The 222,122-nt window shown below is 72.6% G+C and carries 204 protein-coding genes, 1 tRNA gene, 11 pseudogenes and 1 riboswitch (2 of these 217 cut by a window edge); of the genes and pseudogenes, 109 read left to right on the top strand and 107 right to left on the bottom strand.

From position 1 onward, the window contains the following. From LRS07_RS01285 to LRS07_RS01270, 4 genes are all read right to left on the bottom strand, one after another. Positions 1 to 261, bottom strand: partial view of a response regulator gene (locus LRS07_RS01285; RefSeq protein WP_260500237.1) — the 5' portion only. Its footprint begins 402 nt before the window's first position; the window shows 261 of its 663 coding nt (coding positions 1–261); its start codon is at positions 259 to 261; its stop codon lies beyond the left edge, outside the window. Between the two features lie 16 nt (positions 262 to 277). Further along, positions 278 to 1,465: a sensor histidine kinase gene (locus tag LRS07_RS01280; protein WP_260502001.1), complete on the bottom strand. Its 1,188-nt coding sequence runs from the start codon at positions 1,463 to 1,465 to the stop codon at positions 278 to 280. Between the two features lie 199 nt (positions 1,466 to 1,664). Next, positions 1,665 to 2,792, bottom strand: coding sequence for a transglutaminase-like domain-containing protein (locus tag LRS07_RS01275; protein WP_260500236.1), 1,128 nt, complete (start codon positions 2,790 to 2,792; stop codon positions 1,665 to 1,667). Positions 2,793 to 3,058: 266 nt separating this feature from the next. Continuing rightward, positions 3,059 to 6,214 (bottom strand): redoxin domain-containing protein, encoded by a 3,156-nt coding sequence (locus LRS07_RS01270; RefSeq protein WP_260500235.1) that lies wholly within the window; start codon positions 6,212 to 6,214, stop codon positions 3,059 to 3,061. A gap of 257 nt (positions 6,215 to 6,471) precedes the next feature. Here LRS07_RS01270 and purB point away from each other — a divergent pair, with 257 nt between their 5' ends. The 3 genes from purB to LRS07_RS01255 are packed head-to-tail and all read left to right on the top strand — an operon-like array spanning position 6,472 to position 12,016. Beyond that, on the top strand, positions 6,472 to 7,815 hold the full coding sequence (gene purB, locus LRS07_RS01265; protein ID WP_260502000.1) for an adenylosuccinate lyase: 1,344 nt from the start codon (positions 6,472 to 6,474) through the stop codon (positions 7,813 to 7,815). Positions 7,816 to 7,826: 11 nt separating this feature from the next. After that, positions 7,827 to 8,657, top strand: a complete 831-nt coding sequence (pyrF, locus tag LRS07_RS01260; protein ID WP_260501999.1) for an orotidine-5'-phosphate decarboxylase — start codon at positions 7,827 to 7,829, stop codon at positions 8,655 to 8,657. Further along, positions 8,654 to 12,016, top strand: a complete 3,363-nt coding sequence (locus LRS07_RS01255) for a PAS domain-containing hybrid sensor histidine kinase/response regulator (protein WP_260500234.1) — start codon at positions 8,654 to 8,656, stop codon at positions 12,014 to 12,016. Before pyrF ends, LRS07_RS01255 begins: the two co-directional genes overlap by 4 nt. A gap of 1 nt (position 12,017) precedes the next feature. On the opposite strand, the gene LRS07_RS01250 is transcribed toward LRS07_RS01255, so the two are convergent. The 7 genes from LRS07_RS01250 to LRS07_RS01220 form a co-directional block, all read right to left on the bottom strand. Then, positions 12,018 to 12,293 carry a DUF493 family protein gene (locus tag LRS07_RS01250; protein ID WP_260501998.1) on the bottom strand — a complete coding sequence of 92 codons (276 nt, stop codon included), beginning with the start codon at positions 12,291 to 12,293 and terminating at the stop codon, positions 12,018 to 12,020. Between the two features lie 5 nt (positions 12,294 to 12,298). After that, positions 12,299 to 13,213, bottom strand: coding sequence for a D-amino acid aminotransferase (locus tag LRS07_RS01245; protein WP_260500233.1), 915 nt, complete (start codon positions 13,211 to 13,213; stop codon positions 12,299 to 12,301). A gap of 121 nt (positions 13,214 to 13,334) precedes the next feature. Beyond that, entirely contained in the window at positions 13,335 to 14,483 is a 1,149-nt protein-coding gene (locus tag LRS07_RS01240; RefSeq protein ID WP_260500232.1) for a D-alanyl-D-alanine carboxypeptidase family protein, read from the bottom strand. A gap of 71 nt (positions 14,484 to 14,554) precedes the next feature. After that, the gene (locus tag LRS07_RS01235; protein ID WP_260500231.1) at positions 14,555 to 15,166 is read right to left on the bottom strand and encodes an alpha/beta hydrolase; all 612 of its coding nucleotides are present in this window, start codon (positions 15,164 to 15,166) and stop codon (positions 14,555 to 14,557) included. 20 nt (positions 15,167 to 15,186) lie between these two features. Continuing rightward, entirely contained in the window at positions 15,187 to 15,513 is a 327-nt protein-coding gene (locus LRS07_RS01230; RefSeq protein ID WP_260500230.1) for a (2Fe-2S) ferredoxin domain-containing protein, read from the bottom strand. Positions 15,514 to 15,541: 28 nt separating this feature from the next. Further along, positions 15,542 to 16,705 carry a VanZ family protein gene (locus LRS07_RS01225; RefSeq protein ID WP_260500229.1) on the bottom strand — a complete coding sequence of 388 codons (1,164 nt, stop codon included), beginning with the start codon at positions 16,703 to 16,705 and terminating at the stop codon, positions 15,542 to 15,544. Positions 16,706 to 16,769: 64 nt separating this feature from the next. Beyond that, a complete protein-coding gene (locus LRS07_RS01220) occupies positions 16,770 to 17,207 on the bottom strand; it encodes a CopD family protein (protein WP_260500228.1) in 438 nt (145 codons plus the stop codon). 243 nt (positions 17,208 to 17,450) lie between these two features. On the opposite strand from LRS07_RS01220, the gene hemB reads away from it, so the two are divergent. Continuing rightward, positions 17,451 to 18,458: a porphobilinogen synthase gene (gene hemB / locus LRS07_RS01215; protein ID WP_260500227.1), complete on the top strand. Its 1,008-nt coding sequence runs from the start codon at positions 17,451 to 17,453 to the stop codon at positions 18,456 to 18,458. A gap of 12 nt (positions 18,459 to 18,470) precedes the next feature. Further along, positions 18,471 to 19,532, top strand: coding sequence for a magnesium transporter CorA family protein (locus LRS07_RS01210; protein ID WP_260500226.1), 1,062 nt, complete (start codon positions 18,471 to 18,473; stop codon positions 19,530 to 19,532). Here the strand turns inward: LRS07_RS01210 and ybeY are convergent. Together ybeY and LRS07_RS01200 are read right to left on the bottom strand one after the other, a co-directional pair. Then, on the bottom strand, positions 19,505 to 19,999 hold the full coding sequence (ybeY, locus tag LRS07_RS01205; protein ID WP_260500225.1) for an rRNA maturation RNase YbeY: 495 nt from the start codon (positions 19,997 to 19,999) through the stop codon (positions 19,505 to 19,507). The two genes, LRS07_RS01210 and ybeY, sit on opposite strands and share 28 nt — an antisense overlap. Next, a complete protein-coding gene (locus LRS07_RS01200; RefSeq protein ID WP_260500224.1) occupies positions 19,996 to 20,985 on the bottom strand; it encodes a PhoH family protein in 990 nt (329 codons plus the stop codon). The genes ybeY and LRS07_RS01200 overlap by 4 nt, the downstream gene beginning before the upstream one ends. A gap of 125 nt (positions 20,986 to 21,110) precedes the next feature. On the opposite strand from LRS07_RS01200, the gene LRS07_RS01195 reads away from it, so the two are divergent. The 3 genes and pseudogenes from LRS07_RS01195 to ruvA all read left to right on the top strand — a co-directional run bounded on the left by LRS07_RS01195 (position 21,111) and on the right by ruvA (position 24,413). Next, entirely contained in the window at positions 21,111 to 23,087 is a 1,977-nt protein-coding gene (locus LRS07_RS01195) for a sensor histidine kinase (RefSeq protein ID WP_260500223.1), read from the top strand. 63 nt (positions 23,088 to 23,150) lie between these two features. Continuing rightward, positions 23,151 to 23,798 carry a response regulator gene (locus tag LRS07_RS01190; RefSeq protein ID WP_260500222.1) on the top strand — a complete coding sequence of 216 codons (648 nt, stop codon included), beginning with the start codon at positions 23,151 to 23,153 and terminating at the stop codon, positions 23,796 to 23,798. 43 nt (positions 23,799 to 23,841) lie between these two features. After that, positions 23,842 to 24,413: pseudogene (ruvA, locus tag LRS07_RS01185) on the top strand (Holliday junction branch migration protein RuvA). A 12-nt stretch (positions 24,414 to 24,425) separates the two neighbouring features. Here ruvA and LRS07_RS01180 read toward each other — a convergent pair. From LRS07_RS01180 to LRS07_RS01165, 4 genes are all read right to left on the bottom strand, one after another. Then, complete coding sequence (locus LRS07_RS01180; RefSeq protein WP_260500221.1) at positions 24,426 to 24,935, bottom strand: copper chaperone PCu(A)C; 510 nt, start codon at positions 24,933 to 24,935, stop codon at positions 24,426 to 24,428. 14 nt (positions 24,936 to 24,949) lie between these two features. Then, positions 24,950 to 25,465: a YcnI family protein gene (locus LRS07_RS01175; protein ID WP_260500220.1), complete on the bottom strand. Its 516-nt coding sequence runs from the start codon at positions 25,463 to 25,465 to the stop codon at positions 24,950 to 24,952. An 11-nt stretch (positions 25,466 to 25,476) separates the two neighbouring features. Continuing rightward, positions 25,477 to 27,813 (bottom strand): TonB-dependent receptor, encoded by a 2,337-nt coding sequence (locus LRS07_RS01170; protein WP_260500219.1) that lies wholly within the window; start codon positions 27,811 to 27,813, stop codon positions 25,477 to 25,479. Between the two features lie 107 nt (positions 27,814 to 27,920). Beyond that, positions 27,921 to 28,337 (bottom strand): hypothetical protein, encoded by a 417-nt coding sequence (locus LRS07_RS01165; protein ID WP_260500218.1) that lies wholly within the window; start codon positions 28,335 to 28,337, stop codon positions 27,921 to 27,923. Between the two features lie 54 nt (positions 28,338 to 28,391). Between LRS07_RS01165 and ruvB the strand changes: the two are divergent. Both ruvB and LRS07_RS01155 read left to right on the top strand, forming a co-directional pair. Next, positions 28,392 to 29,464: pseudogene (ruvB, locus tag LRS07_RS01160) on the top strand (Holliday junction branch migration DNA helicase RuvB). 7 nt (positions 29,465 to 29,471) lie between these two features. Continuing rightward, positions 29,472 to 30,416 (top strand): LysR family transcriptional regulator, encoded by a 945-nt coding sequence (locus LRS07_RS01155; protein WP_260500217.1) that lies wholly within the window; start codon positions 29,472 to 29,474, stop codon positions 30,414 to 30,416. Positions 30,417 to 30,423: 7 nt separating this feature from the next. Here LRS07_RS01155 and LRS07_RS01150 read toward each other — a convergent pair whose 3' ends face one another. The 6 genes from LRS07_RS01150 to LRS07_RS01125 form a co-directional block, all read right to left on the bottom strand. Then, the gene (locus tag LRS07_RS01150) at positions 30,424 to 31,083 is read right to left on the bottom strand and encodes a histidine phosphatase family protein (protein WP_260500216.1); all 660 of its coding nucleotides are present in this window, start codon (positions 31,081 to 31,083) and stop codon (positions 30,424 to 30,426) included. Positions 31,084 to 31,087: 4 nt separating this feature from the next. Then, positions 31,088 to 31,720 (bottom strand): YbhB/YbcL family Raf kinase inhibitor-like protein, encoded by a 633-nt coding sequence (locus tag LRS07_RS01145; RefSeq protein WP_260500215.1) that lies wholly within the window; start codon positions 31,718 to 31,720, stop codon positions 31,088 to 31,090. A 154-nt stretch (positions 31,721 to 31,874) separates the two neighbouring features. Further along, the gene (locus tag LRS07_RS01140; protein ID WP_260500214.1) at positions 31,875 to 32,198 is read right to left on the bottom strand and encodes a DUF1840 domain-containing protein; all 324 of its coding nucleotides are present in this window, start codon (positions 32,196 to 32,198) and stop codon (positions 31,875 to 31,877) included. A 15-nt stretch (positions 32,199 to 32,213) separates the two neighbouring features. Further along, a complete protein-coding gene (locus LRS07_RS01135; protein ID WP_260500213.1) occupies positions 32,214 to 33,467 on the bottom strand; it encodes a class I SAM-dependent methyltransferase in 1,254 nt (417 codons plus the stop codon). A gap of 124 nt (positions 33,468 to 33,591) precedes the next feature. Continuing rightward, positions 33,592 to 35,685, bottom strand: coding sequence for a putative bifunctional diguanylate cyclase/phosphodiesterase (locus tag LRS07_RS01130; protein WP_260500212.1), 2,094 nt, complete (start codon positions 35,683 to 35,685; stop codon positions 33,592 to 33,594). Further along, positions 35,682 to 36,965: a cyclic di-GMP phosphodiesterase gene (locus LRS07_RS01125; protein WP_260500211.1), complete on the bottom strand. Its 1,284-nt coding sequence runs from the start codon at positions 36,963 to 36,965 to the stop codon at positions 35,682 to 35,684. The genes LRS07_RS01130 and LRS07_RS01125 overlap by 4 nt, the downstream gene beginning before the upstream one ends. A gap of 302 nt (positions 36,966 to 37,267) precedes the next feature. Between LRS07_RS01125 and LRS07_RS01120 the strand changes: the two genes are divergently transcribed. The 4 genes from LRS07_RS01120 (at position 37,268) to LRS07_RS01105 (ending at position 40,774) form a co-directional block, all read left to right on the top strand. Beyond that, positions 37,268 to 38,080: an IclR family transcriptional regulator domain-containing protein gene (locus LRS07_RS01120; protein ID WP_260500210.1), complete on the top strand. Its 813-nt coding sequence runs from the start codon at positions 37,268 to 37,270 to the stop codon at positions 38,078 to 38,080. 32 nt (positions 38,081 to 38,112) lie between these two features. Then, positions 38,113 to 39,291, top strand: a complete 1,179-nt coding sequence (gene pobA, locus LRS07_RS01115; RefSeq protein ID WP_260500209.1) for a 4-hydroxybenzoate 3-monooxygenase — start codon at positions 38,113 to 38,115, stop codon at positions 39,289 to 39,291. Between the two features lie 93 nt (positions 39,292 to 39,384). Continuing rightward, complete coding sequence (locus LRS07_RS01110) at positions 39,385 to 39,846, top strand: SixA phosphatase family protein (RefSeq protein WP_260500208.1); 462 nt, start codon at positions 39,385 to 39,387, stop codon at positions 39,844 to 39,846. Continuing rightward, positions 39,836 to 40,774 (top strand): ion transporter, encoded by a 939-nt coding sequence (locus LRS07_RS01105; protein WP_260500207.1) that lies wholly within the window; start codon positions 39,836 to 39,838, stop codon positions 40,772 to 40,774. Before LRS07_RS01110 ends, LRS07_RS01105 begins: the two co-directional genes overlap by 11 nt. 30 nt (positions 40,775 to 40,804) lie before the next feature. Here LRS07_RS01105 and LRS07_RS01100 read toward each other — a convergent pair whose 3' ends face one another. Next, positions 40,805 to 41,614 (bottom strand): GntR family transcriptional regulator, encoded by an 810-nt coding sequence (locus LRS07_RS01100; protein WP_260500205.1) that lies wholly within the window; start codon positions 41,612 to 41,614, stop codon positions 40,805 to 40,807. Positions 41,615 to 41,717: 103 nt separating this feature from the next. Here LRS07_RS01100 and LRS07_RS01095 point away from each other — a divergent pair. Next, a pseudogene (locus LRS07_RS01095) lies at positions 41,718 to 42,792 on the top strand (Rieske 2Fe-2S domain-containing protein). 70 nt (positions 42,793 to 42,862) lie between these two features. On the opposite strand, the gene LRS07_RS01090 reads toward LRS07_RS01095, so the two are convergent. Both LRS07_RS01090 and LRS07_RS01085 read right to left on the bottom strand, forming a co-directional pair. After that, positions 42,863 to 44,575, bottom strand: coding sequence for a cation:proton antiporter (locus LRS07_RS01090; RefSeq protein WP_260500204.1), 1,713 nt, complete (start codon positions 44,573 to 44,575; stop codon positions 42,863 to 42,865). 17 nt (positions 44,576 to 44,592) lie between these two features. After that, a complete protein-coding gene (locus LRS07_RS01085) occupies positions 44,593 to 45,300 on the bottom strand; it encodes a glutathione S-transferase N-terminal domain-containing protein (RefSeq protein ID WP_260500203.1) in 708 nt (235 codons plus the stop codon). 88 nt (positions 45,301 to 45,388) lie between these two features. Between LRS07_RS01085 and LRS07_RS01080 the strand changes: the two genes are divergently transcribed. Genes LRS07_RS01080 through LRS07_RS01060 form a run of 5 tightly spaced genes read left to right on the top strand, consistent with a single transcriptional unit; the run spans position 45,389 to position 49,616 of the window. Next, positions 45,389 to 45,784, top strand: coding sequence for a ChaB family protein (locus LRS07_RS01080; protein WP_260500202.1), 396 nt, complete (start codon positions 45,389 to 45,391; stop codon positions 45,782 to 45,784). Between the two features lie 19 nt (positions 45,785 to 45,803). Then, a complete protein-coding gene (locus tag LRS07_RS01075) occupies positions 45,804 to 47,267 on the top strand; it encodes a sensor histidine kinase (protein ID WP_260500201.1) in 1,464 nt (487 codons plus the stop codon). Continuing rightward, positions 47,264 to 47,719 carry a response regulator gene (locus LRS07_RS01070; RefSeq protein WP_260500200.1) on the top strand — a complete coding sequence of 152 codons (456 nt, stop codon included), beginning with the start codon at positions 47,264 to 47,266 and terminating at the stop codon, positions 47,717 to 47,719. Before LRS07_RS01075 ends, LRS07_RS01070 begins: the two co-directional genes overlap by 4 nt. A gap of 5 nt (positions 47,720 to 47,724) precedes the next feature. Then, positions 47,725 to 49,266, top strand: coding sequence for a sensor histidine kinase (locus LRS07_RS01065; protein ID WP_260500199.1), 1,542 nt, complete (start codon positions 47,725 to 47,727; stop codon positions 49,264 to 49,266). After that, on the top strand, positions 49,239 to 49,616 hold the full coding sequence (locus tag LRS07_RS01060; protein WP_260500198.1) for a response regulator: 378 nt from the start codon (positions 49,239 to 49,241) through the stop codon (positions 49,614 to 49,616). Before LRS07_RS01065 ends, LRS07_RS01060 begins: the two co-directional genes overlap by 28 nt. A 26-nt stretch (positions 49,617 to 49,642) precedes the next feature. Here LRS07_RS01060 and LRS07_RS01055 read toward each other — a convergent pair whose 3' ends face one another. The 4 genes from LRS07_RS01055 to LRS07_RS01040 form a co-directional block, all read right to left on the bottom strand. Next, positions 49,643 to 49,996 carry a hypothetical protein gene (locus LRS07_RS01055; protein ID WP_260500197.1) on the bottom strand — a complete coding sequence of 118 codons (354 nt, stop codon included), beginning with the start codon at positions 49,994 to 49,996 and terminating at the stop codon, positions 49,643 to 49,645. 182 nt (positions 49,997 to 50,178) lie between these two features. Then, positions 50,179 to 51,102 (bottom strand): alpha/beta hydrolase, encoded by a 924-nt coding sequence (locus tag LRS07_RS01050; RefSeq protein WP_260500196.1) that lies wholly within the window; start codon positions 51,100 to 51,102, stop codon positions 50,179 to 50,181. Between the two features lie 7 nt (positions 51,103 to 51,109). Beyond that, entirely contained in the window at positions 51,110 to 52,312 is a 1,203-nt protein-coding gene (locus LRS07_RS01045; protein ID WP_260500195.1) for an FAD-dependent oxidoreductase, read from the bottom strand. Between the two features lie 22 nt (positions 52,313 to 52,334). Then, positions 52,335 to 53,318, bottom strand: coding sequence for a Bug family tripartite tricarboxylate transporter substrate binding protein (locus LRS07_RS01040; protein ID WP_260500194.1), 984 nt, complete (start codon positions 53,316 to 53,318; stop codon positions 52,335 to 52,337). Between the two features lie 135 nt (positions 53,319 to 53,453). Here LRS07_RS01040 and LRS07_RS01035 point away from each other — a divergent pair, with 135 nt between their 5' ends. The 10 genes from LRS07_RS01035 (at position 53,454) to LRS07_RS00990 (ending at position 64,250) form a co-directional block, all read left to right on the top strand. Continuing rightward, positions 53,454 to 54,134 carry a TetR/AcrR family transcriptional regulator gene (locus tag LRS07_RS01035; protein ID WP_260500193.1) on the top strand — a complete coding sequence of 227 codons (681 nt, stop codon included), beginning with the start codon at positions 53,454 to 53,456 and terminating at the stop codon, positions 54,132 to 54,134. 72 nt (positions 54,135 to 54,206) lie between these two features. Continuing rightward, positions 54,207 to 55,202 (top strand): LysR family transcriptional regulator, encoded by a 996-nt coding sequence (locus tag LRS07_RS01030; RefSeq protein WP_260500192.1) that lies wholly within the window; start codon positions 54,207 to 54,209, stop codon positions 55,200 to 55,202. A 72-nt stretch (positions 55,203 to 55,274) separates the two neighbouring features. Further along, positions 55,275 to 56,390 carry a cyanuric acid amidohydrolase gene (atzD, locus tag LRS07_RS01025; RefSeq protein WP_260500191.1) on the top strand — a complete coding sequence of 372 codons (1,116 nt, stop codon included), beginning with the start codon at positions 55,275 to 55,277 and terminating at the stop codon, positions 56,388 to 56,390. Then, positions 56,387 to 57,610 (top strand): FAD-dependent oxidoreductase, encoded by a 1,224-nt coding sequence (locus LRS07_RS01020; RefSeq protein WP_260500190.1) that lies wholly within the window; start codon positions 56,387 to 56,389, stop codon positions 57,608 to 57,610. Before atzD ends, LRS07_RS01020 begins: the two co-directional genes overlap by 4 nt. 28 nt (positions 57,611 to 57,638) lie before the next feature. After that, on the top strand, positions 57,639 to 58,145 hold the full coding sequence (locus LRS07_RS01015) for a VOC family protein (RefSeq protein WP_260500189.1): 507 nt from the start codon (positions 57,639 to 57,641) through the stop codon (positions 58,143 to 58,145). Continuing rightward, complete coding sequence (locus LRS07_RS01010; protein ID WP_260500188.1) at positions 58,142 to 59,131, top strand: ABC transporter substrate-binding protein; 990 nt, start codon at positions 58,142 to 58,144, stop codon at positions 59,129 to 59,131. Before LRS07_RS01015 ends, LRS07_RS01010 begins: the two co-directional genes overlap by 4 nt. Before the next feature lie 15 nt (positions 59,132 to 59,146). Next, the gene (locus LRS07_RS01005; protein WP_260500187.1) at positions 59,147 to 59,998 is read left to right on the top strand and encodes an ABC transporter ATP-binding protein; all 852 of its coding nucleotides are present in this window, start codon (positions 59,147 to 59,149) and stop codon (positions 59,996 to 59,998) included. After that, a complete protein-coding gene (locus LRS07_RS01000) occupies positions 59,995 to 60,792 on the top strand; it encodes an ABC transporter permease (protein ID WP_260500186.1) in 798 nt (265 codons plus the stop codon). Before LRS07_RS01005 ends, LRS07_RS01000 begins: the two co-directional genes overlap by 4 nt. 258 nt (positions 60,793 to 61,050) lie before the next feature. Beyond that, positions 61,051 to 62,733: a methyl-accepting chemotaxis protein gene (locus tag LRS07_RS00995; protein WP_260500185.1), complete on the top strand. Its 1,683-nt coding sequence runs from the start codon at positions 61,051 to 61,053 to the stop codon at positions 62,731 to 62,733. Continuing rightward, complete coding sequence (locus tag LRS07_RS00990; RefSeq protein ID WP_260500184.1) at positions 62,730 to 64,250, top strand: chemotaxis protein CheW; 1,521 nt, start codon at positions 62,730 to 62,732, stop codon at positions 64,248 to 64,250. The genes LRS07_RS00995 and LRS07_RS00990 overlap by 4 nt, the downstream gene beginning before the upstream one ends. Here LRS07_RS00990 and LRS07_RS00985 read toward each other — a convergent pair. Beyond that, positions 64,163 to 64,678 carry a LysR substrate-binding domain-containing protein gene (locus LRS07_RS00985; RefSeq protein WP_260500183.1) on the bottom strand — a complete coding sequence of 172 codons (516 nt, stop codon included), beginning with the start codon at positions 64,676 to 64,678 and terminating at the stop codon, positions 64,163 to 64,165. The two genes, LRS07_RS00990 and LRS07_RS00985, sit on opposite strands and share 88 nt — an antisense overlap. A 79-nt stretch (positions 64,679 to 64,757) precedes the next feature. Beyond that, positions 64,758 to 65,135: pseudogene (locus LRS07_RS22140) on the bottom strand (LysR family transcriptional regulator); the annotation flags it as partial. 77 nt (positions 65,136 to 65,212) lie between these two features. Here LRS07_RS22140 and LRS07_RS00975 point away from each other — a divergent pair. Genes LRS07_RS00975 through LRS07_RS00960 form a run of 4 tightly spaced genes read left to right on the top strand, consistent with a single transcriptional unit; the run spans position 65,213 to position 68,284 of the window. Beyond that, the gene (locus LRS07_RS00975) at positions 65,213 to 66,541 is read left to right on the top strand and encodes a sulfatase family protein (RefSeq protein ID WP_260500181.1); all 1,329 of its coding nucleotides are present in this window, start codon (positions 65,213 to 65,215) and stop codon (positions 66,539 to 66,541) included. A 24-nt stretch (positions 66,542 to 66,565) separates the two neighbouring features. Beyond that, a complete protein-coding gene (locus LRS07_RS00970) occupies positions 66,566 to 67,567 on the top strand; it encodes a Bug family tripartite tricarboxylate transporter substrate binding protein (RefSeq protein ID WP_260500180.1) in 1,002 nt (333 codons plus the stop codon). A gap of 43 nt (positions 67,568 to 67,610) precedes the next feature. After that, positions 67,611 to 67,970 (top strand): YidH family protein, encoded by a 360-nt coding sequence (locus LRS07_RS00965; RefSeq protein WP_260500179.1) that lies wholly within the window; start codon positions 67,611 to 67,613, stop codon positions 67,968 to 67,970. Beyond that, on the top strand, positions 67,967 to 68,284 hold the full coding sequence (locus LRS07_RS00960) for a DUF202 domain-containing protein (protein ID WP_260500178.1): 318 nt from the start codon (positions 67,967 to 67,969) through the stop codon (positions 68,282 to 68,284). Before LRS07_RS00965 ends, LRS07_RS00960 begins: the two co-directional genes overlap by 4 nt. A 49-nt stretch (positions 68,285 to 68,333) precedes the next feature. Here the strand turns inward: LRS07_RS00960 and LRS07_RS00955 are convergent, their stop codons facing one another. Next, positions 68,334 to 69,620 carry a PEP-CTERM sorting domain-containing protein gene (locus LRS07_RS00955; protein ID WP_260500177.1) on the bottom strand — a complete coding sequence of 429 codons (1,287 nt, stop codon included), beginning with the start codon at positions 69,618 to 69,620 and terminating at the stop codon, positions 68,334 to 68,336. A 354-nt stretch (positions 69,621 to 69,974) separates the two neighbouring features. On the opposite strand from LRS07_RS00955, the pseudogene LRS07_RS00950 reads away from it, so the two are divergent. Continuing rightward, positions 69,975 to 70,212 (top strand): annotated as a pseudogene (locus tag LRS07_RS00950) (3-keto-5-aminohexanoate cleavage protein); the annotation flags it as partial. Positions 70,213 to 70,332: 120 nt separating this feature from the next. Here LRS07_RS00950 and LRS07_RS00945 read toward each other — a convergent pair. From LRS07_RS00945 to LRS07_RS00935, 3 genes are read right to left on the bottom strand one after another with little or no spacing between them, the layout of a single operon-like run. Beyond that, the gene (locus LRS07_RS00945) at positions 70,333 to 70,773 is read right to left on the bottom strand and encodes a TIR domain-containing protein (protein WP_260500176.1); all 441 of its coding nucleotides are present in this window, start codon (positions 70,771 to 70,773) and stop codon (positions 70,333 to 70,335) included. A gap of 27 nt (positions 70,774 to 70,800) precedes the next feature. After that, complete coding sequence (locus LRS07_RS00940) at positions 70,801 to 72,222, bottom strand: SIR2 family protein (RefSeq protein WP_260500175.1); 1,422 nt, start codon at positions 72,220 to 72,222, stop codon at positions 70,801 to 70,803. A gap of 4 nt (positions 72,223 to 72,226) precedes the next feature. Then, positions 72,227 to 72,730, bottom strand: coding sequence for a toll/interleukin-1 receptor domain-containing protein (locus tag LRS07_RS00935; protein ID WP_260500174.1), 504 nt, complete (start codon positions 72,728 to 72,730; stop codon positions 72,227 to 72,229). Between the two features lie 448 nt (positions 72,731 to 73,178). Further along, positions 73,179 to 73,286: riboswitch (TPP riboswitch) on the top strand. Between the two features lie 187 nt (positions 73,287 to 73,473). On the opposite strand from LRS07_RS00935, the gene LRS07_RS00930 reads away from it, so the two are divergent. Further along, a complete protein-coding gene (locus LRS07_RS00930) occupies positions 73,474 to 73,767 on the top strand; it encodes a thiamine-binding protein (protein ID WP_260500173.1) in 294 nt (97 codons plus the stop codon). Positions 73,768 to 73,804: 37 nt separating this feature from the next. On the opposite strand, the gene LRS07_RS00925 is transcribed toward LRS07_RS00930, so the two are convergent. The 7 genes and pseudogenes from LRS07_RS00925 to LRS07_RS00895 form a co-directional block, all read right to left on the bottom strand. Continuing rightward, positions 73,805 to 74,359, bottom strand: coding sequence for a sensor histidine kinase (locus LRS07_RS00925; RefSeq protein WP_260500172.1), 555 nt, complete (start codon positions 74,357 to 74,359; stop codon positions 73,805 to 73,807). A 67-nt stretch (positions 74,360 to 74,426) separates the two neighbouring features. Further along, a pseudogene (locus LRS07_RS22135) lies at positions 74,427 to 74,906 on the bottom strand (GAF domain-containing protein); the annotation flags it as partial. Positions 74,907 to 75,150: 244 nt separating this feature from the next. Then, positions 75,151 to 75,582 carry a YciI family protein gene (locus LRS07_RS00915; protein WP_260500171.1) on the bottom strand — a complete coding sequence of 144 codons (432 nt, stop codon included), beginning with the start codon at positions 75,580 to 75,582 and terminating at the stop codon, positions 75,151 to 75,153. Between the two features lie 97 nt (positions 75,583 to 75,679). Next, positions 75,680 to 76,972 carry an Hsp70 family protein gene (locus LRS07_RS00910; RefSeq protein ID WP_260500170.1) on the bottom strand — a complete coding sequence of 431 codons (1,293 nt, stop codon included), beginning with the start codon at positions 76,970 to 76,972 and terminating at the stop codon, positions 75,680 to 75,682. Further along, the gene (locus tag LRS07_RS00905; RefSeq protein ID WP_260501997.1) at positions 76,969 to 77,562 is read right to left on the bottom strand and encodes an amidase family protein; all 594 of its coding nucleotides are present in this window, start codon (positions 77,560 to 77,562) and stop codon (positions 76,969 to 76,971) included. The genes LRS07_RS00910 and LRS07_RS00905 overlap by 4 nt, the downstream gene beginning before the upstream one ends. Continuing rightward, on the bottom strand, positions 77,444 to 78,418 hold the full coding sequence (locus LRS07_RS00900; protein WP_260500169.1) for an amidase: 975 nt from the start codon (positions 78,416 to 78,418) through the stop codon (positions 77,444 to 77,446). Before LRS07_RS00900 ends, LRS07_RS00905 begins: the two co-directional genes overlap by 119 nt. 6 nt (positions 78,419 to 78,424) lie before the next feature. Further along, positions 78,425 to 79,348 carry a polysaccharide deacetylase family protein gene (locus LRS07_RS00895; protein ID WP_260500168.1) on the bottom strand — a complete coding sequence of 308 codons (924 nt, stop codon included), beginning with the start codon at positions 79,346 to 79,348 and terminating at the stop codon, positions 78,425 to 78,427. Positions 79,349 to 79,437: 89 nt separating this feature from the next. Between LRS07_RS00895 and LRS07_RS00890 the strand changes: the two genes are divergently transcribed. Both LRS07_RS00890 and LRS07_RS00885 read left to right on the top strand, forming a co-directional pair. Beyond that, the gene (locus LRS07_RS00890) at positions 79,438 to 80,616 is read left to right on the top strand and encodes an amidase (protein ID WP_260500167.1); all 1,179 of its coding nucleotides are present in this window, start codon (positions 79,438 to 79,440) and stop codon (positions 80,614 to 80,616) included. Positions 80,617 to 80,651: 35 nt separating this feature from the next. Then, positions 80,652 to 81,647, top strand: a complete 996-nt coding sequence (locus LRS07_RS00885; RefSeq protein WP_260500166.1) for a bile acid:sodium symporter family protein — start codon at positions 80,652 to 80,654, stop codon at positions 81,645 to 81,647. Positions 81,648 to 81,654: 7 nt separating this feature from the next. Here the strand turns inward: LRS07_RS00885 and LRS07_RS00880 are convergent, their stop codons facing one another. After that, on the bottom strand, positions 81,655 to 82,698 hold the full coding sequence (locus LRS07_RS00880) for an extracellular catalytic domain type 1 short-chain-length polyhydroxyalkanoate depolymerase (RefSeq protein WP_260500165.1): 1,044 nt from the start codon (positions 82,696 to 82,698) through the stop codon (positions 81,655 to 81,657). Between the two features lie 127 nt (positions 82,699 to 82,825). On the opposite strand from LRS07_RS00880, the gene LRS07_RS00875 reads away from it, so the two are divergent. Further along, positions 82,826 to 84,046 (top strand): helix-turn-helix domain-containing protein, encoded by a 1,221-nt coding sequence (locus LRS07_RS00875; protein ID WP_260500164.1) that lies wholly within the window; start codon positions 82,826 to 82,828, stop codon positions 84,044 to 84,046. A gap of 42 nt (positions 84,047 to 84,088) precedes the next feature. Next, entirely contained in the window at positions 84,089 to 84,772 is a 684-nt protein-coding gene (locus LRS07_RS00870) for an NHL repeat-containing protein (protein ID WP_260500163.1), read from the top strand. Between the two features lie 385 nt (positions 84,773 to 85,157). Here LRS07_RS00870 and LRS07_RS00865 read toward each other — a convergent pair whose 3' ends face one another. Then, complete coding sequence (locus LRS07_RS00865; protein ID WP_260500162.1) at positions 85,158 to 86,048, bottom strand: AraC family transcriptional regulator; 891 nt, start codon at positions 86,046 to 86,048, stop codon at positions 85,158 to 85,160. Between the two features lie 132 nt (positions 86,049 to 86,180). Here LRS07_RS00865 and LRS07_RS00860 point away from each other — a divergent pair, with 132 nt between their 5' ends. From LRS07_RS00860 to LRS07_RS00850, 3 genes are all read left to right on the top strand, one after another. Further along, a complete protein-coding gene (locus LRS07_RS00860) occupies positions 86,181 to 86,591 on the top strand; it encodes a putative quinol monooxygenase (protein WP_260500161.1) in 411 nt (136 codons plus the stop codon). A 73-nt stretch (positions 86,592 to 86,664) separates the two neighbouring features. After that, the gene (locus tag LRS07_RS00855) at positions 86,665 to 86,805 is read left to right on the top strand and encodes a thioredoxin domain-containing protein (RefSeq protein WP_260500160.1); all 141 of its coding nucleotides are present in this window, start codon (positions 86,665 to 86,667) and stop codon (positions 86,803 to 86,805) included. A 182-nt stretch (positions 86,806 to 86,987) separates the two neighbouring features. Continuing rightward, a complete protein-coding gene (locus tag LRS07_RS00850) occupies positions 86,988 to 87,287 on the top strand; it encodes a polyhydroxyalkanoic acid system family protein (protein WP_260500159.1) in 300 nt (99 codons plus the stop codon). Positions 87,288 to 87,682: 395 nt separating this feature from the next. Here LRS07_RS00850 and LRS07_RS00845 read toward each other — a convergent pair. The 5 genes and pseudogenes from LRS07_RS00845 to rsmB form a co-directional block, all read right to left on the bottom strand. Next, positions 87,683 to 87,758: transfer RNA gene (locus tag LRS07_RS00845), tRNA-Phe, on the bottom strand. Between the two features lie 56 nt (positions 87,759 to 87,814). Then, positions 87,815 to 88,528 carry a response regulator gene (locus LRS07_RS00840; protein ID WP_260500158.1) on the bottom strand — a complete coding sequence of 238 codons (714 nt, stop codon included), beginning with the start codon at positions 88,526 to 88,528 and terminating at the stop codon, positions 87,815 to 87,817. 50 nt (positions 88,529 to 88,578) lie between these two features. Then, positions 88,579 to 90,860 (bottom strand): annotated as a pseudogene (locus tag LRS07_RS22130) (ATP-binding protein). Between the two features lie 70 nt (positions 90,861 to 90,930). After that, the gene (locus LRS07_RS00830) at positions 90,931 to 91,617 is read right to left on the bottom strand and encodes a DUF4390 domain-containing protein (RefSeq protein ID WP_260500157.1); all 687 of its coding nucleotides are present in this window, start codon (positions 91,615 to 91,617) and stop codon (positions 90,931 to 90,933) included. Further along, complete coding sequence (rsmB, locus tag LRS07_RS00825) at positions 91,614 to 92,960, bottom strand: 16S rRNA (cytosine(967)-C(5))-methyltransferase RsmB (RefSeq protein WP_260500156.1); 1,347 nt, start codon at positions 92,958 to 92,960, stop codon at positions 91,614 to 91,616. Before rsmB ends, LRS07_RS00830 begins: the two co-directional genes overlap by 4 nt. Before the next feature lie 148 nt (positions 92,961 to 93,108). On the opposite strand from rsmB, the gene folE reads away from it, so the two are divergent. Together folE and LRS07_RS00815 are read left to right on the top strand one after the other, a co-directional pair. Then, positions 93,109 to 93,837 carry a GTP cyclohydrolase I gene (gene folE, locus LRS07_RS00820; protein ID WP_260500155.1) on the top strand — a complete coding sequence of 243 codons (729 nt, stop codon included), beginning with the start codon at positions 93,109 to 93,111 and terminating at the stop codon, positions 93,835 to 93,837. An 11-nt stretch (positions 93,838 to 93,848) separates the two neighbouring features. Next, the gene (locus tag LRS07_RS00815) at positions 93,849 to 94,274 is read left to right on the top strand and encodes a BLUF domain-containing protein (RefSeq protein ID WP_260500154.1); all 426 of its coding nucleotides are present in this window, start codon (positions 93,849 to 93,851) and stop codon (positions 94,272 to 94,274) included. Positions 94,275 to 94,277: 3 nt separating this feature from the next. Here the strand turns inward: LRS07_RS00815 and LRS07_RS00810 are convergent, their stop codons facing one another. The 9 genes and pseudogenes from LRS07_RS00810 to LRS07_RS00770 form a co-directional block, all read right to left on the bottom strand. Continuing rightward, on the bottom strand, positions 94,278 to 95,201 hold the full coding sequence (locus LRS07_RS00810; protein WP_260500153.1) for a DUF2145 domain-containing protein: 924 nt from the start codon (positions 95,199 to 95,201) through the stop codon (positions 94,278 to 94,280). 6 nt (positions 95,202 to 95,207) lie between these two features. Then, entirely contained in the window at positions 95,208 to 95,663 is a 456-nt protein-coding gene (locus LRS07_RS00805) for a hypothetical protein (protein ID WP_260500152.1), read from the bottom strand. A gap of 141 nt (positions 95,664 to 95,804) precedes the next feature. Then, positions 95,805 to 97,121 carry an NAD(P)/FAD-dependent oxidoreductase gene (locus LRS07_RS00800; protein WP_260500151.1) on the bottom strand — a complete coding sequence of 439 codons (1,317 nt, stop codon included), beginning with the start codon at positions 97,119 to 97,121 and terminating at the stop codon, positions 95,805 to 95,807. An 11-nt stretch (positions 97,122 to 97,132) separates the two neighbouring features. Then, positions 97,133 to 97,477, bottom strand: coding sequence for a c-type cytochrome (locus LRS07_RS00795; protein ID WP_260500150.1), 345 nt, complete (start codon positions 97,475 to 97,477; stop codon positions 97,133 to 97,135). A 134-nt stretch (positions 97,478 to 97,611) separates the two neighbouring features. Continuing rightward, positions 97,612 to 98,193: a LemA family protein gene (locus LRS07_RS00790; RefSeq protein WP_260500149.1), complete on the bottom strand. Its 582-nt coding sequence runs from the start codon at positions 98,191 to 98,193 to the stop codon at positions 97,612 to 97,614. A gap of 115 nt (positions 98,194 to 98,308) precedes the next feature. After that, positions 98,309 to 99,007 (bottom strand): annotated as a pseudogene (queC, locus tag LRS07_RS00785) (7-cyano-7-deazaguanine synthase QueC); the annotation flags it as partial. A 23-nt stretch (positions 99,008 to 99,030) separates the two neighbouring features. Next, positions 99,031 to 99,717, bottom strand: a complete 687-nt coding sequence (locus LRS07_RS00780) for a restriction endonuclease (RefSeq protein ID WP_260500148.1) — start codon at positions 99,715 to 99,717, stop codon at positions 99,031 to 99,033. Then, the gene (locus tag LRS07_RS00775; protein ID WP_260500147.1) at positions 99,714 to 100,994 is read right to left on the bottom strand and encodes a glutamate-5-semialdehyde dehydrogenase; all 1,281 of its coding nucleotides are present in this window, start codon (positions 100,992 to 100,994) and stop codon (positions 99,714 to 99,716) included. Before LRS07_RS00775 ends, LRS07_RS00780 begins: the two co-directional genes overlap by 4 nt. 66 nt (positions 100,995 to 101,060) lie before the next feature. Continuing rightward, the gene (locus LRS07_RS00770; protein ID WP_260500146.1) at positions 101,061 to 102,050 is read right to left on the bottom strand and encodes an AEC family transporter; all 990 of its coding nucleotides are present in this window, start codon (positions 102,048 to 102,050) and stop codon (positions 101,061 to 101,063) included. Positions 102,051 to 102,068: 18 nt separating this feature from the next. Between LRS07_RS00770 and LRS07_RS00765 the strand changes: the two genes are divergently transcribed. Then, positions 102,069 to 102,803: a type IV pili methyl-accepting chemotaxis transducer N-terminal domain-containing protein gene (locus LRS07_RS00765; RefSeq protein WP_260500145.1), complete on the top strand. Its 735-nt coding sequence runs from the start codon at positions 102,069 to 102,071 to the stop codon at positions 102,801 to 102,803. Positions 102,804 to 102,815: 12 nt separating this feature from the next. On the opposite strand, the gene LRS07_RS00760 is transcribed toward LRS07_RS00765, so the two are convergent. Then, entirely contained in the window at positions 102,816 to 105,491 is a 2,676-nt protein-coding gene (locus tag LRS07_RS00760) for a DNA topoisomerase III (protein ID WP_260500144.1), read from the bottom strand. 126 nt (positions 105,492 to 105,617) lie between these two features. On the opposite strand from LRS07_RS00760, the gene LRS07_RS00755 reads away from it, so the two are divergent. From LRS07_RS00755 to LRS07_RS00745, 3 genes are all read left to right on the top strand, one after another. Further along, positions 105,618 to 106,163, top strand: a complete 546-nt coding sequence (locus tag LRS07_RS00755; RefSeq protein WP_260500143.1) for an SET domain-containing protein — start codon at positions 105,618 to 105,620, stop codon at positions 106,161 to 106,163. 140 nt (positions 106,164 to 106,303) lie between these two features. Next, positions 106,304 to 107,167 (top strand): biotin--[acetyl-CoA-carboxylase] ligase, encoded by an 864-nt coding sequence (locus LRS07_RS00750; RefSeq protein ID WP_260500142.1) that lies wholly within the window; start codon positions 106,304 to 106,306, stop codon positions 107,165 to 107,167. Beyond that, positions 107,161 to 107,898: a hypothetical protein gene (locus tag LRS07_RS00745; protein WP_260500141.1), complete on the top strand. Its 738-nt coding sequence runs from the start codon at positions 107,161 to 107,163 to the stop codon at positions 107,896 to 107,898. Before LRS07_RS00750 ends, LRS07_RS00745 begins: the two co-directional genes overlap by 7 nt. Before the next feature lie 27 nt (positions 107,899 to 107,925). Here the strand turns inward: LRS07_RS00745 and LRS07_RS00735 are convergent, their stop codons facing one another. From LRS07_RS00735 to tkt, 4 genes are all read right to left on the bottom strand, one after another. Next, positions 107,926 to 109,881 (bottom strand): S8 family serine peptidase, encoded by a 1,956-nt coding sequence (locus LRS07_RS00735; protein ID WP_312028337.1) that lies wholly within the window; start codon positions 109,879 to 109,881, stop codon positions 107,926 to 107,928. 31 nt (positions 109,882 to 109,912) lie between these two features. Beyond that, entirely contained in the window at positions 109,913 to 110,269 is a 357-nt protein-coding gene (locus tag LRS07_RS00730) for a hypothetical protein (RefSeq protein ID WP_260500140.1), read from the bottom strand. Positions 110,270 to 110,436: 167 nt separating this feature from the next. After that, the gene (gene gap / locus LRS07_RS00725) at positions 110,437 to 111,435 is read right to left on the bottom strand and encodes a type I glyceraldehyde-3-phosphate dehydrogenase (protein WP_260500139.1); all 999 of its coding nucleotides are present in this window, start codon (positions 111,433 to 111,435) and stop codon (positions 110,437 to 110,439) included. A gap of 40 nt (positions 111,436 to 111,475) precedes the next feature. Then, positions 111,476 to 113,533: a transketolase gene (gene tkt / locus LRS07_RS00720; protein ID WP_260500138.1), complete on the bottom strand. Its 2,058-nt coding sequence runs from the start codon at positions 113,531 to 113,533 to the stop codon at positions 111,476 to 111,478. 89 nt (positions 113,534 to 113,622) lie between these two features. Between tkt and LRS07_RS00715 the strand changes: the two genes are divergently transcribed. Next, entirely contained in the window at positions 113,623 to 114,339 is a 717-nt protein-coding gene (locus LRS07_RS00715) for a nucleotidyltransferase family protein (protein WP_260500137.1), read from the top strand. Between the two features lie 7 nt (positions 114,340 to 114,346). On the opposite strand, the gene LRS07_RS00710 is transcribed toward LRS07_RS00715, so the two are convergent. After that, on the bottom strand, positions 114,347 to 115,531 hold the full coding sequence (locus LRS07_RS00710; RefSeq protein ID WP_260500136.1) for a CynX/NimT family MFS transporter: 1,185 nt from the start codon (positions 115,529 to 115,531) through the stop codon (positions 114,347 to 114,349). 168 nt (positions 115,532 to 115,699) lie between these two features. Between LRS07_RS00710 and LRS07_RS00705 the strand changes: the two genes are divergently transcribed. The 3 genes from LRS07_RS00705 to LRS07_RS00695 all read left to right on the top strand — a co-directional run bounded on the left by LRS07_RS00705 (position 115,700) and on the right by LRS07_RS00695 (position 118,795). Then, a complete protein-coding gene (locus LRS07_RS00705) occupies positions 115,700 to 116,866 on the top strand; it encodes an FAD-dependent monooxygenase (protein ID WP_260501996.1) in 1,167 nt (388 codons plus the stop codon). A gap of 77 nt (positions 116,867 to 116,943) precedes the next feature. Next, the gene (locus LRS07_RS00700) at positions 116,944 to 117,747 is read left to right on the top strand and encodes a DUF72 domain-containing protein (protein WP_260500135.1); all 804 of its coding nucleotides are present in this window, start codon (positions 116,944 to 116,946) and stop codon (positions 117,745 to 117,747) included. Positions 117,748 to 117,850: 103 nt separating this feature from the next. Next, complete coding sequence (locus LRS07_RS00695; protein ID WP_260500134.1) at positions 117,851 to 118,795, top strand: CysB family HTH-type transcriptional regulator; 945 nt, start codon at positions 117,851 to 117,853, stop codon at positions 118,793 to 118,795. 39 nt (positions 118,796 to 118,834) lie between these two features. Here the strand turns inward: LRS07_RS00695 and LRS07_RS00690 are convergent, their stop codons facing one another. The 3 genes and pseudogenes from LRS07_RS00690 to LRS07_RS22405 form a co-directional block, all read right to left on the bottom strand. Beyond that, complete coding sequence (locus tag LRS07_RS00690) at positions 118,835 to 119,632, bottom strand: carbon-nitrogen hydrolase family protein (protein ID WP_260500133.1); 798 nt, start codon at positions 119,630 to 119,632, stop codon at positions 118,835 to 118,837. Beyond that, positions 119,629 to 121,725, bottom strand: coding sequence for a YhdP family phospholipid transporter (locus LRS07_RS00685; protein WP_509909125.1), 2,097 nt, complete (start codon positions 121,723 to 121,725; stop codon positions 119,629 to 119,631). Before LRS07_RS00685 ends, LRS07_RS00690 begins: the two co-directional genes overlap by 4 nt. 79 nt (positions 121,726 to 121,804) lie before the next feature. Further along, positions 121,805 to 123,718: pseudogene (locus LRS07_RS22405) on the bottom strand (YhdP family phospholipid transporter); the annotation flags it as partial. A gap of 127 nt (positions 123,719 to 123,845) precedes the next feature. On the opposite strand from LRS07_RS22405, the gene glnE reads away from it, so the two are divergent. From glnE to LRS07_RS00665, 3 genes are all read left to right on the top strand, one after another. Then, on the top strand, positions 123,846 to 126,575 hold the full coding sequence (gene glnE / locus LRS07_RS00675; protein WP_260500131.1) for a bifunctional [glutamate--ammonia ligase]-adenylyl-L-tyrosine phosphorylase/[glutamate--ammonia-ligase] adenylyltransferase: 2,730 nt from the start codon (positions 123,846 to 123,848) through the stop codon (positions 126,573 to 126,575). Beyond that, positions 126,548 to 127,189: a rhombosortase gene (rrtA, locus tag LRS07_RS00670; protein ID WP_260500130.1), complete on the top strand. Its 642-nt coding sequence runs from the start codon at positions 126,548 to 126,550 to the stop codon at positions 127,187 to 127,189. The genes glnE and rrtA overlap by 28 nt, the downstream gene beginning before the upstream one ends. Positions 127,190 to 127,537: 348 nt before the next feature. Further along, complete coding sequence (locus LRS07_RS00665; protein ID WP_260500129.1) at positions 127,538 to 128,143, top strand: DMT family transporter; 606 nt, start codon at positions 127,538 to 127,540, stop codon at positions 128,141 to 128,143. Between the two features lie 6 nt (positions 128,144 to 128,149). On the opposite strand, the gene LRS07_RS00660 is transcribed toward LRS07_RS00665, so the two are convergent. From LRS07_RS00660 to corA, 3 genes are all read right to left on the bottom strand, one after another. Continuing rightward, positions 128,150 to 129,010, bottom strand: coding sequence for a ferritin family protein (locus LRS07_RS00660; RefSeq protein WP_260500128.1), 861 nt, complete (start codon positions 129,008 to 129,010; stop codon positions 128,150 to 128,152). 403 nt (positions 129,011 to 129,413) lie between these two features. Continuing rightward, a complete protein-coding gene (locus LRS07_RS00655) occupies positions 129,414 to 130,100 on the bottom strand; it encodes an HAD family hydrolase (RefSeq protein ID WP_260500127.1) in 687 nt (228 codons plus the stop codon). Beyond that, positions 130,097 to 131,068 carry a magnesium/cobalt transporter CorA gene (gene corA / locus LRS07_RS00650; RefSeq protein WP_260500126.1) on the bottom strand — a complete coding sequence of 324 codons (972 nt, stop codon included), beginning with the start codon at positions 131,066 to 131,068 and terminating at the stop codon, positions 130,097 to 130,099. Before corA ends, LRS07_RS00655 begins: the two co-directional genes overlap by 4 nt. A 481-nt stretch (positions 131,069 to 131,549) precedes the next feature. Here corA and hpf point away from each other — a divergent pair, with 481 nt between their 5' ends. From hpf to hprK, 3 genes are all read left to right on the top strand, one after another. After that, on the top strand, positions 131,550 to 131,888 hold the full coding sequence (hpf, locus tag LRS07_RS00645; protein ID WP_260500125.1) for a ribosome hibernation-promoting factor, HPF/YfiA family: 339 nt from the start codon (positions 131,550 to 131,552) through the stop codon (positions 131,886 to 131,888). Between the two features lie 266 nt (positions 131,889 to 132,154). Further along, entirely contained in the window at positions 132,155 to 132,625 is a 471-nt protein-coding gene (locus tag LRS07_RS00640; protein ID WP_260500124.1) for a PTS sugar transporter subunit IIA, read from the top strand. A 139-nt stretch (positions 132,626 to 132,764) separates the two neighbouring features. Continuing rightward, entirely contained in the window at positions 132,765 to 133,718 is a 954-nt protein-coding gene (hprK, locus tag LRS07_RS00635; RefSeq protein ID WP_260500123.1) for an HPr(Ser) kinase/phosphatase, read from the top strand. Between the two features lie 21 nt (positions 133,719 to 133,739). Here the strand turns inward: hprK and fur are convergent, their stop codons facing one another. Then, positions 133,740 to 134,168 (bottom strand): ferric iron uptake transcriptional regulator, encoded by a 429-nt coding sequence (fur, locus tag LRS07_RS00630; RefSeq protein WP_260500122.1) that lies wholly within the window; start codon positions 134,166 to 134,168, stop codon positions 133,740 to 133,742. Positions 134,169 to 134,263: 95 nt separating this feature from the next. Between fur and LRS07_RS00625 the strand changes: the two genes are divergently transcribed. From LRS07_RS00625 to holA, 7 genes and pseudogenes are all read left to right on the top strand, one after another. Beyond that, on the top strand, positions 134,264 to 134,848 hold the full coding sequence (locus LRS07_RS00625) for an outer membrane protein assembly factor BamE (RefSeq protein WP_260500120.1): 585 nt from the start codon (positions 134,264 to 134,266) through the stop codon (positions 134,846 to 134,848). Between the two features lie 44 nt (positions 134,849 to 134,892). Further along, positions 134,893 to 135,655: pseudogene (gene dapB, locus LRS07_RS00620) on the top strand (4-hydroxy-tetrahydrodipicolinate reductase). 88 nt (positions 135,656 to 135,743) lie between these two features. Further along, positions 135,744 to 136,409, top strand: a complete 666-nt coding sequence (locus LRS07_RS00615) for a MotA/TolQ/ExbB proton channel family protein (RefSeq protein WP_260500119.1) — start codon at positions 135,744 to 135,746, stop codon at positions 136,407 to 136,409. A 6-nt stretch (positions 136,410 to 136,415) separates the two neighbouring features. After that, positions 136,416 to 136,835, top strand: coding sequence for an ExbD/TolR family protein (locus tag LRS07_RS00610; RefSeq protein WP_260500118.1), 420 nt, complete (start codon positions 136,416 to 136,418; stop codon positions 136,833 to 136,835). Between the two features lie 38 nt (positions 136,836 to 136,873). Beyond that, the gene (gene leuS / locus LRS07_RS00605) at positions 136,874 to 139,504 is read left to right on the top strand and encodes a leucine--tRNA ligase (RefSeq protein WP_260500117.1); all 2,631 of its coding nucleotides are present in this window, start codon (positions 136,874 to 136,876) and stop codon (positions 139,502 to 139,504) included. Further along, entirely contained in the window at positions 139,504 to 140,001 is a 498-nt protein-coding gene (locus LRS07_RS00600) for an LPS-assembly lipoprotein LptE (protein WP_260500116.1), read from the top strand. Before leuS ends, LRS07_RS00600 begins: the two co-directional genes overlap by 1 nt. Positions 140,002 to 140,013: 12 nt before the next feature. Then, positions 140,014 to 141,105, top strand: a complete 1,092-nt coding sequence (gene holA, locus LRS07_RS00595) for a DNA polymerase III subunit delta (protein WP_260500115.1) — start codon at positions 140,014 to 140,016, stop codon at positions 141,103 to 141,105. 99 nt (positions 141,106 to 141,204) lie between these two features. Here holA and LRS07_RS00590 read toward each other — a convergent pair whose 3' ends face one another. Further along, positions 141,205 to 143,496: a sugar nucleotide-binding protein gene (locus tag LRS07_RS00590; RefSeq protein ID WP_260500114.1), complete on the bottom strand. Its 2,292-nt coding sequence runs from the start codon at positions 143,494 to 143,496 to the stop codon at positions 141,205 to 141,207. A gap of 69 nt (positions 143,497 to 143,565) precedes the next feature. After that, positions 143,566 to 144,051, bottom strand: a complete 486-nt coding sequence (locus LRS07_RS00585) for an outer membrane lipoprotein (RefSeq protein WP_260500113.1) — start codon at positions 144,049 to 144,051, stop codon at positions 143,566 to 143,568. 136 nt (positions 144,052 to 144,187) lie between these two features. On the opposite strand from LRS07_RS00585, the gene LRS07_RS00580 reads away from it, so the two are divergent. The 6 genes from LRS07_RS00580 (at position 144,188) to LRS07_RS00555 (ending at position 150,553) form a co-directional block, all read left to right on the top strand. After that, the gene (locus LRS07_RS00580; protein WP_260500112.1) at positions 144,188 to 145,732 is read left to right on the top strand and encodes an AMP nucleosidase; all 1,545 of its coding nucleotides are present in this window, start codon (positions 144,188 to 144,190) and stop codon (positions 145,730 to 145,732) included. Between the two features lie 235 nt (positions 145,733 to 145,967). Beyond that, positions 145,968 to 146,831: a branched-chain amino acid ABC transporter permease gene (locus LRS07_RS00575; RefSeq protein WP_260500111.1), complete on the top strand. Its 864-nt coding sequence runs from the start codon at positions 145,968 to 145,970 to the stop codon at positions 146,829 to 146,831. Continuing rightward, positions 146,831 to 147,868, top strand: a complete 1,038-nt coding sequence (locus LRS07_RS00570) for a branched-chain amino acid ABC transporter permease (protein ID WP_260500110.1) — start codon at positions 146,831 to 146,833, stop codon at positions 147,866 to 147,868. Before LRS07_RS00575 ends, LRS07_RS00570 begins: the two co-directional genes overlap by 1 nt. Then, positions 147,861 to 148,649: an ABC transporter ATP-binding protein gene (locus LRS07_RS00565; RefSeq protein WP_260500109.1), complete on the top strand. Its 789-nt coding sequence runs from the start codon at positions 147,861 to 147,863 to the stop codon at positions 148,647 to 148,649. Before LRS07_RS00570 ends, LRS07_RS00565 begins: the two co-directional genes overlap by 8 nt. Then, entirely contained in the window at positions 148,636 to 149,343 is a 708-nt protein-coding gene (locus LRS07_RS00560; RefSeq protein WP_260500108.1) for an ABC transporter ATP-binding protein, read from the top strand. The genes LRS07_RS00565 and LRS07_RS00560 overlap by 14 nt, the downstream gene beginning before the upstream one ends. Positions 149,344 to 149,374: 31 nt before the next feature. Next, on the top strand, positions 149,375 to 150,553 hold the full coding sequence (locus LRS07_RS00555; RefSeq protein ID WP_260500107.1) for an ABC transporter substrate-binding protein: 1,179 nt from the start codon (positions 149,375 to 149,377) through the stop codon (positions 150,551 to 150,553). 63 nt (positions 150,554 to 150,616) lie between these two features. On the opposite strand, the gene LRS07_RS00550 is transcribed toward LRS07_RS00555, so the two are convergent. Genes LRS07_RS00550 through LRS07_RS00535 form a run of 4 tightly spaced genes read right to left on the bottom strand, consistent with a single transcriptional unit; the run spans position 150,617 to position 155,258 of the window. After that, complete coding sequence (locus LRS07_RS00550; protein ID WP_260500106.1) at positions 150,617 to 151,618, bottom strand: tripartite tricarboxylate transporter substrate binding protein; 1,002 nt, start codon at positions 151,616 to 151,618, stop codon at positions 150,617 to 150,619. 28 nt (positions 151,619 to 151,646) lie between these two features. After that, positions 151,647 to 153,323, bottom strand: a complete 1,677-nt coding sequence (locus LRS07_RS00545) for a long-chain fatty acid--CoA ligase (protein WP_260500105.1) — start codon at positions 153,321 to 153,323, stop codon at positions 151,647 to 151,649. Continuing rightward, positions 153,323 to 154,405 (bottom strand): phosphotransferase, encoded by a 1,083-nt coding sequence (locus tag LRS07_RS00540; protein WP_260500104.1) that lies wholly within the window; start codon positions 154,403 to 154,405, stop codon positions 153,323 to 153,325. The genes LRS07_RS00545 and LRS07_RS00540 overlap by 1 nt, the downstream gene beginning before the upstream one ends. Positions 154,406 to 154,427: 22 nt before the next feature. Next, the gene (locus LRS07_RS00535) at positions 154,428 to 155,258 is read right to left on the bottom strand and encodes an IclR family transcriptional regulator (RefSeq protein WP_260500103.1); all 831 of its coding nucleotides are present in this window, start codon (positions 155,256 to 155,258) and stop codon (positions 154,428 to 154,430) included. 307 nt (positions 155,259 to 155,565) lie between these two features. On the opposite strand from LRS07_RS00535, the gene LRS07_RS00530 reads away from it, so the two are divergent. Continuing rightward, entirely contained in the window at positions 155,566 to 158,004 is a 2,439-nt protein-coding gene (locus LRS07_RS00530) for a DUF6351 family protein (RefSeq protein WP_260500102.1), read from the top strand. A gap of 91 nt (positions 158,005 to 158,095) precedes the next feature. Here LRS07_RS00530 and lipA read toward each other — a convergent pair whose 3' ends face one another. Genes lipA through LRS07_RS00515 form a run of 3 tightly spaced genes read right to left on the bottom strand, consistent with a single transcriptional unit; the run spans position 158,096 to position 160,589 of the window. Next, a complete protein-coding gene (lipA, locus tag LRS07_RS00525; RefSeq protein ID WP_260500101.1) occupies positions 158,096 to 159,082 on the bottom strand; it encodes a lipoyl synthase in 987 nt (328 codons plus the stop codon). A 26-nt stretch (positions 159,083 to 159,108) separates the two neighbouring features. Continuing rightward, positions 159,109 to 159,804: a lipoyl(octanoyl) transferase LipB gene (lipB, locus tag LRS07_RS00520; protein WP_260500100.1), complete on the bottom strand. Its 696-nt coding sequence runs from the start codon at positions 159,802 to 159,804 to the stop codon at positions 159,109 to 159,111. Positions 159,805 to 159,836: 32 nt separating this feature from the next. Beyond that, positions 159,837 to 160,589: a class II glutamine amidotransferase gene (locus LRS07_RS00515; RefSeq protein WP_260500099.1), complete on the bottom strand. Its 753-nt coding sequence runs from the start codon at positions 160,587 to 160,589 to the stop codon at positions 159,837 to 159,839. A gap of 166 nt (positions 160,590 to 160,755) precedes the next feature. Here LRS07_RS00515 and LRS07_RS00510 point away from each other — a divergent pair, with 166 nt between their 5' ends. Then, positions 160,756 to 161,967: a zinc-binding metallopeptidase family protein gene (locus LRS07_RS00510; RefSeq protein ID WP_260500098.1), complete on the top strand. Its 1,212-nt coding sequence runs from the start codon at positions 160,756 to 160,758 to the stop codon at positions 161,965 to 161,967. Here the strand turns inward: LRS07_RS00510 and LRS07_RS00505 are convergent. Together LRS07_RS00505 and LRS07_RS00500 are read right to left on the bottom strand one after the other, a co-directional pair. Further along, entirely contained in the window at positions 161,957 to 163,189 is a 1,233-nt protein-coding gene (locus LRS07_RS00505; RefSeq protein WP_260500097.1) for an NAD(P)/FAD-dependent oxidoreductase, read from the bottom strand. The genes LRS07_RS00510 and LRS07_RS00505 overlap by 11 nt on opposite strands. An 80-nt stretch (positions 163,190 to 163,269) precedes the next feature. Next, entirely contained in the window at positions 163,270 to 165,465 is a 2,196-nt protein-coding gene (locus LRS07_RS00500; RefSeq protein WP_260500096.1) for a malate synthase G, read from the bottom strand. A gap of 153 nt (positions 165,466 to 165,618) precedes the next feature. Between LRS07_RS00500 and LRS07_RS00495 the strand changes: the two genes are divergently transcribed. Then, the gene (locus tag LRS07_RS00495; RefSeq protein ID WP_260500095.1) at positions 165,619 to 166,581 is read left to right on the top strand and encodes a LysR family transcriptional regulator; all 963 of its coding nucleotides are present in this window, start codon (positions 165,619 to 165,621) and stop codon (positions 166,579 to 166,581) included. A gap of 5 nt (positions 166,582 to 166,586) precedes the next feature. Here LRS07_RS00495 and LRS07_RS00490 read toward each other — a convergent pair whose 3' ends face one another. The 3 genes from LRS07_RS00490 to LRS07_RS00480 all read right to left on the bottom strand — a co-directional run bounded on the left by LRS07_RS00490 (position 166,587) and on the right by LRS07_RS00480 (position 168,814). After that, a complete protein-coding gene (locus LRS07_RS00490; RefSeq protein WP_260500094.1) occupies positions 166,587 to 167,012 on the bottom strand; it encodes a VOC family protein in 426 nt (141 codons plus the stop codon). Between the two features lie 68 nt (positions 167,013 to 167,080). Beyond that, a complete protein-coding gene (locus tag LRS07_RS00485) occupies positions 167,081 to 167,296 on the bottom strand; it encodes a PsiF family protein (RefSeq protein WP_312028336.1) in 216 nt (71 codons plus the stop codon). 162 nt (positions 167,297 to 167,458) lie between these two features. Continuing rightward, entirely contained in the window at positions 167,459 to 168,814 is a 1,356-nt protein-coding gene (locus LRS07_RS00480) for a serine/threonine-protein kinase (RefSeq protein ID WP_260500093.1), read from the bottom strand. A 107-nt stretch (positions 168,815 to 168,921) separates the two neighbouring features. On the opposite strand from LRS07_RS00480, the gene argS reads away from it, so the two are divergent. The 7 genes from argS to LRS07_RS00445 all read left to right on the top strand — a co-directional run bounded on the left by argS (position 168,922) and on the right by LRS07_RS00445 (position 176,493). Beyond that, complete coding sequence (argS, locus tag LRS07_RS00475; RefSeq protein WP_260500092.1) at positions 168,922 to 170,649, top strand: arginine--tRNA ligase; 1,728 nt, start codon at positions 168,922 to 168,924, stop codon at positions 170,647 to 170,649. After that, positions 170,646 to 171,281 carry an SPOR domain-containing protein gene (locus LRS07_RS00470; protein WP_260500091.1) on the top strand — a complete coding sequence of 212 codons (636 nt, stop codon included), beginning with the start codon at positions 170,646 to 170,648 and terminating at the stop codon, positions 171,279 to 171,281. Before argS ends, LRS07_RS00470 begins: the two co-directional genes overlap by 4 nt. 98 nt (positions 171,282 to 171,379) lie before the next feature. Further along, positions 171,380 to 172,036: a thiol:disulfide interchange protein DsbA/DsbL gene (locus LRS07_RS00465; protein ID WP_260500090.1), complete on the top strand. Its 657-nt coding sequence runs from the start codon at positions 171,380 to 171,382 to the stop codon at positions 172,034 to 172,036. Positions 172,037 to 172,103: 67 nt separating this feature from the next. Further along, a complete protein-coding gene (gene lptA, locus LRS07_RS00460; protein ID WP_260500089.1) occupies positions 172,104 to 172,757 on the top strand; it encodes a lipopolysaccharide transport periplasmic protein LptA in 654 nt (217 codons plus the stop codon). Beyond that, complete coding sequence (lptB, locus tag LRS07_RS00455; RefSeq protein ID WP_260500088.1) at positions 172,754 to 173,521, top strand: LPS export ABC transporter ATP-binding protein; 768 nt, start codon at positions 172,754 to 172,756, stop codon at positions 173,519 to 173,521. The genes lptA and lptB overlap by 4 nt, the downstream gene beginning before the upstream one ends. An 85-nt stretch (positions 173,522 to 173,606) precedes the next feature. Further along, a complete protein-coding gene (locus LRS07_RS00450) occupies positions 173,607 to 175,151 on the top strand; it encodes an RNA polymerase factor sigma-54 (RefSeq protein ID WP_260500087.1) in 1,545 nt (514 codons plus the stop codon). A gap of 4 nt (positions 175,152 to 175,155) precedes the next feature. After that, on the top strand, positions 175,156 to 176,493 hold the full coding sequence (locus LRS07_RS00445; protein ID WP_260500086.1) for a THUMP domain-containing class I SAM-dependent RNA methyltransferase: 1,338 nt from the start codon (positions 175,156 to 175,158) through the stop codon (positions 176,491 to 176,493). A gap of 7 nt (positions 176,494 to 176,500) precedes the next feature. Here LRS07_RS00445 and LRS07_RS00440 read toward each other — a convergent pair whose 3' ends face one another. The 7 genes from LRS07_RS00440 to LRS07_RS00410 form a co-directional block, all read right to left on the bottom strand. Beyond that, the gene (locus LRS07_RS00440) at positions 176,501 to 177,229 is read right to left on the bottom strand and encodes a 16S rRNA (uracil(1498)-N(3))-methyltransferase (protein ID WP_260500085.1); all 729 of its coding nucleotides are present in this window, start codon (positions 177,227 to 177,229) and stop codon (positions 176,501 to 176,503) included. Between the two features lie 60 nt (positions 177,230 to 177,289). Next, positions 177,290 to 177,982, bottom strand: coding sequence for a 5'-methylthioadenosine/adenosylhomocysteine nucleosidase (locus tag LRS07_RS00435; RefSeq protein ID WP_260500084.1), 693 nt, complete (start codon positions 177,980 to 177,982; stop codon positions 177,290 to 177,292). Further along, positions 177,982 to 179,655 (bottom strand): long-chain-fatty-acid--CoA ligase, encoded by a 1,674-nt coding sequence (locus tag LRS07_RS00430; RefSeq protein WP_260500083.1) that lies wholly within the window; start codon positions 179,653 to 179,655, stop codon positions 177,982 to 177,984. Before LRS07_RS00430 ends, LRS07_RS00435 begins: the two co-directional genes overlap by 1 nt. A 188-nt stretch (positions 179,656 to 179,843) precedes the next feature. Continuing rightward, positions 179,844 to 181,277 carry an NAD(P)(+) transhydrogenase (Re/Si-specific) subunit beta gene (locus tag LRS07_RS00425; RefSeq protein ID WP_260500082.1) on the bottom strand — a complete coding sequence of 478 codons (1,434 nt, stop codon included), beginning with the start codon at positions 181,275 to 181,277 and terminating at the stop codon, positions 179,844 to 179,846. Beyond that, complete coding sequence (locus tag LRS07_RS00420; protein ID WP_260500081.1) at positions 181,274 to 181,597, bottom strand: NAD(P) transhydrogenase subunit alpha part 2; 324 nt, start codon at positions 181,595 to 181,597, stop codon at positions 181,274 to 181,276. Before LRS07_RS00420 ends, LRS07_RS00425 begins: the two co-directional genes overlap by 4 nt. Before the next feature lie 39 nt (positions 181,598 to 181,636). Next, entirely contained in the window at positions 181,637 to 181,999 is a 363-nt protein-coding gene (gene panD, locus LRS07_RS00415; protein WP_260500080.1) for an aspartate 1-decarboxylase, read from the bottom strand. Positions 182,000 to 182,030: 31 nt separating this feature from the next. After that, positions 182,031 to 183,146, bottom strand: coding sequence for a Re/Si-specific NAD(P)(+) transhydrogenase subunit alpha (locus tag LRS07_RS00410; protein ID WP_260500079.1), 1,116 nt, complete (start codon positions 183,144 to 183,146; stop codon positions 182,031 to 182,033). 133 nt (positions 183,147 to 183,279) lie between these two features. Here LRS07_RS00410 and LRS07_RS00405 point away from each other — a divergent pair, with 133 nt between their 5' ends. Continuing rightward, a complete protein-coding gene (locus LRS07_RS00405) occupies positions 183,280 to 183,786 on the top strand; it encodes an NUDIX hydrolase (protein ID WP_260500078.1) in 507 nt (168 codons plus the stop codon). 64 nt (positions 183,787 to 183,850) lie between these two features. Continuing rightward, positions 183,851 to 184,963, top strand: coding sequence for a tRNA 2-thiouridine(34) synthase MnmA (mnmA, locus tag LRS07_RS00400; RefSeq protein WP_260500077.1), 1,113 nt, complete (start codon positions 183,851 to 183,853; stop codon positions 184,961 to 184,963). Positions 184,964 to 184,983: 20 nt separating this feature from the next. Here mnmA and LRS07_RS00395 read toward each other — a convergent pair whose 3' ends face one another. Continuing rightward, entirely contained in the window at positions 184,984 to 185,334 is a 351-nt protein-coding gene (locus tag LRS07_RS00395; protein ID WP_260500076.1) for a hypothetical protein, read from the bottom strand. 105 nt (positions 185,335 to 185,439) lie between these two features. On the opposite strand from LRS07_RS00395, the gene LRS07_RS00390 reads away from it, so the two are divergent. The 3 genes from LRS07_RS00390 to LRS07_RS00380 are packed head-to-tail and all read left to right on the top strand — an operon-like array spanning position 185,440 to position 187,621. Further along, complete coding sequence (locus LRS07_RS00390; protein WP_260500075.1) at positions 185,440 to 186,303, top strand: type III pantothenate kinase; 864 nt, start codon at positions 185,440 to 185,442, stop codon at positions 186,301 to 186,303. 5 nt (positions 186,304 to 186,308) lie between these two features. Continuing rightward, a complete protein-coding gene (locus LRS07_RS00385) occupies positions 186,309 to 187,268 on the top strand; it encodes a sodium-dependent bicarbonate transport family permease (RefSeq protein ID WP_260500074.1) in 960 nt (319 codons plus the stop codon). A 32-nt stretch (positions 187,269 to 187,300) separates the two neighbouring features. Further along, complete coding sequence (locus tag LRS07_RS00380) at positions 187,301 to 187,621, top strand: P-II family nitrogen regulator (RefSeq protein ID WP_260500073.1); 321 nt, start codon at positions 187,301 to 187,303, stop codon at positions 187,619 to 187,621. A gap of 73 nt (positions 187,622 to 187,694) precedes the next feature. Here LRS07_RS00380 and hslU read toward each other — a convergent pair whose 3' ends face one another. From hslU to LRS07_RS00355, 5 genes are all read right to left on the bottom strand, one after another. Beyond that, entirely contained in the window at positions 187,695 to 189,035 is a 1,341-nt protein-coding gene (hslU, locus tag LRS07_RS00375; RefSeq protein ID WP_260500072.1) for an ATP-dependent protease ATPase subunit HslU, read from the bottom strand. Positions 189,036 to 189,037: 2 nt separating this feature from the next. Next, positions 189,038 to 189,574, bottom strand: coding sequence for an ATP-dependent protease subunit HslV (hslV, locus tag LRS07_RS00370; protein WP_260501994.1), 537 nt, complete (start codon positions 189,572 to 189,574; stop codon positions 189,038 to 189,040). 95 nt (positions 189,575 to 189,669) lie between these two features. Next, positions 189,670 to 191,427 (bottom strand): STAS domain-containing protein, encoded by a 1,758-nt coding sequence (locus tag LRS07_RS00365; RefSeq protein ID WP_260500071.1) that lies wholly within the window; start codon positions 191,425 to 191,427, stop codon positions 189,670 to 189,672. 43 nt (positions 191,428 to 191,470) lie between these two features. After that, complete coding sequence (gene dksA, locus LRS07_RS00360; protein WP_260500070.1) at positions 191,471 to 192,214, bottom strand: RNA polymerase-binding protein DksA; 744 nt, start codon at positions 192,212 to 192,214, stop codon at positions 191,471 to 191,473. 130 nt (positions 192,215 to 192,344) lie between these two features. Then, positions 192,345 to 193,400: a CobW family GTP-binding protein gene (locus LRS07_RS00355; RefSeq protein WP_260500069.1), complete on the bottom strand. Its 1,056-nt coding sequence runs from the start codon at positions 193,398 to 193,400 to the stop codon at positions 192,345 to 192,347. Between the two features lie 146 nt (positions 193,401 to 193,546). Between LRS07_RS00355 and LRS07_RS00350 the strand changes: the two genes are divergently transcribed. From LRS07_RS00350 to LRS07_RS00320, 7 genes and pseudogenes are all read left to right on the top strand, one after another. Next, positions 193,547 to 194,434 carry a CorC family transporter gene (locus LRS07_RS00350; RefSeq protein WP_260500068.1) on the top strand — a complete coding sequence of 296 codons (888 nt, stop codon included), beginning with the start codon at positions 193,547 to 193,549 and terminating at the stop codon, positions 194,432 to 194,434. 58 nt (positions 194,435 to 194,492) lie between these two features. Next, entirely contained in the window at positions 194,493 to 196,040 is a 1,548-nt protein-coding gene (lnt, locus tag LRS07_RS00345) for an apolipoprotein N-acyltransferase (RefSeq protein ID WP_260500067.1), read from the top strand. 64 nt (positions 196,041 to 196,104) lie between these two features. After that, a pseudogene (gene glyQ, locus LRS07_RS00340) lies at positions 196,105 to 197,027 on the top strand (glycine--tRNA ligase subunit alpha). Between the two features lie 5 nt (positions 197,028 to 197,032). Next, positions 197,033 to 199,186, top strand: coding sequence for a glycine--tRNA ligase subunit beta (gene glyS, locus LRS07_RS00335; RefSeq protein ID WP_260501993.1), 2,154 nt, complete (start codon positions 197,033 to 197,035; stop codon positions 199,184 to 199,186). Positions 199,187 to 199,199: 13 nt separating this feature from the next. After that, positions 199,200 to 199,811: a D-glycero-beta-D-manno-heptose 1,7-bisphosphate 7-phosphatase gene (gene gmhB / locus LRS07_RS00330; RefSeq protein ID WP_260500066.1), complete on the top strand. Its 612-nt coding sequence runs from the start codon at positions 199,200 to 199,202 to the stop codon at positions 199,809 to 199,811. Beyond that, positions 199,808 to 200,590, top strand: a complete 783-nt coding sequence (locus LRS07_RS00325) for a lysophospholipid acyltransferase family protein (RefSeq protein ID WP_409450583.1) — start codon at positions 199,808 to 199,810, stop codon at positions 200,588 to 200,590. The genes gmhB and LRS07_RS00325 overlap by 4 nt, the downstream gene beginning before the upstream one ends. 38 nt (positions 200,591 to 200,628) lie before the next feature. Next, on the top strand, positions 200,629 to 201,522 hold the full coding sequence (locus LRS07_RS00320; RefSeq protein ID WP_260500065.1) for a M48 family metallopeptidase: 894 nt from the start codon (positions 200,629 to 200,631) through the stop codon (positions 201,520 to 201,522). Positions 201,523 to 201,541: 19 nt separating this feature from the next. Here the strand turns inward: LRS07_RS00320 and LRS07_RS00315 are convergent, their stop codons facing one another. Further along, the gene (locus LRS07_RS00315; RefSeq protein ID WP_260500064.1) at positions 201,542 to 202,642 is read right to left on the bottom strand and encodes an MBL fold metallo-hydrolase; all 1,101 of its coding nucleotides are present in this window, start codon (positions 202,640 to 202,642) and stop codon (positions 201,542 to 201,544) included. 104 nt (positions 202,643 to 202,746) lie between these two features. Between LRS07_RS00315 and can the strand changes: the two genes are divergently transcribed. From can to LRS07_RS00290, 5 genes are all read left to right on the top strand, one after another. Continuing rightward, positions 202,747 to 203,406: a carbonate dehydratase gene (can, locus tag LRS07_RS00310; protein WP_260500063.1), complete on the top strand. Its 660-nt coding sequence runs from the start codon at positions 202,747 to 202,749 to the stop codon at positions 203,404 to 203,406. Positions 203,407 to 203,414: 8 nt separating this feature from the next. Next, positions 203,415 to 205,232: a bifunctional isocitrate dehydrogenase kinase/phosphatase gene (aceK, locus tag LRS07_RS00305; protein WP_260500062.1), complete on the top strand. Its 1,818-nt coding sequence runs from the start codon at positions 203,415 to 203,417 to the stop codon at positions 205,230 to 205,232. Between the two features lie 10 nt (positions 205,233 to 205,242). After that, positions 205,243 to 205,716 carry a hypothetical protein gene (locus LRS07_RS00300; protein ID WP_260500061.1) on the top strand — a complete coding sequence of 158 codons (474 nt, stop codon included), beginning with the start codon at positions 205,243 to 205,245 and terminating at the stop codon, positions 205,714 to 205,716. 260 nt (positions 205,717 to 205,976) lie between these two features. Beyond that, positions 205,977 to 206,432: a MaoC family dehydratase gene (locus tag LRS07_RS00295; RefSeq protein WP_260500060.1), complete on the top strand. Its 456-nt coding sequence runs from the start codon at positions 205,977 to 205,979 to the stop codon at positions 206,430 to 206,432. A 22-nt stretch (positions 206,433 to 206,454) separates the two neighbouring features. Continuing rightward, complete coding sequence (locus tag LRS07_RS00290; RefSeq protein WP_260500059.1) at positions 206,455 to 207,120, top strand: SDR family oxidoreductase; 666 nt, start codon at positions 206,455 to 206,457, stop codon at positions 207,118 to 207,120. 30 nt (positions 207,121 to 207,150) lie between these two features. On the opposite strand, the gene LRS07_RS00285 is transcribed toward LRS07_RS00290, so the two are convergent. Beyond that, positions 207,151 to 208,161, bottom strand: coding sequence for a Bug family tripartite tricarboxylate transporter substrate binding protein (locus LRS07_RS00285; RefSeq protein WP_260500058.1), 1,011 nt, complete (start codon positions 208,159 to 208,161; stop codon positions 207,151 to 207,153). Positions 208,162 to 208,380: 219 nt separating this feature from the next. Here LRS07_RS00285 and LRS07_RS00280 point away from each other — a divergent pair, with 219 nt between their 5' ends. The 4 genes from LRS07_RS00280 to bioB all read left to right on the top strand — a co-directional run bounded on the left by LRS07_RS00280 (position 208,381) and on the right by bioB (position 213,703). Next, entirely contained in the window at positions 208,381 to 209,508 is a 1,128-nt protein-coding gene (locus LRS07_RS00280) for a TRAP transporter substrate-binding protein (RefSeq protein WP_260500057.1), read from the top strand. 105 nt (positions 209,509 to 209,613) lie between these two features. Continuing rightward, positions 209,614 to 210,234 carry a TRAP transporter small permease subunit gene (locus tag LRS07_RS00275; RefSeq protein ID WP_260500056.1) on the top strand — a complete coding sequence of 207 codons (621 nt, stop codon included), beginning with the start codon at positions 209,614 to 209,616 and terminating at the stop codon, positions 210,232 to 210,234. 2 nt (positions 210,235 to 210,236) lie between these two features. After that, positions 210,237 to 212,210 (top strand): TRAP transporter large permease, encoded by a 1,974-nt coding sequence (locus tag LRS07_RS00270; RefSeq protein WP_260500055.1) that lies wholly within the window; start codon positions 210,237 to 210,239, stop codon positions 212,208 to 212,210. A gap of 467 nt (positions 212,211 to 212,677) precedes the next feature. Then, entirely contained in the window at positions 212,678 to 213,703 is a 1,026-nt protein-coding gene (bioB, locus tag LRS07_RS00265) for a biotin synthase BioB (protein WP_260500054.1), read from the top strand. A 65-nt stretch (positions 213,704 to 213,768) separates the two neighbouring features. Here bioB and LRS07_RS00260 read toward each other — a convergent pair whose 3' ends face one another. Together LRS07_RS00260 and LRS07_RS21910 are read right to left on the bottom strand one after the other, a co-directional pair. Next, positions 213,769 to 214,170 carry a hypothetical protein gene (locus LRS07_RS00260; RefSeq protein WP_260500053.1) on the bottom strand — a complete coding sequence of 134 codons (402 nt, stop codon included), beginning with the start codon at positions 214,168 to 214,170 and terminating at the stop codon, positions 213,769 to 213,771. Between the two features lie 227 nt (positions 214,171 to 214,397). Beyond that, the gene (locus LRS07_RS21910) at positions 214,398 to 214,826 is read right to left on the bottom strand and encodes a hypothetical protein (RefSeq protein ID WP_312028335.1); all 429 of its coding nucleotides are present in this window, start codon (positions 214,824 to 214,826) and stop codon (positions 214,398 to 214,400) included. Between the two features lie 90 nt (positions 214,827 to 214,916). Here LRS07_RS21910 and LRS07_RS00250 point away from each other — a divergent pair, with 90 nt between their 5' ends. The 6 genes from LRS07_RS00250 to LRS07_RS00225 all read left to right on the top strand — a co-directional run bounded on the left by LRS07_RS00250 (position 214,917) and on the right by LRS07_RS00225 (position 220,337). Further along, positions 214,917 to 215,564, top strand: a complete 648-nt coding sequence (locus LRS07_RS00250) for a DUF4126 domain-containing protein (RefSeq protein ID WP_260500052.1) — start codon at positions 214,917 to 214,919, stop codon at positions 215,562 to 215,564. A 25-nt stretch (positions 215,565 to 215,589) separates the two neighbouring features. Further along, positions 215,590 to 216,120, top strand: coding sequence for a YbaK/EbsC family protein (locus LRS07_RS00245; RefSeq protein ID WP_260500051.1), 531 nt, complete (start codon positions 215,590 to 215,592; stop codon positions 216,118 to 216,120). A 7-nt stretch (positions 216,121 to 216,127) separates the two neighbouring features. Continuing rightward, positions 216,128 to 216,571 carry a hypothetical protein gene (locus LRS07_RS00240; protein WP_260500050.1) on the top strand — a complete coding sequence of 148 codons (444 nt, stop codon included), beginning with the start codon at positions 216,128 to 216,130 and terminating at the stop codon, positions 216,569 to 216,571. A 222-nt stretch (positions 216,572 to 216,793) separates the two neighbouring features. Continuing rightward, on the top strand, positions 216,794 to 218,437 hold the full coding sequence (locus LRS07_RS00235; RefSeq protein WP_260500049.1) for an MFS transporter: 1,644 nt from the start codon (positions 216,794 to 216,796) through the stop codon (positions 218,435 to 218,437). A 24-nt stretch (positions 218,438 to 218,461) separates the two neighbouring features. Beyond that, entirely contained in the window at positions 218,462 to 218,611 is a 150-nt protein-coding gene (locus tag LRS07_RS00230) for a hypothetical protein (RefSeq protein ID WP_260500048.1), read from the top strand. A gap of 235 nt (positions 218,612 to 218,846) precedes the next feature. After that, on the top strand, positions 218,847 to 220,337 hold the full coding sequence (locus LRS07_RS00225; protein WP_260500047.1) for a methyl-accepting chemotaxis protein: 1,491 nt from the start codon (positions 218,847 to 218,849) through the stop codon (positions 220,335 to 220,337). A 36-nt stretch (positions 220,338 to 220,373) separates the two neighbouring features. Here the strand turns inward: LRS07_RS00225 and LRS07_RS00220 are convergent, their stop codons facing one another. From LRS07_RS00220 to LRS07_RS00205, 4 genes are all read right to left on the bottom strand, one after another. Continuing rightward, positions 220,374 to 220,631: a hypothetical protein gene (locus tag LRS07_RS00220; protein WP_260500046.1), complete on the bottom strand. Its 258-nt coding sequence runs from the start codon at positions 220,629 to 220,631 to the stop codon at positions 220,374 to 220,376. 68 nt (positions 220,632 to 220,699) lie between these two features. Continuing rightward, a complete protein-coding gene (gene cobO, locus LRS07_RS00215) occupies positions 220,700 to 221,206 on the bottom strand; it encodes a cob(I)yrinic acid a,c-diamide adenosyltransferase (protein ID WP_260501991.1) in 507 nt (168 codons plus the stop codon). A gap of 91 nt (positions 221,207 to 221,297) precedes the next feature. Further along, on the bottom strand, positions 221,298 to 222,065 hold the full coding sequence (locus tag LRS07_RS00210; protein ID WP_260500045.1) for an ABC transporter ATP-binding protein: 768 nt from the start codon (positions 222,063 to 222,065) through the stop codon (positions 221,298 to 221,300). Then, on the bottom strand, positions 222,062 to 222,122 hold the 3' portion of the coding sequence (locus LRS07_RS00205; RefSeq protein WP_260500044.1) for a FecCD family ABC transporter permease. It continues 911 nt past the right edge of the window; 61 of the gene's 972 nt are visible here — the last part of the coding sequence; the start codon falls outside the window, past its right edge — the gene reads right to left on this strand; the stop codon is at positions 222,062 to 222,064. Before LRS07_RS00205 ends, LRS07_RS00210 begins: the two co-directional genes overlap by 4 nt.

Genomic DNA, 222,122 nt, shown 5'->3' with positions numbered 1-222,122 from the left:
GCTGAGCACCAGCACCGGCAGGCGCGGGAACTCGGCCTTGAGCTGCTTCAACACCTCGAGCCCGTCGCGCTGCGGCATGGCGATGTCCATCAGCACCACGTCGGGCAACCGGCCGCGGGCCTCGGCCGCGCGCACCAGCGCCATCGCCTGAGGACCGCTGGCGGCCTCGCCGACCAGCTCGACGTCGCCGGCGTCGGCCAGCACCTGCTTGATGCCCTGGCGGACGATCTGGTGGTCGTCGCAGATGAGCACCTGGATCATGCGGCCCCTCGTCCGGTCACGACGCCTCGTCCTCCAGCGGCATGGTCAGCCGCAGGTGGGTGCCCTGGCCGGGCACGCTGTCCAGCGTGACCCTGCCGCCGAAGCGGGCCGCGCGCTCGCGCATGCCGATCACGCCCCAGGCGTCGGCGGCGGCCAGCGCCTGCGGCTCGCAGCCCACGCCGTTGTCGCGCACGTCGATGTAGAGCACCGGCTCGGGCGGCGCGTCGACCTCGACGCGGATGCGCACCTGCGTGGCCCGCGCATGGCGGGCGATGTTGGACAGCGCCTCCTGGAAGATGCGGAACACGGCGATCGCCCGCTCGCCTTCGGGCGGCCGCACGCCGTGGGTGACGTGCAGCTGCACGTCGCCCTTCAGCTCGGCGGTCTCGATGAACTCCTGCGCCTGCCACTCCAGCGCCGCCCACAGGCCCTGGTGGTCGAGGATGCTGGGCCGCAGGTCGGTGATGATGCGGCCGACGTTGTCCACCGCGGTGTCGATCAGGCTGCCCATGCCGTGGCACTTGGCCACCAGCAGCGGCCGGTCCTCCAGCCGCTTGGCCAGCCAGTCGGTGTCCATCTTCAGCGCCACCAGCAGGCTGCCCAGCTCGTCGTGGATCTCGCGGGCGATGCGGGTGCGCTCCTCCTCGCGCACCGTCTCCAGGTGGCCGGACAGCTCGCGCAGCTGGTCCAGCGCGCGGCTCAGCTCGGCGGTGCGCTCGGCCACCCGGCGTTCCAGCCCGTCGCGGGCCTCGCGCAGCGCGGCGTCGGCGCGCTTGCGCGCGGTGATGTCGAGGAAGGTGACCACCGCGCCCAGCACCTCGCCGCCGTCGCCCAGGATGGGGTGGCTGGCGTACTCGGCGCAGAACGACGAGCCGTCGGCGCGCCACAGCACCTCGTCGTCGATGCGGCAGGGCCGGCCCTGGCGGAAGGCCTGGAAGATCGGGCAGTCGCATTCCGGGTAGTGCCGGCCGTCCGCCCGGGTGTGGTGGATCAGCTCGTGCATGTTGCGGCCGAGCATGGCCTCCGCCGGCCAGCCGAGCAGCGCCGACGCCGCCCGGTTGGCGAACATGCAGCGGCCGTCGAGGTCGATGCCGAAGATGCCCTCCGCGGTGGACTCGAGCAGCAGGCTCAGCCGGTCGCGCCAGGGCTCGGCGATGCCGGCGGCCGCCGACGGCGACGCGGCAGCGGCAGAGGGGCCGGGCAGGCGGTTCACCCGGTGCCTCAACGCAAGGCCTGTACCGCGGCGCCCGACCCGGCCATGCACCGAAGAGGGGAGCGACGCCCCGGCGCTGGGCGCCAGGCCCTGCCCTGTGGCGACAGGACGCCGCAGGCGACGAGCGCAGTGGCCGCGTTGGCCCGTCCCGTCCGGAACCGGTTCCCCCGGTCCGGACGGGTGCAGGCCGTTAAGCCCGAGGGTCGAGCGCCCTGGACTGGATCAGGTACGCCACGCCGTCCGGGTCCAGCGGGTCGTAGCGACCGTGGTCGTTCTCCACCTGGGGGTACATGAGGAAGCCCAGCGCCGGGCCGCTGGAGCCGGGCAGCTTCACGTCATGGGCGGTGTTGTAGGCCACCCAGTTGCCCTCCCAGCCGCCGAAGAGGCCGCGGCGCACCGGCTGCACGAAGGGATGCGCCGGGTCGCGGATCCATTCCGGCGTCTCCTGCCGCATCACCTTGCCGACGTCGGCCGGGTCCATCGGCACCCAGCCATGCGCCTGCAGGTGGACTTCGGCGCGGCAATGCTGCGCGGCCTGCAGCCGCGCCGGGTTGGCGCCCAGCTCGCGCCAGCCGAAGGCCGAGGGCGCGGTGCGGATGCCGTAGACGTCGCGCGCCGGGATGCCGGCCGCCCGGCACAGGGCGACGAACAGGCCGTTGATGTCGCCGCACTTGCCGCCGAAGTTCTCGGTCTCCAGCATGGTCTTCACGTCGCCGGTGCCGCAGCCGCGCACCTTGGGCTCCCGGTAGGTGCGGCTGACCACCCAGTCGTAGAGGGCCTGCACCTTGTCGCGGTCGTTCGTCGCCGACCCCACCGCCTGCAGCGCGGTGCGGCGCACGATGCCGTCGGTGGGCATCAGTTCGGTGGGCTGCAGCCAGGTGCGCAGGTCCTGCGCCGCCTCGGGCGCCGGGCGCGCGGCGTCCCAGTCGGTGCGGCGGTCACGGGTCCAGACCTGGCTGGTCACGCGCAGCGTGGGCTCCGGGGTGCCCGGCTCGAACTCGGCGCGCAGCAGGCGCGCGCCGTAGCGGCCGTCGCTCAGCAGCTGCACCCGGCGGGCGTTGCCGCTCCACTGGTGGCCGTCGACGCGCTGCCAGTCGTCGGCCTGCACCGACGGCAGCGGCACCCAGGCCACGGTTCGGCCGCGCGGGTCGCGCACCTGCAGCTGCGTGATGAGCTCGGTGCCGCGCCAGGCGCCGGGGCGCGGGTCGAAGCCGCGGGACTGCGCCGGCGGCGGGGTCTGGGCGAGGGCGGAGGTCGCCAGGGGCGAGAGGGACAGGCTGGCGCAGGCGGCCAGCCATTGGCGTCGTGGCAGGGTCATGGGTGGACAAAGGCTTGGGCGATGGAACCCGGCGGCCTTGCGCGACCACGCGGCGCCGGCCCTGCGGTGAGGCAGGGCCGACCGCCAAGGGCGGTCATTCGAGGCGGTCTGGCGACCGGGGGACTGGGGCACACGGCCCACGCACGGCGCACGCTGCAGGACCGTCGGCCGTTCCCGCGGCCTTCACACGGGAGCGGCGGCCGCAGGGCACGCCGGGGGCGATTGTGCCCAGCCGCGACCGGCCGCGCCGACCGGCGTGCGGTCGCTCAGCCCAGCAGTGCCTGCAGCAGCGAGCGCGCGGTGCCGCCCGTCCAGTCCAGCGCGCCGCGCACCACCTGGCGCGGCCGGCCGTCGCGGCCGACCAGCACGGTGGTCGGGAAGATCGACGCCTGCCAGGCCTTGGCAACCGCGCCGTCGCGGTCGAGCAGGATCGGAAAGCTGACCAGCGCCTGCTCGAGGAAGCGGCGCACCGTGCGCTCGCCTTCCTGGAAGTTGACGCCCAGCAGCTGCAGCCCCTGCGCCTCGTGGCGGGCGGCCATCAGCTCCAGCGAGGGCATTTCCTCCCGGCACGGCGCACACCAGGTGGCCCAGAAATTGAGCACCACGGGTCGGCCGCGCAGCGCCTTCAGCGTCCAGGCGCGGCCGTCGAGGTCGCGCAGGTCCAGCGACGGCACCGGCCGCTGCGCGGTCCAGCGGTCGATCTGCACGGCGCCATCGCCCTGGGCCTGGGCCCGGGCGGCGAGCGGCGCCGCCGCCAGCAGTGCGCAGGCGTGCCGGCGGTCGAGTCGTGTGACGGGGCGGTGTGTCGGCATGCGGCGATTGTGGGTCGCCGCACCGCCGCCGGCGGTCAGGCGGCGAGCGCGGGCTGGCCGAGGCGCTGCAGCTCCGGCGGCAGCCCGCCGAGCAGGTGCGCCAGCAGCGGCGGCAGGGCCAGCACCATCAGCAGCGGCGCCTGCGGGTCGGCGCTGCGCAGCATCGACGCCAGCACGCCGTGGCGGTCGGCCACCGCCTGGGGCAGCGGCTGCAGCCGGTCGGCGTCGACCTCGAAGACACCCCCCCAGCGCGTCGGCGCGCAGGCCCAGCCGCCGGCCGTCGGCGCCCTGGCAGACCAGCACCAGCCCCGCGCCGGCGTCGGCCGGCCGGCCCTGCTGCCAGCAGCCCAGGTCGACCACCGGCAGCACCCGGCCCTCGTGCAGCAGCCAGCCGGCATGACCGGCCGGCCGGTTCGGCACCGCGTTGAGCCGGTCCACCCGCAGCGCGCAGGCCAGCCCGGCGGCGTCCAGGGCATACCACTGCCCGTCGAGCGTGAAGCTGGCCAGCGCCTGGCGCCTGGCGCTGCTGGGGGTGGGCGGCGTCGGAGTGGACCGTGCGCGCGCCGCCGGGTCGATGTCCGCCGCGGCGGTGCCGGCCGGCCCCAGCGGCATCAGCACCAGGCAGGCGATGTCCTCCGACGCCTCGGCGAGGGGTGGGGCGTCCTCGCGACCGTACTCGCGGTAGCCGCCGGCCATGTGCAGGGCCACCGCCACCGCCTGCCCGTCCAGCGACAGCCGGGCCTGGGCGGCACGGCCGCGCGGCAGCGAGGCCAGCACGGGCGGCAGCGCCGTCCACGGCAGGGCTGCGCCGGGGGCCAGCCGGTCGTCGCTCGCCGCCAGCACGCGGCCGCGCCGGTCGACGAACAGCGCCGCGGCGCCCGGGACGGGGCGGCCGTCGCTGCCGCACGGCAGGGCGTCGAGCAGCATGGCCTGCAGCTGCGGCTGGGTGTCGAACACGATGGCCACCGTGCCGCCGGCACCCGCGGCCGACGGCAGCACCGGCGCGGCGAAGGTGAAGGTGTGCCGCCCGCCGTAGAACGGCGAGGCGTCGAACCCGGAACGGGCGTACCCCTGGTCGTCGCGCAGCGCCAGCGCGCGGGCCAACCACGGCGTGGCGGCCGGCAGGTCCTCGGCGGGCACGTCGGCCGGGCGCGAGGCGGCCAGCCGGCGGCCCTGCCCGTCGAGCAGCAGCAGCTGGGCGTAGACGGTGTAGAGCGCGTGGATGCCGGCCAGCACCGGCTCGGCGCCTTCGCCGCCGCGTTGCAGGGCCGACGCCAGCCGAGGGTCCAGCGCCCACCAGCGGCAGTCGTTGGCGCGTTCGTAGAGGTTGCGGTCGAGGATGTCCACCGCCAGCGCCGCGGCGCCCGCCGCGCGTCGCCACAGGTCGCTGGCCGCCGAGCGGTGCAGGTCGGCGATGGCTTCGTCGAACACCCGGCGGATGCGCTCGCCGGCGTCGGCCACCTGGTGCAGCAGGGCGCCGGCGAAGCGGCCGCTGCCCTCCTGCGCGTGGCGGCGGGCCTCCAGCTGGCCGTTCCACACCGACAGCTCCAGCCCCTGCTGGATGCGCCGCGCCTGCCTCGGGATGTGCTGCAGCGCCTCGCCGAGCAGCGCGTCGCCGCCGGCGTCGGCGTCGGTCGCCTGGTCGGGCGCGCGGAAGGCCAGCTCCAGCGGGATCAGCGCGGCCAGCCGCCAGCCCGGCGGGCCGCCGTAGCCCTGGTAGCCGGTGGCGCGGGCGCTGACGTGCAGCACCTCGCGACCGCCAACGATGCGCGGCCGGGCCTCGTCGGCGGGGTCGTCCGCCCCGCCCGGCAGCACGCAGCCCGGCGGACACAGCGCCGCATGGCTGCTGGCGATGACCCGTCCCCCGGCGTCCAGCAGGGCGAGCTGCGCGGCGGCGTCGGCGCCCAGCAGCTGGCCGAAGATGCCGGCCATCTCGTCCTGCAGGCGGAAGGACAGGCAGAGCACGCCACAGGGCCGTCCCTCGGCGTCGCGCAGGGCGGCGGCGTAGACCAGCCCTTCGCGGCCGCCGAGCAGCGGCCGCGGGCCGTGCGCCTCCAGGTAGGGCTGGTCGCCCCGCAGTGCCGCGGCCACCAGCGGGTCGGCGGGCACCTGGCCCACCGGCGCTTGCGGGTCCAGACGGGCCAGCAGCCGCCCCTGCGCGTCGAGCAGCAGCACGTCGTCGTAGACGCTGTACTTGCGCACGTAGGCGGCCAGCCGCGCGGCCACGGCGGCGCGGCCGTCGTCGTCGCGGGCCGCGGGCGCCTGCACGAAACGGCAGAGCACCGGGTCGGTGGCAAGGAAGCCGACGTCCGCGGTGCGCTCGAAGAGGTTGCGCACCAGCACGTCCAGCGCCACCTGGGCGCGGCCGCGCAGGTCGGCCAGCGCGTTGTCGAGCAGCCGCTGCGACAGCGCGTCCAGCAGGTGGTCGGACAGCTGCCGGAACTCGGTCGCGGTGGCCCCGATGTCGGTGGCGATGCCGCTCATCTGGCCGAGCAGCGCGAGCTGGTCCCAGCGGTCCTGCAGACGGTCCAGCGATTGGCGGTGCGCCTCCACCAGGTCCATGCGCCGCCGCAGCGACCGCGGCGTGCCGAGCACTGCGTGTTCGTTCATGTGTGCACACTCCCTTGCGCCGGTGCAGGGCGCTCATGCCCCTATCGGTTGGCCTGGGGCATGCTGAATCATTGGCGGTCCCTCGCGATGCAGAAGCGCGGGTTTTGCGTGCATTCCGTCGCCATCGGGCGGTGGGGGGGCCGCTCCTACAATCGCGCACCCGCGCCGCCGGTCCCGCCGGGCGCCCCGCTGGCCCACGGCGCGGCTCGTCATCCTCCCCCGCCGCCCCGTCATGAGCCTGTCCCCCCCTCACCGCCCTGTCGCCGCTGGACGGCCGCTATGCCGCCAAGGTGGCGCCGCTGCGGCCGCTGCTGTCTGAGTACGGGCTGATGCACCGCCGGGTGCAGGTGGAGGTGGAGTGGTTCATCGCCCTGTCGGACGCCGGTTTCCCCGAGTTCCCGCCCCTGACCGAGGCCGCCCGCGGGCTGCTGCGATCGCTGGTGGTGCGGTTTTCGGAGGCCGACGCCCAGGCCATCAAGGACATCGAGCGCACCACCAACCACGACGTCAAGGCCGTGGAGTACTGGCTGAAGCAGCGTTTCGACGGTCAGGCCGAGCTGAAGGCGGCGGGCGAGTTCGTCCACTTCGCCTGCACCAGCGAGGACATCAACAACACCAGCCACGCGCTGATGCTGAAGGCCGCGCGCGAGCAGGTGCTGCTGCCGGCGCTGGACGGGCTGCTCGGCCAGCTGCGCGCGCTGGCGCATGCCCATGCCGACGAGCCGATGTTGAGCCGCACCCACGGCCAGACCGCCAGCCCGACGACGGTGGGCAAGGAGGTGGCCAACGTGGTGGCGCGGCTGGCGGCGGCGCGCCAGCGCATCGCCGACGTGGCGCTGCTGGCCAAGATGAACGGCGCGGTGGGCAACTACAACGCACACCTGGCCGCCTACCCCGACACCGACTGGGAGGCCTTCAGCCGCCAGGTGGTCGAGCAGCAGCTGGGCCTCGCCTTCAACCGCCACACCATCCAGATCGAGCCGCACGACTACATGGCCGAGCTGTTCGACGCGGTGGCCCGCGCCAACACCATCCTCGTCGACTGGTCGCGCGACGTCTGGGGCTACATCTCGCTGGGTTACTTCAAGCAGAAGACCAAGGAAGGCGAGATCGGCTCCTCGACCATGCCGCACAAGGTCAACCCGATCGACTTCGAGAACGCCGAAGGCAACCTCGGCCTGGCCAACGCGCTGCTGCACCACCTCAGCCAGAAGCTGCCGGTCAGCCGCTGGCAGCGCGACCTGACCGACAGCACCGTGCTGCGCAACATGGGCGTGGCGCTGGGCTACGCCGTGCTGGCCTGGGACGCGCTGGCGCGCGGGCTGGACAAGCTGGAGCTGAACCGCCCGGCGCTGCAGGCCGACCTGGACGCCGCCTGGGAGGTGCTGGCCGAGCCGATCCAGACCGTCATGCGCCGCCACGGCCTGCCCAACCCCTACGAGCAGCTGAAGGCGCTGACCCGCGGCAAGGCGATCGGCCGCGAGGCGGTGGTGGCGTTCGTCGAATCGCTCGACCTGCCGGCCGAGGACAAGGCCCGGCTGGCCGCGCTGTCGCCCGCCGCCTACACCGGGCTGGCCGCGGTGCTGGCCCGCTCGGTCTGACCGTGGCCTCGGTGCCCGGCTTCGTCGAGCGGCTGCGCGCGGCCGAGGCCGCCAGCGGCTCCCGGCTGTGCGTCGGCCTCGACCCCGAGGCGGCGAAGCTGCCGCTGCGCTGGCGAGGCGATGTGTCGAAGCTCTTCGACTTCTGCGCCGCCATCGTCGACGCCACGCACGACCTGGTGCTGGCCTACAAGCCGCAGATCGCCTACTTCGCCGCCGAGCGCGCGGAGGACCAGCTGGAGCGGCTGATCGCCCACATCCACCGCGTGGCGCCCGGCGTGCCGGTGATCCTGGACGCCAAGCGCGGCGACATCGGCAGCACCGCCACCCAGTACGCCCGCGAGGCCTTCGAGCGTTACCGCGCCGACGCGCTGACGCTGTCGCCCTTCATGGGGCTGGACTCGGTGGAGCCCTACTTCGCCTGGCCTGACAAGGGACTGTTCCTGCTCTGCCGCACCTCGAACCCGGGCGGCGACGACCTGCAGGCGCGCACCGTCGGCGCCGAGGGCGACCTGCCGGCGGAGCCGCTGTTCGAGCGCGTCGCCCGGCTGGCCGCCGGGCCGTGGAACCGCACCGGGCAGCTCGGCCTGGTGGTGGGCGCCACCTACCCGGCGGAGATCGAGCGCGTGCGCACGCTGGCGCCGACGCTGCCGCTGCTCATCCCCGGCGTCGGCGCGCAGGGCGGCGATGCGGCGGCCACGGTGCGCGCCGGCTGGCGGCCGGGCGGGGCGATCGCCGTCAACTCGTCGCGGGCGGTGCTGTACGCCAGCGCCGGCGACGATTTCGCCGGCGCCGCGCGGCGCGTGGCGGATGCCACACGACGGGCGCTGTCGCCGCTCTCATGAGCGCCGCCCGCAAGGCCGATATCGAAGAGACGGCGTCGCCGTTCGACGACGACGATCCGCCGCCGGTGCCCTGGCCGCCGGACGTGAACCCCAACCCGAGTGCGCCCGTGGCCGCCTTGCCGTCCGACTCGCTCTTCATGCGCCGCGAGCCTGTGGTGCGCGACCCCCGGTTGCGCATCACGCGGTACTTCTTCGCCACCGCCGCCGGCATCGCCGCCGCGGTGGCGGTGCTGTTCGCGCTGGTGCCGCAGCCGATGGCGCTGGGCCTGCGCGCCGGCCTGGTCGGGGGCTCGCTGCTGCTGCTGCTGACCTGCCTGGCCGCCATGCGGGTGAGCGAGGCCCGGCTGCCGCAGGCCATCGCCGCGGTGGTGGCGGTGGTCATCGCACTGATCACGCTGCCGGCGCTCGGCCTGCACTGGGGCCTGCACACCGCGGCGCTGGGCTTCCTCGCGCTCACCACCTGCATGGTGCTGGCGGTCGGCTACCACCGGCTGGGGCTGGCGGTGGCCGTGCTGTCGCTGGCCGTCATGCTGCTGCTCGCGGGTTCCGAGCAGGTGACGCCCGCGGTGCCGCAGGGGCTGACCGTGCGCTTCGTCCTGCAGGCGCTGACGCTGGGCTGCGGAGTGTTCGCCGGCCTGTACCTGTCGTCGGTGACGCGGCACCACATGGACGACAGCCACCGCCGCGAGCAACGCTTCCAGAGCCTGCTGTGGATCGCCTCCGACGCCTACTGGGAGCTGGACGCGCAGTACCGGGTGGTGTCGGTCTGGCGCAGCGGCAACGCCGAGGGCGAGGACGGCCGCTTCGAGCCGGTGCCCGGCGTGCCGCGGGTGGCGCCCTGGGACCTGACGCCGCTGCACGGCGACGAGGAACGGCTGGACGAACTGCGCGCCGAGCTGGAGGGCCGTCGCCCCTTCCGCGACCTGCGCCTGCGCTGGCAGGACCCGCGCGGCGAGCGCCACCTGCTGGTCAGCGGCGAGCCCCGCTTCGACGCCCGGGGCGTGTTCTGCGGCTTCTGGGGCGTGGTGCGCGACAACACCCCGCATGTGCACGCCCAGCAGGCGTTGGCCGCCACCGAGACGCGCTACCAGGAGCTGTTCAACCGCATCCCCACCGCGCTGGTGCTGCAGCGCGGTGGCCGCGTCATCACCGGCAACGCCGCCGCCGCGGTGCTGTTCGGCCACGCCGGCCTCAGCGTGATGGGCGGGCAGGAGCTGCTGCAGGCCTGCGACAACCCGCAGGAACGCGAGCGTGCACGTCGCCGCTTCGAGGAGCTGGAGGCGCTGCCGGTGGGCGCGGCGCTGGCCATCGGCGAGTTGCGGCTGGTGTCGCCGCGCGGCCGCCGGCTCGTGGTGCGCGCCTCCGGCGTCCGGGTGCAGGCCGATGGCGGCCCGGCGACGCTGACCATCTACCTGGACGACACCGACCGCAAGACCGCCGAGGACGCGGTGCGTCGCTCGGAGGCGCTGCTGTCGCACGTCGTGGCCACGAGCCCCGACGCCATCTCGCTGGCCGAGCTGGACAGCGGCCGCTACGCGATGGTCAACGACCGCTTCCTGCAGCTCTACGGCCTGCGGCTGGAGGAGGTGCTCGGCCGCACCGCCGCCGAGCTGGGCCTGCAGTCCGCCGGCCAGGAGCCGCAGGCGATGCTGCAGCGGCTGCGCGACGAGGGCCGGGTGCAGAACCAGCCGCTGGAGTTCGTCGACCGCGAGGGGCGACGGGTGTCGCTGCTGCTGTCGGCCGCGCTGTTCGTGATGGACGGCCGCAGCTACGTGGTGCAGATCTCGCGCGACATCAGCGAGCTGGAGCGCACGCGGCAGGAGTACGCGGCCATCCTGCAGAACGCCTCGGTGGGCATCGCCTTCGTGCGCGAGCGCCGCTTCGTGCAGGCCAACCCGCAGTGCGAGCGCATGCTGGGCTGGGCGCCGGGCACGCTGGTGGGCCAGTCGTCGCGGGTGGTGTGGCCCAGCGACGAGGCCTTCGAGCAGATCGGCCGCGACATCGGCCCGGTGCTGGCCGAGGGCCGCGGCGTGGACATCGAGCGGCCGCTGATGCGACGCGACGGCCGCACCTTCCTGTGCCGCATCCAGGCCAGTGCGGTGGACCCCACGCGGCCGGGCAAGAACGGCACGATCTGGATCCTCGACGACGTCACCGAACGGCGGCAGATGGACGCGGCGCTGGCCAAGGCCCGCGACGACGCCGAGGCCGCCAGCCGCGCCAAGAGCGCCTTCCTGGCCAACACCAGCCACGAGTTGCGCACGCCGCTCAACGCGCTGGTCGGGCTGACGCGGCTGGTGCGGCAGCCCGACCTGGAGGAGCCGCTGCGGCGCCAGTACATCGACCAGATTGCCGACAGCGCGGAATCGCTGTCGGCCATCATCTCGGACATCCTCGACCTGGCGAAGATCGAGGCCGGCAAGCTGCAGGTCGACACGATGGCGTTCGACCTGCACGCCATGCTGGCGACGCTGCAGCGCGGCTACACCACGCTGGCCGATGCGCGTGGCCTGAACTTCCAGCTCGAGCTGGGGCCGGAGGTGCCGCGGGTGGTCATGGGCGACCGCAACCGGGTGCGGCAGATCCTCAACAACTACCTGTCCAACGCGCTGAAGTTCACCACCCGCGGCGCGATCTCGCTGCGGGTGCACGGGCCGACGCAGGGCCTGGTGCGCTTCGAGGTGCGCGACACCGGGCCCGGCATGGACGCGGCCACGCAGTCGCGCCTGTTCCGGCCCTTCACCCAGGCCGACCAGTCCACCACGCGGCGCTACGGCGGCACGGGGCTGGGCCTGTCGATCTGCCATGAGCTGGCGGCGCTGATGGGCGGCAGCGTGGGCGTGCACAGCCAGCCGGGCACCGGCAGCAGCTTCTGGGCCGAACTGCCGCTGGACGAGGCCACGGACGAGGCGGTCGCCAGCTCCGGCTTCGGCACGCTCGACGGCGACGACGACGCGCTGGCCGGTGCGCGGGTGCTGATGGTGGAGGACAACCCGGTCAACATGATGATCGCGGTGGCGCTGCTGCAGCAGTGGGGCGCCCGCGTGGTCGAGGCGCACGACGGCCGGGAGGCGGTGGCGGCGGTCGAGCGCGCGGAGGCGGCGGGTGATCCCTTCGACGCGGTGCTGATGGACGTGCAGATGCCCGAAATGGGCGGGCACGAGGCCACTTCCCTGCTGCGCCGGCGCTACGACGCGCAGCGGCTGCCCATCGTCGCCCTCACCGCCGCGGCACTGGTCTCCGAACGCGAGCAGGCGCTGGCGGTGGGCATGAACGCCTTCCTCACCAAGCCGATCGACGCGCAGCGGCTGCGCGAGGTGCTGGGCGACGTGCTCACCCGCCGTCGCAAGAGCACCTGAACTACAGGACCACCTTCACCATCGGATGGGATGAAAGGGTGCGGTACAGCTCGTCGAGCTGCTCCCGGCTGGTGGCCGTGACCGTGACCGTCAGCCCGAGGTAGTTGCCGCCGGTGCTCGGCCGCTGCTCCAGCGACAGCACGTCGAAGCCGGCGTCGAACTGGCGCACCACCGCCACGATGGCGTCGACGAAACCGTCGACGTTGGCGCCCATCACCTTGATCGGAAAGGCGCTCGGGTACTCGATCAGCGACGGTTCTGCAGGAAGGTCGGGCATGGACATCAGATGGATTGTTCAAGCTTGGCCCGCTGGTAGGCCTCGTACAGCCGGGCGTAGACCGGGCCCGGCTTGCCGCGCAGTGCGCCATGACCGACGGCCTCGCCGTCGAGCAGGGTCACGGGCAGCACCTCCTTGGTCGACGAGCTGAGGATGACCTCGTCGGCGGCGAACAGCTCGGCCTCCGAGATCGGCTTGCGGTTGAAGGCGATGCCGCAGTCCTCGCACAGCTCGCGCAGCAGTTCGGCGCGCACGCCTTCCAGCAGCCAGTCGCTGGGCGGCGGGCCGAGCAGGGCGCCGTCCTGCACGATCCAGACGTTGCTGGCCGACGCCTCGGTGAGGTAGAGCGTGCCGTTGTGGCCTTCGCGCAGCAGCACCGTCTCCGCCGCCCCCTGGTCGGCCGAGACCTGGCGCGCCAGCACGTTGCCGAGCAGCGAGATGGACTTGATGTCGCCGCGCTCCCAGCGGAAGTCGCGGGCGGTGACGCAGGCCGCGCCCTGGTGCCGCTGCTCGGCGCTGGCGCCCCGCAGCGGGCTGACGGTCATGAACACCGTGGGCGCCAGCCCGGCCGGCATGACGTGGTCGCGCAGCGCCACGCCGCGGGTGACCTGCAGGTAGAGCAGCTGGTCGGGGCTGTCGCGCAGGGCGGCGATGAGCCGCCGCGCCAGCGCCAGCCAGCCGTCCCGGCTGTGCGGCGCCGGGATGCGCAGCTTGCCCAGGTTGCGCTGCAGGCGCGCCATGTGGTCGTCGAAGCGGAACAGGCGCCGGCCGTAGACCGGGATGACCTCGTAGACGCCGTCGCCGAAGACGAAGCCGCGGTCCATCACCGACACCCTGGCCTCGCGCAGCGGCAGCAGCTCGCCGTTGAGCAGGCAGGGCAGGTCGGGCAGGTCCGGCTGGGTGGGCGCGGTGGACGGCATGGCTTTCCCTCGACAACGGCGGATGGGCGCGGGGGCCGGGCGGGGGCAGCTTACGCCCTCGTCACGGCCGGCGGGCACAAGTCCCGCGCGACGGGTCAGCCGCCGGCAAGCGCCGCGCCGGTCACTTGATCCACAGCCGCAGCGCGTCCCAGGCACGGCCGAAGATCCCGGCCTGCGGCACCGCCTGCAGCACCACCAGCGGCGCCTCGGCCACCGGGGTGCCGCTGGCGGTGGTCACCTTCACCGTGCCCACGCGCTGGCCCTGGGCCAGCGGCGCGACCAGCGGGTCGGTGCGCTCGATCACCGTCTTCAGGCCGGCGCCCTCGCCGCGCGGCACGGTCGCGACCACCGGCGCCTGCGTGCCCAGGCCGACGTCCTTGGCCGCGCCCTTCCACACCGGCACGGTGGCCACCGGCTTGCCGGCCTCGACCACGCGCAGCGCGTCGAAGGCGGTGAAGCCCCAGTTCAGCAGCTTCTGGCTCTCGCTGGCGCGTGCCTCGCGCGAGGCGGTGCCCAGCACCACGCTGAGCAGGCGGCGCTTGCCGTTGGGGAAGTCGCGCTGGGCGCTGGCCACCAGGCAGTAACCGGCGGCGTCGGTGTAGCCGGTCTTCATGCCGTCCACCGTGGGGTCGCGGCGCAGCAGCAGGTTGCGGTTGTCCTGTCGGATGTTGTTGAACTTGTAGTCGCGCACCGAGTAGTAGCGGTAGTACTCGGGGAAGTCGGCGACGATGCGGGTGGCGATGGTGGCGATGTCGCGCGCGCTGCTGCGGTGGCCCGGCTCGCTCATGCCGGTGACGTTCTTGAAGCTGGTGTTCTTCAGGCCCCAGGCCTGCGCCTGCCGGTTCATCATGCCGACGAAGGCGTCCAGCGAGCCGGCGACGCCCTCGGCCAGCGCCACCGAGGCGTCGTTGCCCGACTGCACGATCATGCCGTGCAGCAACTCGTCGACCTTGGGCGTCATCGTGGTGTCGATGAACATGAGCGAGGGGTCGCCCTTGCGCTCGTCCCAGGCCCGCTTGGACACCGGCAGCGTCTGCTCCAGCGTCAGCTTCTTGTCGCGCAGCGCCTGGAACACCAGGTAGGCGGTCATCAGCTTGGTCAGCGAGGCCGGGTCGCTGGGCGCGTCGGCGTCGCGTTCGGCGAGCACCCGGTTGGCGGTGACGTCGACCAGGATGTAGTGGCGCGCGGCGGCCTCGGGCGGCTGCGGCGCCTGGGCGGCGGCGTGCAGCGCGGTGCAGGCGACGAGCAGGAAGGCGAGGAATCGTTTCATCGAACGGCAGCGGAACAGCAGGAGAAGGGGATCGTTCAGGCGGCGGCCCGGCCCGGTGGGGGCGTCGGGCGTCAGCGCCAGTGGCGCACGACCAGCGATTTGAGCAGCGGCAGCTGCCCGTGGAAGAAATGGCCGACGCCGGGCACGACGATCACCGGCAGCGCCTGCGGGCGGGCCCAGTCCAGCGTGGCGGCGAGCGGCACCACCTCGTCCTGCTCGCCGTGGATGACCAGCGTGTCGGCCGGGACGCCGGCCACCTCGAACTTGGCGGTGGCGGGCCCGACGAGCACCAGCCGTTCGGCGGCCTGGTCCGCCGGCAGCCGGGCCGCCGCCTGCGAGGCGACGTAACCGCCGAAGGAGAAGCCGCCGAGCGCCAGCGGCAGGTTGGGCGCCCGCTGCGCGGCGATGACGGCCAGCGCGTCGTCGACCTCGCCGCGGCCCTCGTCCCAGGCGCCACCCGAACCGTCGATGCCGCGGAAGTTGAAGCGCACGGCGCGGTAGCCCAGCTGCACGAAGGCCCGGGCCAGCGTCTGCACCACCTTGTTGTCCATCGTGCCGCCGAACAGCGGGTGGGGGTGGCACAGCACCGCCACGCCCACCGGCGCGGCGGCCGGCTCGTCGATGGCGCACGCCAGCGGGCCGGCGGGACCCGCCAGCGACAGTCGCCGGGTCTGCGAGTTCATCGAGGGCGTCGAGCGTGAGGTCAGCGGCCGATGTCCGGCGCCAGCAGCAGGCGCTCCACCGGGCGCCCGTTCTTCAGGTGCGACTCGACGATCTCGTCGATGTCGTCGCGGTCCACATAGGTGTACCAGGTGCCTTCCGGGTAGACCACGGCCACCGGGCCGCCAGCGCAGCGGTCCATGCAGCCGGCCTTGTTGACCCGCACGCCGCCCGGCCCGGCCAGGCCGGCGGCCTTGACCTTCGCCTTGCAGTGGTCGAAGGCGGCCTTGGCGCCGCGGGGTGCACAGGACGCCTCGCCACCCTCGCGTTCGTTCAGGCAGAAGAAGACGTGGTGCTTGAAGTAACTCATCGACGAATTGTAGGCACCGGCCGAGGGGCTACCGCCCCCGGTCGGGGTCGCGCGCGCCCAGGCGCACCAGCAGCCACACCAGCGCCACGCAGGGCCAGGCCCAGGCGATCCAGCGCGTCAGGCCGTGGAAGCGGATGAAGCGGCCCTGCTGCCAGGCCTGCAGGCTTTGCGCGAAGTAGGCGTCGGCCGGGGCCTGCGAGGTCAGCGCGATCAGCCCGGCGGCGCACAGCAGCGCCAGCGCGGCGGCCAGGCGTCGGCCGGTCCAGGCCAGCGCCACCGCCAGCGCCGCGGCGGCGGCCAGCGCCGGCACGGTGGCCGGGGTGATCCAGGCCAGCGCATGCGCCGGGCCGAAGTTCAACGCGGTGGACAGCGTCGTCATCGCGAAGCCGGTGGTGGTCAGCAGCGCCACCATCAGCAGCCGGCGCGCGCCGGGCCGCATGGCGCTGTGCGCCAGCAGGCAGGGGGTCAGCAGGCCGAGCACGATGGCCAGCCATTCGGCGGCCGGCGACAGCGGCGCGGCGGGTTCGGCGAACGCCGGCTGCAGCCAGTCGAGCACGTCCTCCTCCCACGGCGTGCCGGCGAAGGCGGCGGTGGCCAGCTCGCGCAGCGGCTGGTCGATCTGGCCCAGGCCCAGCGGCAGCGGCGTCGGCGACAGCAGGGCCAGCGGCCACAGCATCAGCAGCACCCGGGCGCCGACGCTGGCGCGCACGAACCAGCGGTCGCGCCAGGCCGCCCAGCGGTCGCCGAGCCCCAGCGCCTGGACCAGCCGCGCCAGCGCGCCACCGGCCGCCGCGCCGGCGGTGTTCAGCGTCCAGTCGAGCGACGAGGGCACCCGCTGCGGCAGGAAGTGCTGCACCACCTCCAGCGCGTAGGACAGCGCAGCGGCCATCAGCGTGGCCAGCAGCACCGCGGCCGGGCCCTGCCCGGCGCGGCGCAACACCCCGGCGGCCAGCAGCGCCCCGAGCGGCGCATAACCCAGCAGGTTGGCCCAGACGTCGAAGGGGATGCGTCGCGTCGGCCAGGGCAGCGCCAGCAACTCGGCCCACGGGGTGCCGGGGCGACCGGTCCAGCCGGTGAGCGGGTACAGGCTGGCGTAGGCGATCAGCGCCGCCGCGGCCAGCGCCATCGGCAGCGACGCGCTGCGGTGCGCCGTGGCGGCGTCGGGGCCGGTGGCGGCGCCTGGGGCGGGCATCAGCGCGACGGGGCCGTCGGCGGTCCGGCCGTCGCCGCGCGGGCACGGCGGTGGGCGCCGGTCATCAGAAGGGCTTGACGACCACGAGCACGACGATGGCCGCGAACAGCAGCACGGCCGCCTCGTTGTAGACGCGGTACCAGCGTTCGCTGCGCTGGTTGGCCAGCCGCTCGAAACGCTTGAGCATCGCGCCCAGGCTGTGGTGGTAGCCGATGGTCAGCACCACCAGCGTCAGCTTGGCGTGCAGCCAGCCCTGGCCGGGCCCGCGGCCGACGCCGAACCACAGCCACAGCACCAGCCCGAAGGCGAGCGCCGGCAGCATCAGCAGGCCGCCGAAGCGGTACAGCCGGCGGCCCATCAACAGCAGGCGCTCGCGTTCGGCATGGCTGTCCGGGCTGACCGCCGCCAGGTTGACGAAGATGCGCGGCAGGTAGAACAGCATGGCGAACCAGGCCGCCACGAACACGAGGTGGAAGGCCTTGATCCACGGGTAAGCGCTCATCGCGCCATTATCCGGTTGCGTTCAAGGCCACCGGCGCGGTCGGCGACCGCGCAAAAAAAACCCGGTCGGTCGACCGGGGGTGGACAAAGCCCGGCTGCCGTCGGCAACCAAGCACCTGCTCAGGGAGGAAAAGCAGGGGACGACCGCCGCGTGGCTATCATCCGGCGCCCAGTCTAGCAAAGCCATGTAAAAAGGTGAGTAAGGCTTTCTTGATTCGTTGAAGGTGCCGTAAGGATTACAAGCATGCAGTTGCCGGCCTTCCCCGTCAGCCGTCCCCGGCGCCTGCGCCGCGATGCGTTCAGCCGCGCGTTGGTGCGTGAGCACCGGCTTCACCCCAGCGACCTCATCCTGCCGGTCTTCGTGCTCGACGGCGAGCGCCGGGCGGAGGACGTGGCCAGCATGCCGGGCGTGCAGCGCCTCAGCGTGGACCGCCTGCTGCCGCTGGCCGAGGCCTGCGTGTCGCTCGGGGTGCCGGTGATGGCGCTGTTCCCGGTCATCGACCCGTCGCTGAAGACCGTGGACGGCCGGGAGGCCGCCAACGCCGACGGCCTGGTGCCGCGGGCGGTGCGCGAGCTGAAGCGGCGCTTTCCGCAGCTCGGGCTGCTGACCGACGTGGCGCTGGACCCCTACACCTCGCACGGCCAGGACGGGCTGCTCGACGACACCGGCTACATCCTGAACGACGAAACGGTGTCGGTGCTCACGCAGCAGGCCCTGGTGCAGGCGGCCGCCGGCGTGGACATCGTCGCGCCCAGCGACATGATGGACGGCAGGATCGGCGCGATCCGCGCGGCGCTCGAATCGAGCGGCGCCATCCACACCCGGATCATGGCGTACAGCGCCAAGTACGCCAGCGCCTTCTACGGCCCCTTCCGCGACGCGGTGGGCTCCGCCGGCAACCTGGGCAAGGCCGACAAGAAGGTCTACCAGATGGACCCCGGCAACGGCGACGAGGCGCTGCGCGAGGTGGCGCTGGACATCGCCGAAGGCGCCGACATGGTGATGGTCAAGCCCGGCATGCCGTACCTGGACGTCGTGCGCCGGGTGAAGGACGAGTTCCGCATGCCCACCTTCGTCTACCAGGTGAGCGGCGAGTACGCGATGCTCAAGGCCGCCGCCGCCAACGGCTGGCTGGACCACGACGCGGTGATGATGGAGTCGCTGCTCGCCTTCCGCCGCGCCGGCGCGGACGGCGTGCTGACCTACTTCGCGCTCGACGCCGCGCGCCGGCTGCGCCAGCTGCAGGACTGACCCCCTCCGCGCATGCGGGTGCTCTACATCGAGCGCGACCGGGTGGTCGAGCTGCCCACCTGGCCGGACGCGCTGCCGACCCGTGGCTTCCTCTGGATCGGCTTCGCCCGCCAGGGCTTCGCGGAGCAGGTGGCGCCGCTGCAGGCTTGGCTGGCAAGGGTGACCGGCGCGCCGCTGGTCGACCTGCACGTCGCCGACCTGCTCAACCCGCAGCTGCCCTCGCAGTTCGACTACACCTCGGCCTACGACCTGCTCGTCGTGCGGCGGCTGCTCGCGCGGCAGGGCGAGGACGGGTCGGTGCTGGCCGGGGTGGACACCGCGGCCGTCGGCTTCGCCGTCTTCGACCGCCTGCTGCTCAGCGTGCACCCCGACGACTGCGCGGTGCGCGACCACTTCGTGCAGCGCCTGCACCAGATGGACGACGGCGGCGACAGCCGCTCGCAGTCGCGGCTGCCGGTGAGCGCCGCCGACCTGATGCTGCGCATGGTCAACCACATCGTCGACAGCTACCTGGAGTTGCGCCGGCCGTTGAGCCGGGAGCTGGCCGAACTGCAGCAGTCCCTGCTGTCCCCGCGCCAGCGGCGCCAGGACTGGCAGGTGCTGCTGGCCGCGCGCGACGCGCTGCAGGTGCTGGAGGACAGCTGCGAGGACCAGCGCGCGGCGGTGCAGGAGTGGATCGACGCGCTCAGCGAATGGCCGTCGCCGGAGGCCGTCGCCGAACAGCGCGAGCGCGAGCACCTGCGGGTGCGCTCGCGCGACCTGCTGGAGCACATCGAGCGGGTGCTCGGCCATGTGCGCCGGCTGGAGACCTCGATCGAGACCGCCGTGCAGATCCACTTCTCCGCGGTGGGCCGGCGCACCAACGACATCATGCGCACGCTGACGGTGCTGACGGCGATCTTCCTGCCGCTCAACCTGATCACCGGCATCTTCGGCATGAACTTCGACGCGCTGCCGCTCATCCACGCCGAGCGGGGCTTCTGGGTGGCCGCGGGGCTGATGGCCTGCGTCGGGGTCGGCCTGGGGGTCTTCTTCTGGCGCAAGCGCTACCTGGGCGCCGCCCCGGGGCGCTGACCCTCCCGCGCGCCGCGGCCGGCGTACGGGTCGGCGATGCCCAGGCCCGCCAGGATGGCGGTCTCGCGGGCTTCCATCGCCTCCGCCTCGTCGTCGGCCTCGTGGTCCCAGCCCTGCGCGTGCAGCGCGCCGTGCACCAGCAGGTGGGCGTAGTGGTCCGCCAGCGCGATGCCGAGTTCGCTCGCTTCGCGCTCGATCACCTCGGTGCACAGCACCAGGTCGGCGACGGCCACCGGTGCCTGCTCGTAGTCGAAGGTCAGCACGTTGGTGGCGTGGTCGCGCTGGCGGTATCCGGCATTGAGGGCGCGCCCTTCGGCCGCATCGACGAAGCGCACCGTCAGCTCGGCCGGCCGTTCCAGCGCCGCCGTCAGCCAGCGATTGATGCGGTGGCGAGCGAGCAGCGCCTTGTGCCGCGGGTCGGCGAACTGCAGCGACAACGCGAGCGCCGGACGGTCCGCTGCGCTCAAGCGGCGGCTCCCTCGCCGCGCGCCCGGTCGGCGTCGTAGGCCTCCACGATGCGTGCCACCAGCGGGTGGCGCACCACGTCGGCGGCGGTGAAGCGGGTCATCGCGATGCCGTTCACCCGGTGCAGCACCCGCTCGGCGTCGACCAGGCCGCTCAGCGTGCCACGCGGCAGGTCGATCTGGCTCACGTCGCCGGTGACCACGCACTTGCTGCCGAAGCCGATGCGCGTGAGGAACATCTTCATTTGCTCGGTGGTCGTGTTCTGCGCCTCGTCGAGGATGACGAAGGCGTTGTTCAGCGTGCGGCCGCGCATGAAGGCCAGCGGCGCGATCTCCAGCGTCGCCTTCTCGAAGGCCTTGGTCACGCGGTCGAAGCCCATCAGGTCGTACAGCGCGTCGTACAGCGGGCGCAGGTAGGGGTCGACCTTCTGCGTCAGGTCGCCGGGGAGGAACCCCAGTCGCTCGCCCGCCTCGACTGCCGGCCGGGTGAGGATGATGCGCTGCACCGCGCCGCGCTCCAGCGCGTCGACCGCGCAGGCCACCGCGAGGAAGGTCTTGCCGGTGCCGGCCGGGCCGATGCCGAAGGTGATGTCGTGGTCGAGGATGTGCCGCAGGTACAGCACCTGGTTCGGCGTGCGCCCCGTCAGCTCGGCGCGCCGGGTCTGCAGCACGATGGGCGCGTCCCCGGCCGCACCGTCCACCGGCGCGGCGGGCGTGGTCGCCGGTGCCGCCGCCCGCTGGGCCTGCTGCAACGCCAGCTGGAACTGTTCGGCCGACAGCGGGCGACGCGCGCGGCGGTACTCGGCCTGCAGGAAGTCGAGCGCCTGCTGCGCCGCCGCCTTGGGTCCCTCGATGCGGAACGCCTCGCCGCGGCGGCTGATGCGCACGCCCAGCGCCGACTCGGTCTGGCGCAGGTGCTCGTCGAGGCTGCCGCACAGGTGCGCCAGGCGCTGGTTGTCGGCGGGAAGGAAGGCGTGGCGGAGGATCACGGGCAGGGGCAGCGGTGTGCGGTGGGATTGTGGCGTCGTCGGCGGTGGCCGCCGCTGTGACGCCCTGCGCAGCCGGCGTGCCCGCCGCGGACCGCGCCCGGCGACATGCCGACACAATCGCCGCCGTGAGCACCTCCTCCTCCCTGATCGACCTCGGCGACCCGGTCACGGCCACCGAGCCCGGCGCGCCGTCCGCCCTCGCGGGAGGGCCGGCCGTCGGCGCGCGCGCGCGCAGCGACGGGCTGCTGGTGGCGGTGCTGCTCGCCGCCGCGCTGCTGCTGGTGGTGCTGGGCTGGCTGTCGTCGTCCGGCCGCGGCGCGGAAGGCCCGGCCGAGGCGCCGGCCTGGCAGGCGCTGCGCTACGACCATGCGCAGGCGGTCGCGTCGTCGTCGTCCGTCTTTCCGGGCGACCGCGCGGCGTCCACGGTGGCGCTGCCGCACCGCTTCGCCGACGACGGGCTCGGCGCCGGCGGCTCGGTGTGGTACCGGCTGCACTTCGACCTGCCGGCGGCCGCCCTGAAGGGCGACGAGCTCACCGGCGTCTACCTCGAGCGCGCCTGCAGCAACGTGCAGGTGGTGCTCAACGGCCGCCTGGTCCACCGGCATGGGCGGCTGCAGGAGCCGGTGTCGCGGCTGTGCCCGCACCCGCGCCTGGTGAGCCTGCCGTCGGCGCTGCTGCAGGCGCAGGGCAACACCCTGGACATCCAGGTGATCGGCCTGCCGCCGGCCCGGGCCGCGTCGCAGCTGCGCACCGGCGGGCTGTCGGCGGTGGTCATCGGCCCGCACGCCGACCTGGCGCAGTGGCACGACCGCCGCCATGCGGTGGCCATCACCCTGCCCGAGGTGGCCTGCGCCGCGCTGATGGTCACCGGGGCGCTGGTGCTGCTGCTGGGCTGGCTGCACCGGCCGGCCAGCCACCTGGCCTGGTTCAGCGTCATGGCGATGGCCTGGGGCCTGCTGACCGCCCGCATGTGGTGGCGCGACCTGCCGCTGCCGATGCACCACGCCGAGGTGCTGCTGGCCTCGCTGGTGCCGCTGGTCGGGCTGGGTGCGGTGCTGTTCCTGCTCACGCTGGCCGGTCGCCCCGACCGCCGCGTCGGCTGGCTGCTGGCCGCCCAGTGCGCGCTGACGCCGCTGGTGCTGTGGGCGGCGCCGCCGGACCGGCTGTTCCTCGCCGCCTCCGTCTCCGACGCCCTGGTGGCCGCCGAGATCACCGCGGCGCTGGCCTGCTGCCTGTGGGTGCGCCGGCACGGTGCCCGCTCGGCGCTGTGGCCGCTGGTCGGCCTCGCCGTGGCCGGCCTCTGCGCCATGGCGCTGGAACTGGTGTCCCAGCAGACCGGTCGCGCGCCGGCGTGGAGCCAGGTGCTGACGCCGCTGGTGCTGGTCACCGTCGGCCTGCTGCTGATCGCGCACTACGGCATGGCGCTGCAGCAGGCCGAGCGCGGCCGGCTGTCGCTGGAGCAGCGCATCCACCAGGCCACGCTGGAGATCGAGCGCAACTTCGGCCAGCTGGCCGAGCTGCGGGTCGAGCAGGTCACCGAGCGCGAGCGCAAGCGCATCGCCGCCGACCTGCACGACGACCTCGGGGCCAAGCTGCTGACCATCATCCACACCAGCGACTCCGAGCGCATCTCGACGCTGGCGCGAGAGGCACTGGAGGAGATGCGGCTGTCGGTGCGCGGCCTCACCGGCAAGCCCATGCGCCTGATCGACGCGCTCGGCGACTGGCGCGCCGAGGTGGTGTCCCGGCTGGGCCAGGCCGGCATCGAATCGAACTGGAGCTCGCCCACCGAGGACATCGCCCACACCCTGCCGGCGCGCACCTACGTGCAGACCACCCGCATCCTGCGCGAGGCGGTGAGCAACATCATCAAGCACAGCGGCGCCTCCCACTGCGCGCTGACCTGCCAGGTCGAGGCCGACCATTTCCTGCTGCTGATCCAGGACAACGGCAAGGGCATCCCGATGGAGCTCGATGGCCGGCTCGACCGCGGCCACGGCATGTCGAGCATGAAGCAGCGGGCCAAGCAGATGCAGGGCCAGTGCCTGGTCGAAAGCGGCCCAGGCTATGGAACCGTGATACGGCTCACGCTTCCGCTCTGACCCGGTCGTCCTGCGGCGAAGGCAGGGCGTTACGATCGGAAACTCCCTTCCGCGAGGTGCCCCATGAAGCACGTCCTGCTGCTCGAAGACCTGCCTGAGATCCGCACCTGGCTGAAGGCGTTGGTCATGCAGGTGTTCCCCAATGCCCAGATCTCCGAGAGCGCACGCGTGCACGACGCGCTCGAACTGGTCTCGGCGCTGAAGTTCGACCTGGCGCTGATCGACCTCGGCCTGCCCGACGGCTCCGGTGTCGACGTGGTGGCCCGGCTGCGCGAAAGCCAGCCCGAGGCGCAGTCGGTGGTCGTCACCATCCACGACGACGACGAGCACCTGTTCCCCGCGCTGCAGGCCGGCGCCTTCGGCTACCTGCTGAAGGAACAGGCGCGCGAGCTGCTGACCGAGCAGCTGCAGCGCATCAGCCAGGGCGAGCCGCCGCTGTCGCCGTCGATCGCCCGCCGTGTCATCGCCTACTTCGCCGCACAGGCGAGGCCGCAGGCCAACGCGCTGCCGCATGTGCAGCTCACCGAGCGCGAGAGCGAGGTGCTGCTGCGTGTGGCCAAGGGCTTCACCCTGCCGGAGATCGGCGTGCAGCTCAACCTGTCGCGCCACACCATCGCCGACTACGTCAAGCAGATCTACCGCAAGCTCAACGTGAGCTCCCGCGCCGAAGCGGCGCTGGAAGCGCAGCGCCTCGGCCTGTTCCGCCGCTGAACGTCGGAGTCCCCGGCCGCCGCACGGCGGCCACAATCGCCGGATGATCGGACGACTCACCGGCGTGCTCGCCGAGAAGGCACCGCCCCAGCTGCTGCTCGACGTCGGCGGCGTCGGCTACGAGGTCGACGTGCCGATGAGCACGTTCTACGCGCTGCCCGCGCTGGGCGAGAAGGTGACGCTGCTCACGCACTTCGTGGTGCGCGAGGACGCGCAGCTGCTCTACGGCTTCCTCACCCACGAGGAGCGCCACACCTTCCGCCTGCTGCTGAAGATCGCCGGCATCGGCCCGCGCACCGCGCTCGGCGTGCTGTCCGGCCTGTCGGTGGCCGACCTGGCTCAGGCGGTGAGCCTGCAGGAGGGGGGCGGCTGCAGAAGGTGCCGGGCATCGGCAAGAAGACCGCCGACCGGCTGCTGCTGGAGCTCAAGGGCAAGCTCGGCCCGGACCTCGGCCGCCCCGCCACCGTCGCCAGCGACGCCCAGGCCGACATCGTGCAGGCGCTGCTGGCGCTGGGCTACAACGAACGCGAGACGCAGGCGGCGCTGAAGGCATTGCCGCCGGACGTCGGCGTGGCCGAGGGCATCCGGCAGGCGCTGAAGGCGCTGTCGCGCTGAGGCGGCGCCGGCTCAGTGCTTGTGCGCGCCGCCGTGCGCGCCATGCGTGCCGTGCTCCGCGGGCGCCGGGCCGCCGGGCGGCGTCGGCCGCACCGCCAGCTCGGTGCGCAGCTCGCCGCCCTTCTCCAGCGTCAGCACCAGCGGCAGGCGTTCGCCCGTCTTCAGCGGAGCCTTCAGGCCGAACACCATCAGGTGCAGGCCACCGGGCCTGAGCTCCACCGTCTGCCCGGCGGGCAGGTCGATGGCGTCGAGCTGGCGCATGCGCATGATGTCGTTGTCCAGCGTCATGGTGTGCAGCTCCACCCGCTGCGCCACCGGCGAGGACGCCGCCACCACGCGGTCGGCACCGCCCTTGTTCTGCAGCACCAGGTAGCCGCCGGCGGCCGGCTGGCCGGCGACGGTGGGCCGGGTCCAGCCGCGCTCGGCGCTGACGGCGGAGGACTGCGCGGCGACACCGCCGGCGGCGGCGAGGACCAGGGCGGCGAGGGCGGCGCGCAAGGCGGTCAGGGTGATCGGGTTCATCGGAGGCGGCTCCTTCAGTGCGGATGGTGAGGGGCGGGGCCGGCCGGTGCCTGCAGGCGCAGCACCGGCGCCGGGGCGCGCGAGCCGGGCGCATCCTGCCAGTCCAGGCGGCCCTGCTCGCATTCCTGGGTCAGCGGGAAGGCGAGCGGCGCCGGGCCGCCGGCCGGCAGCGTGGCGACGATGCTGAACTCGTCGACGTGCGCGTCCGGCAGCGGTCCGCCGGACCAGCGCACCTCGGCCAGTTCGTCGGTGATGCGGCGGCCGTGGCGTTCCTGCGCCTGGGCCAGCGGCCGGCGTGTCGTCTGCAGCGACCAGCCGGGCTTGGGCATCGGCTTGGCGCCCTGCAGGCCGGGCGGCAGGCGCAGCACGACGGCCGTCGTGGCGCTGCCGTCGCAGCCATGGGTGACGCGGAAGCTCAGCTTGTGCGTGCCGCCGGCGGCGGCCTGCGCCGGCTCCAGCGTGACGTGGGCGACGGCGGGGCCGGCCAGGGCCGCCAGCAGCGCCGCGAACAGGGATCGGAGTGTCGGCATGGCGGCGGGTCTCACAGGTCGTAGCGCAGCTCGGCATTGAACGTGCGCTGCGGGTAGGGGTGGAAGTTCCAGTAGGTGGCGTTGTTCAGGTTGTCGACGCCGAAGGCGGCGGTCCACCGCGGGTCGATCTTCCAGTGCAGCCGGGCGTCGACCGTGAGGTAGCGGCTGACGCCCATGTAGGTGTGGCCGTTGACGTCGGCGTTGTTGAGCGTTCGGTACTGCCGGCCGCTGTGGCGCGCGGCCAGCGTGGCGGTCCAGGCCGGCGCGAAACGCCAGCTCGCCAGCGCGGTGGCGCGCCAGCGCGGGATGTTGGGCTGGCGCTTGCCGATCGTGTCGCCGGGCGTGGCGACGAAGCCGGCGTTCTCCTTGATCTCGCTGTCGGCGAAGGTCAGGCTGCCCGCCAGGTCGAGCCCGCGCCAGCCGACGTTGCGGCCCTGGTAGGCGGCTTCGACGCCGGTGGTGGCGATGCGGCCGACGTTCTGCACCCGGGTGACGTTGGTGTTGCCGCTGCCGGTGGCGAGCACGGTGGTCTGCGAGTACAGCGCGTCGCGGGTGTCCTCGGCGAAGGCGGTCAGGCGCAGCAGGCCGTTGCCCAGGTCCTGCTCGGCGCCGACTTCGCCGGTCCAGCTGCGCTCGGGCCGCAGGTTGGCATCGTTGATGTACTGCGCGTTGGTGGTGCCGGTGGCGCCGTACAGCTCGGCCACCGTCGGCAGGCGCACCGCGCGGCCGAGCGCGGCCTTGAGCACCGTGCTGTCGCGCACCTGCCAGGACAGCGCGGCCTTGGGGCTGAGGTGGTGTTCGCGGCGCTGGCCGGCCTGCTGCACGGCCGGGCTGACGTTGAGGATCTGGGTGCCGCCCTGCGCGCGCCAGGCCTCCGCGCGCAGGCCCAGCACGGCCTTCCAGTCGGGCCTGAAGCGCCACGCGTCCTGCGCCCACAGGCTGTCCAGCCGGGTGTGGCCGCCCACCTCGGAGTTGACGCCGGCGGGCGCGTCGGCGGACCAGTCGCCCAGCGCATAGGTCGGGTAGCGCAGGGTGTGGGCATGGCGCTGCAGGCCCACGTCCACGGTGTGCGCGCCGTCGACGCCGTCGGGCCGCCAGGTGCCGCGCAGGTCCAGCGTGTGCCAGCCGGTGCCGCCGCCGTCGGCCAGCGTGCCGGCGGGCAGGGTGGCGCCGGTCTGCCGCTTGGTGTCGGTGACGTAGCGGTACTGGCTGGCCGCCACCTGCCAGTCCCACGTGCCGCGGGTGTTCGACTTGATCGACAGCCCGTGCATCAGGTGGGTGAGCCGCTCGTCGGTCGACGGGAAGTCACCGCCGTTGAGGGTGTAGGCGCGGCCGCCGATGTTGATCGCGCCGCCGCTGACCACGTTGCCCGCGGCATCGCGCAGGTACGACGCCGAGCGGCCCTGCACCTCGTTGCGCCAGACGCCCAGCGTGTAGGCCGCGCGCAGCGTGGGGCTCAGGTCGTGCGCCAGCTTGGCCTTGAACTGCTCCTGCCGGCTGGTGTATTCGGTGCCGCTGCCGAGGATCCACCACGGCTGGCCGGCGCTGTTGAGGTCGGCCACCGCGCCGGTGACCGGCGTGCCCAAGGGGCTGGGCGCTCCGCCGACCACCCGGTTGGCGAAGGTCAGCGGCTGGCCGTGGCTGTCGCTGCGCTGCGCGCTTAGCCACCACGACCACGGGCCGGCGCGGTCGCCCACCGCGGTGCTCACCTGCCACGAGCGGAAGCGGCCCTGCGTGCCGTACAGGTCGAACGACGGCTGCGTGCTGTAGCCCGCCTTGGCGTGGACCTCGAAGCGGCTGGGCATGCGGGTCACGTAATCCACCACCGCGCCCACCGAGTTGCCGGGAAAGGCGGCGGAGAACGGGCCGTACAGCACGTCCACCCGTTCGATCTCCTCCGGCGCCACCAGGCCCCAGCGCGGCGGGAAGCTCAGCCCCCCGACACCGTTGCCGAGCAGGTTCGACAGCAGGATGCCGTCGGCGTAGACCATCGAGCGCGCGCTGTTGCCGGTGCCCGAGGCGCGGCTGGAGAGGATGGCGTGGTTGTGGTCGCCGTCGTAGCGCTTGCGCACCAGCAGGCTGGGCAGGTACTTGAGCACGTCCTCGGCGTCGGCGGCGCGCCCGCGGGTCTCGATGTCCTGCCGCGACAGGCCTTCGATCGTGGCCGGCAGCGCGGTCGGCAGCGTGCCGGCGCGCGGGGCGCGGATGACGACCACGCCGCCGTCGCGCCGCGGTGCGTCGGCGTCTTCAGAGGCGGGGGCGGCGGCCGGGCCGGCCTGGGCGCTGGCCAGGCCGGTGACGAGGCAGGACAGGGCGGCGGCCAGGGCCGTCGGGGTGCAGCGGTTCACGACAGGGGCTCTTCCAGGGTCTGAAGCGGGCCGCGCCGCGGCGCGGCGGCATGGCCGCCGGGCGGCCATGCGGCGATGGCGCGCCGGACGTGCCGGGCGCGCAGGCGTCAGACGGGAAGCGGTGGCGAGCGCAGCAGGCCGGCGCGCCAGCGCGCGTCGGCGTCGTCCGGCGGCGGCGCCTGGCGGGCGGGCGTCGTCCAGCGATCGACGGCCGCTGTCGCCGGCCAGAGGGCGGCGTGGACCGCCGGCGGCAGCGATGCCAGCACGGCGCCGGCGGCGCAGTGCTCGCCGGCGACGTGCGCGGCGCCATGGTCGGCCGGCGCCGACGGGCCGTCGCCGGGCAGCGCCACCGTGGCCACGCCGTAGGCGGTGCACACCTCGACGGTGGCCTTGCCCTGCAGGCCGGCCGCCTGGCTGGCCAGCAGCGGCAGCGCCGCCTTGAGCAGCAGCGCCAGCACCACCCATGCCGCAGCCCCGAGGCGCAGGGCGCGCCGGTGTCGCAGCGTGGGCAGCAGGGCGGTCATGTGGCGGCGATTGTGCCGGCGGTCTCGAGAGGGCCGCCGCCGATAATCGGCGCCATGGCCATCCAGACCGACGATTTCTCGGCACCTTCGCGGCCGCGCGTGGTGCGGGCCGACGCGGCCTCGCCGCAGGAAGAGGCGCTGGAGCGCGCGTGCGGCCGAAGTCGCTGCGCGACTACGTCGGCCAGGCGCGGGTGCGCGAGCAGCTGGAGATCTTCATCGGTGCGGCGCGCGGCCGGGCCGAGGCGCTGGACCATGTGCTGCTGTTCGGCCCGCCGGGCCTGGGCAAGACCACGCTCAGCCACATCATCGCCACCGAGCTGGGCGTCAACCTGCGCCAGACCTCCGGCCCGGTGCTGGAGAAACCCAAGGACCTGGCCGCCATCCTGACCAGCCTGGAGAAGAACGACGTGCTCTTCATCGACGAGATCCACCGGCTGAGCCCGGTCGTCGAGGAGATCCTGTACCCCGCGCTGGAGGACTACCAGATCGACATCATGATCGGCGATGGCCCGGCCGCGCGCTCGATCAAGCTCGAGCTGCAGCCGTTCACGCTGGTCGGCGCCACCACCCGCGCCGGCATGTTGACCAATCCGCTGCGCGACCGCTTCGGCATCGTCGCCCGGCTCGAGTTCTACACCGCCGACGAGCTGACCACCATCGTGCGGCGGTCGTCGGCGCTGCTGAAGGCGCCGATCGAGGGCGACGGCGCGGCCGAGATCGCGCGCCGCTCGCGCGGCACGCCGCGCATCGCCAACCGGCTGCTGCGCCGGGTGCGCGACTACGCCGAGGTGAAGGGCGACGGCACCATCACCGCCGCCATCGCCGACAAGGCGCTGGCCATGCTAGACGTCGACCCGCAGGGCTTCGACCTGATGGACCGCAAGCTGCTGGAGGCCATCGTGCACCGCTTCGACGGCGGGCCGGTGGGCCTGGACAACCTGGCCGCCGCCATCGGCGAGGAGTCCGGCACCATCGAGGACGTGATCGAGCCGTACCTCATCCAGCAGGGCTACCTGCAGCGCACGCCGCGCGGCCGCGTCGCCACGCTGTCGGCCTTCCGGCACCTCGGGGTGGCGCCGCCGCGGGGCGGGCCGGGCGGCGCGGCCGACCTCTTCAACGGCGCCTGACCGCCGCGTGGACCGGCTGCATTCGATGCGGGTGTTCGCCCGCGTGGTCGAGCTGGGCAGCTTCGCCGCCGCCGCCCGCGACATGGGCCTGTCGCCGGCCGTGGTCACCCGCCTGGTCGCCGACCTGGAGCAGCACCTGGGCGCACGGCTGATCAACCGCACCACCCGCCGGCTGGCGCTGACCGAGGCCGGCGCCGACTACCTGCAGCGGGTGCAGGACGTGCTCGACCGCATTGAGGAGGCGGAGAACGTGGCCCGCGACGCCGGCACCGAGCTGGCCGGCACCATCCGCCTGGCCACCGGCGCGTCGTTCGCGGCGCATGCGCTGGCGCCGGTGCTGCGCGGCTTCCTGCAGCGCTATCCGAAGGTGGTGGTGGACCTGCACGCCTTCGGCAGCCTGCTCACCACGCCCGAGGACGAGTTCGACCTGACCATCCTGGTCGGACCGCTGCCGCCGCAGGCCGACTTCGTCGCCCGGCGGCTGGCCAGCACCGAGATCGTGGCCTGCGCCAGCCCGCAGTACCTGGCGTCGCACCCGGCCGGGCCGCCGCGCCATCCCGACGACCTGCAGCGGCACGAATCGGTGGTGCCGGTGCTGGCCGGCGTGCCGCGCGAATGGCGCTTCGAGCGCCGCGACGGCGGCGGGCCACCGGTGATGGTCACCCTGACCGGCCGGCTGCGGGTGCACCACGCCGACGTGGTGCTGGCGTCCGCGGTGGCCGGTGCCGGCATCGCCAACCTGCCGTCCTACGTCGCCGCGCCGGCCCTGGCGTCGGGCCAGCTGCAGTGGGTGCTGTCGGGCTGGCGGCAGCCGTCGGTCGGTGTCTGGGCCGGGCTGCCGACGCGGCGCTACCTGCCGCTGCGCATCCGGGTGCTGGTCGACTGGCTGGTGCAGGCCTACGGCGGCGAGGAGGCCGACCCCTGGCTGAAGGCCAGCCCGGCGCGGGGCTGAGCCGGCTTCAGGCCGCCGGGCCGACCCGGTCGTCGATCTCGTCGCGCGGCGCCTCGGCCAGGTGACGTTCGTCGTCCCAGCCGACCAGGCTGAAGCCTTCGTCGCTGTGCAGCAGCCGGTTGATGCTGGCGTTGCCGAGGCGCCAGGTGCGCGTGGCCTGCAGGTCCAGCCGGGCCGCGGCGCGGTACAGGCAGTCGAGCACGCCGCCGTGCGCCACCACCGCGATCGACTGGCCGCGGTGGCGCGCCGCGATGGCGCCGACCGCGGCCACGCTGCGACCGTAGAACGCGGCCAGCGTCTCGCCGCCGGCAGGCCCGAAGTCGGGGTCGCGCTGGCGCCAGCGCAGGGCCAGGTCCGGCCAGCGCTGCTCGATCTCGACGAAGGTCATGCCCTGGAAGTCGCCGAAGTGGCGTTCCATCAGGGCGGGGTCGGGCACCACCGCCAGGCCGCGGCCGCCGGCCACCGCCTCGGCGGTGGCGAAGGCGCGCGACAGCGGGCTGGCGTAGATGGCGTCCAGCGGCTCGTCGGCCACCGCCTGCGCCAGCCGCACCGCCTGCCAGCGGCCGCGTTCGTTGAGTCCGACGTCGAGCTGGCCCTGGATGCGGCTGTCGACGTTCCAGGCCGTCTCGCCGTGCCGCACCAGCAGCACGCGGGTGGCGCTGTCCACGCGCTCAGCCCTGGCCGCGCAGGCGACGGTTCAGCGTGTAGGTGCCGCTGAGGCGGGCCTCGGCCAGCACATGGCCTTGCAGCGCCTGCCGCACCTGCGCGCCGGTGAAGCGGCCTTCGACCGGCAGCCGCGCCACGTCCACCGCGTACAGCGTGAAGACGTAGTGGTGCAGCAGGCTGTCGTTGAAGGGCGGGAACGGGCCGTCGTAGCCGAAGTAGTCGCCGGCCATGTCGGCGTTGCCGGCGAACCAGCCGGTGTAGTCGTTCAGGCCGTGGCGGGCGCCGTGCAGCGTCGCCGGGCCCTGCTTGCCGCGGGCGGTGAAGCCGCGGCTGAACTCGCCCTCGGCGATCTCGTTCACCGTCGGCGGCAGGTCGACCAGCACCCAGTGGAAGAAGTCGACGCGCGGCAGGTCGGCCGGCACCTCGCGGTCGGGCTGGTTGACGTCGTCGCCGCGGCTGGGCACGTCGGGGTCATGGCAGACCAGCACCAGCGACTTCGTGCCCGCCGGCACGCCGGTCCACGCCAGCTGGGGGTTCAGGTTGTCGGAAAAGCCGACGCCGTCGCCATCGGGCCGGCCGGCGGCGTGGCGCGCGGGAATGGTCTGGCCGTCGGGCCAGCTGGTGGTCGTAAGAATCATTGCAAGGTCCTTGCGGTGGGTGCCCCCGTGGGGACAGGCGGCCGCAGGCGGCCAGCGGCGGGCTGCAGATTAGCGCGCCCGAACGGATCCGGGTCCCCCGGTCCTTTTGGGTAGCCCGCTCGGCGGGCGGCCGCCAGACGGCCGGGGGGCCACATCAAAGTCCCCAGACGATGTCCTCGTCCCGGGCGGCGGCGCGCTTCATCATCTCCACCAGCGGCCACACCCGCTGGCGCAGGGCGACGGCCTCGCCGCGCGGCGGCTTCTCGCCGCGCTCGGCCGCCTCCCGCTCGAGGCGCTCGCGCTCGGCTTCCTCGGCGACCACCGCCTGTTGCAGCCGTTCGACCAACGACGGCAGGTGGGCCGCCTCGAAGATGCCGCTCGCCGCGGGCGGCCGGCCCAGCAGCTCCAGCACGTGGTCGCCGTGCGGGCCGGTCATGATGACGTCGCCGGCGTTTCGGGTCTTGAACTTGTACAGCATGGTGGGGGCCGCCGCTCAGCGGTAGATGTACTCGCGGTTGAAGGGGTAGACCGACTGCGCGCCGGGCAGCGCGCTGCCCTGGGTGTCGCCGCTGGGCCGGGTGGCCAGCACCTGGTGCAGCGAGATCCAGCCGCGCTCGAAGCACATGCCGCACCCGGCCAGGTAGAGCCGGTAGGCGCGCAGCACCTTGTCCGGCACGATGCCCGCCGCCCGCTGCAGCTGCGCCTCCAGGTTGTCCGACCAGGCCCAGCAGGTGCGGGCGTAGTGCGGGCGCAGGTTCTCGACGTCGGTGGCTTCCCAGCCGGTCTCGCTCATCACCTCCAGCACGTGCGAGATGTGCTCCAGCTCGCCGCCGGGGAAGATGTAGCGCTCGATGAAGTCGCCCATGCCGGCGCCGAGCTGGTGGTTGCGCGTGCCGCCGGCGGTGATGCCGTGGTTCATCAGCAGCCCGCCGGGCTTGAGCAGCCGGCGCAGCTTTTCGAAGTAGGTCGGCAGCAGCGCCTTGCCCACGTGTTCGAACATGCCCACCGAGGCGATCTTGTCCCAGGGCTGGTCTTCGCTCAGGTGCCGGTAGTCCAGCAGCTGCATCTGCACCCGGCCCTGCAGCCCCTTGTCCTGGATCAGCCGGTTGACGTGCGCGTGCTGGTTCTTCGACAGCGTGATGCCGGTGGCGTGCACGCCGTAGTGCTCGGCCGCCCACATCAGCAGCCCGCCCCAGCCGGCGCCGATGTCGAGGAAGCGCTCGCCCTCGCGCAGCATCAGCTTGCGGCAGATGTGGTCCAGCTTGGCCTCCTGCGCCTGCGCCAGCGTCATCGTCGGCTCGCGGTAGTAGGCGCAGGAGTAGACGCGCCGCGGGTCCAGCCACAGCGCGTAGAAATCGTCGGAGACGTCGTAGTGGAACTGGATCTGCCGGGCGTCGGCCTCGGTGGTGTGGTGGCGGCCGGAGTCGCGCAGCCGCTGCAGCGCCTGCCACCAGCCGCGCACGCCGCGCTGCACGGTCGCATGCGTGGGGTCCCCGCCGATCAGCGAGGCGGCCACGTCCATGGTGTCGCGCAGCGTGCCGTGCAGCACCAGCCGGCCCTCGACGTAGTCCTCGGCCAGCTTGCCGACCTGGCTGGCCGCGAGGTGGGCCAGCGGGCCCATCTCCTTCAGCTCGACGCAGACGGCCGCGTCGGCGGGGCCGAGGCGCTTGCCGCCGGGCAGCACCAGCGCCAGCGGCCGTTCGACCGCTGACAGCTTCTCCTGGACGATGGACTCGATCGGGTTCATGCGCTTCCCCCAGTGACGTTCGCACTCGGACCGCCTCCCCCGGGAAGTCCGACGCCGCCTCTAGGATAAATCGCCCACGGCAAACGAGCAGCCGGCCGGGCCGGCCACCCCGGGGCGGCGGGGCTCAGGCGCGTTGCAGCGCGGTCGCGGGCAGCAGGCGCTGCTCGATCTGCTCGGCCGGCAGCGCCGGCGCGTGCAGGAAGCCCTGGTAGTGGTCGCAGCCGGCGCGCGCCAGGAAGTCGCGCTGGGCCGCCGTCTCGACGCCTTCGGCCACCACCCGCAGGTGCAGCGCGCGCGCCATCTGCAGCACCGCGCTGACGATGCCGGCGTCGCTGCCGTCGGCCGGCAGGCCACGCACGAAGCCGCGGTCGATCTTCAGCTTCTGGATCGGCAGCCGCTTCAGGTAGCCGAGGTTGGAGTAGCCGGTGCCGAAGTCGTCGATGGCCAGCCGCACGCCCAGGTCGGCCAGGGCCTGCAGCCGCGGCAGCGCCTCGCCGGTCTCGCCGACGAGGCCGGACTCGGTGAGCTCCAGCTCCAGCAGCGCCGCCGGCAGCGCGTGCTGGTGCAGCACCTGCGCCACCCGGTCGGCGAAGCCCGGCTGCGCGAACTGCAGCGCCGCCACGTTGACCGCCACCGGCATGCGCAGGCCGCGCCGCAGCCAGTCGGCCGCCTGGCGCACCGCCTCCTGCAGCACCCAGTCGCCGAGGGTGAGGATGAAGCCCGAGTCCTCGGCCACCGGGATGAAGGTGGCGGGGGACACCGGCCCCAGCCGGCGGTCGTGCCAGCGCAGCAGCGCCTCGACGCCCACCACCTGGTCGTCGGCCAGCCGCACCTGCGGCTGGTAGTGCAGCCGGAATTCGTCGCCGGCCAGGCCGCGGCGCATGGCCTGGTCGAGGTCGAGCGCCGAATGCGTCAGCGCCCGCGCCTCGTGGCGATGGAAGCGCCAGCCGGCGCGCCCCGCCTGCTTGGCCTGCAGCATGGCCGCCTCCGCGTGGCGCAGCAGCTCGGCCGGCGCGCGGCCGTCCTTCGGGTGCAGGGCGATGCCGATGCTGCAGGTCAGCGTCACCGTGCGGCCGGCGATGGTGAAGGGCGCGGTGATCGCGTCCATCAGCCGCCGGGCACCGGCCTCCGCGCCGGCGCCGTCGGCATCGTGGATCAGCAGCGCGAACTGGTCGCCGCCCACCCGGGCCACGACGTCGCCCTGCCGCAGGCAGCGCGCCAGCAGCTGGCCGAGCTGGCGCAGCACGCGGTCGCCCTCGGCCGGCCCGAGGCTGTCGTTGAGCTGGCGGAAGCGGTCGAGGTCGAGCACGAGCAGCGCCAGCGGCCGCGGGCCGTGCGGGCCGTGCGAGAGCGCCTCCTGCAGCAGGGTGGTGAAGTGGCCGCGGTTGGCCAGGCCGGTCAGCGCGTCGGTGCTGGCCAGCCGCTCGATGCGCTGGCCGGTGGCGATCTGGTCCGACAGGTCGCGGAAGGCGTAGACCCGGCCCACCGGCCGGCCCTGCACCAGCTGCGGCGCGGCCACGCGCTCGATCACCGCGCCCGACAGCAGGGTGAGCCGGTCGGTGGCCTGCACCAGCGCCGCGTCGCGCAGCGTGGCCAGGCGGCGTTCGTAGGCGTCGGCGTCGGCGACGCTGCGCCGCATCCAGTCGAACACCGCACGGTCCTCGCCCTGCTGCAGCAGCGCCTCGGGCAGCGACCACAGGCGGGCGAAGTTGCGGTTGAAGGCGCGGATGCGGCCGGCCAGGTCGCACACCAGGATGCCGTCGACCGTCGATTCCAGCGTGGCGCGCAGTTCGGCCAGCAGCAGCTCGCGCTCGTCGGCAGCCGCCCGGGCGGCGGTGAGGTCGGTGACGGTGACCAGGAACAGCGGGCCGGCGCCGAAGCCCGTCAGCGGGGTGATGCGGCGCGCCAACGCCAGCGCCGCACCGTCGGCGCGCTGCAGCCGGGTGTGCGAGGACAACGAGGGCGGTGCGCCGTGGCCGGCGGCCGCTTCGTCCCAGAACGCCAGGTCCTCCGGCGTGGCCAGCAGCGCCAGCGTGTCGGCGCCGATGACCTCGCCGGCGTCGCGGCCGAGCAGGGCCAGCGCCTGCGCGTTGGCCAGCAGCACGCGGCGGCTGGCGCCCTCGACGACCCAGGCCGCTTCGTGCAGCGCGTCCAGCACGGTCTGCAGCAGCGAGCGCGAGGCCGCCTGTGCCGCGAGCGCCGGCACCTGGGCCGTCATGGCGCCGGCGCTTCCTCGGGTTCGCGCACCGGCTGGTGCGGCTCGAAGAAGTAGGCGATGCGCGAGCCGGGCTGCAGGTAGTCGCGGGCGGCGGCGGGCAGCTGGGCGGCCTTCAGGCTGCGGCGGATGCCGAGCGCGGTCTGGGTTTCCAGGTCGAGCAGCAGGGCCTCGTCGCGCGGCACCTTGGCGTCGTGCACCAGCACGCGCGGCTTCAGCGGCCGGCTGGAGTTGACCGTCACCACCATCGCGTAGCGGTCGTCGGTGAGCTGCACCACCGAGCCCGGCGGGTAGACGCCCATCATGCGGATGAAGGCGTTGAGCATGGTGGCGTCGAACTTCTTCTGGCCCTGGCTGAACATCAGCGACAGCGCCTCGTGCGGCGTCAGCGAGTGGCCGATGGCGTGCGGGTTGCAGAGGTTGTCGTAGCGGTTGACCAGCGACACGATGCGCGCCGCCGCCGACATGCGGTCGATGTTCAGCTTGAGCGGGAAGCCGGTGCCGTCGGCCTGCTCGTGGTGCTGGCCGATGACCAGCAGCGCGCCGGGCGTCAGCCCCATCTTCTTGCCGTGTGCGACGCCCAGCGCCACGTGCTCGCGGTACACCGACTGCTCGGCCGCGGTGTGGTGCGGGTCAGAATGGCGCAGCCGGTCGGGGATGTCGAGCTTGCCGATGTCGTGCAGCAGCGCGCCGGTGCCCAGGTCGAGCATCTCCTCCTCGGTCAGCGCGAAGAGCTTGCCCATCAGCATGGCCACCACGCCGACGTTCAGCGCATGCGCGGTGGCGCGTTCGCCGGCGCCTTCGGTCAGCAGGCGCACGCACAGCTCGCGTTCGCCGAGCATCTTGTCGAGCAGGGCGCGGCTCAGCGCCTGCGCCTGCTCGCGGGCGGCGGCCGGCTCGCGCGGCACCAGGTCGGCCATCTGCTTCCAGGCGCGGCTAGCCTCGCCGTACTGGCGCTCGCACTGCGCCTGCGCCTCGCGCTGCGCGGCCAGCGCCTCGCGGCGGGCGCGGGCCTCGGCCTGGGCGGCCTCCTCAGCTTCGGTGAAGGCCGGCGCGGTCAGCACCTCGGCGGCCTGGTCGACCACGGCCTGCACCGGCGCGGGCAGGTCGCTCTTTTCCGGGCTCCAGCGCAGGCGCTTGAGCCCCAGCGAGCGGATGGTGGCGATCTGCTCCTCGGTGCTGATCTTGAAGCTGCCCAGCGGGAAGGGATGCGACATCCAGCTCAGGTCGAGGTGGATGAACATGCCGATGCGCAGGTCGCTGACGTCGATGGTGACGCTCATGGTGTGGGCGGTGTCCCGGCCCCGAGGGAGAGCCGACCTCGCCATCTTCGGCAGCCGGGGCAGGGACTTGAGCCGGCGCCCCGGCCGCGGGTCGCCACGGGCGCGGTCGGCGCCCCCGCGAGCCCCCTGTCCCCGCCCACAAGTGTGCGAATAGCGAACGATTGCTGCGTTTCCTGCGATGACCGAATGCCGGGGCGTCGCTAAATTGCCATCACCGTGAGGGTGACGGTGCCGCTCGGGCCCGCCCTGCCTTCCATCCCCCGCCCAACCCCCGCCTCCCGCGACCGCCCGCCCCACGCCCCATGGCCCTGGCCGACGACCCCCACTCCCCGCCCGCCGCGGACGCCGGCGCGGCCGCAGCGCCGCTGCAGCGCGACCGGGTGGCCGGGCTGGAGAAGGGCCTGGCGGTGATCGAGGCCTTCGACCAGGAGCGGCCGCGGCTGACCATCGCCGAGGTGGCGGACCGCACCGGCCTGACCCGTGCCGCCGCCCGGCGCTACCTGATCACGCTGCAGCACCTCGGCTTCGTCAGCCAGGACCGCAAGATGTTCGCCCTCACCGCGAAGGTGCTGCGGCTGTCGCAGAGCTACATGCACTCGGCCCGGCTGCCGCGCATCGTGCAGCCCGAGCTGCACCAGCTGTCGCTGACGCTGAAGGAGGCGTCGTCGGCCGGCGTGCTGGACGGCAACGACGTGCTGTGCATCGCCGCCACCAACGGTGGGCGCAACGTCTCCGCCACCCTGCAGCCCGGCACCCGGGTGCCGGCCTACTGCACCTCCAACGGACGGGTGCTGCTGGCCGGGCGGCCGCAGGCCGAGGTGGAAGCGTGGGTGGCCCGCCAGCGGCTGCAGTCGCTCACGCCCTTCACCTGCACCGACCCCGCGCGGCTGGCCGCCGCGGTCGCCCGGGCGCGCGCCGACGGCCACGCCTGCGTCGACCAGGAGCTGGAGCTCGGCCTGCGCACGGTGTCGGTGCCGCTCATCGACCACCGCGGCGAGGTGGCGGCGGCGCTGAACATCAGCGTGCACGCCGCCCGCATGACCATGGACGACCTGCTCGCCAGCGCGCTGCCGCCGCTGCAGCTGGCCCAGGCACGGCTGCGCCAGCTGCTGTGACCCCCGACCTTCCAGACCCAGAGGAGATCCGCATGACCATTCCGCAACGCACCCAGGTCGCCATCGTCGGCGCCGGCCCGTCCGGCCTGCTGCTCGGGCAGCTGCTCCACAAGGCGGGCATCGACACCGTGGTCATCGAGCAGCGCAGCGCCGACTACGTGCTCGGCCGCATCCGCGCCGGGGTGCTGGAGCAGGTGACCGTGGACCTGCTGGAGCAGGCCGGCGTTGCCGACCGGCTGCACGCCGAAGGGCTGCCGCACGACGGCGTGAACCTCAGCTTCGGCGACCGCATGCAGCGCATCGACCTGAAGGCGCTGACCGGCAAGCACGTCACCGTCTACGGCCAGACCGAGGTCACCCGCGACCTGATGGACGCCCGCCGGGCCGAGGGCCTGGTCACCGTCTACGAGGCGGGCGACGTGGCGGTGCACGACCTCGACGGCACGTCGCCGCGTGTCACCTTCACGCTGGACGGCCGGCCGCACGAGGTGCGCGCCGACTTCATCGCCGGCTGCGACGGCTACCACGGCGTCTGCCGGGCCAGCGTGCCGCAGGACGTGCTCAAGACCTACGAACGTGTCTACCCCTTCGGCTGGCTGGGCATCCTGGCCGACGTGCCGCCGGTGGAGCACGAGCTGATCTACGCCAACAGCGAGCGTGGCTTCGCGCTGTCCAGCATGCGCTCCAGCACCCGCGTGCGCTGCTACGTGCAGTGCTCGCTGGACGACAAGGTCGAGCAGTGGCCCGACGACGCCTTCTGGGCCGAGTTCAAGCGCCGGCTGCCGCCCCACGTGGCCGAGCGGCTGATCACCGGCCCGTCCTTCGAGAAGAGCATCGCGCCGCTGCGCAGCTTCGTCGCCGAGCCGATGCGCTTCGGCCGGCTGTTCCTCGCCGGCGACTCGGCCCACATCGTGCCGCCCACCGGCGCCAAGGGCCTGAACCTGGCCGCCGGCGACGTCGGCATGCTGGCCGAGGCGTTGCAGGCCTACTACCGCGGCGACCCCGCGGGCATCGACGGCTACTCGGCGCGCTGCCTGCGCCGGGTGTGGAAGGCCGAGCGCTTCTCCTGGTGGTTCACCTCGCTCATGCACCGCTTCCCGGAGAACGGCGAGTTCGGTTTCAAGATGCAGACCGCCGAGCTGGACTACCTGTGCCAGTCGGAGGCCATGCAGAAGGTGGTGGCCGAGAACTACGTCGGCCTTCCCTTGTGAACGCCGGGGCCGCACGCCGACACGGCGCGGCCCGCGGCTAGCATCGGCGCCCGGGCCGGCACGTGCCGGCCCCCTTTTTGCCGATGTGATGCCATGGACCTTCTGCTCTGGCGCCATGCCGAGGCGCACGATGCCCGACCCGGACAGGACGACCTGTCGCGGGCCCTGACCGAGCGCGGCGAGCGCCAGGCCCGGCTGATGGCCGACTGGCTGGCCGAACGGCTGCCCGCCGACGCCCGCCTGATCGCCAGCCCGGCGCGCCGCACCCAGCAGACCGTGCAGGCGCTCGGCCGCCCCTACGACACCGTGCAGGCGCTGGCGCCGGACGCGGCGGTGGACGCGGTGCTGCAGGCCGCGCGCTGGCCGAACGCCGGCCGCACGGTGGTGGTGGTCGGCCACCAGCCCACCCTGGGCCGGGTCGCGGCCACCCTGCTCGGCGGCCAGGCGCAGTACTGGGAGGTCGACAAGGGCGCGGTGTGGTGGCTGCGCCGCGAGCCGCCCGGCGCGGGACCGGCCGCCCGGCTGCTCGCCGTGCGCGGGCCCGATGCCCCTTGAGGCGGGCGAGCGGCCCGTCCTGCGCCGCAAGGGCCTGACCCGCTTCGCCGACGACCGCCCGCGGCCGCCGCTGGCCAGCGACAGCGAGCGCTTCGGCTGCCCGCCGGCAGGCTGGCGACGGCGGCTGCACACCGTCATCTTCGAGGCCGACACGCGGGCCGGGCTGGCCTTCGACATCGCCGTCATCGTCGCCATCCTCGCCAGCATCGCGGTGGTGATGGTCGACAGCGTGCAGCCGCTGGCGCAGCGCCACGGCCGGCTGCTGGCCGCGGCGGAGTGGGGGTTCACCGCGCTCTTCACGCTGGAGTACCTGGCGCGGCTGGCCAGCGTGCAGCGGCCGCTGCGCTACGTCACCAGCTTCTACGGCGTCATCGACCTGCTGGCCCTGCTGCCCACCTACCTGGCCGCGGTGGTGCCCGAGGCGCACCTGTTGATCGACGTGCGCGTGCTGCGGCTGCTGCGCGTGTTCCGCATCTTCCGGCTCACCGCCTTCCTCAGCGAGACGGCGATGCTGGCCGAGGCGCTGCGGGCGAGCGCGCGCAAGATCGCGGTGTTCCTGTCCTTCGTGCTGATGGTGGTGCTCGTGATGGGCACCGTGATGCACGTGCTGGAGGGGCCGGCCAACGGCTTCACCAGCATCCCGATGGCGATGTACTGGGCGGTGACGACGATGACCACCGTCGGCTACGGCGACATCACGCCGAAGACCGAGGTCGGCCGGCTGATCGCCTCGGTGATGATGCTGCTCGGCTGGGGCGTGCTGGCGGTGCCCACCGGCATCGTCACCGCGGAGATGACGCTGGCACGCCGCCACAACAGCCGGGCCCGCCGCTGCCCGGCGTGCGACACCGCCGCCGCCACCGACACCGCCCGCCACTGCCACCAGTGCGGCGCCCGGCTGCCGGCCTTCGGCCGCCGCACGGCGTGATCGCTTGACGCCGCGGCCGCTGCGGCCGCCTCAGCCGTGGCCGGCGCGCCCCGACAGGTCCACCGACACGCCGAACAGCGCGCCGTAGCGCAGGCCGATGTAGGCGTGCTCTCGCATCAGCATCTCCACCCGCGCCGCCTCGCCGCGACGCAGCGCGTCGAGCACCAAATGGTGCTGTAGGTGGGCGAAGCGCAGCTTCTCGAACTCGCGGTCCAGCGCCTGCGGGTCGATGATGATGGAGTCGGCCGAGGCGAACGGCAGGTGGTTGTTGCGCGCGATCGCCTCGGCGATGACCGAGCTCGCGTCGGCGCCGACGATGGCGCTGTGGAAGCGGTCGTTGAGGTCGCTCCAGGTGGCGATGTCCTCCGGCAGCAGGCAGCCCTTGGCCAGCACCCGCTCGCCGTCCTCGATGCAGGACTGCAGCGCCGCGGCCACCTCGTCCGGCAGACCGCGTTCGGCCAGCCGCCGCGCGGCCAGCCCTTCGAGCACGCCGCGCACCTCCAGCGCGCACATCACGTCGTGCTCGGAGAAGGCGCGCACGACGAAGCCGCGCTTGCCCGCCTTCTGCAGCAGCCCTTCCTGCTCGAGCGTGCGGAAGGCCAACCGCACCGGCGTGCGCGACACGCCGAGCGCGACCGCCACGCTGTTCTCCGCCAGCCGCTCGCCGGCGCGGTAGCGGCCGTCGATGATCAGCCGCCGCAAGGCGGCGACGATGCTGGTGGTGCCGGGGCGCGGGCCGTCGGCGCCCTCCACGTCGGCATCGTCCTCGTCGTCGCCGTCGGCGCCCGCCAGGTCGCGGGCCGGCACGGTGGATGCTGGGTCCGGGCGTGCGGTGCTCACGGGGTCGGCGTCGTTAATGGATCCAACTGGAAGGTTTTTGGCGTCGACTTCTTGATCATCTGGCATGATTGGATCCATTAGTGCTGCCTGCAGGAGACATCTTATGTGGCCCCGCAACGCTTGGTACGTCGCGTGCACCCCCCAGGAAATCGATGAGAAGCCGCTCGGCCGCCGCATCTGCGGCGAGCGAATGGTGATCTACCGAGCCGCAGAAGGCCGCGTGGCCGCGCTCGAGGACTTCTGCCCCCCACCGCGGCGCGCCGCTGTCGCTGGGGTACGTCGACCAGGGCAACCTGGTCTGCGGCTACCACGGCCTGGCCATGGGCTGCGACGGCAAGACCGCAGCGATGCCGGGCCAGCGGGTGCGTGGCTTCCCGCCCATCCGCGCCTTCCCGGTGGTCGAGAAGTACGGCTTCGTCTGGGTCTGGCCGGGCGACCCGGCGCAGGCGGATCCGGCCAAGGTGCACCACCTGCACTGGGCCGACAACCCCGACTGGGCCTACGGCGGCGGCCTGTACCACATCCAGTGCGACTACCGCCTGATGGTCGACAACCTGATGGACCTGACGCACGAGACCTACGTGCACGCCACCAGCATCGGCCAGAAGGAGATCGACGAGACGCCCTGCACCACCAAGGTCGAGGGCGACGAGGTGATCACCAGCCGCTTCATGAGCGGCATCGAGGCGCCGCCCTTCTGGAAGATGGCGCTGCGCGGCAACCACCTGCCCGACGACCAGCCGGTCGACCGCTGGCAGATCTGCCGCTTCAGCCCGCCCAGCCACGTGATGATCGAGGTCGGCGTGGCGCTGATGGGCCATGGCGGCTACGACGCCCCGGAGGACAAGAAGGCCTCCAGCATCGTGGTCGACTTCATCACCCCCGAGACCGAGACCTCGATCTGGTACTTCTGGGGCATGGCCCGCCGCTTCCAGGCCCACGACAAGGCGCTCACGGCGCAGATCCGCGAGGGCCAGGGCAAGGTCTTCGCCGAGGACCAGGAGATGCTGGAGCGGCAGCAGAAGAACCTGCTCACCTGGCCCGACCGCCAGCTGCTGATGCTCAACATCGACGCCGGCGGCGTGCAGTCGCGCCGGGTGATCGAGCGGCTGATCGCGCAGGAGAAGGCGACCCCGGTGGCGCCGGCGGCCCCGCGCACGGCGGCCACGCCCGCCTGACGCCCAACGGGAGCGCGGGAGCGCTCCCGTGCCCCGGCCCGCGGGGGCGCTTCCGCCCCGGCCCGCGGCCTCAGGCCGGCGCGGCGCCCGGCACCGGCATCGGCGGCACCGCGGTGGCCCGCTCGGCCATCGCCGCGGCCAGCGCGTCCTCGGCGAGGAAGGCGGTGGCGCCGCACTCGGCGGACAGCCACTGCACTTCCTCCGTGCTGTGGGCCCGCACCAGGATCTCGATCGACGGGTTGAGCTGCCGCGCCGTCTCGATCATCTGCCGCACGCCCACCACGTCGGAGGTGGCGATGAGCAGCAGCCGGGCGCGCGCGATGTGCGCCTGGATCAGCACCGACGCCTCGGCGGCGTCACCCCACACCGCCGGCAGGCCCTCGGCGCGCAGCTGCTCCACCCGCTCACGGTGGCGCTCGGCGACGACGAAGGGCACCTTGGCCGCCTGCAGCGCGGCGGTGATGCGCTTGCCCACCCGCCCATGGCCGACCACCACCACCTGGCGCGACAGGTACTGCGCCTCGGTGGCCGGCGGCAGCTCCGACAGCGGGTCGTCGCGCTGAGCCAGCCGGCGCGCCAGCGCCGAGCGCGTCTGCAGCCAGGTCTGCAGCGGCCGCGCCGCGCGGAAGGCCCACGGGTTGACGGCGATCGAGATCAGCGCGCCGGCGACGATCAGGCTCTGCCCCTCGGGCGGCAGCAGCCCGAGCGCGACCCCCATCGCGGCCAGGATGAAGGAGAACTCGCCGATCTGCGCCAGGCTGGCCGACACGGTCAGCGCCGTGCCCGGCGGGTAGCGCAGCAGCAGCACCACCGCCATCGCCGCGATGCTCTTGCCCAGCACGATGACGGCCACCACCGCCAGCACCTTCAGCGGCTCGTCGACCAGCACCCGCGGCTCGAACAGCATGCCGACGGAGACGAAGAACAGCACCGCGAAGGCGTCGCGCAGCGGCAGCGATTCGTCGGCCGCGCGGTGGCTGAACTCCGACTCGCGCAGCACCATGCCGGCGAAGAACGCACCGAGCGCGAACGACACGCCGAACAGCGCCGTCGCCCCGTAGGCGATGGACAGCGCCGCGGCCACCACGCACAGCGTGAACAGCTCGCGCGAGCCGGTGCGCGTCACCTGCCACAGCAGCCAGGGCAGCACCCGGCGGCCGGCCACCAGCATCACCACGACGAAGGCCACCACCTGCGCCAGCGTCTTGGCCAGCGTCCAGCCCAGGCTGCCGCCGGCGTGGCCGTCGGTCTTGCCGCCGAGCACGCCCGACAGCGCCGGCAGCAGCACCAGCACCAGCACCATGGCCAGGTCCTCCACCACCAGCCAGCCGATGGCGATGCGGCCGTTGCCGGTCTCGGTCAGGCCCTGCGCGTCCAGCGCCTTGAGCAGCACCACGGTGCTGGCCACCGACAGCGCCAGCCCGAAGACCAGCCCGGCGCCGACGCTCCAGCCCCACCACTGCGCCAGGCCGAAGCCCATGGCGGTGGCCACCGCGATCTGCACGACGGCACCCGGCAGCGCGATGCGACGCACCGCCAGCAGGTCGTCGAGTGAGAAGTGCAGGCCGACGCCGAACATCAGCAGCATGACGCCGACCTCGGCCAGCTGGCCGGCCAGGCCGACGTCGGCGACGAAGCCCGGCGTGCCGGGGCCGATGGCCACGCCGGCCAGCAGGTAGCCGACCAGCGCCGGCAGCTTGAGCCGCACGGCGATGACGCCGAGCAGCAGGGCGAGGCCGAAACCGACCGCCAGGGTGGTGATGAGGCTGATGTCGTGGTGCATGGACGGTGGTGTGCGTGTCAGGCCGGGCGCTGCGGGATCTCGAGTCCGCGCTGCACCGCGGGCCGTTCGAGGAAGGCCGTCAGCACGCGCCGCACCTGCTTGAAGTCGTCGAAGCCGACCAGTTCCCCGGCGCCGTAGAAGCCGGCCAGGTTGCGGATCCAGGGGAAGGTGGCGATGTCGGCGATCGAATACGCCTTGCCGAGGATCCAGTCCTTGCCCTTCAGGTGCCCGTCGAGCACGCCGAGCAGCCGCCGCGACTCGGCGACGTAGCGGTCGCGCGGCCGCTTGTCCTCGTAGTCCTTGCCGGCGAACTTATGGAAGAAGCCCACCTGGCCGAACATCGGCCCGATGCCGCCCATCTGGAACATCACCCACTGCAGGCACTGGTAGCGGCCGGCGGTGTCGGCGGGCATCAGCTGCCCCGTCTTGCCCGCCAGGTAGACCAGGATGGCGCCCGATTCGAACAGCGTGAACGGCCGGCCGTCCGGCCCCTGCGGGTCGAGGATGGCCGGGATCTTGTTGTTCGGGTTCAGCGACAGGAACTCCGGCGTCATCTGGTCGTCGCGGTCGAAGCGCACCAGGTGCGGCTCGTAGGGCAGGCCGGTCTCCTCCAGCGCGATCGACACCTTCACGCCGTTGGGCGTGGGCAGCGAATACAGCTGCAGCCGGTCGGGGTGGCGGGCCGGCCACTTGCGGGTGATGGGGAAGGCGGACAGGTCGGTCATGGCGTGAAGGGGAACGGAACTCGGCGGGCGATTGTGGGGCGGCGGAACAACGCTTGCCCAAGGGAGGGGCAGATCGAAAGGAGTGCCCATGCCCAAGAAGCAGGACGGGGTCGCGCTGCCCGGCACGCTGGCGCGGTCGCCGGCGCCGGCCCAGCGCACCTACGCCAAGACGCTGCGCAGCGCCGAGCAGACCTACGGCCCCGGCGAACGCGCCAGCCGCACCGCCTATGCCTCGCTGAAGCACGGCTTCGAGAAGGTGGGCGACCACTGGGAGCCGAAGTCCCGCAAGGGCCCGTCGGACGCGCAGGCCGCGCGGTCGGGCGAGGCGGCCCGGCGGTCCGACCGGTCCACCGCCGGCGGCGTCGACGAGCGGGGCCACAGCCGCGATGCGCTGTACGAGCGCGCCCGCACGCTGGGCATCCGCGGCCGCTCGACGATGACCAAGGCAGAGCTGGCCCGCGCCATCGCGCGCCGGCAGGACTGACGCCCTGCGGCCCGGGCGCATGCAAGGCCTCGCGCTGCTGCGCGCCACCACCGCCGTGGCGGTGCTGGTGCTGGCCGGTGCCGGCGCGCTCACCGTGTCCGCAGTGCGCGTGCAGGGCGCCACCGCCGGCTGGGTGGCGCACACGCACGAGGCCATCGCCCGGCTGGGCGACCTGTCCGCCGCCCTGAACAGCGCGGAGAGCGCCCAGCGCGCCTACCTGCTCACCGGCGAATTCGACTTCGCCGACGACTATGCGCAGGCCCGTGCGCTGGCCGAGGTCGAGCTGCAGGCCATCGGCGAGTTCACCCGCGACAACCTGGGGCAGCAGCAGCGCCTGCCGCAACTTCGCCAGGCGCTGGCGCAGCGCTTCGACGGCATGGACGAGGGCCGCCGGCTGCGCGATGCCGGCCGAGTGGACGAGGCCATGGTGCGGGTGGCGACCCGCGGCCGGGCCGAGTCGATGGCGCTTCGCGAACAGCTGGTGGCCATGCGCCATGCCGAGGACAGCCTGCTGCAGGACCGGCTGCGCAGCGCCCGCCGCGCCGGCGCCCAGGGCACGGCGGCCGCGGCCGGCACCGCCCTGCTGGCGCTCGGCCTGCTGCTCGGGCTGAACCGCAGCGCCACCCGCCATGCCCGCCAGTTGTCGGCCGAGCGCGACGAGCTGCACCGCTCGCGCCAGGCGCTGCAGGTGCAGGCCGAGGCGCTGCGCGACGCCAACGACCAGCTGCGCCGCTCCGCCGAGCTGCTGGAACGGCGGGTGGCCGAGCGCACCGCCGAGCTGGCCGACGCCAACGCCGAGCTGGAGGACTTCGCGCGCACGGTGGCGCACGACCTGCGGGCGCCCCTGCGCAACATCGAGGGCTTCGCCGGCGCCCTGCTGGAGGACGAGCAGGCGCGCCTGAGCGACGCCGGCCGCGACTTCGCGCAGCGGCTGGCCGCCAGCGCGGCCCGGCTGGACCGGCTGGTCACCGACCTGCTGGCCTACAGCCGCACCGCCCGCACCGCGCTGCGGCTGGAGCCGGTGGCGGTGCAGCCGCTGCTGGAGTCGGTGCTGCAGGACCTGCGCGCCGAGCTGCAGCGCAGCGGCGGCGAGGTGCAGGTCGAGCCGCCGCTGCCGGTGGTGTGGGCGCACCCGCCGACGCTCGGCCAGGTGCTGGCCAACCTGCTGGCCAACGCGGTCAAGTTCGTCGCCCCCGGCGTGCGGCCGCAGGTGCGGGTGAGCGGCCGGCGCGAGGGCGATGGCGTGGCGCTCAGCGTGCAGGACAACGGCATCGGCATCGACCCCGCCCAGCACGAACGGGTGTTCGCCGTCTTCGAGCGGCTGCACGGCCAGGAGCAGTACGCCGGCACCGGCATCGGCCTGGCCATCGTGCGCAAGGCGGTGGAGCGCATGGGCGGCCAGGTGCGGCTGGACAGCCGGCCCGGCGCCGGCAGCCGCTTCGAGGTCTGGCTGCGCGCCGCGCCGCAGGAGGGCCGCGGGTGAGCGCCGTGCCGTCGCCGCGCCCGCCCACGCTGCTGGTGGTCGAGGACAACCCGGACGACCTGCTGCTGCTGCGGCGCGCGCTGCAGCGCTCGGCCGTCGGCACGCAGCTGCAGGCGCTGGCCGACGGCGAGGCCGCCTGCGCCTACCTGGATGGCCGCGGCGACTATGCCGACCGCCAGCGCTTCCCGCTGCCGCGGCTGCTGCTGCTCGACTGGAAGCTGCCGCGACGCAGCGGCCGCGAGGTGCTGCAATGGCTGCGCGGCGAGCCGGCGCTGACCGGCCTGGCCGTCGTCGTGATGAGCAGTTCCGGCGAGGCGGAGGACGTGGTCGCCGCGCTGGCCGCCGGCGCCAACGCCTACGTGCAGAAGCCGGGCGGCAGCCAGGCGCTGCAGGCCATGGTCGACGCCACGCTCGGCTTCTGGCTGCGGCAGCACCGGGCCCTCGTCGGTTGACCGCCATGACGCTGCGCCTGCTGCTGATCGACGACAACCCCGACGACCGGGCGCTGGCGCTGCGCGAGGTGCGCCGCGTGCTGGGTGAGGTCACGGCCGACGAGGTGGGCCGGCCCGGCGAGCTGGACGTCCTGCTGGCGGCGGGCCGCGACTGGGACGTGGCGGTGACCGACTACCAGCTGCACTGGTCGACCGGGCTCGACGTGTTCCGCCGGCTGCGGGCCGAGCGGCCGGCGCTGCCGGTGATGCTGTTCACCGCCAGCGGCAGCGAGGCGGTGGCCGCCGAGGCGCTGCGCGAAGGCGTGGACGACTACCTCATCAAGGGCCCGCGCCACTATGCCCGCGTGCCCTATGCGGTGCGGGCGGCCCTCGAGCGGCGCGACCGGCGGCGCGACGCCGCGCTCGCCGCCGCCGCCCTGCAGCGCAGCGAGGCCCTGCTGAAGCTGGCGACGCAGTCGGCCTCGATGGACGTCTGGGAGCTCGACCTCGCGCGCCAGCGGCTGACGGTGCACGGCGGCGCCTCGGGGCTGTTCGCCGGCCGGCGGCGGCTCGACGTCGGCTGGCTGCTGCGGCAGGCGCCGGCCGACGACGCGGCCCGCCTGCGCTCGCACGTGCAGGCGGTGGCCAGCGGCGTCGCCCGCTTCGACGAGGACTTCCGCCTGCAGGGGCCGCAAGGCCTGCGCTGGCTGCGCGTCGCCGGCATCCCGGACGGCGGCGGACGGGTGGTCGGCGTGGTCGAGGACATCACCGCGCGCAAGCAGGCCGAGGCCCGGCTGCGGCAGGCCGACCGGCAGAAGGACCAGTTCATCGCCACCCTCGGCCACGAGCTGCGCAACCCGCTGGCGCCCATCCGCTACGCCGCCCGGCTGCTCGACGACCGGGCCGCGCCGACGGTCGTCGCCTCGGCGCGCGGCGTCATCGAACGGCAGGTGGCGGCCATGGGCGCGCTGCTCGACCAGCTGCTCGACCTGGGCCACATCGGCAGCGGCCGCATCGAGCTGCGGCCGGCGCCCACCGACCTGCTGGCGCTGGTGCGCCATGCGGTGGACGACCTGCAGCCGCTGGCCCGCTCGCGGGGGCTGCAGCTGCGGCTGGGCGCCGGGTCCGCGCCGGTCACCGTCCACGGCGATCCGCTGCGGCTGAAGCAGGTCATCGACAACCTGCTGCACAACGCGTTGAAGTTCACCCCCGCCGGCGGCCGCGTCGACGCCGGCGCGGCGCGGCTGCGCGAGGCCCCGGGCTGGGCCGGCCTGTGGGTGGTCGACGACGGCCCCGGCATCCCGCCCGCGATGCTCAGCGACGTCTTTGAGCCCTTCGTGCAGGTGCAGGCCGGGCCGACGGCCCACACCCCCGGCGGGCTGGGCATCGGGCTGGCGGTGGTGCGCCAGCTGGTGCAGCTGCACGGCGGCACGGCGCGCGCCTTCAGCCGGGGCGAGGGCCAGGGCACCCGGGTCGAGGTGCGGCTGCCGGTGCTCGGGGAGCCCGACCACGGGGGTCACCGGCCACCGAAGCGTCGCCGGTGCCGCCGGCGGCGGGTCCGGGCCTGAAGGTGCTGGTCGCCGACGACCAGCCCGACGCCGCCGACAGCCTGGCGCTGGTGCTCGGCCTGGAGGGCCACACCGTGCGCACCGCCAGCGACGGCCGCCTGGCGCAGGCGGTGGCGGCCGAGTGGCGGCCGCAGGTGATGGTGCTGGACATCGGCATGCCGGGCGCCACCGGCGAGGAAGTCGCCCGCTGGACGCGGCGGCAGCCCTGGGGCGCCGCGGTGCGCCTCGTCGCCGTCACCGGCTGGGGCCGGCCGGAGGACCGTGAGCGGCTGCGGCTGGCGGGCTTCGACGAACACCTCGTCAAGCCGGTCGACGTGGCCGCCCTGCTGGCGGCGCTGGGCCCGGGCTGACGCGGCCGGGCAGGGACGTCGTCCGTTCAGGCCAGGCCGGCCGACACGCCGCGTCGGCGCAGCAGCAGCTGCGGCAGCCGCCGCCAGCCGCCGGCCGACGGCCGCGCCGCCCGGCCCGACCCCTGCGACGGTTCGCCGTCCAGCGGCGCCCGGAAGCAGCCGGACGCGATGTCCTGCCGCAGGTCGTGCCGCCACTGGGCGCCGCCGACGTAGAGCCGCTCCTGTGCGCCGAGCCGGCGGATGACGATGGTGGGGTCGAACAGCGGCTCGGTCTGCGCCACCTCGACCTCGAACAGGGCCAGGTCCAGGCCTTCCAGCACCAGCGCCTGCTCGACGGCGCGCTGCAGCAGCTGGTGGGTGAGCGTGTGGTGGTGGTCCATGGTCGGCCCCTGTTCGTGTCCCTGAGTCCACGAATGGTGACCGGGCCGACCCCCTGGCCGCTACACCCAAAAAGGGTTGTCCCCCCAACGGGGGAGGCCGCCGTGGCGCGCGGCCCACAGGCCGCCGAGCGCCGTCCGCCCAGGCCGCCCCGGCTGGCGCCCCGATGGCGCCCGCGTGGTCGTCAGCGCGGCGCGGCGGCCGCCCCCAGCCAGCCGAGCAGCGCGCGGCCGACGTCGTCCTGCGGCGTGCCGACGCTGAGCACCGTGGACACGTGGTTGTGCCCGGCGTGCTGCAGCAGCGGCGGGCAGTGGCCGTCCAGCGCCGTCAGCCGGTCGGCCAGCTGCAGCGTCTGCCGCGCCATGTCGGGCGGGTCGAACTCGGCCACGCTCAGCAGCACCGGCGCGTGCCCCGGGCGGGCCCCGCGCAGCGGCGAGCGCGCCGGCCAGGCGGCGTCGTCGTCGCCGTAGTAGGCCAGCGGCCCCGGCCGCAACGGCGCCTGCGGGTCGTACAGGCCGCTCATCAGCAGCGCCGCCCGCAGCCGCGACGCCGCGCCCGCGAAGCGGGGATCGAACACCACGCCGGCCAGGTGCGCCGCGCCGGCGGACTGGCCCCAGGCCACCAGCCCCGCCGCCGGCCCGCTCGCCCCGGTCGGCCCGAGCTCGGCGTGGCCGGGCTGCAGCAGCCAGTCGATCGCCCGCGCCACGTCCTCGCTGCCGGCGGGCCAGGCGTGGGCGGGGGCGAGCCGGTAGTTCATCACCGCCACCTGCCAGCCGCGGGCCGCGAAGTAGGCGCCGACGTTGCCGTAGACCCCGTCCCCGCCGTCCTTGTCGCCGCCGGTGAAGCCGCCGCCGGGCACGTACAGCAGCAGCGGCGCCGGCGCGCCGCCGGCCGGCCGGTACAGGTCCAGCCGCTGCCGGGGGTCGGGGCCGTAGGCCAGGTCGCGGCGCAGGGCCACACCCGCCGGCACGGCCTGGCGGAAGGGGGCGTACAGCGCCTTGGTCGCCTGCAGCACCTCGTCGTCGAAACGCGCCCCCAGGCCGCGCACCGCCACCTGCACGGCGGCGATGTCGGGCGCCGGGGCGTCGGCGGGGCGCGGGTTCACCATGGTGGACTCATGTGGTGGTGGCGAAGTCGTAGGGCTTGCTCACCAGCCGGGTCGACAGCAGCAGCGCCTGGCGCTGCAGCTCGACGTCGTCGTTGAGCTGCCGCAGCCGCGCGATGTCGGCCTCGCGGCGCGCGGGGTCGGCCTCCATCAGGCGGCGCTTGTTCTCGCTGGCGGTGGGCGAGGTGATGTTGACGAAGATGTCGCGCCGTTCGCGGGCATAGGCGTCCAGCGCCGCCTCCGGCGCGCGGCCATGCACCACCGCCGCGAGCGCGTCGCCGAGGTGCACCGCGTCGAGCAGGCCGCTGGTCAGCCCCAGCCCGCCGCAGGGGTTGGTGATGTGCGCCGCGTCGCCGGCCAGCAGCACGCGGCCGACGCGCATGCGGTCGACCACCCGCTGGTGCACCCGGTAGGGCGCGATGCGGTCGATCGGCACGTGGCCGTCGCCGCCCGGCAGCAGGCGGGCCAGCCGTTCGGGCGCGCGCTCGGCCACCTGCGCCTCGGTGAGCGCCGGGTCCTCGCCGTAGGTCACGCGCCAGCCGCTGTGCTTGTCGAGGATGGGGATGATCGACCAGTCCACCGGGTCGAGCACGAAGTTGGCCCGGGCGTAGCCGTGGCGCTCGAAGTCGTGGTGCAGGTTGACGGCGACGAAGCGCTCGGGCCAGGTGATGCCCTTGCACTCGAGGCCCAGCGCGTCGCGCACGCCGCTGCGCGCGCCGTCGGCGCCGACCAGCCAGCGGGTGCGCAGCGTCTGCGGCCCGGCGGGCGTGTCCACCGCGACCTCGACGCGGTCGTCGCGCTGGGTGATGGCGGTGACGGTGTGGTGCCAGCGCACCCGTGCATGGCCGGTGCGCAGCAGGTGGCGCAGCACGATGTCGGCCAGCCGGTCCTGTCCCAGGTGCAGGTTGTAGGGGTGGTCGGTGTCGCCGGCGATGACCGACATGTCCATGCGCGCCAGCACCGTGCCGTCGGCCAGGCGGAACTGGTAGTCCTGCTTGAGCATGCCCTGCTCGCGCGCGTCGTCGAGCAGGCCCAGCCGCGCCAGCGCCTGCACCGTCGACGAGTGGTAGACGATGGCGCGCGGCGACCGCAGGATGTCGGCCTGCGCTTCCAGCAGCGTCACGTGGATGCCGGCGCGGGCGAGGATGAGCGCGGTCAGCAGGCCCACCGGCCCGCCGCCGACCACGGCGACGCCGTCGAGGTCTTCGGTCATGTCGAACTGCGGTGCGAAGGGGTCAGCTGTCGGCGGAGAAGCCGATGGAGCGCACGATCGGGCCCCAGCGTTCCGTCTCCGCCTGGATGCGGGCCTGCAGTTCGGCCGGGGTGGAAGAGGCCGGCTCCAGCGCCATCAGCGAGACGGCCTGCGCCAGTTCCGGCGAGGCCAGCGCCGTGACCAGCGCGGTGTTGAGCCGGCGCACCACCTCCGGCCGCGCGCCGGGCGGCAGGTAGATGGCGTACCACTCGCCGAAGACGATGTCCTTGAAGCCCTGCTCGGCGTAAGTGGGCACGTCGGGCGCGAAGCGGCTGCGCTGCGCGCCCGAGACGCCGAGGAAGCGCACCCGGCCGCTGGACATCTGCGCGTTGATGTCGCCGATGAGGCCGGACACCGCCGCCAGCTGCCCGCCGATCAGGTCCATCATCGCCGGCCCGGTGCCGCGGTAGCCCACGTGGGTGAGCTGGGCGTCGGCCGCGCGGCCGAGCAGCACGCCGATGAAGTGCGGCACCGAGCCCGCGGCCGGCGACGCGAAGTTCGCCTTCTCCGGGTTGGCCTTGGCCCAGGCCAGGAAGTCGCGCAGGTTGCGCACCGACGCCGGCACCGCCGGCCCGACGCAGAAGCCGAACTCGAAGGTGGTCGACAGCGACACCGGCGTCAGGTCGGCCACCGGGTCGTAGCCCAGGTTCTTGTAGGTGTGCGGGTAGATGCACAGCATCGACATCGGCGACAGCAGCATCGCGCTGCCGTCGGGCGGCAGCGTCTTCATCGCCTGCACCGCCAGCTTGGCGCCGGCGCCGGTCCGGTTCTCCACCAGCACCGACTTGGCGTAACCCGGCTGCAGCCGTTCGGCCAGCCGGCGGCACATGGTGTCGGCGGTGCCGCCGGCGGGAAAGCCGACGACGATGCGGGCGCTGTCGCCCGCCTGGGCGACGCTGCGGTGGGCGGGGCCCAGCAGCGCGGCGCCGGCGGCGCCCTGCAGCAGCAGGCGGCGGTCGAGGGTCATGTCGTCTCCTTGAACGCCTCGTGCGGGCGCGTCGTCCGAGTGTTCAGGCGATTGAACGATCGGTCAATAGGCGAACCGAGCGGACAGCGTGGCCCCCGCGCACTACCATGCCACCGGCTTCGAGGGCACGGGACGATGGACCAGACACAGCCGCCGCGGGCGGCGGCGCAGGCGGGCGGCGGCAGCGTGGCGGACGGCGGCCGGCCGTGGGGCGGGCGCATCGTCAGCCCGCAGGCGCAGCGCGAGCTGAAGGAGGAGGCGGTGCTCGAATGCGCCGCCCTCTGGTTCCTGCGCCACGGCTTCCACGGCGCCTCGCTGTCCGACATCGCGCGCGACCTCGGCCTCACCAAGCCCGCGCTCTACCACTACGCCCGCAACAAGGAAGAGCTGCTCTACAAGCTGCACGTGCGCTCGCTGATGGCGGCCAAGCGGGCCCGCGACGAGGCCGTCGGCACCCCCGGCACCGGGCTGGACCGGCTGGCCCGGCTGGTCCGCAACGTGGTGATGATCATGACCGGCTCGCCGGTGCAGACCTTCATGGCGATGGAGCCCGGCACGCTGACGCCTCAGCACGCGCAGGAGGTGGCGCAGGCGCTGCACTGGCTGTCGCACGACCTGCGCGCCCTGGTGGCCGCCGGCGTGGCCGACGGCTCGATCACCGCCTGCGACCCCAAGCTCACCACCTTCATCATCATCGGCGCGCAGAACTGGGTGGCGCGCTGGTACCGCGCCGGCGGCGAGTGGGACCGCGAGCACATCGCCGACGCCTACGCCGACATGGTGCGGCGCATGCTGCGGCCCGACCCGGCCGGCTGACCGCGAAGCGTCGCCGCGACCGGCGGCGCGACGGGCATGGCGACTGGCATGGGCCTTGCGCCCCGCCGGCCCATGCCGACGTCCACCTCCCGGGCCCGGGCCGCCGCCTCGGCCTCGCCCTCGCCCGACACCACGCCCGGCGCGCCCGTGCGCGCCCGCCCGCCGGTGCTGCTGACCACGCTCGACGCCGTGGCCCGCAGCGGCTCCATCCGCAAGGCGGCCGAGCAGCTGCACATCGCCTCCACCGCACTCAACCGCCGCATCCTGCAGCTCGAGGCCGAGCTCGGCACGCCGCTGTTCGAGCGGCTGCCGTCCGGCGTGCGGCTCACCGCCGCCGGCGAGATCTTCATGGGCTACGTGCGGGCCAGCCTGTCGCACCTGGACGCGGCCACCTCGCAGATCGAGCAGCTGCGCGGCCTGGTGCGCGGCGAGGTCAGCATCGCCGCGGCCGAGTCGGTGACGGTGGACCTGCTGCCGCGCGCCATCGCCGCCTTCCAGCAGCGCCACCCGGGGGTGCGCTTCCGCGTGCGCTCCGGCGGCACCGAATCGCTGGTGCGCGCGCTGATGGACGACGAGGTGGAGCTGGCGCTGGCGCACGACCCGCCGGCGCTCGACGGGCTGCAGGCGCTGGCGTCGCTGCCGCAGCGGCTGTGCGCGGTGCTGCGGCGCGACCACCCGCTGGCCGACCGCAAGCAGCTGCGCCTGTCGGACTGCGCCGGCTTTCCCGTCGCCGTCGGCGACGAGTCCTTCCGCGGCCGGCGCCTCATCGACCAGGCCCTGCAGTCGGGCCGGCTGAAGCTCAACGTGGCGCTGGTCGCGTCGTCGGTGCAGACCATGACGGCCTACACCCGGGAGGCCGGCGTCGTCAGCTTCCAGTTCGAGGTCGGCCTGACCAAGGACGCGCGCGACGGCGGGCTGGTGGTGGTGCCGCTCACCGACCGCGCGCTGGCCCACAACCGCCTGGTGCTGGCCGCGCGCAAGGGCCGCGCGCTGTCGACCGCGGCGCTGCGCTTCGCCGAGGCGCTGCGCCAGCGGCTGAAGGACACCGAGGCGGGGCGCCCGGGGTGAGCGCATTTCGGCACCACCGGTGTGCCGAAACGGTGCTGGGCGTGCTCACCCCCGGTGCCTAGACTGAGCCGCATGCAGGCCTTCGTGCACCGACTTTCCATGCGACACCCCGGCGACGTCTCGTCGCTGGACGCGCTGCTGGCGCAGGAGCGCCTGGCCGTGGCCGACATCGTCGCCGTCATCGGCAAGACCGAGGGCAACGGCGGCGTCAACGACTTCACCCGCGGCTACTTCACCCAGAGCCTGATGGCGCTGCTGGCCCGCCACGGCGGCGAGCCCGCCGAGGCGCTGCTGCGCCGCATCCCCTGCGTGCTGTCCGGCGGCTGCGAGGGCGTGCTCAGCCCGCACTACCTGGTGATCGGCCGACGGCGCGCGGCGGCGTCCAGCCGCGGCCCCGCGCTGGCCGTCGGCGTGGCCATGAGCGAGCCGGTGCCGCCGCAGGACGTGGGCCGCGCCGCGCACATCGCCAGCGTGGCGCAGACCGTGCGCCGGGCGATGGCCGACGCCGCGCTCGAGCGGCCCGACCAGGTGCACCTGGTGCAGCTGAAGGTGCCCGCGCTGACGATGGCCACGTTGAACCCGCTGCGTGCGGCCGGCCTCGCGCCGGTGAGCGACGACCCGAACAAGGCGATGGCGCTGTCGCGCGTGGCCGGTGCCTTCGGCGTGGCCCTGGCGCTGGGCGAAACCACGCTGGACGCCGAGGCGCTGGCCGACGCCGCCCTGCGCGACTTCGGCTGCTTCAGCCACCGCGCCAGCGTGTCCTCCGGCGTCGAGGTGGCCTGCAACGAGGTGATCGTGCTGGGCATGAGCCAGGCCTGGCAGGGCCCGCTGCGCATCGCCCACCGCGCCATGGCCGACGCGCTCGACGCGCCGGCGGTGCACGACGTGCTCGACGAACTCGGCCTGCTCAAGGGCCGGCTGCAACCCGCCGCCGAGGACGCGGCGCGCGTCGCCGGCGTGCTGGTCAAGTGCGAGCCCGACCGCCGCGGCCACGTGCGCGGCCAGCGCCACACCATGCTCGACGACACCGACATCAACGCCCAGCGCCACATCCGCGGGGCGGTGGGCGGGCTGGTCGCCGGCCTGCTCGGCGACGGCCGCGTCTTCGTCTCCGGCGGGGCCGAGCACCAGGGCCCCGACGGCGGCGGGCTGATCGCCGTCATCGCGGCCGCGGAGGCGCTGGCATGACGCTCAAGGTGGGCATCGTCGGCTGCGGCGTCGCCGGCAGCATCCTCGGCGCGCTGCTGGCCCATCGGCGCGACGTGCAGCTCGTCTGCTACGAGCGCGCCCAGCCCGGCGAACACGCCGAGGCCGGCACCGGCCTCAACGTCGGGCCCAACGCGATGAAGGCGCTGGCGCAGCTGTCCCCGTCGCTGGAGGCGGCGGTGCGCGAAGCGAGCTGGCGCTGGTCGCGCTGGCAGGTGCAGCAGGTCGACGGCACCCCCGTGTTCGACTTCCCCCTGTCCGAGCTGGCGGACCGGCCCGGCATCCGCATCCGCTGGTCCGAGCTGTACCGCGTGCTGCGGGCGCCGCTGGCCGGCATCGCCCGCTTCGGCCACGCGGTGCGGGCCTGCGGCGTCGACCCGGAACGGCCGGACCGGCTGTTCATCGAGTCGCGCACGCCGCAGGACGCGGTCGAACGCGAGGACGGCATCGACCTGCTGGTCGCCGGCGACGGCCGCTACAGCGCGCTGCGGCCGCAGTTCGCCGGCGCCTGGACCGCGCGCCATGTGGGCGTGACCATCTACCGCCTGCTGGTGCCCGACACCGCGGGCGGCCTGATCGACGACTACGGCTGGTGGTTCAACGGCGCGAAGCGGCTGCTGGCCTTCCGCGTGCCGCCGGGTCATGTCTACATCGCCGGTTCCTTCCCCATCGAGCCGGGCGCCGACGTCCCCGCCGACCAGCGCACGCCCGAGGCCCTGCGTGGCCACTACCAGCCGGCGCAGGGCGAGCCCTGTGCCGCGGTGCGCTGGATGGTCGACCAGCTGGCCACCCACCACGAGCAGATCCACTGGGCCCGGCTGCAGGAAACGCCGCTGGCCTTCCGCGATCCCTCGGGCCAGGTGCTGTTCCTCGGCGACGCGGCGCACGGCATGGTGCCCACGCTGGGCCAGGGCGCGACGCAGGCCGTGGAGGACGCCTGCGTGGCCGCCCACCTCATCCGCCAGGCGCTCGACGCGCACGACGGCCGACCCTTCACCGCCGCCGACGTGGCCGACCTCACCCGCCGCATCGAGGCCGCGCGCGCGCCGCGGGTGCAGTGGGTGATGGACTTCTCGCTGCAGTGCACCGCCGCCATGCTGGCCGGTGCCGACGGCCCGGCCGAGATGCGGCGGCTGCGCGAGCCGGCGTCCCGCGACGGCTTCCGCCGCCTGTGGACCGACGTGCGGCTCGACCCCGCCTGATGGACCGGAACTTGCGGAAGCCCCACCCATGAACGCTGTCGTGCAAGGCCTCTTCCATGCCGCGGTGAAGACCGCGGACCTCGCGGCCACCCGCGTCTTCTACTGCCAGGTGCTCGGCCTGCACGAGATCCACCGCCCCGACTTCGGCTACCCCGGCGCTTGGCTGGCCTGCCCGGTGCCGGGCGGCCAGGCCATCGTGCACGTCTATGCCGGCGGCCCGGCGCTGGGCCCGTCGGGCACCGTCGATCAGGGCAGCGCCGCCATCGACCACCTGTCGCTGGCCTGCAGCGGCTTCCACGCCTTCCGCCAGCGCTTCGCCGACCACGGCCTGCCCTGGCGCGAGTTCCTGGTGCCCGGCACCACGCTGTGGCAGCTCTTCGTCTACGACCCCAGCGGCGTGCAGCTGGAGCTCACCTTCGAAGGCCGCGCCGAGGCCGGCCCGCCGCCCGACATGTCGCCCGGCCGCGCCTACGTCGCCGGCCAGTCCTTCTTCGATCCCCGCCCCTACCTCGCCCTGCAAGGAACCGCCACATGAGCCGTCACCCGTCCCGCCGCCTGGCCCGTCGCCTGGTGGTCGCCGCCGCCCTCGTCCTGCCGCTGGCCGCCCCGTTGTCCGCCTGGGCCATGGACAAGGTGAAGATCGGCGTCTTCCCGTCCAGCTCGGCGCTGCCTTACTACGTCGCGCTGGAGCGCGGCTACTTCAAGGACGCCGGCATCGAGCCCGAGGCCGTGGTCTTCAACGCCCACCCGCTGACCGTGCAGGCGCTGGTGGCCGGCGACATCGACGGCGCCTCCAACCTGGTCACGCTGGAGGGCGCCAACATCAACCAGCGCCGCGCCGGCACGCTGGCCTACATCTCGCTGAACGGCCAGAACGCGCAGTACATCACCGAGCAGTTCGTGGTGAAGGCCGGCAGCACCGCCAAGACGCTGACCGACCTGAAGGGCGCCAAGATCCTGTCGGCGCCGGGGCCGGCCAACCTGGGCGCGGCCAAGGCGGTGCTCAAGGCCGTGGGCCTGGAAGAGGGCCGCGACTACACCATCCAGGAGCAGCAGATGGGCGTGCACCTGGGCGCGCTGCAGGCCGGCACCTTCGACGCCGGCTACACGCTGGAGCCGGTGGCGTCCACCATGGTCAAGCAGGGCGTGGCGCGGCGGCTGGAGGCCGGCGTCATCGCCACCCACCTGCTCGGCCGCAAGGACGCGCTGGCCTACGCCGCCGGCGGCGCGCTGTCCGGCAAGTTCATCGCCGAGAAGCCCGAGGTGGCGGCGCGCTTCGCCACCGCCTGGGCGCGGGCGGTGAAGGACGTCGGCAGCGACCCCAAGGTGCGCGAGCTGCTGCCCAAGTACATGAACACCGCCGCCGACCTGGCGCCCACCGTGCCGCTGGCCAAGTTCGCCATGGTCAAGGACCTGGGCGGGCAGGACGTGGCCGACTTCCAGAAGTTCATCGACATCGGCGTCGGCCAGGGCGTGGTGCGCGGCAGCGTCGACGCCAAGGCGCTGCTGAAGAGCTACTGAGACCAGGCCGCCACGATGTCCGCCGTCCTGCAATTGCGCCCCGACCCGGCGCCCGCCGCCGCCCCCGCGCCGGCCCCGCGCCGCGCCACCAAGTTCGCGCCCGGCACCCACATCACCATCGAGGGCCTGCGCAAGAGCTTCGCCGGCGCGCCGGTGTACGACGGCTTCGACCTCGGCCTGCCGCGCGGCGAACTGGTCTCGGTCTTCGGCCCCAACGGCTGCGGCAAGTCCACGCTCATCAACATGATGGCCGGCATCCTGCCGCACGAGGGCGGGCAGATCCTCTTCGACGGCAAGGAGGTGAAGGACACCCGCATCGGCTACGTCTTCCAGAACTACCGCGAGGCGCTGTTCCCCTGGAAGCGGGCGCTGGACAACATCCTCTACCCGCTGAAGTTCCTGCCCGGCCTGACCCGCGCCGAGGGGCTGCGGCGGGTGGAGGCGCTGGTCGAGGCTTTCGACGTGCAAGTCGACCTCAAGCGCTATCCGTACGAGCTGTCCGGCGGCCAGCAGCAGCTGGTGTCCATCATGCGGGCGCTGGTGGTGGAGCCCGAGGTGCTGTTCATGGACGAGCCCTTCTCGGCGCTCGACTACGAGCTGACGCTGCTGATGCGCGAGCGGCTGCAGAAGGTGCTGCACGAGCGGCGGGTCACCACGCTGCTGGTGTCGCACGACCTGGAGGAGGCCATCTACCTGGCCGACAAGGTGCTCCTGCTGACGCGCCGGCCCACCACCATCGCCGACTTCGTCGACGTGCGGCTGCCGCGCCCGCGGCGCGCCGAGATGCTGACGGAGCCCGACTTCATCGCGCTGAAGAAGCACTGCCTGGCGGTGTTCCAGGCCTGCACCGGAAGGAGCCTGGCGTGACGACCACCACCACCACCGCCCGACCCCTGATCCCGCCGCGGCTGCAGTCGGTGCTCACGCCGCTGGCCGGCGTGGCCATCCTCATCGGCCTGTGGGCCTTCGCCCATGCCATCAAGCTGGTCGACCCGCTGCTGCTGCCCAGCCCGCTGGAGATGTTCTCCGCGCTGTGGCAGGGCCTGACCGGCAAGGGCGCGCTGGCGTTCGACACCTGGGTGACGCTCAAGCGCACGCTGCTGTCCTTCGCCATCGCCACCGCCATCGCGGTGCCGCTGGGCATCGCCCTCGGCGCCAGCGACCGCATCTACCGCGCCATCGAGTTCGTCATCGACTTCTTCCGCTCGACGCCGGCGTCGGTGGTGTTCCCGCTGTTCCTGGTGCTGTTCGGCACCGGCGAGAAGACCAAGATCGCGGTGGCCGCCTTCGGCGCCGCACTGGTCATCCTGTTCAACGTCGCCTACGGCGTGATGAACGCGCGCAAGCAGCGCCTGCTGGCCGCCAAGGTGATGGGCGCCTCGCCGCTGCAGGTGATGGCCGACGTGACGGTGTGGGAGTCGCTGCCACAGACCTTCGTCGGCATCCGCTCCGGCGTGTCGCTGGCGCTGGTCATCGTGATCGTCGCCGAGATGTTCATCGGCTCCACCGACGGCCTGGGCCACCGCGTGGTCAACGCGCAGATGGTGTTCGAGATGCCGGAGATGTACGCCGCCATCTTCACGGCCGGCCTGCTGGGCTATGCGATGAACCTGCTGTTCATCGTGCTGGAGCGGCGGTTCGTGCATTGGAGCGGGCGGTGACCGCGGCGTGGGGGGCGCCTGCGTCGGCGCCGAAGCGGGCCGGCTGAGGCGGTCGCCGGGACCGGGCGGGCGGCCCGGAGCCGCCGTCTGCGGGGTTGCCGCCGGGTCATCAAGCCGGGCGATTCAGTGCCGATAACCGGGGACTGAATCTCCCCGACCGTGCCGTCGGGTCCCCCTGACACGCCGGCCGGGCAGCGCCGGTCCAATGAGACGCTCCTGGCATGACCCCCCAACCTTCCCTCCGTTGCCGCCGCCGACGTGACCCGCCAGGCCGGGCTGCTGGCCGCGCTGGACGCCGCACAGGCCGTGGTCGAATTCGACCTCGACGGCCACGTCGTGCGCGCCAACGACCTGTTCCTGCGCCGCATGGGCTACCAGGCCGACGAGGTCGTCGGGCGCCACCACCGGATGTTCTGCCTGCCCGAGTTCGCGCAGGGCGACGCCTATCGGGCGATGTGGCAGCGGCTGCGCGCCGGAGAGGGAGACGCCGGCGTCTACCAGCGGCTGGACAAGCACGGCAAGACGGTGTGGCTGCGGGCGACGTACAACCCCATCCTGGACGTCGAGGGCCGGCCGGCGGGCGTGGTGAAGCTCGCCACCGACATCACCGACGTGCGCCGCCAGCAGCTCGACTTCGCCGGCAAGATGGCGGCCATCGACCGCGTGATGGCGGTCATCGAGTTCGACCTCGAGGGCCGCGTGCTCCGCGCCAACGACAACTTCCTCGCCGCCTTGGGCTACCCGCACGACGAGGTGGTGGGCCGGCACCACCGCATCTTCTGCGAACCGGCCTACGCCCGGTCGACGGAATACCAGCAGTTCTGGCAGCGGCTGGCCCGCGGCGAGTCGGACAACGGCCGCTACCGGCGCATCGCGAAGGACGGCCGCGACGTGTGGATCCAGGCCTCGTACAACCCGGTGCTGGACGTCGACGGCAAGCCGCTGAAGATCGTCAAGTTCGCCACCGACATCACCGCCGAGATGACCGGCGCGGCCGAGACGCAGGGCAAGCTCGACGCGCTGGGTCGATCGCAGGCGGTGATCGCCTTCGACCTGCAGGGCAACGTGCTCGAGGCCAACGCCAACTTCCTGCGCACCATGGGCTACACGCCGGCGGAGGTGGCGGGCCGGCACCACTCCATGTTCTGCGAGCCGGAGCTCATCACCTCGCAGACCTACCGCGACTTCTGGGCCGACCTGGGTGAGGGTCAGTTCAAATCGGGCCGCTTCCGCCGCCTCGGCAAGCACGGCGCCGAGGTGTGGATCCAGGCCACCTACAACCCCATCCTGGACGTCGACGGCCGCCCCTACAAGGTGGTCAAGTTCGCCATGGACATCACCGAGCAGGTGCGGCGCGAGCGCCTGGTCGCGAAGAAGGTGGAGGACAGCTCCCGGCTGCTGCAGGACATGACGTCCGCCATCGCGTCCGTCACCGGCAGCACCCGACGCACCAGCGAATTGGCCGAGCAGATGCAGCGCGCCGCCGGCGACGGCAGCGAGCTGCTGCAGCGCTCGCACGAATCCATCCTCGGCCTTCGCCAGTCGTCCGCCGACGTCGGCGACATCGTGGAGACCATCGGCGAGATCGCCAGCCAGACCCACCTGCTGGCCTTCAACGCTGCCATCGAGGCGGCCCGCGCCGGCGAGCACGGGCTGGGCTTCTCGGTGGTGGCCGACGAGGTGCGCAAGCTGGCCGAGAAGTCGGCCCAGGCGGCGCGGGAGATCGGCAAGATCATTCACCAGAACATCAGCCGGGTGGCTGAAGGCGCTCAGCTGTCCGAGCAGGTCGACGCGGCCTTCCGCCGCATCCTTGAGCAGGTCGAGCACAGCGGCCGGGCCATCGGCGAGATCCACCAGGCGATGACTCAGCAGTCCAGCGCCACGCAGGACGTGTCGGCGCTGCTGCGGGAACTGCAGCGGGACGCCGTGCAGCACGCATGAGCGCCGCGCCCGACACGGCGCGCCGGGCGGCTCCCGCACGCTGCGCCCGAGTGCGCATCGGCCGCCATGAGGTGGCCGTGCCTGCCGAGCACGTGGTGCAGGCGGTGTCGCTGACCCGGCCGCCGACGCCGCTGCCACGGCGGGGCGGTGCCATCGCCGGGGCGTGCGACACCCCTTGGGGGCCGATCGCCGTCATCGACCTCAACCGTTGGCTGGGCATGGGCGACGACGCGGCGGCACCCGCGCAGCTGGTGCTGCTGCTGGTCGCCGGGCAGCGCCGCATCGGCGTGCTGGCCTCATCGCTGCAGGGCGTGCTGCCGGTGGCGCGGCAGGTGCGCGTGCACCGCGACGACGATGCCGAGGAGCTGTTCCAGTCGGCGGTGCAATGGGTCGGCAATGCCGGCCTGGCGGCGCTGCTGGAAGTGCAGCGCCTGTTCGACCTCGCGGCCGTTTGGGGCGAGGACGCCGGGCCGCCGCCGCGGACGGTCCCGGCGACCGCACCGATGCAGCCGCATGCGATCGTGCGGTCGGGCGGCCGACGGTGGGCGCTGCCGGCGGCCTGCGTGTCGGCGGTGGAGCCGGCGGTGCCGCTCGAATTTCGCCTGAACGACGGCTCGGGGGTGCGCGGCATCGGCAGCTGGCGCGGTCGCAAGCTGCCGATGGTCGACCTCTGCGCGCTGGCAGGCGGCCCGTCGGGCCCCGAGGCCGCCCCGCTGATGGCCATCCTCACCGACGGCGAGCGCCAGGTCGCCGCCGGCGTGGACGAGGTGCTGCAGGTCGCCCGGCTGCCGGTCCCTGCCGACGGTCCGGACGAGCCTGGTGCGGTCTTCGCCCCCAGCCTGGGGCCCGACGGTGTCGAGCTCCAGCGGGTCGCGGTCGACCGCCTGCTGCGCTCGCTGCCGGAGGCCGAGATCAGCCGCGCCCCCTTCGTGTCCGTTGCAGGCCCGCGAACCGCGGCCGCAGCAGCGCCGCGGGCCGGCGGGCGCGGGCACGGGGCCTACCTGCTGTTCGACAACGGCGGCGCGTGCGCCGCCCCCACAGGCCCCGTGCAGAAGGTGCTGCCGTTGGCGCCCGACCTGGCACGGCGACTGGCCGACGGTGAAGCCGTGTCGGTCGTCGTCGGCGACGGCCTGGTCCCGCTGCGTCGGTTGCCGGCGCTGTCCGGGGGCGACGCCGTCGCCGACGGTCGCGTTGGTGGTCCGGCTGCCCGGCGGCGCAGGCCTGGCGGCGCTCGCCGTCCAGCGGCTGGTCGGTTGGGTGCAAGGGCCGGCGGTGCAGGCCGGCGAGATGCGCATGGCCGCGCTCGGCAAGGTCGGCACCCTCATCGCATCACGCGGCGGCACGCTCGGCAGCCACGTGCTCGTCGAACTGGACGACGTGGCGCTGCTGCTGAGCTGAGCGGTTCGGGGGCGGCTGCCGCTGCCCTTCGTCAAGGCGCGCCGCCGTCTTCGCCGCCGGGCGATGACGACGGGGGTTCACCCGTCGGCCGGGCCGGCCCGCGCTGGGTGTTGAAGTAGGCCGCCTCACGGGCGAACCAGGCCTGCAGGGCGGCCGCGGCGGGCGTGGGCGGCACGTCGCCACGGCGCAGCAGGCACACGCTGTAGGCCGGCAGCCAGTCCTCGATCGGCACGATGGCGAGCCGCTCGCGCAGCAGGCCGGTGTGCATCACGGTGGACGGGATCATGGCCAGGCACTCGCTGCCGGCGACGACGGCGGCGGTGTCGAGCAGGCCGTCCGTGTGCAGCTCCACGTTCGGGGGCGGCAGGCCCGCGCGCTCGAAGGCGTCGAAGATGCCGGCGCCCGGCTGGCCGCGTGGCGCCCCGACGACGAAGCGCGCGCCGGCCAGCCCCTTCAGCCGGGTCGCGGCCGCCAGCGGGTGACCGCGCCGCGCCACCACCACCATCTCGCTGTCGATCAGCGTCTGCGCCTCGAACGCGGCGTCCATCGCCTCCGGCGGCACTGGGGCAGATGGCGAAGTCGAGCTGCCGGTCGCGCAGCAGCGGGGCCAGCGTGCGGTACAGCCCGCCGTGGCTGCGCAGCTCGACCTCGGGGTACTCCGCGCGGAAGCGCTGGATCGCCCCCGGGGCCAGCAGCAGCGAGGGCGCCGCCGAGATGCCGAAGGTGACCCGGCCGAGCCGTTCGCCCAGCCACTGCGCGATGGACTCCTGCGCGTGGCGCGCCTCGGCGCACAGGCGCCGTGCATGCGACAGGAAGCGCACACCGGCCTCGTTCAGCCGCACCCCGCCGGAGTGGCGCTCGAACAGGGCGGTGCCCAGCGAGGTCTCGAGCCGGCGCAGCGAGCGCGTCAGCGCCGGCTGCGTCTGGCCGGTGGCGCGCGCGGCCGCGTGGACGCTGCCGTGCTGCGCCACCGAGAGGAAGTCCAGCACCTGCTGCAGGGTCATCACCAATGCCGTCGTGTCATCGACCGGCGGATTTTGATATTGGCCGCCGCACCACCCGTCGATCTACAGTGGTCTCGATGACCTCCGCCCGCCGCCCCAACATCGTCTTCATCGTCGCCGACGACCTCGGTTATGCCGATCTCGGTTGTTACGGTGGGCGAGCGGCGGCGTTCGGCGCCGTCTCGCCGGTGCTGGACGCCATGGCCGCCCGCGGCATCCGCTTCACGCAGGGTTACGCCAATTCGCCCGTGTGCTCGCCGACGCGCTTCGCGCTGATGACCGGCCGCTACCAGTACCGCCTGCGCGGCGGCGCCGACGAGCCCCTGAGCGCCCGCACCCGCGGCAGCGCCGTGCTGGGCCTGCCGCCGTCGCACCCCACGATGCCGTCGCTGCTGCGGGACGCCGGCTACCGGACCGCGCTGATCGGCAAGTGGCACCTCGGCTACCCGCCGCACTTCGGGCCGCTGCGTTCGGGCTACCAGGACTTCTGGGGCCTGATGTCCGGCGGTGTCGACTACTTCACCCACCGCACCACCGACGGCAGCCCGGACCTGTGGGACGGCGAGCGTGAAGTGCAGGAGGCGGGGTACATGACCGACCTCATCTCGGACCACGCCGTCGCGTGGATCCGCGAGAGGGCCGAAGCGCCGGCCTCGCCCTTCTTCCTGAGCCTGCACTACACCGCGCCGCACTGGCCCTGGGAGACCCGCGACGACGAGGACCTGGCCGCCTCGCTCGCGCCCAACCTGTTCCACCTGCACGGCGGCAACGTGAAGACCTACGCCCGCATGATCCACCACATGGACGAGGGCATCGGCCGCGTGCTGCAGGCATTGGACGACGGCGGGGTGCTCGACGACACCCTCGTCGTCTTCACCAGCGACAACGGTGGCGAGCGCTTCTCCGACAACTGGCCGCTGGTGGGCGGGAAGATGGACCTCACCGAGGGGGGCATCCGGGTGCCCTGGATCGCGCAGTGGCCGCGCACCATCGCGCCGGGCCGTGTCAGCGCGCAGCACTGCATGACCATGGACTGGACGGCCACCGTGCTCGACGTGGCCGGCGTGGCGCCCGCCGTGGACCACCCGCTCGACGGCGTGTCGCTGCGGCCGGTGCTGACGGGAGAGGGCGCCGAGTTCCGCCGTCCGCTGCACTGGCGCATGAAGCACCGCGGCCAGCGGGCCCTGCGCGACGGCCCCTGGAAGTACCTGCGGGTGGACGACATCGACTACCTGTTCAACGTCGAGCTCGACGAGCGCGAGCGGGCCAACCTGGCGTCGCGCGAGCCCGAGCGGCTGCAGGCCATGCGCCAGGCCTGGTGCGACTGGCAGGACCGCCTGCCGGCCATTCCCGGGGACGCGACGGTGAGCACCGGCTATTCGGTGCGCGACATGCCCAGCCGCTGACACCCGACACCCAGGCCCACCGCAATGCCCATGACCACCCTTCCTTCTCCGTCCCTTCGCCGTGGCGCCGTGGCGCTGGCCGGCGCCGTCCTCCTGCTCGGGCCCGTCGCCTCGGCGCGCGCCCAGGCGCCCTCGGACTGGCCGAACCGGCCGGTGCGCCTCGTCGTGCCGCTGCCGCCGGGCGGGCCGAGCGACATCGTGCTGCGCGGCGCGCTGGAGAAGATGCAGCCGGTGCTGCGGCAGCCGCTGGTGCTGGAGAACAAGCCGGGCGCCAACGGCAACCTGGGGTCGGCCGAGGTGGCGCGCGCGGCGCCCGACGGCCACACCTGGCTGTGGACCACCGACACCACGGTGACGGTCAACCCGTTCGTCTACCGCACCATGGCCTTCAAGGTCGACGACCTGGTGCCGGTGATCCGCGCCAGCACCCTGAGCCAGATCCTGGTGTGCCACCCGGCCCTCGGGCTGCGCACGCTGGCCGACTTCGTGCAGCGCGCCAAGGCCGGCAAGGCCAGCTACGCCTCGGGCGGCTCGGGCTCGCCGGGCCACCTGACCACCGAGCTGTTCAGCAGCGCCGCCGGCATCGAGATGTCCCACGTGCCCTACAAGGGACCGGCGCCGGCGATGCAGGACGTGATGGGGGGCCAGGTGGACTGCGGCTTCCTGGCCGGCTCGACGGTGCTGCCGCAGGTGCGCGCCGGCAAGCTGACCGCGCTGGCGGTGTCGGGGGCGAAGCGCTCGGCCCTGCTGCCCGAGGTGCCGACCATCGCCGAATCGGGCTACCCCGGCTTCGAGGCCTCGTTCTCGCTGGTGCTCTTCGCCCCCCGCGGCACGCCGCAGCCCACCGTCGACCAGATGCAGGCGGCCATGGCCGACGCGCTGCGCAAGCCCGACCTGGTCGAGAAGCTGCGCGCCAACGACCTGGAGGTCATCGCCGCCACGCAGGCGCAGACCGCCGCGCGCCTGGACGCCGATGCGAAGAAGTGGGGCGCGCTGGTGAAGAAGATCGGCCTGCGCCAGGACTGACGCGACAGCGCACGGCCGAAGCCGCATCGTGGGTGACTCAGTGGTGCCCAGTCCACCCCCGTGGCGCCGTGAGGGCCAGGAGCCGGACTACCGGTTCTCGCTGGCCAACGAACGCACCTTCCTCGCCTGGATCCGCACCGCGCTGGCGCTGGTGGCCGGCGCCGTCGTGCTCGAGCAACTGGCCGTCCACCTGACGCCCCGCCCGGTGCTGGTCGGTCTGTCCGCCTCGTTGGCACTGCTGGCCGCCCTGCTGTGCGGCCTGGCGTACCGGCGCTGGCGGGCCAACGAGATCGCCATGCGCCACGGCCAACCGCTGCCGCACGACCGGGTCGGGCTGCTGCTGTCCGTCAGCACGGTCATCGGCGCCACGGTGATCGCGGTGCTGCTGCTCGGGCGGTGGTGACGCCGGCGCCCGCAGATGCCGGGCTGCAGCCCGAACGCACCGCGCTGGCGTGGCGCCGCACGGCGCTGCTGATGGCCGTGAACGCGATGGTCGCGCTGCGGACGGGTCTCGCCTCAGGCGATGGCCGATCCGTCGCAGCGGCCACTGCGTTGGGTGCGGTGGCGCTGCTCCTGGCGTTGGCCGGAAGCCTGCGCCAACGCCGGTTGGCCCAGGCGCCGGCGGCGGTGTCGCATCGGCTGCTGCTGTGGGTGGTCGGCGCGACGTGGCTGGCGGGCGCGGTCGCGCTCCTGCAGATCTGCCGGGCGGGCGGGTAGCGCTGCCGCCGGCACGCCCTTGGGCCGAGCTGGCCGACGGTGGCAGGGCTCAGCGGCGCGCACCCCGCCAACGCCGACCACCGAGCACCGCGGCCAGCCCCGCCAGGCTGAGCAGCGCCGTGCTCGGCTCGGGGACCGGCAGGGCCGGCGCGAAGCCCAGCTGCAGCGCCGCCACGCGCTGCAGCGCCCAGCTGTCCTCCGCGCTGATGCCGAGTTCGGCCGCGGCCAGCTCGCCATAGCCGAACTGCGCCGGGTTCTCCCCCGTCAGCGTGCCGAAGAGCGTCAGCGCGCTGAGGTAGCTGCCGTACTTGCTGGGATGGAAGCCGTCGTCGAACCACAGGTCGATCTTGCCGTCGGTCAGCGCATCGGCGGCGTAGAAGTCGCGCGTCGCCAGGCCGTCCTTCACGGCGCGCATGAAGGCCTCGCCCACCGGCGCGATGCCGGTGATGTCGCCCGCCAAGGTGGCCGCCCCGGCGTAGGCCAGGCGCAGTTCCTCGGTCATCGACTCCAGGTCCGGGAAGAAGGTGGTCTTCGGTGTGGCCGTCCGCGTGACCACGCCGGTCACGTCGTCGGTGGTGGAGACGAAGGCGCCGGTCACCAGGTCGGGCCGGGCCCAGGTCTGGTAGAGGTAGACGTCGGTCGAGGCGCTGGCGTTCGGATTGACGGGCAGCCGAAAGGTGTCCGACAGGCCCGCGTCCGTGCCGCGCTGGGCATTGCAGGCCGTGCTGCTGGCACCGCTGACCGCCACGCAGTTGTTGGTCTTCTCCGTGTTGGTGGCGCCGGCGTAGTAGTCGCGCTCGCGGTAGGTGGCCACCGTTCCGTTCTGCACGTACTCGCTGATCTTGTCGACGTAGTTGTTGAAGCGCGCCGGGTTGGAATTCAGGCCAGGGCGGCGGGTCAGTGCCTCGTCGCTCTGCTCCTGCAGCACCACCTGGCTCCAGGTCTGCGACGCGAGGTTGCTGCGCAGGTCCCAGTTGGCCGGGTTGGTGTTCAGCATGTGGCCGCGCAGCGTGGCCGCGTTGCGCGTGGTCATGGCCACGTCGTAGTCCAGGCCGGCCTGGAACGTCAGGCGCTGGAAGATGCCCGGCACGCCGCCCCAGGGCCGCGGCTCGTAGACGTTGCTGCCGGTGGCGTTGGTGGCCAACATGCCTTCCGTCAGGTCGCGCACGTTCTGGTGGTTGTAGCTCATCACCGGGTCGGCGCGGCCGAAGGTGAAGCTGTTGCCGACGAAGAGCACCGAGGTGGGCGCGGCCTGGGCGGCGGCGGCGCCAAGCAGCAGGGCGGCGGCGGCCAGCGGGCGCGCAAAGGCAGGGCGGCTCGAGGGGGCGGTGTTCAAGAGATGTCTCCTGCGGAATGGGCGGTGCCGGCGTCCCTAGGCCGGTCCCTCTTTTTTCCATTAGCGCGCAGTGCACTCACTCGCTCCATACGCGGTCGTACTTACAGCCCCCCATGTGAGGAGGAGGCGCCGCTGCGGCAAGCACTCGGCCGATGAGACGTCCGCGACATGCACACCGACAGGACGCGCTTAGCCGCCTGGTGCTGCTGGCCATCTAGCTGCCCGACCAGGACGCCTTAGGCGGCCAACCCTGCGATCGGCTCGACGAGATGCGCCACCGCCCCGGCGAGGGCGTGTTGGTGTTGGGGTAGGAGCCGTAGCGGTTTGAGTGGGAGAAGGTGGAGCGACTACGGCTACCGCTTCTCGGTGCTGGGGCGCCGGCCGCCACCAAAGCCCATTGCTGACCATGGCCGCGGTGATCGGCGGCAACGTGCACGTCGACCTGGAAGACAGTCTGTACCTTGGCCGCGGGCAACTGGCCCGCTCTTGCGCCGAGCAGGTACGCAGGATCCGCCGCATCCTGGAGTAGCTGTCGCTGGACATCGCGATGCCCGACGAGGCGCGGGCCATGTTGCAACACAAGGGCCGCTAGGCGGTGGCCGCCAGACGCTGAAGCCGATCGAGGTCAAGTCAGTCGTTGCTGAGGTCCGCTACACCCTGGAGCGGTGAAGCGGCCACACGGGAAGTTTGACCGCCGTCGGCAGTACAGGCCCTATCTGCCGGCTGCTTTGGCTGCGGCTTCAACCCAAGCGCCAAGATTCGCCCTACCGTCATCCTTGTTCCAGTAGTAGTGTTTGTATCCGGGAACACGCAGCGAGCAACAGTTGGTCGTAATGCCCTGCAGATCGGCGATTTTGCTAATGTCGATGGTCAGAATGCCGTTGCCCCGGGCAATGCTCTGGTCAATCTCGTACTTCACCCATTTGCTTTTGTGCGTGTTGGCGCCTACTAGCACAACCGTCACTGTGGTGCCGTTTAGCTGATTGTCGATCCATGTTCGGATCGCTTGGTCACCTTCACGTTCGACCTTCTCGAAGTCAGCTTTGTCGATGAACCCCGATTTCATGACGCCGCCGATAACGTTGCTGTTGCGCACATTCATCGCGCGATGCACGTCGTCATACTTGAAGCTAAAGAAAACTTTGCGAACCATTTGCTTCCCTCATGCACCCCCGGGTGCTTATCTGTTTAACTGTTTGATGATGTCAGTAATGGTCTTCACCATATCCTGGGGTGGAGTCCTCCTATCAAGAAGCTTTTGGACCATGGGAGCCACCCACTTATACTCACCGTAGAATTCGTCTGGGTTGGCAGAGATTTCATTCCATAGCTCCTGCGCCATAAAGCCGGTAGCCGCAACTGGGATGGGCAACAAATGATGTTCCAGCGCAATCTCGAACTCCCGTCGAACGCCATTGGCGTTGATCACCTTGTCCCCCTCCCGCTTGTTCCCAAAGAAGAACAAGGCGATGCCTGCCAAGCTGATCATTCGCTGCCGATACTGCTCCCACAGGTCTTTTAGGTTGTCGCCATGCTGAGGGAACGGCCGAACGATCAATTGAGCCTCTGAGTATTTCTGTGGGTCACCGTAGATCGCCTCCAAGGCGCCGTTGATGACGGCGCTGCCTACTCCCCAACCAAAACCGTTGATCACTCGACAGTTGGCTCGGACGCAACTGGCCGCCACCGCATGAATGAAGTTCTGCGCATCTTGACGAGCCCAGTCGCCGTACTCCTCAGCGCTGCCCGAGAAGAACACCGTACGCTTTCGGTACAGGCCATCGATTCTCCTCAGAATGTGATTGATATCTGAGTAGTTGTCGATCAGCAGCGTCTGGATGCCGAAGCGCTTCAAATCTTCAATGCGTAGCTCCTGCTTGCGGATCTTGTACCTAAACAGTTCGTCGTCGTCGCCAACCTCCCGCTGTGCCTCGCGCATGAAGCAGTAGTGGGTGCGCCTTGTGGCCCCACCGTGCAATCGGCTCAGCACGTAGTCGAGGTTGGGGTCAGTAAAACTGAAACCGATGAAGAGGAACGTCTTGGACACCAAGTCACCGCTTAGCGCCGTGATGAAGGGCGCGTGAGTGACGTAGTACCTCTCGTACTGCTCCTTATACAGGATGGCGTTCTGGGCCATGTGGACGTCGCCATGCATCTTGTAGACGATGGCGTCTCGCTTGGGCTTGCTGAGGGTAAGCTGATCCACCTGCGACTTAACATCCGGCACTCTGTACGCACGTCGCAGGGCGTCTTCAATGAGGGTGTCGTAGTTCGTGGTCCAAAAACTATAGATCGGCAGCCGCGCGACAATGTCGTGCACCTCGGACGGTTCGGCCTGCTCTGAGAACTCTCTGAGAATCTTCTTGGCTAGACCGTCGGCAGTTCGCTTGTTGTTCACATGGAATTGCGCCAGAGAGATGAGGTCGTGCTCCTTGGCTACGTCCAGCCCAAGTTCATGTGCGATGTCGCGTAGCAGCTCAGGCCAGTCAACATAACCGCTGCTCTTAGACATGCCAGCGCCAGCGAAGATCGCCGCACTGCCATTGTGCAAGTCCTGGACGAAGTCCTTAATGAACCCATCGATGACGTGTTGGGGCGACATAGGCTCAGAAGTTTGTCAAAGATTGAGGGGACTGCGAACCCTTGTGGTACCAGTACAGCGCGTTTCCAGCCGCGGATTGGTCGATTCTGCGGTAGAGCTGGAGGTATTCATTGCCGTAGTAGTTGCCAGAGGCGTCCCTCGTCGCAACGATCGCAATTTGATCGTTACGCTTTACGCCGTCCGCATATCCGAGCTCCCACGGACACCAACGAGATCCCATCGAATCATTGGTAGCGAGAAAGAGAAACGTGTCTACTCCCTTTATCACCGTGCGGATGCGATCTGCGGTCGTGGCATCGGGAACATCAGGCATGTATGGGTCCAACCAGTCGATGTAGAGCGCCAACCCCTGTTCTTTGAGCCACTGCTGCAGACCGAATGCAAAGTCCCGGTCCTTGTGGCTGTGGCAAAGAAAGCCTGTCTTCTGGCCATAGCTTCGGCCTCGCTGATTCCTCAAAGAAACATTGCGCGCAGCAGCGCTTCTTAGATCGTACTGGGAGACTGTCATCTCTATATCCCTGACGCTCGGAATGCTCGGTTAGTGAAAAACAATATATCTGAAGTTGACCCGCAACTTCTCCCATTAGTCTAACCGTCAAGCGAGGTTCGCGCAGTCATCCGGATAGGTGAGGCTTCCGCCTCATTGCATGAGAGCGTTGAGTTGATGGCGCGTTGAATTGGCTCAGGCCGAATGCAGGGTCTTGGACCAACCGTGGAGGAGCGGCTGTCAGCGCTATAACAAGCGGATTGTTCGGTGACAAAATCATCGCGCCCCGTATGCCTCCAATAACTGAATTTCAGGTCGTCGACCGTTGCGATCTTCTCTATAGGCAGAATCCGGTGACTGCGGTCCGTCCGGATCGGTCACTGGGCGCACTTTTGACGCGATAAGGCTCTTGCCTCACAGCGACTCATACAATTCCCACGCCTCGCCCGTCGCATCAACGCGCCAGCGCGGCATCCGCTGGGGGTGTTGGCACGACCGAACGGCTCGTGCCGACTGAGACAGTCCCTTTGAACCTGATTGAGGTAATCCTCGCGCAGGGAAGCAGGCTCAAGGGGCACCACGCGCGGCCCTGAGCGCTCGCCGACCTGCCATCTGCTGGAAGCACATGGCACAACATCCCACCTTCTTCTCCCGCTCGGTCTTCCGCCGTTCGCTGCTGGCGCTGTCGCTGACCGCCTGCGCCGCGGCCTTCGCGCAGCCCGCTCCGTCGGCGCCCACCACCACCCCCCACCCCCAGCGGCCACATGCTGGCCGAGATCCAGGTCATCCCGCGGCCGGCCGGCACCGCCGCCGACCGCTACAAGCACGTCGACGCGGCCATCGCGGTGATCCAGGCGTCGGGCCTGAAGCACGAGGTGCATGGCCTGGGCACGGTGGTCGAGGGGCCGCCGGACAAGGTGTGGGCGCTGCTGCAGGCGGTGCACCAGGCGACGCTGGAGGCCGGCGCCGAGCGAACCTTGAGCGTCATCAAGGTGTCCAGCGGCGCGCAGGCCGGCGGACCGACGGTGGAGGACCTGGTGCGCAAGTTCCGCCGCTGACGACGCGCGCGGCGAGCCGCGCGCCGGCGCCGCCCGCTCAGTCCGGCGGCCCGGCCAGCGGCAGGTGGGCGGTGAAGCGGGTGCCGTCGGCGTCGTCGGACGTCACCGCCATGCGGCCGCCGTGGGCCTTGGCGATCTCGGCGCAGATGTACAGGCCCAGCCCCAGTCCCTCGCTCGGGTGGTTGGGCTGGCCGGCGCGCCAGTAGGGCTCGAAGAGCCGGCCCAGCTGGCCCGGCGGGATGACGTTGCCGCGGTTGTGCACGCTCAGGTCCAGCCAGCCGGCGTGCGAGCGGCCCTCCACCACCACCGGATGCTCCGCCGCGCCATGGGCCAGCGCGTTGCCCACCAGGTTGGACAGCAGCTGCTGCAGCCGCGAGACGTCGCAGCGCAACGGCGCGCCGATGTCCAGCCGCACCTCGATGGCCCGCCCTGGCGACGCGAGCTGCAGCTCGGTCACCACGTCGGCCAGCGCCTGCTCGGCGTTCGCCTCGGTCTGCAGGCGCAACTCGATGCCGGTGCCCATGCGGCCGCGGGCGAAGTCCATCACGTCGTCGATGAGCGACGACATGCGGCTCACGCTCTTGAGCAGCATGTCGCCCAGGCTGGCGGGGGTCGCGCACGTTGGGCCGCTGCAGCAGGGCGGCGATGGTCCTGACGGTGTTCAGCGGGTTGCGCAGGTCGTGGCCCAGCACGGCGATGAACTGCTCGCGCAGCTCGGCGGTGCTCAGCGCTTCGGCCAGCGCGTCGCCGGTGCGCAGGTGGCGCCGTTCGTCGTCCAGCTGCTGCCCGATCAGCCGCGCGCACAGCGTGAACAGCTCGAGCGTGCGGGCCTTCAGGCCGTGCGCCGGCTTGGGGTCGATCGCGCACAGGTTGCCGAAGTACTCGCCGTTGCCCAGCATGATGGGCACCGAGATGTAGCTCTGGAAGCCGTAGAGGCGCGGCGTGTGGTGGTCGTGGTAGACGGGGTCTTCCACCACGTGCTCGATCATCACCGGCGACAGGGCCACCCGCACCTCCCGGCACAGCGTCGTCTCCAGCGGCAGGTCGTCGCCGGCCTTGAGGCCGAAGCCGATGGCGTCGTGCACCGCGCAGGCGGTCCACCGCTGGTTCGACACCCGCGCCACCGCGGCGAAACCCATGCCCGTCACCTCGTTGATGACCTTGAGGATGGACGGCACGGCTTCGATGCGCGCCACCGCGGCCAGGTCGGCCGCGATGTCGACCGATTCGTCGGCCGTGATGCTGCCGGGGGGATCTGCGAGGGGGGACTGCACGGGCGGGGTTCCCTGGGACATCGGGGAGCGCCGATGGTGACACACCCCGCGCCGAAGCCCCGGGACTTGCCCGGGCCCGCGTGCGTTCCCTCTTCCGCGGGCGCGTGCGTCAGCCGGCGCGCGAGGCCACCTGCTGCCGCAGCCGCTCCTCCTGCTCGCGCAGCTCGGGCGTCAGCGCCTCGCCGAAGTCCTCGGCCGAGAAGATCTGGCGGACCTCGATCTCGGAGTCGGTGCGCATCGGGTTCGGGCACTTCCTGACCCATTCGATCGCCTCCTGCAGCGAGGCGCAGTTCCAGATCCAGAAGCCGGCGACCAGCTCCTTGGTCTCGGCGAACGGCCCGTCGATGACGCGCCGGTCCTTGCCCGAGAACGCGACCCGGGCGCCGCGCGAGCTGGGGTGCAGGCCCTCGCCCGCCTCCATGACGCCGGCCTTGACCAGCGCCTCGTTGAAGGCGCCCATCGCGGCGAACTCGGCCTCGGTGGGCATCACGCCCGCTTCGCTGTCCGGCGTCGCCTTCACCATCACCATGAACCTCGGCATCTGGGCCTCCTTGCGTCGGGTTGGAACGATCCGGGGCGGCCGTCCGCCCCGCTGTTGCACGACGCGCGAGAAGGGGTGCGATCGACAAGCGCCCCGGTCACGCCGTCGCAAACAGCCGGCGCGCGTGCTCGCCCAGGCCCTGGCTGACGCTGGCGAAGCGGTCGCCGTGCCGCGCCACGGCGCGCGGGAACGCCGCCGCCAGGCGCTGCGTCAGCGGGCCCAGGCCGGTGGAGCCGCCGGTGAAGTACAGCGCGTCGACCGCGTCCGGCGCCACGCCGGCGTCCTGCACCGTCGTGCGGGCGGCGGCGACGATGCGGTCCAGGTCGGCGGCGAGGGCCTGCAGCAGCCGCGGCTCGTCCAGCGCCACGTGCAGGCCGGGCTCGATGAGCGAAAGGTCGATGTCGGCGCGGCCGTGTTCGGCCACCGCGATCTTGGCCGCTTCGGCCCGGCCCAGCAGCGCATGGCCCAGGCGTTCGTCCAGCACGGCCATCAGCCGCCGGTGGTGCGCCGGCTCGGCGTAGAAGTCGCGCATGCGGCGCAGCTCGGCCAGCCGCTGCGGCGCGTACACCGTGTTGATCCGGTGCCAGGTCGACAGGTCGAAGTAGACGCGGCTGGGCACCTCGCGGCCCTCGGGGCTGCGGCCGCGGTGGCCCAGCAGCGGGTACACGCCCTCCAGCGCCACGCGGCGGTCGAAGTCGGTGCCGGCGGTGTGCACGCCGTGGTTGGCCAGGATGTCGTCCTGCCGCTCCAGCCGGTCGCGGCGCCCCGGGCCCACGCGCACCAGCGAGAAGTCCGAGGTGCCGCCGCCGATGTCGGCCACCAGCACGCGCTGCTCGGTGGTGGCGCCGCGCTCGAAGTCCAGCGCCGCGGCGATCGGTTCGTACTGGAAGTGCACCTCGCCGAAGCCCACCTCGCGGGCGGCGCGTTCCAGCGCCTGCTGCGCCGCGTGGTCGGCCGCCGGGTCGTCGTCGACGAAGAACACCGGCCGGCCCAGCACCACCCGCTGCAGCGGCCGGCCGGCCTGCGCTTCGGCCACCGCCTTGAGGTGGCGCAGGTAGCCCGCGACGACGTCGAGGAAGCGCACCGCCCGGCCGCCGCCGACGTCGGTGTGCTGCTCGGCCAGCGGCGAGCCGAGGATGCTCTTCATCGAGCGCATCAGCCGGCCGTCCAGCCCGTCCACATAGGCCGCCAGCGCGGCGCGGCCATAGAGCTGCCGCGGCGCCGCGTGCGGGCGCTCCTCGTCGGCCGCGTAGAACACGGCCGTGGGCATGGTGACGTGCTCGCCTTCCAGCGGCACCAGCCGCACGCCGGCCTCACCGTCCGCCGGCAGCGCGATGGCCGAGTTGGAGGTGCCGAAGTCGATGGCGCACCAGGGTGCGGATGCCGTCATGCGTCGCCGGGCGACGGCGGCCAGCGGTGCGCCCAGGGGTGCGCCGCCTCGTAGGCCGCGCCGATGGCACACAGCAGCGCGTCGTCGCCATGGCGGCCGACGAGCTGGAAGCCGATCGGCAGGCCGTCGGGCGCCGCGGGCGCGGGCAGCGCCAGCGCCGGCACGCCGGCCGCGTTGACGAAGGCGGTGAAGGCGGCGTGGCCGCGCGGGCCCGCGGGCCGGCCGTCGATCACCGGCGGGTAGACCTCGGTCGCCGGCCAGGGCATGGCGGCGGCGGTGGGCGTGAGCAGCAGGTCGAAGTCCTCGAACAGGCGCTGCACCGCTTCCTGCACGCGGCGCGCGGTGTTGAGCGCCTGCACCAGCGCGGTGGCGGGCAGGGCGGCGCCGGCCTCGGCCATCGCCCGTGCACCGGGCCCGACGAGGTCCAGCGCCCCGGGCCGGTCGTGCAGCAGCCAGGCCACGCCGCTCTGGCTAAGCACCGGCCACACGGCCTGGTTGATCACCGCCGGCAGGTCGAAGCGGTCCTGCGTGTGCACCTCGTGGCCCAGCGCGGCGAAGCGGCGCGCCACCTCGGCCACCGCGGTGTCGATCACCGGGTCCACCGGCCCGTCGGCCACCTGGCGCAGGTGCAGCACGCGCAGCCGCGGCGGCGCCGCGCGCGGCGCGTGCGGGGGGCAGGTGCAGGCTGGCGGCGTCGCGCCGGTCGGGGCCGGCCAGCACGTCGAGCATCGTGGCCACGTCGGCCACGGTGCGGCCGATCGGGCCCACGACCTCGAAGTGCAGCAGGATCTCGGGCAGCCCGCCGTGGCGCGGGATGCGGCCGGTGGTCGGCTTCAGGCCGACCAGGCCGCAGTGGCCGGCGGGGCGGCGGATGGAGCCGCCGCCGTCGGTGGCCAGCGCCAGCGGGCCGACGCCGCTGGCCACCGCGCACACCGCGCCGCCCGACGAGCCGCCCGGCGTCAGCGCCGGGTTCCACGGGTTGCGGGTGGTGCCGAACAGCCCGTTGTCGGTGTAGCCCTGCACGGTGAACTCGGGGACGTTGGTCTTGGCGAACAGCAGCGCGCCGGCCTGGCGCAGCCGCGCCACCGGCAGCTCGTCGTCCACCGGCACCTGCTGCTCGAACACGCGGCTGCCCCAGGTGGTGCGCAGGCCGCCGGTGACCAGGCTGTCCTTGACGCTGACGGGCACGCCGTCCAGCGCCGACCGCGGCGCGCCGGCCTGCCAGCGCTGGGTGCTGGCCTGCGCGGCCTGCAGCGCGCGCTCGGCGTCCAGCGTGGCCACCGGGTTCAGCGTCGGCTGCACCGCCTGCAGCCGCTGCAGCACGGCCTGCAGCGCGTCCGCCGGCGTGAAGCGGCCTTCGGCGTAGCCCTGCGTCAGGGCCTGCACGCCCAGGCGCCACAGCGGCGCGCTGGGGTCGGTGTGTTCAGAGCTCGTTGTCGTCGGCATGGGGTTCTACAGGTCCAGGTTGAGCGTCGCCACGTGGTCGCAAATGGCGCCGGGCGTGGTCATCCACACCCGGCCCTGGTCGCGCGCCGCGGCGATGTGCGAGAGCGCCCGACGCAGGTGCCGCAGCCGGTAGGGCTGGCCGACGATGTACGGGTGCAGCGCGATGCCCATCACCAGCGGCATGGCGCGCGCCTGCTCCAGCATCTCGTCGAACTGGTCGACGATCATCTGCGCGAAGTCCTTCGCGTCCATCTGCCGGGCCACGATCATCGGGATGTCGTTCAGCTCCTGCGGGTAGGGCACCGCCCACAGCGCGGTGCCGTCGCGGGTGGCCATGCGCACCGGCTGGTCGTCGTGGCACCAGTTGAGGGTGTAGCGGTAGCCCGTCTCGGCCAGCAGGTCGGGCGTGTGCCGGCTCTCCGAGATCCAGGGCGACAGCCAGCCCTGGGGCGCGACGCCGCTGTGCCGTTCCATTTCGCGCCGGCAGTGCAGCAGCAGTTCGCGCTCGGCCGCCTCGGGCAGCGTGCCCTGGCGCTCGGCGTTGCTGTGGCCATGGCCCACGAGCTCGTCGCCGCGGGCCACGCAGGCGGCCACCAGCTCGGGGCAGTGGTCGTAGAGGGCGGTGTTGATCAGCGCCGCGGCCGGCAGGCCGAGCTGGTCGAACAGTTCCAGGCAGCGCCAGGCGCCGACCCGGTTGCCGTACTCGCGCCAGGCGAAGTTCAGCACGTCGGGCTGCGGCGAGGCCGGGCCGATGTTGGCGCCCAGGCCCTCGCCGAAGGCGAAGTGCTCCAGGTTGAAGCCGAGGTACACCGCCAGCCGCGCGCCGTTGGGCCAGGCGTGGTCGGGTCGCTGGGTGATCGGCCGGTAGCCGAAGCGCCCGTGCGAGGGCAGGGGGCCGAGGTAGGCCGGTCGGGCGAAGTCGTCGTCCATGGGGTTTGCGCTGGCGGGTGCACCGTGTCTCGTCCCCGGCGCCCGCGGGGCCCGGGAGTTGCATGGCATTGTCGACAATGAACCTGCCCATGACGCCGACCCCCACCCTCGCCGACGGTTTCGTCCACGACGACCCCGTCCACCTCGCGCCCACCGGCCGCGGCCCGCTCGACGGCCTGCGCTTCGCGGTCAAGGACGTGATGGACGTGGCCGGCACCGTCACCGGCAACGGCCACCCGCTGTGGCGGCGCACGCACGCGCCGGCGGCGCGCCATGCGCGCGTCATCGATCGCCTGCTGGCCGCCGGCGCCACGCTGGTCGGCAAGGCGCACACCGACGAGCTGACCTACAGCCTGGCGGGCCAGAACGTGCACCACGGCATGCCGCCCAACCCGGCCGCGCCGGGCCGCATCCCCGGCGGCTCGTCCAGCGGCTCGGCGTCGGTGGTGGCGGCGGGGCTGGTGGACTTCGCCCTCGGCACCGACACCGGCGGTTCGGTGCGGGTGCCGGCCAGCTACTGCGGGCTGTACGGCCTGCGGCCCACGCACGGCGCGGTGGACATGACCGGCCTGTGCCACCTGGCGCCACGCTTCGACACGCTGGGCTGGTTCGCGCGCGACGCGAAGCTTCTGCAGGCGGTGGGCACGGTGCTGCTGCCGCCGGCCCAGGCGCCGACCCTGCAGCGCCTGCGCCTGCTCGACGAGGCGCTGGACGCCAGCGACCCCGACATCGCCCGCCGCGCCATCGAGGCCGCCACCCGGCTGCCGCTGCCGCAGCCCGCCGGCTGCGCGGCGCGGGTGGGGCCGCTGCAGCCCTTCTTCGAGGCCTTCCGCACCGCGCAGGCCTTCGAGGCCTGGGCCACGCTCGGCCCGTGGATCACCGAGCACCGGCCGGTGTTCGGCCCCGGTGTGGCCGAGCGCTTCGAGGCGGCGCGCCGCACGACGCGCGAGGCCTTCGACGCTGCGGCCGCCGAAGGCGCGCGGCTGGCCGAGGCGGTGAAGGCGCTGGTCGCCGACGGCAGCGTGCTGTGCCTGCCCACCACGCCGACCACCGCGCCCCGCGTCGACGACGACGGCGCGCACCTCGACCGCGTGCGCCAGCGCACCCTCTCCATGACCGCCATCGCCGGCCTGGCCGGCCTGCCGCAGGTCAGCCTGCCGCTGCTGCGCGGCGACGACGGCGCGCCCGCCGGGCTGTCGCTGATCGGGCCGGCGGGCAGCGACGCGCAGCTGCTGGCGCTGGCGGCGCAGGCCGGCTCGGCCGGCTGACCTGCCGCGTCTGGGCGCTGCCGCACACTCCCACCATGCGATTCAAGTTCGACTGGTTCATGAAGGGCATGGTGCTGGCCGTGGTGCTGGCCTTCGTCTGGCCCGCGCCCGGGGCCAAGGGCGGCGTCCTCTACCCCGAGCTGCTGAACAAGCTGGGCGTGGCGCTGGTCTTCTTCCTCAACGGGCTGGCGCTGTCCTTCGGCGCGCTGCGCCAGGGCGCCAGCCGCTGGAAGGCGCACCTGCTGGTGCAGGCCTGCACCTTCGTGCTGTTCCCGCTGGCCGGGCTGGCGGTGCTGCGCGGCGGCAGCGGATGGCTGGGCGACGAGCTGGCGCTGGGCATCTTCTTCCTCTGCGCGCTGCCGTCCACCGTGTCGTCGTCGGTGGCGCTGACGGCGGCCGCCGGCGGCAGCGTGCCGGTGGCGGTGTTCAACGCCACGCTGTCCAGCTTCATCGGCGTGCTGCTGACGCCGGCCTGGCTGGCCTTCGCGGTGCACCGCGGCGCCGGTGGCGGGGCCGACTTTCCCTTCGGGCCGGTGGTGCGCGACCTGGCCCTGTGGCTGCTGCTGCCGCTGGCACTCGGCCAGCTGGCCCGGCCCATCGGCGCGGCGTTCGTGCAGCGGCACAAGAAGGGCGTGCAGGTGGTCGACCGGCTGACCATCCTGATGCTCATCTACACCTCGTTCTGCGACTCGGTGCAGCGCGGCGTCTGGTCGCGCTACGGCGTCACCGTGCTGCTGGCGGTGGTGGTGGCCTCGCTGCTGCTGTTCGGCCTCGCCCTGGTGGTGCTGCGCGTCGCCTGCCGGGCACTGGACCTGCCGCCGTCCGACCGCATCGCCGTGATCTTCTGCGGCTCGAAGAAGACGCTGGCCGCCGGCGTGCCGATGGCCGCCCTCATCTTCGGCGAACACCCTGCGCTGGGCCTGCTGCTGCTGCCGCTGATGGTCTACCACCCGCTGCAGCTGATGCTGGGCGGCGTGCTGGCGCAGCGCTGGGCCGACGGCCACGCCACCGCGGCCGCCCGCGCCGCCTGACCAAACCCTAGGCGCCGAGGAAGAAGCGCACGATCTCCTTCGAGGCGTCGGGTCCGGTCGTGTCCGTGTAGGAGCCGGCGGCGCTGCCGCCGGACCAGGCATGGCCGGCACCCTCCACGCGCCAGGCCTCGATGGCCGCGCGGCCGGTGGCGTCGAGGTAGGTCGTCACCTCGCAGGTGCGCCCACCATGGCCGTCGCTGGCGATCACCGGCGACTGCAGCGGGCGGCCCGCCGCCTCGAACGCGGCCACCGCCTGCTCGACGATGGCCGTGCCGTTGCGCAGGGTGACGGTGCGGTCCGCGTCGCCGTGGAAGACGATGGTGCGCACCGGCGCCGACGGACGCGCCCGCGGCGTGGGCCCGGGCCGGCCGTGCATCGCGGCGAAGGCCGAGGGCACGTCGTGCGCCGCGCCGAGCGGCAGGCCGGAGTGGGCGGCCACGGCGGAGAACACGTCCGGGTAGGCCGCGCCGAGGATCACCGCCATGGCGGCACCGGCGGACAGCCCGGCGACGAACACCTGGCCCGGCTGCACCGGGTGCGCCGCGGCCACATGGTCGACGATGCCGGCGAGGATGGCGGGCTCGGCGCCGTCCCGGGTCTGCTCGGCCGGCTCGAACCAGTTCCAGCAGTTGGACCCGTTGGCGCGCGAGGTCTGGGCGGGGTAGGCGACGAGGAAGCCGTGCCGCTCGGCCTGAGCGTTCATCGCCGTGCCGGCGGCGAAGTCGTCCGGGTTTTGCTTGCAGCCGTGAAGCATCAGCACCAGCGGCGCCGGTCGCCCGGTGTGGCTGGACGGGATGTAGAGCTTGTAGTCGCGGCTGCCCTGGGGTCCGGTGTAGCGGCGGTCGAGGAAGCGGCCGGGCACGCGGGTGGGTTCGGCGGGCCGCGCCGGCGGCCGGGCCACGGTGCCCGTCGCGGGCACCGCCAGGCCGGCGGCGGTCAGGGCCCGTTCGATGTGGGTGTGCACGCTGGCACCGGAACCGCCCGGGCGGTGCAGCCCCGCCGAGCGGAAGGCGCGGCGGAGGGTCTTGGCGACGAAGGTCGAGGGCTTCACGAGGGTGGGTTATTTGCTGCAATGCAGCAATCATGCGCCCATACGCCGTCTGCTGAACGTTCCGTTCCTCTTTTCCCTGGGTCAGGGAGGCTGACAGGGGGCCGGGGCGCTGGATTAGGCTTCCTTCATGGACGCCTTGATCGCCGCTTCGGCACGCGCTCTCGCGGCCGGCGACGCATTGGGCGCGCTCCAGCACGTGGCGCTGCGCGACGACCCGCCCGCGCTGGCGCTGCGCGGCATCGCGATGGCGCAGCTGGGCGAACACGGGTTGGCCCGACGGCTGCTGCAGCGGGCGCGACGGGCCTTCGGTCCCCGAGAGGCGGTGGCGCGTGCGCGCTGCCTGCTGGCGGAGGCCGAGGTGGCGCTGGCCCTGCGCGAGCTGGGTGGCACGGCGGCCGCGCTGGCGGATGCCGGCGCCACGCTCCAGCGGCACGGCGATGCGGTCAATGCACTGCACGCGCGGCTGGTCAGCGCACGGCAGTGGCTGCTGCTCGGTCGCCTGGCCGATGCGCGTGCGGTGCTGGACACCCTCGACGCGCCCCGTCTGCCGCCCACCCTGGCAGCCGTGGCCGCGCTGGCCCGCGCGGAGGTCGCGCTGCGTTCACTGCGAAGCGCCGAAGCCAACGAGGCCCTGGCCATCGCCCAGCAGGCGGCCCGACGCAGTGGCGTCCCGTCGCTGATGGCGGAGGTGGCCGAGGCCCGGGCCGCGCTCGAACGGCCCGCCGCACGCGGCCTGCGCGCCGGCCGCGTGCAGACGCTGCGTCTGGCGGAGGTGGAGACCTGGCTGGCGTCCGACGCGCTGGTGCTCGACGCCTGCCGCCGTGGCATCGCCCGTGCGGGCGCGTGGCGGTCGCTCGCACGCCGCCCCGTGCTGTTCACGCTGGCGCAGGCCCTCGCCACCGCCTGGCCCGGCGACGTCGAGCGTGACGTGCTGATCGCCAGTGCCTTCCGCACGCGCCATCCGGACGAGACCCACCGTGCGCGCCTGCGGGTGGAGATCGGCCGTCTGCGCGCGCTCCTGCAGGGCCTGGCCACCGTCGACGCCACGCCGCGCGGCTTCGCACTGAGTCCGACGGCAGCCGGCGAGGTGGTCGTGCTCCTGCCCCCGATCGACGGCGGCCAGGCCTCGCTGCTGGCACTGCTGTCCGACGGCGCGGCCTGGTCGACCTCGGCGTTGGCGCTGGCGCTGGGGCAGAGCCAGCGCTCGGTGCAGCGCGCCCTGGCCGAACTGCAGGCAGGGGGGCAGATGCGGGCGATGGGTCGGGCCCGCTCGCGGCGCTGGCTGGCGCCGCCGCTGATCGATTTCACGACAGTCTTGTTACTCCCCGCGGTGCTGCCGGGTGCATAGAGTCCTTTCCACGCCTGCTGCCCAGGCGCCAAAGGAACCCCGATGCCCGAGACCACCACTGCGCCGCCGGCGCCTCACCCTGCTTCTTATCCCGCGGCCACCACGGCCGTCATCGTGCGCGAGTACGGCCCCTTCGACGGCGGCCACGCCATCGCCGGCGTCAGCTACGACGGGCGCAACGTGTGGGCCGCCACCTGCCGGCAGCTCGTGGCGTTCGATCCCGCATCCGGCCGGGTGACACGCACGCTGCCCCACGCCGGCGACGCCGGCACGGCCTTCGACGGCCGCCACCTGTGGCAGATCATCGAATCGCGCATCGACAAGATCGACCCGGCCACCGGCGAGGTGCTGGGGTCGATCCCCGCGCCCAGCGGCAGCCACGACTCCGGCCTGACCTGGGCCGAGGGCAGCCTCTGGGTGGGCCACCACCGCGGCCGCCGGATCCACCAGATCGATCCCGCGACCGGCGCGATCCGCCGCACGCTCGAGTCCAACCGCTTCGTCACCGGCGTGACCTGGGTCGACGGCGAGCTGTGGCACGGCACCTGGGAAGGCGACGAAAGCGAGCTGCGCCGCATCGACCCGGACAGCGGCCAGGTGCTGCAGCGCCTGCAGATGCCGCCGGGCACCCACGTCAGCGGGCTCGAGGCCGACGGCGGGGATCTGTTCTTCGCCGGCGGCGGTGGAACGGGCAAGGTGCGGGCGGTGCGACGGCCCAGGACCTGAGACACGCTCGACGCGACACGCCGGGGCTGCGGTAAACTGTATGGAAATACAGTCCAGCCTTGCAAAGCGCCACCATGACCTCCGCAACGTATCGCGTCCTCTACCGCCCGCGGCCTGCCCTTCCTGCCTGGCTGCGGCGTCTCTGGTCCTTGTTCTGACAGCAGGACGTCCCCGGCAGCCCGCGACTGCGCGGGGCTTCGCGGTCGGATGGCACCGTCTGCCGCTGAACCGTCCAGGGAGGAGCAGGCGACACAGGGAAAATTGGACGGTTGATCTTTGAAAGCCCTGAAGGGCTCAGGCCGACCCGTTGCCGCCGGTCGTGGCAAGGAGGTTCACGCTTCACAGCCGACCTTTGAGGTCGGGCGGGCGGCAATCCGACTACGGGCTACCCGGCAGCGCTGACCGTCTCCAATTGCTCGGACGCGGCCCGCTTGTCTTTGGTCGGTGGCTGACCGTACATCCGGGTGTATTCGCGGCTGAACTGCGACGTGCTCTCGTATCCCACCTCAAACGCGACTTGGCTGATCATCTTGCCGCTAGAGACGATCAAGCGGCGTGCCTCGATGAGCCTCAGCTGTTTCTGAAACTGCAGCGGCGTCAGCGAGGTGATGGCACGAAAGTGCTTGTGAAAGCCTGAGCGGCTCATGCCGGCCGCCTCCGCCAAGCGCTCGATCTGCACTGGCTTGGGAGAGGTGGCGCGCAGGATCGCCACCGCGCGGGCAACCCGCCTTGCGTGGCTGTCCGGCGAGCCGAGGTGTCGGACAGCAAGGCCTTGACGGCCCAACAGCAGCCAGTGATGAATCTCCCGGACCAAGCCGTCCTTGAGCAACGCGAGGGATTCCGGGCGATCGAGGAGCAGCACCAGCCGACGAAGCGCGTCGCGCAGTTCGTCGCGTGTGTCCTGCCTGGAGGGACGCGAATGGACTTCAGGCGCGTTCACGACGAGGTCGGTGATCACTGCGAGATCCAAGTCGAACGCCAACGCCAGGTAGGGCGTTTCGGTGCTGGCCATGCTGATCCGGGTCACCGCCGGCACGTTGCCCGTGACGACCATCGTGTTGCCAGCGGCATAGGACGATATGCCGCTGCCGAGGCTGACTTGCTTGCAGCCCTGCAGCACCAGGCACACCAAGGGCTGCACCACGGTGTGCTCGATTTCGCTTGGCGATGTGCGTCTCACCAGGTGAAGGCCGCGCACAGGCGTGACAACGCCAAGAGCAGCCTCGCGCTGCCATTCGGTGTGGCGCTGGACAGCCTGCTTGAGGTCAGGACCCATATCGCATTCTGGCGGGTGCGACAGGCGACATACCTTCGATCTGGACGATCAGGCAAGAAACCTCTACGTTTCAACAGGCGCCGGGCGTTGCCGAGGCCCACAGTTGTGGAACCTCGACTCCGGAGACATCCCTTGCCTCAGTTTCCCACCCAAGATGCGCTGCCATCCTCCGATCAGCCCCTCGCGGCTCACCGAGGGGTACAGGTTCTGGGCGACCAAGGCCTGGAGGGCCGCAAAGCCTTCTTCATCCAGATCGAAGCCCGTCCCGGGCAGGCGGAGGCAGTTCTTCAGATGCTGCAAGACATCAGGGACTGCGTTGACGCTGAACCCGCGACCGGCCCGTGGTTCGCCGTCAGGTTCTCGCCGACAAGCTTCGGGATCTTCGAGGCCTTTCCAGACTTGGCCGGGCGTCAGGCCCATGTGGAGGGCGGTGGTGGCGACATCTTCCGTGATGTCGCACGGATGAACGCCATCCTGGCCGACGCGGCAACGGTGCATCGCGTCGATGTGCTCATGAGCAAGGACCACTTCTCCCACCGATGAGGAGGTTGAACCGACCGGCGGGCGGCACCTCGCGCCATGGAGCACCAGGCCCGCCGGGGTTCCGTACGCCGACGTGCCGCTCCCCCACAGCATCCGCACGCGCGCGCTCGGCGCGATCGCGACAGCCGGGACGGTGCCGCAGATGTTCGTGAACGGCGAACTGATCGGCGGCAGCGACAAGTTGGAGGAGTGGGTGAAGCAGCGAACCCAGTGAACCGCGCTTCATGTCGGTGGCCCCGTCGCGTTGGCGGCGCTGTTGTTGCGGCGCCTTCAGCGCGTGGGTGAAGTCCGTACGATGCATGGCGTCTTTCTGCTGCTGCCGCAAGGCAGCCTGCACGACCGGTTGCCGTTGCACGAAACCACGAATGTGGCTCGCTTCGTGCCATCCTTTCCCGCATGAACTCTCCGCTTCGCCTCAGCATCCCGCACCAGCTCGGCCGCGTCGAGGCTCGCCGGCGCATCGAAAACGGTTTCTCGACATTCGCCGGCCAGCTGCCTGGCGGCGCCAAGGTCCGCGACCAGCGCTGGGACGGCGACCGGCTCACCTTCAGCGTCGAGGCGATGATGCAGACGGTCTCCGGCAGTGTCGAAGTGCTCGACACCGACGTGACGCTCGACCTCCAGCTGCCGGGACTGCTCGGCCAGATCGCCGGTGCGTTCAAGGAGCGGCTGCAAAGGCCGGTCAGCTGCTGCTGACGAAAGATTGAGCCAGGCCCGCGCTTCAAGCGACGCTCGCCGCATGCCGCGCCACCAACATCACGTCTGCGACTACGTCGTCGAGCTCGACGACCGCGTCTTGAACGAGCCTTGGTTGCGGAACGCCGACCCGGACCCGGCATGCCTTTCGTCCACGTCGGGATGAACCGCCTCGACCCGGACGTGCGCTTCGACAAGCACAAGGGCGTAGTCGAGGCGCCAGCCGTGGGAGCCGCCGTTCACGAGGAGCTGCAGGAAGAGCCGCTAGAAAAGCGCGACCGCTCGCCGCCAGAGCAAACGGCCGGTTCGCTGGGCAAAGAAAAGCCCCAAGCGGTTGATGCTTGGGGCTTCTTGGACTTCCCGGGACGGCGTAAGACACACCGGGAAGAGGGGTCTGGTGGCCTGGGGCGGAATCGAACCACCGACACGCGGATTTTCAATCCGCTGCTCTACCAACTGAGCTACCAGGCCATGGAGAGCCGCGCAGTATAGCAGCGCAACCCCCGCCGGCCGCCCGTCCCGGACGGTCAGCCGACGCTGCCCGGGCGGCGGTTGCGGGTGAGGTCGACGCCCAGTTGCTTGAGCTTGCGGTACAGGTGCGTGCGTTCCAGGCCGGTCTTCTCGGCGACCCGCGTCATCGAGCCGTTTTCCTTCGCCAGGTGGAACTCGAAGTAGCTCTTCTCGAAGGCGTCGCGCGCCTCGCGCAGCGGGCGGTCGAGGTCGAACACCTGCTCGGCCTGCAGCACGGGCGGCCCGCCGGCGTGGCCATTGACCTGCGCACCGGCGGGCGCGGGGTCGCCGGCGAAGGGCGCCGTGCCGTCCCGGAAGCCAGGCTGGCCCGCGGACGTCGCGCCGCGGGCCGGCGTGTCGCGCGGCGCCGGCTTGGTGGTGCCCTGCTCCACCGCCTTCAGCAGCTTCTGCAGCGTGATCGGCTTTTCAAGGAAGGCGATGGCGCCGTACTTGGTCGCCTCCACGGCGGTGTCGATGGTGCCGTGGCCGCTCATCATGATCACCGGCATGGTGAGCTGGCCGTTGGCGCCCCATTCCTTGAGCAGCGAGATGCCGTCGACGTCGGGCATCCAGATGTCGAGCAGCACCAGCTCGGGCTGCATGCGCTCGCGGGCGGCGCGGGCCTGGGCGGCGTTCTCCGCCAGTTCGACGGTGTGGCCTTCGTCGGTCAGGATCTCCGACAGCAAGGCGCGGATGCCCAGCTCGTCGTCGACAACAAGGATGGTGGCCATTCGGAAGGGGCGGTGCGCCTTGGACGCCTGTGGCGCGGGTCGGCTCGACTTCAGGCGTGGCCCGCGGAAGCGGGCACGGGCGCGGGGGCGAGATTGGAAAATGATAGCGAAACTTGCGCACCGGCTGCCCCGTCGTCGCCCGGTGCCGCCTTGGGCAGGTTGACGATGCGGATGCGGGCGCCGTGCTCGTCGGCGATCTTCTTGACCACCGCCAGGCCGAGGCCGGTGCCCTTGGTCTTGGTGGTGACGTAGGGCTCGAACGCGCGCTTGAGCACCTTGTCGTCGAAGCCGGGCCCGTTGTCGGTCACGCGCAGCCGCACGCCGCGCAGCTGGCCGGCGTCGTCGCGCAGCACCTCGGTGCTCACCTGCACATGGCCGTCGGGCCGGCCGGCGATGGCGTCGAGCCCGTTCTGCACGAGGTTGTGCACCACCTGCCGCAGCGGCGTGGCGTCGCCCATGATGGCCGGCAGCGACGGCGCCAGCTCGGCCTGCAGCCGGCCCTGCTCCTGCTCGTGGCCGTACAGCGCCAGCACCTCCTCGACCAGGGCGTTCAGGTCCAGCGCCGACAGCCGCGCGGCCGGCAGGCGGGCGTAGTCGCGGAACTCGTTGACCAGCTGCTTCATCGCCTGCACCTGGGCGACGATGGTGCCCACCGAGCGCTGCAGCAGCGCCTGGTCGGCGCCTTCCAGCCGAGGCTCCAGCTTGAACTGCAGCCGCTCGGCCGACAGCTGGATCGGCGTCAGCGGGTTCTTGATCTCGTGCGCCAGCCGCCGCGCCACCTCGCTCCACGCGGCGGCGCGCTGGGCCGACACCACCTCGGTGATGTCGTCGAAGACCATCAGCCGGGCGTCGTGCGGCAGGGTGGCGCCGCGCACCAGCAGCAGCAGGCCTTCGGCCACCTGGGGCAGCTCGAAGGCGTCCTGCCAGTGGTCGCGTTCGCCGGCCTCGGGGCTGTCGCGGTGGGTGTCGAAGCGCCGCCACACCTCCTTCGCGAAGTCGGCCAGGCCGGGCACCTCCTCCAGCGGCCGCCCCCGGTACGCGGACAGCGGCTGCTTGAGGATGCGCGTGGCGCCGGGGTTGACGGTGTCGATCAGCCGCTCGCGGTCGAAGACGATGACGCCGGCGGTCAGGCTGTCGAGGATGGTCTGCAGGTTGGTGTGCGCCGCGGCCAGCTGGGCCACGCCGCGCTGCACCTGGGCGCGCGCGTCGGCCAGCTGCTGCGTCATGTCGGCGAAGCTGCGCGTCAGGCCGCCCAGCTCGTCGCGCGAGGCGAACACCGGCTTGGTGCCCAGGTCGCCGGCCGCCACCTGCCGCACGCCCTGCGCCAGCAGCAGCAGCGGCCGCGCCAGCTGGTGGCCGAGCATCGCCGCCAGCAGCACCGCGCCGAACACCGCAAGGATGAGCGTCAGCGTCAGCGTGCCGACGTACATGCGGCGCAGCCCTCGCGCGCCAGCGCGCGCTGCTGGTACTCGCGGTAGGCCGCCTGCACCGCCAGCGCGTTGGCCGCCAGCACCGGTGGCACCTGCTGCACCACCATCAGGAAGCGGTCCTCGGTGTCCAGCCGCAGCTCGCTGCTGGGGATGAGCGCCAGCGCGCGCACGCGGGCGTTGCTCCCGCCGCCGCCGACCGTCCCACCTCCGCCCGCCGGCACCGGCTCGTCGTCCAAACCCTCCAGCTGGCTGGCCGAGCGGTTGGCCCGTGCCTGGCGCAGCAGCGGCGTGGCCGGCCGCTCCAGCGGGAAGGCGCTGGTCGATCCGCCCGCCGACATCAGCACCTGACCGGCCGAGCTGACCACCGACAGCTCGCTGGCGGCCAGCTGTTCGCGCAGCCGCTCCAGCTGCAGCGCGCTGGGTGGCAGCCGGTTGTCGCCCAGGCGTTCGGCCGCCGACCGGGTCTTGCCCGCCACCTCGGTGACCAGGTTGTCCAGCGTGTCGCGGCCGAGCGAGAGGCCGGCGTTCAGCGCGCCGGCCACCTGCACGTCGAACCAGGCCTCGATGCTGCGGGTGACGAACTGGTAGGACACGGTGTAGATCAGCACCCCGGGCAGCACGCCCACCAGCGCGAAGATGCCGGCCAGCTTCAGCAGCAGCCGCGAGCCGAACTTGCCCTGGCGCATGCGCACGGCCAGCCGCACCGCCGCACCGGCGATGACCAGGGCCAGCACCGCCGCGATCGCCACGTTGAGCCAGAACAGCCAGAGGAAGTGGCGCTCGTAGAAGCCGTGCTCCTGCTGCGCGAAGGACAGCACGAAGGCCAGCACCAGCCCGAAGCCGGCCACCGCCACGGTGCCGACGATCCAGGCCCAGCGCGTCGAGCTGACGGACCGGCTCATCGTGCGAGCCGGTCGCTGGCCGCGTCTTGCGGCAAGCCGACCGGTGCGTTCGCCGGGCGAGGGGCCGCCATCATTCGAGGCGTACCGACCGCTCCACCCCCAGCGCCCAGTCCGGCTGCCCGCCGATGCCGATCTGCATCGGCCGCGGCAGCTGTTCGGTGTCCAGCCGGTAGCTGAAGGTCAGCGTGTGGCGCTCTTCGGGGTCGACCTTGTCGGCCTCGACCAGGCGCCATTCGACCGCGCGGGAGATGGCCGCCAGCGCTTCCGCCTGGGTGGCGTAGGCCTGCTGCAGGCCGCCCATCTGGCTGACGCGCCAGCTCGCCGTCAGCGGCTGCCAGGCCAGGCGCCAGGTGCGCTGGGCGCGCGCCACCCGGTCGTCGCGCCAGTACCAGCGGTAGCGGGTGAGCGTGGCCTGCGCGACGAAGTACACCGGCACCCCGCGCTGCAGGGCGTCGTCCACCGCACGCGACAGGTTGATGCGCACGGCGAAGTCGAGCGACATCCAACCGTCGCGGCGCAGCAGGGAGAGCTCGCGCAGCTCGATGCCGGGTGTGGGCACCGGCTGCGCCGGCAGCGGCTGGCCGGTGCCGGGGGCTGGCGCGGTCGGGCCCGGCGCGGAGGCCGGCGGGGCCGCGGGCGGGCTGGCGTTTCCCTGCGCCATGACCGCACCCGCCCAACCGCCGGCCAGCGCCGTCAGCAGGCTGCGGCGGTGGTGGCTCGTCGCCCGGTCGGCGGCGCGGAAGGGAGGCAGGCTCAAGGCGTGTGCAGCAGCGCGTAGAAGAAGCCGTCTTCCAGCGCGGCACGCGCCGCACCGGCGTCCGGCTGGCGCCGATTGTCCGGCAGGGGCAGCAGGTGGCCGGGGGACTGCGGATCGTGGCGCGGCGGTCGGCCGACGGAACGTTGCACAAACGCGTCGATCTGCGATTGCCCCTCGGCGCGGAAGACGGAACAGGTGGCGTAGAGCAGCCGCCCGCCCGGCGCCAGCAGCGGCCACAGCGCATCGAGCAGCTGCGCCTGCGTCCGGGCGAGGTGGGCCACGTCCTCCGGTCGGCGCAGCCAGCGGATGTCGGGGTGCCGCCGCACCACGCCCGAGCCGGTGCAGGGCGCGTCGAGCAGGATGGCGTCGAAGGGCCGGCCGTCCCACCAGGCGGCGGTGTCGCGGGCGTCGGCCGCCTTCAGCTCGGCGTTCAGGCCCAGCCGGTTCAGCGTCGCGTGCACGCGGGCCAGCCGCTGCGCGTCGCTGTCCAGCGCCAGCAGGTCCAGCGCCGGCGCCAGCTCCAGCAGGTGGGCGGTCTTGCCGCCCGGCGCGGCGCAGGCGTCCAGCACCCGGGCACCGGGCGGCAGGCTGCCCTCGCCGTCCCCGAGCAGCAGCGGCGCCGCCCGCTGCGCGGCCAGGTCCTGCACCGACACCTCGCCCTCGGCGAAGCCGGGCAGCTGGTCGACCGGGCAGGGTGTGTCGAGCACCAGGGCCTGCGCGCCGACCACCCGCGCGCCGCGGCCCTGCGCCGCCAGCCGCTGCTGGTAAGCCGCGGCGTCGCCCCGACGGGCGTTCACGCGCAGCGTCATCGGCGGGCGCTGGTTGGCGGCGGCCAGCAGGGGCTGCCATTGCGTCGGCCAGTCCTGGCGCAGTCGCTCCACCCACCATGCCGGGTGGTTGTAGGCGGCCAGCGGCCGGTGCAAGGCCTGCGCGACCAGGGCGTCGCGCTCGCGCACCACGCGGCGCAGCACGGCGTTGACGAAGGACGCGGCGGCCGGCGTGCGCTGGCGGGCGGCGGTGACCGCCTGGTCGACCAGGGTGTGGTCGGGATAGGGCGGCGCCTCGCCCGGCTCCGGCGGCCACAGCAGCGCCAGCGCGGCGAGCAGCAGCGCGTCGACGCGCGGCGGCGGCGTCTTCGGCGCGACGGCCTGGCGCAGCACCTCGGCGGCGCCGAGACGGCGCAGCACCTGGAAGCCCAGCGCCTGCACACCCGGCCGCAGCGGCCCGGGCACCGCGGCCAGCGCCTCGGTCAGCGAGCGGCCGGCGCGCACGGCCTGCACCGCGTCGGCGGTGCCGTCGAGCAGGCGGGACAGGGCGGGGCCGTGTGGCGGGGCGGTCGACAAGGCGAAAGACCGGTGGCGGAGCGGGCGCGAAGTCTAGGGCCTGCGCCCGGCCTTGCCGAAGCCGGCGCGGGGCCTTGTGCCGCGACGCGCCGCCGCCCCGGGCGAAACGCGCAGAATCGCCCGCTCCCCGCCCAGGAGCGCGTTTGCCATGTCCGGTGTCTCCCCCACGGCCCTGCTGCCGACCCGCGAAGAGGATGTGGCTGGCCTGCCGGCCAGCCAGCGCATCCGCTGGCGGCTGGTCAATGCGGACTGCCGCCACCACGCCAACGACAACATCGCCGACCACATCCGCGACGGCGAGCTGGAGGAGCTGAAGGCCGAGGTGGCCACCAAGATGCAGGAGGTGCTGCAGGCGCTGGTCATCGACACCGACAGCGACCACAACACCAACGACACCGCCCGCCGGGTGGCCAAGATGTTCGTCGACGAGGTGTTCCGCGGCCGCTACCGGCCGATGCCCGCGGTGACCGAGTTCCCCAACGCCGAGCGGCTGAACGAGCTGATGATCGTCGGCCCGGTGAAGGTGCGCAGCGCCTGCTCGCACCACCTGTGCCCCATCCTCGGCCGGGTCTGGATCGGCGTGCTGCCCAACGAGCACAGCAACCTCATCGGCCTGTCGAAGTACGCCCGCATCTGCGACTGGATCATGAGCCGCCCGCAGATCCAGGAGGAGGCGGTGACCATGCTGGCCAACGAACTGCAGGAGCGGGTGAAGCCCGACGGGCTGGCCATCGTCATGGAGGCCGACCACTTCTGCATGCACTGGCGCGGCGTCAAGGACGACGAGTCGATGATGACCAACAGCGTCATGCGCGGCGCCTTCCTCAAGGACGCCAGCCTGCGCCGCGAGTTCCTGTCCCTGCTGTCCAAGAAGTAAAGGCACCGGCCATGCTCGTCCGCATGCTCTACGCCAGCCGCGCCACCGCTCCGGTGGACGTCGAGACGCTGCACGCCATCCTGAAGGCGTCGCGCGCCCACAACCCGAAAGCCGGCATCACCGGCGTGCTGTGCTCCACCGACAGCCTGTACCTGCAGGTGCTCGAGGGCGGCCGCGCGGCGGTGAACGCGCTGTACCTGCGCATCGCCCGCGACCCGCGCCATGCCGAGGTCACCCTGCTCGGCTACGAGGAGATCGCCGAACGCCGCTTCGCCGGCTGGTCGATGGGCCAGGTGAACCTGGCCCGGCTGAACCCGGCGCTGATGCTGAAGTACTCGGAGACGGCCATGCTCGACCCCTACGCCGTGTCCGGCCGGGCCTCGATGGCGCTGTTCGACGAGCTGGTGGCGACGGCCAGCGTGGTCGGGCAGGGGTAGGCGTCAGTCCAGCAGCACCACCCGGTCGCCCGCCTCGGCCACGCACCCGTCGGCGATCGGCGGCCCGTCCTCCCGCAGGACCAGCCGGCCGCCCTGGTGGCACAGCTCGACGTGCCGGCTGCCCGGCGCCCGTGAGCGGGCGAAGGCCTCCAGCGCGGGCGGCAGGCTGATGTGCAGCGCCAGGGCGAAGCGGTCGACCTCGGGGTGGTCGTCCAGGCGCACCCAGGGCGCGAAGCCGCCGGCGAACATCAGCGCGTGCGAGCCGACCTCGACCCGGGTCGGCGTGTAGCCGGCCGCCCGCAGCCAGCGCTGCGCGCGTTCACGCGGCGGCTCGCCGGCCCCGCCTGCGGCACGGTCGCCCCAGGCCAGCGCCATCAGCTCGACCAGCCACTGGTTGCAGTTCTGGTAGCGGGTCGACCAGGGGTGGGCGTTGGCGCTGTAGCGCGCGCCGAGCAGCGACAGCGCGCGTTCGTCGTCCAGCGCCGTCGCCGCCAGCGGCCGGGCCAGCACGGCCGGCAGCAGCAGCAGCGACAGCCGGCCGCTGTCCGGCGTGTCGGTGCCGGACACGAAGCCGGGCAGGCCCTGGTCGTACAGCCGCGGGCGGGCCTCGTCGCAGGCGAAGTACAGCTGGCGCACCGACCAGGCGCCGACCCGGCCCGCGCGCAGGCCCACCCCCGCATGCGAATAGCGCTGGCCGAAGCGGCGCAGGTCGACGCCGGCGCGCGACACCAGCGCGACCTCCGCGTCGGAGCGGTCGAGCCGCTCGCGGGCGATGCCGGCCACCCGCAGCAGCCGGTCCTGCTGCAGCGGGGTCAGCGTCGGGCTGTGGTCGCACAGCCGCAGCGAGGCGGCGTGCGAGGTGACGGCCAGACCGCAGAGCCAGCCGATGAGCGCGACCGCGCGGCCGAGCCGGCGGCGCAGGCCCATCGCCGGTCAGCGGCCGACGGGCACCGCCGCCAGGCCGTGCAGCCAGTCGTCGGCCAGCGCGAGGAAGAAGGGCTGCTGGCGCGCTTCGGCCCGCGCGAACTGCAGGCCGTAGGGCCGCCGGCGCACCTGCAGCAGCGCCCCGGCGGCCAGCCCCTCGCGCTCGACCAGGGTGCGCGGCAGGCGCAGCTCGAAACCGTCGCCGGGCGCGCCGGCGGGTTCCAGGGTGAGCCGCTGGCGCTCGCCCTCGGCCTGCACCGCCAGCACCCGGTAGTCGCCCTCGGCCACCTTGTCGTCTCGGGTCGAACTGCGGCTGGACCCCTGCAGCGAATCGGACAGGCTGCCCACCGAGGCCGAACTGGCCGACGACGCGGCCGAAGAGACGAAGCTCTCTGCGCGCGCCGCGGCGCCCGACAGGCCGAGCAGCAGGACGACGAGCAGCGGACGCAGGACCAGACGGGACATTCGGTGCGAGGGTCAGCGGGAGGGGCGCGAAGTATGCGCCCGCCCGAGGGCGGCGCTCAGCCGAGCGCCGGGCCGCCCCAAGCCGGCTGAGCACCCCCTCAGGGGGTGGCCCTTCATACCCGAAGGGCCGGGGGCACTCGTTCAGCCCAGCGCGTCGGCCCAGATGGTGCGCGCCCAGTTCCAGGCGTAGACGCCTTCCAGCTCGTTCGGCGCGGTGGACAGGCCGCCCGAGTTGGGCACCGTCTTGAAGGTGCGGTCCGCCGGGTCGTAGGCGTGCACGCTGGCCACGTGCACCACCTGCTTGGCGTCGGTGAAGCTGTAGCAGGTGTTGGTCAGCACCGGCGCGCTGGGCAGCGGCTGGCCGGCCAGCTCGGCGACGATGGCTGCCGCGGCCACCTTGGCATGGCTGTTGGCCATGTGGCCGCTCTTGGGCATGCCGGCGGCGAGCTGGATGGCGTCGCCCAGCACGTGCACGTCCTTGGCCGCGGTGGACTCGAAGTTGAGCCAGTTCACATGGCACCAGCGGCCGTTGGCGTTGGCCAGGCCGGCCTGCACCGCCACCGCGCCGGCGCGCATCGTCGGCAGCACGTTCAGCACGTCGGCCTTGACGTCCTCCTGCACTTCGAACTTGACGGTGCTGGTGCGCGCGTCCACCGCCACCGCGCGGTGCTGCGGCCGGTACTCGACGAGGCCCTTGTACTGTTCGGCCCACACCTTCTTGAACAGCGCGCCCTTGGAGGTGACGTCCGGGTTGGCGTCGAGGATCAGCACCTTCGAGCGCGGTTTGGCGGCCTGGAAGTAGCTGGCCACCTGGCAGGCCCGCTCGTAGGGGCCGGGCGGGCAGCGGTAGGGCGCTTCGGGGATGGTGATGGCGTAGGTGCCGCCGTTGGGCATGGCCTCCAGCTGGCGGCGCAGCGCCTGCGTTTCCGGCCCCGCCTTCCACGCCTGCAGGACCTGGCCCGAGGCCTGCGCCTCGCGCAGGCCCTGCACCGTGTCGAACATCAGGTCGATGCCGGGGGACAGCACCAGCTTGTCCCAGGCGATCACCGGCCCGGAGGCCAGCGTGGCGGTCTTCCTCTGCACGTCCACCGCGGCCACCGTGTCGCGCACGAGGCGCACGCCGTGGCGCGAGGCCAGCGTGTCGTAGGGCACGGTGATGTCGGCCAGCGTGCGGCTGCCGCCCAGCACCAGGTTGCTGATCGGGCAGCTGACGAAGGCCGCCTGCGGTTCGACCAGCACCACGTCGAGCTGCCGGTCGGACAGCAGGCGCAGGTACTTGGCGACGGTGGCGCCGCCGTAACCGCCGCCGACCACCAGCACCCTGGCGCGCGACGGGGCGCCGCCGAAGCCGCCGGCACAGCCGGCCAGGCCGAGCAGGCCAGCGCTGCCGGCGAGGCTGGAGGCACCGCGCAGCCAGTCGCGGCGGGAGGCGGGGCGTGAGAACAGCTGGTGCGTCATCGGGGTCCCCTTCACCGCTTCTGGGCCGCGAAGTAGGCGGCGATCTGCTCGATCTGGGCGTCGGAATAACCGCGCGCCAGCTGGTGCATCACCGTGGCCGGCCGGGTGCCGGCCTTGAAGGCCTTCATCTGCTCGACCAGGTAGGGCGCCGGCAGGCCGGCCAGACCGGGCACGGTGGACTGCTCGACGGCGCGGCCGTCGGTGCCGTGGCAGTTGGCGCAGGTGGCGGCCAGGGCGCGGGTGGCCAGCGGGGCGCTGGCGGCGGCCTGCGCCATCGCCGGTGCGGCGGTCAGCGCGCCGGCCAGTGCGAGCGCCAGCCCGGTCGCGGCGCGCGGGATCGAAGCCTGAAGGGGCATGGTGGAAGGTCCTCCGTGGTCGTGGCCCGGGCGTCGCCATCGGGGGCGCAGGGCGCGCCGGGCGGGCGCAGTGTGCCGCAGCCGCCGGTGTCCGCCGTCGACGGAAAGTGCAGCAGCTTATGCGCCGCGCCGCGTCAGCGTGGCGGCGGCGTCAGCACGGCGCCGGTGCGAAAACCGAACAGCGGCCCGAGCAGCCGGGTCGGGAACTGGCGCAGCGCCGCGTTGTACGCCAGCACCGCCGCGTCGAAGGCCTGGCGGGCGAAGCGCAGCGCCTGCTGCTGCTGGCTGACCCCGTGCAGCTCGGCGGCGGCGTCCAGGCCGCTGCTGCCGTAGCGCTCCAGGTCGTCGGCGATGGCCTCGGCCAACGCGGCCTGCAGGCGCGTCCAGGCGTCCTGCCAGACGCCCTCGGCGGTGACCAGGCTGGCCGCCGCCGGCAGCTTGAGCGGTCGCGGCCGCAGCGCCTCCACCGCGGCCTGCAGCTGGCGCTCGGCGGCGTCCAGCGTGGCGGCCGCGGCCTGCAACGCGGCCGGGCCCTGGCGGCAGGCGGCCAGCAGCGGCACGGTGGCCTCGGCGCGCCGCCGCAGCTGGTCGTCGACCTGCGCCCACGCCTGCGCCACCACGCCGCGCAGCGCCACCAGCCGGTTGTAGGCGCCGACCATCCAGAAGACGACGATGGCCGCCGCCGCGGCCCAGCCCCAGGGCCCGAGGTCCGTCATGTCGGCCCCTCGTCCGGCGGGTACGCCGGCCGATCCCCCGGGGGATGCGCGGGCCGGCTTGGGAGCGGCCCGGCGCTCGTCCCGCGCCCTCTTCGGCGGCGCTTCGCCGATCCACGCCCGCCTGCCACTCGGCATGGCCCTTTGCCCGCAGCGCGCAGGCCGGGCAGTGGCCGCAGCCGTGACCCCACGCATGCCGGGCGCCCCGCTCGCCGAGGTAGCAGGTGTGGGTGTGCTCGACGATGAGCTCGTTGAGCGCATCGCCGCCGAGGGCCTGCGTCAGCGCCCACGTCTGCGCCTTGGTGAGGAACATCAGCGGCGTGGCGATGGCGACCGCGCGGCCCATGCCGAGGCCCAGCGCCACCTGCAGCGCCTTGATCGTGTCGTCGCGGCAGTCGGGGTAGCCGGAGAAGTCCGTCTCGCACATGCCGCCCACCAGCACCTGCGCCCCGCGCCGGTCGGCCAGTGCGGCGGCCGCCGTCAGGAAGAGCAGGTTGCGCCCGGGCACGAAGGTGGTGGGCAGGCCGTCCGCGCGCAATGCGATGTCGCGTGCCTCGGTCAGCGCCGTGCCGCCGATCTGCGCCAGCAGCCGGAGATCGAGCACATGGTCCTCGCCGAGGCGCGGCGCCCACGACGGGAAGCGCCGGGCGATCTGCTCGCGGACGACCAGCCGGCAGTCGAGCTCGACGCGGTGGCGCTGGCCGTAATCGAAGCCGACCGTCTCCACCTGCGCGTGGCGGTCCAGCGCCCACGCCAGGCAGGCGGTGGAGTCCTGGCCGCCGGAGAACAGCACCAGGGCAGTCTGGTCCGCTCGCACGTTGTCCGACACGTTGGGACCGCTCACATCGGCCAATACAACCGCCTCAGCGGCACCAGCTGCTTGATCTCCACGTCGATGTGTTCGTAGTGCTCGATCAGGTACCCATCGATCTGAGCCAGCTTGTCCTTGATGAACTCGATGGCCCGGCTCTCGATGTCGAGCAAGGCGGTCTTGGCTTCGCCTTCTTCGACGCTGTTGGACGCCGTGTCGACCGTGCCCTGCTCGGCCTGTCGTGGTCGACCGTTCAGCAACTCATCGGTCGCCGACTGACCGACGAGGAAGAAGGTGAGCGTGGAGCCCAGCGTGTTCTTCGTCGCGGTGGACAGGGCGTCCCGATCGACCTCGCGCTCCCAGGCGGCGGGTCTGATGTAGACCAGGCTGCCGGACGGGTCGGACGGGTTCCGCCGAAGCCCTTCACCGAAACGGCCCAGGAGGTAACGCCGCGTTGACGGGTCGTAGGTGACCACCAGGTCGCCCGGCGCCACGTCGTTCACGAAGCGCAGGACTTGGCTGACCCCGCTCTGAACGGTGCCGGGCTTCAGGTCGGGGCGGGCCGCCGTGAAGGTCGACAACCAGACGCTTTTGGGCGCATCGAGGGGCACCTGGGCGAGTTCTCGCCAGCCGATCGCCGCCACGCCCTGTTCCTTGAAGTGTTCGTACAGCGCGCCGCCGTCGCAACGCACCATCCACGTCCGAGGCGGCTTCACGTGCGGATTTCGCCCTGACCCAGCACCACCCACTTCAGCGAGGTCAGTCCCTCCAGCCCCACCGGCCCGCGGGCGTGGAACTTGTCGGTGGAGATGCCGATCTCGGCGCCCAGCCCGTATTCGAAGCCGTCGGCGAAGCGGGTGCTCGCGTTGACCATCACCGACGCCGAATCGACCTCGCGGATGAAGCGCATCGCGTTCGGGTGGTTCGTCGTCAGGATGGCGTCGGTGTGCTGCGAGCCGAAGCGGTTGATGTGGGCGATGGCCTCGTCCAGCGAGTCCACCAGCTTCACGCTCATCACCAGCGCCAGGTACTCCTCGGCCCAGTCGGCCTCGGTGGCGTCCTTGAGCACCAGGCCCGGGAGGCCGGCCAGCAGCGCCTTGCTGCCGGGGTCGCAGCGCAGCTCCACGCCCTTCGGCCCCCACAGCGCGCCCAGCCGCGGCAGGAAGGCCTCGGCCACGCCGCGGTGCACCAGCAGCGACTCGGCCGCATTGCAGGGGCTCACCTTCTGCGTCTTGGCGTTGTCCGTCACCTTGAGCGCCAGCGCCAGGTCCACCTCGGCGTCGACGTAGACATGGCAGTTGCCGTCCAGGTGCTTGATCACCGGCACCCTGGCCTCGGCGCTGATGCGCTCGATCAGGCCCTTGCCGCCGCGCGGGATGACGACGTCCACGTGTTCCGGCATGGCGATGAGCCGGCCGACGGCCGCGCGGTCGGTGGTCTCGACCAGCTGCACCGCCGACGGCGGCAGGCCGGCCTCGGCCAGCGCCGCCTGCACCACCTTCCACAGCGCCAGGTTGGAGTGGATGGCCTCCGAGCCGCCGCGCAGGATGCAGGCGTTGCCGCTCTTGATGGCCAGCGAGGCGGCCTCGATGGTCACGTTGGGCCGGCTCTCGAAGATCATGCCGAAGACCCCCAGCGGCACCCGCATGCGGCCGACGCTGATGCCGCTGGGCCGGCGCTTCAGCTCGGTGATCTCGCCCACCGGGTCCGCCATCGCGGCCAGCTGCTCGCAGCCCTCGGCCACGGTGGCGATGACCTTGTCGGTCAGCCGCAGGCGGTCGACCATCGGCGCGGCCAGGCCGTGGCCCTGCGCGGCCTCGATGTCGCGGGCGTTGGCGGCCTGCAGCGCCGCCGTCTCCCGCCGCAGGCCGCGGGCCAGCGCGGTCAGCGCCGCGTTCTTCGCGGCGGTGGACGCGGCGGCCATGGCGGTGGCGGCGGCGCGGGCCTCGGCGCCCACATGCGCCATGTAGGCCGGGATGTCGGTGAGGTTCATGCCCAGCATTGTCGCGCGCGACCCAAGCCTTGTCGCGCGCGACCCAAGCCCCGGCCGTGCCGCTGGTCAGCCGGGGCCCAGCGGCGCCACCGCCTGCAGCACCAGCAGCCACAGCGGCGCGGTCAGCCCGAAGGCCAGGGTGGACACCACGTTGACCGCCGCCGCCTCGGTCTGCAGCGTGCGGTAGCGCTGCGAGAAGATCAGCGCGTTGGCGCCGGTGGGCAGTGCGGCGGCCATCACCACCACCTGCAGCGGCAGCCCGTCGAGGCCGACGCCCCAGCGCGCCGTCGCCAGCACCGCGGCGGGCAGCACCAGCAGCTTGACCGCCGACAGCGCCAGCACGACCGGCCAGCCGCCCGTCACCCGGTCGTACGCCAGCGACATGCCGACCAGCAGCAGGCACAGCGGCACCACCGCCTGGCCGAGCAGGCGCAGCAGGTCGTCGGCCACCGCGGGCAGCGGCAAGCCGGTCAGGTTCCACGCCATGCCGGCCAGGATGGGCAGCACCACCGGGTGCAGCACGGTGCGCACCGCCGTCATGCCCAGCACCCGGGTCAGCGGCTGCGGCCGGCCGCCCTGGTCCTGGCGGTGGCGCGCCAGGTCGAATTCGGTGAGCGTGGTGACGAGGGTGAGCAGGATCAGCGCGTGCAGGCTGACGATGGTCAGGTGCAGGCCGAGGCCGGTCTCGCCGAACATCGCGCTGGCCATCGGGATGCCGACCTGCACCGTGTTGCCGAAACCGCCGGCCAGCGCCCGCGTGCCGGCGGCGGCCGGCTGGTGTGCCAGGCGGCGGCGGGTGTGGGCGTACAGGACCAGCATGAGCACCCCCACCGGGCCGAAGAACACCGCCAGCGTCGACCACGGCAACTGGTGCAGGTCCAGCCGCGCCAGCGTGCGGAACAGCAGCGCCGGGATGAACAGGTAGAGCGCGGCCTGGCTCAGCACCCGGGCGGGGTCCTGCTCGGTCGGCCCCAGCCAGCGCCGCCGGCCGGCGCCATAACCCAGCACCACCACCGCCAGCAGCACCAGCAGCTGCATCAACACCGACATCGACATCGTGAGATTGTCACCGGCGTGCACGTCGGGCCGGCATGGGCCTTGCGTCAGCCGGCGCATGTCCACCGACCTGTCCCCGCAGCGCCTGTCCGGGGCGGCGCCAATCACCGTCCTCGCGCGGCCGTCGGCCGCCGCGCACCCGGCCTGGCCAGCCTCGTCAACATCGCCGGCCGCCAGCGCATGCTGTCCCAGCGGGTGGTGCTGCAACTGGTGCTGGCCGCCCAACAGCAGGGCGATGCGCTGAGCCGCGCCCGCGAGGCGCTGGCGCTGTTCGACAGCAGCCACCGTCAACTGGCCGAGGAAGCGCGCCGCCGCGGCGGCGCGCTGCTCGAGTCCTTCCGCGGACCGCAGGGCGCGAAAGCGGCGGTGGAGGCCTTCGTCGACGGCGCCCGGGCGCTGCTGGTCGCGCTGGAGCGTTCGGCCGAGGCGGACCCGCGGCAGCGGCTGGCCCAGGTGACGCCGCTGGCGGCGCTGGCCGACCCGCTGCTCGCCGTGCTAAACGACCTCACCCAGCAGTTCGAGGCGCTGGCCCGCGAACAGGCGCAGGCGCAGGCCCAGCGCCGCACCGAGCTGCTGGGCGAGATCGGCCGCATCACCGGCGAGGCGCGCCTGGTGAGCATGAACGCCCGGGTCATCGCCGCCCGCGCCGGCGAATCGGGCCGCCAGTTCGCCGTCGTGGCCGAGGCGATGGCCGACCTGAGCGAACGGGTGGAGTCGCTCAGCCGGGCGGCGCTGTCGCAGCCAGGCGGCTGAAGGTTTCCCTGCTCAGGCGGCGCTCTTCCCCGCCGCCTTGCGCGCCGGCGCCTTGGCCGCGGCGGTCTTGCCGGCCGCCGTCTTGCCCGCGGCCGCCTTGCCGGCCGGCTTGGGCGGGAACTTCGACGCCCGGGGCTCGAACTCGAACACCACCTTGCCCTCCTTCGGGTCGAAGGCCAGCCTGGCCTTGAACTTGCGCCGCGTCTTGTTGGAGACGAAGTTCTCCAGCAGCTCGGTCCTGCCCTCGGTCAGCAGCCGGGTCATCTGCTCGCGGGCCACCGGCTGCTGCAGGATGATCTTGCCGCTCTTGAAGTCGCAGGTCGCCGGCACCGCCACCGCGTTCTCGCAGACGTAGTTGGTGCCGTGCTCGAAGACCCTGCCCCGGCACTTGGGGCAGTGGCCCAGCGGCTCGGCGCCGCTGAAGTCGACGGCCTCGCCGCCCTCCTCGGCCTTCTTCGCGTCCTCGCCGAAGTCGAACTCCAGCTTCCAGTTGCGGATCTCGTCGTCGAAGACCAGCCGCATCTCGGCGGTGAAGGGCCAGCCGGCCTTGGAGCGGAACCCCTCCAGCGGGCCGATGCGCTTGTTCTCGAGGAAGGCCTCGGCCTCCGCGATCTCGAACGGCCGCCCGCCGGGGATCTTGCTGATCGAGAACCCGCAGCCGCCGTCCTCGGCCGACGCCAGGCCGACGCAGACGAAGCGGCGGTAGTTCTCCTTCACCGTGCCGCCGCAGTTCGGGCAGGGCGTCTTCAGCGTGGCGTAGTCGCCCGGGATGGTGTCGCGGTCGTACTCCTTGGCCTTCTTGACGATGCGCCCGGCCATCTCGGCGATGGCCTGCATGAACTGCTCGCGGCTCAGCTGCCCGCGCTCCATCTGCGCCAGCTGGTGCTCCCAGTTGCCGGTCAGCTCGGGCTTGGTCAGGTCCTCCACCTGCAGGCCGCGCAGCAGCGTCATCAGCTGGAAGGCCTTGGCGGTGGGGATGAGCTCCCGGCCCTCGCGCAGCATGTACTTCTCGAGGATCAGCCCTTCGATGATGGCCGCGCGGGTGGCCGGCGTGCCGAGGCCCTTCTCCTGCATGGCCTCGCGCAGTTCCTCGTCGTCGATCAGCTTGCCGGCGCTTTCCATCGCGGAGAGCAGCGTGGCCTCGGTGTAGCGCGCCGGCGGCTTGGTCTTCAGGCCGACCACGTTGACCTCCTCGGCGGTGGCGGACTCACCCGGACTGACCGCCACCAGCGTGGCGTCCTCGCCCTGCGCCTCCTTGCCGTAGACCGCCATCCAGCCCGGGTTGACCAGCACCTTGCCGTTGGTCTGGAAGCGGTGGCCGGCCACCTCGGTGATGCGGGTGGTGACCTGGAACTCGGCCGACGGGTAGAACACCGCCAGGAACCGGCGCACCACCATGTCGTAGAGCTTGGCCTCGGCCTCGGTCAGCGCGCGCGGCGGCTGCAGCGTCGGGATGATGGCGAAGTGGTCCGACACCTTGGCGTTGTCGAAGACCCGCTTGGTCGGCTTGATGTAGCCGGCCTTCAGCGCCTTGGCGGCGTGCGGCGCCAGTTCGCGCAGCGGGCCGGGCAGGTCGTCGTCGGCGATCATCTTCACCGTGTCGCGCACGGTGGCCAGGTAGTCCTCCGGCAGCGCGCGCGAGTCGGTCCGCGGGTAGGTCAGCACCTTGTGCTTCTCGTACAGCGCCTGCGCGATCGACAGCGTCGTCTTGGCCGAGTAGCCGAAGCGCGAGTTGGCCTCGCGCTGCAGCGTGGTGAGGTCGTAGAGCAGGCCGCTGGCCTGGGTGCTGGGTTTGCTTTCCTCGGTCACCGTGCCGGCGCGGCCCTTCACCGCCTGCGCGATGGCGCGGGCGTCGGCCTCGTTCCACAGCCGGTCGGCGCGGGCCTCGCCGTACGGGTCGGCCGCCGCGGGCGAGCCGTCCGCCGCCTGGCCCTTCTTCCACTTCGGGTCGAACCACTTGCCCTCGTACTGTCCGGCGGCGACGTCGAACTCGGCGCGCACCTCCCAGTAGTCGCGCGAGACGTGCTTGCGGATGCGCTCCTCGCGCTCGACGACGATGGACAGCGTGGGTGTCTGCACGCGGCCGACGGTGGTGAGGAAGAAGCCGCCGTCGCGCGAGTTGAAGGCGGTCATCGCCCGCGTGCCGTTGATGCCGACCAGCCAGTCGGCTTCCGAGCGGCTGCGTGCCGCATCGGCCAGGCCGCGCATCTGCTCGTCGCTGCGCAGGCGCTCGAAGCCCTCGCGGATGGCCTGCGGCGTCATGCTCTGCAGCCAGAGGCGCCGCACCGGCTTCGGCGCCTTCTTGTCGACGCCGGCGTACTGCACGATCAGGCGGAAGATCAGCTCCCCCTCGCGGCCCGCGTCGCAGGCGTTGATGAGGTCGTCGACGTCCTTGCGCTTGACCAGCTTGACCACGGCGTTGAGCCGGGTCTTGGCCTTGTCGATCGGCGCCAGATCGAAGTGCGGCGGGATCACCGGCAGGTTGTTGAAGCTCCACTTGCCGCGCTTGACGTCGAACTCCTCCGGCGCCTTGATCTCGACCAGGTGGCCGACCGCCGAGGTGACCAGGTAGCGCTCGTTCTCGAAGTGCTCGGCATGTTTCTCGAACTTGCCGGCGACCGGCGTGAGCGCGCGGACGATGTCCTGCGCGACGCTCGGCTTCTCGGCGATGACCAGTGACTTGCCCATGACGCTGTGTTGTCCTCGATGTCCCAATGGCCCGCCTGCACGACGCGAGGCGCTGCCTACAATCCGGGCCTTCGCGCGCACGCCTGCACACGCACGCACGCGCGCCCCTGAATTTCAATGTACCCAATGACGTCGAGCGCGCAAGGCAAGGCCAGCAAACCACCAAACGGCAGGACCGGCGGCAAGGCGGATGCCGGCGCGAAGAAGGCCCCCGCCGCGCGCGCCGGCGGGCGGCGCATCCAGGTGCGGCGCAGCGGGGTCCACGGCAAGGGCGTCTTCGCGCTGCAGCCCATCCGGCGCGGCGAGCTGGTCATCGAGTACACCGGCGAGGTCATCAGCTGGCCGGAGGCGCTGCGCCGCCATCCGCACGACCCGTCGCAGCCCGACCACACCTTCTACTTCCACATCGACGACGACCGTGTGATCGACGGCGCGGTGCACGGCAACGCGGCCAAGTGGATCAACCACGCCTGCGCACCCAACTGCGAGGCCGACGAGGTCGACGGGCGCGTCTTCATCAAGGCCCTGCGCGACCTGAAGCCCGGCGAGGAGCTGTTCTACGACTACCGCCTGGTGATCGACGAACGCTACACGCCCAAGTTGAAGAAGCAGTTCGCCTGCCTGTGCGGCGCCAAGACCTGCCGCGGCACCATGCTGGCGCCGAAGCGCTGAGGACATGTTGACCCCCGGTCGTCTGGCGACCGCCCCCGCGGGGGCTCCGAACCCGACCGGGGGACCCGGATCGGCTTCGGCGCGGTCACCACCACCGTTGCCCCTGGTCGCCGTTGGCGACCGGTTTCCACGGGGTTGGGATGACGGGGCTTCGCTGGGACGCGGAAGGGCTGTGGCTCGGCCTGAAGCCGCTGCTGCCGTCGCTCAGCGTCGAGGTGGTGGCGCAGTGCCCGTCGACCAACACCGAGCTGCTGGACCGCGCGCGCCGCCAGCCGGGGCGCCGCGCCGACGACTTCGATCCCTGCCTGCTGGTGGCCGAGCAGCAGACCCTCGGCCGCGGCCGGCTGGGCCGCGAGTGGAAGTCGGCGGCCGGCGCGTCGCTGACCTTCTCGCTGTCGCTGCCGCTATCGCCGCGCGACTGGTCGGGCCTGTCGCTGGCGGTCGGACTGGCCCTCGCCGAGGCGCTGGATCAAGCCCAGGACGCGCCGCCGCGGCTGTGGCTCAAGTGGCCGAACGACCTGTGGCTGCTCGACGCGCCGGGCCGCGGCCGCAAGCTGGGCGGCATCCTGATCGAGACCGTGCCGCTGGGCCGGCGCCGGTTGGTCGTCGTCGGCGTCGGCCTGAACGTGCTGCCCGAACGCTTCGACGGACTGACCAGCGGCCTCGCCTGCCTGCAGGAGGTCTGGCCCGACGCCAGCGCGCCGGCCGCGCTGCACCGGCTGGCCGCGCCGCTGGTGCGGGCGCTGCTGGCCTTCGAGCGCGAGGGCTTCGCGCCACTGGCCGAGCGCTTCGGCCGCCGCGACCTGCTGCGTGGCCGGCCGGTGCGGCTGCACGCGCCGGGCGCCACCGATCCGGCGCTGGACGGCGTGGCCGACGGCGTGGGCGCCGACGCGGCGTTGTGCCTGCGGCAGGCCGACGGCACCGTTCAGCGCGTGGTCAGCGGCGAGGTCAGCGTGCGGCTGGTGCCGGACGACGAGGCGGTCGGCGGGGGGCGCGCATGCTGAGGCGCGTCGCCGTGGTGCTGGTGGTGGCCAACCTGGCGGTGCTGGCCTGGGGCCGCGGCGCGCTGGCGCCCTGGTGGCCGGCGCCGGGCGAGGGCGACCGCGAACCCGAGCGGCTGCAGCGCCAGCAGCGGCCGGACGCGGTGCGGGTGCTGTCCACCGGGGCCCGGTCGGCCGCGGCGCCGGCCAGCGCGGACCGCGGCGGCCTGCTCGCCTCGGCCGACCGGGCCTGCCTGCAGAGCCGGGCGCTGACCGGCGCCGAGGCGACGGCGCTGCGCGCCAGCCTGGCCGGCGTGGCGCCGGACCTGCGCGAGGTGGCGCTCGGCCCGCGCGGCGGCGTCTGGACGCTGTACATGGGGCCTTACGCCAGCGACGAGCAGCTCAACCTGAAGCGCGAGCAGCTGCGGCGCATCCGCCTCGAGGCCGAGGTGCTGCGCCAGGGCCCGGAGGCCGGCACCGCCCTGGTCATCGGCCGCTACGACGAGCGCGACCAGGCCGAGGCCGCGCTGGCCCAGCTGTCGCAGCGCGGCTTGCGCACCGCGCGGGTGGTGGCGCTGCGGCCGCCGCAGCCGGCGTGGCAGTGGCGCGTGGAGGCGGCCGATGCGGCCTTGCGCGAGCGGCTCGCCGCGGTGGCGCAGGCCGACTTCCAGCCCTGCCCGGGCGGCGCCGGCACGCTGGCCGCACCCGCCGGCGGCGAGGCCGCGCCCGCGACCACCACCACCGCAGCGCGTTGAGCGCGCCCGGTGCGCCCGGCGGCCGTGTCAGCTGGCGCGGCGCCGCCGCGCCAGCAGCGCCACCGCGCCGGCCAGCCCCGCCAGCCAGGGCCAGGACAGGGCGCCGCCGCCGCCGTCGCCCGTGCTCCCGCCGGCCACCGTCAGCCGAACGTCGGTCGCGTTGACGACGCCGTCGCTGTCCGTCACGGACAGCCGCACGACCGCGGTGCCGCCGGCGGTGAGCTGCAGCGTGGTCACCGCCTCGTTGGTGTTGCTCAGCTGGCCCAGCGCTGCGCCCTGCACCAGCGTCCAACGGTAGCCGCTGATCGGCAGTCCGCCGCCGCCCTGGCTTCCGACGGCGCTCAGCGTCACGGTCTCGCCGACCGCGGGGGTCAGGCTCGACGCGGTGGCGACGACGGTGGGCACGTTCGACGGGGAGGTCACCGGCGCGCCGAGGGCGGCGGCACTCTGCACCGCGGCGGCGCTGTCCAGCATGCCGGCGCCACAGGTGGACGTGGTGCAGTAGCACTCCAGCTGGTTGATGCCGTTGGGTGCCTGGCAGGCCGTCACCGAGGGGCTCTCGGCGCCGTCCGTCGGGAAGGGCCGGGCGGTCTGCCGCAGGATCTGCAGCACCGTGTCGGGCCCGAGGCCCGGCCGCACCGCCAGCATCAGCGCCGCGGTGCCCGCGACCAGCGGCGAGGAGAAGCTGGTGCCCACCGAGAAGTTGAAGCCGTCCGTGTAGGTCGCGCTGCCGGGCGCGGTGGCGCCGGTGTTGTCGGTCGTCACCAGCGTGTAGACGCAGGCGCCGGTCTCGTTGACGCAGTTGCCGCCCGGCGCGCTGATCGCGATCTGCGAACCCACGTCCGAAAAGCCGACCTTGGTGCCGCTGTGGCGCAGGCCGCCGACCGCCACCACGCCGGCGCAGTTGGCCGGCACGCCCACCGCACGGCCCACGCTGTTGCCGGCGGCGGCCACGATCACCTTGCCCGCCTGCCGGATCTCCGCGATGGCGTTGACGTAGGGCGTGGAGCAGCTGCCACTGCCGCCCAGGCTCATGTTCAGGACGGACGCCGGCGTCGGGTTGACCGGCAGCCCCGGCACGGCCAGGCCGGCCGCCCAGCGCATGCCGGCAATGATGTCCGAGTCGTAGCCGAAGCACTTGCCCAGCACCCGCACCGGCTGCACCCGGGTGCGCCAGCCGGTGCCGGCCATGCCCACGCCGTTGTCGGTGGCCGCGGCCACCAGACCCGAGACCATCGTGCCGTGCCACGAGCTGCGCGTGTCGCATTCGTAGAAGTCGCTGGCGGGGTTGTTCGATTCCGCCTGGGTCACCGCATCCCCGGGGTCGCTGGCGTCGGCGTCCGCGCCGTCGCCGTCGTTGGCCACCGCCACGTCGTGGACCAGGTCGTACCCCGGCAGCAGCTTGCCCTGGAGGTCGGGGTGGTCGGGCCGCACGCCGGTGTCGAGCACGGCGACGATGACGCTCGGGCTGCCGATGCTGGTGTCCCAGGCGCCGACCGCGTTGATCGCGGAGCGCGCGGTGGCATTCGGCGCCCGCAGGTACCACTGGCCGACGGCGGGGCTGGGCGCGCTGAGGAACAGCGGATCGTTGGGCACCCGCAGCGCACGCCGGCGCTGGTCCGCCACCGCGTACTCGACGTCCGGGTCGGCCGCCAGCCGGCGGAGCAGGTCGGCGGTGGCCAGGCCCTCGGCCTGCAGCACCTGCGTGCGCGCGTCGAGCGCACGGCCGCCAGCCAGGCGCAGGCCGTGGCGCTGGGCCAGGGTCTGCGCCCGCTGCGCCAGCACCTGCGCCACCGCCGCGGTGCCGGCGCGCTCGGTGGCGGCCGACAGCACGTGGCGCTGGGTCAGCTCGGCGTTGTCGCGGAACTTCACGATCACGCGGGCCTCGCCGGCCGGCTGGGCGCCGGCCGATCCGGCGGCGGCGAGCAGCAGGGCGGTGAGCAGGGCGGGCAGGCGCCGCAGCGGCGAGCGGTGGGACGTCATGGGTGCGAGGTCCGCCAAAGCGGTCTGGGGGTCAGCGCGCGCTCGCGCGGTCGGGCGACGGAGGCCGTCGCCGGGTGGTGTCGGGCAGCACGTCGAGCGCCAGTCCGCGGTCCGCGGCCAGCCGGTCGAGCGCCTGTCGGCAGGCGGCATCGCCGTCGGCCTGCAAGCTCAACGCGAACCAGCGCGGCCCGATGACCGCCACGCCGCCGCGGGCGACCGAGGCGCCGCTGGCCGTCGCCACGCGGCCGGCCAGCGCGGCGGTGTCCGGCCAGTCGGCGGCGGTGCGGACCTGCACCCGGCAGCCGGGGCCGGCGCGGTCGTCGTCGGCGCTGGCGCAGGCGCAGGCGGCCAGCCCCACGCCGAAGGCGAGGACCAGCGAGGCGAGCACCGGCGGGCGCGGGGAGGGGAGGCATGGCGGGCGAGTGTAGAAGCGGCGGCTGTCGCCGGGCCTTCGGTCGGACTCCGGCAAAACACGGGCCGTCGGCGGTGTCCAGATGTGAAGAAGGACCGCCGTGGCGGTCCTTCTTCATCCGGCAAACACCCGAGGGGCTCCCATCACTTGGCGATGACGCGGGCCATCTCCAGGCACTTGTTGGAGTAGCCCCATTCGTTGTCGTACCAGCTGACGATCTTGACGAAGGTCTTGTCCAGCGCGATGCCGGCGTCGGCGTCGAAGATCGAGGTGCGGGCGTCGCCGCGGAAGTCGGTGGCCACCACCTTGTCCTCGGTGTAGCCGAGGATGCCCTTCAGCGCGCCCTCGCTCTGCGCCTTCATCTCGGCCTTGATCTCGTCGTAGCTGGCTTCCTTCACCAGCTCGGCGGTCAGGTCGACCACCGACACGTCGGAGGTCGGCACGCGGAAGCTCATGCCGGTGAGCTTCTTGTTCAGTTCGGGAATGACCACGCCGACGGCCTTGGCCGCGCCGGTGGACGACGGGATGATGTTCTCAAGGATGCCGCGGCCGCCGCGCCAGTCCTTGTTGCTCGGGCCGTCCACCGTCTTCTGGGTGGCGGTGGCCGCGTGCACCGTGGTCATCAGACCGCGCTTGATGCCCCACTTGTCGTTCAGCACCTTGGCGATCGGCGCCAGGCAGTTGGTGGTGCACGACGCGTTGGAGATCACGTCCTGGCCGGCGTAGGTCTTGTCGTTGACGCCGTAGACGAACATCGGCGTGTCGTCCTTCGACGGCGCGGAGATGATCACCTTCTTGGCACCGGCCGCCAGGTGCTTGCTGGCGGTGGCCTTGTCGAGGAACAGGCCGGTGGACTCGATCACCACGGTGGCGCCGACCTCGTTCCACTTCAGGTTCGCGGGGTCGCGTTCCTGCGTCAGGCGGATCTTCTTGCCGTTGACGATCAGCGTGTTGCCGTCGACCGCGATGGTGCCCTTGAAGCGGCCGTGCACGCTGTCGTACTGCAGCATGTAGGCCAGGTAGTCGGGCTCCAGCAGGTCGTTGATGCCGACGATCTCGACGTCGGGGAAGTTCTGCACGGCCGAGCGCAGCACGTTGCGGCCGATGCGGCCGAAGCCGTTGATACCGATCTTCAGGGTCATCTGGACTCTCCAGCAGGTTGAAATTCGTTCGTCGCCGGCCTCAGCGCTTGCGGCCCGATGTCCGTTTCAGCGCGGCCTCAACGGTGGCGGCCACGTTCTCGGCGGTGAAGCCGAAATGCTTGAACAGCACGTTGGCGGGCGCCGATTCTCCGTAGGTGTCGATGCCGACGACCGCGGCGCAGCCGTACTTCCACCAGAAATCCGTCACGCCGGCCTCGACCGCGATGCGCGGCAGGCCGTCCGGCAGCACCCGGCGCTTGTAGGCCACGTCCTGGCGGTCGAAGACGGTGGTCGAGGGCATGGACACCACGCGCACCGGGATCCGGCGGGCCGCCAGCAATTGCTGTGCGTGCAGCGCCAGCTGCACCTCCGAACCGGTGGCGATGATCACCGCCTGCGGCTTGCCCTTCAGGCCGACCTCGCTCGGTTCGGCCAGCACGTAGGCGCCCTTGCTGATCTCGTCGAGCCCGCTCTTGGGCGCATACGGCAGGTTCTGCCGCGACAGCAGCAGGGCGGTCGGCCGCTCGCGGTTGCCGATGGCCATGGTCCAGGCGATCACCGTCTCGGCGGTGTCGGCCGGGCGCCAGACGTCGAGGCCGGGGATGAGGCGCAGGCTGGCCGCGTGCTCGACCGACTGGTGCGTCGGCCCGTCCTCGCCCAGGCCGATCGAGTCGTGGGTGAAGACGTGGATCACCCGGATCTTCATCAGCGCCGCCATGCGGATGGCGTTGCGGCTGTAGTCGCTGAAGGTGAGGAAGGTGCCGGCGTACGGGATGTAGCCGCCGTGCAGCGCGATGCCGTTGAGGATGGCCGCCATGCCGAACTCGCGCACGCCGTAGTTGATGTGGCGGCCGGCGTTGGGCGCGCCGCTGGCGTCGTCGAAGCGCAACGGCGGCGTCGAGCTGGTGTTGGTGAGGTTGGAGCCGGTCAGGTCGGCCGAGCCGCCGAGCAGTTCCGGCAGCACGCGGGTGAAGGCCTCCAGCGCCAGCTGGCTGGCCTTGCGGCTGGCCACCGTCTCGGCCTTCTCGTGCGCGGCCACGGCGGCATCCACCGCGTGCTGGGCGAAGGTGGGCGGCAGCTCGCCGCGGATGCGGCGCAGGTACTCGGCGGCCTGCTCCGGGAAGGCGGCCTTGTAGGCGGCGAAGCGCTCGTTCCACGCCGTCTCGGCGGCCTCGCCCTCGGCCTTCGCATCCCACGCCTCGTAGGCCGGCTCCGGGATGACGAAGGGCTCGTGCGACCAGGCCAGCGCCTGGCGGGTCAGCGCGATCTCCTCGGCGCCCAGCGCCTCGCCGTGCGCCTTGGCCGTGCCGCCCCGGTTGGGCGAGCCCTTGCCGATGGTGGTCTTGCAGACGATGAGCGTCGGCTTGTCGGCGCTCTGCTTGGCCTTGGCGATGGCGGCGTCCACCGCCTCGACGTCGTGACCGTCCACCGGGCCGATGACGTTCCACTGGTAGGCCTGGAAGCGCAGGGCCACGTCGTCGACGTACCAGGGGGTGACCTGGCCATCGATGGAGATGCCGTTGTCGTCGTACAGCGCGATCAGCTTGTTCAGCTTCCAGGCGCCGGCCAGCGCGCAGGCCTCGTGGCTGATGCCTTCCATCAGGCAGCCGTCGCCGAGGAAGGCGTAGGTGTGGTGGTCCACCAGGGTGTGGCCGTCGCGGTTGAACTCGGCGGCGAGCAGCTTTTCCGCCAGCGCCATGCCCACCGCGTTGGTGATGCCCTGGCCCAAGGGGCCGGTGGTGGTCTCCACGCCCGGCGTGATGCCCACTTCCGGATGGCCCGGCGTGCGGCTGTGCAGCTGGCGGAACTGCCGCAGGTCGGCCAGCGTGAGGTCGTAGCCGGTCAGGTGCAGCAGCGAGTAGATGAGCATCGAGCCATGGCCGTTGCTCAGCACGAAGCGGTCGCGGTCCGGCCACTGCGGGTTGGCCGGGTTGTGCTTCAGGTGCCGGTTCCACAGCGCTACGGCCATCTCGGCCATGCCCATCGGCGCGCCCGGGTGGCCGGAGTTGGCCTGCTGCACCGCGTCCATCGTGAGCACGCGGATGGCGTTGGCCCTCAGGGTGTCGTCCGCGGAGGTGTCGGGGGAGGAAGAGGGCATGGAACGGCGCCGGGTTCGGGGGAACCCCGAATTCTAGGCGGCGGGCCGTGCGCCTTCAGGGGGCCCGGCGCCGCTCCTACACTGACCCGATGATCCTGAAGGCGCTGATCCTGGCGGCCGGGCGCGGCGAGCGCATGCGGCCGCTGACCGACACCTGCCCCAAGCCGCTGCTGCCCGTGCGCGGGCGGCCGCTGATCGAATGGCACCTGCAGGCGCTGGCCGCGGCCGGCGTGCGCGAGGTGGTGGTCAACACCGCCTGGCTGGAGGACCGGTTCCCGGCGGTGCTGGGCGACGGCGCGCGCTGGGGCCTGGCCATCCGCTACTCGATGGAAGGCCGCGACCACGGCGGCGCGCTGGAGACCGCCGGCGGCATCGCCAAGGCGCTGCCCTGGCTGGCGCCCGGCGGCGACGAGCCCTTCTGGCTGGTCTCGGGCGACATCTTCGCGCCGCACTTCCGCTTCGCCGCGGCGGACGCGGCCGCCTTCGCGGCCGGCGACGACGACGCCCTGCTCTGGGTGGTGCCCAACCCGTCGTTCAAGGCCGACGGCGACTTCGCGCTGGACCCGTGGGGGCGGCTGTCCCGGCCTGGCGACCGCCCCCTGCGCTCGGTGACCTACGCCAACCTGGCGCTGGTCCGGCCGCGGCTGGTGGCGTCGGTGGTGCCGGGCACCGCCGCGCCGCTCGGGCCGCTGCTGTTCGACAGCGCCGCCGACGGCCGGCTCGCCGGGCGGCGGCTCGACGGCCCGTGGGAGAACGTCGGCACGCCGGCGCAGCTGGCGGCACTGCAGGCGGGCGCCGACGGCTGAGGGGCGCTCAGAGCCGGATCGGCCGTCCCGCCAGCCACCCGGCCACCGCCTGCGCCACCGCCAGCGCGCACATCAGCCACAGCGCCGACTGCCAGTGCCCGGTGGCGTCGTGCAGCAGGCCGGTCACCACCGGGCCGAGGGCGGTGACGCCGTAACCCACCGACTGCGCCATGCCCGACAGCGCCGCCGCCTGCAGCGGGTCGCGCGAGCGCAGGCCGAACAGCGCCATCGCCACCGCCAGCGAGCCGCCGGAACCCAGCCCCTGCACGATCAGCCAGGCCAACCCCTGCGGCGCCGCCAGCAGCCCCGCGTTGCCGACCAGGATGAGCAGCGCGCAGGCCACCGCATGCGGCCGCTGGTCGACCGCCCGGCCCGCGAGCAGCGGCGCCGCCACGCTGCCCGCGAGGCCGGCCACCTGGTAGACGAAGGCCCGCTGGCCGGCCGCCACCGCGTCGAGGCCGGCGTCGCGCAGCAGCGTGGGCAGCCAGGCCACCATGACGTAGTAGGCCAGCGACTGCAGGCCCATGAAGGCCGTCACCTGCCAGGCCAGCGGCGACCGCCAGACCGTGCGGGTCCGGACCGTCGACGCCGGCGCGACCGCCGGCGGCGGGCCGCCCGTCCGCCGTGTGGCCCACCACAACGCGCCGAGCAGCGCGGGCACCGCCCAGATCGCCATCGCCAGGCGCCAGCCCAGGGCCTGCGCCAGCGGCACCGCCAGGCCCACGCCCACCGCCGCCGTGCCCGCCATGGTGGTGACGAAGACCGAGGTCATGACGCCGATGCGCGCCGGGAAGTCTCGCCGCACCAGGGCCGGCAGCAGCACGTTGCCCACGGCGATGGCCGAGCCGAGCAGCGCCGAGCCGGCGAACAGCGGCACCGACCCGGGCAGCGACCGCAGCACGATGCCCGCCGCGAGCAAGGCCAGCGCGGCGGCCAGCGTGCGCTCCAGGCCCAGCCGCCGGGCCATCGCGGGGGCGAGCGGGGAGACCAGCGCGAAGGCCAGCAGCGGCATCGTCACCAGGAGCCCGAGCACGCCGATGGCCAGGCCGGTGTCGGCGTGCAGTTCCTTCAGCAACGGGCCCACGCCCATCAGCGCGGCGCGCAGGTTCACCGCCACCAGCAGCACGCCCAGCACGGCGGCGGGGGCGAGCCTTGGCAGGGCGGAACCCGCGGCGGTGGGCGAAGCGGACATCGGGGCGACGGGGCGGTGGAAGGGGGCGGGATGATAGGCGCTGCCTGCGCACTGGTTCAGCACACGGCCACACCTGGGGACCGCTCCGGCGGGCCAATAATCGGCCGGCCGCGGGCGCCATTCGTGCCCCGGCCCCGGGCATGACCCCCTCCTTCCCTCGAACTCGCCATCGTCGGCGCCGGCCCGGTCGGTCTGGCGCTGGCGCTGCAGGCGGCGCGCCGGCTGCCGCAGGCGCGCATCACCGTCTTCGACGCCCGCCCGCTGGACCGCGACGTGTCCACCGACCCGCGCACGCTGGCGCTGTCGCTGGGCAGCGTGCAGCTGCTGCGGCAGCTCGACGCTTTCGACGGCCGCGGGCTGCAGCCGATCACCGAGGTGCACGTCTCGCAGGCCCCGCCCGGGCTGCGCACGCCGCTGGGCGAGCCGGTGGTGGTGCTGCGCGCCGCCGACGAAGGCGTGTCGCAGCTGGGGGCCGTGCTGAGCTACGGCGCGGTGGTGGCGCCGCTGCAGCGCGCCTGGCTGGCGCAGGCGGCCGCGCACCCCGGGCGGCTCGCCACCCGCTTCGGCCAGTCAGTGAGCGGCTTCGCGCCCATGGAGGGTGGCGTGCGCGTCGACGAGGCCGGCGACGAGCGCTTCGACCTGGCCGTCGTCGCCGAAGGTGGGGTCTTCGCCCAGCAGGCGTCGAAGGGGTTGCGCCATTCGTACCACCAGACCGCCTGGGTCGGCCAGGTGCGGCGCGAGGGCGGCACGGCCGGCGAGGGCACGGCCTTCGAGCGCTTCACCCGCCAGGGCCCGGTCGCCCTGCTGCCGTTGTCGCCCGATGGCCGGCCCGGCCACCGCGCGGCGCTGGTCTGGTGCGTGCCCGACGCGGACGACCCGGTGCGCGACCTCGACGATGCACAGCGGCTGGCGGTGCTCAACACCCTGCTGCCGCCCGAGGCCGGACGCCTCGTCGAGATCACGCCGCTGAAGGCGTTTCCGCTGGGCCTGAACGCCCAGCCCACGCTGGTCGACGGCCGGGTGGTGCGCATCGGCAACGCGGCGCAGACGCTGCACCCGGTGGCCGGCCAAGGCCTCAACCTGGGACTGCGCGACGCCTTCGCGCTGGTCGACCTGCTGGCCCGGCAGCCGCTGGCGGAGGCGCTGCGCCGCTTCGAATGGCGGCGCGGCCCCGACCGCTGGTCGATGATCCTGGCCACCGATTTCCTGGCCCGCAGCTTCACCTGGCAGGCGCCGGGGCTGGGCACGCTGCGCGGCCTGGGCCTGGCGGCGTTGCAGGCGGCGGGGCCGCTGAAGTCGGCGCTGGCGCGGCAGATGATGTTCGGGCGCCGGTGACATGAAGCCCCCACGCTCACCTTCGTTCGCTGCCCCCGCGGGGGCGATCGGTGGCTTCGGGCGGCCGGGCGCCACTGATGGGCAGCATCCGCGTCGGCATCGGCGGCTGGACCTTCGAGCCGTGGGAGCAGACCTTCTACCCGCCGGGCCTGCCCGCCGCCCAGCACCTGGCGCACGCCAGCCGGCGGGTGACGGCGATCGAGGTCAACGGCACCTTCTACCGCACGCAGAGCCCGTCGAGCTTTCAACGCTGGCACGACGAAACACCGGACGGGTTTGTCTTCAGCGTCAAGGCCAACCGCGCCTGCACCCAGCGCAAGGTGCTGGCCGAGGCCGGCGAGGCGGTGGCCCGCTTCCTGGGCAGCGGCCTCGACCGGCTGGGCGACAAGCTGGGCCCGGTGCTGTGGCAGCTGCCGCCCTACAAGCGCTACGACGAGGCCGACCTCGAGGCCTTCCTCGGCCTGCTGCCGCCGGCGCTGAAGGATCGCCCGCTGCGCCATGTCCTGGAGGTGCGCCACCCCAGCTTCCTGGTGCCGCGTTTCGTGGAGCAGGCGCGGCGCCACGGCGCGGCGGTGGTGGCCACCGACTCGCCGAAGTACCCGCAGCTGGCCGAGCCGACGGCCGGCTTCCTCTACCTGCGGCTGATGCGCAGCGAATCGGCGGTGGAGACCGGCTACCCGGCGCCGCAACTCGACCAATGGGCGGCCTGCGCCCGGGCCTGGGCGGCGGGTCTCGAGCCGGCCGACGTGCCGCGGGTGGCGGGTGTCCCGCCGGCCGAGCCGCGGCCGCGCGACGTCTTCGTGTTCTTCATCGACGGCGCCAAGGAGCGGGCGCCGGCCGCGGCGCAGGCGGTGCTCGATCGCCTGCGCACCGCTGGCTGAGTCGAAGCGATATCTGAAAACCGGCGTTCGATAGACGGTAAGTCTGCTTTTCTTCCAACGAGGCCGGTTCAAAATGCGGATAACGCATGAAGAAACCAGCCCAGTGAACTTCCAACAACTGCGTTCCGTCCGCGAGGCGGTGCGCCAGGGCTTCAACCTGACCACCGTGGCGGAGGCGCTGTCGACCTCGCAGCCCGGCGTGAGCCGCCAGATCCGCGAGCTGGAGGACGAACTCGGCGTCGAGATCTTCGTGCGCGCCGGCAAGCGCCTGACCGGGCTGACCCCGCCCGGCGAGACCATCCTGCCCATCGTCGAGCGCCTGTTGATGGAGGCCGACAACCTGCGCCGGGCCGGCGCCGACTTCGCCTCCGCGGGCCGCGGCCGGCTGACCATCGCGGCCACCCATTCGCAGGCCCGCTACGCACTGCCGACGGCGGTGCGCGACTTCCGCGAGCGCCATCCGGAGGTGGTGCTGCACATGCACCAGGGCACGCCGGAGCAGGTGGCCGAGATGCTGCGCCATGGCGAGGCCGACATCGGCGTCGCCACCGAGGCGCTGGCACGCTACGACGACCTGGTCGCGCTGCCCTGCTACCGCTGGACGCACTCGGTGGTGGTGCCGCCGGGGCACCCGCTGGCCGACGGCAAGCCGTTGACGCTGCAGCGCCTGGCCGAGCACCCCATCGTCACCTACAACGTCGGCTACACCGGCCGCGCCCACATCGACGAGGCCTTCACCCGGGCCGGCCTGCAGCCGCAGGTGGTGCTGACGGCGATGGACGCCGACGTCATCAAGACCTACGTCGAACTGGGGCTCGGCGTCGGCATCGTCGCCTCCATCGCCTACGACGACGAACGCGACCGCCATCTGACCGCGCTGGACGCCCGCCACCTGTTCGCGGTCAACATGACGCGCCTGGCCATCCGCCGCGGCAGCTACCTGCGGCACTACGCCTACGACTTCATCGAGGCCTTCGCGTCGCCGCTGACCAAGCGGGTGGTGGAGCAGGCCCTGGCCGCGGGGGACGGCGACTCGTTCGACATTTGATGTCTGGCCCTCGGTCGGGGCGCCGGCCGAGGGGTCCCGTCATCGTCTGTGTGAAAGCGCCGGCAGGCGGCTGCGCACGTCGGCCAGCCGCGTGCGGTCCAGGGTCGCCAGCACCACGCCCTCGCCCTCGTCCTTCGACGCCAGCACCTCGCCCCAGGGGTCGGCGATCAGGCTGTGGCCGAAGGTGCGGCGGCCGTTCTCGTGCAGGCCGCCCTGCGCCGGCGCGATCACGTAGCACTGGTTCTCCACCGCGCGGGCACGCAGCAGCAGTTCCCAGTGCGCGCGGCCGGTGGTGTGGGTGAAGGCCGACGGCACGGCCAGCAGGTCGCAGGGCGGCGTCATCAGCGCGCGGTACAGCTCGGGGAAGCGCAGGTCGTAGCACACCGACAGGCCGACCCGCCAGCCGCCGGCGTCGAAGGCCACCGGCTCGGTGCCGGGCTCCAGCACCCGGCCCTCGTCGTAGCGCTCGCCGGCGTGCTCGAAGCGGAACAGGTGCAGCTTGTCGTAGCGCGCCACCGGCCGGCCCTCGGGGTCGAACACCAGCGAGGCGTTGCGCACCCGGTCGGCCGCCGCGCCGCGGATCGGCAGCGTGCCGCCGATGAGCCACAGCCCGTGGCGGCGCGCCTGGTCGGCGAGGAAGTCCTGGATCGGGCCGCGGCCCGGCGCCTCGGCGATCGCCAGCTTGTCGTCGTCGCGCTGGCCCATCAGGCAGAAGTACTCGGGCAGCGCGGCCAGCCGCGCGCCCTGCGCCGCGGCCTCGGCGAGCAGCCGCTCGGCGGCCTCCAGGTTGCGTGCCACGTCGGGCGTGGAGACCATCTGCAGGGCGGCGATCTTCATCGTGTGTTCTCGCTGACGGGAGGCGGGCGGTCGGTGTCCGCGCCGGCATCTTCGCCCCGGCGCGCCACCCGGTCCACCTTGGGGTCGTCCCAGCTGCCGTGGATGTGGAACTCGCGGGTGCCGGCGGCCATGAGCGGGCGGCGCAGCAGCCATTGCGCCATGAAGGTGCCCAGGCCGACGGCCGGGTTGATCACCGCATAGGCCAGCGACGCGGTGCCGGCGTTGATCTCGGGCACCACCACCACGCGCAGGTCCTGCGTCTCGCGGTCCAGGTCGGCCTGTCCCTCCATCAGCACCGCGGCCTGCACGCCGCGCATGCGCAGGTTGTTGGTGCTGGCCACGCCGCGTTCGATCTTCACGTCGCCGTCGACCTTGTCGAAGGCGAAACCCTGCTGGAACAGGTCGCGGAAGTCCAGCGTCAGCCGCCGCGGCAGCGACTGCAGGCTGAGCACGCCGAGCAGCCGCGCCGCGCCCGGGCCGGCCTTGAGGAACTGGCCGTTCTCCAGCGTCAGCTGCAGGCTGCCGTCCAGGCTGGGCAGGTCCAGCGCCAGCGGCGTGCCGTTCCAGCCGGCCTGGCCCTGCAGCCGGCCCTTGCCGCCGCGCAGCGCGTCCTCGACGCCCAGGCGCTTGAGCAGGCCGCCGGCGTCGGTGATGTCGAGCGTGAAGTCCAGCGCCACCCGGCGGCGGGCGGCACTGCCTGCGGGCAGCCAGTGGCCGCTGCCGGTGAGCCGCCCCTCGGGGTTGGCGAGGGTGAAGCGCGCCATCCAGTCGGCGCCCGCGCCGGCCGCCACGTCGGCGGCGCGGTTGCTGGCGTCGATCTGCAGCCGGCCCAGCGACAGCCCGTGCAGCTCGAAGTCGTCGACCACCACGTCCAGCGCCGGCAGGCTGCGCGGCGTCGCCGCGGGGGTCGCCGACGCGGTGCCGGGCGCCTGGGCGTCCGACTCGTTCAGCGCCAGGCGCGACAGGCGGGCGCTGAGGCGACCGCCGGTGGCCGCGGCCCCGGTGCCCGGCGGCCGGTACTCGACCGTGCCGGCGGCCTGCGCGGCGCTGCCGGTGAGCCGCCAGCCGCCGTCGGGCAGGGGGGCCAGGCTGGCGTTCAGCCGGTCGAGCTGACGGCCGCCGCCGACCAGCGTGCCCAGCCGTAGGTTGACCTGCCGTGGCAGCCAGGCGGCGGCCTCGCCGGCCGCGGTGCTGCCCGCGACGCCCGCCGGGGCGCCGCCTGCCGGCAGCAGCCGGTCCAGCGCCGCGGACCAGGCGTCGACGTCCAGCCGGGGCAGGGTGACCGCCGCCACCCCGCCGGGCTGGGCGGCCGGCAGCGGCTCGCCGACGGCGAAGGCGCTGCGCAGCACCGGCTGCGCGGCCTTCGGGTCGCGCTGCACCAACGCCTGCGCCACCGTGCCGAGGTCGACGCGCAGCGTCTCGCGCGCGCTGGCCGCGCCGGCCGCCGCCTCGGGCGCCAGCACCGTCTGCACGCGCAGCGGCAGCGTGGCCTCGGCGCGCTTGCCGAGCGGGGCGGGCAGGTCCAGCGCCAGGCCGGCCAGCGTGCTCGTCAGGCTGAACTCGGGCAGGCCGCGCAGCACGTTGAGCTGCAGCCGGTAGGCGGTCTGTCCGCTGGCCACCGCGCCGAGGCGCTGCAGCACCGGCAGCTCGCCGGCACGGCGCAGGCCGTCGGCGGTGGCGGTGCCCTGGCCGACGAAGCGCAGGCCGCCGTCGGCGGTGCTGCCGCCCTCGAACGTCACGTCGCCGCCGAGCGCCCGCGCCGACGCACCGACGACGCTGAACCCCTTGTGCGTGAAGTCCACCCGGCCGCGGGCCTGGCTGAACACCGGCGACTCGGGCACCGGCCGCAGCTCGTTGCCGGCCAGCGCGAGGCTGCCCTTGACGGTGCTGCGGTCGAGGTCGTCCAGCGGCAGCGCCAGCGCCAGGTTGAGCGTGGCCGGACCGCCGGCGGTCGCGCCCTTCAGCGCCTGGCCGCTCCAGTCCGCGAGCGGCGTGCTGTTGACGTAGCGCAGCAGGTCGGCGAGCGGCCCCCGGACCTGGCCCTCGACCTCCAGCACCGGGTGCGGGTCCAGCCGGCGGATCAGGCCCTTCACCGGCTTCAGCTCCAGCCCCCCACAGCCGCGCGGCGGCGTTGCGGATCTCCAGGCTTTCGCGGTCGAAGACCAGCTCGCCGGACAGCCGCTGGAAGGGCGGCCATGGCAGCGCAGCGCCCGGGGCGTCGGTCGGCACGTAGGCCAGCGTCACGTCGCTGACCCGGGCCTCGATGCGGAAGTCGCCCTCGCGCGGGTCGGCGAAGGGAAAGCGCGCCAGCGGCCCGCGCAGGCGCAGCGTGGCGCCGTCGATCCGGCCCGACTGCACCGCTTGCGCCACGTACTGGCGGGCGTCGGCCACACCCAGCGGCAGGTAGCGGGCGACCGCCTCGGCCCGCGCCTGGTTCAGGCGGCCGTCGAGCTGCAGCCAGCCGGGGCCGTGCGCCTCCTTCCCGCCGCTGGCCAGCACCGGGTTGCGCCAGGTGCCGCTGAACTCGGCGCTGAGGTCGTCGTTGGCGATGCGCGCCTGGCGCAGCCGCAGCTCGATGCCGGGCGGCCCCCCGGGCCGGCGCTCCAGCCGCCAGTCGAGGTCGGCGCCGACGCGCTGCAGCGCCACCCGCTCGGGCGCGAACACCCCGGGCAGGCTGATGCTGCCGTCGTCGACCCGCAGGCGGGCCTCGCCGCCGCGTTCGTTGGCCTTCAGCTCCAGGTCGACCCCTTCCAGCCCCGGGCGGCCGAAGTCGCCGGCCTGGGCGGCGGGCGCCGAGGTCAGCCCCAGGCCCTGCAGGCGGCCCTGCACCTGGTAGCGCAGCGGCGCCTCGGGCGGACCGTCCCAGCGCAGCTGAAGGCCCTGCGCCTCGCCCTGCGGTCGCCAGTCCGCCAGGCGCTGCACCAGCGCGTCGCCCAGCGGCAGGCGGTCGGCCAGTTCGGCCAGCACGGGCAGCGCCAGCCGGTCGGCGCTGGCCTCGCCGGCCAGCGGCTGGCCGGGCTTCTGCCGCCAGCCGACGCTGAACCGGCTGCTCGGCCACTGCAGCCCCTCGTCGGTGGAAAAGGACAGGTCCTGGCCCGCCAGCCGGGCCCCGTCGTCGGTCTGCTGCGCGCTGAAGCGGCCCTGCACGCCCTGCAGGCCGAGCGGTCTCGCGGCCCCCGGCCACTGCAGCGCCAGGCGGTGCAGCGCCAGGTCCACGGTGATGCCGCGCGGCTCGCCGCGCACGACGTCGAGCCAGGCCCGCAACGCGCCGTCGCCCTCGATCAGCCGGAAGGGCAGGTACGGCGCCAGCGGCGCGAGGTCGGCCTGCGGCAGCTCGGCGTGCACGGTGCCGTTCCAACGCCGCCAGTCGCCGGGCGCCGTCCACAGCGGCTGCTGGAAGGCCGCGCGCACGGTGAAGCGCTCGCCGAAGCCGGCGGGCGAGGCGTCCAGCCGCAGCCGGTGCGAGCGCAAGCGGTTGCGCAGCACCAGGTCCACGTTGTCGAGGGCCAGCGGCGCGGCGCCCGGCGTCGCGGCGTCCTCCCATTGCAGCCGGCCGCGGCGCACCACCACCTCGTGCTGGTCGAACAGCCAGTCGGCGGCGGCGTTGCCGTCCTCGCCGGCGCCGCCCTGCAGCGGCAGGCCGGCCACCCACCAGCGGCCGTCGGCGTCGCGCCGCAGCGCCAGCTCGGGGTCCTCCAGCAGCAGCTGTTCGAACTGCAGCCGCCACGACCACAGCAGGTGCCACAGCCCGCGGGCGGACAGCGCCGCCGTCACCTGCGGCAGACGCAGCGCCGGCTGGCGGTCGCGGTCGTACAGGCGCACGTCGCGCAGCGTCAGCACCGGCACCCAGCCGGCGGCGGTGACCTCGATCCGGCCGATGGCCACCGGCACGCCGAGCGCGGCCGCGGCACGGGTCTCCACCTGGGGTCGCCAGTCGTCGATGCGGGGCAGAATGCCCCAGTACAGCGTCAGCCAGCCGAGCAGCAGTACGCTCCAGACCAACGCGACGACCGACAGCGCCAACTGCAGCGCCAGGCGGGCGCCGCGGAAGGCCCAGGCAGGCGGCCGCAGGGCGGAGAGCGTCATGCGGCGTGCGCCCCGGCGAGGCGCTGGGGCCGTGGGCGGGAGCGGTGGCGCTGCAACAGGGGCTTCAAGATCTTGGATCGCGTGCCGAACACCGGCCAGAGACACTAGCACGAGCGCCTGGCGCCCCATGAGTTCCCTTCCAGCACCGGTCATCCACGCGGAGGCGGCCCACAGCCGCTTCGTGCAGCGCATCCGCCGGCGCTATCCCGACGAACTGACCTGGCTGCCGCCGGGCCTGCCCGACCGGGCGGCGATGGAGGCGCTGGTCGAGCGCCTGCTGGCCGCCGGCCGCCCGGTGGCCAGCGCGCTGCGGGTGGCGCGGCAGGTGGTGATCGAACGCCTGGCGGTGCTGGACGTCGAGCAGGGCGCGCCGATGGAGGCGGTGACGCAGGCCGTCACCACGCTGGCCGAGGTGGCGCTGGAACGGGCGCTGGCGGTCGCCCGCGCCGAGGCCGACGCGCTGCACGGCCCGCCCCGAACCGCCGACGGCCGGCCGATCGATTTCTGGATCGTCGGCATGGGCAAGCTGGGCGGGCGCGAGCTGAACGTGTCCTCCGACATCGACCTGGTCTACGTCTACGAGGACGATGGCCAGTGCACCGGGCCGCGGCCGCTGACGGCGCACGAATACTTCACCAACGTCGCCAAGCGGCTGTACGTGCTGGTCGGCGAGACCACCGAGGACGGCTTCGTCTTCCGCGTCGATCTGGCGCTGCGGCCGAACGGCAACTCCGGCCCGCCGGTGGTCAGCCTGGCCATGTTGGAGGAGTACCTGCTGGTGCAGGGCCGCGAATGGGAGCGCTTCGCCTGGCTGAAGAGCCGGGTGGTCGCGCCGCGCGAGTCGGTCGCCAGCGGCCGGGCGATGCAGCTGCGCGCGCTGGTGGCGCCGTTCGTCTACCGGCGCTACCTCGACTACGGGGTGTTCGAGGGCCTGCGTCAGCTGCACGCCAGGATCCGCGAGGAGGCGCAGCGCCGCGCCGCCGGGCGGCCCGAGCGGGCCAACGACGTCAAGCTGTCGCGTGGCGGCATCCGCGAGATCGAGTTCATCGTCCAGTTGCTGCTGGTGGTGCGCGGCGGGCAGTTCCCCGAACTGCGCACCCGCTCCACGCTGAAGGGCCTGGCGCGGCTGACGGCCCAGGGCCTGATGGCGCCGGCCACCGCCGGGCGGCTGGCCGAGGCCTACACCTTCCTGCGGCAGGTGGAGCACCGCATCCAGTACCTCGACGACCAGCAGACCCACCTGCTGCCGGCCGACGACGGCGACCTGCGCTGGATCGCCCAGAGCCTGGGCCTGCCGCCCTGCCGCGAGGACGCCTGCGCGCTGCTGGAGCGTTTCGGCGAGGTGCGCGAGTTCGTCGCCACCGAGTTCGACGCGTTGCTGCATGACGGCCGCGGCCCGGTGCAGGGCGGCTGCCGCAAGGGCCAGTGCGGCGGCCCGCCGCCGATGGTGGACAGCGAGGCCTTCATCAACCGCCTGCCGCCGGCGCTGGCCGAACGCGTGCGGCCCTGGGTCGACCACCCCAAGGTGCAGGCGCTGCGCGAGGAGAGCAAGCAGCGCCTGGCCCGGCTGGTGCACCGGGTGGGCGAGGACGTGGCCCACGGCCGCTGCAGCGACGAGGCGGCCGGCCGCTTCATCGACTGGCTGCAGCCGCTGCTGCGCCGCGAGAGTTACCTGGCGCTGCTGCTGGAGCGGCCCGAGGTGCTGGGCCGGCTGCTGCGGCTGCTCGACCTGGCGCGCTGGCCGGCGCAGTACCTGATGCGGCACCCCGGCGTGATCGACGAACTGGCCGACCCGCGCCTGCTACACGGCCGCTTCGACCGGGCGGTGTTCCTGGCCGACCTGGACACCCGCCACGCCGCCTGGCTGCGCGCCGGCGAGGCCGACGAGGGCCTGCTGCTCGACGCCCTGCGCCAGGCGCACCACGCCGAGGTCTTCCGCACGCTGGTGCGCGACGTGGAGGGCGACCTGACCGTCGAGCAGGTGGCCGACGAGCTGTCGGCCCTGGCCGACGCGGTGCTCGACTGCGCGCTGCGCTGGGCCTGGGGGCACCTCAAGCTGCGCCACCGCGAGCAGCCGCGCTTCGCCGTCATCGCCTACGGCAAGCTGGGCGGCAAGGAGCTGGGCTACGGCAGCGACCTCGACCTGGTCTTCCTCTACGACGACGACGACGAGCGGGCGGCCGAGGTCTACGCCGCCTTCGTGCGCAAGCTGATCAACTGGCTGACGTTGCGCACCGCCGCCGGCGAGCTGTTCGACATCGACACGGCGCTGCGGCCGAACGGCAACTCCGGCCTGCTGGTGACCTCGCTGCAGGCCTTCGAGCGCTACCAGGCGGGCCGCGGCAGCAACACCGCCTGGACCTGGGAGCACCAGGCCATCACCCGCGCCCGCTGGTGCGCCGGCGACGCGGCATTGGCGCCGCGCTTCGAGGCCGTGCGCCGCCAGGTGATGGCGGCGCCGCGCGACCGCGCCGCCCTGCTCGACGAGGTGCGGCAGATGCGCGAGAAGGTGCGCGCCGGCCGCCCGGTGCCCGCCGGCCGCTTCGACGTCAAGCACAGCCCGGGCGGGATGATGGATGCCGAGTTCGCGGTGCAGGCGCTTGCGCTCACCGAGTCGTCGGGTCACCCGGCGCTGCTCGACAACGTCGGCAACATCGCGCTGCTCAAGCGTGCCGAGGACGCGGGCCTGCTGCCGTCGGGCGTCGGCGTGGCGGCCGGCGACGCCTACCGCGCCCTGCGCCGGGCGCAGCACCGTGCCCGCCTGGACGAGCGGCCGACGCAGTTCGAGCCCGCCGAGTTCGTCGAGGCGCGCGAGGCGGTGCTGGCCCTGTGGCGCGCGGTCTTCTCCGGCGGCTGAGCGGGCCGGGCGGCGGCGGTCGGGCGTGGTCCTGCCTGGCCACGCTGCTGGCGGCGGGGGCGTTCGCCGACGCGTTCTGGCCGGCGCACGACGCCCTGGCGTGGCGCCCGGCCGCCTGGCACCAGCCCTGGCGCTGGTGGTCGGCGGCGTGGGTCCACTTCAGCGACCGGCACCTGGCCGCCAACCTGGCCGGCACGCTGGTGGTGGGCGCCCTCGGCCTGGCCGCGCGGCTGCCTCGGCGCAGCACGCTGGCCTGGGCGCTGGCCTGGCCGCTCACCCACCTGGCGCTGCTCGCACGGCCGGACCTCGTGCTGTATGGCGGCCTGTCCGGCGTGCTGCACGCCGGCGTGGCGGCGGCGGTGGTGCCGCTGCTGCGCCGCCCGGGCCGTGACCGTGCGGTGGGCGCCGCCGTGCTGGCCGGCCTGCTGGTGAAACTGGCCCTGGAACGGCCGTGGGGCCCGGCGACCCTCCGCGCCGACGGCTGGGACATCGCCCTCGCGCCGGCGGCGCATGCGGCCGGCGCGGCCGCGGGCCTGCTCTGCGCGGTCCTGGCCGAAGCGGCCCGAGGCGCGTTCAGCGCACCAACACCGGGCGGGGCACACTCGCCGGGATGAACCGAGCCGCCGCCGCCCGTCCTGCCGTCGACCGCCCTTCGGACCGCCCCACCGACCGCCGCAGCCGGCTCGACGCCGTCGCCGTGCTCTGCCTGCTGCTGTGCTGCGGGCTGTGGGGCGTGAACCAGGTGACCGCCAAGGTGGCGCTGACCGAGTTCCCGCCGCTGTGGCAGGCCGCGTCGCGGTCGGCGGTGGCGGCGCTGTGCCTGATGGGCTGGATGCGCTGGCGCGGCGTGGCGCTGCGGCCGCCGACGGCCACGCTGGGCGCCGGCCTGCTGGTGGGGGGCGCTGTTCGCCGCCGAGTTCGCCTGCATCTTCGTCGGCCTGCAGTACACCGGCGCGTCGCGCATGGTCGTCTTCATCTACCTGGCGCCCTTCGTGGTGGCGCTGGGCATGCCGTTCGTCGCCCGCGGCGAGCGGCTGGCGGGGTGGCAGTGGGTGGGGCTGGTGCTGGCCTTCGCCGGCGTCGGTTGGGCCTTCTCGGAGGGCTTCCGGTCGCCGGCCAACGGGCCGCGGCAGTGGTGGGGTGATGCGCTGGGCGTGGCGGGCGCGCTGCTCTGGGGCGCCACCACGCTGGCGGTCCGCGCCAGCCGCCTGTCCCAGGCCCCGGCCGAGCAGACGCTGCTGTACCAGCTGGTGGTGTCCGGGGTGCTGCTGGCCGGTCTGGCGCTCGCGGTCGGAGAGCCGTGGCCGCAGCGGCTCGGCCCGGCGGCGGCTTCAGCCTTCGCCTTCCAGGCGGTGGTCATCACCTTCGCCAGCTACCTGCTGTGGTTCTGGCTGGTGCGCCACTACCCGGCCACGCTGCTGTCGGCCTTCACACTGCTGACGCCGGTGGCGGGACTGGCGTCGGGCGTGCTGCTACTGGACGAGCCGCTCACCAGCCGCCTGCTGGCCGCCATGGCGGCGGTGGCGGTGGGCATCGCGGTGGTCAGCCTGACCGGCCGCCGCCGCTGACCGGCGTCAGGCCGCGGCGGGGGCGCCGCCGTTCTCGCCGAGGCGGCGGGTGATTTCCTTGCGGTAGCGGTTGAGCTCCTGGACGCTGGCGAAGCTGCGCTCCATCAGCAGGCTCAGGTTGTGCAGGATGCGCTCGACCACCTTGTTCTCCCACACGGCGTCGAACTGGATCTGCTTGTCGAGCCAGTCCTCCAGCCAGGTCGGGTCCGGCAGCCGGCTCTGGATGGTGTCGCGCGGGAACAGCTTCTCGTTGACGTGCAGGTTGGTCGGGTGCAGCGCCTGCGCCGTGCGGCGGGCGCTGGCCATCAGCACGCCGACCTTGGTGAAGGCCGCGCGCGCCTCGTCGCCGAACTTCTGCATCGCGCGCTTCATGTAGCGCAGGTAGGCGCCGCCGTGGCGAGCCTCGTCGCGGGCCAGCGTCTCGTAGATGGCCTTGATGACCGGCTCGGTGTGCCATTCGGCCGCGCGCCGGTACCAGTGGTTGAGCCGGATCTCGCCGCAGAAGTGCAGCATCAGCGTCTCCAGCGCGGGCGCCGGGTCGAACTCGAAGCGCACCTCGTGCAGCTCGGCCTCGGTGGGCACCAGGTCGGGCCGGAAGCGCTTGAGGTACTCCATCAGCACCAGCGAGTGCTTCTGCTCCTCGAAGAACCAGACGCTCATGAACGCCGAGAAGTCGCTGTCGTCCTTGTTGTCGCGCAGGAACATCTCCGTGGCCGGCAGCGCCGCCCACTCGGTGATGGCGTTCATCTTGATGGTCTGCGCCTGCTCCTCGCTGAGGCGGCTGGCGTCGAAGCGGTCCCAGGGGATGTCGCGCTCCATGTTCCAGCGCACCGCCTCGAGCTGCTTGAAGAGTTCCGGATAAAGCATGGTGATCCTTGGAGAGGGGCGGATTCTAGGAGGGCGAGGTGACGTGCCCACGACAGTCCGGCCATCCCCGTGCCCGGTCGGCTGTGCAAATTGCAGCAAGACGTGCGGTGGCGCCGGCCGGTGGTTGTACGGCCGCGGGACCGGTCCGGATGACCGGCGCTGCCGGGGCGCCGCAGCGGAACTCGCTTGCGGAAGGCGGCTCCAAACGCCACGGGCACACCGGTTGCCGAGAGGTTGCAGAGTCACCTGGTCTCTGAACCACTTTTTGCCTGCTGCGCAGCCTTCCGTCCCGGTTGAAATCCCAGAGCGTTTCTCCTCCTCCCTCCCTCCCTCCCTCCTTCGTTCTGGGGCGCTGCGCGGCGTCTTTCTTCTCCGAGGCCGATCCCCACCGGGTCGGCCTTTTTCATGGGCCGCCGTCGGCCGCCTCCAGCCGGTCGCACAGGGCCAGCAGGTCGGGCAGCGCGGTGGGGCTGCCCGGCCCGGCGCGGTCGATCCAGACCGCCTGCAGTCCGGCGGCCCGGGCGCCTTCGACATCGAGGGCGACGTCGTCGCCCACGTGCAGCACCGCGGCCGGCGGCAGGCTCAGGCGGCGGCAGGCCGCCTCGAAGATGGCGCGGTGCGGCTTGGCCGCGCCGACCTCGCGCGCGTTCACCGTGCCGACGAACCAGCGGTCGATGCCGACCCGCGCCAGGTCGGCATTGCCGTTGGTGACCGCCAGCAGCGGCCGTCGCGCCGACAGCCGGGCCAGCGCGGGCGGCACGTCCTCGTAGAGCTCGACCCGGTTGCGCTCGGCGAAGAACACCTCGAAGGCCGGTTCGGCCAGCGCCTCGTCCTCGCCGGCCGATACGAGCGCCCGGCGCAGCGTTTCCCGGCGCAGGGCGGTGAGGTCGTGCAGCCGGTGCGGCCAGTCCGCGTGCACGGCGGCGCGCAGGGCGGCCATCGCGTCGGGACCCTGGGCCGCGGTGCGCGGCGCGTGTTCGGCCAGCCAGGCCCACAGCGCCGCTTCGGCCCGCCGCAGCGGCGGCATGACCGGCCACAGCGTGTCGTCCAGGTCCAGCGTGACCGCCCGGACCCGCGCCCAGTCGATCACCGCAGCCAGCCCTTGCGGCGGAAGTAGAGGAAGGGCGCCGCCACCGAGGCGGCCATCAGCGCCAGCGCGAAGGGATAACCCAGCGACCAGTCCAGCTCCGGCATGGCCCGGAAGTTCATGCCGTAGATGCTGGCGATCAGCGTCGGCGGCAGCAGCGCCACCGACGCCACCGAGAAGATCTTGATGATCTTGTTCTGGTTGATGTTGATGAAGCCGACGGTGGCGTCCATCAGGAAGTTGATCTTGTCGAAGAGGAACGCGGTGTGCGAGTCGAGCGAGTCGATGTCGCGCAGGATCTGCCGGGCCTCCTCGAACTGCTCGGCGTTGAGCATGCGGCTGCGCATCATGAAGCTCACCGCGCGCCGGGTGTCCATCACGTTGCGGCGGATGCGGCCGTTCAGGTCCTCCTCGCGGGCCACCGCGGCCAGCACCTCGCTGGCGGTCTGGTCGCTCACCTCCTGCTTGAGCACCCGCGCGCTGACCTTCTCCAGCGCGACGTAGATGCCCTCCAGCGCGTCGGCCGAGTACTCGGCGTCGGCGTCGTAGAGCTTCAGCAGCACGTCCTTGGCGTCCTCGATCAGCGCCGGGATGCGGCGCGCCCGCAGCCGCAGCAGCCGGAACACCGGCAGGTCCTCCTCGTGGACGGAGAACAGCACCCTGCGGTGCAGGATGAAGGCCACCCGCACGTTGCGCGGCGTCTCGTCGTCGTCGATGAGGAAGTCGGAGCGGATGTGCAGCTCGCCGTTGTCCTCCTCGTAGAAGCGGGCCGACTCCTCCAGGTCGTCGTCGACGATGTCGTCGGGGATGACGAGGCCGAAGCGGCGGGCGACCCAGGCCTTCTCCTGCGGCGTCGGCGCCTCCAGGTCCACCCACACCGGTTCGCGTTCGGGGGCGTCGGCCAGCAGTTCGTCGTCCTGGAGCGCGCGGCCGCTCAGGCGGCCCTGCTCCAGCGTGAAGACATTGATCATCGGATCTCCGGCCACGGCCCGCTTGCAGCGGCCGTGCGGTACCGCGTTCAGGCGGCAGGGACAACGGGCGGGGGCGAGGGGGAACCGTCTCGCTCCGCCGGCGCGAGGCCGCCGGGTGGGGCGGCCGTCAGGCGCAGTCGCGGGAGCGGACGGTCACCGAGGGTGACTCTGGTCCACGGAGGTCTCCGGCATCACAACCGCGGGATTATGCCTCCCGCCCCCGGCGGTCGTGGCCTTCCGCGCCCCCGCCGAACGGGCTTTCGCCGGCGCCTGTCACGCGCTTCGCAGCGCGGTCGTAAGGCCCGGTCACGGCGGCTTGTCACACGGGTGTCGGACGTGCACACTGGCCCGGACGGCTCGCAACAGGCGGCACCCCCCGCCGCCCTGACTGCAACGCCGCCCGGTGGCCTCCAACCGTCGCCGGTCGTCCGTTCTCGCGGTGGTGAGCCGTCTTCCACGAGTCTTCGTGAAAGGAAATCCGATGAACCTGACCATCAGCGGACACCACCTCGACGTGACGCCCGCCCTGCGCGACTACGTGCTCAGCAAGCTGGACCGCGTGACAAGGCACTTCGACCAGGTGGTCGACATCAACGTCTTGCTACGCGTCGAGAAGATGAAGGAGAAGGAACGTCGCCAGAAGGCCGAAGTCACCGTCCACGTGAAGGGGCGCGACATCTTCGTGGAGCAGGCCCACGAGGACCTCTACGCCGCCATCGACCAGCTGATGGACAAGCTCGACCGGCAGGTGTGCCGGCACAAGGACCGGGTGCAGGACCACCACCACGCCGCCGCCAAGCGGCTCGACCTGCTGAACTGACGCGCCGATCCGGCGCCACGGCGGCCGCCGACGGCCGGCCTCTTTCGGGACGTTGCGCCCGACCGCTCCGGCAGGAGCAACAGCGGCCCCACGGGGGCCGCTTCTGTTTGGCGGCCACGCCGAGGTGGCGTTCCCGCCACATCCCCGGGTCGCGGGCATGCCCCCTGCCCGTTGGTGCTGGTCACGAGGGACGGGCTTCCTATAATCGTTTTCCCCCCATGCGTCCCATCCCCTTCCCGATGGAGCGCTGACGCAAGGACGTCCACATGAACCGTCTCGCCGCCATCCTGCCCGCCGGCAACGTGCTGGTGAACGTGGAAGCCACGAGCAAGAAGCGCGCATTCGAGCAGGCGGGCCTGGTGTTCGAGAACCAGCACGCGATCGCGCGGGCCTCGGTCACCGACAACCTCTTCGCGCGCGAGCGCCTCGGCTCCACCGGCCTGGGGCACGGCGTCGCCATCCCGCACGGGCGCATCAAGGGGTTGAAGAACCCGCTGGCGGCGGTGCTGCGGGTCCAGCACCCGATCCCCTTCGACGCGCCCGACGACGAGCCGGTGGACCTGCTGATCTTCCTGCTGGTGCCCGAGGCGGCCACGCAGCGCCACCTGGAGATCCTCTCCGAGATCGCCGAGCTGCTGAGCGATCGGGCGCTGCGCGAGCGGCTGCGCGTCGAGACCGACGCGGCGGTGGTGCACAAGCTGATCTCCGACTGGGAGCCGTTGAAATCCGTCGCTTGAGGGTGACTGGGCCGTCCCTCTGGGACCGGCCGCAACGCGGCCAGGAGCGGTCGCGCTCGGTGAGGGACGTGCGATCCGGGTCACCCGGTCGCTCGTCGGGCCCCCATGCGGGGCGGCCGGCCAACGGACGCGGGCCGACATGAAACCCACCTCCATCAGCGCGGAGGCGTTGTTCGAAGCCCACCGCGAGGCGCTGCACTGGGAGTGGATCGCCGGCCACGCCTACCCCGAGCGTCGGTTCGACGACGCGGCGGTGCTCAACGCGCGTTCGGCGGCCGACTTGGTCGGCTACCTCAACTACATCCACCCCTACCGGGTGCAGCTGGTCGGCTCGCGCGAGGTGGCCTACCTCAACCGCGACGCGCCGGAGGACCAGGAGCGGCGCATCTCGCGCATCGTCACGCTGGAGCCGCCGGTGCTCATCGTCGCCGACGGCGCCACGCCGCCGGACCGGCTGGTGGCGATGTGCGACCGCGCCGACATCCCGCTGTTCGTCACCGCCGAGTCGGCCGGCCACGTCATCGACGTGGTGCGCGGCTACCTCGGCCAGCTGTTCGCCGACCGCACGACGCGGCATGGCGTGTTCATGGACATCCTCGGCCTGGGCGTGCTGCTCACCGGCGAATCGGGCCTGGGCAAGAGCGAGCTCGGGCTGGAACTGATCTCGCGCGGCCACGGCCTGGTGGCCGACGACGCGGTGGACCTCTACCGCGTCTCGCAGACTTCGCTGGAAGGCCGCTGTCCCGAGCTGCTGATGAACCTGCTGGAGGTGCGGGGCATCGGCCTGCTGGACATCAAGGCCATCTTCGGCGAGACCGCGGTGCGGCGGAAGATGCGGCTCAAGCTCATCGTGCACCTGGTGCGCAAGGAGACCCTGGACCGCGAGTTCGAGCGCCTGCCCTACGAGCCGCTGTACGAGGAGATCCTCGACGTGCCGGTGCGCAAGGCCATCATCGCCGTCGACGCCGGCCGCAACCTGGCGGTGCTGGTCGAGGCGGCGGTGCGCAACACGATCCTGCAGCTGCGCGGCATCGACACCTACCGGGAGTTCATCCAGCGCCACCAGCGGGCGATGGAACGCGGCGACGGCTGAGGCGACCGGCGCCGCGAGCGGCTAGCCGTGCCGGTGCGGGCAGTCCTTCTTCGTGCACACGGCGTACAGCGACAACGCGTGCTCGCGCAGGTCGAAGCCGCGGCGCAGCGCCACCTCGTGCTGGCGCGCCTCGATCTCCGCGTCGTAGAACTCCTCGACCCGGCCGCAGGTCACGCAGACGAGGTGGTCGTGGTGCTGGCCTTCGTTGAGCTCGAACACCGACTTGCCGGACTCGAAGTGGCTGCGCGACAGCAGCCCCGCCTGCTCGAACTGCATCAGCACCCGGTAGACGGTGGCCAGGCCGATGTCGGCGCCCTCGTGCATCAGCGCCTTGAACACGTCCTCGGCCGTCATGTGGCGCTGGTCGCTGCGCTGAAAGACCTCGAGGATCTTCAGGCGTGGCAGCGTCGCCTTCAGGCCGCTGCTCTTCAGGTCGTCGGCGTGGCTCATGGGAACGTCGAGCGGTCGGAGGTGGGCAGGTACAGCGGTCGAGGCGGCCGCCGAGGGGCCACCGTAGAATGATTCGATCATAGTCGGATCCGCCCATGCACCGTCCTGATCTCCACGGCCAACGGCCCGCCGGTGCCATCGGCCTGAGCCGGCAAGCGTCTGCCGTCGCGCTGGCCGGCCTGCTGCTGGCGCTGGCCGGCTGCAGCTCCGCGCCGACCGACCGCGTGCTCGGCCTGCTGACGCCGTACCGCGTCGACATCGTGCAGGGCAACGTGGTCACGCAGGAGCAGATCGCGGCGGTGCGCCCCGGCATGTCCAGGCTGCAGGTGCGCGACGTGCTCGGCTCGCCGCTACTGACCGACCCCTTCCACGCCGACCGCTGGGACTACGTCTTCACCATCCGCCGGCCGGGCGCCGAGCCGCAGCGCCGCCACATCGTGCTGCAGTTCGACGGCGAGACGCTGAAGACGGTGGAGGCGCCGCCGCTGCCCACCGAACGCGAGTTCGTCACCTCCATCACCCCGCAGCGCTTCCTCAACCCGAAGGTGCCGCCGCTGGAGCTGACCGAGGAGCGCCGGCAGGCGCTGCCCAAGCCGCCCGCCGCGGCCGGCGCCGCGCCGTCGCCCGAAGCGCCGCAGGGCCCCGCCCGCGAGTACCCGCCGCTGGAGCCGCGGCGGTGAGCGGTGCTGCGCTGGACATCGCCATCGTCGGCGCGGGCGGCCGCATGGGCCGCATGTTGATCGAGGCGGTGCTGCAGGCGCCGGACACCCGGCTGGCCGGTGCGCTCGACCGCCCCGACAGCCCCGCCCTCGGGCAGGACGCCGCCGCCTTCCTCGGCCAGGCCAGCGGCGTCACGGTCACCTCCGACCTCGACGCCGGCCTGCGCGGCGCCGACGTGCTGATCGACTTCACCCGCCCCGAGGGCACGCTGGCGCACCTGGCCGCCTGCCGCCGCCACGGCGTCAAGGCGGTCATCGGCACCACCGGGTTCACCGACGCGCAGAAGGCCGAGATCTCGGCCCATGCGGAGCAGCTGGCCGTCGTCATGGCGCCCAACATGAGCGTCGGCGTCAACGTCACCCTCAAGCTGCTGCAGATGGCGGCCAAGGCCTTCAGCCACGGCTACGACATCGAGGTCATCGAGGCGCACCACCGCCACAAGGTCGACGCGCCCAGCGGCACCGCGCTGAAGATGGGCGAGGTGGTGGCCGAGGCGTTGGGCCGCGACCTGAAGGACTGCGCGGTCTACGCCCGCGAGGGCGTCACCGGCGAACGCGACCCGTCGACCATCGGCTTCGCCACCATCCGCGGCGGCGACATCGTCGGCGACCACACCGTGCTGTTCGCCGGCATCGGCGAGCGCATCGAGATCACGCACAAGAGCTCCAGCCGGGCGACCTATGCGCAGGGCAGCCTGCGCGCCGCGCGGCTTCCTCGCCGGCCGCGATCGCGGCCTGTTCGGCATGGACGACGTGCTCGGACTCTGAGCCAGACGTGATGCTCCCACGCTCATTGGCGTTCGCTGCCCCCCGAGGGGGCGCTCAGGGCCCTCGGGCGGCCGGGCGGCCCTGAGGGATGGACGGTCTCGCCCGGTTCTGGGACGCCAGCGACGCCATCGGCCGCACGGTGGCGCTGCTGCTGCTGGCGATGTCGGTGGCCGGCTGGGTGGTGATCCTGTGGAAGGCCTGGGTGCTGAAGCGCGCCGGCCGCGACGTCGAGCGGTCGGTGGCCGCGTTCTGGGGCGCCGCGTCCTTCCGCGACGGGCAGTCCCGGCTGCGCGCGCTGGACCGCGAGCGGCTGGTCGAGCCGCTGGTGCTGGCCGCCGCCCACACCCCGGCCGAGGGCACGCTGGCGCGCGAGGGCGACGCCGGCGCCCAGCTCACTCGGCAGCTGCGCGACGCCCTGCACCAGGCGCTGGCGCCGCTGCACAGCGGCCAGGTGCTGCTGGCCTCCATCGGCAGCACGGCGCCCTTCATCGGTCTCTTCGGCACCGTCTGGGGCATCTACCACGCGCTGATGAGCATCGCCGCGGCCGGCAGCGTGACCATCGACAAGGTCTCCGGCCCGGTGGGCGAGGCGCTGGTGATGACCGCCGCCGGCCTGGCGGTGGCCATCCCCGCGGTGCTGGCCTACAACGTGTTCGGGCAGCGCATCGCCGCCTGCGAGGCCGCGCTGGAGGGCTTCGCCCACGACCTGCGCGAATGGGTGCTCGGCCGCGCCGCGGCACCGGTCGCCGGCTGACGACGCATGGCCTTCGGCCGCCTGCCGCGCCGCCCCGGCGCACAACCGATGAGCGAGATCAACATGACGCCGCTCATCGACGTCATGCTGGTGCTGCTGGTCATCTTCATCATCACCGCGCCGCTGATGGGATCGAGCCTGAAGCTGGACCTGCCCAGCGCCGAGGGGGCGACGCCGGTGCAGGCGCCGTCCACCGTGCTGCTGGCGGTCGACGCCCAGGGCCGGGTGTTCCTCGGCGACGAGCCGCTGCTGCCCGACAACGTCGCCCACCGGCTGGCCGCGGTGGCACGCGCCAACCCGGAGGCCGAGGTGCAGCTGCGGGCCGACAAGGCCGTGCCCTACGGCCAGGTGGCCACGCTCATCGGTCAGATCCAGCAGGCGGGGCTGAACCGCATCGGCTTCGTCGCGGACCCGCCGGCCAAGTAGCGACCGGCCGCGGCGAGGCGGCTTCATACAATCGCCCGATGAAGGAAAAGTACGCTCCCGCCGAGGTGGAGTCGGCCGCGCAGGCGCACTGGAACGCCCGTGACGCCTACCGCGTCACCGAGGACGCGACCCGTCCCAAGTTCTACGCCTGCTCCATGCTGCCCTACCCCAGCGGCAAGCTGCACATGGGGCATGTGCGCAACTACACCATCAACGACATGCTCGCGCGCCAGCTGCGCATGAAGGGCATGAACGTGCTGATGCCCATGGGCTGGGACGCCTTCGGCCTGCCGGCCGAGAACGCGGCGATGAAGAACAAGGTGCCGCCGGCGAAGTGGACCTACGAGAACATCGCCCACATGAAGGGCCAGATGCAGGCCATGGGCCTGGCCATCGACTGGTCGCGCGAGGTCGCCACCTGCAGCCCGCAGTACTACAAGTGGAACCAGTGGCTGTTCCTGAAGATGCTGGAAGCGGGCATCGCCGAGCGCCGCACGCAGGTCGTCAACTGGGACCCGGTGGACCAGACGGTGCTGGCCAACGAGCAGGTCATCGACGGCCGTGGCTGGCGCTCCGGCGCGCCGGTGGAAAAGCGCGAGATCCCCGGCTACTACCTGAAGATCACCCGGTACGCCGAGGAACTGCTGCACCACGTGCAGCACGGCCTGCCCGGCTGGCCGGAGCGGGTGAAGCTGATGCAGGAGAACTGGATCGGCAAGAGCGAGGGCGTGCGCTTCGCCTTCCCGCACGACATCCGCGACGCGACGGGCCGGTTGATCCAGGACGGACGGCTCTACGTCTTCACCACGCGCGCCGACACCATCATGGGCGTCACCTTCTGCGCGGTGGCGCCGGAGCACCCGCTGGCCACGCACGCCGCGGCGACGAACGCCGACCTCGCCGCCTTCATCGAGGACTGCAAGAAGGGCGGCACCACCGAAGCCGAACTGGCGCTGAGGGAGAAGGAAGGCCGCCCCACCGGCCTGTTCGTCCACCACCCGCTGACCGGCGAGCCGGTCGAGGTCTGGGTCGGCAACTACGTCCTCATGGGCTACGGCGACGGCGCGGTCATGGGCGTGCCGGCGCACGACGAACGCGACTTCGCGTTCGCGAAGAAGTACGGGCTGCCGATCAAGCCGGTGGTGGCGGTCGAGGGCGAGACCTTCTCCACCGACGCCTGGGCCGACTGGTACGGCGACAAGCAGCGCGGGCGCTGCGTGAACTCCGGCGTGCTCGACGGCCTGGCGTACAAGCCGGCGGTCGACAAGGTGGCCGAGCTGCTGGCGGCCAAGGGCCTGGGCGAGAAGAAGACCACCTGGCGCCTGCGCGACTGGGGCATCAGCCGCCAGCGCTACTGGGGCACGCCCATCCCCATCATCCACTGCGACGCCTGCGGCGCCGTGCCCGTGCCGGAGCGCGACCTGCCGGTGGTGCTGCCCGAGGACCTGATCCCCGACGGGTCCGGCAACCCGCTGAACAAGTGCGAGGCCTTCCTGAAGGTCGCTTGCCCCCAGTGCGGCAGGCCCGCGCGGCGGGAAACCGACACCATGGACACCTTCGTCGACTCGTCCTGGTACTTCATGCGGTACTGCGACGCCCGCGACGACCAGCGCATGGTCGGCGACGGCACGCGGTACTGGATGCCGATGGACCAGTACATCGGCGGCATCGAGCACGCCATCCTGCACCTGCTGTACGCGCGCTTCTGGACCAAGGTGATGCGCGACCTCAAGCTGGTCGAGGTCGACGAACCCTTCACCCGCCTGCTGACGCAGGGCATGGTGCTCAACCACATCTACTCGCGCCGCACCCCGGCCGGCGGCATCGACTACTTCTGGCCGCACGACGTCGAGAACGTGCTCGACGAGCACGGCCGCATCACCGGCGCGACGCTCAAGCGCGACGGCAGCGCGGTCGACTACGAGGGCATCGGCACGATGTCCAAGTCGAAGAACAACGGCGTCGACCCGCAGGCGCTGATCGACCAGTACGGTGCCGACACCGCCCGCCTCTTCGTCATGTTCGCCTCGCCGCCGGAGCAGACGCTGGAGTGGAACGACCAGGGCGTCGAGGGTGCCCACCGCTTCCTCAAGCGCGTCTGGTCGTTCGGCCACAAGCACGCGGCGCTGCTGAAGGAGGGCGGCGCCCTGCCCGCCGCGCCCGACGCCGCCGCCAAGGCCCTGCGCCGCGAGGTGCACCAGGTGCTGCGCCAGGTCAGCCACGACTACGAGCGCATGCAGTACAACACCGTCGTCTCCGGCGCGATGAAGCTGCTCAACGCGCTGGAGGGCTTCAAACCCGACGGCAGCGCCGGCGCGGCCCCGGTGCTGCGCGAGGGCTTCTCGGTGCTGCTGCGCGCGCTGTACCCCGCCTGCCCGCACATCACCCATGCGCTGTGGGCCGAACTGGGCTACGAGGCCGAGCTGGGCGACCTGCTCGACGCGCCCTGGCCGGCGGTCGACGAGGCCGCGCTGCAGCAGGACGAGGTCGAGCTGGTGCTGCAGGTCAACGGCAAGCACCGCGGCAGCGTCACCGTGCCCGCCGGGGCCGACAAGGCGGCCATCGAGGCCGCGGCCCTGGCCAGTCCCGAGGTGCTCCGCTTCGCCGAGGGCCGGCCACCGAAGAAGGTGATCGTGGTGCCGGGCCGGCTGGTCAACGTGGTCGCCTGATGCGCACGGCCTTGCCGCGCCGCGGTCTGCTGGCGGTCCTGGCGGCGGCCGGCGCGCTCGCCGGCTGCGGCTTCCAGCTGCGGCGGGCGCCCGACCTTGCGGTCACGCGCATCCACCTGTCCGGCTTCGCCGGCCGCTCCACGATGGCGGCCGAACTGCAGCGGCAGGCCGGCAGCGCCATCGCCTGGGTGCCCGCGCCCGAGCAGTCGCAGGTGGTGGTGCACGCCTTCACCGACCGCCGAGAGCGGGTGGTGGTGGCCATCGCCTCCGCCGGCCAGGTGCGCGAGCTGCAGCTGCGCGTGCGGCTGGTCTACGAACTGCGCAGCCCGGCCGGCGCCGAGGTGCTGCCGCGCACCGAGCTGCTGCAGCGCCGCGACATGAGCTTCAGCGAGACCGACGCCCTGGCCAAGGAGCAGGAGGAGCAGGAGCTCTACCGCGCCATGGAGGCCGACATCGCGGCCCAGCTGCTGCGCCGGCTGGCCGCGGTGCGGCCCTGACCGGAAGCCGCCATGCAGGTCCGCGCCGATCAGCTCGCCGGCCACCTCCAGCGCGGCCTGAAGCCGCTGTACGTGGTCCATGGCGACGAGCCGCTGCTGGCGCAGGAGGCCGGCGACGCGGTGCGCGCCGCGGCGCGTGCGGCCGGTCATGCCGAACGCCAGGTGTTCACCGTCAGCGGCGCGCACTTCGACTGGAGCGGCCTGCTCGGCGCCGCGCAGGCGATGAGCCTGTTCGCCGAGCGCCGGCTGATCGAGCTGCGCCTCCCGTCGGGCAAACCGGGCAAGGAGGGGTCGGAGGCGCTGCAGCGCTACTGCGAGCGCCTGCCCGACGACCTGGTGACGCTGGTGATGCTGCCGCGGCTGGACCGCCAGCAGCAGGGCAGCGCCTGGTTCACCGCGCTCGACGCGGCGGGCGTCTCGGTGCGCGTCGATCCGATCGAACGCCGCGCCCTGCCGGCCTGGCTGGCGCAGCGGCTGGCGGCGCAGGGCCAGCGCGTGGCGACGGGCGAGGAGGGCGAACGCACGCTGGCCTTCTTCGCCGACCGGGTGGAGGGCAACCTGCTCGCCGCCCATCAGGAACTGCAGAAGCTGGCGCTGCTGTTTCCCGCCGGCACGCTGACCTTCGAGCAGGTGCAGTCGGCGGTGCTCAACGTCGCCCGCTACAGCGTGGCCCAGTTCGCCGAAGCCGTGCTCGCCGGCCAGGTCGGCCGTGCGCTGCGCATGCTCGACGGCCTGAAGGCCGAGGGCGAGGCGCCGGTGCTGGTGCACTGGACGCTGGCCGAGGACATCCGGGCGCTGCGCCGCGTCCAGGACGCGATGGCGCAGGGCCGGCCGCTGCCGATGGCGCTGCGCGAGCAGCGGGTCTGGGGCGTGAAGGAAAAGCTGTTCGAGCGCCTGCTGCCGGGCATGAGCGACCACGCCGGCGCGCACCTCGTCGCCGCCGCGCAGGTCTGCGACGGGCTGGTCAAGGGCCTGAAGCATCCCGACTGGCCGGCCGACCCCTGGGACGGCCTGCGGCGGCTGGCGCTGATGGTGCTCGAGCACAGCGCCGCCGCCGGCGCCCGCCAGGGCACGACCGGCCTGCGGCTGGCGCTGCCTGCCTGAAACGGCCCACCCCCGCGCTTCGGGCGCCCCCTCAAGGGGCACCACCAGCGGCCCGGCAACGCCGGTTCCGCGGTGGTCCGCTTGAACAAGACCGTGCGATCAGCGTGGCACGGTTCCGCTGCGCCATTCACCGGCGTAGCGCTCCAGCGCCGACGCCAGGCCGGGCATCAGACGGCCGCGGCGGCTGGTGAGCGCGCTGTAGGCCGGCCGCGGTGCGCGCTGGCCCAGGCTGGCGCCCGGCACCGCCTGCACGCCGGCGCGGGAGAAGCCGGCCGCCTCCGCGGCCTGGCAGGCCAGTTCGGCCCAGCTGGCCTCGCCCTCGTTGGCCAGGTGCCAGACGCCCTGCTCGCCGTCCAGCCACAGGTCCAGCGCGGTCGAGACCAGGTCGGGCACGTAGGTGGGCGACACCACCTGGTCGGCCGCCGCCGGCCAGGGCTCGTCGCGCTGCAGCCGCGCCAGGCCCTGGGTGATGAAGTTGTGGCCGTCGCTCGGGCTGAAGAAGGCGGCGGTGCGCACCACCAGCGCCTGCGGCCAACGGGCCAGCACGTCGCGCTCGGCGGCCAGCTTGGCACGGCCGTAGGCGTTCAGCGGCCGGGCGGTGGCGGCCTCGTCGTAAGGGCGATGCGGGCCATCGGCCGCACCGTCGAAGACCAGGTCCGAGGAGAAGGTCATGAGGCCGATGCCGGCCTCCGCGCAGGCCGCGGCCAGCACCGCCGGGCCGAGCGCGTTCTCGCGCCATTGCCGCTCGCCGTCCTGCTCCGCGTCGTCCACCCGCACGTAGCCGGCGGTGTTGATCACCCCCCAGGGCTGCCAGCGCTTGAGCGCGGCGGCCACCGACACCGGGTCGGCGATGTCCATCTCCTGCCGCGTCAGCAGGTGGCAGGGCAGGCCGCGCACGGCGCAGGCCGCGGCGAAGGCCCGGCCCAGCGTGCCGCGGGCGCCGGTGATCAGCAGCGGCGGCCCGGCGATGGGCTGGTGCGCCGGCTCGCCGTGCACCGCGTAGGCCAGCCGCAGCTCGCGCTGCCACCAGCCGGGGCCGTGCAGCGCCGGGTGCAGCAGGCCGTGCGGTGGCGCCGGGGCCGCCTGCAAGCCCTGGCTCACCGACCGGGCCTCGTCCTGCGCCTTGGCCGCCAGGCCCAGCTTGCGGGCCAGCGCGCCGATCGCGGTCAGCCGCGGCTCGGGGCCGCGCACGTCCCACAGCCCGGGTTCGTAGTGGCCCCGCTGCCGGGTCAGCAGGCTGTCCCAGTCGACGCTGCCGAAGGCGGCCCAGCAGGTCACGGCGCGCACGTCGGCGCCGTCGGCGCGCACCGCCAGCGCGGCGTCCCACGCCTGCTGCAGCCAGCGCAGCTGTTCCTCGCGGCTGCAGCCGATGTGCACCTCGGTGATGGCCAGCGGCGCCCCGAGGCGTGCATGCGCCTCGCGCAGCCGGGCGGCGAACCCACCGACGCCGGCGCCGAGCACCCGCACCGCTTCCACGTCGACGTAGCCGGTCTCGGGATCGACCCGTTCCGGCGGGTACAGCGACAGCCGGTCGTCGAGGAAGCGCTCGCTGGTGATGTAGCTGTTGATGCCGACGATGTCGGCCGGGCAGGCCGCTTCCTCGAACCAGCGCAGCTCCGCCTCGGTCGCGCCGTGGCGGAGCAGGTAGTCCCACAGCGCATGGCCGGGCCGCACGCGGCCGAACAGCAGGTCGTAGGCCAGCCAGCGGCGCTCGTTGTAGAAGTCGGCCACCGGCTGCAGCGCGGGCGTGGCGGCGGTGTGGCCGAGGTCGTCGGTCTGCACCAGCTCGGCGGCCGGCTGCACGCGGCGGATGGCCTGCATGGCCAGCACGGTGCCGCGCATCTCGTGCAGCAGCACCCGCACGAAGCTGGCGTCGTCACGCCGGTGCGGATGCCAGTGGCCGTACAGCGCGGCGAAGCGGGCGGTCGTCAGCGGCTCGTTGACCGGCGTGTAGGCCAGGATGTCGGGATAGCGCTCGGCCACGCGCGCGGCGTAGTCGGCCAGCTTCTGCGGGAACGCCGGGTCGAGCAGGTGCGTGTAGTGCGGCCCGGCGCCGTGGTGCACCAGGCCGGCGATCGGCGGCAGGCGCAGCTCGCGCAGCCGCTCGACGCGGCTGTCGGCCCAGGCCCAGTCGAAGCGATCCGGCGCCTCGGGCGCGGTGCGCTCCCACAGCAGCGGGAAGCGCACCCGCCGGGCGCCCAGCGAGGCCATGCGATCGAGGTCGTCGAGGCGGTGGGCGAAGCCGGTGGCCTCGCACTGGTCGAACCAGCCGTCGCCGACCCGGTTGACGGTGCACTCCGGGCCGGCCCACAGCTGCAGGGTGGAGGCGCTGTCGGCGGCCGCGGCGAAGGTGGAGGAGGGTGGTGTCTGTTCTTCCGGGAATCGGTGCATCGGGCCTCTGCGCGGCCGCCGGCGGCGGCCCTCTGCCGCCCACGGCAAGGCCCGTACCGGCGCCGCCCGTCAGAGCCGGTACAGCTGGTTGTTCTCCCAGCGCACGCGGTCGCCGACGCCGAGGCCGTTCAGCTCGCGGAAATCGAAGGTCTGGCTGCGGCCGTCGTCGAACTGCACGTCCACCCGCCACACCTCGCCGCGGCTGCGGTTCTGCTCGATGCGGTGGCCCGCCACGCCCCCGGCCACGGCGCCGACGCCGGTGGCCGCGATCTGGCCGCTGCCGCTGCCGACCTGGCTGCCCAGCACGCCGCCGACCACGGCGCCGAGCACCGCGCCCGCGCCAGGCCCGGTGCGGCCCGTCTCGACCGACTGCACGTTGACGACGCGGCCGTAGCGGACCGCCTCGGCCAGCGCGGGCGACTGGGTCACCGGCGCCACCGGGCGTGCCTGGTCGTAGAGCGGCGTGGAGGTGCAGCCGGCGAACAGGGCCAGGCCGGCGAGCGCCCCGCCGACGGCGGCGAGGCGAGACGGGGTGGTGGTGCGGACATGGGACATCGTGTGACTCCTGTGTTCGGATACACCGATGCTGGCGCCGTCGCCCTTCGGGCGCTGCCGTCGGTTCCCGCGTCGTGGCGTCGGCCTCGGCTGACGGCGGGCCGCAACGGTCACCGACCGCGGCGCAGAATCGGCCATGGCTTCCACGCTGATCCAGACCCGTTCCTTCACCGACGCGCGCGCGGCCCTGGCGCACGCCACGACGATCTACGAGCAGGGCATCGCCCACCTGCGGCACAGCCTGCACGAATTCGTCGCCGGCCGCGACCAGGCGCAGCGGGTGCGCGCCTGCTACCCCTTCGTGCGCCTGCGCACCGACACCGTGGTTCGCCACAGCGACTCGCGGCTGTCCTACGGCTTCGTCGCCGGCCCGGGCGTGTTCGAGACCACGCTGACCCGGCCGGACCTGTTCGCCCGCTACTACCTGGAGCAGTTCGAGCTGCTGCTGAAGAACCACGGCGTGCCGCTGGAGGTGGGCCTGTCCAGCCAGCCGATCCCGGTGCACTTCTCGTTCGCCGAGCACGACCACATCGAGGGCTCGCTGACGCCGCAACGCCGCCAGCTGCTGCGCGACCGCTTCGACCTGCCCGACCTGTCCGCCATGGACGACGGGATCGCCAACGGCACGCACGAGGCCGGCCCCGGGGAGCCGAGGCCGCTGGCGCTGTTCACCGCGCCGCGGGTGGACTACTCGCTGCACCGGCTGCGCCACTACACCGGCACCGCGCCCGAGCACTTCCAGAACTTCGTGCTCTTCACCAACTACCAGTTCTACATCGACGAGTTCGTCAAGCTCGGCCGCTCGCTGATGGCCGCGCCGCAGGACCAGCGCGACTTCCTCGACGGCGACACGCCGCACGACCCGACCAGCGGCGACGACGGCTACGCCGCCTTCATCGAGCCGGGCAACGTGGTCACGCGCCGGGCCGGCCTGGCCCCCGAACCCGGCGACGAGCTGGGCGCCGCGCCGCCGCGGCTGCCGCAGATGCCGGCCTACCACCTGGTGCGGCCGGACCGTTCCGGCATCACCATGGTCAACATCGGCGTCGGGCCCAGCAACGCCAAGACCATCACCGACCACATCGGCGTGCTGCGGCCGCACGCCTGGCTGATGCTCGGCCACTGCGCCGGGCTGCGCAACAGCCAGCAGCTCGGCGACTACGTGCTGGCCCACGGCTACGTGCGCGAGGACCACGTGCTCGACGAGGAGCTGCCGCTGTGGGTGCCGATCCCGCCGCTGGCCGAGGTGCAGCAGGCGCTGGAGACGGCGGTGGCCGACATCACGCAGCTCAAGGGCTACGAGCTCAAGCGCGTGATGCGCACCGGCACGGTGGCGTCCACCGACAACCGCAACTGGGAGCTGCTGCCCAACCGCAACGTGCCGACGACGCCGGACCGGCGCTTCAGCCAGAGCCGCGCGGTGGCGCTGGACATGGAAAGCGCCACCATTGCCGCCAACGGCTTCCGCTTCCGGGTGCCCTACGGCACCTTGCTGTGCGTGAGCGACAAGCCGCTGCACGGCGAGATCAAGCTGCCCGGCATGGCCAACCACTTCTACCGCGAGCGGGTGGACCAGCACCTTCGCATCGGCATGCGGGCGCTCGACCTGCTGCGCCGCCAGCGGCTGGACCAGCTGCACAGCCGCAAGCTGCGCAGTTTCGACGAGGTCGCGTTCCAGTAGCGCAGGCCCACCCGCGGGTTGCGGAAATCGCTTCCGCTGGGCAGAAAAACGCAGTGGCCCGCGCCGCGGGCCAGGTCGACCGCGGCACCCGGTTCACAGGCGCGTCGCGCAGCGGACACCCCCGCTCGGGATCTTCCCTGAACGTTCTGCACCGCGGCACGCGGGCCAGCTTTCCCGGTTGACGGCACGGCCGCGCGGCTCGCAGCATGCGCGTTCCGCCCGCTCAACCGACACGATGGACCTCTTCCTGCAACAGGTGCTCAACGGGCTCACGCTCGGCGGCATCTACAGCCTCGTGGCCCTGGGGCTGACGCTGGTCTACGGCATCCTGCACGTGCCCAACTTCGCCCATGGCGCCTTCTACATGGCGGGTGCCTTCGCGGCCTGGTGGCTGATGTCGAAGGTCGGCCTGCACTACTGGCTGGCCATGCTGGGCTCGGCGCTGTTCGTCGCCGTCATCGCCACCGTGTCGGAGCGGCTGGTGTTCCACCCGCTGCGCAAGGCCTCGGGCCTGCACCCGATGATCGCGGCCATCGGCCTGCTGCTGTTCCTGGAGGCCGGCGCGCAGGCGCTGTTCGGCGCCGACTTCCACCGCATGGAGACGCCCTACACCGGCATCCTCGAGGTCGGCGGCGTCACCGCCCCGGTGCAGCGGCTGATGATCGTGGCCGCCGCCTTCGGCCTGATGGTGGTGCTGCACCTGTTCCTGCACCGCACGGTGATGGGCTCGACCATCATCGCCATGGCGCAGAACCGCGACGGCGCCTCGCTGGTGGGCATCGACGCCAACCGCGTCGCCATGCTCACCTTCGCCATCTCGGGCGTGCTGGCCGGCGTGGCGGCCACGCTGTACGCGCCGATCAACCTGGTCTACCCGGCGATGGGCAACCTGGTGATCACCAAGGCCTTCGTCATCATCATCCTCGGCGGCATGGGCAGCGTGCCGGGTGCCATCGTCGGCGGGCTGATCATCGGCTTCGCCGAGAGCTTCGGCGCCTTCTACATCTCCACCGACTACAAGGACATCATCGCCTTCGTGCTGCTGGTGGTGATCCTGTCGCTGCGGCCGCAGGGCCTGTTCACGCGGGGGATGCGCTGATGGCGGATGCCAAGACCTTCCGCGTGGGCTGGGCGCTGCTGTTCGCCCTTGGCCTGGCCTTCCCCTTCCTTGCCGGCAACGACTACCACCTGACGGTGATGGCCAAGGCGTACATCTTCGCGCTGGCGACGATCGGGCTGAACCTCATCACCGGCTACACCGGCCAGTTCAATCTGGCGCACGCCGGCTTCATGGCCATCGGCGCCTACACGCTGGGCATCCTCACGGTGGACCACGGCGTGCCGTTCTGGATCGCCTTCGCCATCGCCGGCGTGTTCACCGCCCTCGTCGGCTGGCCGCTGGGCCTGGTGTCGCTGCGGCTGAAGGGCCACTACTTCTCCATCTTCACGCTGTGCGTGGGCTACATCCTCTTCCTCGTCATCGAGAAGTGGGAGGGCCTGACCCACGGCACGGTGGGCATCATCGGCATCCCTGCGCCGTCGCCGGTGTTCGGCCTCACCTTCGACTCGCCGATCCGGCTGTACTACCTGGTCTTCTTCTTCCTGGTGATCGGCGTGTGGGCCATGCACCGCATCGTGCACTCGCTGCTGGGCCGCACCTTCATGGCCATCCGCAACGGCGACGAGCTGGCCGAGGCGCTGGGCATCAACCTGATGCGCAACAAGGTGCTGGCCTTCGTGCTGTCGGTGTTCTACGCCGGGCTCGCCGGCGCGCTGTACGCCGGCTTCGTGCGCTTCCTCGGACCCGACATCGCCGGCGCGCACCACACCTTCGACATGACGATGTACATGCTGGTCGGCGGCCTCGGCACGCTGGCCGGGCCGCTGCTGGGCGCGCTGGCGGTGCCCTGGATCGAGCAGACCCTGCAGTTCCTGCAGGACTACCGCTTCATCGTCTTCGGGCCGCTGCTCATCCTGCTGGTGATCTTCCTGCCGCACGGCGTGGTCGGCACCTGGCTGGGCTGGGCGGCGCGCCGGCGTGCGCGCAGCGCCGCCGCCTTCGCGCCGGCGCCGGCCGGCCGCACCGACCGCGCCGCCACCCCGACCACCCCCGCCACCGGAGGCCGCCATGCTTGAGGTCGAACACCTGGGCAAGCGGTTCGGCGGCCTGGCCGCCGTCCACGACGTCAGCACGCGGGTCGAGCCGGGCAAGGTCAACGCCATCATCGGCCCCAACGGCGCCGGCAAGACCACCTTCTTCAACCTGATCGCCGGCGCGATGTCGCCGACGTCCGGCCGCATCCGCTTCAAGGGCCAGGACGTGACGGGCCTGCGCGCCGACCAGATGGCCCGCCTGGGCGTGGCGCGCACCTTCCAGACCACCACGCTGTTCGACCAGGCCACCGTGCTGGACAACCTGATCGTCGGCCACCGGCTGCGCACCCGCTCGGGCCTGGTGGACGTGCTGCTCGGCACGCCGCGGCTGAAGGCCGAAGAGAAGGCCTGCCGCGAGAAGGCGCGGGCCGCGCTCGACTTCGTCGGCTGCGCACGGCTGGAGCATCGGCTGGCGGCCGACATCTCGCAGGAGGAGCGCAAGCGCGTGGCCTTCGCGCTGGCGCTGGCCACCGAGCCGCAGCTGGTGCTGCTGGACGAACCGGCGGGCGGCGTCAACCCGGAGGAGACGCAGGGCCTGGCCACGCTCATCCGCAAGATGGTGGCGCACGGCCTGACGGTCTGCCTCATCGAGCACAAGATGGACATGATCATGAACCTGGCCGACAAGATCCTGGTGCTGCACCACGGCGAGAAGATCGCCGAAGGCACGCCGGCGCAGATCAAGGCCGACCCGGCGGTGATCGAGGCCTACCTGGGCGTGCAGGACGAGGCGCAGCAGGAGGCGGCGCATGCTGCAGCTTGAGAACCTCACGCTGCACTACGGCGCCTACCGGGCGCTGCACGGCGTCAGCCTGCACGCGGCCGAGGGCGAACTGGTGGTGCTGCTGGGCGCCAACGGGGCCGGCAAGAGCTCGCTCTTCCTCACCACCAGCGGCCTGCACAAGCCCTCGGGCGGCAGCATCAAGTTCCGCGGCCAGGAGCTGACGGGGCGGCGGCCCAGCGACGTCGTCGCCGCCGGCCTGGTGCAGTGCCCCGAGGGCCGCAAGCTGTTCCCGCAGATGTCGGTGCTGAAGAACCTGATGCTCGGCGCCTACGTGCACCGCAGCGACGGGGCCGGCAACGCCGAGCGGCTGCGCGAGGTGATGGACCTGTTCCCCATCCTGAAGCAGAAGCAGGACGACGCGGCGGGCTCGCTGTCCGGCGGCCAGCAGCAGATGGTGGCCATCGGCCGGGCGCTGATGGGCCGTCCGAAGTGCCTGCTGCTCGACGAGCCGTCGCTGGGCCTGGCGCCGCTGGTGGTTCGCCAGGTGCTGGAGGTGGTGCAGCGCATCAACCAGGCCGGCACCACCGTGCTGCTGGCCGAGCAGAACGCCTACGCCGCGCTGAAGATCGCCCACCGGGCCTACGTGCTCGAGGGCGGCCGCATCGCCATGGAAGGCGACCCCGACAGCCTGATGAACAACGAAGACGTGCGCCGCGCCTACATCGGCGCGTGACGTTCCATTTCCCACTGAAGGAGACGAGACGATGACATCGACGATGCGCAGGACCCTCATCGCCGGCGCGCTGGCCACGGCCGGCCTGCTGGCCGGCGGCCCCGCCCTGGCCCAGCAGGTGGTGAAGATCGGTTATTCCGGCCCGCTGTCCGGCGGTGCCGCGCTGTACGGCAAGAACGTGCTCGACGGCATGCAGATGGCGGTGGGCGAGCTCAACGCCCAGGGCATGACGATCAACGGCCAGAAGGTGCGCTTCGAGGTCGTGGCGCTGGACGACAAGTACAACCCGAGCGAGTCGGCGGTCAACGCCCAGCGGCTGGTGCAGGAGCACAAGACGCCGGCCATCCTGGTGCCGCATTCGGGCGGCAGCTTCGCCATCCAGACCACCAACGAGCAGCAGAAGCTGCTGCTGCTGTCCTACACCAGCGTGCCGCAGGTCACCGCGCGCGGCAACGCGCTGACGCTGCGCATCCCGCCCGAGTTCACGTCGTACATCCAGCCCTTCGTCAACCACGCGATGGGCAAGTACGGCAAGAACGTCGCCATCGCCAGCGCCGACCACGACTACGCCAAGGCCTGGATCGCGGCCTTCAAGCCGGCCTGGGAAGCCTCCGGCGGCAAGGTGGTGGCCGAGAACCCGATGTCCTACAACCGCTCCACCGACTTCTATTCGGGCGTGAGCAAGGTGCTGGCGTCCAAGCCGGACGTGATGTTCGTCGGCGGCGCGTCGGAGCCCACCGGCCTGGTCATCAAGCAGGCGCGCGAGCTGGGCTTCAAGGGTGGCTTCGTCATCATCGACCAGGCCAAGATGGACGAGATCGCCAAGGTGATCGGCGGCTACGCGCCGCTGGAGGGCTCCATCGGCGTGCTGCCGGTGGTCGACGACGGCGAGCCGAAGATGCGCGACTTCGTGCAGCGGTTCCGCAAGGTCTATCCGGGCCGCGACCCGAGCTCGGAGGTGTCGCTGAACTACACGACCGTGCACGCCACCGCGCTGGCCATGAAGCTGGCCAACACCACCACCGACGCGGCCGCCATCCGCGCCAAGCTGGACCAGGCCTTCAAGGAACTGCCGCCGGCCTGGAACCCGCACACCATGGTGGGCGTCGACTCGCGCGGCGGCACGCTGGCCAGCGTCCGCGTGGCGGTGGTCGACGGCGGCAAGGTCAAGGAGACGTCGCTGCGCAGCCTGGCGGCCAAGGCGCCCTGAGCCACCGCTGAAAACAAGAAGCCGGCAGCGCCCTCGGGCCTGCCGGCTTTTTGCTGGGCGCCGTCAGCTCTTCGCCGCCAGCCCCAGCCGCTCGATCAGCACCTTGTCCTTGGCGAAGGTGTCGATGGCCCACTGCCGGTAGGCGTCGCCGGGGCGGTACCAGGCGTCCTGGTTGAGCTGCTCCAGCACCTTGGCGTGCTCGGGGTCGTCCATCGCCTTCTTGAAGGCGTCGTGCAGCGTGCGCACCACGGCCGGGTCCATGCCCTTGGGGCCGACCAGGCCGTAGGGCGACTGCGACACCACGCCGAACCCCAGCTCCTTGGCGGTGGGCACGTTGGGCCAGCGCTTGGTGCGCTGCTCGCCGAAGGTGACCAGCAGCCGCATCTGGCCGGCGTCGACGAACTTGTCCCAGCCGGTGGCGTCGCTGGCGGCCATCACGTGGCCGCCGAGCAGCGCCTGCATCTGGTCGGCGTTGCCCTTGTACGGCACGTGGTTCAGCTCGACCTTGGCGTTCATCGCCAGCTCCTCGACCAGCAGGTGCGGGCTGGTGCCGATGCCGGTGGAACCGTAGTCGATCTTGCCCGGCTGCCGGCGGGCCGCCTCGATGTAGTCGTTGAAGGTCTTGAAGGGCGCATCGGCGCGCACCACGAAGCCGAAGGTGTAGCCCGACACGCCCATGATGAACGTGAAGTCGTTGATCGGGTGCCAGGCCGTCTTCTGCATGTGCGGGATGCGCAGCATGCCCATCGGGAACTGGCTGATGGTGTGGCCGTCGGGCCGCGCGGTCATGGCCATCTGGCCGGGGCCGAGCGTGCCGCCAGCGCCCGGCTGGTTCTGCACCACGATCTGCTGGCCCAGGTGCTTGGCGGCCAGTTCGGCCAGCGCGCGGTGGTGGCGGTCGGTGGAGCCGCCGGCCGGCCAGGGCACGATGAGCGTGATGGGCCGGCTGGGGAAGGCCTGCGCGCGCGCCAGGCCGCTGGCACCCAGCGCGGCCGCGGCGGCGCTGCCCAGCAGCAGCCCGCGGCGGCGGGTGCCGGCGCGGTGGGGGGTCGTCGAATGGTCCATCTCGTCTCCTGTTGAAAGGGGTCGGCCGTCAGCCCGCGGGCGCGGCCGCTTCCTGCTGCTGCAGCTCGCGCCACTGCACCTTGCCCGAGCCGGACTTGGGCAGCGAGTCGACGAACCGCACGATGCGCGGGCACTTGTAGGCCGCCATGCGACCGTGGGCCCACTCGATGAGTTCCTGCTCGGCCAGCGCATGGCCGGCGCGCAGCACCACCAGCGCCTTGACCGTCTCGCCGCGCTTGGCGTCCTGCGCCGCGATGACGCAGGCCTCCTGGATGGCGGGGTGGGCGTAGAGCATGGCCTCCACCTCCGCCGGCCAGACCTTGTAGCCCGACGCGTTGATCATCCGCTTGAGGCGGTCGACCATGAAGAAGTAGCCGTCCTCGTCGATGCGGGCCAGGTCGCCGGTGCGCAGGAAGCGCCGGCCGTCGAGTTCCACGAAGGCCTCGGCGGTGGCCTGCTCCGCGCGCCAGTAGCCCTGCATCACCTGCGGCGCGTGGACCACGATCTCGCCCACCGCGTCGGGGTCGCCGGGCGGCAGCGGCTGCAGCGTGGCGGGGTCGACCAGCCGCGCGTCGACGTCGAACACCGGGATGCCCAGGCACTGCCGCTTGGGCCGGTGCGTCGGGTTGATGTGGGTGGCGGCCAGCGTCTCGCTCATGCCGTAGCCCTCGACGTACTCGAGCCCGGTCAGCGCCTTCAGCTGCGCGGCCACCGCCTCGGGCATCGCGGCGCCGCCGCCGCGCACGCCCTGCAGGCTGGACAGGTCGAGGTCCGCCGCGCCCGGCTGCGCCAGGAAGTCCACCACCATCGTCGAGATGGCCTGCCAGACGGTGACGCGGTGGCGTTCGATGCAGCGCGCCGCCACCTCGCGGTCCCAGCGCGACAGCACCACCATCGTGGCGCCCAGGTACACCGGGCCGAGCAGGCTGCCCGACAGCCCGGTGACGTGGAAGAAGGGCAGCACCGACAGGTACACCGCGTCCTGGTTGCGGCCGAACCAGACGACGCCGCCCACCAGCGTGCTCATCACGCTGCGGTGGGTGTGCATGCAGCCCTTGGGCTTGCCGGTGGTGCCCGAGGTGTAGGGCATGATGGCCAGGTCGTCCGGCCCGGCGCTGTGCGGTGCCGGCTCGCAGCCGCTGTGCAGCGCCTCGTGCCAGTGCAGCACACCGGGCGTGTCGAAGCGGCGTCGCGGCGCGCGCACGATGTCGGGCAGCCGCAGGTCGGTGGGCGCCGCGTCCAGCGCGTCGGCATAACAGGCCACCACCAGGTGCCGCAGGCCGTCGTCGCCCAGAACGGGCAGCAGCTCGTCGGCCAGGTCCTGGCCGCAGACGGCGACGCGGGCGCCGGTGTCCTCGACCAGGTGGCGCAGCTCCTCGCGCCGGTTCATCGGGTTGACCGGCACCACGACGGCGTCGGCGCGCAGGATGGCGAAGCAGGCGACGATCCACTGCGGGCTGTTCTGCAGGTCGAGCAGCACCCGGTCGCCGCGCGTCACGCCGCAGCGCTGCTGCAGGTGGCCGGCCAGCGCCTGCACCTGGGCCCAGGCCTGGCCGTAGGTCAGCGCGCTGCCGTAGAACAGCGTCATCGGCTTGTCCGGGTAGCGGCGGGCCGACACCTCCAGGTTGTAGACCAGCGAGGTCGCCGGCAGGGTCAGGTGCCGACCCAGCCCCGGCGGCCAATGGTCGAAGTGCGCGGTGCTCATCAGGCCGCCAGGCTCTTCGCCAGCGCCCACGCCCGCTCCGCCAGCGGCCGCGCGCGACGGCCGGCGTCGGCGGCCTGGGCGCTGGAGGCGTTGCCCTGCTGCGCCCGCTTGGCCACGCCCTGCAGGATGGCCATCAGGCGGAAGGCATTGAAGACCAGGTAGTACTCCCATTCGTCGCGGCTGGGGCGGCGGTCGCCGCCGCGGCCGCTGCGTTCCATGTAGCGGCGCACGTACTCGGCCTCGTCGGGAATGCCCAGCGCCGCCAGGTCGACCCCGGCCAGGCCACGGGTGGCGCCGCTGTCCATGCGCCAGGTCATGCAGTGGTAGGCGAAGTCGACCAGCGGGTGGCCGAGGGTGGACAGCTCCCAGTCCAGCACGGCGACGATGCGCGGCTCGGCGGGATGGAAGACGACGTTGTCCAGCCGGTAGTCGCCATGCACGATGCGGGTCTCGTCGCCCGGCGGCAGGTGGCGCGGCAGCCAGTCGATGAGGGCGTCGGCGGCCTCGATCGGCTCGGTCTCGGCGGCCTTGTACTGCTTGCTCCAGCGGGCGATCTGCCGTTCCAGGTACTGCCCGCTGCGGCCGTAGTCGCCCAGGCCCACGGCCTGCGGGTCGACGCCGTGCAGCGCGGCGATGACGCGGTTCAGTTCGTCGTAGACGCGGCCGCGCTCGGCCACCGACAGCCCGGGCAGCGACGGGTCCCACAGCACCCGGCCGTCGACGCAGTCCATGACGTAGAACAGCGTGCCCATCACGTCGCGGTCCTCGCACAGCGCGTGCACCGGCGGGACGGGCACGTCGGTGCCGGCCAGCGCGCGCATGACGCGGAACTCCCGGTCCACCGCATGGGCCGACGGCAGCAGCGGCCCCGGCGGCTGCCGGCGCAGCACGAAGCGGCGGCCGTCGCCGGCGACCAGCAGGAAGGTCGGGTTGCTCTGCCCGCCCTTGAACTGCTGCACCTGCAGCGGGCCGCGGAAGCCCTCGACGTGGTCCTGCAGCCAGGCCGTCAGGCGCGCGCTGTCGAAGGCATGGGCCGGGTCCACCGGCCGGGTGCCGACGAAGGATTGCGGATCGGTGGTCATGGGTGCCCCCCGGTCGCGCACATCAGCGCGACAGCAGCGATTCGAGCCGCTGCGTGAGCTCGATCAGCCGCGGTCGCACCTCGCCGAGCAGGAAGTCCTTGGACAGGTTGAAGGCCGGCCCGCCGCAGTTGATGGCCATCGGGGGCCGGCCGCCCCCGGGATGGAAGGGCCGGGCGATGGCGTTGACGTCGTGCTGCCACTCGCCGAAGGAGGTGGTCACGCCGAGCGTCCGGTAGTCCTCCGTGGCGCGGGCCAGGGACCGGGCGGCGTCCGCGCTGCGGCTGGCGTCGAGCTCGTGGACGCGGTCCAGCACCTGCTGGCGCTCGCGCTCGCTCACCGCCACCAGGTAGGCGCGGCCCATCGCCGTCATCGCGAGCGGGATGCGCGAGCCGATGTCCAGGCTCAGCGTCAGCGCCGCGCTGCTGCGGCAGTTCTCGACGTAGATCATCGACAGCCGGTCGCGGGTGCCCAGCGAAACCATCGCGCGGGAGAAGTCGGCCAGCTCCTGCATCAGCGGCCGGGCCAGCGGCCGCACGTCCATGCGGGCCAGCATGGTGCTGCCCAGCGCCAGCGTCGCATTGCCCAGCCGGTACTTGCCGCCGTCCTCCTGCTGCACCAGGTAGCCCAGCCGGGTGAGCGTGGCGGTGAGCCGCGAGACGGTGGACTTGGGCAGCCGGCAGCGCTCGGCGATGTCCTGGTTGCCGAGGGCGCGGTCACCCGAGCGGAAGCAGGCCAGCACCTCCAGGCCGCGGGCGAGCGCGGTCACGAAATGCCGGTCCTCCTTCGGTCGGGGTGGGCTGGCGCGCAGCGCACGCGGCGCGGCAGTGCTGGTCTTGGTGCGCAGGGCTTCCATCGGTGTTCGGCGTTCGATCGCAGGGAGCCCGGCCGTGTCGCCGCCGCTCGTTCTGTGTGCGGAACTGTGTTCCGCCGTGCAGGCATCCCGCATTGGGGCAGACCCGAAAGTGACGACGGAAATTCAAGGCTGTTCTGCAATGCGGACGAGGCGGAGACACCTGGGCGACAAAGCAACGCGCATGCCCCTGCACCTCGGTGTTTTGCCGTGCTTGTGGGATGGATCAGCCGACTCATAGAGTGTGCTCACACATTTCAGTTCGGGATGTGATTCTGCATAGCAGAAGACACGACACACGGAGACAACGATGAACGGAATCAAGACCGGCGCCTGGCTGCTGCCGCTGGGCAGCCTGCTGCTCGCGGCCTGCGGCGGCGGCGACGACGACCCTGGCGTCATGCTGCGCACCCTGTCCACCCGCGCCGACCTGGTGAGCGGCGGCGACGCCCTGGTCGAGGTGGTGGTGCCCGCGGGCATCGGCGGCAACGTGCGGGTGACGCTCAACGGCGCCGACGCCAGCAGCGCCTTCGCCCGCCGCGCCGACGGCCGCATCACCGGCGTGGTCGGTGGCCTGAACGCCGGGGCCAACACGCTGGTCGCGTCCCTCGATGGCGCCGGCTCGGCGCAGCTGACGCTGACCAACACCCCGCGCCAGGGCCCGCTCATCTCCGGCGCGCAGGTCAAGCCCTTCTACTGCGCCACCCCGACGCCGCAGGTGGCCAGCGGCACCACCCCGGCCACCAACGCCAGCGGCCTGGCCGGCACGCCGGACGCCGACTGCAACATCGCCAGCGAGACGCGGCTGTACTACCGCACCACGGCGGCCGCGCAGAGCGCGGCGAACCCCACCGGCTGCACGCTGGGCCTGCCCGACCCGGTGTGGTCGGCGGGCGCCAACGCGGCCACGGTGCCGGCACAGCCGGCGACGCCGGCCAACGGCTGCTTCAAGCCGTACACCGCGGGCAGCACGCCGTCCGACATGGCCACCACCACCACCGAGGCCGGCACCACGGTGCCCTACATCGTGCGGGTGGAGCGCGGCACCCTGAACCGCGGCATCTACGACATCGTGGTGCTGTTCGACCCGACCCGGCCCTGGACCGCGACGGCGCCGCAGGCGCAGTGGAACGGCAAGGTCTACTACAACTTCGGCTCCAGCACCGGGCAGCCGCGCCGCCAGGCGCGGCCGCAGCTGGCCTGGCCCAGCGCCGACGAACAGCTCCGGCGCGGCCACATGGTGGTGGCCAACAGCATGACCGACTCGGCCCGGAACTCGAACCGGGTGATGATGAGCGAGACGGTGATGATGATGAAGGAGCACATCGGCGACACCTACGGGCCGATCAGGTTCACGATGGGCACCGGCTGCTCCGGCGGTTCGATCAACTCGAACATGAACGCCTCGATCAACCCGGGCCTGCTCGACGGCGTGGTGACCAGCTGCACCTACCCCGACTCCGAGACCACGACGCTGGAGGTCGGCGACTGCGTGCTGCTGGTCGAGGCCTACCAGAAGCCGGCGATCACCAACCTGTGGGCCGGCCTGGGCCTGACCCAGGCGCAGATCAACGCACGCAAGGCCGCCATCAACGGCCACCCCGACCAGAGCGCCTGCCACGCCTGGTACAACGCCTTCGGCAGCAACGGCCGCGCGGGGGTCTACAACCAGCGCCTGGTGAGCAACAACACCACCGGCGCCATCACCCAGTCGCCGACCGCGACCAACAACTGCGAGCTGCCCAACAGCGCGGTCTACGACCCGGCCAACGCCGCCGCCACCGCCACGCTGCCGCGCTGCAACGCCTGGTCGTGGGCGGCGCCGATCTGGGGCACGGTGACGGTCAACGGCGTGGCCATGGGCCGCGACACCCGCGACAACGTCGGCGTGCAGTACGGCCTGAAGGCGCTGCGCGACGGCGCCATCACCGCCGAGGAGTTCGTGGCGCTGAACGAGGCCGTCGGCGGCATCGACCGCGACTCCACCCCGCGGGCGGCGCGCACCACCGCCGACCGCGAGGCGCTGGACATCGCCTACCGCGCCGGCATCGTGGCCAGCGGCAAGAACCTGGCGAAGACGGCCATCATCGACCTGCGCGGCTGGGACGATTCCAACGTCACCGTGCCGCCGGGCCAGACCCCTGGCACCATCCCGATCCACCACCAGTGGTTCAGCTGGGCCATCCGCGATCGCATCACCGCGGGCGCGGGCGACGCCGGCAACCAGGCGCTGTGGCGCTTCGCCCGCACCGGCCTGGCCGCGCCGGGCACGCTCGGCACGGACGCGTTCCTGGCGATGGACAACTGGCTGACCGGCCTCAAGGCCGACACCGCAGCCGGCACGCTGGAGCAGAAGGTGCGGCGCACGCGGCCCACCTCCGGCACCTTCGACACGCGGGACTTCTGCCTGCTGCCGCAGGAGGTGGCGCAGACCACGCGGGTCTTCGACGCGGCGGTGTGCGACGCCGACCCGTTCCTCAAGCCGTCGCTGTCGCCGCGCCAGGTCGCCGGCGGCCCGCGGGCGGAGGACGTGCTGAAGTGCCAGTTGAAGCCGCTGCTGCGCACCGACTACGCGGCCAGCACCTTCACCGACCCGCAGTGGACGCGGCTGCAGGCGGTGTTCCCCGACGGCGTGTGCGACTGGAGCAGGCCCGGCGTGGGCCAGCAGGACGCCGTCGGTCCGCTGACCTTCAGCGCCGGCCCCGGCGGCCAGCCGCTGCCGGCGGCGCCGGTGTCGGTGGCCCGCTGAGCGCGGCCTGCGCGGGGTGGGCGCCGGCAGGCGCCCCACAACGGAAACGGCCCCCGCGGGGGCCGTTTCCCATGGTCCGTTCAGCAGGACGTCAGACGTCGACCCCCGCCGCGTGCGCCTGCTGGTCGGCGTGGTAGCTCGACCGCACCATGGCGCCCACGGCCGCATGGCTGAAACCCATGGCCCTCGCCTCGCGCTCGAACATGGCGAAGGTGTCCGGATGGACGTAGCGGCGCACCGGCAGGTGGTGGCCGCTGGGCGCCAGGTACTGGCCGAGGGTCAGCATGTCGATGCCGTGCGCGCGCATGTCGCGCATGACCTGCAGGATCTCCTCGTCGGTCTCGCCCAGGCCGAGCATCAGGCCGCTCTTGGTCGGCACGCCGGGCGCGAAGTCCTTGAAGCGCTTCAGCAGGTTGAGGCTGAACTGGTAGTCCGACCCGGGCCGTGCCTCCTTGTACAGCCGCGGCACGGTTTCCAGGTTGTGGTTCATCACGTCCGGCGGCGCGGCCTTGAGGATGTCCAGCGCCCGGTCCATGCGGCCGCGGAAGTCGGGCGTGAGGATCTCGATGCGGGTCTCGGGGCTGAGCTCGCGGGTGGTGCGGATGCACTCGACGAAGTGCGCCGCGCCGCCGTCGCGCAGGTCGTCGCGGTCGACGCTGGTGATGACCACGTACTTCAGCTTCAGCGCCGCGATGGTCTTGGCCAGGTTGAGCGGCTCGTCGGCGTCCAGCGGGTCGGGCCGGCCGTGGCCGACGTCGCAGAACGGGCAGCGCCGGGTGCACTTGTCGCCCATGATCATGAACGTCGCCGTGCCCTTGCCGAAGCACTCGCCGATGTTCGGGCAGCTTGCCTCCTCGCAGACGGTGTGCAGCTTGTGCTCGCGCAGGATCTGCTTGATCTCGTAGAAGCGCGTGCTGGCCGAGCCGGCCTTGACGCGGATCCAGTCCGGCTTCTTCAGCACCTCCGCCGGCACCACCTTGATCGGGATGCGCGCCGTCTTCGCCTGCGCCTTCTGCTTGGCGCTGGCGTCGTAGCTCGGGGCGGGCTCGGCGGTCCGGGTGGTGGTGTCGGTGGACATCGGCGTGGGACCCGTGGCGGGCCGCGTCAGGGGGGCGAGGGGGTGCCGCCCGGTGGCGGTTCGAACTGAGCCGCCAGGCGCCGGCCCAGCCGGGCCGCCACGGTCGCCCAGTCCGTGGAAACCCCGAGTCTACCGAGGTCGACCGCGGGCAGCCCGGCGTACCCACAAGGGTTGATGCGCGAGAAGGGCGACAGGTCCATGGCCACGTTCAGCGCCACCCCGTGGTACGTGCAGTGGCGGCTGACCTTGATGCCCAGCGCCGCGATCTTGCCCAGGCCGTCGAACTGCCCCGGGCCCGGCGGGCGCGGCGGCAGCACCGCATGGCCGAAGGGATCGTCCAGCCGCACGTAGATGCCCGGCGCACCGGCCACCCGGTGGCCGGTGACGCCGAATTCGGCCAGCGTCTTCAGCACCGCCTGCTCCAGCCGGAAGACGTGCTCCTTGACGAAGATGCCCTGCCGCCGCAGGTCGACCAGCGGGTAGGCCACCACCTGCCCCGGCCCGTGGTAGGTCACCTGCCCGCCGCGGTTGGTCGGCACCACCGGGATGTCGCCGGCGTCCAGCACGTGCTCGGCCTTGCCGGCCAGGCCCTGGGTGAAGGTGGGCGGGTGCTCGCACAGCCACAGCTCGTCGGGCGTGTCGGGGCCGCGGGCGTCGGTGAAGGCGCGCATGGCGGCCACGGTGTCCCCGTGGTCGCAGCGGCCGAGGGTCTTGACGATCACGGGAACGGAGGTGGTGGCGTGGGCCGCCGACGTCAAGCCGGCGCGCCGTCAACGAAGCACTGCAGCTCGCCGGGCTGCAGCGCGGTCCAGCATTCGTCGTCGGTCAGCGGCTCGGTGGCCACCACCACCACCCGGTCCTGTGGCGTGGTGACGCGGGCGAAGTCGATGCTCAGGTCCTCGTCCTTCAGCCGCGCGGCGCGGAAGGGGTGGCAGCGCTGCAGCCAGTGCAGCGAGGTGCTCGCATGCGCCCACAGCGCCCGGCCGTCCGACAGCAGCAGGTTGAAGCTGCCGTGCGCGGCGGCCTGCGGCAGCAGCTCCGCCAGCGTGGCGGTCAGCTCCGTGGTGGGCGGCACGCTGGCGTGCGCCTTCGACAGTTCCTGCAGCAGCCAGCAGAAGGCGTGTTCGCTGTCGGTCTCGCCCACCGGCCGGAAGGCGCCGTGCAGCCGGGGCCGGAAGCCCTTCAGGTCGCCGTTGTGCGCCATCACCCAGTGCCGGCCCCACAGCTCGCGCAGGAAGGGGTGCGTGTTGCGCAGCGCCACCGAGCCCTGCGTCGCCTTGCGGATGTGGGCGATGACGTTGAGGCTGCCGATCGGATAGCGCTTCAGGAAATCGGCCACCGGCGACTGTCGGGCGCTGGCGTGGTCGGTGAACAGCCGCACGCCGGCGTCCTCGAAGAAGGCCGCGCCGAAGCCGTCCTTGTGCTCCACCGCGCGGGTGGCCAGGCCGGTGAACGAGAACACGATGTCGGTCGGCGTGTTGGCGTTCATGCCGAGGAGCTGGCACATGGGCGGACGGGGCGGCAGGGGGGAGGGGCGGGCGAGACGCCCGGCGAGTCTACGGGCAGGCGCCGGACCCGGGCGGACCCCCGGCCGGCGACCAAGATCCACCCGCCGACCGGCAGGGTCCGGGGTTTGCCCTGAGCGGCCATCCCCTTCTGGCAACCTCACGTCCATGCAACGCCTCTACACCGGTCTTCGCACCGCCTGGAAGGCCCACAAGCGCCCCACCGCGCCGCGGGCCTACCGCTGCCGCTGCGGCCGGCCGGTCTTCTTCCGCAACAGCGAGTGCCTCAACTGCCACACGCCGCTGGGCTACGAGCCGGACCGCGGCACCGTGCTGCCGCTGGAGCCGGCCGAGGCGCCCGACACCTGGCGCGTGCACCATGAAGCGGCAGCCGACGATGCCGCCCGCTACCGCCGCTGCGGCAATTTCCTCTCGGCGGCCGGCTGTAACTGGCTGATCCCGCTGGCCCAGCCGGCGGAGGCGACGCCCGGGCTGTGCCCGGCCTGCCGGCTCAACCGCACCATCCCCGACCTGTCGGTGCCGGACAACCAGGAGCTGTGGCGGCGCATCGAGGGCGCCAAGCGGCGCATGGTCTCGCAGCTCATCGCGCTGAAGCTGCCCGTCGCCTCCAAGGTCGGCGAGGACCCCGAGCGCGGGCTCTGCTACGACTTCCTGGCCCCGACGCAGGAGCAGCCGCAGGTGCTCACCGGCCACGACCACGGGGTGATGGTGATCAACATCCAGGAGGCCGACGACCCGACGCGCGAGCGCATCCGCAAGGAGATGGGCGAGCCGTACCGCACGCTGCTCGGCCACTTCCGCCACGAGGTCGGCCACTACTACTGGGACCGGCTGATCGACGGCACCGACTGGCTGGCGCCGTACCGGCAGCTCTTCGGCGACGAGCGCGAGGACTATGGCGAGGCGCTCAAGCGGCACTACGACAACGGCCCGCCCGCCGACTGGCCGCAGCGTTTCGTCAGCGCCTACGCCAGCACCCATCCCTGGGAGGACTGGGCCGAGACCTGGTCGCACTACCTGCACATGGTGGACACGCTCGACACCGCGCTCAGCTTCGGCATCGACGCCGACGACGTGGAGATCGAGGCCGAGCCCTACAGCCGCGACGACCTGTGGAACCCCGACGACCCGCAGGCGGACCTGTTCCTCGACTTCGTCAACGCCTGGGTCGAGCTGACCGCCGTCTTCACCGAGATGTCGCGGGCGATGGGGCAGCCCGACTTCTACCCCTTCGTGCTGCCGCGCCCGGCCATCGCCAAGCTGCACTTCATCCACAGCGTGATCAAGGCGACGGCCGCCGCGCCGGCCGCCGCGCCGCCGACGCCGGTGCCCGACGAGACCGCCGCCGCTACTCCGTGAACAGCTTCAGCAGCCCCCGGGCGGTGACGAGCTGGCCGGGGTTGCTGGTCTCGTTGAGCACGCCGGCCATGCGGCGCAGCAGCCGCTCGCTCTTGCGCGCCCGCCAGATCAGCAGGTCGGCCAGCCAGGGATGGGCGTTGACCTTGTTGCCCTTCTCGTAGAGGTCGAACTTCGGCTTCAACGCCTTCAGCCGTGCCTCGTAGGCGCTGCGCACCGCCGCCTCGTCGCTGGCCTGGCGCCGGCCATCCACCAGCGCCTCGGCGGCCAGCAGGCCGGTCTCCAGCGCCTTGCCGATGCCCTCGCCGGTGAAGGAGTAGGTGCTGCCCACCGCTTCGCCGGTGGCGATCAGTCCGGGCCGGCTGTAGCGCGCCCCTTCGAGCGAGCAGCGCAGCGGCGCGCCCTTCAGCTCGCCGACCACGGTGCCGCCGTCCATCAGCTCGCGCGCCGGGGGGTAGACCGCGGTGAAGGCGGCGAACAGGTCGCGCAGGTTGGTGTCCTGCATGCTCGCCTTGCCGTCGACGATGTCGTGGCTGGACAGCATGCCGGCACCGATGTTGAACACGCCGTCGCCGCAGGGAAAGATCCAGCCGTAGCCGCCCTTGAGCTTGCGGTGCCAGACGACGTCGAGCTCGGTGATGCGGCCGGTCATGGCGTCGTTCTTGACGTAGCCGCGCAGCGCCACGCCGCTGGGCGTGCGACGCTCGCACAGGCCGGCGGCCATCATCGCCTGCGGCACCGCGCCGGTGGCCAGCACCACCCAGCCGGCCTGCACCTCGCGCGGGCCGTCGGCCGTCTTCAGGCGGGCGCCGATCACCCGGCCGGCCGCGTCCTCCAGCGGCGCCTCGAAGCGCGCCGGCGCGAAGAACCGGGCGCCGGCGTCCACAGCGGCGCGGCAGACGATGGCATCGAGCTCGCGCCGCGGCAGCACCGCCAGCGTGCCCGGCACGTCGATGCCGCGGCCGCTCGGGCCGATGCAGCGCACATGGCGCACCGGCTGCGCCCTGGCCATCACCTCGTCGAGCACGCCCAGGCGCGCCAGCGCCGCATGGGCGTCGGGGATCAGGCCGTCGCCGCAGGTCTTGTCGCGCGGGAAGGTCTGTGCATCGACCAGCAGCACGTCGACGCCGTGCCGCGCCAGCCACTGGGCGCAGGCGCTGCCCGCAGGGCCCGCGCCGACGACGAGGACCTCGCAGCGGTCGGGAAGTGAAGGCAGCGGATTCATGGCGATGGCAAGGTGAGACAACGAAGGATTCTAGAAACGACGAAGGCGCCCGAAGGCGCCTTGCACGGAACGACGACGGCTCAGCCGATCGCCTTCACCTTCAGCCGCCACGCATGCAGCAGCGGCTCGGTGTAGCCGCTGGGCTGCTCCTTGCCCTTGAAGACCAGGTCCAGCGCGGCGCGGTAGGCGAAGGAAGTGTCGCGGTTGCCGGCCATCGGCCGGTACAGCGGGTCGCCGGCGTTCTGCTGGTCCACCACCGCGGCCATGCGCTCGAAGGTGTCGCGCACCTGCGCCTCGGTCACCACGCCGTGGTGCAGCCAGTTGGCGATGTGCTGGCTGCTGATGCGCAGCGTGGCGCGGTCCTCCATCAGGCCGACGTTGTGGATGTCGGGCACCTTCGAGCAGCCCACGCCCTGGTCGATCCAGCGCACCACGTAGCCCAGGATGCCCTGCACGTTGTTGTCCAGCTCCTGCTGGCGCGCGTCGGCCGGCCAGTCGGCCCGGGGCGCCACCGGCACCTGCAGCAGGCCGGCCAGCAGCTCGTCGCGCACGTCGTCGAAGTTCGTCTTGGCCAGGTCCTTCTGCACGCCGAAGACGTCGACCTGGTGGTAGTGCAGCGCGTGCAGCGTGGCGGCGGTGGGGCTGGGCACCCAGGCGGTGTTGGCGCCGGCCTTGGGGTGGCCGATCTTCTGCTCCAGCATGGCGTGCATCAGGTCGGGCATGGCCCACATGCCCTTGCCGATCTGCGCCCGGCCGGACAGGCCCATGCTCAGGCCGACCAGCACGTTGTTCTTCTCGTAGGCCTGGATCCACGGCGTGGCCTTCATGTCGCCCTTGCGCAGCATCGGGCCGGCGAGCATGGCGGTGTGCATCTCGTCGCCGGTGCGGTCGAGGAAGCCGGTGTTGATGAAGGCCACCCGGTCCGCCGCCGCGGCGATGCAGGCCTTGAGGTTGACGCTGGTGCGGCGCTCCTCGTCCATGATGCCCAGCTTGACCGTGGCCTTGGGCAGCCCCAGCAGCTGCTCGACGCGGGCGAACAGCTCGGCGGCGAAGGCCACCTCGGCCGGCCCGTGCATCTTCGGCTTGACGATGTAGACGCTGCCGGTGCGCGAGTTGCGGATGCCGTTCTCGGTGAGCCCCTTGAGGTCGTGCACCGCGATGGCGGTGGTGACGACGGCGTCCATGATCCCTTCCGGGATCTCCTGGCCGTTCCCCCACAGGATGGCCGGGTTGGTCATCAGGTGGCCGACGTTGCGCACGAACAGCAGCGAGCGGCCGTGCAGCCGGACCTCGCCCTGGCCCGAAGGCGCGGTGTAGCGGCGGTCGGGGTTGAGCGTGCGGGTGAAGCGCTTGCCGCCCTTGCTCACCTCTTCGGTGAGCGTGCCCTTGAGCAGCCCCAGCCAGTTGCGGTAGCCGAGCAGCTTGTCCTCGGCATCGACCGCGGCCACCGAGTCCTCGAGGTCGAGGATGGTCGACAGCGCCGACTCCAGCACCAGGTCGGACACGCCGGCCGGGTCGTCGGCGCCGATGGTGGTGGTGCGGTCGATGCGCAGGTCCAGGTGCAGGCCGTGGTGCCTGAACAGCACCGACGACGGCGCGGCGGCATCGCCCTGGTAGCCGGCGAAGGCGGCGGCGTCCTTCAGGGCGGTGGTGGCGCCGCCCTTCAGCGCGACCACCAGCCTTCCGCCTTCGACGCGGTAGCCGGTGGCGTCGGCGTGCGAGCCGCTTTGCAGCGGCGCCGCCTGGTCGAGCACCTGGCGGGCGTAGGCGATGACCTTGGCGCCGCGCGCCGGGTTGTAGCCGCCGGCGCGTTCGCCCAGCTCGGTCTCGGGGATGGCGTCGGTGCCGTACAGCGCGTCGTACAGCGAGCCCCAGCGGGCGTTGGCGGCGTTCAGCGCGTAGCGGGCGTTGAGGATCGGCACCACCAGCTGCGGGCCGGCCTGCCGGGCGAGCTCGTCGTCCACGTTCGAGGTGGTGGCCTGCGCACCGGCCGGCGACGGCTGCAGGTAGCCGATGCGCTCCAGGAACCCGCGGTAGGCCGCCATGTCGGCGATCGGGCCGGGGTTCGCACGGTGCCAGCCGTCCAGCTCGGCCTGCAGGCGGTCGCGCTCGGCCAGCAGGGCGGCGTTCTTCGGCGCCAGGTCGTGCACGATGGCGTCGAAGCCGGCCCAGAAGCCGTCCCGGTCGACGCCGAGGCCGGGCAGCACCTCGTCGTCGATGAAGCGCGCCAGCGGGCTGGCGACGTGCAGGCGGTGCAGGGTGGTGCGGTTCGTCATGGGGCGGCTTCCATCGGTGGCGATCGGGCGTCGGGCGGCCGAGGGCATGCAAGTCCCCGGCCCATGCAAGGGTGACTGTATTGCGAACCTGAGCCGGCATTAAGCGCTGCGGCCGAGAGGGATTGATGACCGGATCGTGTTTAATGCGGCCTCATGGACCGGCTCAAGCAGATCGAATCCTTCGTCGCGGTGTCCACCAAGGGCAGCCTGACGGCCGCCGCCCAGGCCGAGGGCGTGGCCCCGGCGGTCATCGGCCGGCGCATCGACGCGCTGGAGGCCCGGCTCGGCGTCAAGCTGCTGGTGCGCACGACCCGGCGCATCACGCTCACCCACGAGGGCAGCGCCTTCCTGGAGGACTGCCAGCGCCTGCTGGGCGAGCTGGCCAGCGCCGAGGCCAGCGTCTCGGCCGGCGGCGTCAAGGCCAGCGGCTACCTGCGCATCACCGCCCCGGCGGGCTTCGGCCGCAAGCACGTGGCGCCGCTGGTGCCGGCCTTCACCGCGGCCCATCCCGACGTGCACCTGTCGCTGAACCTCAGCGACCGGCTGGTCGACCTGGTCAACGAGGGGTTCGACTGCGCGGTGCGGGTGGGTGACCTGCCCGACTCCAGCCTCATCAGCACCCGGCTGGCCGACAACCGGCGGCTGTGCGTGGCGGCGCCGTCGTACCTGGCACGCGCCGGCCTGCCGCGCCACCCGTCGGAGCTGGTGCGCCACGAATGCCTGACGCTGAGCTCCGACGCCGGCCAGACGCGCGGCTGGGCCTTCCGCATCGACGGCCAGGTGCAGCACCTGCGGCCGAGCGGCCGGCTCGACTGCAGCGACGGCCAGGTGCTGCACGAGTGGTGCCTGGCCGGCCTCGGCCTGGCGTGGCGCAGCACCTGGGAGGTGGCGCAGGACATCGCCGCCGGCCGCCTGGTGGCGGTGCTCGACGACTTCGCCGCGCCGCCCAACGGCGTCTACGCCGTCTTCGCCCACGCCAAGCACCTGCCGCTGCGCGTGCGCCTGTGGATCGACTTCCTCAAGCGCACCTACGGCGACGCACGCTACTGGGACTCGGGCGGCCGGCTGCTGCCGGAGGCCGCGGCCAGCGCGGACGCCCTGTCCGCCATCGGCTGAACCGGCTAGGACCCCTGGGGCCCGGCGTTGACCATCCACGGCGTGCCGAAGCGGTCGACCACCATGCCGAACCCGTCGGCCCAGAAGGTCTTCCCGTAGGGCATCGTCACCTGGCCGCCCTCGGCCAACGCGTCGAAAACCCGCCGGCCCTGCTCGGCGGTGGGGTAGGCCAGCGAGATGCTGATGCCCTGCATCTTCTGGAAGGGCATGCCCGGCGGGCTGTCGGAGGCCATCAGGCGGGCGCCGTCCAGCGTCATCGAGGCGTGCAGGATCTTGTCCTTCGCCCCCTCCATCGGCGGCATGCCCGAATCGGGCGGCGCCTCGCCGAAGGTCATCATCATCTCGATGCGGCCGCCGAGTGCCTGCTCGTAGAAGCGCATCGCCTCCGCGCAGGTGCCGTCGAAGCAGAGGTACGGTTCGAACTGGGCCATGTCACGCTCCGTGGTGGGACAGGCCGGCCAGTATGGACCTCGCCGGCGGGCCGGATCGTGACGGTGCGCTACCCCGCCTTCTTGGCGCTCAGGCAGTCCTTCATGAAGGCCTTGCGCTCGTCGCCGGCCTTGCCCTTGGCGTCGGCGTTGCACTGCTTCATGCGGGCCTGCTGGGGCGTGACGGCGGGCTCGGCGGCGGCGGTCTTGCCGGCCAGGCAGTCCTTCATGAAGGCCTTGCGCTCGTCGCCGGCCTTGCCGGCGGCGTCGGCGTTGCATTGCTTCATGCGGTTCTGCTGCGCGGTGGGGGGCCTTGGCCTCGTCGGCGGCGCGGGCGGCCGGCAGCGCGGCGGACAGCGCCAGCGCGGCGAGCAGGGCGAGCGGGAAACGGTGCATGGGAGGTCTCCTCAGGGGTTGGGGCGCGTCCCGGTCGGAACGGCGCCCGAACCTTAGAGGATGCGCCGCGGGTGCGCCAGCGCCTCGTGCGCCGCGTGCAGCCGCCGCACCAGCACCCGGATGAAGGCGCCGTCGAAGAGGTGCCGCGTGGCGGGGCTCAAGGCCTCCAGCGTCTGCGGCGTGAAGGAGATGCTGGTGCAGGGCTGGGTCACCGTGACGTCGGTGCTGTGCCGGCGCAGGTCGGCGTTGGGCGCCAGGTAGGCCATCTCGCCCACCGAAGTGCCGGCGCCGAGGGTGGCCACCTTCTTGCCGTCGCGCACCACCTCCACCTCGCCCTGGGCCAGGATGTGGAAGTCGTTGCCCTCCTCGCCACGGGTGTAGATGGCGTGGCCGGGCTTGAAGCGCTGCCATTTCGCGCGGTGCACCACCTCCCACAGCTCGACGTCGCCGAAGCCGGAGAAGAAGTCGAGGCTGCGCAGCAGGTTGAAGCGCTCGGAATCGAGCACGCCCTGCAGCCGGCCGCGCGCCACCTCGCGGTTGGCCACCAGCGCCGACAGGCCCTGCGCGAACGCGTCCCAGCTGGCCGGCCGGTCCTGCGGCCGCTTGGCCAGCGCCTGGCGGATCAGGGCGTCCAGGCTCGCCGGCACGCCCTCGCGCAGCCCCTGCAGCGACGGCGGCTCGACGGTGTAGATCTGGTGCATCAGCGCCTGCTGGGTGGCGGCGTCGAAGGGCGGTCGGCCGGCCACCAGGTGGTAGAGCACCGCGGCCAGGCCGTAGATGTCGGCGCGGCAGTCGATGTCGGCGCCGTCCAGCTGCTCGGGCGCCATGTAGGCCAGCGAACCGACGCGGAAGACCTGCGTGTGGTCCGAGCGCAGGTTGAGCACGCTGCCGAAGTCGGTGATCTTGACGTCGACCACCTGCTCGCGCTCGACGACCGCGAGGATGTTCGCCGGCTTGACGTCGCGGTGGATCAGGCCCTGCCGGTAGACGTAGCCCAGCGCCATGGCGAGCTTGAAGCCGATCTCCACCACCTGCTCCAGCGCCAGCAGGGCGTCGGCTCGGCAGAACCGGCGCAGGGTGATGCCCGGCACGTGCTCCATGACCAGGAAGGGGCCGGCGGCGTCCGGCACCGCGTCCAGGATCTGCACCACGTTCGGGTGCTGCAGCCGGCCGACCAGCGCGGCTTCGGCCGCGAAGAAGCGGCTGTTGCCGCGCCCGCGGCTGGGGGCGGCCGAGCGGCCGGCGCCGGCGGGCAGCGCGTGCGCCCGCACCCGCTTGATCGCCACTTCCTGGCCGCGGAAGTCGTCGCGGGCGAGGAACACCTCGCTGGTCGCGCCCTCGCCCAGCTTGCGCAGCACGCGGTACTTGCCGATGCGCTCGGGCAGGGAATCGTCGCGGGGAGAAGGCATGGCGGGGCGGCAACAGCTCGAGGCGGCCAGACCCGGCCGTCTTGCGGGATGTTCGCCCGCCTGGCGCCCGTTCGATCGTGGAAATAGCCGGCTTTTAGAATCGTCCGATGATCCTTGCCAAAAACGAGCTGCTGGTGGCCTTGAAGGAGGCGGTCGGCGCCGTGGGCGGGCCCGAACAGGCGCAGGCCGCCGCGTTCGAGTCGCCGAAGCAGGCCGCGCACGGCGACCTGGCCATCACCGCCGCCATGCCCCTGGCCCGCGCGCTCAGGCAGAAGCCGCGCGACGTGGCCGAGGCGCTGGTCGAGCGGCTGCAGGCGCATCCGGCCGTGCAGCGCTGGGTCGAACTGCCGCTGGAGATCGCCGGCCCCGGCTTCGTCAACCTGCGGCTGAAGGCCGCCGCCAAGCAGGCGGTGGTGGCGCAGGTGCTGGCCGAGGGCGAGGCCTTCGGCCGCCAGCCGGCGCGGCCGGGCGCGAAGGTGCTGGTCGAGTTCGTCTCCGCCAACCCCACCGGCCCGCTGCACGTCGGCCATGGCCGCCAGGGCGCGCTGGGCGACGCCATCTGCAACCTGTACGACTCGCAGGGCTGGCAGGTGACGCGCGAGTTCTACTACAACGACGCCGGCGTGCAGATCCAGACGCTGGCGCTGTCGACGCAGGCGCGGCTGAAGGGCCTGAAGCCGGGCGACGCCGGCTGGCCGGAGAACGCCTACAACGGCGACTACATCGCCGACATCGCCGCCGACTTCGCGGCGAAGAAGACGGTCACCGCCGACGACCGCGCCTTCACGGCCTCCGGCGACGCCGACGACCTGGACGGCATCCGCCAGTTCGCCGTGGCCTACCTGCGCCACGAGCAGGACCTCGACCTGCGGGCCTTCGGCGTGCGCTTCGACCACTACTACCTGGAGTCGAGCCTGTACACCTCCGGCCGGGTCGAGGCCGCGGTGCAGAGGCTCGTCGACGCCGGCAAGACCTACGAGGCCGACGGCGCGCTGTGGCTGAAGTCCACCGACTACGGCGACGACAAGGACCGCGTGATGCGCAAGTCCGACGGCGGCTACACCTACTTCGTGCCCGACGTGGCCTACCACATCGCCAAGTTCGAGCGCGGCTTCACCAAGGCGGTGAACATCCAGGGCAGCGACCACCACGGCACCATCGCCCGGGTGCGCGCCGGCCTGCAGGCGGCGGGGGTCGGCATCCCGGCCGGCTACCCCGACTACCTGCTGCACAAGATGGTGACGGTGATGAAGGGCGGCCAGGAGGTGAAGATCTCCAAGCGCGCCGGCAGCTACGTCACCCTGCGCGACCTGATCGACTGGACCAGCCGCGACGCGGTGCGCTTCTTCCTCATCAGCCGCAAGGCCGACACCGAGTTCGTCTTCGACGTCGACCTGGCGCTGAAGGCGAACGACGAGAACCCGGTGTTCTATGTTCAGTACGCGCATGCGCGCATCTGCTCGGTGATGGCGCAGCACCGGCAGACCACCGGCGAAGCGACGTCGTCCCTGCACGAGGCCGACCTGTCGCGCCTGGTGGCACCGACCGAACTGGCCCTGATGCTCAAGCTGGCCGCCTACCCGGAGATGCTGTCGCGGGCGGCGGCCGAACTCGCGCCGCACGACGTGGCCTTCTACCTGCGCGACCTGGCCGCGGCCTTCCACGGCTACTACGCCGCCGAGCGCTTCCTCGTCGACGACCGCGACCTGGCGCGCGCCCGGCTGGCGCTGCTGGCCGCCACCGCGCAGGTGCTGCGCAACGGGCTGGCCGTCGTGGGCGTCGGCGCGCCGGAGGCGATGTCGCGTGAAGTGGTGGCCGAAGGGGTGGCGGCATGAGGCGGCCGAACCAGCGCGGCGGCTTCGCCATCGGCCTGGTCGTCGGCCTGTTGATCGGGCTGGCTGCGGCGCTGGCGGTCGCGCTGTACGTGACCAAGGTGCCGGTGCCCTTCGTCAACAAGGTGCCGCAGCGCACCTCGGCCCAGGACGCGGCCGAGGCCGAGCGCAACAAGAACTGGGACCCCAACGCGCCGCTGGCCGGCAAGCCGGTGCGGCCGGCGCTGCCGGCGAAGCCGCCGGCCGACGCCGGCGGGCCGCGTCCCGCCGAGCAGCCGGTGGCGGTGGCCCCGTCGACGGTGCCCGGCACGCCGCCCGCGGCCAGCGCCCCGCGCGGTGCGCGCGACCCGGCGGCGCTGCTGTCGGGCCAAGCGCCGTCGGCCAAGCCGGGCAGCGATCCGTTCAGCTACTTCGTGCAGGTCGGCGCCTACGCCCGTGCCGACGACGCCGAGCAGCAGCGGGCCAAGCTGGCGATGCTCGGCCTCGGCGCCCGGGTCACCGAGCGCGAGCAGGCCGGCCGCACCGTGTACCGGGTGCGGCTCGGCCCCTTCGACGGCCGCGAGGACGCCGAGGCCGCGCAGAGCCGGGCCCAGGCCGCCGGGGTGGAGGCCGCGCTGGTGCGGGTGGAGCGCTGACGCCGCGACGTTGAACCTCCGGGCGGCGACACCGCTCCATGCACAGTGACCGATCGACAGCCGGCCCCGTCCGGCGCACAGCAAAGGAACCCGACCCCATGAAACGGCGCGACTTCACCGCCTTGTCCACTTCGTTGGCTGCCCTGCCGGTGCTGGGTGCACTGCCGAACACGGCGGCCGCCCAAGGCGGCCAGCCTGCCGAGGGCACGCACTACGTCCGGGTGGCCCAGCCGGCGCCCACCGGTGCGCCGAAGGGGAAGGTCGAGGTGGTGGAGTTCTTCTGGTACGGCTGCCCGCACTGCTACGCCTTCGAGCCCATCATCGGCCCGTGGAGCAAGGCGCTGCCGGCCGACGTGGCCTTCCGCCGGGTGCACGTCGGGTTCACCGCGCTGCACCAGACGCATCAGAAGCTGTACTACTCGCTGGAGACCCTGGGCGCGGTCGACCAGCTCCATGCCAAGGTGTTCAACGCCATTCACCAGCAGCGCCGCCGGCTGGACAAGGAAGCCGACCTGGCCGCCTTCGCCGCCGAGAACGGCATCGACGGCGGCAAGTTCCTGGAGGTGTTCAAGTCCTTCGGCGTGCAGACCAAGGCGCGCCAGGCCACTCAGCTCAGCGAGGCCTACAAGATCGACGGCGTGCCCACGCTGGGCGTGCAGGGCCGCTTCTGGACGTCGGCCACGCTGGCCGGCAACTTCGAGCGTTCGCTGGCGGTCACCGACTTCCTGGTGCAGCGCGTCAAAGCTGGCGGCTGACGCGTCTTTTTGCCGGCCCGTGCGCCGGGCCGGCCAGCCGCTGTGGCTAGAATGGTCTGCAACTTTCATGCCGCAGACCGTGTCGTCCCTCCGTCCCCGTGTCGCCGCCTCCGCAATCCGTCTGCTGGGGCTGGCGGCGAGCGCCTGCCTGGCGCTGATCGCCGCGCCGCCCGCCCATGCGGAGCGCGCGGACAGCCGCCAGCGCATCACCGTCGAAGCCGACCAGCCCGGCAGCCTGGACCTGCTCAAGCAGGTGGTGATCTTCAACGGCAACGTCGTCATCACCCAGGGCACGCTGGTGCTCAAGGCCGACCGGGTGGAGGTGCGGCAGAGCCCCGACGGCTTCCGTGCCGCCACCGCGCTGGGCAGCGCCGGCCGCCGCGCCAGCTTCCGCCAGAAGCGCGACGCGCTGGAGGAATGGGTCGAAGGCGAGGCCGAGCGCATCGAGTACGACGGCCGCAGCGGCATCGTGGTGCTGATCGGCCAGGCCGAAGCCCGCCGTCTGCGCGGCGCGGCGGTGGCCGACCAGCTCAACGGCAACCGCATCACCTGGGACGCCAACACCGAGCGCCTGAGCGTCGAGGGTGGCCCGCAGTCGGTGACCCCGGCCAACCCCGGCGGCCGGGTGCGCCTGGTGCTGACGCCCGAGGACGCGGCCAGCGCGCCGGCCTCCGCGCCTCAGCCTCTGAAGCCCGCCACCGGGCTGGGGGAGCGGAAGTGAACGCGCACACCGAGGCCCAGGTCCTGAGCCGCCTGGAGGCCGAGGGGCTGCAGAAGCGCTACGGCTCCCGCCAGGTGGTCAAGGACGTGCACGTCAGCGTGGGCGCCGGCGAGGTGGTCGGCCTGCTGGGCCCGAACGGCGCCGGCAAGACCACCAGCTTCTACATGATCGTCGGCCTGGTGCGCGCCGACGCCGGCGAGATCCGCATCGACGGCGCGCCGGTGCAGGACCGGCCGATCCACCAGCGCTCGCGGCTCGGCCTGTCGTACCTGCCCCAGGAGGCGTCGATCTTCCGCAAGCTGTCGGTGGAGGAGAACGTGCGCGCGGTGCTGGAACTGCAGCGCGGGGTGGACGGCCGGCCGCTGCCGGCACGCGAGCTGGACCGCCGGCTCGACGAGCTGCTGCAGGAACTGAGCATCGAGAAGCTGCGCGCGGTGCCCGCGCCCGCCCTGTCGGGCGGCGAGCGGCGGCGGGTGGAGATCGCCCGCGCCCTGGCCACGCAGCCGCGCTTCATCCTGCTCGACGAGCCCTTCGCCGGCGTCGACCCCATCGCCGTCATCGAGATCCAGCGCATCATCAGCTTCCTCAAGTCGCGCGGCATCGGCGTGCTCATCACCGACCACAACGTGCGCGAGACGCTGGGCATCTGCGACCGCGCCTACATCATCAGCGAGGGCCGGGTGCTGGCCGAGGGCACCCCGCACGAGATCGTCGAGAACGCCGACGTGCGCAAGGTCTACCTCGGCGAACACTTCCGCATGTGACGATGAGCAGCCCCCACGCTCTCTTCGTTCGCTGCCCCCCGAGGGGGCTGTCCGACCTTGGGGCGGCCCGGCGGCCGGACGCCTCATGAAGCCATCACTGCAAGTCCGACTCAGCCAGCACCTGGCGCTCACGCCGCAGCTGCAGCAGTCCATCCGGCTGCTGCAGCTGTCGACGCTGGAGCTGCACCAGGAAGTCGAGCAGATGCTCGAGCAGAACCCCTTCCTCGAAGCCGAGGAGGAGCAGGTCAGCCCGTTCGAGGCCTCGCTCGACCGCACCGCCGCCAGCGCCGCCGAACGGCCCGAGCGCGACGACGCGCCGCACGACGCCGCCTCGCCCGAGCACGACGAGTCGCCCGCGATGGAGGCGACCGAGTTCGGCACCACCGAACGCGACGACTGGGAGAACGGCACCGAGCGCGACGACTTCGACGGCATCCGCGAGCTGCCGTCCTCGGCCAGCGGCGCTGCCGGCGGCGACGACGACTTCGAGCCGCAGGAGCGCGGCGGCGGCGCCCTGAGCCTGCAGGACCACCTGCGCCAGCAGGTGCTGGGCATGCGGCTGGGCCGCGAGGACGCGGCGGCGCTGCAGGTGCTGATCGAGTCGCTCAACGACGACGGCTACCTGGCCGACCCGCTGGAGGACATCGCCGCCCGCCTGGCCGACCAGCTCGGCCTCGACGAGGACGACGCCGACGGCCGCGAGGACCTGCTCGGCCGCCTGCAGTGCGCGCTGAAGTGGCTGCAGAACCTGGAGCCGCTGGGCGTCGGCGCCCGGGACCTGCCCGAATGCCTGACGCTGCAGCTGCGCGCGCTGCCGCGCAGCGAAGCGCAGATGATCGCCATCATCGTCTGCAAGCAGCACCTGGAGCTGCTGGCCCGCCGCGACATGAAGAAGCTGGTGGCGGTGACCGGCGCCGACGAGGAGCTGATCAAGGCCGCGCAGGCGCTGATCGTGCAGTGCGAGCCCAAGCCCGGCCGGCCCTTCGGCCGCGCCGAGGCGCAGATCGTCGTGCCCGACGTCATCGTGCAGAAGGCCGGCCGCGCCTGGAAGGTGGTGCTGAACCCCGACGTGATGCCCAAGCTGCGCATCAACGACCTCTATGCCCAGGCCATCCGCAGCGCACGGTCGTCGGCCAACGGCAGCTCCGCCGGCCTGTCGTCACGGCTGCAGGAGGCGCGCTGGTTCATGAAGAACATCCAGCAGCGCTTCGACACCATCCTGCGGGTGTCGGCGGCCATCGTCGAGCGGCAGAAGAACTTCTTCAGCCACGGCGAGATCGCGATGAAGCCGCTGGTGCTGCGGGAGATCGCCGACGAGCTGGGGCTGCACGAGTCGACCATCTCGCGGGTGACCACCGCCAAGTACATGGCCACGCCCTTCGGCACCTTCGAGCTGAAGTACTTCTTCGGCTCGTCGCTGAACACCGAGGCCGGCGGCAATGCGTCGAGCACCGCGGTGCGCGCGCTCATCAAGCGGCTGGTCGCCGCCGAGGATGCGAAGAAGCCGCTGTCGGACAGCCAGCTGTCGCTGATGCTGGAAGAGCAGGGCATCCAGGTGGCGCGCCGCACGGTGGCCAAGTACCGCGAGGCGCTGAAGATCGCCCCGGCCAACCTGCGGCGGGAGCTGTAGCCGGATGGCGTCTGACACCGGACGCGGTGCCGCCGACGGGGGGCTGTTCCTGCCGGCGGCGGCCGGGGTGGAGGGCCTGCTCGCCGACGAGGTGACCGCCCTGCTGCCCGCCGGCCTGGCCGGGGTGCGACCGCGCCGCGGCGGGGTGGAGGTGCAGGCGGCGCAGGAAGCGCACCTGCCGGCGCTCGCCATGCGCCTGAACCTGCACAGCCGGCTGGCCCAGCGGGTGCTGTGGCGGGTGGCGCAGGCGCGCTACGGCCATGAGCAGGACCTGTACGAACTCGCCCGCCGCGTCGACTGGACGGCCTGGATCGACGCGCGCGGCACCTTGAAGGTGGACGTGACGGCGCAGCGCTCGCCGCTGCACAGCCTCCACTTCGCCGGCCTGCGCATCAAGGACGCGGTGTGCGACGTGCTGCGCGAGCGGCAGGGCGCACGGCCCGACGTCGACACCCGGCGGCCCGACCTGCCGCTGCTGCTGCACGTCGATGCCGAATGGGCCACGCTGTACGTGGACACCTCGGGCGAGGCGCTGTTCAAGCGCGGCTGGCGCGAGGACCGCGGCGAGGCGCCGCTGAAGGAGACGCTGGCCGCGGCGCTGCTGGCCGCCGCGGGCTGGCAGGGTCGACCGACCGACGGCCCGCTGCTCGACCCCTGCTGCGGCGCCGGCACCATCGCCATCGAAGCGGCCCAGCTGGCCTGCGGCATCGCGCCGGGCGGCCAGCGCCGGTTCGCCTTCGAACGCCAGGCGCCGTTCCGCGAGGCCGCCCGGCGCGCCGAATGGCAGGCGCTGAAGGACGAGGCGCGGGCGGCGGAGCACCCGCCGGCGGCGCCGGTGTTCGCCGGCGACGTGTCGTTCCGCATGACCGACTTCGCGCAACGCAACGCCGAGCGCGCCGGCGTGGCCCGGGCCATCGAGTTCAAGACGGTGGACGCGCTGCAGCGGCCGCCGCCCGCGCCGCAGGGCACGCTGGTGCTCAACCCGCCGTATGGCGAACGCCTCGCGCCGAAGGGACAGGGCGCCGCGCCGGACGCCCGACGCGGTGGCGGGGGCGGGCGCGAGGCCTTCGCCGCCGAAGCCGACGGCCCGGCCGCCAGCGCCGACGAGGCCGCCGCCTTCTTCGGCGCGCTGGCCACGCACTGGAAGCGCCATTACGCGGGCTGGACCGCCTGGGTGCTCAGCCCCGAGCCGGCGCTGCCGTCGTGGATGCGGCTGAAGGAGAGCCGGCGCGTGCCGCTATGGAACGGCCCGATCGAATGCCGGCTGATGCGCTTCGAGCTGGTGGCCGGCCGCCTGGGCCGCGAGCGCGGGGACGCCGCGGCCGCGGCGCCCGACGCCTGAACCGGCCCTAGCCGGCGTGCCAGGCGGCCACCGCCGCCAGCACCGCCAGCGGGGCGGTGTCGGCCCGCAGCGTGCGCGGGCCGAGCGACAACGGGGCGAAGCCGCTGTCGCGCGCCGCGTCCTCCTCCGCCGGGCTCAGGCCGCCTTCGGGGCCGCTGAGGCAGCACAGCGCACCGGACGATGCAGGGGCCAGTCGTGCCGGCGGCCGTGCGTCGGCCCGCAGGCTCAGCACATGAGCCTGGGCGCCCCCCGCCGCGCGCAGCCACTCGCCCAGGGCCTGCACCGGCCGCACCGCGGGCACCCGGGTGCGGCCGCTCTGCTCGGCGGCGGCCACCGCCACGCCCTGCCAGTGCTCGCGTTTGCGCTCGGCGCGCTCGCCGGACAGGCGCAGCACCGACCGCTCGCAGACCAGGGGCTGCAGCACCGCGACGCCGAGTTCGGTGGCCTTCTCGACGAGGAAGTCCATGCGGTCGTTGGCCGGCATGCCGACCGCCAGGGTGACGGCCACGGGCAGTTCCCGCTCCACCTCGACATGCGCCTGCACCTGCACGCCCACCTCGCGCCGGCCCATCTGCCGCACCTCGGCGGTCCATTCGCCGCCACGGCCGTCGAACAGCACCAGCGGGTCCCCGGGCTGGCAGCGCAGCACCTGCACATGGCGCGCGGCCGCAGGCGGCAGGTCCAGCGTCAGGCCGCTCGACAGGGGACCGGGCACATGCAGGCGCAGCGTCGACATGGGCGGCGAGTGTGCCAGCCGTGCCCGCCCGGCCGCTCGGCGGGGACGGGCCGGGCCGGGTCAGCGGGTCTGCAGCAGGCCCAGCACCAGCCGTCGGGTGGCCTCGGCCGCGACGTCCGCCACGAAGCGCTGGAAGTCGGTGTGCGCGTCGTCGTCGGCACGGTCGGAGACGATGCGGCACACCGCCAGCGGCCGGCCGAAGTCGTGGCAGACCTGGGCCATGGCCGCGCCCTCCATCTCCACCGCCAGCGCCTCGGGCAGGGCACCGCGCAAGGCCGCGCTCTCGTCGGCCCGGCTGACGAAGCGGTCGCCGCTGACGACGAGCCCACGGTGCACCGCCGGCGCCACGGTGGCCGCCACCGTCGCCAACCGGTCGCTCAGGCCGGGATCGGTGGCGAAGCGCGAGCGGCCGGTGAGCGGCACCTCGAAGCGCGGGAACAGCGGCGAGGCGTCGAGGTCGTGCTGCAGCAGCGCGTCGGCCACCACCACGTCGCCCACCGCCACGCCATCGCCCAGGCCGCCGGCCACGCCGGTCAGCAGCACGGCGTCCACCGCGTGGCGGTCCAGCAGCAGCGCCGCGGTGGTGGCCGCCGCCACCTTGCCGATGCCCGAGCGCACCATCACCACCGGCTGGCCGGCCAGCGCGCCGACGTGGACGTCGCGGCCGGCGGTGCGGTCGATGCGCTCGGCCACCAGGTGCGTGCGCAGCGCCCGGATCTCCTCCTCCATGGCGCAGACGACCGCCAGCCGCATCAGGCGGCGTCTCGCAGGGCCCGGCGCAGCACCTTGCCCACCGCCGTCTTCGGCAGTTCCTTGGCGAAGGTGACGACCTTCGGCCGCTTGTAGCCGGTGAGGTTGGCCTCGCAGTAGGCGCGCACGTCGGCCTCGGTCAGCGCGGGGTCGCGGCGCACGATGATGACCTTGACCACCTCGCCGGCGCTCTCGTCCGGCACGCCCACGGCGGCGCATTCCAGCACCCCGGGCATCTGCGTGATCACGTCCTCGACCTCGTTGGGGTACACGTTGAAGCCGCTGACCAGGATCATGTCCTTCTTGCGGTCGACGATGCGGAAGTAGCCGCGCTCGTCCATCACGCCGATGTCGCCGGAGCGGAAGAAGCCGTCGGCCGTCATCACCTTGGCGGTCTCGTCGGGACGCTGCCAGTAGCCGGCCATCACCTGCGGCCCGCGGATGGCGATCTCGCCGGCGGTGCCGGGCGGCACCTCGCGGCCGTCGTCGTCGAGCAGCCGCAGTTCGGTGCTCGGCAGCGGCAGGCCGATGGTGCCGCTGAAGCTGGTGGTGTCCACCGGGTTGCAGGTGGCCGACGGGCTGGTCTCGGACAGGCCGTAGCCCTCGCAGATCGGGCAGCCGGTCTTCTCCAGCCAGCGCTTGGCGGTGGCCTGCTGCACCGCCATGCCGCCGCCCACCGAGATGACCAGCTTGCTCCAGTCCACCGTGTTGAAGTCCGGGTGGCTGGACAGCGCGTTGAACAGCGTGTTGACCGCCGGGAAGCAGTGCACCGTCTCCTTGGACAGCGCCTTCAGCACCGCCGGCATGTCGCGCGGGTTGGGGATGAGGACGTTGCAGCTGCCCATGCGCAGGCCGAGCATCAGGTTCGTCGTGAAGCCGAAGATGTGGTACAGCGGCAGCGCGCACACGGTGGTGATCTGCGTGCCCTCGGCGATCTTCTTCAGCGCCGGCTGGTACCAGGCCTCGGACTGCAGCACGTTGGCCACCAGGTTGCGATGGAGCAGCACCGCACCCTTGCTGACGCCGGTGGTGCCGCCGGTGTACTGCAGCACCGCGATGTCGTCGGGGCCGACGGCGGGCGCCTTCAGCGTGTGCTGGCGGCCCTGCGCGATCGCGTCGTTGAAGCGCACCGCGCCCGGCAGCTGCCAGTCGGGCACCATCTTCTTCACCTTGCGCACCACCAGGTTGACGATGGCGCCCTTGGGGAAGCCCATCAGGTCGCCCATGGCGGCCACGACCACCGTCTTCGTCGGCACGTTGGCGATGACCTGCTGCAGCGTGTGCGCGAAGTTCTCCAGGATGAGGATGGCCTTGGCGCCGGAGTCTTTCAGCTGGTGCTCCAGCTCGCGCGGCGTGTACAGCGGGTTGACGTTGACCAGCACCAGCCCGGCCCTCAGCACCGCCGTCACCGCGGCCGGGTACTGCGGCACGTTGGGCATCATGACGGCCACCCGGTCGCCCTTCTGCAGCCCCTGGGCCTGCAGCCAGGCGGCGAAGGCGCGCGACAGCTCGTCCACCTCGCCGAAGCGGAAGGACTTGCCCATGAAGCGGTACCCCACGCGGTCACGGTGCTGGCGCAGCGCCTCGTCGATCAGCGAGACCAGCGAGGGGTGCGCGGCGGTCGAGATCTCGGCCGGCACGCCGGCCGGGTAATGCTTCAGCCACGGCTTGTTCATCTTGTGCTTCCTCAGGCAAACCGCCGATTGTTCCCCCGGCCCCCTGCGGGGCCATCGGGGCAATCGCTAGCGATGGCGATGCCGGGTGACGCCTGCGCGACACGGCCGGCGCGGCGCGATGCAAAAGGCCGGCGCGTGCCGGCCTTCCGTCGGGGTCGACGCACGGGCCGCAGCGGCCCGCGACGGCGCTACTCCACCGCCTTGACCATGTCCTCGACCACCTTCTTCGCGTCGCCGAAGACCATCATGGTCTTGTCCATGTAGAACAGCTCGTTGTCCAGGCCGGCGTAGCCGGCGGCCATCGAGCGCTTGTTGACGATGACGGTCTTGGCCTTGTAGGCCTCGAGGATGGGCATGCCGTAGATCGGGCTGCCCTTCTGCAGGGCCACCGGGTTCACCACGTCGTTGGCGCCGAGCACGATGGCCACGTCGACCTGGCCGAACTCGCCGTTGATGTCCTCCATCTCGAACACCTGGTCGTAGGGCACCTCGGCCTCGGCCAGCAGCACGTTCATGTGGCCCGGCATGCGGCCGGCGACCGGGTGGATGGCGTACTTCACCGTCACGCCCTTCTCGGTCAGCTTGGCGGCCAGTTCCTTCACCGCGTGCTGGGCCCGGGCCACCGCCAGGCCGTAGCCCGGCACGATGACCACCGTCTCGGCGTTGCCGAGGATGAAGGCCGCGTCGTCGGCGCTGCCGCTCTTCACGCTGCGCTGCGCTTGAGCGCCGCCCGCGGCGGCCGACGCGTCACCGCCGAAGCCGCCGAGGATCACGTTGAAGAACGACCGGTTCATCGCCTTGCACATGATGTAGCTCAGGATCGCGCCGGAGCTGCCGACCAGCGAGCCGGCGATGATCAGCATCGGGTTGTTCAGCGAGAAGCCGATGCCGGCCGCCGCCCAGCCCGAATAGCTGTTGAGCATCGACACCACCACCGGCATGTCGGCGCCGCCGATCGGGATGATGAGCAGCACGCCGAGCACGAAGGCGATGGCCAGCATCACGTTGAAGGCGGTCCAGCTCTGGGTGAACATGAAGCCCAGGCCGAACACCAGCAGCGCGATGCCGAGTGCCAGGTTGAGGAAGTGCTGGCCGGCGAAGGCCACCGGCGCACCCTGGAAGAGGCGGAACTTGTACTTGCCGCTGAGCTTGCCGAAGGCGATGACCGAGCCGCTGAAGGTCACCGCGCCGATGGCCGCGCCGAGGAACAGCTCCAGCCGGTTGCCGGTGGGGATGGGCTCTCCGCGCGGGGCGATGCCGAAGGCGTGGGGTTCGGCCACCGCGGCGACCGCGATGAACACCGCCGCCAGGCCGATCATGCTGTGCATGAAGGCCACCAGCTCGGGCATCTTGGTCATCTCCACCCGGTTGGCCATGATGGCGCCGGCGGTGCCGCCGATCAGCAGGCCCAGCAGCACGTAGCCCAGGCCGCCCAGCCCGGCCTCGGTCGAGCCGGCCAGCCGCACGATCAGCGCGGCGGTGGTGAGCACGGCGATCGCCATGCCCGTCATGCCGAAGACGTTGCCGCGGATGGAGGTGGTCGGGTGCGACAGCCCCTTCAGCGCCTGGATGAAGCAGACGCTGGCGACGAGGTACAGCAGCGTGACGAGGTTCAAGCTCATGCCTGCTTCTCCCCTGCCGCCGGCGCCTTGCGCTCCTTCTTCTTGAACATCTCCAGCATGCGCCGGGTGACCAGGAAGCCGCCGAAGACGTTGACCGCGGCCAGCGCCACCGCCAGCACGCCCATGGTCTTGCCCAGGCCGCCTTCGGTCAGCGCCGCGGCCAGCATGGCGCCGACGATCACGATGGCCGACACCGCGTTGGTCACCGCCATCAGGGGCGTGTGCAGCGCCGGCGTGACGTTCCACACCACGTGGTAGCCGACGTAGATGGCCAGCACGAAGATGGTCAGGTTGATGATGGTGGGCGAGACCACTTCCATGGCGTGTCTCCTGTGGGTGGGGCGGGGCGCGGCCCGCCGTCAGGCGGGCTTGATCTGCGCGATGCGGTTGCCGGGGCCGAGCAGCACCAGCCGCGGCTTCCAGGCGGCGGCTTCGGCCTCGCTCATCGGCGCGTAGGTGCAGATGATCAGCAGGTCGCCGACGTGCGCCTTGCGCGCGGCCGCGCCGTTGAGCGAGATCACGCCCGAGCCGGGCGGCGCCGGGATGATGTAGGTGGAGAAGCGCTCGCCGTTGTTGACGTTGTAGAGCTCGATCTGCTCATAGGCGCGCATGTCGGCGGCCTCGAGCAGCGTGGCGTCGATGCCGCAGCTGCCTTCGTAGTGCAGGTCGGCCTCGGTCACGGTGGCGCGGTGCAGCTTGGACCGCAGCATCACACGGGTCATGTCGGCTCCTCGCAGGGCGCGGCGGCCCGTCTCATGCCCGCGTCACCTGGCCGTTGCGGGCCACCAGGCAGGCGGCCACGATGTCGTCGTCCATCGGCACCTGCAGCCCGCCGTCCTTGTCGACGACCAGCTTCAGGAAGTCGAGCAGGTTGCGGGCGTACAGCGCGCTGGCGTCGGCCGCCAGCAGGGCCGGCAGGTTGGTCTCGCCGATCAGCGTGACACCGTGTTGGACCACGGTGGCCCCGGCTTGGGTGAGCGGGCAGTTGCCGCCCTGCGGGGCGGCCATGTCGACGATCACCGAGCCGGGCTTCATCGACTTCACCATGTCCTCGGTCACCAGCACCGGCGCCGGCCGTCCCGGGATCAACGCGGTGGTGATCACGATGTCCGCCTGCGCCACGCGCTTGGCCACCTCGGCCTTCTGCCGGTCGAGCCAGCCCTGCGGCATCGGGCGGGCGTAGCCGCCCACGCCCTCGGCGGCCTCGCGCTCCTCGGCGGTCTCGTAGGGCACGTCGATGAACTTGGCGCCCAGCGACTCGACCTGTTCCTTCACCGCCGGCCGCACGTCGCTGGCCTCGATCACGGCGCCCAGCCGCTTGGCGGTGGCGATGGCCTGCAGCCCGGCCACGCCGACGCCGAGCACGACCACCCGCGCGGCCTTCACCGTGCCGGCGGCGGTCATCAGCATGGGGAAGAGGCGCTGGTAGGCGTTGGCCGCCAGCATCACCGCCTTGTAGCCGGCCAGGTTGGCCTGCGAGGACAGCACGTCCATGCTCTGCGCCCGGCTGGTGCGCGGCGCCGCCTCCAGCGCGAAGGCGGTGAGGCCCGCCGCGGCCAGGCGCTGCAGGCCGTCGCGGTCGAACGGGTTGAGCATGCCGACCAGGGTGGTGCCCGGCGCCATCAGCGCCAGGGCGTCCGGCTGCGGTGCCCGCACCACCAGCACCAGCGGCGCCGCCAACGCCTGCTCGCGCGAGACGACCTCGGCACCGGCCGCCGCGTAGGCCTCGTCCGTGATGCTGGCCTTCACGCCCGCACCCGACTGCACCCGCACGACATGGCCCTGCGCCTTGAGCTTCTTGGCCGTCTCGGGCGTGACCGCGACACGGGTCTCGCCCGCCGAGGTCTCCAGCGGAACGCCGATCTGCATGGGGATGGGTCTCCTCGCGGTCGGTCCGGCCGGGGTCGGCGGACCGTTGGAAAAAATTGCGCGGAGCTTACAAGAAGTCCATCACGTCGCGACCGCCCCGTCGGGTCGGGGCCACAGGCCCTAGCATCGCGGCATGAGCCTTCGCTTTCGCCCCAGCGTCACCGTCGCCGGCATCGTCGAGCACCAGGGCCGCTTCCTGCTGGTCGAGGAACTGACGCGCGACGGACTGCGCCTGAACAACCCGGCCGGTCACCTGGATCCCGGCGAATCGCTGCTGCAGGCGGTGGTGCGCGAGGTGCTGGAGGAGACGGCCCGCCCCTTCGAGCCCGAGGCGCTGGTCGGCGTTTACCTCTCGCGCTTCAGCCGGCCGGCCGATGCGTCCGGGCCGGCGGAGGAGGTCACCTACCTGCGCTTCGCCTTCTGCGGCCGGGTGGGCGAACCGGATCCTGCGCGCCGGCTGGACGACGGCATCGTGCGCACCCTCTGGCTCACCGACGACGAGTTGCAGGCCAGCGTCGAACGCCACCGCAGCCCGATGGTGCTGCGCTGCGCGCAGGACCTGCGGGCCGGACGACGCTACCCCATCGACCTGCTGCACACCGATCCCAGCGCCCTGCTGCCGCTGGCGCGCGGCCTCTGAGGGCCGGACCCGGGCAGAGGCCCCGCCGGCCGGTGGCCGGCCGAGGCTGCCGGACAATCCGGCGATGTCCGCGCCCCACCACCGCATCGTCGTCGGCCTGTCCGGCGGCGTCGATTCCGCCGTCAGCGCCTGGCTGCTGAAGCAGGCCGGCCACGAGGTGGTGGGCATCTTCATGAAGAACTGGGAAGACGACGACGACAGCGAGTTCTGCTCGTCGCGCCAGGACTTCCTCGACGCCGCCGCGGTGGCCGACGTCGTCGGCATCGACCTCGAGCACGTCAACTTCGCGGCCGACTACAAGGACCGCGTCTTCGCCGAGTTCCTGCGCGAGCACCAGGCCGGGCGCACGCCCAATCCCGACGTGCTGTGCAACGCGGAGATCAAGTTCAAGGCCTTCCTCGACCATGCGGTGCGGCTCGGCGCCGAGCTCATCGCCACCGGTCACTACGCCAGGGTGCGCCAGCGCGAAGGCCGCTTCGAGCTGCTGAAGGGCCTGGACCCGCTGAAGGACCAGAGCTACTTCCTGCACCGGCTGCGGCAGCCCCAGCTGGCGCGCACGCGGTTCCCGGTGGGCGAGCTGCCGAAGACCGAGGTGCGGCGCATCGCCCTCGAGATCGGCCTGCCGAACGCCAGGAAGAAGGACTCCACCGGCATCTGCTTCATCGGCGAGCGGCCGTTCCGCGAGTTCCTCGGCCGCTACCTGGCCAACACGCCGGGCCCGATGGAGGACGACCGCGGCCGCGTGGTCGGCGAGCACGTGGGCCTGAGCTTCTACACGCTGGGCCAGCGCAAGGGCATCGGCCTCGGCGGGATCAAGCCCGGGCGGGGCGCGGCGGGCGGAGGCGACCACGCACCCTGGTTCGTCGCCCGCAAGGACCTGGAGCGCAACGTGCTGGTGGTGGTGCAGGGCCACGACCACCCCTGGCTGCAGTCCACCGCGCTGCAGGCCGACGACCTGAGCTGGGTGGCCGGCGCACCGCCGCGTGAGGGCCGCTTCGCCGCCAAGACGCGCTACCGGCAGGCCGACGCCGCCTGCGCCCTGGCGCTGGCCGAGCACGCCCTGCAGCTGCGCTTCGACGCGCCGCAATGGGCGGTCACGCCCGGCCAGTCGGCGGTGCTGTACGACTGCGAGGTCTGCCTCGGTGGTGGGGTGATCGCCCGGTCGCTGCCCGCCTGAACCGGCCGCCGTGGCGCGGGTCAGCGCACGGCGTCGAGCCGGGCCAGCGTCGGCTCGGCCGCGTCGATGTCTCGCGCGCGCAGCCGGCACAGGCCGCGCGCATGCGGATTGGCCAGCGCTTCGCAATGCGACTCGCGCGTCTGCAGCGCCGCTCGCAGGCGTTGGGCCTGCTCCGCGCGGTCCACCGCCAGGTGCAGCAGCTGGTAGTAGCCGTGCAGCAGCGCCATCGCCAACCACAGCGTGAGCAGCAGGAACGCGAAGGCGGCCAGCCGCGGGCCCGGCGCCGGCTGGCGGCCCAGGCGCTGCAGCAGGCCGGGCCGCGACGTGTCGTCGAACGTCGGGGGCAGGGGTCGGACGGCGGAGCGGTTCATGGCGCCGCCATCCTCTGCGCAAGGCGGACGGTGTGCCATCGGCCGGCGTCCCGCGCCGGTGTCAGTCGCCGATGACGCGACCCTGCGGGCACAATCCGCCGGCACATGACCGTCCTGCTCATCGACATCGGGAACACGCGGCTCAAGTGGGCGCTGCACGAGGCGGTGGTCCCGGGCAGTGCGGCGTTGGCCCAGGGCGCGGTCTTTCTCGAGACCATCGAACAGCTCGGCGACGGCGACTGGCGCGGCCTGCAGCGGCCGTCGGCCGTCATCGGTTGCTGCGTGGCCAGCGACCAGGTGCGCCACCGGGTGCGAGACCAGATCGACGAGCTGTTCGACCTGCAGCCGCGCTGGGCGGTGGCGGCCCAGTCGGCGGCCGGCGTCGTCAACGGCTACGACCACCCGGCGCGGCTGGGCGCCGACCGCTGGGTGGCGCTGATCGGCGCACGCTGGCGGTTGACGTCGGCCCCTCCCCCGCCGGGTGCGTCGGACGCTCCCCCGGCGGAATCGCGGGCCGGCGTGGGGCCGGCCCGGCGCTCGGCCCGCATGCGGCCCATCGCACCGCCGGCGGTGGTCGTCATGGCCGGCACCGCCGTCACCTGCGACGCGCTGGACGCCGATGGCCGCTTCCTGGGTGGCTGCATCCTGCCCGGCCACGGGATCATGCTCAAGGCGCTGGAGAGCGGCACCGCCGGCCTGCACGTGCCCACCGGCGAGGTGCGCGCCTTTCCCACCAACACCAGCGACGCGCTGACCAGCGGCGGCACCTACGCCATCACCGGCGCCATCGAGCACATGCACCGCAACCTGGCCCGCCACGCCGGCGTGGCGCCGCGCGTGCTGCTGACCGGCGGCGCCGGCTGGAAGGTGGCGCCGTACCTGGGCATCGGCTACGAACTGGTCGACAGCCTGATCTTCGACGGCCTGCTGCGGCTGCAGCAGTGGCGTCAGGAGCAGGGCGAGGGCTAGAGCTGATGGCGCTGGACGTCGTCGTCCTGTTCTTCCTGCTCGGTGTCTTCGCCCGCTGGGTCAAGTCGGACCTCCGGCTGCCCGAGGCGCTGTACGAGACGCTGTCGATCTACCTGCTGCTGGCCATCGGGCTGAAGGGCGGGCTGGAGCTGTCGCGGCAACCGCTGGCCGCGCTGGCGCCGCAGGTGCTGGCGATGGTCGCCTTCAGTTTCCTGGTGCCGCTGGCGCTGTACCCGCTGCTGCGCGCGCTGCGCCTGCCGGCGGCGGATGCGGCGGCGGTGGGCGCGCACTACGGCTCGGTGAGCGTGGTCACCTTCGCCGTGGCCACCGCCGCCCTGGCCCGCGGGGGCATCGCCCACGAGCCGCATGCGGCGCTGTGGGTGGCGGTGATGGAGGCGCCCGGCCTGGTCGCCGGCGTGCTGCTGGCGCGGCTCTTCGCCGACCGCGACGCCGCCGCGGCGACCACCGGGGCGGCGGCCTGGCGCCGGCTCGCCCACGACGTGTTCTTCGGCAAGAGCGTGCTGCTGCTGATCGGCGGCCTGCTCATCGGCGCCGTCGCCGGCGAGGCCGGCCTCGCGCCGATCGCGCCGGTGTTCGTCGTGCCCTTCAAGGGCGTGCTGGCGCTGTTCCTGCTGGAGCTGGGCCTGGTCGCCGGCGCCCGGTTGCCCGAGGTGCGGCGCTTCGGCGGGCCGGTGCTGGTCATCGGCCTGGGCCTGCCGCCGCTGCTGGGCGTGGCCGGGGCGCTGCTGGGCACGGCGCTGGGCCTGACCACCGGCGGCGTGGCGCTGCTGGCCACGCTGGCCGCCAGCGCCAGCTACATCGCCGCGCCGACCGCCATGCGCATCGCGGTGCCGCAGGCCAACGCGGCGCTGTCGATCACGCTGGCGCTGGGCATCACCTTCCCCTTCAACCTGCTGCTGGGCATTCCGCTGTACCTGCGGCTGGCGCAGGCGCTGGCGGGCTGACCGACCACCGAGCGAGCGACGAGGAGACCCGCATGACCACTGCCGCGCCGCCGACCAAGCACCCCCGCCGGCTGCTGGTGCTGATCGCCGAGGCCGCGCTGGAGCGCGAGCTGGTGCAGGACGTCAAGCGCCTGGGCGCCCATGGCTACACCGTCAGCGACGTGCGCGGCGGCGGCATGGCCGGCGACCGCGAAGGCGCCTGGGAGGCGGACCTCACCGTGCGCATGGAGGTGGTCTGCGACGCCGCCGTCGCCGACGCGATCGCCGCCCACGTCATGGCGCGCTACACGCCGCACTACGGCCTGACGCTGTACTTCGCCGACGTCGACGTGCTGCGCCCGCAGAAGTTCTGACGAGTCCCCTGGGGACAGGCCGCCACCGCGGCCAGGGCGGTGCTCTTCGGCGCGCCGTCCGACGGCCGGGGGCTCAGAGGATGTACCGCGAGAGGTCCTCGTTGCCGGCCAGCGACGCCAGCCGCTCGTTGACCATGGCGGCGTCCACCGTCACGGTGGTGCCGCCGCGTTCGGAGGCGTCGAAGCTGACCTCGTCGAGCAGCCGCTCCATCACCGTCGACAGCCGCCGGGCGCCGATGTTCTCGGTGCGCTCGTTGACCTCGTAGGCGATCTCGGCCAGGCGGCGGATGGCCTCGGGCTGCAGCTGCAGCGTGACCCCCTCGGTGGCGAGCAGGGCCTGGTACTGCTTGACCAGGCTGGCATGGGTGGAGGTCAGGATGGCCTCGAAGTCGTCCACGCTCAGCGAGCCGAGTTCGACGCGGATCGGGAAGCGGCCCTGCAGCTCCGGGATCAGGTCGCTGGGCTTGGCCAGGTGGAAGGCGCCGGAGGCGATGAAGAGGATGTGGTCGGTCTTCACCACGCCGTACTTGGTGGTCACCGCGGTGCCCTCGACCAGCGGCAGCAGGTCGCGCTGCACGCCCTGGCGGCTGACGTCGGCGCCGCCGGTCTCCTGGCGGGCGGCCACCTTGTCGATCTCGTCGATGAAGACGATGCCGTTCTGCTCGGCATGCTGCAGCGCCTCGGTGCGGATCTCGTCCTCGTTGACCAGCTTGGCGGCCTCCTCCTCGAGGAGCAGCCGGCGCGCCTCGCCGATGCGCACCTTGCGCGCCTTGCGCCGCGCACCGCCCATCTGGGAGAACAGGCCCTTCAGCTGCTCGGCCATCTCCTCCATGCCGGCGGGCCCCATGATCTCCAGCGCCGGCTTGGCCTCGGCCAGGTCGATCTCGACCTCCTTGTCGTCCAGCGTGCCCTCGCGCAGCCGCTTGCGCATCACCTGGCGGGCGGTGCTGTCGGCCGGCGGGGTGGACGGGGTGATGCCGAAGTCGCTGCCGCCGCCGCGCGGCGGCGGCACCAGCACGTCGAGCAGGCGGTCCTCCGCGGCGTCCTCGGCGCGGGCGCGCTGCTGGCGCATGGCGCGCTCGCGCTGCTGCTTCACCGCCACCTCCACCAGGTCGCGCACGATGGTGTCCACGTCCTTGCCGACGTAGCCCACCTCGGTGAACTTGGTCGCCTCCACCTTGACGAAGGGCGCGTCGGCCAGCTTGGCCAGCCGGCGGGCGATCTCGGTCTTGCCCACGCCGGTGGGGCCGATCATGAGGATGTTCTTCGGCGTGATCTCGCCACGGAGCTTCTCGTCCACCTGCTGGCGCCGCCAGCGGTTGCGCAGCGCGATGGCCACCGCGCGCTTGGCGTCGCGCTGGCCGACGATGTGGCGGTCGAGCTCGGAGACGATCTCCTTCGGGGTCATGGACATCGTCACTCCAGGGTCTCGATGACGTGGTTTTGGTTCGTGTAGATGCACAGGTCGCCGGCGATCTCCAGCGAGCGCTTGACGATCTCGGCCGGCGGCATCTCGGTGTGCTGCAGCAGCGCGCGGGCGGCGGCCTGGGCGTAGGGCCCGCCGGAGCCGATGGCGATCAGGCCGTGCTCGGGCTCCAGCACGTCGCCGTTGCCGGTGATGATGAGCGAGGCCTCGCGGTCGGCCACCGCCAGCATGGCCTCCAGCCGGCGCAGCACCCGGTCGGTGCGCCAGTCCTTGGTCAGCTCGATGGCGGCGCGCACCAGGTGGCCCTGGTGCTTCTCCAGCTTGGCCTCGAAGCGCTCGAACAGGGTGAAGGCGTCGGCGGTGGCGCCGGCGAAGCCGGCCAGCACCTGGTCGCGGTGGAGCTTGCGCACCTTGCGGGCGGAGGCCTTGACGACGATGTTGCCCAGCGTCACCTGGCCGTCGCCGCCGAGCGCGACGGAGGCGCCGCGGCGCACGCTGACGATGGTGGTGCCGTGGAAGGGCGGCAGGGGGGGTGGCGTTGTCCATGCGGGCGGTCGGGTGGCGACAGCCCGCTGAGATCGGGGCGCGGCGGCGAGGTTCAACCCCGCGTCGCGCCCGGCGGTCAGACGGTCCTGACGCGCACCTTGGCGTGCTCGTTGATGCCCATCGCGCCGAAGAACAGCGCCACCAGCCGGTGGGCGTCGACGAAATTCAGCTGCCGGTTCTCGCTGCGCTTGGTCAGCACCCAGTTCAGCAGGTCGCCGGCGGCGATGAAGTCGACCCGAATCAGGCGGGTGCAGGACACGTTGACGATGCCGGCCGCGCCGAGCTGGCCGTCCAGCTCGCCGAGCACGCCGGCGATGTCGCCCACCAGCTGGCCCGACAGCTCCACCTGCGCGGTCGGCACCGGCTGGCCGTCCTCCAGCGTCGAGGATTCGAGGAAGCCGGTGGACACCTCGCTCAGCACCGACGGTCCGTGGGTGGAATCGCCGCCGCTGGCGATGCGCATGCGCGCCTTCGGCCGGTCCCACTGCGGCGGCGAGACCTCGTAGGTCAGGCAGTAGTCAATCGCCGCCTCGTCGAACTGGTCGGCACGGTCGGCCAGGCGCAGCACCTCGAGCCGCAGCATCCAGAAAGCGGGATCGGCGTCCTTCACCCCGTTCGGGGCGGCCTCCTGCAGCACCGCCTGCAGGCGGTCGCCGGCCAGCCAGCGCATGTCCAGCGGCTCGCGCGACCACTGGCGCACCAGGCCGGCCAACGCGTTGGCGGCCTGGGCGTCGATGCGCTGCAGTCCCGCCCAGTCGAAGACCCAGGGCAGCGGCATCTGCAGCGTCTGCGCCTGCAGCAGGGCCACCGCCTCGACGTCGAGCAGGTCCGGGCAGACCCAGCCGATCTCGCCCGGCACCCGCGGCAGGCGGCCGGGCCGTTCCTGTGCGGCGGCGGCGGCCGCGGCCTCGGCGACGAGCCGCGGCAGCGAGTACCACTGCGGCGACGAACGGCCGAAGCGCTGGGCGAAGTCCAGCGCCAGCCCCTCGAACTTGTTCTGCTGGCCGGTGGCGCGGTAGAGGTCGAACAGCACCAGCCAGGTGTCGGGGTGTTGCAGCCGCAGGCCGTCGCCCTGCGTCAGGCCCAGCAGGGCGTGCTCGCAGGCGCCGAAGTCGGCGTTGGCGAAGGCGATCACCGCCTCGTCCAGCTCCGGGTCGTGCACCACCTCGCTGACCTCGATGCCGTCGCCCGGGGGGCGCTGCCCGGCCGGCGCCACCGGCACCGGAGCGCCGACGGGCGGCGCCAGCCCGGCACTGGCCGCGGCGGAGGACAGCGGCCGCACCATCGGCGGCACGATCACCGGCACCGGCTCGTCGGGGTCCGGCAGCGGCGGCAGCGCCGGCAGTTCCTCCTCCTCGTCGAGCAGCGGCGGCGGTGCGCGGTGCGGTGACGGCCGGTGCAGCGCCGCCGGCATGGTGGTCGCCAACGGGTTGACGGCCGGCGGCTGGGTGTCGGCGGCGAAGAACGCCGGCGGGCGGCGCAGGCCGTCGCCGACCATCTGCTGCTCGATGGCGTCGATCTTCGCCTTGACGCCGTCGGGCCGCGCCTGGGTGTCCAGCCGCGCCTCCGAGTCGTCGATGCGAGACGAGCGGCCGAGGGCGGCCAGCTGCTCGCCCGACAGGCCCTCGCGGCGCACCCGGCGCAGCATGTCGAACTCGCGCTTGCGCACGAAGTCGTTGCGCCGCTTGCGCTCGATCATGGCCTTGAGCTCGCCCTTTTCGAGCTCGCCATCGCGCAGGCCGTCCGGCCGGCTGAGGTCGGTCCAGTCGGTCGCCGGGTTGGCGACGAAGCGCACCACCTTGCGGAAGAAACTGCTGTCTTTGGGGTCGGGCATGGTCGGACCGCCGGCCAGGGAAAGCGCCGCCAGGCCGCGCCGCTCAGTCCCCGAACATCTTCTGCTTCATCTCCCGACGCTGCTGCGCTTCCAACGACAGCGTGGCGGTGGGCCGGGCGATGAGGCGGCGCAGGCCGATCGGCTCGCCGGTCTCGTCGCAGTAGCCGTAGTCGCCGGAGTCGATGCGCGTCAGCGACTGGGAGATCTTCTTCAGCAGCTTGCGCTCGCGGTCGCGGGTGCGCAGCTCCAGCGCGTGCTCTTCCTCGATGGTGGCGCGGTCGGCCGGGTCGGGGACGATGGTGGTGTCCTCGCGCAGGTGCTCGGTGGTCTCGCCGGCGTTGGACAGCAGGTCGTCCTTCAGCGCCTGCAGCCGGGCGCGGAAGAAGTCGAGCTGCTTCTCGTTCATGTACTCGTCCTCGGGCATGGCCAGCAGTTCGGCCTCGCTGAGGTCGCGCCCGGCCTTGGACTTCCAGGCGTTGGCGAGCTTGGGATCGGCCTTCACGGCCGGCTTTTCGAAATCGGTGTCTTGGTCGGCGTACATCCGGGACGGGGGTTTGGGCGGCGCAAAGCGGTCCGCGAAACGGCTGGCGGCGCTGTTCGGCTCGGGGCCCATGGAGTCAAAACCCGATCCGGGCAGCGGCGCCTTCGAACTGGCCTTCGCGCTGCGGGCCTTCGGTTTGGCGGCGACCGGCGCGGAGGCCTCGGCCACCGGCGCTGCGGTGGGTTTGCGCGCCGCGGGGGCGGCCTTCTTGGCGGGCGCCGCGGTCTTCACCGGGGTCTTGCTCACAGGCGTTTCCTCCTCGCAGCAGCGTGAGGGTGACCGGCATCGGCCAGCCCCCCTGCTTTTTAAGGCGCGCGGAGTATAGCCATGCCGTTGGCCGAGGGCGGAACGCCGGCGTGACCCTTCACACGGGGCGTCACACCAGACACTGCGCCAGGCCCTGTTCGAGGACGTCCCGCGGCAGGTCCAGGCCGATGAACACCATCTTGCTCTGCTTCTTCTCGCCCGGCATCCATTTCGGCCCCAGGTCGCTGCCCATCAGCTGGTGCACGCCCTGGAACACCACCTTGCGGTCGGTGCCCTTCATCCACAGCACGCCCTTGTAGCGCAGCATCTTCGGCCCGTAGACCTGCACGATGGAGCCGAGGAATTCCTCCAGCTTGGCCGGGTGGAAGGCCTTGTCCGACCGGAAGACGAAGCTCTTGACGTCGTCGTCGTGGTGGTGGTGGTGCGGGTGGTCGCAGTGCTCGCCATGCTCATGGTCGTGGTCGTGGTCGTGACCATGGTGGTGGTGGTCGTGCCCGTCGTCCGCCTTCAGGAAATCGGGGTCGATGTCCAGCTTGGCGTTGAGGTTGAAGCCCTTGATGTCGAACACCTCGGCGATCGGCACCTCGCCGAAGTGCACCCGCTTCTGCGGTGCCCGGGGGTTCATGTGCTTCAGCCGGTGCACCAGGGCGTCGACCTGCGCCGGGTCGGCGAGGTCGGTCTTGCTGATGAACAGCCGGTCGGCAAAGCCCACCTGGCGCTGTGCCTCCTCCCGGGTGTCGAGCTGCTGCTTGGCGTGCACCGCGTCGACCAGCGTCAGGATGGAGTCGAGCTGGTAGCTCTCGGCGATCTCGTCGTCCATGAAGAAGGTCTGGGCGACGGGGCCGGGGTCGGCCAGGCCGGTGGTCTCGATGACCACCCGGTCGAACGTCAGCTCGCCCTTGCGGCGCTTGGCCGCCAGGTCGGACAGGGTGGTGCGCAGGTCCTCGCGGATGGTGCAGCAGACGCAGCCGTTGGACAGCTGGATGATCTGCTCCTCGGTGTCGGCGACGAGGATGTCGTTGTCGATGTTCTCCTCGCCGAACTCGTTCTCCACCACGGCGATCTTGTGGCCGTGGTGCTCGGTCAGCACGCGCTTGAGCAGCGTCGTCTTGCCGCTGCCGAGGAAGCCGGTGAGGATGGTGGCGGGAATCAGACCTGTGGCCATGGTGCTTGCTGCCCTGGAAAGACGACGAAACCGGCGATTGTCGGCCTTCGGCGGTTCCGCCGTCGCCGGCAGGGGTTGACGACCGCCGGCGGGGGCGTCACGCCGCTGCGTTAAGCTCCCGGGCATCGCAGCTGCCGCATCGCCAGATGCCCGAACCCCGACCTTCCGCCGCGCCGCGGCGGCCCCCCGGCCGATTGCCGGTGGCGGCCGAACGGCGCTCCCTGTTCGACCGGCTGGTGGAGTTCATCTCCCCGGGGCCGGACTCCAAGGACGAGCTGATCGAGTCGCTGGCGGAGGCCGAGCACCGCGAGCTCATCGGGCCGGAGTCGCGGGCGATGCTCGAAGGCGTGCTGCGCATGGCGGACCTGACCGCCGGCGACGCCATGGTGGCCGCCCCGCGCATGGACCTGCTGGACATCGACGCGCCCTACGACGAGCTGCTGGCCACGGTGATCGACACCGGCCACTCGCGGTTCCCGGTGTTCGAGGACCGGCGCGACAACGTCATCGGCATCCTGATGGCGAAGGACCTGCTCAAGCTGCAGCGCGCGCCCGAGCTCAACCTGCGCACCCTGCTGCGCCCGGCGGTGTTCGTGCCCGAGTCCAAGGGCCTGAACGAGCTGCTGCGCGACTTCCGCTCCAACCGCAACCACCTGGCCATCGTCATCGACGAGTTCGGCAACACCGCCGGCCTCATCACCATCGAGGACGTGCTGGAGGAGATCGTCGGCGAGATCGAGGACGAGTTCGACGACCGCGAACCCGACGAGGCCGGCATCGTCAGCCTGGCCGACGGCAGCCTGCGGGTGGCCGGCGACGCCAGCATCGAGGCGGTCAACCAGGCCTTCGGCGTCGAGCTGCCGGAGGACGAGTTCGACACCATCGGCGGTTTCATCGCCCACCAGCTGGGCCACGTGCCGCGCCGCGGCGAGACCGCCGAACTGGCCGGCCTGCGCTTTTCGGTGATGCTGACCCGCGGCGGCGCGGTGCGCTGGTTCCGGGTCGCCCGGCTGCCCGCCGGGGCGGACGCCTGAGCGCGCCGGGCCGTTCCCACGAGCGAGGCCCTGAGCGCTTCGGGCGCGGGGTCGTCCGGTGATCCGCGCCGCCGCCGTCCGCGGGCTGCTGGCGCTGTTCGCCGGCCTCGGCCAGGCGGCGGCGCTCGCTCCCGAGCCGAACTGGGCGCTGCAGGTGGGCAGCGCGGCGCTGTTCTGGGCGCTGCTGCCCGACCGCCGGCCGCCGGCCGCGGCGCTGCTGGGCCTGCTCTTCGGCACCGCCTGGCTGGCCGGCAGCGTCTGGTGGCTGTTCATCAGCATGCACGTCTACGGCGGGCTGCCGGCGCCGCTGGCGGTGCTGGCGGTGGCGCTGCTGTCGATGGCGCTGTCGCTGTACCTGGCGCTGGCCGCCGCGGCCTTCGTGCGCTGGCGCGGCGACGGCCGCGGCGTGCTGGCGCCGGCGCTGCTCGCCGCCGGGCTGTGGACGCTGGCCGAGCTGGCCCGCGGCGTCCTGTTCACCGGCTTCCCCTGGGGGGCGGCCGGGTACGCCCACGTCGACGGCCCGCTGTCGGCGCTGGCACCGTGGGTGGGCGTCTACGGCATGGGGCTGGTGGCGGCGCTGGCGGCGGCGCTGGTCGGCCTGGCCGTGGCCGCGCTGCGCCGACGGGCCTGGCGGCCGGCGCTGGCCGGGGGGCTCGCCGCCGCCGTGCTGCTGGCCGCCGCTCCGCTGGCGCGGCAGGACTTCACCACCGCCGCCGGACGGCTGCCGGTCACCCTGCTGCAGACCCAGGTGCCGCAGGACGAGAAGTTCCGCGCGGACCGCCTGCCCGACGTGCTGGCCTGGCTGGCCGAGGCGCTGCAGTCGGCGCCGGACGGGCTGGTGGTGGCGCCGGAGACCGCGGTGCCGTTGCTGCCGGTGGACGTGCCGCCGGGCTGGTGGGCGGCGGTGCTCACCGCCTTCACGCCGCCCGGCCGGGCCGCCCTGGTCGGCCTGCCGCTGGGCGACGAGGTCGGCGGCTACACCAACTCGGTGGCCGGGCTGGTCGGCGGGCAGGCCCCGTACCGCTATGACAAGCACCACCTGGTGCCCTTCGGCGAGTTCATCCCGCGTGGCTTCCGCTGGTTCACCGAGCTGATGAACATCCCGCTCGGCGACTTCGACCGCGGTGGCCTGGCCCAGCCCACCTTCGATGCGCTGGGCCAGCGGCTGGCGCCCAACATCTGCTACGAGGACCTGTTCGGCGAGGAGCTGGCCGCCGGCTTCGCCGCCGACCCGGCGCGCGCGCCCACGGTGCTGGTGAACCTGAGCAACATCGGCTGGTTCGGCGACACGGTGGCCATCGACCAGCACCTGCAGATCTCGCGGCTGCGCACACTGGAGCTGCAGCGGCCGATGCTGCGCGCGACCAACACCGGCGCCACCGCCGTCATCGACCACCAGGGCCGGGTGCAGGCGCTGCTGCCGACCACCGCCCGCGGCGCGCTGCGCGCCGAGGTCGAGGGCCGGGAGGGCCTCACGCCCTTCGCCCGCTGGGCCGGCCGCTTCGGCCTGTGGCCGCTGGCCGCGCTGGCGCTGGCGCTGGTGGGGCTCGGCGCGGCGGGATCGCGCCGGGGTGCGGGCGGGGTGGCGGCCGGGGCCCCACCCTAGAATCCGGCGCTTCGCCCGCCGGCTGCACCTCACCGGGCCGGTCCTGCACCGTTCCCTCGCTCCGATGCTGACCTTCCAGCAAATCATCCTGCGCCTGCAGTCCTACTGGGACGCGCAGGGCTGCGCGCTGCTGCAGCCCTACGACATGGAGGTGGGCGCCGGCACCAGCCACACCGCCACCTTCCTGCGCGCCCTCGGCCCCGAGCCGTGGAAGGCGGCCTACGTCCAGCCCAGCCGCCGCCCCAAGGACGGCCGCTACGGCGAGAACCCGAACCGCCTGCAGCACTACTACCAGTACCAGGTGGTGCTCAAGCCCGCGCCGGCGAACATCCTCGAGCTGTACCTCGGCTCGCTGCAGGCGCTGGGCTTCGACCTGAAGAAGAACGACATCCGCTTCGTCGAGGACGATTGGGAGAACCCGACGCTTGGCGCCTGGGGCCTGGGCTGGGAGGTCTGGCTCAACGGCATGGAGGTCACGCAGTTCACCTACTTCCAGCAGGTGGGCGGCATCGACTGCAAGCCCATCACCGGCGAGATCACCTACGGCCTGGAGCGACTGGCCATGTACCTGCAGGGGTGGACAACGTCTACGACCTGAAGTGGACCGACTCGCTGAGCTACGGCGACGTCTACCTGCAGAACGAGAAGGAGCAGTCGGCCTACAACTTCGAGCACAGCGACGTGGACTTCCTGCTCGGTGCCTTCGGCGCGCACGAGAAGCAGGCCAAGCACCTGATGGCGCAGCAGCTGGCGCTGCCGGCCTACGAGCAGGTGCTCAAGGCGGCGCACACCTTCAACCTGCTCGACGCCCGCGGCGCGATCAGCGTCACCGAGCGGGCGGCCTACATCGGCCGCATCCGCAACCTGGCGCGGGCGGTGGCGCAGAGCTACCTGGACAGCCGGGCGCGGCTGGGCTTCCCGATGGCGCCGAAGGACTGGAGCGCCGAAGTGCTGGCCCAGTTGGAACAGCAGAAGAAGGCGGCGTGAGCGAGATGACGGACCCGAAGAACCTGCTCGTCGAGCTCTTCGTCGAGGAGCTGCCGCCGAAGGCGCTGAAGAAGCTGGGCGAGGCGTTCGCCCAGGGCCTGTTCGCCGCCCTGAAGGCGCAGCAATTGGCGGCCGACGGCGCACGGGTGACGGCCTACGCCTCGCCGCGCCGGCTGGCGGTGCACGTCACCGACGTGGCGGCCCGCGCCGCCGACCGGCCGCTGTCGCAGAAGCTGATGCCGGTGGCCGTGGCGCTCGACGCCCAGGGCCAGCCCACGCCCGCGCTGCTGAAGAAGCTGGCCGCGCTCGGCGCCGACGCGTCGGCCGTGCCGCACCTGCAGCGCCGCCCGGACGGCAAGGCCGAGGCGCTGTTCCTCGACACCACGGTGCCCGGTGCCACCCTGGCCGAAGGCCTGCAGGCGGCGCTGGACGAGGCGCTGGCCAGGCTGCCCATCCCCAAGCTCATGCAGTACCAGCTGGCCGACGGCTGGACCAGCGTGCACTTCGTGCGGCCGGCGCACCGGCTGGTGGCGCTGCACGGCGCCGACGTGGTGCGGGTGCAGGCGCTGGGGCTGACGGCCGACCGCGTCACCCAGGGCCACCGCTTCGAGGCCAAGGCCGAGACGATCCCGCTGCGCGACGCCGACACCTATGCGGAGCAACTGCGGGAAGAGGGCGCCGTCATCGCCAGCTTCGACAAACGCCGGGCGGAGATCCGCCGCCAGCTCGACGCCGCGGCGGCCAAGGAGGGCTTGAAGCCCATCGACGACGACGCGCTGCTCGACGAGGTCACCGCGCTGGTCGAGCGGCCGAACGTGCTGCTGGCGCGTTTCGACAAGGCCTTCCTCGAGGTGCCCCAGGAATGCCTCATCCTGACGATGAAGGCCAACCAGAAGTACTTCCCGCTGGTGGATTCGGCGGGCAAGCTCACCGAGCGCTTCCTCATCGTCAGCAACATCCGGCCCGACGACCCGAGTGCGGTCGTCGGCGGCAACGAACGGGTGGTACGCCCGCGCCTGGCCGACGCCAAGTTCTTCTTCGACCAGGACCGCAGGAAGACACTGGCCTCGCGGGTGCCGGGCCTGGACCGGGTGGTCTACCACGGCAAGCTGGGCAGCCAGGGCGAGCGGGCGCGGCGGGTGCAGGCCATCGGCCACGCCATCGTCAACCAGCTGCGGCTGGCCACGGTCCCCTACACGGTGGACGCCAAGGACGAGTTCGAGGTGCTGGACAGCAAGGTGCGCGAGGCGGCGCTGCTGGCCAAGGCGGACCTGCTGACCGACATGGTGGGCGAGTTCCCTGAGCTGCAGGGCGTGATGGGCGGCTACTACGCCCGCCACGAGGGCCTGCGCGACGGCGTCGCCATCGCCATCGAGGACCACTACAAGCCGCGCTTCGCCGGCGACGCGCTGCCGCGCAACCACACCGGCACCGTGCTGGCGCTGGCCGACAAGCTGGAGACGCTGGTCGGCCTGTTCGGCATCGGCCAGCTGCCCAGCGGCGACAAGGACCCGTACGCGCTGCGCCGCCATGCGCTGGGCGTCATCCGCATCCTGGTCGAGAAGAACCTGCCGCTGGCGCTGGACGAACTGATCACCGGCGCGCAGGCCGCCTTCGGCGACACGCTGGCCGAGGCGTCGGTGAGCGGGCCGCTGCTGGCCTTCTTCGACGACCGCCTGGCCAACCTGCTGCGCGAGCAGGGTTACTCCGCGCAGGAGGTGGACGCGGTGCTGGCGCTGAAGGGCCGGCGTCTCGGCGAGGTGCCGAAGCGCCTGGCCGCCGTGCGCGCCTTCGCCGCGCTGCCCGAGGCCGCCGCGCTGGCCGCGGCCAACAAGCGGGTGGGCAACATCCTGCGCAAGTCGGACACGGCGGACGTGCCGCCCACCGTGGAACCCCAGCGCCTGGTCGAACCCGCCGAGCAGGCGCTGGCCGCCGCGCTGGCCGAGGTGCGCCCGCGGGCCGACCGTGCCATCGAGGGCGGCGACTACGCCGGCTCGCTGCAGGCGCTGGCGGCGTTGAAGGGCCCGGTCGACGCCTTCTTCGACGGCGTGATGGTCAACGCCGAGGACGTGGACCTGCGCGCCAACCGGCTGGCACTGCTCGCGCAGTTGCATGCGGCGATGAACCGCGTGGCCGACCTGTCGCGGCTCGCCGCCTGAAAGAGCGCCGCCCATGGCCCGCCACTCCGAACAGGCGATGAAGCTGGTCGTGCTCGACCGCGACGGCACGCTCAACGAGGACCGCGACGACTTCATCAAGTCGGCCGACGAATGGGTGCCGCTGCCCGGCGCGCTGCAGGCGGTGGCCCAGCTGAACCACGCCGGCTGGCACGTGGTGCTGGCGACCAACCAGTCGGGCCTGGGCCGTGGCCTGTTCGACATGGCGACGATGAACGCGGTGCAGGCCAAGCTCAACCAGCTGTTGACGCGCGAGGGCGGCCGCATCGACGCGGTGTTCTTCTGCCCGCACGTGCCCGACGACGGCTGCGACTGCCGCAAGCCGCTGCCCGGGCTGTTCCGCCAGATCGGCGAGCGCTTCGGCGTCGACATGAAGGGCGTGCCGGTGGTCGGCGATTCGCTGCGCGACCTGCAGGCCGGCGCGGCGGTGGGCTGCGAGCCGCACCTGGTGCGCACCGGCAAGTCGGCCCGGCTGACCGACGACGAGGTGCAGGCGCTGGCGGCGCAGGTGCCGGGCACGGTGGTGCACGCCGACCTGGCGGCCTTCGCCGCCCATTGGCTGGAGCGGGAGAAGCGGGCGAAGGCGGCGGCGGGGGCGAAAGGGTGACCAGCACGCCAGTGCTCTTCCTGCGGTCGCTGCTGTACCTGCTGTGGCTGGCGGCCACCGTGGTGCCGTATGCCATCGCGGTGCTGCTGGTGTCGATCTTCGTGCGCGGCAAGCCGCTGTACTGGATGTGCGTCGGCTGGCTGTGGCTGGCGGTGCAGGGCGCGCGCTGGATCTGCGGCGTCCGCTGGCGGCTGCAGGGCCGCGAGCACCTGCCCGACGGGCCGGCGGTACTCACGCCCAAGCACCAGTCGGCCTGGGAGACGCTGGCCTTTCCGGTGCTGATGCCGCGGCCGCTGGCCTATGTCTTCAAGCGCGAGCTGCTGTACGTGCCCTTCTTCGGCTGGGCGATGGCGCGGCTGGACATGGTGCACATCGACCGCAGCCAGCGGCAGCGGGCCTGGGCCAAGGTGGCGCGCCAGGGCCGCCAGTTCATGGCCGACGGGCTGTGGGTGATCATGTTCCCGGAGGGCACCCGCACCGCCCGCGGCGGGCAGGGCACCTACAAGAGCGGCGCGGCCCGGCTGGCCATCGACGCCGGCGCGCCGGTGGTGCCCATCGCCGTCGCCTCCGCCCGCTGCTGGCCGCGCAACGCGTTCATCAAGCGGCCGGGCGTGGTCGACCTGTCGATCGGACCGCCGGTGCTCACCGCCGGCCGCTCGCCGGAGGCGGTGATGGCCGAGGTCGAGGGCTGGATCGAGGCCGAGATGCGCCGCCTCGACCCCGAGGCCTATGCGCGCGCCGACGACGCGGCGCGCGGCCGCGACGTCTCGCCGGCCTGAACGCCCCGGCCGGCCGGCATTTCCTAGAATCCGCGCCGATGCCGTCGAGTCCGCCCCGGCCCCTCGCCCAACTCGCCCTGTTCGACGAGGGCGTGCCGGCGCCGGCTTCGGCACCCGTCGCGCCGACGCCGGCCACCGCCCCGGCCGCGCCGGCCGCGCCGCCGGCCTTCGGCCATCCCCTGGCCGAGCGGCACGTGCTGCTGCAGGGGCACCGCGTCGGCTACGCCTTCCGCCGCGCCCGGCGCCGCAGCATCGGCTTCGTCGTCAGCGCCGAGGGGCTGTCGGTCAGCGCGCCGCGCTGGGTGCCCATCGCCGAGGTCGAGCAGGCGCTGCAGGCCAAGGCCGGGTGGATCCTGCGCAAGCTGCAGGAGCAGCGCGAGCGCCTCCAGCGGCTGGAGGCCGCGCGCATCGACTGGCGCGACGGCACGCACCTGCCCTTCCTCGGCGAGACGGTGATCGTGGTGCTCGACCCGCGCGCCGGCACCGCCCTCGGCGGCGCGCTGCTCAACACCGACGCCACCGCACTGCCCGGCGTGCCGCGGCTGACGCTGCACCTGGCGCTGCCGCACGACGCGGCCGCCGCGCAGATCCGCGACGCGGTGCAGAGCTGGCTGCAGCGGCAGGCGCGAAGGGTCTTCGAGGAGCGCTGCCGCGAGTTCGCGCAGCGGCTGGGCGTGCGCGTGCGGCGGCTGGCGCTCAGTTCCGCCCAGACCCGCTGGGGCAGCGCCAGTGCCGACGGCTCGATCCGCCTCAACTGGCGGCTCATCCACTTCGCGCTGCCGGTCATCGACTACGTCGTCGCCCACGAACTGGCGCACCTGAAGGAGATGAACCACAGCCCGGCCTTCTGGGAGGTGGTGCGTTCGGTGCTGCCCGATTACGAACAGCGCCGCGGCGCGCTGCGCGAGGACGTGCTGCCGGTGTTCGACTGACGGGCCATGGCCCCGGCGGTCATGCCGAGGCGAAGCGCCACACCCCGTCGGTCCCCCGCGTGCGCCGCAGCCGGCCGCGGTGCCACAGGGTGTGCAGGTGCGCCAGCGCCTCGCCGAGCGCAAAGCTGAGCTGGTGCGGGTCCAGCGCCCGGGGGAACATCACCGGCACGATGTCGGCGGCGCTGCAGGGCCGGGCCTGGCAGGCGTCCAGCGTCTCGGCCAGCCGCTCCTCGTGGTGGGCCAGCAGCTGGTCGATGCGCTCGTGCAGGCCGCCGGCGCCGCCCGCGCTGTCGCGCCCGCCGAAGGGCTTGCCGTGCGACGGCAGCACCAGGGTGTCGGCGGGCAGCGCGCGCAGTCCCTGCAGCGAGGCGAGGTACAGCGCCAGCGGGTCGGCCTCCGGTTCGTTGTCGTGCACCGCCACGTTGGTCGAGATGCGCGGCAGCACCATGTCGCCGGCGATCAGCAGCGCCGACGCGGGCGCGTGCAGGGCGATGTGCTCGGGCGCATGGCCGTACCCCGCGATCGCCTGCCACGGCTGCCCGCCGATGGCCAGCCGCTGGCCGTCCTGCAGCCGCCGGAACTGCGACGGCACCGCCGGCACCAGTTGGCGGAAGCCGCGCGACCAGCGGCGCACGCCCTCCAGCGCCGCGTCGCCGGCGAGGCCATGGCTGGCGGCGAAGCGGGCGGCCGTCTCGCCCCGGGCCGCCTGGTCGGCGCCCACGGCCAGCGTCGCCTGGGCGAAGTCGGTGGCGCTCATCCACAGCCGCAGCGGCCCGCCCTCGCGGCCGAAGCGCTCGCACAGCCTGTGCGCCAGGCCGAGGTGGTCCGGGTGCAGGTGGGTGACGACGACGCGCAGCAGCGGCAGGCCGTCCAGCGACCGCTCGACGACCTGGTCCCAGGCCGCGCGGGCGGCGGGCAGGTCGGCGCCGCAGTCGACCACCGTCCAGCCGGCGCGGCCGTCCAGTTCGTCGCGCAGCAGCCAGCAGTTGACGTGGTCGAGCGCGAAGGGCAGGCCCTGGCGCAGCCAGCGCACGCCGGGCGCCACCTCCAGCACGCCGCCGGGCTCTGGCAGGCGGTCGCCCAGGGGGTAGCGGATGCGGTCTTCGAGGGCATTGGCCATGGGCCAGTCTAGCCACGGGGCGCCGGCGGCGCTGTCCGCTGGGCGTCAACCCGCGCGGCGGTGCTTAAACTGGGCCGGATGGAAACCCCGCACGCCGCCCTGGCATGAGCCTCGAACTGCAGGAACTCTTCGACAGCAACCGCGCCTGGGCGGCCGACATCGAGCGGCGCACGCCGGGCTTCTTCAGCCGCCTGCTGCAGCAGCAGACGCCGCAGTACCTGTGGATCGGCTGCGCCGACAGCCGGGTGCCGGCCAACGAGCTGGTCAACCTGCTGCCCGGCGAGCTGTTCGTGCACCGCAACGTGGCCAACGTGGTGGCGCATTCGGACCTCAACGCGCTGTCGGTCATCCAGTTCGCGGTCGACGCGCTGAAGGTGCGCCACATCATCGTGGTCGGCCATTCCAACTGCGGCGGCGTGCGCGCCGCGCTCTTCGACCAGCGCAACGGCCTGGTCGACAACTGGCTGCGCCATGTGCAGGACGTGCGCAACCACCACCTCGGCTTCCTGCAGACGGTGGCCGAGGCGCGCCGCGTGGACGCGCTGGTCGAGCTGAACGTGCTGGAGCAGGCGCTGAACGTGTGCCACACCACGGTCGTGCGCGACGCCTGGCAGCGCGGCCAGGAGGTGGTGGTGCACGGCTGGGTCTACGGCCTGCACAACGGCCTGCTCAAGGACCTGTCGATGACGGTGGACGGCACGGACGCGGTGCAGCCGGCCTACGAGCGGGCGTTGGCGGCGCTGCGGCAGCGCTACGCACCCTGAGCCGCGCCGTGGCCGACTTCGCCCATGAGCTGAACGACCCGCGGGCCCGGCGCATCGCCGTGGCCATGCTGGAGGGCTTCGATCGCCACTACCGGCTGTTCCGCGAGACCAGCGCCGAGGCCAAGGCCCGCTTCGAGGCCGCCGACTGGCACGGCCAGCAGCGCGCCCAGGTGCTGCGCATCGCCTTCTACGACCAGCGGGTCGACGAGGGCGCCGAGCGGCTGCAGCAGGAGTTCTCCATCGGGGAGCTGACGGCCGAGGTCTGGCAGCAGGTCAAGCTGCACTACATCGGCCTGCTCATCGACCACCAGCAGCCGGAGCTGGCCGAGACCTTCTTCAACTCGGTGACCACCAAGGTGCTGCACCGAAGCTACTTCCGCAACCAGTTCCTCTTCGTGCGGCCGGCGGTGTCCACCGAGTACATCGAGAACGACGAGCCGGCCTCGCAGCCCACCTACCGCGCCTACTACCCGACCCGCGAGACGCTGCACGAGACCTTCGTGCGCATCGTCACCAACTTCCAGCTCGCGGTGCCCTTCGAGGACCTCGATCGCGACGTGGCGCAGGTGCTGCAGGCGCTGCAGCGCCGGCTGGGCGAACCGCGGCTGCGCACCAACTTCCAGGTGCAGGTGCTGGCCAGCCTGTTCTTCCGCAACAAGGGCGCCTACGTGGTGGGCAAGATCGTCAACGGCTTCGACGAGCTGCCCTTCGCCCTGCCGCTGCTGCACAAGGGCGAGTCGGGGGTGGGGCCGCTGGTCATCGACGCGGCCCTCTTCGGCGAGAACGACCTGCAGGCCCTCTTCAGCTTCGCCCGCGCCTACTTCATGGTGGACATGGCCATCCCGGCCGCGTACGTGCAGTTCCTGCGCTCGCTGATGCGGCACAAGCCGCGCTCGGAGATCTACTCGGCGCTCGGCCTGCACAAGCAGGGCAAGAACCTCTTCTACCGCGACTTCCTCTACCACCTGCGCCATTCCAGCGACCTGTTCCGCATCGCGCCGGGCATCAAGGGCATGGTGATGCTGGTGTTCGACCTGCCGTCCTTCCCCTTCGTCTTCAAGGTGATCAAGGACTTCTACCCGCCGCAGAAGGACACCACCCGCGAGCAGATCAAGTCGAAGTACCTGCTGGTCAAGCGCCACGACCGGGTGGGCCGCATGGCCGACACGCTGGAGTACAGCAACGTGGCCTTCCCGCGCCACCGCTTCGACGAGGAACTGGTGGCCGAGCTCAAGCACTTCTGCCCCAGCCTGCTGGAGGAGGAAGGCGACGAACTGATCATCCGCCACCTCTACATCGAGCGCCGCATGGTGCCGCTGAACATCTACCTGCAGGAGGCCACGCCCGAGCAGGCCGAGCGCGCGGTGGTCGAGTACGGCAACGCCATCAAGGACCTGGTGCGGGCCAACATCTTCCCCGGCGACATGCTGTGGAAGAACTTCGGCGTCACGCGCAACGGCAAGGTGGTGTTCTACGACTACGACGAGATCGAGTACCTGACCGACTGCCACTTCCGTCGCGTGCCGCCGGCGCCCGACGAGGAGACCGAGATGTCGGGCGAGGTCTGGTACCCCGTCGGCCCGCGCGACGTCTTCCCCGAGACCTTCGGCCCGTTCCTGCTCGGCCACGCCAGCGTGCGCGACGTGTTCCTGAAGCACCACGCCGACCTGCTGGACGCGGCGTTCTGGCAGGCGCACCAGGAGCGCATCCGCGCCGGCCATGTGCACGACGTCTTCCCCTACGACCCGTCGCGCCGGCTCAGCGCCGAGCGGGGCGCGGCGTCGGTGGAGGCGCCTGCCGGCCATGACGGCGAGGCGGTGGCGTAAGGGGGCGGCCATGGGGCTCGTCGAGGCGATGGAGCTGGCCAGCTACGTGGTCACGGTGGTCGCGCTGCCCTATGCGGTGGTCGTCTTCTGGCTGGAGCAGCGCAAGGAGCGCGAGAACGAGGAGGAGGAGGCCTACCAGCACCTGTCGGACGCGTACAACGACTTCCTCAAGGTGGTGCTGGCCAACGCCGACCTGCAACTGCGCACCCACGCCCCGCTGGCCGAGCCCACCGCCGAACAGAACGAGCGGCGGCTGATCATCTTCGACATGCTGATCGCGCTCTTCGAGCGGGCCTTCCTCGTCGCCTGGAAGGAGGACATGGGGCCCACCGAGCAGCGGCGCTGGAACTCCTGGGACGACTTCATGCGCGAGTGGTGCCGCCGCGACGACTTCTACAACGCGCTGCCGCTGCTGCTGCGGGGCGAGGACCCGGCGTTCCAGCGCCACATCCTGCGCCTGGCCCAGGAGGAGCGCACGCCGTGACGGTTGAAACACCGGCCGCGTTTCCTCCCACCCGTGGGGGCGCCGTCCGGCCGCAAGTTCTGTAATCTTGCGCAATGCAGCAATGGCCGGGGCGGCGTCGCCCCCAACGTGCTGCCAGAGGGAGAAAACGAAGTGAACGATCTGCCCCGCGGGGCCGAGGCCCCGGCGTGCCGCCAGGAACCGCCATTGCTCCGGCGCGTAGCGTTCGGTCCGGCATGCTGCGCCGGCCGGGCCGCCGTCGAGGAAGGGGCCGGCTGACCATGGACACCGCCGTCAGGGAACGACTGATCCAGCCCGGGGAGCGCGTCTGCCGCACGGTGCGCTATAGCCGCGAGGACATCGCCCGCTTCGCCGAGCTGACCGGCGACCGCAACCCGCTGCACACCGACTCGCGTGCGGCCGAGCGCGCCCGCTTCGGCGAGATCATCGCCAGCGGCCAGCAGACCGCCGCGCTGATGATGGGCCAGCTCGCCAGCCATTTCTCCCGCGACGACGACGGGGTGCCGCGCGAGATGCTCTGCCTGAACTTCAACTTCGCCTTCAAGCACCCGGTGTTCGCCGACCAGGACATCGAGCTGGCGTGGACCGTGTCGGCCGCCCAGTGGCACCCGAAGCTCGGCGGCATGCTCGGCCAGCTCGACGGCACCGCCGGCGTGCGCCATGCGCCGCCCAGCGTGGTGGCGCGCGGCACCATCCTGGTCAAGCTGGCCGCTTGAACGCACCAGACAGGGAACGCAGATGGACGTGCTCATCGTCGGTGCCTCGCGCGGCATCGGGGCCGAACTGGTGCGGCAGTCGCTGGCCGCCGGTGCCGCCGTGACCGCCACCGCCCGCAGCGAGGATGGGGTGCAGGCGCTGGCCCGGCAGGGCGCCGAGGCCTTCCTGCTCGACGTGGCCGATGCGGCCAGCGCCGCCGGCCTCGGCTGGCGGCTGGACGGCCGGCGCTTCGACGAGGTGTGGCTGGTGGCCGGCGTGTCCGGGCCGCGCCTGCCGCCGCTGCAGCCGCCGTCGGAACGCGACTTCGACGCCGTCATGCGCACCAACGTGCTCGGTCCGATGCGCGTGCTGCCCCAGTTGCAGGACGCGCTGGCGCCGCAGGCGAAGGTGGCGGTGCTGTCCTCCCTGATGGGTTCGATCGGCGAGCGCAGCGGCCCCGGCCATTCGCTCTACCGGGCGTCGAAGGCGGCCGTCAACTCGGTGCTGAAGGACGCGGCGCTGGCCTGGCAGGGCCGCGCGATCTGCGTGGCGCTGCACCCGGGCTGGGTGCGCACCGACATGGGCGGCGACCAGGCGCCGCTGTCGGTGCAGGACAGCGTGGCCGACCTGCGGCGGCAGGTCGCCGCGCTGACGCCGGCGCACAACGGCCGCTTCCTCAACCACGACGGCCGCGAGATCGCCTGGTGAGTGCGGCGGCGGCGGGGCCGCCGCGGCGGCTCACTCCGCGCTCAGCCGCCGTTCGCGGATGAGGCGGTGCCAGAACGGCGTCTCGCGCTCGAGGAAGTCGGCCAGCTGCCGCGCATCCGACGGGGCGACCTCGAGCCCGAACTCCTCCAGCCGCGGCCGCAGCTCGGGCGACTGCAGCGCCCGCTGCAGTTCGCTCGACAGGCGCTGCACCACCTCCGCCGGCGTGCCGCGCGGCACGAACAGCGCCTGCCAGGCGGTGGCCTCGAACCCGTCGATGCCCAGCTCGTCCAGCGTCGGCACGTCCGGCAGCTGGGGAATGCGGCGCCGCTGCATCACCGCCAGCGGGCGCAGGCGGCCGGCGCGGATCTGCGCCAGCCCGCCGGCGGTGTCCACCACGGTGATCGGCAGCTGGCCGGCGACCACGTCCTGCAGCGCGAAGGCCGTGCCGCGGTACGGCACGTGCACCACGTAGCTGCGGGTGCGGTCCTTCAGCAGCTCCATCGCCAGGTGGTGCGGGCTGCCGATGCCCGGCGAGGCGTAGCTGTGGCGGCCGGGTTCGCGCCTCAGCGTCTGCAGCAGCTGGCGGGCACTGTCGAAGCCGCTGCCGGGGTGCACCGCCAGGATGAGCGGGAAGCGCGCCATGAAGCCGACGGGCGCGAAATCGCGCGGGTCGTAGGGCAGTTTCCGGTACATGGCGGCGTGGAAGATCATGGCGCCGTTGTCGCCGTTGAGCAGCGTGTGGCCGTCCGGCGCCGCCCGCGCCGCCTGCTCGGTGCCGATGATGCCGGCGGCGCCGGGCCGGTTCTCCACCACGATGGGCTGGCCGAGCTGGCGCGCCATCAGCGGCGACAGCTGGCGGGCGATGAAGTCGGACCCGCCCCCCGCCGGGAACGGGACCACCCAGTGCAGCGGGCGGCTGGGGAAGCTCCCCTGGGCGCGCACCGCGGCGGGTGACATCAGCGAAGCGGCACCGGTCAGCGGGGCCAGTGCGGCGCCTTGGAGCAGGCGCCGGCGCAGGGATGGGGTCTGGGAGTCGGGCATCGTGCGAGCGGATGGACAAGGCTGCCGGAGGGCCGCCACACCGCAGCTTGCCACGGCTGCCCGCTTCTGCCGCGTTCCGCGATGGGGCTTCTGCTGATCGGGTTTACCGCACGATGAGGGTACGGATGCTCTGCATACGATGCCGCTTGCAATGAACATCCCAAGCCGCCCGCTCTGCACACAAGGCGGCCACACATCCCGCTGAAGGAGACCGACCGCATGACCACCCATCCCGCCCCCCGCCGCCGTTTCCTGAAGAAGACCGCGGCCGGGGCCGCCGTCGGGGCGGGCGCGCTCGCCACGCCCGCCATCTCGCAGGCACAGACCACCTCGCTGCGCTTCCAGAGCACCTGGCCGGCCAAGGACATCTTCCACGAGTACGCCAACGACTTCGCCAAGAAGGTCAACGACATGGCCGGCGGCCGGCTGAAGATCGAGGTGCTGCCGGCCGGCGCGGTGGTGCCGGCCTTCCAGCTGCTCGATGCGGTCAACAAGGGCACGCTGGATGGCGGCCACGGCGTGGTGGCGTACCACTACGGCAAGAACTCGGCGCTGGCGCTGTGGGGCTCCGGCCCGGGTTACGGCATGGACCCCAACATGCTGCTGGCCTGGCACTACTACGGTGGCGGCAAGGCCATGCTGGAGGAGATCTACAAGAGCCTCAACATGGAGGTGGTGTCCTTCCTCTACGGCCCGATGCCCACGCAGCCGCTGGGCTGGTTCAAGAAGCCGATCGCCAAGGCGGAGGACATGAAGGGCCTGAAGTACCGCACGGTGGGCCTGGCGGTGGACGTGTTCACCGAGCTGGGCGCCGCGGTGAACCCGCTGCCCGGCGGCGAGATCGTGCCGGCGCTGGACCGCGGCCTGATCGACGCGGCGGAGTTCAACAACGCCAGCTCCGACCGCGTGCTCGGCTTCCCCGACGTGGTGAAGAACTGCATGCTGCAGAGCTTCCACCAGAGCACCGAGCAGTTCGAGATCCTGTTCAACCGCGGCAAGTACAGCGCGCTGCCGCAGGAGCTGAAGTCCATCATCGACTACGCGGTGCAGGCGGCCTCCGCCGACATGAGCTGGAAGGCCATCGAGCGCAACTCGGCCGACTACCAGGAGCTGAAGAAGGCCGGCGTCAAGTTCTACAAGACGCCGGACTCGGTGCTGCGTGCGCAGCTGGCCGCCTGGGACAAGACGGTGGAGAAGAAGGGCGCCGAGAACCCGCAGTTCAAGAAGGTGCTCGACTCGCAGCGCGAGTTCGCGCGCCGCGCCGGCCAGTGGCAGAACGACTACTACGTCAATTTCCGCATGGCCTACGACCACTACTTCGGCCCGAAGGCCGCGAAGAAGGCTTGAGCCTGTGACCCGCCGGACCGCCGTCCGGCGGACAGCGAAGGGCGCCGTCAACCACGGCGCCCTTCGTGTTGAATGAGTCCCGAGTTTTTGCGCCTGGAGGGGCGGATGCAACAAGTGCTGTTGTCGGTGGACCGGCTGTCCACCTGGTTCGGCAAGCTGTTCGCGTGGGCGGCGGTCGCGCTCACGCTGCTGATCTCGTGGGAGGTGTTCTCCCGCTACGTGCTGAACAAGCCCCACGCCTGGGTGCTGGATGCCCAGATCATGCTGTACGGCGCGCTCTTCATGATGGCCGGTGCCTACACCCTGAGCAAGAACGGCCACGTGCGCGGCGACGTGCTCTACGGCTTCTTCCGCCCGCGCACCCAGGCCACCATCGACCTGGTGCTGTACCTGCTGTTCTTCCTGCCGGGCATCGTGGCGCTGACCTGGGCCGGCTGGTCCTTCTTCCAGGACGCGCTGGCCATCCGCGAGCAGACCTTCAACGCCGACCCGCTGCCGCTGTACCCCTTCAAGTTCATCATCCCGCTGGCCGGGGCGCTGTTGCTGCTGCAGGGCCTGGTGGAGATCGTGCGCTGCTGCCTCTGCCTGCGCGACGGCGAATGGCCGTCGCGTGAGCAGGACGTCGAGGAGGTGGACGTCGACAAGCTGCGCGAGATGGTCAAGGCGCCCCCGGCTGGCCACGACGGCGCGGTGATCCCGCCCGCCCAGCGCCAGGAAGGAGCCTGACCATGAAGCTGCGCAAGGAACTCTGGTTCGGCTTCACGCTGATGGCCATCATCGGCGTCGGCGCCGTCGGCATGCTGCTCGCGGCCGACCCGATCACCAACGGCCACATCGGCCTGCTCATGCTGTCGCTGGTGGTGGTGGCCATCATGCTGGGCTTCCCCACGGCGTTCACGCTGATGGGCATGGGCATGATCTTCACCTGGCTGGCCTACGACCGGGACGGCACCCGCACGCTGGACCTGATGGTGCAGTCGGCCTTCAAGGTGATGGGCAACGACGTGCTCATCTCCATCCCGCTGTTCGTCTTCATGGGCTACCTGGTCGAGCGGGCCAACCTGATCGAGAAGCTGTTCCGCAGCCTGCACCTGGCGCTGGCCCGGGTCCCCGGCGCGCTGGCGGTGGCCACGCTGGTGACCTGCGCGGTGTTCGCCACCGCCACCGGCATCGTCGGTGCGGTGGTCACGCTGATGGGCCTGCTGGCGCTGCCGCAGATGCTCAAGGGCGGCTACAGCGTGCCGCTGTCGGCCGGCGCCATCACGGCCGGCGGCTGCCTGGGCATCCTCATCCCGCCGTCGGTGCTGCTGATCGTCTACGGCGCCACGGCCGGGGTGTCGGTGGTGCAGCTGTACGCCGGCGCGTTCTTCCCCGGGATCATGCTGGCCGGGCTGTACATCCTCTACGTGATCATCGTCGCCAAGCTGCGGCCCGACTGGGCACCGCCGCTGTCGGCCGAAGGCCGGCAGGTCCCGCTGTCGGCGCCCACCCGCCAGCTGTCGGCCGACGGCGTCAGGCGCGCCGTGCCCGCGCTGCTGTCCGCGCTGAAGGGACGGCGCAACCAGGCGGTGCCCACCGGCTTCCTGCTCAAGGAGCTGTTCATCGCGCTGCTGCCGCTGCTGCTCTTCGTGGTGGTGGCGCTGATGTCGTACCGCGCGGTCACCGCCCCGGTGGTGGCGGTGGACACCGGCGGCATGGAGGAAATTGGCGCCAGCGGGTCCTCACGCGACGAGAGTGGTGGCGGACTGGCGGAGCCCGAGGCCGCGGCCGCCGAGGGTGGCCTGAGCGAGCCACCGGCCGAGGGCGGCCTCGCCGAGCCGCGGGCCGAAGGCGGCGTGACCGAGCCGCCCGCGCAGGGCGAGGCACCGGCCGCCGCTGCGGCATCCGCAGGCGGCGCGGCCACCTCGGTGCCGGCACCGGCCGCTGCCACGACACCCGGCGAGGCCCGTCCCGCCCCCACCGGCTACTGGGTCGGCCTGGCGGCGGGCGCACTGGCGCTGGTGGCGTACTACGCGCTGCTCAGCTTCAACCGGCTCGAGGTCTTCAAGATGCTGCTGACCTCGTTCTTCCCGCTGCTCGTGCTCATCCTGGCGGTGCTCGGCTCCATCGTCTTCGGACTGGCCACCCCGACGGAAGCGGCGGCCGTCGGTGCGCTCGGCGGCTTCCTGCTCGCCATCGCCTACCGGCAGCTGACCTTCAGCGTGGTCAAGGAATCGGTGTTCCTCACCGCCAAGACCTCGGCCATGGTGTGCTGGCTGTTCGTCGGCTCGGCCATCTTCTCGGCGGCCTTCGCGCTGCTGGGCGGGCAGGAACTGGTCGAGCGCTGGGTGCTCGGCATGAACCTGTCGAAGACCGAGTTCCTGATCTTGAGCCAGGTCATCATCTTCGTGCTCGGCTGGCCGCTGGAGTGGACCGAGATCATCGTGATCTTCATGCCCATCTTCATCCCGCTGCTGGACAACTTCGGCGTCGACCCGTTGTTCTTCGGTCTGCTGGTGGCGTTGAACCTGCAGACGGCCTTCCTGAGTCCGCCGGTGGCGATGGCGGCCTTCTACCTCAAGGGGGTGAGCCCGCCGCACGTGACGCTGAACCAGATCTTCGGCGGCATGCTGCCCTTCATGGGCATCCAGGTCCTGGCCATCGTGCTGCTCTACGTCTTCCCCGAGATCGGGCTCTGGCTGCCGCAGGTGCTCTACAAGTGACCAGGTGAGGGATGTGGACGCCGGTCTCAGCCGGCGTCCACCGGCTGGTAGCCGGACTGGGCGGGGCACACCACCGAGACGAAGACGAGGGGCTCAGGTCCGGGGTTGTGCACGCCGTGCACCTCGCCGCGGTGGGCCACCGCGATGTCGCCGCGGCCAGCGGCCGGCGCGCCCCGCCGCCCATCAGGTAGTCGCCTCGGCCGCTCAGCACCGTCCAGGTGTCCTGACCGTCGGGGTGCACATGGGCCCCGACCGTCTGGCCAGGCAGCACCAGCCAGGCGACGACGGCGGCGTCGGCCGATTCGGTGACCACGGTGCGCAACGGTTCGCCCTCGGCGGGGATCAGGTGGTCGGCGCTGCGGAAGAGGCGTGACGATGACATCGGCGTGGCTTGGCTCCAGGGTGAGCGCCGCGACGCAAGATGCGGGCCTCGGGTCCGTCGCGCGACCGTTCCTAGAATCCCGGCCATGAACCCCCGTACCACCACCGCCGTCGCCCCCCACCGCCGTCGCCCCCATCACCTTGCACCGTCCGACGGCGCCGACACCGGGGGCCTGGGCCGCTGGTCGGTCGATCAGGTGCTGGCCCTGTACGCGCTGCCCCTGCCGGAGCTGCTGTTCCGCGCCCAGCAGGTGCACCGCGAGCACCACGCGGCCGACGAGGTGCAGCTGTCGACCCTGCTGTCGATCAAGACCGGCGGCTGCCCGGAGGACTGCGGCTACTGCCCGCAGTCGGTCCATCACGAGACCGGCCTCAAGGCCGACAAGCTGATGGACCTCGACGAGGTGCTCGACGCTGCGCGCGAGGCCAAGGCCCAGGGCGCCGGCCGCTTCTGCATGGGCGCCGCCTGGCGGGAGCCGAAGGACCGCGACCTCGACAAGGTGGCGGCCATGGTCGAGGGCGTGAAGGCGCTGGGCCTGGAGACCTGCGTCACCCTCGGCATGCTGCGCGCCGACCAGGCGCGGCGGCTGAAGGACGCCGGGCTGGACTACTACAACCACAACCTCGACAGTTCGCCGCAGTTCTACGGCCGCGTCATCGGCACCCGCACCTACCAGGACCGGCTGGACACGCTGGCCCATGTGCGCGAGGCCGGCATCCACGTCTGCTGCGGCGGCATCGTCGGCATGGGCGAGACCCGCGAGGACCGCGCCGGCCTGATCGCCCAGCTGGCCGGCCTGGACCCGGCGCCCGAGTCGGTGCCGATCAACAACCTGGTCCAGGTGCCCGGCACGCCGCTGGAAGCCACCGAGCCGATCGACCCCTTCGAGTTCGTCCGCACCATTGCCGTCGCCCGCATCACCATGCCCACCTCGATGGTGCGACTGTCCGCCGGCCGCGAGCAGATGGACGAGGCGCTGCAGGCGATGTGCTTCGTCGCCGGCGCCAACTCCATCTTCTACGGCGACCGCCTGCTCACCACGGCCAACCCGCAGGCGCAGAAGGACCGGGCGCTGCTGTCCCGGCTGGGGTTGAAGGCGCAGCAGGCCTAGGGCACGCCGGTCATGAAACGACGAAGGGGCGCTGAGAGGCGCCCCTTCGTCCACCATGCCGAGGATCAGGGCTTGGCGCTCGCCACCGGCGTGGCGCCCGTGGTCTCGGTGCCCAGCACCGGCGTGCCTTCCTTCTCGGACGAACGATCGAACACCAGCGTCTTGCCGAAGACCAGTTGCACCCACGTGGGGTAGGTGTAGGCCGTGCCCTTGTTGTGGTCGATGATGGCTCCGATGCCGCCGCCGAAGATGATGTTGCCGGCCAGGCCGGCATTGGCGCGCGAGACGGCCCGTGCGGCTGCCTCGGGATTTGAGGGGTGCCGGCAGGTGATGTCCAGGTCCTTGCTCGAGCGGCGCACGGCACTCGTTTCCCCGGACTTCAAGGTCACGGTGCCATAGTCGTTCGACACACGGCACTCCGCACCGCTGACCAAGTCACCACCGGCGGTCTTGGTCTCGATCTTCATCGGTTGTGTGGTGTCGTTGACGATGGATGCACAGCCGGCCGACACAGCGCAGGTCGCCAGCAGGAATAGGCTTTTCAGCACGGGTTCTCCTCCTCCGGGATCAGTGGAACGCCGCCCTCCTGAGCGGCGGTCGAGTGTCCATCAGGGGGCGCGGTGTCCGGCGCCCTTGGCCTCACCCATTCGGAGGATCGTGAAGGGGCGTGCAGAGGCCGAACAGGGCCGCCGCGTCAGCGCAGCATTTGCACGACTGCGACGGCCAACGCCAGCACGGCGATGCCCAATGCCGCGGCCGCCTGGCGCCTTGCAGCCGTGGTGGCCTTGGTCGCCGCCTCCGCCTGCGCCTGCGCCGCCTGCTCCCGGCGCGCGGCGTCGGACTCCCAGCGCTGCAGCGCCTCGCGCAGTTCGGCCTGCTGGCGGGCCAGTCCCTCCGCCCCGCCTTCGACCGCCACCACCGTCTTCTGCAGCTGTTCGGCCAGCAGCTTCAGCGACGCCGCGTTCTGGGTGGCGGCCGACTGCAGTTCGCTGATCTGCTGCTGGGTGACGGCCTCCGTGCGGTCGTCCGGCGCGTCCTTGCGGCGGGTGAAGTGCGGCAGCCCCTTGCCGACGAGGTCGGCGACCAGCGGCAGGACGGTGGTGAGCGTGGTGATCCAGGCCATGGGGGCGATCGGTGGGGTGGTGCGGACATTCTGGACCCTGGCGGCCTGCCGACATGTGGCCGCGGGCACAGCGCTGGCCCCGCCGCCGGCATGCTCCCCGCACTCGACACCCCGCAGCTGGTGGCCCTGGCCGCGGCCCTCGGCTGGGCCAGCGGCCTGCGGCTGTACGCCGTCGTCTTCCTCACCGGGCTGGCCGGCCGGCTGGAGTGGATGACGCTGCCGGAGGGCCTGCGGGTGCTGATGTCCACGCCCTTGCTGGCCCTCAGCGGCGCACTGCTGCTGGTGGAGTTCCTGGCCGACAAGCTGCCCTGGGTCGATTCGGCCTGGGACGCGGTGCACACCGTGCTGCGCATCCCCGCCGGCGCGGCGCTGGCGGCCGGCGTCTTCGGCGGCGAAGGCGCCGCCTGGACGGCCGCGGCAGCGCTCCTGGGGGGCGGGCTGGCGGCCACCTCGCACGCCGCCAAGGCCAGCGTGCGCGCCAGCGCCAACCTGTCGCCGGAGCCCTTCAGCAACTGGGCGCTGTCGCTGGCCGACGACCTGGCGGTGCCGGGGGCGCTGTGGTTCGCCTGGGCGCATCCGCTGGCCTTCCTGGTGGTGCTGGCGGTGGTGGTGGTGCTGATGCTGTGGGCGGTGGTGGTGCTGGCCGGGCGGCTGCGCCGGCTGTGGCGCCAACGCCCCGCACCGCCGGCCTGGCTGCGCGGCGCGGCGTCGGGCGAAGGGGGCCGGCCGCGATACTGACGGCCCCGCCCGCCCGCCGTACCGCATGACTTCGCCGCCCCCCCTCCCGACCGCCACCCCGACCGACACCGCCACCGAACGGCCCGAGGGCTTCCGCCGCGTCGAGCAGGCGCTGGCGCAGGCCGGCCATGCCGAGCGGCCCCGCTGGCTGGCGCAGAGCGCCCGCACCGCGGCCGAAGCGGCCGAGGCGTTGGGCGTCACCGTCGGCCAGATCGCCAAGTGCGTGGTCTTCCGCCGCCTGGCCGACGACGCGGCGGTGATGGTCGTCGCCAGCGGCGACCGTCGCGTCGACGAGGCCGCGCTGGCGTCGGTGGTCGGTCCGGTGGGCCGTGCCGATGCCGCCTTCGTGCGCGCCGCCACCGGGTTCGTCATCGGTGGTGTCTCGCCGGTGGGCGAGGTGGCCGGGCGCACCCTGGTCAAGCTGATGGAGCAGGGCCTCTTCCGCTTCGACGTCGTCTGGGCGGCGGCCGGTCACGCCAACGGCGTCTTCCCGGCCACGCCGGCGCAGCTGCAGTCGCTCACCGGCGCGCCGGTGCACCCGCTGGCGCAAGGCTGAGGCCGCGGTGCACGAGGTCGAGTTCTTCTTCGACTTCGCCGACGCGGCGTCGCGCCGGCGCTATGCCGCGCTGGCGGAGGCGTTGCAGGGCGTCAGCCACCGGCTGCGGCTGCGGCCGGTCGTCAGGTCCGCGAAAGGCGCCCGAACCGCGGCCTGGGCGGTGGCCTGCACGGCCGACGGCGACGAGCCCGCCCGGCGCCTCGTGGAGCGCCTGTGGCTGCTGCAGGACGCCGGCGGCCTGCCGGCCGACGAGGCCGAGGCGCACGCCGTGCAGGCGGCCGGGCTGTCGCCGCGGCGCGCGCTGCGGCATGCGGACGTGCAGGCCGCGTTGGCCGCCAACCTGCAGGCCGCTCGGGCGCTGCGGTCCCGGCCGGCGCTGCCGGTGGTGGCCATCGACGGTCGGGCGGTGGCCTGGGAACGGCTGGCCGGCGGCCGGTGGCTCCATCGATGAGCCAGCCGACCCAGCGCAAACCCTAAGCCGCGCCACCGCCGCGCGTCAGTGATTCGTCAGCGCCCGCTCCGATAGTCGATTTGTGCACCCGTCGTCCCTTGGCGACGGGGCCCGCATGGCGCAGACGGCGCCTGCCGGGGCAGCCATCACCATCAGGAGACAAGCACATGGCGACCATCACCGCCCCCGGCCGGGCCCCCCACCGGCGCCGCTGCGGCACCGATGACCAAGGAGGAGAAGAAGGTCATCTTCGCCTCCTCGTTGGGCACGGTGTTCGAGTGGTACGACTTCTACCTGTACGGCTCGCTGGCCGCGATCATCGCGCGCCAGTTCTTCGCCGGCCTGGACCCGACGTCCGCCTTCATCTTCGCGCTGCTGGCCTTCGCCGCCGGCTTCCTGGTCCGCCCCTTCGGTGCCATCTTCTTCGGCCGCCTGGGCGACATGATCGGTCGCAAGTACACCTTCCTGGTGACCATCCTGATCATGGGCCTGTCGACCTTCATCGTCGGCGTGCTGCCCACCTACGCCACCATCGGCGTCGCCGCGCCGGTGATCCTCATCCTGCTGCGGCTGCTGCAGGGGCTGGCCCTCGGCGGCGAGTACGGCGGTGCCGCCACCTACGTGGCCGAGCACGCGCCGCACGGCAAGCGCGGCGCGTACACCGCATGGATTCAGACCACCGCCACGCTGGGCCTGTTCCTGTCGCTGATCGTCATCCTCGGCACCCGCACCTGGATGGGCGAGCAGGCGTTCGGTGAATGGGGCTGGCGCATCCCCTTCCTCGTGTCCATCTTCCTGCTGGCCATCTCGGTGTGGATCCGGCTGTCGATGAACGAGTCGCCCGCCTTCAAGAAGATGAAGGAGGAGGGCAAGACCTCCAAGGCCCCGCTGACCGAGTCCTTCGGCCAGTGGAAGAACCTGAAGATCGTGATCCTGGCGCTGGTCGGCCTGACCGCCGGCCAGGCGGTGGTCTGGTACACCGGCCAGTTCTACGCGCTGTTCTTCCTCACCCAGGCGCTGAAGGTCGATTCGGCGACAGCCAACATCCTGGTCGCCCTGGCGCTGCTGATCGGCACGCCGTTCTTCATCGTCTTCGGCACGCTGTCGGACAAGATCGGCCGCAAGCCCATCATCATGGCCGGCTGCCTGATCGCGGCGCTGACCTACTTCCCGCTGTTCAAGGCGCTGACCCACGCCGCCAACCCGGACCTCGCCGCGGCGCAGGCCAACGCCCAGGTGGTGGTGACGGCGAACGAGGCCGACTGCTCCTTCCAGGGCAGCCCGGTGGCGCGCGAGATCGACTTCCGCAGCTCCTGCGACATCGCCAAGCGCTACCTGGCGCAGAGCTCGGTGAGCTACGAGAACGCGGCCGCCCCGGCCGGCACGCCGGCGACCATCAAGATCGGCGACAAGGTCATCACCGCGCCGGTCGGCAACGTGGTGGGCGGCAAGTTCGACAAGCCCAGCGCCGACGCCATCGCCGCCTTCAAGAAGGAGGTGGGCGACACGCTGAAGGCCGCCGGCTACCCGGCCAAGGCCGACCCGGCCAAGATGAACAAGCCGCTGATGGTCGGCATCCTGGTGCTGCTGGTCATCTACGTGACCATGGTCTACGGCCCGATCGCGGCCATGCTGGTGGAGATGTTCCCCACCCGCATCCGCTACACCTCGATGAGCCTGCCGTACCACATCGGCAACGGCTGGTTCGGCGGCCTGATGCCGACCACCGCCTTCGCCGTGGTGGCGCAGACGGGCAACATGTACAACGGCCTGTGGTACCCCATCATCATCGCCTCGGCGACCTTCGTCATCGGCATGCTGTTCGTGCGCGAGACCAAGGACGTGGACATCTACGCCAACGACTGACCCCCTCACCTTCGGAATGCCCCTATGTGGAAAATCCTCATCGGTTTCGTCCTCTTCGCCGCGGTGGTGATGTACTTCCTGAGCCAGGGCGGCGACATCGACATGACCGGCGAGAAGCACGGCCGTGCGGGCGGAATCCCGTCGCCGGCCGCCGCCGAGGTGCTGCGCGCCTGACCGGGGCCCGTCCTCTCCCGACCCGCCTTCGGGCGGGTTTTTTATTGCCCGTCGCTTGGCGGCCGTTGACGGCGGTCAGCCCGGTGGTGGGCGGCCGGGAAAACCGGCCGTTTTTCTCGCAGCGTACGCATCACGCCGTGGCGGATTGACGTTCGCCCCGGTCAAGGCCCACCGCGGGCCCGCCGAAACAGCAGCGACAAGCGGTGCCCTCGCGCACCGAAAGGGAGAGGACAACATGCCCCTGCTGCAATCGATGAAGGCCGGCCTGATGCTGGCCGTCGCGTTCAACCTGGTGGCCCTGCTCGGTGTCACGGCCCTCGCGGCCGCGCACGCGGAGGCGGCCGGTCGGGCCCTGGTGCTCACCGCCGGCGGCGGCGCGTCGCTGGCCTGCCTGGCCGTCGGCCTGTGGGCGGCCCGGCGCGCGGCCGCGCCGCTGGCCCGCCTGCTGCGGTCGGTGCAGCGCATCGCCGAGGGCGACCTCGCGACCACCGTGACGCCCGAGGGCCCCGCGGAGGCGCGCCAGCTGATGGCCGCCGTGCAGGCCCTGGCCGAACGGCTGGCCGGCATCGTCGGTGCGGTGCGCGCCGGCACCACCACCGTGGCCAGCACCAGCTCCACCCTCAGCCGCGACAACGCCGCGCTGGCCGCCCGCACCGACAGCCAGGCCGAGTCGCTGCAGCGGACCACCCACGCCGTCGAGCAGCTCACCCGCACCGTGGGCCGCAACGCCGACAACGCGGCCGAGGCCGATGCACTGGTCGGACGCGCCGCCAACGAGGCCGGCGACGGCGGCCGCGTGGTCGGCGAGGTGGTGGCCACCATGGGATCGATCCGCGACGGCTCGCGGCGCATCGCCGAGATCATCGGCGTCATCGACGGCATCGCCTTCCAGACCAACATCCTGGCCCTGAACGCCGCGGTGGAAGCGGCCCGCGCCGGCGAGCAGGGCCGCGGCTTCGCGGTGGTGGCCGGCGAGGTGCGCACGCTGGCCCAGCGCTCGGCCACCGCGGCCAAGGAGATCAAGGTGCTGATCAACGACTCGGTCGACCGTGTCGAAGCGGGCGCGGCGCTGGCCGACCAGGCCGGCCGTGCCATGCAGAGCATCGTCGCGTCGGTGCAGTCGGCGGCCTCGCGGGTGCGCGAGATCAGCGGCGCCAGCCGGGAGCAGAGCGAGGGCATCCAGTCGGTCCACCAGGCCATCGCCGGGCTCGACGCCATGGTGCGCGAGACCGGCGCCGTGGTGCGCGAGGCCGGCGTCGCCGCGCAGACGCTGAACCAGCAGGCGCGCTCGCTGCTCGGCAGCGTGCAAGGCTTCGACCTCGGCACGCGCGACCAGGGCAGCGCCGACGAGGCGCAGGCGCTGGTGCGCCAGGCGCTCGCGTTCGCGCAGCGCGAGGGCGTGGACGCGCTGGAGGCCGACATCAACCGCCGCGACCAGGGCCGCTTCCGCGACCGCGACCTCTACCTCTTCACCGTCGGCGTGGACGATGCGGTGTTCCGCTCGCACGGCAGCAACGCCCGGCTGCTCGGCACCGGGCCGGACACCCGGGACACCGCCGGCAAACCCTTCGTGCGCGAGATCGCGCAGCTCGCCCGCACCCGCGGCAGCGGTTGGGTCGACTACCGCTTCGCCCACCCCGTCACCAACGAGGACCTGGCCAAGACCAGCTACGTCGAACGCTGCGGCGACGTGGCGGTGTGCTGCGGCGTCTACAAGAAGGGCTGACGCCGCATCGATGCCCGGCGTGCGGCGGCGCGCGGGTCAGGACCCGGCGGTGGCGGCCTCGTGCGAGCGCCGGTTCTTCCACGCGCCGCGGGTGTTCATCGCCGCCAGCGCCACCTGCAGCGCGACCAGCGCCCAGGCCTTGGCCGGCACGCCCCACACCACCCACAGCACATTGCTCAGCAGGAAGACCCAGAAGCCCCAGCGACGCCGCCGTTCCTCGGTGGACGCCACCAGCCAGCTCGCCACCACGGTGACCGCCATGGCGGGCCATTGCACAAGGTCGATCCAGTTCATCGCCGGGCGGGTGCAACGCACATGCCCGGCGGGCTCGGCCATGCCCACGGAGGGCCCTGCGGACGGGCTCAGTCTTCGATCCCTCGTTGCGCCGGCACGCCGGCGTCGAAGTGGTGCTTCACCGCGCGCATCTCGGTCACCGTGTCCGCCAGCGCGATCAGTTCGTCCGGCGCATCACGGCCGGTGAGCACCACGTGCACGTGCGACGGTCGCTCACGCAGCGCGGCCAGCACCGGTTCCAACGGCAGCCAGCCGAAGCGCAGCGGGTAGGTCACCTCGTCGAGCACGACCAGGAAGTGGTCGCCGCCGCGGATCGCGGCCTCGGCCCGGGCCCAGCCGTCGCGGGCCAGCTGCGCCGAACGGGCCAGGTCCTGGCTCTTCCAGCTGAAGCCGTCGCCCAGCCCCTCGATCGGCACGCCCAGCTGCTCGAAGACCCGGTGTTCGCCGAACCGTGCCGACGGCACCTTCATGAACTGGTAGACCTGGACCCGCTTGCCGCGGCCGTGGGCCCGCAGCGCCAGGCCGAAGGCGGCCGTGCTCTTGCCCTTGCCGTGGCCGGTGTGGACGATCACCAGGCCGCGGCGCTCGCCGTCGGCGGGGGCGGGGGGCCTGGGTGGGCGGCTCGATGAGGTCCATGGCGGTGGATTGTGGGGTGGTGCGTGGCCGTCAGCCGGCAGGGTCCAGGGCCGGCAGGGCGACCACCTGCCCGTCGAGCGCGTGCAGCCGCAGCGCGCCGTCGAAGGCCGCCACCAGGGCCGCGTGCAGCGCCGGGTCGTCGGCCCGGCCGTGTGCCAGCAGCCGGCCGTCGCGCAGCACCAGCAGCCGGTCGGCGCGCAGCGCGAGGTTGAGGTCGTGCAGCACGGTGACGACCGAGTGCCGTGCCGCCAGCCGGCGCAGCAGGCCGGCGATGGCCACCTGGTGCACAGGGTCGAGGTGGGTCGTCGGCTCGTCCAGCAGCAGCGTCGGCGCGCCGGTGGCCAGCGCGCGGGCGATCAGCACCCGCTGGCGCTCGCCGCCCGACAGCGCGGCCAGCGGCCGCTGCGCGCTGGCGCTGCAGGCGGTGGCGGCCAGCGCGTCGTCGACTGCGACGGTGTCGTCCGGACCGAGGTCGCCCAGCAGGCCGGTGTGGGGCAGCCGGCCGAGGGCCACCGTCTCGCGCACGCTGAGCTCGCCGCTCGTCTCGCCGGCTTGCGCCAGCCATGCCAGCCGGCGGGCGCGCTCGGCCGCCGGCCACTGCGCCAGCGGCCGGCCGTCCAGCATGACCGTCCCGGCCTGCGGCGGCAGCAGGCCGGCGAGCGCGCGCAGCAGCGTCGACTTGCCGGCGCCGTTGGGGCCGACCAGCGCGGTCCAGCCGGTGGCCAGCGACAGCGACACGCCGTGCAACGCGGTGCGGCCGCCCAGGGCCACGGCGAGGTCCACCGCCGCCAGTGTCATCGCGCGCCCCGGTGCAGCAGCGCCAGCAGGTAGAGCCCGCCGAGCACCGCGGTGAGC

Source organism: Aquabacterium sp. J223, assembly GCF_024666615.1.
Taxonomy (GTDB): Bacteria; Pseudomonadota; Gammaproteobacteria; order Burkholderiales; family Burkholderiaceae_C; genus J223.
Note: the sequence above shows the minus strand (reverse complement) of the source record. Positions and strands in the feature narration are given on the sequence as shown.

Bases quoted from the DNA above. Each gene is read 5' to 3' on its own strand.
- LRS07_RS01275 (WP_260500236.1), bottom strand. From the start codon at position 2,792: ATGACCCTGCCACGACGCCAATGGCTGGCCGCCTGCGCCAGCCTGTCC.
- LRS07_RS01270 (WP_260500235.1), bottom strand. From the start codon at position 6,214: ATGAACGAACACGCAGTGCTCGGCACGCCGCGGTCGCTGCGGCGGCGC.
- LRS07_RS01255 (WP_260500234.1), top strand. From the start codon at position 8,654: ATGAGCGCCGCCCGCAAGGCCGATATCGAAGAGACGGCGTCGCCGTTC.
- LRS07_RS01250 (WP_260501998.1), bottom strand. From the start codon at position 12,293: ATGCCCGACCTTCCTGCAGAACCGTCGCTGATCGAGTACCCGAGCGCC.
- LRS07_RS01245 (WP_260500233.1), bottom strand. From the start codon at position 13,213: ATGCCGTCCACCGCGCCCACCCAGCCGGACCTGCCCGACCTGCCCTGC.
- LRS07_RS01240 (WP_260500232.1), bottom strand. From the start codon at position 14,483: ATGAAACGATTCCTCGCCTTCCTGCTCGTCGCCTGCACCGCGCTGCAC.
- LRS07_RS01235 (WP_260500231.1), bottom strand. From the start codon at position 15,166: ATGAACTCGCAGACCCGGCGACTGTCGCTGGCGGGTCCCGCCGGCCCG.
- LRS07_RS01230 (WP_260500230.1), bottom strand. From the start codon at position 15,513: ATGAGTTACTTCAAGCACCACGTCTTCTTCTGCCTGAACGAACGCGAG.
- LRS07_RS01225 (WP_260500229.1), bottom strand. From the start codon at position 16,705: ATGCCCGCCCCAGGCGCCGCCACCGGCCCCGACGCCGCCACGGCGCAC.
- LRS07_RS01220 (WP_260500228.1), bottom strand. From the start codon at position 17,207: ATGAGCGCTTACCCGTGGATCAAGGCCTTCCACCTCGTGTTCGTGGCG.
- hemB (WP_260500227.1), top strand. From the start codon at position 17,451: ATGCAGTTGCCGGCCTTCCCCGTCAGCCGTCCCCGGCGCCTGCGCCGC.
- LRS07_RS01210 (WP_260500226.1), top strand. From the start codon at position 18,471: ATGCGGGTGCTCTACATCGAGCGCGACCGGGTGGTCGAGCTGCCCACC.
- LRS07_RS01190 (WP_260500222.1), top strand. From the start codon at position 23,151: ATGAAGCACGTCCTGCTGCTCGAAGACCTGCCTGAGATCCGCACCTGG.
- LRS07_RS01180 (WP_260500221.1), bottom strand. From the start codon at position 24,935: ATGAACCCGATCACCCTGACCGCCTTGCGCGCCGCCCTCGCCGCCCTG.
- LRS07_RS01175 (WP_260500220.1), bottom strand. From the start codon at position 25,465: ATGCCGACACTCCGATCCCTGTTCGCGGCGCTGCTGGCGGCCCTGGCC.
- LRS07_RS01165 (WP_260500218.1), bottom strand. From the start codon at position 28,337: ATGACCGCCCTGCTGCCCACGCTGCGACACCGGCGCGCCCTGCGCCTC.
- LRS07_RS01145 (WP_260500215.1), bottom strand. From the start codon at position 31,720: ATGATTCTTACGACCACCAGCTGGCCCGACGGCCAGACCATTCCCGCG.
- LRS07_RS01140 (WP_260500214.1), bottom strand. From the start codon at position 32,198: ATGCTGTACAAGTTCAAGACCCGAAACGCCGGCGACGTCATCATGACC.
- LRS07_RS01135 (WP_260500213.1), bottom strand. From the start codon at position 33,467: ATGAACCCGATCGAGTCCATCGTCCAGGAGAAGCTGTCAGCGGTCGAA.
- LRS07_RS01130 (WP_260500212.1), bottom strand. From the start codon at position 35,685: ATGACGGCCCAGGTGCCGGCGCTCGCGGCACAGGCGGCCTCGCGCTCG.
- LRS07_RS01125 (WP_260500211.1), bottom strand. From the start codon at position 36,965: ATGAGCGTCACCATCGACGTCAGCGACCTGCGCATCGGCATGTTCATC.
- LRS07_RS01120 (WP_260500210.1), top strand. From the start codon at position 37,268: ATGGCCCTGGCCGACGACCCCCACTCCCCGCCCGCCGCGGACGCCGGC.
- pobA (WP_260500209.1), top strand. From the start codon at position 38,113: ATGACCATTCCGCAACGCACCCAGGTCGCCATCGTCGGCGCCGGCCCG.
- LRS07_RS01110 (WP_260500208.1), top strand. From the start codon at position 39,385: ATGGACCTTCTGCTCTGGCGCCATGCCGAGGCGCACGATGCCCGACCC.
- LRS07_RS01105 (WP_260500207.1), top strand. From the start codon at position 39,836: ATGCCCCTTGAGGCGGGCGAGCGGCCCGTCCTGCGCCGCAAGGGCCTG.
- LRS07_RS01090 (WP_260500204.1), bottom strand. From the start codon at position 44,575: ATGCACCACGACATCAGCCTCATCACCACCCTGGCGGTCGGTTTCGGC.
- LRS07_RS01085 (WP_260500203.1), bottom strand. From the start codon at position 45,300: ATGACCGACCTGTCCGCCTTCCCCATCACCCGCAAGTGGCCGGCCCGC.
- LRS07_RS01080 (WP_260500202.1), top strand. From the start codon at position 45,389: ATGCCCAAGAAGCAGGACGGGGTCGCGCTGCCCGGCACGCTGGCGCGG.
- LRS07_RS01075 (WP_260500201.1), top strand. From the start codon at position 45,804: ATGCAAGGCCTCGCGCTGCTGCGCGCCACCACCGCCGTGGCGGTGCTG.
- LRS07_RS01065 (WP_260500199.1), top strand. From the start codon at position 47,725: ATGACGCTGCGCCTGCTGCTGATCGACGACAACCCCGACGACCGGGCG.
- LRS07_RS01055 (WP_260500197.1), bottom strand. From the start codon at position 49,996: ATGGACCACCACCACACGCTCACCCACCAGCTGCTGCAGCGCGCCGTC.
- LRS07_RS01050 (WP_260500196.1), bottom strand. From the start codon at position 51,102: ATGGTGAACCCGCGCCCCGCCGACGCCCCGGCGCCCGACATCGCCGCC.
- LRS07_RS01045 (WP_260500195.1), bottom strand. From the start codon at position 52,312: ATGACCGAAGACCTCGACGGCGTCGCCGTGGTCGGCGGCGGGCCGGTG.
- LRS07_RS01040 (WP_260500194.1), bottom strand. From the start codon at position 53,318: ATGACCCTCGACCGCCGCCTGCTGCTGCAGGGCGCCGCCGGCGCCGCG.
- LRS07_RS01035 (WP_260500193.1), top strand. From the start codon at position 53,454: ATGGACCAGACACAGCCGCCGCGGGCGGCGGCGCAGGCGGGCGGCGGC.
- LRS07_RS01030 (WP_260500192.1), top strand. From the start codon at position 54,207: ATGCCGACGTCCACCTCCCGGGCCCGGGCCGCCGCCTCGGCCTCGCCC.
- atzD (WP_260500191.1), top strand. From the start codon at position 55,275: ATGCAGGCCTTCGTGCACCGACTTTCCATGCGACACCCCGGCGACGTC.
- LRS07_RS01020 (WP_260500190.1), top strand. From the start codon at position 56,387: ATGACGCTCAAGGTGGGCATCGTCGGCTGCGGCGTCGCCGGCAGCATC.
- LRS07_RS01015 (WP_260500189.1), top strand. From the start codon at position 57,639: ATGAACGCTGTCGTGCAAGGCCTCTTCCATGCCGCGGTGAAGACCGCG.
- LRS07_RS01010 (WP_260500188.1), top strand. From the start codon at position 58,142: ATGAGCCGTCACCCGTCCCGCCGCCTGGCCCGTCGCCTGGTGGTCGCC.
- LRS07_RS01005 (WP_260500187.1), top strand. From the start codon at position 59,147: ATGTCCGCCGTCCTGCAATTGCGCCCCGACCCGGCGCCCGCCGCCGCC.
- LRS07_RS00990 (WP_260500184.1), top strand. From the start codon at position 62,730: ATGAGCGCCGCGCCCGACACGGCGCGCCGGGCGGCTCCCGCACGCTGC.
- LRS07_RS00985 (WP_260500183.1), bottom strand. From the start codon at position 64,678: ATGGACGCCGCGTTCGAGGCGCAGACGCTGATCGACAGCGAGATGGTG.
- LRS07_RS00975 (WP_260500181.1), top strand. From the start codon at position 65,213: ATGACCTCCGCCCGCCGCCCCAACATCGTCTTCATCGTCGCCGACGAC.
- LRS07_RS00970 (WP_260500180.1), top strand. From the start codon at position 66,566: ATGCCCATGACCACCCTTCCTTCTCCGTCCCTTCGCCGTGGCGCCGTG.
- LRS07_RS00945 (WP_260500176.1), bottom strand. From the start codon at position 70,773: ATGGTTCGCAAAGTTTTCTTTAGCTTCAAGTATGACGACGTGCATCGC.
- LRS07_RS00940 (WP_260500175.1), bottom strand. From the start codon at position 72,222: ATGTCGCCCCAACACGTCATCGATGGGTTCATTAAGGACTTCGTCCAG.
- LRS07_RS00935 (WP_260500174.1), bottom strand. From the start codon at position 72,730: ATGACAGTCTCCCAGTACGATCTAAGAAGCGCTGCTGCGCGCAATGTT.
- LRS07_RS00930 (WP_260500173.1), top strand. From the start codon at position 73,474: ATGCTGGCCGAGATCCAGGTCATCCCGCGGCCGGCCGGCACCGCCGCC.
- LRS07_RS00925 (WP_260500172.1), bottom strand. From the start codon at position 74,359: ATGCTGCTCAAGAGCGTGAGCCGCATGTCGTCGCTCATCGACGACGTG.
- LRS07_RS00915 (WP_260500171.1), bottom strand. From the start codon at position 75,582: ATGCCGAGGTTCATGGTGATGGTGAAGGCGACGCCGGACAGCGAAGCG.
- LRS07_RS00910 (WP_260500170.1), bottom strand. From the start codon at position 76,972: ATGACGGCATCCGCACCCTGGTGCGCCATCGACTTCGGCACCTCCAAC.
- LRS07_RS00900 (WP_260500169.1), bottom strand. From the start codon at position 78,418: ATGCCGACGACAACGAGCTCTGAACACACCGACCCCAGCGCGCCGCTG.
- LRS07_RS00895 (WP_260500168.1), bottom strand. From the start codon at position 79,348: ATGGACGACGACTTCGCCCGACCGGCCTACCTCGGCCCCCTGCCCTCG.
- LRS07_RS00890 (WP_260500167.1), top strand. From the start codon at position 79,438: ATGACGCCGACCCCCACCCTCGCCGACGGTTTCGTCCACGACGACCCC.
- LRS07_RS00885 (WP_260500166.1), top strand. From the start codon at position 80,652: ATGCGATTCAAGTTCGACTGGTTCATGAAGGGCATGGTGCTGGCCGTG.
- LRS07_RS00875 (WP_260500164.1), top strand. From the start codon at position 82,826: ATGGACGCCTTGATCGCCGCTTCGGCACGCGCTCTCGCGGCCGGCGAC.
- LRS07_RS00870 (WP_260500163.1), top strand. From the start codon at position 84,089: ATGCCCGAGACCACCACTGCGCCGCCGGCGCCTCACCCTGCTTCTTAT.
- LRS07_RS00865 (WP_260500162.1), bottom strand. From the start codon at position 86,048: ATGGGTCCTGACCTCAAGCAGGCTGTCCAGCGCCACACCGAATGGCAG.
- LRS07_RS00850 (WP_260500159.1), top strand. From the start codon at position 86,988: ATGAACTCTCCGCTTCGCCTCAGCATCCCGCACCAGCTCGGCCGCGTC.
- LRS07_RS00840 (WP_260500158.1), bottom strand. From the start codon at position 88,528: ATGGCCACCATCCTTGTTGTCGACGACGAGCTGGGCATCCGCGCCTTG.
- folE (WP_260500155.1), top strand. From the start codon at position 93,109: ATGTCCGGTGTCTCCCCCACGGCCCTGCTGCCGACCCGCGAAGAGGAT.
- LRS07_RS00815 (WP_260500154.1), top strand. From the start codon at position 93,849: ATGCTCGTCCGCATGCTCTACGCCAGCCGCGCCACCGCTCCGGTGGAC.
- LRS07_RS00810 (WP_260500153.1), bottom strand. From the start codon at position 95,201: ATGGGCCTGCGCCGCCGGCTCGGCCGCGCGGTCGCGCTCATCGGCTGG.
- LRS07_RS00805 (WP_260500152.1), bottom strand. From the start codon at position 95,663: ATGTCCCGTCTGGTCCTGCGTCCGCTGCTCGTCGTCCTGCTGCTCGGC.
- LRS07_RS00800 (WP_260500151.1), bottom strand. From the start codon at position 97,121: ATGACGCACCAGCTGTTCTCACGCCCCGCCTCCCGCCGCGACTGGCTG.
- LRS07_RS00795 (WP_260500150.1), bottom strand. From the start codon at position 97,477: ATGCCCCTTCAGGCTTCGATCCCGCGCGCCGCGACCGGGCTGGCGCTC.
- LRS07_RS00790 (WP_260500149.1), bottom strand. From the start codon at position 98,193: ATGACGGACCTCGGGCCCTGGGGCTGGGCCGCGGCGGCGGCCATCGTC.
- LRS07_RS00775 (WP_260500147.1), bottom strand. From the start codon at position 100,994: ATGAACCTCACCGACATCCCGGCCTACATGGCGCATGTGGGCGCCGAG.
- LRS07_RS00770 (WP_260500146.1), bottom strand. From the start codon at position 102,050: ATGTCGATGTCGGTGTTGATGCAGCTGCTGGTGCTGCTGGCGGTGGTG.
- LRS07_RS00760 (WP_260500144.1), bottom strand. From the start codon at position 105,491: ATGGGCAAGTCACTGGTCATCGCCGAGAAGCCGAGCGTCGCGCAGGAC.
- LRS07_RS00755 (WP_260500143.1), top strand. From the start codon at position 105,618: ATGACGTCGAGCGCGCAAGGCAAGGCCAGCAAACCACCAAACGGCAGG.
- LRS07_RS00750 (WP_260500142.1), top strand. From the start codon at position 106,304: ATGACGGGGCTTCGCTGGGACGCGGAAGGGCTGTGGCTCGGCCTGAAG.
- LRS07_RS00745 (WP_260500141.1), top strand. From the start codon at position 107,161: ATGCTGAGGCGCGTCGCCGTGGTGCTGGTGGTGGCCAACCTGGCGGTG.
- LRS07_RS00735 (WP_312028337.1), bottom strand. From the start codon at position 109,881: ATGACGTCCCACCGCTCGCCGCTGCGGCGCCTGCCCGCCCTGCTCACC.
- gap (WP_260500139.1), bottom strand. From the start codon at position 111,435: ATGACCCTGAAGATCGGTATCAACGGCTTCGGCCGCATCGGCCGCAAC.
- tkt (WP_260500138.1), bottom strand. From the start codon at position 113,533: ATGCCCTCTTCCTCCCCCGACACCTCCGCGGACGACACCCTGAGGGCC.
- LRS07_RS00715 (WP_260500137.1), top strand. From the start codon at position 113,623: ATGATCCTGAAGGCGCTGATCCTGGCGGCCGGGCGCGGCGAGCGCATG.
- LRS07_RS00710 (WP_260500136.1), bottom strand. From the start codon at position 115,531: ATGTCCGCTTCGCCCACCGCCGCGGGTTCCGCCCTGCCAAGGCTCGCC.
- LRS07_RS00700 (WP_260500135.1), top strand. From the start codon at position 116,944: ATGGGCAGCATCCGCGTCGGCATCGGCGGCTGGACCTTCGAGCCGTGG.
- LRS07_RS00690 (WP_260500133.1), bottom strand. From the start codon at position 119,632: ATGAAGATCGCCGCCCTGCAGATGGTCTCCACGCCCGACGTGGCACGC.
- glnE (WP_260500131.1), top strand. From the start codon at position 123,846: ATGAGTTCCCTTCCAGCACCGGTCATCCACGCGGAGGCGGCCCACAGC.
- LRS07_RS00665 (WP_260500129.1), top strand. From the start codon at position 127,538: ATGGTCGTCTTCATCTACCTGGCGCCCTTCGTGGTGGCGCTGGGCATG.
- LRS07_RS00660 (WP_260500128.1), bottom strand. From the start codon at position 129,010: ATGCTTTATCCGGAACTCTTCAAGCAGCTCGAGGCGGTGCGCTGGAAC.
- corA (WP_260500126.1), bottom strand. From the start codon at position 131,068: ATGATCAATGTCTTCACGCTGGAGCAGGGCCGCCTGAGCGGCCGCGCG.
- hpf (WP_260500125.1), top strand. From the start codon at position 131,550: ATGAACCTGACCATCAGCGGACACCACCTCGACGTGACGCCCGCCCTG.
- LRS07_RS00640 (WP_260500124.1), top strand. From the start codon at position 132,155: ATGAACCGTCTCGCCGCCATCCTGCCCGCCGGCAACGTGCTGGTGAAC.
- hprK (WP_260500123.1), top strand. From the start codon at position 132,765: ATGAAACCCACCTCCATCAGCGCGGAGGCGTTGTTCGAAGCCCACCGC.
- fur (WP_260500122.1), bottom strand. From the start codon at position 134,168: ATGAGCCACGCCGACGACCTGAAGAGCAGCGGCCTGAAGGCGACGCTG.
- LRS07_RS00625 (WP_260500120.1), top strand. From the start codon at position 134,264: ATGCACCGTCCTGATCTCCACGGCCAACGGCCCGCCGGTGCCATCGGC.
- LRS07_RS00615 (WP_260500119.1), top strand. From the start codon at position 135,744: ATGGACGGTCTCGCCCGGTTCTGGGACGCCAGCGACGCCATCGGCCGC.
- LRS07_RS00610 (WP_260500118.1), top strand. From the start codon at position 136,416: ATGGCCTTCGGCCGCCTGCCGCGCCGCCCCGGCGCACAACCGATGAGC.
- leuS (WP_260500117.1), top strand. From the start codon at position 136,874: ATGAAGGAAAAGTACGCTCCCGCCGAGGTGGAGTCGGCCGCGCAGGCG.
- LRS07_RS00600 (WP_260500116.1), top strand. From the start codon at position 139,504: ATGCGCACGGCCTTGCCGCGCCGCGGTCTGCTGGCGGTCCTGGCGGCG.
- holA (WP_260500115.1), top strand. From the start codon at position 140,014: ATGCAGGTCCGCGCCGATCAGCTCGCCGGCCACCTCCAGCGCGGCCTG.
- LRS07_RS00590 (WP_260500114.1), bottom strand. From the start codon at position 143,496: ATGCACCGATTCCCGGAAGAACAGACACCACCCTCCTCCACCTTCGCC.
- LRS07_RS00585 (WP_260500113.1), bottom strand. From the start codon at position 144,051: ATGTCCCATGTCCGCACCACCACCCCGTCTCGCCTCGCCGCCGTCGGC.
- LRS07_RS00580 (WP_260500112.1), top strand. From the start codon at position 144,188: ATGGCTTCCACGCTGATCCAGACCCGTTCCTTCACCGACGCGCGCGCG.
- LRS07_RS00575 (WP_260500111.1), top strand. From the start codon at position 145,968: ATGGACCTCTTCCTGCAACAGGTGCTCAACGGGCTCACGCTCGGCGGC.
- LRS07_RS00570 (WP_260500110.1), top strand. From the start codon at position 146,831: ATGGCGGATGCCAAGACCTTCCGCGTGGGCTGGGCGCTGCTGTTCGCC.
- LRS07_RS00565 (WP_260500109.1), top strand. From the start codon at position 147,861: ATGCTTGAGGTCGAACACCTGGGCAAGCGGTTCGGCGGCCTGGCCGCC.
- LRS07_RS00560 (WP_260500108.1), top strand. From the start codon at position 148,636: ATGCTGCAGCTTGAGAACCTCACGCTGCACTACGGCGCCTACCGGGCG.
- LRS07_RS00555 (WP_260500107.1), top strand. From the start codon at position 149,375: ATGACATCGACGATGCGCAGGACCCTCATCGCCGGCGCGCTGGCCACG.
- LRS07_RS00550 (WP_260500106.1), bottom strand. From the start codon at position 151,618: ATGGACCATTCGACGACCCCCCACCGCGCCGGCACCCGCCGCCGCGGG.
- LRS07_RS00545 (WP_260500105.1), bottom strand. From the start codon at position 153,323: ATGAGCACCGCGCACTTCGACCATTGGCCGCCGGGGCTGGGTCGGCAC.
- LRS07_RS00540 (WP_260500104.1), bottom strand. From the start codon at position 154,405: ATGACCACCGATCCGCAATCCTTCGTCGGCACCCGGCCGGTGGACCCG.
- LRS07_RS00535 (WP_260500103.1), bottom strand. From the start codon at position 155,258: ATGGAAGCCCTGCGCACCAAGACCAGCACTGCCGCGCCGCGTGCGCTG.
- LRS07_RS00530 (WP_260500102.1), top strand. From the start codon at position 155,566: ATGAACGGAATCAAGACCGGCGCCTGGCTGCTGCCGCTGGGCAGCCTG.
- lipA (WP_260500101.1), bottom strand. From the start codon at position 159,082: ATGTCCACCGACACCACCACCCGGACCGCCGAGCCCGCCCCGAGCTAC.
- LRS07_RS00515 (WP_260500099.1), bottom strand. From the start codon at position 160,589: ATGTGCCAGCTCCTCGGCATGAACGCCAACACGCCGACCGACATCGTG.
- LRS07_RS00510 (WP_260500098.1), top strand. From the start codon at position 160,756: ATGCAACGCCTCTACACCGGTCTTCGCACCGCCTGGAAGGCCCACAAG.
- LRS07_RS00505 (WP_260500097.1), bottom strand. From the start codon at position 163,189: ATGAATCCGCTGCCTTCACTTCCCGACCGCTGCGAGGTCCTCGTCGTC.
- LRS07_RS00500 (WP_260500096.1), bottom strand. From the start codon at position 165,465: ATGACGAACCGCACCACCCTGCACCGCCTGCACGTCGCCAGCCCGCTG.
- LRS07_RS00495 (WP_260500095.1), top strand. From the start codon at position 165,619: ATGGACCGGCTCAAGCAGATCGAATCCTTCGTCGCGGTGTCCACCAAG.
- LRS07_RS00490 (WP_260500094.1), bottom strand. From the start codon at position 167,012: ATGGCCCAGTTCGAACCGTACCTCTGCTTCGACGGCACCTGCGCGGAG.
- LRS07_RS00485 (WP_312028336.1), bottom strand. From the start codon at position 167,296: ATGAAGCAATGCAACGCCGACGCCGCCGGCAAGGCCGGCGACGAGCGC.
- LRS07_RS00480 (WP_260500093.1), bottom strand. From the start codon at position 168,814: ATGCCTTCTCCCCGCGACGATTCCCTGCCCGAGCGCATCGGCAAGTAC.
- argS (WP_260500092.1), top strand. From the start codon at position 168,922: ATGATCCTTGCCAAAAACGAGCTGCTGGTGGCCTTGAAGGAGGCGGTC.
- LRS07_RS00470 (WP_260500091.1), top strand. From the start codon at position 170,646: ATGAGGCGGCCGAACCAGCGCGGCGGCTTCGCCATCGGCCTGGTCGTC.
- LRS07_RS00465 (WP_260500090.1), top strand. From the start codon at position 171,380: ATGAAACGGCGCGACTTCACCGCCTTGTCCACTTCGTTGGCTGCCCTG.
- lptA (WP_260500089.1), top strand. From the start codon at position 172,104: ATGCCGCAGACCGTGTCGTCCCTCCGTCCCCGTGTCGCCGCCTCCGCA.
- LRS07_RS00450 (WP_260500087.1), top strand. From the start codon at position 173,607: ATGAAGCCATCACTGCAAGTCCGACTCAGCCAGCACCTGGCGCTCACG.
- LRS07_RS00445 (WP_260500086.1), top strand. From the start codon at position 175,156: ATGGCGTCTGACACCGGACGCGGTGCCGCCGACGGGGGGCTGTTCCTG.
- LRS07_RS00440 (WP_260500085.1), bottom strand. From the start codon at position 177,229: ATGTCGACGCTGCGCCTGCATGTGCCCGGTCCCCTGTCGAGCGGCCTG.
- LRS07_RS00435 (WP_260500084.1), bottom strand. From the start codon at position 177,982: ATGCGGCTGGCGGTCGTCTGCGCCATGGAGGAGGAGATCCGGGCGCTG.
- LRS07_RS00430 (WP_260500083.1), bottom strand. From the start codon at position 179,655: ATGAACAAGCCGTGGCTGAAGCATTACCCGGCCGGCGTGCCGGCCGAG.
- LRS07_RS00425 (WP_260500082.1), bottom strand. From the start codon at position 181,277: ATGAGCTTGAACCTCGTCACGCTGCTGTACCTCGTCGCCAGCGTCTGC.
- LRS07_RS00420 (WP_260500081.1), bottom strand. From the start codon at position 181,597: ATGGAAGTGGTCTCGCCCACCATCATCAACCTGACCATCTTCGTGCTG.
- panD (WP_260500080.1), bottom strand. From the start codon at position 181,999: ATGACCCGTGTGATGCTGCGGTCCAAGCTGCACCGCGCCACCGTGACC.
- LRS07_RS00410 (WP_260500079.1), bottom strand. From the start codon at position 183,146: ATGCAGATCGGCGTTCCGCTGGAGACCTCGGCGGGCGAGACCCGTGTC.
- LRS07_RS00405 (WP_260500078.1), top strand. From the start codon at position 183,280: ATGAGCCTTCGCTTTCGCCCCAGCGTCACCGTCGCCGGCATCGTCGAG.
- mnmA (WP_260500077.1), top strand. From the start codon at position 183,851: ATGTCCGCGCCCCACCACCGCATCGTCGTCGGCCTGTCCGGCGGCGTC.
- LRS07_RS00395 (WP_260500076.1), bottom strand. From the start codon at position 185,334: ATGAACCGCTCCGCCGTCCGACCCCTGCCCCCGACGTTCGACGACACG.
- LRS07_RS00390 (WP_260500075.1), top strand. From the start codon at position 185,440: ATGACCGTCCTGCTCATCGACATCGGGAACACGCGGCTCAAGTGGGCG.
- LRS07_RS00385 (WP_260500074.1), top strand. From the start codon at position 186,309: ATGGCGCTGGACGTCGTCGTCCTGTTCTTCCTGCTCGGTGTCTTCGCC.
- LRS07_RS00380 (WP_260500073.1), top strand. From the start codon at position 187,301: ATGACCACTGCCGCGCCGCCGACCAAGCACCCCCGCCGGCTGCTGGTG.
- hslU (WP_260500072.1), bottom strand. From the start codon at position 189,035: ATGTCCATGACCCCGAAGGAGATCGTCTCCGAGCTCGACCGCCACATC.
- LRS07_RS00365 (WP_260500071.1), bottom strand. From the start codon at position 191,427: ATGCCCGACCCCAAAGACAGCAGTTTCTTCCGCAAGGTGGTGCGCTTC.
- LRS07_RS00355 (WP_260500069.1), bottom strand. From the start codon at position 193,400: ATGGCCACAGGTCTGATTCCCGCCACCATCCTCACCGGCTTCCTCGGC.
- LRS07_RS00350 (WP_260500068.1), top strand. From the start codon at position 193,547: ATGCCCGAACCCCGACCTTCCGCCGCGCCGCGGCGGCCCCCCGGCCGA.
- glyS (WP_260501993.1), top strand. From the start codon at position 197,033: ATGACGGACCCGAAGAACCTGCTCGTCGAGCTCTTCGTCGAGGAGCTG.
- gmhB (WP_260500066.1), top strand. From the start codon at position 199,200: ATGGCCCGCCACTCCGAACAGGCGATGAAGCTGGTCGTGCTCGACCGC.
- LRS07_RS00320 (WP_260500065.1), top strand. From the start codon at position 200,629: ATGCCGTCGAGTCCGCCCCGGCCCCTCGCCCAACTCGCCCTGTTCGAC.
- LRS07_RS00315 (WP_260500064.1), bottom strand. From the start codon at position 202,642: ATGGCCAATGCCCTCGAAGACCGCATCCGCTACCCCCTGGGCGACCGC.
- can (WP_260500063.1), top strand. From the start codon at position 202,747: ATGAGCCTCGAACTGCAGGAACTCTTCGACAGCAACCGCGCCTGGGCG.
- LRS07_RS00300 (WP_260500061.1), top strand. From the start codon at position 205,243: ATGGGGCTCGTCGAGGCGATGGAGCTGGCCAGCTACGTGGTCACGGTG.
- LRS07_RS00295 (WP_260500060.1), top strand. From the start codon at position 205,977: ATGGACACCGCCGTCAGGGAACGACTGATCCAGCCCGGGGAGCGCGTC.
- LRS07_RS00290 (WP_260500059.1), top strand. From the start codon at position 206,455: ATGGACGTGCTCATCGTCGGTGCCTCGCGCGGCATCGGGGCCGAACTG.
- LRS07_RS00285 (WP_260500058.1), bottom strand. From the start codon at position 208,161: ATGCCCGACTCCCAGACCCCATCCCTGCGCCGGCGCCTGCTCCAAGGC.
- LRS07_RS00280 (WP_260500057.1), top strand. From the start codon at position 208,381: ATGACCACCCATCCCGCCCCCCGCCGCCGTTTCCTGAAGAAGACCGCG.
- LRS07_RS00275 (WP_260500056.1), top strand. From the start codon at position 209,614: ATGCAACAAGTGCTGTTGTCGGTGGACCGGCTGTCCACCTGGTTCGGC.
- LRS07_RS00270 (WP_260500055.1), top strand. From the start codon at position 210,237: ATGAAGCTGCGCAAGGAACTCTGGTTCGGCTTCACGCTGATGGCCATC.
- bioB (WP_260500054.1), top strand. From the start codon at position 212,678: ATGAACCCCCGTACCACCACCGCCGTCGCCCCCCACCGCCGTCGCCCC.
- LRS07_RS00260 (WP_260500053.1), bottom strand. From the start codon at position 214,170: ATGAAGATCGAGACCAAGACCGCCGGTGGTGACTTGGTCAGCGGTGCG.
- LRS07_RS21910 (WP_312028335.1), bottom strand. From the start codon at position 214,826: ATGGCCTGGATCACCACGCTCACCACCGTCCTGCCGCTGGTCGCCGAC.
- LRS07_RS00250 (WP_260500052.1), top strand. From the start codon at position 214,917: ATGCTCCCCGCACTCGACACCCCGCAGCTGGTGGCCCTGGCCGCGGCC.
- LRS07_RS00245 (WP_260500051.1), top strand. From the start codon at position 215,590: ATGACTTCGCCGCCCCCCCTCCCGACCGCCACCCCGACCGACACCGCC.
- LRS07_RS00235 (WP_260500049.1), top strand. From the start codon at position 216,794: ATGACCAAGGAGGAGAAGAAGGTCATCTTCGCCTCCTCGTTGGGCACG.
- LRS07_RS00230 (WP_260500048.1), top strand. From the start codon at position 218,462: ATGTGGAAAATCCTCATCGGTTTCGTCCTCTTCGCCGCGGTGGTGATG.
- LRS07_RS00225 (WP_260500047.1), top strand. From the start codon at position 218,847: ATGCCCCTGCTGCAATCGATGAAGGCCGGCCTGATGCTGGCCGTCGCG.
- LRS07_RS00220 (WP_260500046.1), bottom strand. From the start codon at position 220,631: ATGAACTGGATCGACCTTGTGCAATGGCCCGCCATGGCGGTCACCGTG.
- LRS07_RS00210 (WP_260500045.1), bottom strand. From the start codon at position 222,065: ATGACACTGGCGGCGGTGGACCTCGCCGTGGCCCTGGGCGGCCGCACC.